Origin of the sequence: Kosakonia sp. WA-90, assembly GCF_039871955.1 — a bacterium.
Lineage (GTDB): Bacteria > Pseudomonadota > Gammaproteobacteria > Enterobacterales > Enterobacteriaceae > Kosakonia > Kosakonia oryzendophytica.
This window is the reverse complement of the sequence record NZ_JBDPLJ010000002.1, coordinates 1-230,686: the sequence shown is the minus strand read 5'-3', so window position 1 is coordinate 230,686 and position 230,686 is coordinate 1. Positions and strand designations below refer to the sequence as shown.

The following is a 230,686-nucleotide window of genomic DNA, read 5'->3' as shown; positions in this document are numbered from 1 at the left end:
TGCACTGCGCTACACGGTGCGCCAACGATATGCAGCACCGGTACATACTCAGCAAAACTGCCAGCAATGCCGTTAATGGCGCTTAATTCCCCCACGCCAAAGGTGGTAAGCAAAGCGCCAGCCCCCCGGCAACGCCCGTAGCCGTCGGCGGCATAGGCAGCGTTAAGTTCGTTGGCGCAGCCAACCCAGTGGACCGCCGGATGTTGAATGACGTGATCAAGAAATTGCAGGTTATAGTCGCCCGGCACGCCGAACAAATGGTGAATGCCACAGCCAGCGAGCCTGTCCAGCAGATAGTCGGCAACAGAGTAATCAGTTTGCATGACATTGATCCTTCCAGACTTTAGTTCTTCACTGAGTATTGAAGAACTGTGATGAGAGTCCAGGATACGCGCCATATCAGGGGTGGAAAGCAAGCTTTACGATAACGCCCGGTGTAATCTCATTGGTCCGGCGATGTAAACGCATACACTGAAGGCATGATGACTTCACAGGGGCAACGGCATGGTTTATCAGGCAGATTCCGCACGTTACGAAAAAATGGTCTACTCGCGCTGTGGTGATAGTGGGCTTAAACTCCCGGCGATTTCATTCGGGCTGTGGCATAACTTTGGCGACGCCACGCTGTTGGAAAACAGCCGGCAATTACTGCGGCACGCATTCGATCTTGGCATTACCCATTTCGATCTGGCCAACAATTACGGGCCGCCCCCCGGATCCGCAGAGAGCAATTTCGGCCGCATTTTGCGGGAAGATTTCCTCCCCTGGCGCGACGAGCTGATTATCTCCAGTAAAGCGGGATACACCATGTGGGATGGCCCCTATGGCGACTAGGGTTCGCGCAAATACCTGATCGCCAGCCTTGATCAAAGCCTGCGCCGGATGGGGCTCGAATATGTGGATATCTTCTACCACCATCGTCCGGACCCGGAAACGCCGCTGAAAGAGACCATGCGCGCACTGGATCATATTGTGCGCCAGGGTAAAGCGCTGTACGTCGGGTTGTCTAACTACCCGGCAGCATTGGCGCGTGAAGCTATCGACATTCTCAACGACCTGGGCACACCGTGTCTGATCCACCAACCTAAATACTCTATGTTTGAACGGTGGGTGGAAACCGAACTGCTGAATGCGTTGCAGCAAAAAGGCGTCGGCTGCATTGCCTTCTCTCCGCTCGCGGGTGGGCAATTAACGGACCGCTATCTCCATGGTATCCCGGCGGATTCCCGTGCTGCCAGCGGCAGTCGTTTTCTTAATCCGGATCAGCTTACTGATGAAAAGCTGGCGACAGTACACGCGCTAAATGCTGTGGCTCAACGGCGAGGACAGAAACTGTCTCAGATGGCACTGGCCTGGGTGCTACGCGGCGGCAAAGTGACCTCGGTGCTGATTGGTGCCAGCAAGATCGGGCAACTGGACGATGCCGTTGGCATGCTGACCAATCGGGATTTCAGCGCAGCAGAATGTAAGGAAATCGACGCTATTCTCAGCGGTGCAAAATAACGCTTTTTTAGCAAAAAGTGCTGCTATTCATGATTTAGGAGTTCCGCCAATAATACGGGGTTTTACCGCCCCGTAAGATTGTTGTAACAGGCCGTTTCGGCCCCGATCGTGAAGGAGAAGAGTATGTTCAGGTCACTGATTCTGGCAGCAGTGTTAATGGCTTCAGCGCCCCTGGTCGCTAATGCTGGCGAAATCACCCTGTTGCCATCTGTAAAATTACAAATTGGCGATCGCGATAATTACGGTAACTACTGGGACGGCGGCCGCTGGCGCGACCGTGACTACTGGGGTCGCAACTATGAATGGCGCGGCAACCACTGGTATAAACACGACCGCGGATGGCATCGCGGTTGGGATAAACGCGACGCCTATGAACGCGGCTACCGTGAAGGCTGGAACGATCGCGATGACCACCGTGGACCTCGAGGCGGTCGCTGGCATCATCATTAATACGAAAAAGGAGCGCATGCGCTCCTTTTTTGTGGTGATGGGTAAACAGGATGTTATAAACCTGCCGCAGTTCCCACTAACAACCAGCCATTTAAACTGACCACCAGTATCACAATCACCCAGCCGGTACGCTTAATCAGCGATGTATTCACCAGTTCCCCCATCAGCGCGCGATTGCTGGTGAATATCAGCAGCGGCACCAACGCCAGCGCAATACCGAAGCTCAGCAACACCTGGCTCATCACCAGAATTTGCGTCGGATCCAGCCCCAGCCAGATAACAATAAACGAGGGCATCATGGTGATAGTGCGGCGAACCCATAGCGGAATGTGGAAACGCACAAACCCTTGCATCACCACCTGCCCCGCCAGCGTACCAACCACCGTTGAAGAGAGGCCTGCCGCCACCAGGCTCAGACCAAAAATGGTGGCGGCTGCGTGACTCAATAATGGCTCCAGCGTGAGGTAAGCCTGATCCAAATCGGCAATCCCTGTATGCCCGTTAAAATGGAAAGCCGCGGCAGCGGTGGCCATCATGGCCAGATTCACAAAACCGGCGATGGTCATGGCAATCCCCACATCCCATTTGGTGGCTGAATAACGCTGGCGCTGGGTTCCCTGGTGCAAATGCTGCGTCAGGGAAGAGTGCAGATAAATCACATGCGGCATAATGGTTGCCCCCAACACCCCGGCAGCGAGAAAGACGGCATCTGTTCCCGGTAAGCTGGGAATCACAATCCCTTTCGTCAGCTCGGCCAGCCGCGGCTGAGAAAACACCAGTTCGACAATGTATGCCGCTGCAACAAACAGCAACAACCCGCCGATCACCTTCTCTAACGGTTTTTGCCCGCGTCGTTGCAGCATCAAAATGAGAAAGGTAGCAACCCCGGTCAGCACCGCGCCTTGCAATAACGAAACACCGAGGATCATTTTAAAACCGATAGCGGCGCCAATAAATTCCGCGAGGTCAGTGGCCATGGCGATAATTTCCGCCTGTACCCAGTAAAACCAGACCACCGGGCGTGGATAGTGATCGCGGATCTGCTCAGCCAGGTTTTTGCCAGTGGCGATACCGAGTTTGGCCGAGAGCAACTGAATCAGCATCGCCATTAAGTTGGCCCATACAACGACCCACAAGAGCTGATAGCCGAAACTTGCCCCCGCCTGAATATTGGTGGCAAAGTTGCCGGGATCGATATAGCCAATCGCCGCAATGAACGCCGGTCCCATTAACGCGAACCTCAGCTTGCGCGCTGCCCGCCCACTGCTATTCTCAACGCGACTACTGTTCATTTTATGCCCTTAAATATAGCCTTTGCTATGTTTCATGCTATCAAAATGAGAATGATTATCAAGTTCATTTAGATGGATTTACCTGATTTCTCTGATAGCCAGAAACGATAGAAGGGCTGGATGTCCAGTATGGTGACGGCGGCAACGGGATCTGCCGCAGCGTTATGTTAAGAGTTTAGCATCAAGGCGCAACTTTTCACCCACTTACTTAACATAGCAGAAATGTATGATGGATCACTAATTTTGAGTCTGGTCACAGGTCATTAATATAGTGTGTGTTTGATCTCGTTTTCTTTTAGCTTGTTACATAGAATGTGCAAGAAATTTCTACCCGTCTCATATTTGGAGCAAATATGTCCCGCGTTCTGCACTTTGTCCTGGCGCTTGCTGTTGTGGCGCTGCTTGCCTTGCTCGTAAGCAGCGATCGCAAGAAAATCCGCATCCGCTTTGTTATTCAATTGCTGGTTATTGAAGTTTTACTGGCCTGGTTCTTCCTGAACTCAGATATCGGCCTGGGCTTCGTGAAAGGCTTCTCCGAAATGTTTGAAAAACTGCTCGGTTTCGCCAACGAAGGTACCAACTTCGTATTCGGTAAAATGAATGACGAAGGCTTGGCGTTCTTCTTCCTGAAAGTGCTGTGCCCGATTGTCTTTATTTCCGCGCTTATCGGTATTCTGCAACACATTCGCGTGCTGCCGATTATTATCCGCGCCATCGGTACGGTGCTGTCGAAAGTGAACGGCATGGGCAAACTGGAGTCATTTAACGCCGTCAGCTCCCTGATTCTGGGTCAGTCCGAGAACTTTATTGCCTATAAAGATATCCTCGGCAAAATGTCTCGTAACCGTATGTACACCATGGCGGCAACGGCCATGTCGACAGTGTCAATGTCCATCGTTGGCGCTTACATGACCATGTTGCAGCCGAAATATGTTGTTGCGGCGCTGGTACTGAACATGTTCAGTACCTTTATCGTGCTGTCGCTGATCAACCCCTACCGTGTGGAAGAGAGCGAAGAAAATCTGCAGATGGCGAGACTGCATGAAGGTCAGAGCTTCTTTGAAATGCTGGGCGAATACATTCTGGCGGGCTTCAAAGTGGCGATTATCGTTGCGGCGATGCTGATTGGCTTTATCGCGCTGATTTCCGGTCTGAACGCGCTGTTCGCTGCGATTTTTGGTATCTCTTTCCAGGGCATTCTGGGCTATATCTTCTACCCCATCGCCTGGGTGCTGGGTGTACCGGCCCATGAAGCGTTGCAAGTGGCGAGCATCATGGCAACCAAACTGGTGTCCAATGAATTCGTGGCGATGATGGATCTGCAGAAAATCGCGGCCAACCTCTCTCCGCGTGCGGAAGGTATCCTCTCTGTGTTCCTGGTCTCCTTCGCTAACTTCTCTTCTATCGGTATTATCGCCGGTGCGATTAAGGGCCTTAACGAAGAGCAAGGCAACGTGGTTTCCCGCTTTGGCCTGAAACTGGTTTACGGCTCTACGCTGGTGAGTGTGCTGTCTGCTGCGATTGCGGCACTGGTGATCTGATTGCCGGATGGCCTTGAATATTGAAAACCGGGGATAGCCCCGGTTTTTTTATCTCTCCGCCAGCGGTTGCGGTTTCCCTAATAAATAACCTTGCAAATAATCGACCCCGGCTTGCAACAGCAGTGCGCGCTGGGCTTCGTTTTCCACATACTCCGCCACCACTGTCAGCGACTTCCCTTTCGCCACCTCGCAGATGGCTTTCACGATCATCACATCCTGAGGATCGTTCAGAATATCCCGCACGAAACAACCGTCTATCTTGATGATATCCGCCTGCAAGCGCTTCAGACGTTCAAAGTTCGCATAGCCGGTACCAAAATCGTCGATAGCAATTTTGAAACCGGCTTCGCGCAATCGTTGAATGTTGTGAATACTCACTTCAGAGTGCGAAAGCGCCTGCTCTTCGGTGATCTCAATGATCACCGCCTGCGGCGACACGGCATAGCGGTCAAAGAGAGAAAGAAGCTGCGCAACAAAATCGTTCTGCATTAGCGTTAACGGCATCAGATTAACCGAAAAGCGCGCGCAACCGTGTGGGCCAGGATGCTGCTGCATCCATTGTAGTAAGCGATCCACCACTTGCATATCAAAACGGGTGCTCAAATTGAACTGCGCAATCACCGGGATAAACTGGTCCGGCGTGAGCAGCTCGCCATCACAGACCAGCCGGCTGAGGATCTCCTGATATCCGATACCTTGCGCATTAACGATAGGCTGACCATAAAGCACAGTGCCGTTGTTATCCAGCGCCCGCTTCACTTTGTTGAGCAGCAGGACCCGATCGGTGGTCTGGTCGGTCACCTCTTGCAGACTATTGGTGAGCGCCAGTACCTGCTGCCCCAGGGAGGCCTGTTCCGAAAGCCAGCTTAACTGCCCCAGCGTGTGATGCAGCTCTTTCCCTGAAGCCTGTAATTCTCCCCACGAGATACCAAACTCAATATCCAGCGCAGTGGCGTTCCAGTAGATACGACGGCTATTAAGATAACGCACCATATGTTGCAAACGCCCGGCGATGTCTGGCCCGTTCAGTTTTAACAGCAGTTCATTTCCGGGAAGCTGAAAGAGGGTTTCTCCCTCCTGCAGTAAGGGTTGCAGCTCACGCGTTACGCTGCGTTTTACATGCACGCGCATCATCATGCCAAAATGGCGACTCAGGAATTCCACATTCTGCATATGCAAGCAGCAGACAATGCAGGAGGACTGAGCGTCGAGCATTTTTTCCAGTGCGCGCAGGTTGGGCAAGCCGGTTAAAGGATCGGTCATTGCCTGGGCCTGCCAGCGCCCTTTCAGCCATTCGCTATGGGTATAAATGCGCATCATATACAGCATAGAAATGGTGAAACAAATCAATACCGACATCACAAACGCCAGCGAATAGTCGGAATGCACGCCGTGCAGAAAGCTGTCGTTATATACCATCAGCGCGAATGCAGCGCATCCCCAACACAACATCAAAAGTGGATGGCTTAACCTGCTGATGCCAAAAGTAAAGAGAATAAACAGAACCGGCACCAGGTAGCCCGCAATATACTCGGACTGATAAGGGAGACAGAGGGTAATAACCATGGCGATCAGCGCTGCGATCCAGAAAAGGGTAAACAGACGCTTCTCTGCTGAAAGCCAGGGTTTAATACTCTGTCGCCAGAATGTGCGGAAAAAATGAGGATTAATCATCATCCTTAGCGGAAAATATATAATCATCGTGAATATTAGTGATGCAACAATCAGGCTCTGAATATCAATAATGGAATAAATAACGGAACTGGAATTAAAAAATCCCGACAAATGAATTGGATAGTTAAACCAGATACCCGCAATATACATTGAACATTTTATGCCGAGCGGAGCAATAAACCCCAACCATAAAATACGGATCCCCATATCTTTATTCGGGATGCCATGACGCCAACGCGAACCGAGCCGCCAGCGGACGACCGCGCAGGCCAATAGAACAGGGAATATCTGGCAAAATAGTAGCACCGCCGCCTCTATTCCCGGTAAATGCAGAACGCTCTCGTTTATCAATGCGAAACCGAGAATAACAGGCACAACACCATGCCGCCCAAAAAGTAAAATAATGGCCAGCATAACGCTTAACGGCAACCAGGCCAGATAAATATCGCTGGCATTGACCACCGTTTTCGGCGAAATAATACGGGAAACAGGGACGGCGATCAGACAAAGAATTAATGCCAAAAGGAATTTTCGCACATAACTGTCATTTCGGTTCTTCATTAAAATAATGCGCAAACTCCTGACCGGGAAAAGGGTAAGTAGCCGGATAATAGATTTATTCGTTTTATGGATCAAGTTACCAGGCCAATAAACACTCTTAGTCTTTTCTGAGGTTAACCACCTAAGATTTGTTAAAACAGCCTGAGTGCAATTGACAGAAGCTCAGAAACGAAAAACCCCCGCGTAAACGCGAGGGTTTGAGATTTTGGTGGAGCTAAGCGGGATCGAACCGCTGACCTCTTGCATGCCATGCAAGCGCTCTCCCAGCTGAGCTATAGCCCCACAATGTTTCTTTACGCGCCAAATCCGTTGGGTGCGGAATTTGGTGGAGCTAAGCGGGATCGAACCGCTGACCTCTTGCATGCCATGCAAGCGCTCTCCCAGCTGAGCTATAGCCCCATTGCGTAAAGCGTGTCGTGTTGACGGGCGGCATAATATGAATTCCCTTGCCAGGTGTCAACGGCAAAATCTCTCCGCCTTATTCAATCGCTGAAAAAGCATGCAAATGAAAGACATTGCGCGCCTGGTCGCAACCAGTAGTTAAACCTGTCACATTTTCCTGTTAAATGGTGCTATAACATAAGTCATTAATTACCCTTACAACCACTCGGGAATTACATGCTCAAGGAACGAATGACCCCAGACGAGTTGGCAAGCCTCACCGGTTACAGCCGCCAGACAATCAATAAATGGGTGCGCAAAGAGGGATGGGTAACGTCCCCCAAACCTGGCGTACAAGGCGGAAAAGCCCGCCTGGTCCATGTGAACGAACAGGTTCGCGCTTTTATTCTCAGTGCCCAACGACCGGAAGAACACACCGTTTCCGGCGCTATGTCGCACGACACATCCCTCGAAATGTTGCTTATCACGCTGGTGAAAGAGATGACCGACACCGAGCAAAAGCAATTCTCCTCTCTGTTAATACGTGACGGTATTACCGGGTTATTACAACGCCTGGGTATCCGCGAACAGAAATAAGATGATGAAACTAGCCAGCAAAATGACCACCGAAGAGTTAGCGGATTTTATCGGCGTCGCAAAGCAGACCGTGAATCGCTGGATCCGTGAACAAGGTTGGCAAACCGAAAATTTACCCGGTGTAAAAGGTGGGCGCGCCAGACTTATCCATATCAATAAAGATGTACGCAACTTTATTATGAAAACGCCCACCATGCGCCAGCGAACCACCTCCTATTCCATCGCCGAACCTTCCGTACCGTATGGCGCAGCAGAAAGCACCCCACTGCGGGAAATCATGAAGGTTCTGAATAATATGACCCCCGACGAGCAGCACCAGCTTGCGCTATTACTGGCGCGTGAAGGCATTTGCGGTTTCTTAAACCGGCTGGGTATTGCGCAAACCGTGGAGGAGTAAAAAAAACCGGCTCAAAGTAGCCGGTTTTTTTATCACTGACCATCAGTGCGTGTGCTGATGATTCTCACGCCGGTAAGCTCCCGGTGGCAGATTGAACGTGCGGGTAAAAATACGCGTGAAGGTTTGCTGCGAATCAAAGCCATATTTCAGACAAATGTCGTAAACCCTCTGATCGGTATCGCGTAAATCCCGGGCTGCAAGCGAGAGTTTACGCTCGCGAATATAACGCCCTAAACTCTCTCCTTTGTACTGCAAGAAAAGCCGCTGCAAATGCCATTTGGAATAGCCCGCATGCGCTGCAATATCATCAATACGTAATGGTTGATGGAGATTGTCGTCGATCCACTCGACGATGGTGTCGATAACCTGAGCGGAAATAGTCATACTGCGCTCCCCCTCTGCTCTTCGATTAGTAAACGGGTTTATTCCCACCAGGCGCGAAAGCGTTGCGCGCTGTCAGCTGCAAACACAGGCTCGCCCAGTCTCGGTGTCAGTAAGCGATAACTTTTGCCAAGGCTCGCTGCCGCCAGCCGTTTGTAGGGATCATCCCAGGTATGTTTTGCCAACACAAAACGCCCCGCGTGGCCCGGCAGAACCGCACGTGCATTAAGCTCCTGCGCCGCTTGTGCGGCCTCTTCCGGCATCATATGTATGTACTTCCAATCCTCGTCATACTGGCCGTTTTCCATAATGGCGACGTCCACTGCGCCAAAGTGTTCGCCTATGGCTTTAAAATGCGGGCCATAGCCGGTATCCCCGCTGTAGTAGACCTTGCGTTCCGGTGTCACGAACATAAAGCTTGCCCACAGCGTCTGGTTACGCTTCAGACCACGTCCGGAGAAGTGTCGCGCAGGCAGCACATGCACGGTGAGATCATCACTGATGGCCACTTTCTGCTGCCAGTCCGCTTCCTCAATAATTGCCGGATCCATCCCCCAGTAACGCAGGTGAGACCCCACGCCAAGCGGCGTCACCACGCGTTTAATTTTGGGCATCAGCGCTTTGATGGTGGCGTAATCCAGATGGTCGTAATGGTCATGAGAAATAATCAGCAGATCGATTTCCGGCATGCTTTGTGCCGTCCACGCCTCATTGCCTGCAAACGCTTTATTGAGGAACGAAAACGGTGCTGCATAGTCGCTCAGAACCGGATCGATAAGAATGCGTTTACCCGCCAGTTGCAGATACCAGGAGGAGTGTCCCATCCACACCAGGGTATCCTCTGCCAAGGGCAGACTGGCAAGATCGGTGTGCACTATCGGTAAGGGTTGTTGCGGGCGCGCGTTTTCGCGTTTAGTCACTAAAAAGTCCCACCACGCGGCCAGCATATTTTTCTTTCCGGTAAAGCCCGGCGTAGGCAACGTGTTCTGGAATTTGCCATCGTGATAATTCGGCGATTTTTCGACTGCCGTCAGTTGCTCACCCTGCGGCAACTGACCAAAACCGGCACTCAGAACAAACGGTAAACTTGCGGCGGACGCAACGAGCATAACAAGAACCACGCTGAGAATGAGACGCTTCATATCCTTACCCGACAAAATCGATCCTTTCCCTGGATACGACGCTGGTTAAACTTGATTATGAGTGAGTAAGCACTCATTATAGAGGGGAGCAATAAACCGTCAAGATGATTTTTTTATTTGACATCCGACGTTGCAGCGTTACAGAGGGCGTGTTTCAATCGTGGTTTTTATAGCGTGAGAGGAAAAGTGGAGTGGCTCGTCCAAAGAGTGAAGACAAAAAAATGGCGTTACTGGAAGCGGCAACCAAAGCGATTGCAGAGTCAGGGATCGCGGCCTCAACCGCGTTAATAGCCCGTAATGCGGGCGTCGCTGAAGGCACGCTGTTTCGCTACTTCGCCACCAAGGACGATTTGCTGAATGCGCTTTACCTGCACCTGAAAACCGATCTCTGCGGTACCATGCTCGACAACCTCGATCGCACCATCAGCGATCCGAAAGAGCATACGCACTCTATCTGGAACAGTTATATCGACTGGGGCATTCGCCACCCTTGCGGGCACCAGGCTGTACGCCAGATCGCGGTGAGCGAAAAACTCACCCCGGAAACCAAACAACAGGTGACAGACATCTTCCCGGAACTCCATGAACTTTGTCATCGTTCGGTGCTGCCCATCTTTTTAGACGGCGAGTTTGCCCCCTTCGGCGATGCCATCTTCCTGTCGATGGCGGATACCACCATTACCTTTGCCGGCCGCGACCCTTCCCGCATGAAAGAGATCAAACGCCTCGGTTTTGAAGCGATGTGGCGTGCACTGGCGTCAGAGGAAAAAGATGGACAGTAAAACCCTGCAGGCCACTGCCCATCGCCTTGCACTGGCGTTGCCCTTTACCGAGCACTGCTGGCCTTTCGGCCCGGAGCATGATGTGTTCAAAGTGTGCGGTAAGATTTTTATGATGACCACCACCGCCCACGGCAGGCCGATGGTGACGATGAAGGCGGAGCCGCAAATGTCGCTGCTCAACCAGCAAATTTACCCCAGCATTGAGCCGGGATACCACATGAACAAGAAACACTGGATTTCGGTGTTTGCCGGTGAGGAGATCGACGAGTCGCTGCTCGCCTCGCTGATTCAGGCCTCATGGGATCGAGTAGTGGACGGCTTACCGCGTAAAGATCAAAAACGTCTGCGCCCTTAAGCGTTTGCCGCCAGCCATTTCAGCGCGTGTTCGCCCTGTTCATCCACCGGCAGGTAGACCAGCAGGCGCGAACCATTACGCGGCGCAGAAAACCAGTACATCTGCTGAAGCGTAAACTCACCCAGTTGCGGATGAACAAACTGCTTCAGTTTATTTTCCACTCCGCGCACATCCAGATATTTGTGCCACAAGGCTTCAAACTCAGCGGAGGCCGCACAAAAGCGCGCCAGTTTGGTTTCCCACAATGGGTCGCCACGGTGTTCCGCCATTGCCGCGCGAAAATAGGCGACAAAGGTTTGCAACACGCTTTCATGCTGACCCAGACGGCTACGCCACTGCGGATGGGTCAGATAGAGGTAAATACAGTTGCGGTCTTCTTCTGCCATTTCGCCGAAATTCACGCCCATCAGGCGCTCAAAAGCGACGTTCCACGCGACAATATCAAAGTTGGTTTTCTGAATACTGGCAGGCTGTGGCAACAGGCTATCCAGCAAACGACGCGTCCCTTCGCTGATCCCTTCGCACTGCGGCGCATTGAGCGCCTCTGCTGGCGTCAGTCCTGCCAGTAAAAACAGATGTCGCGTTTCCGTCGGCGAGCACTGCAATGCGCTGGCGACCGCCTGCAAGACACTGGCGGAAGGGTTCATCTCTCTGCCCTGCTCCAGCCAGGTGTACCAGGTGACACCCACATCGGCCAGTAACGCAACCTCTTCCCGGCGCAGGCCCGGCGTACGACGACGTCCGCTGCGCGGCAATCCAAGCCGCTGCGGATCCAGACTTTCCCGGCGCGCACGCAAAAATGCGCCCAGTTGTTTACGGTTCTCTTCCTGAACCGTCAGTTCGGGTTGCCGTTCCGCCATTAACGTCATAAACACCTCCAGCATGGTAGTGCCAGTACCAGTATGGGCAAGAACTGGTACCCGTTTATTCAATCAGCGATGCTACGTCTATCTGATGAATGACGCAATGGAGTTACCATGAATACGTCTGCTGTTTCACCTAGCCGGGCCGGTCTGATCCTGCTGTTAACAGGGCAGATGCTGCCACTTATCGACACCTCCATTACCAACGTGGCGCTCGACTCCATTACGCTGTCGCTGCATACCTCCGCCACCCAGTTAGCGTTGATTGTGGCGCTATATGGCGTCGCCTTTGCGGTTTGTCTGGCCATGGGGAGCAAACTGGGCGACAACCTTGGGCGCAGGCGCGTGTTCTTATGGGGCGTGACGCTGTTCGGTATTGCGTCTCTCTTGTGCGGGCTGGCGGATTCCATCTCTGCGCTCCTGGCGGCCCGCACGCTGCAAGGCATGGGCGCGGCGCTGATCGTGCCACAGATCCTCGCCACGTTGCATGTCACGTTAAAAGGCACCGCGCATGCCCGCGCCATCAGCCTGTACGGTGGCATTGGCGGCGTCGCCTTTATTATCGGTCAGATGGGCGGGGGCTGGCTGGTTTCGGCGGATATCGCCGGACTGGGCTGGCGCAACGCCTTTTTTATCAATGTGCCGATTTGCCTGTTGGTGCTGGCGCTCAGCCACCGCTATATCCCGGAAACCCGCAATGAAACACGCTCGCGTATCGACTGGCATGGCACGATCGCACTGGCGCTGATCCTCTGCTGCCTGCTGTTCCCGCTGGCGCTCGGTCCGGAGTTACACTGGCCATGGCCCACGCAGGTCGCATTGCTGGCACTTTTCCCACTGGTTTTGTGGATGCGCGCCAGTGCGCTGCAACAACAGCGTGCTGGCCTGACGCCCCTGCTGCCGCCGCGACTGCTTAAACTGCACAGCATCCGTTTTGGTTTATTGATCGCCCTTCTCTTCTTTAGCGCCTGGTCCGGGTTTATGTTTTGCATGGCGCTCACTTTGCAGGCTGGCATGGGGATGACGCCATCGCACTCCGGCAACAGTTTTGTTGCCCTTGGTATCGCCTATTTTGTCTCAGCCTGGTATGCCCCCAAACTGATTGCGCGTTACAGCATGCGAACGATTCTGCTCACCGGGTTAGCGGTTCAGGTCGCCGGGTTACTGGCTCTGATAGCAACCTTGCAGCTTTCCGGCCAATGGGTGGGCGCACTGGCACTGGCCCCCTCTACGGTGTTGATTGGTTACGGTCAGGCGTTGATTGTGAACAGTTTCTATCGCATTGGTATGCGCGATCTCACCGCCAGTGACGCTGGCGCAGGCAGCGCGCTGCTCAGCACATTGCAGCAGGCGACGTTAGGGCTTGGGCCTGCACTGCTCGGTGGATTGTTTTTGCATCTCGTCGGGCAGTCGCACGGCAATTACAGCACTGCGATGAGCGGTTTTCTGGCAACGGAAGTGTTGATGATGCTCATGCTGGCAGTGGCGGCTATTGGTGCGCGCCGCCAGTTAGCGCCGCACTGCCCAGCGAACTCATAACTACCCGCTCCGTTGAAAACAGGATAATGTTATATCTTTGTTATTAAAGGGAGCACACGGTGAAACTCGATATCTACCAGGTGGATGCGTTCAGCGCGCGTCCTTTTTCCGGCAACCCGGCAGCGGTTTGTATTACGCCGCATGGACTGGATGCTGCGTTAATGCAGCAAATTGCCGACGAAATGGCGGTGTCAGAGACAGCATTCTTCAACCTTGCAGATAACAACCTGCGCTGGTTTACACCGCTGGCGGAAGTGGAACTCTGTGGGCATGCCACACTTGCGACAGCACATGTGCTGCATCAGACCGGGCGACTTGCGGCAGGGGCAACGGTCACCTTTCAAACCCTTTCCGGCCCGCTGTCAGCAAGCGTGGTTCGCCGCGGTATTCAGCTTGATTTCCCACTGCTAACCCCGCAAATGGATAGTGCTCCGCCGCAGGCTTTACTGAATGCGCTTGGGCTTTCATCCGCCCAGGTCTGCGATTACGGTACTTTTGGCGCAAAACAACTGGTCGTGGTGAGCGACGCGCAAAGTGTGCGCACGCTGAGCGTCGATTTTCAGGCGCTCCGCGCCCTGTCTGGTCGTGGCGTGGTGGTCACTGCTCCCGGCGAGGGTGAGTACGATCTGCTGTCGCGCTATTTTGCTCCATGGGTGGGGGTCGATGAAGATCCGGTCACCGGCTCCGCGCACTGTGCCCTGGCGGCATACTGGTCGGCCCGGTTGGGTAAGCGCTCGCTTACCGCTTACCAGGCCTCGCGTCGCGGCGGTGTACTGACTCTGGAGCAAACAGCGAATGACCGCGTGTTGATGACCGGCGCGGCGCATACCGTCCTGGCTGGCACACTACAACTTTGACGGCAGCCGCGCGACCATACGCCAGCGGAACCAAATCTGTGCCAGCAGGATCAACACCCCGCCGATAATTTTTTGCAGCGGCAAACGCTCACCGTACCACAAGGACGCGGCAATGACCGTCAGCAGCGGCTCCAGCACCATAATGATGGCAGCACTGGCGACGGCAGCGTATTTCTGACCTTGCAACTGCAGCGCAAAACGCAGACTGGTGGCAATAAAAATACTCGCCACCAGCCACATCCCGGTGGCGGCGGTCAGAGGTTGTGTCCACGCCTCAAACAACGCGGAAATCGCTAACCCGGCAATGCCGGTTACCGCCAGTTGTACGGCGGTCAGCGGCAACAGCGGCACTTCTCTGGCGCAGCGGCTGGTGTAACAGAAGTTAATTGACTGCACGAACGCAGTGAGCAGAAACCAGCCCTGGCTGGGGTGAAACGTAATCGGCGTATGCAGGCTAAGTAGTGCAAGGCCGATAATCGCCACCGGCAAACACTCCCAGTACGCTCGCGCGGGACGGGTATTCATCATCGCCCACGCCACCAGCGGCACAAACAGCATCGACAGGCTCATAATAAATGCCCCTTCGCCCAACGATGGCGTGGTCGACACTGACCAAATCCACAAGCAGAGGTTAAGCGCCATCCAGAAACCGCTGATCAATACCTGGCGAAGTTTCGCCAGCGGAATGCGTTGTTTAAGGCAGAAAGGCAGCAGCACCAGCGCCGCGCCAAAAAAACGCAGGCCGAGAAAAGCAAAAACCGGCATGCCGGAAATCGCCTCACGCGAAAAAATCCAGCCACAGGCGGCGATAAGGGTGGTGAGAACCAGTAACAGGTCGGCTTGTCGTTGCCGGGTCATGCCATAACTCCTGAAGCCATAAAAACGCCAGCGCGAACGGCTGGCGACATCATTGTATGCATCATGCCTGAAAAATCAGGCACTGGCCTGGAAAATTCCCGCCAGGTGAGGCGGGAACAGAGAGGATTAGGCGCGGGTACCTGAACGACGCAGCAGTTTAAAAGCCGCGAAAAGAAACAGGATCCACAGCGGCAACAGCACCGCCGACAAGCGCATATCCTCAATGGTGTACATCAGCACCAGGATCAGCAACATGAAACCGATACACAGATAGTTTCCCGCTGGAAAGAGCAGTGCTTTGAACTGCGGATCGCGCCCTTTGCGCCGCATGGCGGCACGAAACTTCAGGTGCGCCAGCGAGATCATGATCCAGTTCAGCAGCAGCGTCGCCACCACCAGCGCCATCAGCATACCAAACGCTTTCTGCGGCAGCAGGTAGTTCACCAGCACCACGAATGAGGTGATAGCGCCGGAGAGAAACAGGGAATTCACCGGCACACCGCGACGGCTCACGCGCGTCAGAAAGGCGGGAGCATTCCCCTGCACCGAGAGGCCAAACAGCATGCGGCTGTTGGAGTAAACACCGCTGTTATAAACCGACAGCGACGCCACAAGAATGACGAAATTAAGCGCAGATGCTACCAGGTTACTGTCCAAATCATGAAAAATCATCACAAAAGGACTGCTATTCGCTTTGACATCAATCCAAGGATAGAGCGCCAGCAACACCACCAGCGACCCGATATAAAACAGCAGAATACGGTACACCACCTGGTTGACTGCTTTGGGAATGGTGGTATGCGGCTCGCTGGCTTCCGCCGCAGTAATACCGATCAGCTCAAGCCCACCGAAGGAGAACATAATCACCGCCAGCGACAGGATCAAACCGTGCCAACCGGTGGCGAAGAAGCCGTTATAGCGCCAGAGGTTATCAATGCTGGCGCGCTCACCGCCGTGGCCGGAGAACAGCATCCACAGGCCAAAACCAATCATACCGATGATCGCCAGCACTTTGATCAGGGCAAACCAGAACTCTGTTTCGCCATACAGACGCACGTTAACCAGGTTAACCGCATTGATGATGACAAAGAAAGCAGCAGCCCAGACCCAGGTCGGCACCTCCGGGAACCAGTACTGCATATAGATCCCGGCGGCGGTCAGTTCCGCCATGCCCACCAGCACAAACATCGCCCAGTAGTTCCAGCCGGAAAGGAAACCGGCGAACGGCCCCCAATATTTGAATGCAAAATGGGAAAACGAGCCGGATACTGGCTCTTCCACCACCATTTCGCCAAGCTGGCGCATAATCAGAAAGGCGATAATCCCGGCAATGCCATAGCCCAACAATACTGCCGGTCCGGCCATCTGAATAGCCGGGCCAATGCCAAGAAATAATCCGGTGCCAATCGCGCCGCCCAGCGCAATTAACTGAATATGACGATTCTTCAAACCCCGTTGTAATGTCGGCGCTGTTTCCGACGCGGCATCGGTGATATTACCCGCTGCCTGAGACGCGTTTTTCACGTCCTTCCCCTTTGTGTTTTATTGAAGGGGCACCTTTTAACATCTCAGGTCAGGCCTGGCAAGAAATGGCGCTGCCGCCCCGTCATGCAAGAACGAAAATTCCGCTGAGGTTGAGTTGTTGGCGAACCACTGCAGGTGTCAGTCGAGAAAACTTGCACAACCGAGCAAATAAAAACTACTATTAATAGCCACAATTGAACACAATCAAGCAAAATCGAGCAATCAATGCTGTTCGGCCAGCCGCAACGTTTGTCACCGCGGTTATCACGTTTTGGGAGGGAGATCTTGAACATTGCACACGTGGCGCTTTGGACGCGCCATATCGAAGCGCAGCGTACATTCTGGCGCGACTTTTTTTCCGCCACCAGCAACGAGAAATATGTCAGTAAAAATCGTGCCGGTTTCGAATCTTACTTTATCTCGCTGGCGCACGGTCCCACCATCGAACTGATGGCGCTGCCTGAACTGGCGAACGCACCGGCAAATCCGGAATTCGTCGGCTGGGCGCATATTGCTATCGCCGTGGGTAATGTCGAACAGGTGGATAAGATGGCGCAAAAAGCCCACCAGCAAGGGCGGCTGGCAAGCCCGGCCCGTTGGACTGGCGATGGGTTCTATGAAGCGGTGATCACCGACCCGGATGGCAACAGGATCGAACTGGTCGCCGAATAATGAGCAACAGGGAGCCCGGCAATCCGGATTCCCTGCACTGCCTTACACGTGCAAGCGGAACTGCTGCACGCTCTGCGCCAGCTGTTCGGCCTGTTCTTCCAGCGACGTCGCCGCGGCGGTCATCTGCTGAACCAGGGAGGCGTTCTGTTGCGTTACGCCATCCATCTCGTTCACCGCGATAGTGACCTGACCAATGCCTTTGGCCTGCTCATCCGAGGCACTCACGATCTCACTGATGATCGACTGCACGGAGTTCACCGCCTGCGTCATCTCCTGCATGGTTTTACCGGCATCGTTCACCAGTTGTACCCCGGCTTCTACCCGCTTACTGGACTCCTCAATCAGCGCGCCGATATCTTTGACCGCATCGGCGCTGCGCTGCGCCAGGTTACGTACTTCAGACGCCACCACCGCAAATCCACGGCCCTGTTCACCCGCGCGCGCCGCTTCAACGGCAGCGTTAAGCGCCAGGATGTTGGTCTGGAAAGCAATGCTGTTAATGATCGCCGTGATGTCGCCGATTTTCTTCGCACTGTCGTCGATTTGCGCCATGGTATCCACCACCTGACCGACCAGCGCTTCACCGCGGCTGGCGATTTTGGTGGCGTTAGCGGTGAGCGCCGTCGCATTGTGCGCGTTGTCGGCGTTATGTTTCACCGTGGCGCTGAACTGCTCCATGCTGGCTGCCGTCTGCTCCAGCGCCGCGGCTTGCTGCTCGGTGCGTGAAGAGAGGTTAATATTACCGCTGACAATCTCGCCCGCCCCCTGACGTACTGAATCGCTGGCGTCTTTAATTTTCCCGACAATACTTCGCAGTTGATCCTGCATGGTGTGCAGTGCATAAAACAGGCTGCTGCGGTCACCTGGTTTAACCTCGATGAGGTTATCAAGCTTGCCGTCAGCGACCGCCAGCGCAATGTTGGCACCTTCCGTCGGCTCACCGCCAATGGGTTTGAGCACTTTGCGGCTAAAGACCAGCCCCAGCAACACACTGACCAGCAGGATGCTGATCACGCCGAGAATAACGGCATTCATCAGTTGACGGTTCGCTGCCGCCATGACCTGACTGACCGGCGCGACCACACCCAGATACCAGCTATCCGTCCCCTCGCCCAGCGAAACAGGCTGCCAGGTGATTAACGTTTTTTCACCGAGGATAGGATCGTCCTGTTCCACCACCTCACTGCTGTAGTTATCGGTCTTACCGGGGTAAGGCTTACTGGTCAGTTTCTTATCCGGGTAGGAAATGACTTTACCCGCTGTCGAGAGCAGCACCGCATAGCCGCCCCCTTCCCAGGGTTTAATCTCGTTCACTTTCTGCTGCAAAGAGGCCAGCGAAATATCGGACGTCACCACTGCATGCAGCTTGCCATCTCTGATGATCGGCGCGGCAACAGAGGTTAACAAGGTTGGCACGCCGTTATAGGCATAGCTATAGGGTTCAATCAATGTATCTTTTTGGCTCTTCTGCGGCAGCAGGTAGTAATCTCCCTGGCCTGGCGTAAAGATCGATGTCAGCGGATGCAAGTTGTACTCGCCGGACTGACCATGATCGACAAAGAAGGCATAGCGCCCTTTTGGCGCCTGACCCGGTTTATCCGCGAATTCCGCATCCCGTCCGTCGTAGGCGTTTTCTTCGAAAATGACCGAAATAGAAAGATAGTCAGGATTGTCATGCAGTGCCGATTCCAGCAGTTTGTCTGCCACTTTACGATCGGTAATGCCGGCTTCCGGAAGGGCAATCATGCTGTGGCCCAGGTTATGCGCCACGTCGCGCGCATAGCTCAGTTGCTGCTGGATTTTCAACGCTTCGCTTTGCGCGATTTTTTGCAGATATTTTTCTGCGAGACTTTTTTGTTCACTGCTGGACTGCCAGCTCAGAACGCCGATGGTCACAACGAAACCAAGGGTGATGGTGATGGCGCCCGTCAGCAGCATTTGCGCGCGGGTGCTCATTTTTTTGGACGCTAATTGTTTGGCCATTACCGCTCTCCTGGAGTCAGCCTGCTACATCATCATGGTCCTTTCAACATGGGCTCCCTTGTAAAAGGGCTATCGGCGTCAGTTTTTTGATCTTTAATTGTTAACAAGACCATTTTACTGGCGTAAAAACGCGCACCATTTCCCAAAATCAGCAGGCTGACAGCGGAGAAAGGTGTAGTGAGAGTTAACAAATCGGCAACTAAAAATTAAATCAGTGTTTTATGCTGCAAGAGAAGTGAGGAACTATTTTTAAAGGCTGTGAGCATGCAAACAGCCCTGACTTATCGCCAGGGCGAGACAATTTAACCGCGATCGTCTTTTGGGCCGAGGAAGTAAAAACCAAACGGCAGCGAACCGATAATGGTGAACATCAGACTGTAAATGGCAACCCAGGCGCCCTGCATAATGAACATTGAGGTCGTCCACTGCGCCATCGGCAGATTGTACTGATCTTCCACCCCCTGGAAGGTCACTTTCGAAATGACGCTCACCGCAATCAGAAAGACGATAACGACCGCAACGATGAACTTTTTCCCCTCGCGGGTACGCAGTTTTTCCAGCATATACCCCTCCTGTTATGTGGCATTTCCGTGCCGCGAGTGTAACCGATCTGCTGTTTAATTGTTGTGAATTATTCAAATAACTCGTGTAAATTCCGGGAAACGATAACCGGTTAACAACCGCATATACTGCGGCTTTACAGCATCAATAAGGAGAAAACAACGCGTAAGGACATCCCGATACGCTGTTTTTCCGTTTCACTTTTTGTGTTGTGCAAATCCGCTAATGACTGGCGCGTCCTGCTGCTAAAGCGCTTAACTGGGTAGGCGAACATTTTGCTGAGCGCATCCCCTCAGCGTTACTGAAAATGCCCGTTTCGCCTTAGATCGTCTGTGGCAACGTATTATCGCCCTCCCCCAACGGGCGCTGCATCAACACCGTATCCAGCCAGCGCCCGTGTTTCATGCCCACACTTTTCAGCGTGCCGATGACGGTAAACCCGGCGCGCGCATGCAGCCGCAATGATCCTTCATTTTCGCTATTACCAATGTTGGCGATCAGTTGTCGGTAACCGTGCTGTTCCGCCCAGGCCACCGCCTGCGACAGTAAGGCTATCCCGGCCCCCTGCTGGCGAAACGTGTCATCCACATAGACCGAATCTTCCAGCGTGTACTGGTAGGCATGCCGTTCGCGGTAACGCGAAAGATAGCAGTAGCCCCGTACGCGCCCTTCATGCACGGCGACATACCACGGCAGCCCGGCATGACGCGTTTTCTCGAGCCTCTGGCGCATCTCTGCTCTGGCCGGCGGCTCGGTTTCAAACGAGGCGACCCCGCAGGCCACATGATGCGCGTAAATTTGTGTGATCGCGCTTAGGTGTTGTTCTTGTGCTTCAATAATGTCCATAATCCAGCTCCCGTCAGGCGTGTTCACCACGCTACCTGTAATGCGGCAAAACAGGCACCGGGTTGTACTTATCACCCCTATAAGGAAAAGTTTGCGATGTCCCATTTCAGCCTCGACCAACTCGCTACTTACAAGCTGGTGATCGCCCGGGGCAGTTTTACCGGAGCGGCGGAAGTGCTGGGGATTTCGCAACCGGCTGTCAGCCTGCAAATACGCCAACTGGAGCAGGCGCTGCAAACCCGCCTGATTGAGCGCTCCGGACGCGGTATCCGCCCAACGGCGGCGGGCGAAACCTTTCTTGCACACTGCGCGCACATTGAGAATGCCGTCACCACGGCGATCCAGTCCGTTGCCATCTACCAGCAGGCCATTAGCGGTCACGTCACGATTGGCACAGGCGCAACGACCTGTATTCACTTGTTGCCTCCGGTACTGCAACAACTGCGCGAGGACTTTCCGTTGCTGACCGTGGGCGTTCGTACCGGCAACACCAGCGATATTCTCCGCGCCGTCGAGGAGAACCGGGTGGATATCGGGCTGGTGACCATGCCAGCCAGCGGTCGCAACCTTGCCATCTCGCCGCTGTTTAACGAATCCTTTGTCGCCATCACCGCAGAAGGACAGCCCCGGCAGGCATTACCGCTGATTGTGTTTGAGTCCGGTAGCAGTACCCGCCAACTGATTGATGAATGGCTGCTGGACAAGGGTGAGCATGCCGCGCCGGTCATGGAGCTCGGCAGTATTGAGGCCATTAAACGCATGGTGCGCGCCGGGCTGGGTTACAGCATCGTGCCGGACGTCGCGGTACAAACTGAGGAAGACCGTCTGGGTTTACGTGTCACACCATTACAGCCGCCTTTACAACGCACACTGGCGCTGGTGATGCGCCAGGACAAAGTGGTAACGCGCGGAATGACGGAAGTGCTCAACGGTTTAAAAAGGCGGGTATAACACCCGCCCCTGATTCAGCAATCGTCGAGGCCGGATACGCGCAGCGCCATGCGGCGCAATACCCCGCAGGCTTAGAAGTCGTAGCTCATCGACACTTTCAGCGCCCGCGCCTCACCTTGATAAATATAGGTGCCGTTGTCTTCGACGCTGGCCCAGTATTTCTCGTTGGTGACGTTATCCACGCCGACGCGCCAGACCATTTCGTTCTTCTCTGCATTCAGGTGCATGCGATAACGCATGCCCAGATCGAGCGTGGTATAGCTGTCAAGTTTCTTGGTGTTGGCATTGTTGGCATACTGCGAACCGGTGTAGTTCACTCTCGCGGTCGCTGTCAGGCCATCAATCGGTTTGATGTCATACTCCGCACCGAGCACGCCATAGAATTTCGCCACACCGATGGGCCGGTTGCCCTGGTTGATGCCATCTTTGGTTTTGGTCAGCTCGGCATCCAGCCAGGTGGCACTGCCGTTCAGACGCAACCCGAGCACCGGCTCGCCGAACACATTCAGCTCAACGCCACGGTTACGCTGCTCGCCATCCAGCGCGTAAATATTGGTGGTGCTGTCCTGAATCCCCACCGGCTTTTTGATGTCAAACAGCGCCAGCGTGCCGCCGATGCGGCCAAAGTCCGTTTTTACCCCCACTTCGTTCTGTTTCGAGTGCGCAATGCCAACACTTTCATACTTGTTGGCAGCGGTTTTCGGTGCCACGCCGCCCGGTTGTAGTGCTTCGGTATGGTTGGCGTAGAACGACACCGTTTCCCAGGGTTTATAGACAATCCCGTAAGTTGGCATCCAGCGTTGCTGGGTGTAACGCGCGGTGGTGGTCTCCGCCCCGGTGGCATTGCTGTAGTTACGCACCCACAATTTCTGGTAACGCGTACCCGCCGTAAATAACAGAGTGTCGTTCAGCACGCCCAGCGTATCGCTCAGGGTATAGCCCTGCGAACGGTAGCGTGCGGTGGTGAGTGGATCAAAATAGTTACCGCCAAACGAGGCATTATCCGGCTTTGTCACCGCCGCGCTGTTGTAAAGGTTGACCGTCGGGTTGGTCGCCGAATCAGACATCCGCCAGGCGATGTTTTCGCGTTTAATATTGGCAGAGTAGGCCAGGTTCACTTTATGGGAGATAAAACCGGTGTCAAAGTTACCCCGTACACCGCCCATGCCACTCCAGGAGTCACTGATACGGTTAGTATCGAGACGGCTAAAGGTTGCATCGCCTTGATCGTTATATAACTTTGGTGCGCCATAGGTGCCCATTTCATGGGCATGTTGACCACCGAACGCCGCATACGCGGTCCAGTCATCGGTCAGATCGTATTCCGCGCGAGCCAGGCCATATTCGTTTTCGATATCGCTATAGGCCCACTGCTGACTGTAATTTTTACGCGTGTCAGGAACAGAGGGAATAAAGTCCACCGCGCTGATGTTGACGCCCATTTCGCCACCGTGGAAGGTCTTCTTCTGGTAACCGAGATCCAGCGAACTGCGAAAACGATCGCCACGGTAATCAAGACCGAGCGAGGCGGCGGTGGTACGACGGTGATCATCTTTTACCGTTGCATCGCCTTCGCGGTGCAACAGATTCATGCGCACGCCAAACTGGTTGTTATCACCATAGCGACGACCGAGATCCAGCGATCCCCCCAACTGTGAACGTGTGGAATAATCCACACCAACACGGGTGATCGGTGCGTCTTCCGCATGCTTCGGTTCAAGGTTAATCATCCCGCCCACACCAGATGACGCCGAGCCGTTCATCAGCGCATTCGAGCCTTTAAAGATTTCGACACGTTCCAGCATCTGGGTATCAACCACCTGGCGTGGCACAATCCCTGCCAGACCGCCCATCATCATGTCGTCGCCATCCAGCTCGAACCCACGAATGCGGTAGGTTTCGGCAAAGTTGCCGTATCCCTGTCCGACCTGAACGCCCGCATCGTTGCTCACCACATCGGCAACGGTTTTCGCTTGCTGATCCTGAACCAGCTTCGAGGTATAGCCGATCACGTTAAACGGCACATCCATCGCCTTTTGTTCACCCAGCACGCCAAGACGCCCGCCGTGTGCAACCTGGCCGTCCAGATAGGCCGGAACCAGTTCGCTGCCGCCAGGTTTAAAATCGCTGTTTGCCGACTGAACAACGATGGTCTCTTCCTTCGTTTGGGTGGTGTTGGCCTCGGTGGTTGCGGCCTGCACGGTGTGCGCGGCAGCACCGATGGCCAGCGCAAGCAATGTCTTGCGCAAAGGGGTGTATGTCTTGTTGCTGTTATTCATCATCGACTCATCGTGAAACGTGTGAAAAACGGCCCGTTGCCGGGCCGGGTTAATTACGGATTCAGGGAAATACGGGCAACGCTGTCCGGCCCGTTAGTAGAGTGATCTTTATTGAATGCCTGTTTGACGGTGACATACAGCGACTGTCCGTCGGCAGAGAGCAGCAGGCTGTTCGGGTGCGGCGGCAAATCCCAGCTCTGTTTTACCGCGTAGCTGGTCGCGTCAAGGCTCAGCACTTTGCCGGATTCACGCTGGCTGATGTAAATCTCATGGCGTTTCGGGTTGAACTTCACCGCCAGCGCATCACCATCAATCTGTTTCAACACCTTGCCACTGTGGATATCCAGTACCAGCGTGATTTTCGCTTTGGCATTGTCGGTCACAAACAGGCGCCCCGTTTCGCTATCTTCGGCAATATTCAGCAGCAGAGCCGGTTTCTCACCGAGCGGTTTCCAGCGCTGCTCGATACGGTTATTGCGCAGGTTCACCACGAGGATTTCGCCGCCGCCATTTGCTACATACAGACGCTGGGTTTGATCAGAGAAATGCAGCCCGGTCACCCATTTACCCGCGTTTTTGATGCGCGCCTTGAGCTTCAGGGTTTTCGCGTCAACGACCCACACCAGCGCCGGATCGGCAACAGCGCCAATATACAAGCTGCCGTTATGCAGCAAAATTTCGCGCGCGCCGTACGGCAAACCTTTTTCGTTGCGTTCCGGGAACAGCGTACGAGACAGCACCTTGCCATTGCGGGTATCAATAGCGCTCACACCGCCGTCCAGTGAGTTGGTGACATAGACAGTGTTGCCGTCCGCAGAGATAGCCATACCAAAGTTTTTCAGATCGGTATGGGTCGCGCCGAGGGTTTTCAACGTGGTCGGATCCAGTTTGTAGACCACTCCGCCCTGCACATCTTTAAATCCTTCCGCGCTGGATACATACAGCGCATCACCTTGCGGGCTGAGCGCCATTTCGTACAGACCACTCGCCAGGTCGCGTTGTTGCATGTTGACCGCTGACGCAGCAACAGGGGGTTTTGGCGCATCTACCGCTGGTTGTGCAGACGTGGTGCTATGGGCGCTGCAACCGGCAAGTGCCAGCGCCGCCAGCAGTGGCAGCGCAGAAGTTTTTATTTTCATCGGGTGGATCCTTTACCGTTAATGTCATTAAGGCAGGCAAGTCGCAGCGTCGCGCCTGAACAGCGCGATCGTTATCAATAAAGGCAGGTTTTAGCCCGGCGCAGCTCGCCACTGCTTTTCAGTGTCCCTGTAAGCGCTAACGCCTACTGTTATTGCGGAAAACGTCCTTGCTGCGCCAACAAACACTAAAGAGAATGAGAACTATACGCATTCTTTTATATCAGGCAAGCACTATTGTCTTCTTCGGATGTTGCGGCGGAGTGGGCACGATGTGAAAGCGCCGGGCAAGATTATTCCCGGCGCGGAATAACGGGGAATTACAGACCCAGCGCTTTTTCAACAGCAGCTTGCCCCGGCTGACCGTCGCGGGTGGTCACGCCATTAAGCCAGCTTTTTAACAGCTCAGGACGCTTAGTCAGCTCCGCTTTCGCTGCCGCCTGCGCCGTTTCCTGCTTGTCCAGCACGCGGCCAATCACCGCATTCTCTATAGCCACATCAAATTTCAGCTGACTGAAGAAGCGGCCGGCATTCGGGCAATCACGGGCAAAATCGTTGCGTGTGACAGTATTGACTGTCGCACTGCCGTAGTTCGCGCCAAAGTACGCATCACCGCCGCTAAGATAGGCCAGTTTGAAGTGTGTATTCATGGCATGCGGCTCCCAGCCCAAAAAGACGATCCACGCTTTACGCTCGACCGCGCGCGTTACCTGCGCCAGCATGCCGCTCTCGCTGGACTCCACCAGTTGCCAGTTTTGCAGGCCAAAATCCTGTTTCTCGATCATCTTCTTCAGGTTCTGGTTGGCGGGTGCACCAGGGGCGATGCCGTAGATCGTGTGGTTAAATTTCGCCGCGTACTTTTGCAGGTCGGCGAAATCCTTCACCCCCGCAGCAGCAACATAATCCGGTACCGCCAGCGTAAAACGCGCAGCAGGCAGGTTCGCCCCCACCACCTTAATCGCGCCGTCGGCCGTAAATTTGCTGATAACCGGCTCCTGCGCCGGCATCCAGTTGCCGAGGAACACATCCACCTGGCCGGTTTTCAGCCCCTGAAAGGCCAGCGCCACAGAGAGGTTCTGGACTTTTTGCTGGTAACCCAGCGCGTTCAGCACCACGCCGGAAAGCGCGTTGGTGGCGGCGATATCGGTCCAGCCGGGATCGGCCTGGGTAATGGTCGCACAGCGGGCGTCATCTGCGGCGATACTGCTCAGTGAAAATCCGCCAGCCAAAGCCAGCAGTACGAGTTTGCTCACGGTGTTGTTCATTGTTATTTTCCTGCCGGTTGTTTTAAAGGATGCGGATAACGGGCAAAAGCTTCCTGTTCATCCAGCGTTTGATGATTGCGAATGTAGCGTTGCGATGCGGCCTGATGCGGTTGAAAGTCCCATTCCGGAATCGCATGCTGCCCGGCTATACGCGTTAAAAAGAGCCGCCGCTGCTGGCTCGCCAGCACTTGTTCACGCAACCCGGAGACGTCCCAATGAGCATCGGCTTCGGCGGCAAACGCCGCGGCAACCTGCTGGTAAGCCTTCTCCGCCACCAGATTGACGCGTTCATGGGGATCGTTATGCAGATGAAAAAGTTGCGGCGCGTCGCTAAAGGAATAGACATATTTCCACGGCCCACGACGGATCATCAGCATCGGCCCCAGCGCACCTTCAGCCAGGTACTCGCTGTAAACGACATCCGGCCCCGGTTCACCACGCAAATGCGGCATCAGGCTGTGGCCATCCAGCGGGGCAATCGCCCGCACATTACCCTCTTCGCCACTCGCCAGTTCGATAAGCGTCGGCAGTAAGTCCACCAGAGAAACGCTCTGCGCAATACGCCGGGGGGCAAAGCGTGCCGGGTTATGCACAATAAAAGGGATATGTACGGCGTTTTCAAAAAAGGTCATCTTGTACCAGAGATCGCGCTCGCCCAGCATTTCGCCATGATCGGCCACCACCAGCACCACGGTGTTTTCCGCCAGGCCGGTCTCCTGCAACGTCGATATGATCTCGCCAAAGCAATCATCCACATAGGCCAGTGCCCCATAGTAAGCGTGCCGCGCACGGCGAATATGTTCATCGCTGAGCAACCCCTCTTCCAGTTGATACATGGCCCGCAAGCGCGCGGAATGCGCATCGTCTTCGACATCTTCCCGGCGCGTTTGCGGCAGATCGACATCGGCATCGTTAAAGCGCTCAAGGTAGCGACGAGGAATGGCAAACGGATCGTGCGGATGGGTCAGCGACAGCAGCAACATAAAAGGCTGCTCCTCCGGGCGACGGGCTGCGTCATACAGCCGCTGGCGCGCCAGAAACAGCGCTTCATCATCAAAATCGAGCTGATTGGTGCGCACACACTCCCCGGCGTCCAGCACCGAACTCATGTTGTGATACCAGTCAAGGCGGCGCTCCGGACGCTGCCAGTCCGGCGTCCAGCCAAAATCCGCCGGGTAGATATCGGTGGTCAGGCGCTCGTCAAAACCATGCAGTTGATCCGGGCCGCAGAAGTGCATCTTGCCGGAGAGCCAGGTGCGATAGCCCTGCTCACGCAGGTAGTGACACAGTGTGGGCGAATCGGCATGAAATTCGGCGGCATTATCATAGACGGCGTTGCGGGAAATAAATTGACCGGTCATCAGCGACGCACGCGACGGTGCGCAAAGCGGGCTATTGCAATACGCAGATTCAAATACCACGCCTTCATCCGCCAATTTATCTATATTCGGTGTCAGACTGACCTTATTACCATACGTTTTTAAGGCGCTGGCGGTTAACTGATCGGCCATCAGAATAACGATATTCGGTTTATTTATAAGCATGCGACGTCCAAAAATAAGATATTCACAAAAAACGTGTTACGTTTATCTCACGCATATTTAGCCCTGTGAAGGGGTTATTTATTTATCATGAAATAAGGTGGATTTATGGCAGACAAATTACAACTTCCGCCTTTACAGGCATTAGTGGTATTTGAAGCGGCGGCGCGCTTAGGCAATTTTACCGCTGCCGGAAATGAGCTTGGACTTTCCCAACCTGCAGTCAGTCAGCGTATTCAGGCGCTGGAAAGCCGGCTCAATGCGCCATTATTTGAGAGGCGGCACCGCGGCGTACAGTTAACCGAAGCAGGCCACAGTCTGTACCTGATTGTCCGCAGCAGTTTGAACGATATCAGCGAGCAACTGGAGCGTACCCGCCGCAAGCGCAATGTGCTGCGTATCGACACCGATATGGGTTTTGCCAGTTACTGGTTGCTGCCACGGATGGAGCGTCTGCAGGCACTGATCCCCGGCGTGGAGGTACAGGTCACCACCTCGCCGAATGACTACAACTTTCGCGACAGCAATGCGGATCTGGCCATCTATTTTGGTCAGGGAAACTGGCCAGCAACCCAGACACAGCGCCTGTTCCCGGAGGTGGTTTTTCCGGTGTGCAATCAGGAGATTAAACAGGCGCTGGGTCAGCACAACCGGGCGGAAGCCTTGCTGTCGCACCCGTTATTAAAACTGCCGGAGACCCATCCACAACGCTGGATAACCTGGGAGGACTGGTTTCACCAGCAGCAGATTTATGGCCAGAGCCACAGCGCATCGCGCACCTTTAATGCCTATTCGCTGGTGATCCAGGCGGCACTCGAAGGCCAGGGCATCGCGCTGGGCTGGCAACCGCTGATTACGCCATTTATCCAGAACCAGCAACTGGTCCAGTGTGGCCCGCAGGTGCGTACTGAGCGCGGTTATTATCTTATTTCCGCCAGCAATAAACCGGCATCGGTTCAGCAGGAAAAAATAAAAGCGTGGTTATTAGATGAGGCCTGGGGTTTTCATGAGCAGGCAACGCCCATTAGCGTAATATAAATAAGCTAATGCGTAAAAAGCATATCGGGAAAGTGAAAATTAATTCTCCCCCAGATTCTTTTACGCTAGTGTGTATTAGCACTCCTGAAATAAAGTAAACATTATGCCACAGCCGCTATTTGAATTACGCTCAATTACCAAGCAGTATTATTCCTCAGGCGGAAAGAGCTTTTTCCCCCGCCGGGAAAAAAGCGCCACCGTAACCGCATTGCAAGATATTAATCTGCACATATTTGCCGGTGAAATCTTTGTCATTGTGGGATTATCCGGTTCGGGAAAATCCACGCTGCTGCGCACGTTAAACCACCTAATTCCGGCCAGTTCCGGCGACGTGATCTTTCAAGGTCGCACACTCGCCAGTTTGTCAGATAAGGCGTTAATTGCTCTGCGTCGCGAGCACATGGGGATGGTGTTCCAGTCTTTCGCCTTGTTCGACGAACGCACGGTGCTGGATAACGTTGCCTTCGGTCTGGAAGTGGCCGGTGTGCCCCGCGAAGCACGGGAAAGCCGGGCGCAGGCGATGCTGGAAAAAGTCGGGCTCGGCAACGTGGCAGACCACTACCCACACCAGCTTTCCGGCGGTATGCAACAACGCGTGGGACTGGCGCGTGCGCTGGTGGTGAACCCTTCGGTCTTGCTGATGGATGAGGCTTTTTCCGCGCTGGATCCCATTATCCGCCGTGAGATGCAGTCGCTGCTGCTGATGTTGCAGGCCGAATCGCAGCGCACCATCGTGTTTGTGACCCATGACATGGAAGAGGCACTGCGTCTGGGTTCGCGCATCGCGATAATGGAAAAAGGCAAGCTGGTGCAGGTGGGTAAACCGGAAATGTTGATCAATGCCCCTGCCACACCGTATGTGCGCCGTTTCTTCTCCGGTGTGGATGTCTCCCGCTGGCAAATGGCGGAAAACTACGCCGATATCTGGACGACGCGTTAAGGAATATCATGGCTTACCCACTCGATTTCAGTCGGCAGATCGACAGTGCTATTCACGCCTTGCTGGCAAATGCTGGGGGGTTGTTTGACGGCATTGCCGCCGGTATCGATCTGTTTGCCAGCAGCCTTGAGCTACTGATTAACAGCCTCTCCCCTTGGGGATTGGTGATACTTGCGGTGGTGATTGGCGGCTGGCGCATCGGTAAGGGGTTCGCGCTGTTTGCCCTGCTTGCCACGCTGTACATCATTTACAGCGGTTACAGCGAACATGCTGCCATCACGCTGGCGCTCACTCTCTCTTCAACCTTCTTCAGCCTGTTGTTGGGTATTCCGCTGGGGATCTGGAGCGCGCGTCGCGCCGCCGTGGGTAGCGTGGTGCGAACACTACTCGATTTTATGCAAACCATGCCCGCATTTGTCTATCTGATCCCGGCGACGATCCTGTTTGGCCTCGGGCGGCCACCGGGGATCTTCGCCACCATTCTGTTCTCTATGCCGCCGGTAGTGCGCTTGACGGATTTGGGGATCCGTCAGGTGAATCCGGCGCGTATGGAAGCCGGTATCGCGTTTGGTTGCACACCGTGGCAATTGCTGTGGAAGGTACAACTTCCTGCGGCGCAGCCCGCCATTATGGCAGGGGTGAACCAGACCATTATGATGGCCATGTCGATGGTGATTATTGCCTCCATGGTCGGTGCAGGAGGACTGGGTAACGACATTCTCAGCAGTATTCAACAACTGGAGATGGGGCTGGGGCTGCAGAGTGGTTTGGTGGTGGTGCTGATGGCGATTCTGTTAGATCGTTTATCTGCCAGTTTCGCCCGGCGACCTGCCGGTCAATAACCCCGTGATTGTGAACGTTGCCAGGCGCCGTCGACCAGCTCGGCGGCAGCCTGTATTTGATCGCGAAACGGCGCGCCAAAGCTCTCCATCAGCGCAGCATGGCGGGTAAGAAAGTGCATCCCCTCTTCATTACCGGCAATGCTTTCCAGAAACCAGTCCGGTACCCCTTTTTTAAGACTGAGTTCGCACAGCCCGGCGGTGAATTCGGCACGTCGGGAAACGTCCGTGATCCAGGAGGGTTGCTGCTCATCCATTTCCCTGGCAACAGTGGCCTGCAACGCCCGTTGGGAACGGCTGTAATATTCGCGGATCTTCGATGAGCTCCACGCCTTCCCAAAAAACAGCAGTAATATCGGAACCACACACCAGATAATCGTCATTATGCGCTCATTGTCTGTTTTCACCGCACTCCGGATAGTACTGGCTAAAGCGGGCAAAAGCATCATCGCAAAAGTCTGTTTTTTGCCAAATGGCGGCTAAGACGTTACGCATAGCTGGCCCGGTAAGCATAGCGCCACCGGGCAATCAGCAATAGATGTGAGTATAAGGCGGGTACTAGCGATGCATTCCCCAGCGTTTGATGGTCACTTTTTCCAGGCTGGCAAACACCACGCCTTCCACCAGTAAACCGATGGCAATTACCGTGACCAGTCCGGCGAACACGCGATCGGTAAACAGCTCATTGCGATTCTGGAAAATATACCAGCCCAGACCACCTTCCCCACCGGATGCGCCGAACACCAGTTCTGCTGCAATCAGCGTACGCCAGGCAAATGCCCAGCCAATTTTCAGCCCGGCGAGAATGGCGGGCAACGACGCCGGGATAAGAATAGTGACCACATAACGCGGCCCGCTCAGTCCATAATTGCGCCCGGCCATGCGCAGTGTTTCCGGCACGCCGCTAAAACCGGACCAGGTATTCAGCGCAATCGGCCACATCACCGAATGCACCAGCACAAAAATCAGGCTCACATTGCCTAACCCGAACCACAACAGCGCCAGCGGCAGCAGAGCAATGGCTGGCAGCGGGTTAAGCATCGCAGTGAGTGTACTGAGCAGGTCACGACCAAATTGCGTGGTGACCGCCAGCGCACTGGCAAGCAGCGCCAGCAGGCTACCAATCAGATAACCTTTCAATAAGGTACTCAACGAATTGATGATTTTGGCGGGCAATTCACCATTGCGCATATCGTCACTGAACGCATGCCAGGTTTGCAGCACGCCGGGCAGCATCAGGTCATTTTGCTGCACCCGCGCCGCCACCTCCCACAACGCCAGCACCAGCAACACGATCAGTGATTTACGTAACCACGCCTGATTCCACACGCGCTGACTCAGCGGTAACGGCGTCTCGACCGGCACATTACGCAGTGGCGGTAATTCGCGTTCGAATTCAGGACGGATGTACGGTGGCTGCGACATACGCGGTTTCCTCACCAGATGAAGGGGATGGGCTGGCCCCGTTTGCCGGGAACAACAGATCGTGGATATGACGCGCGGCGTGCTGGAACACCTCGCTGCCGAAATCATTCAGGCCAAACTGATGGCAATTGATCTCCGCTCTGACCCTGCCTGGGTGCGGGGAAAGCACCAGGATGCGGCTTCCGACCACCAGCGCCTCTTCAATTGAGTGGGTGACAAACAGCAGCGTAAAACGCTCCTCTTCCCACAGCGCCAGCAGCTCTTCCTGCATGGTGCGTCGGGTGAGCGCATCCAGCGCCGCGAAAGGCTCATCCATTAACAGCATGCGCGGTTTCATCGCCAGCGCGCGGGCAATGGCGACACGCTGTTTCATACCGCCGGAAAGCATGTGCGGCATCACATCAGCAAACTCCGCCAGCCCCACTTTATGCAGAAAATGCAACGCGGTCTCTTTGGCTTCCGCCCGGCTGGCCTTGCGACTTGCCAGCAGCGGAAACATCACATTTTCCAGTACCGTCTTCCACGGCGGCAGCTGATCGAACTCCTGAAACACCATCATCCGTTCCGGGCCAGGGGACGTGATGACCGAACCGGCCAGCGAAAGTTGCCCACTGCGTGGCGTGAGGAAACCGCCAGCGGCCTTCAGCAGGCTCGACTTCCCGCAACCTGACGGCCCAAGCAAGATAAAGCGATCGCCCGGCCAGACATCAAAACTGACATCGTGGGTGGCGCGCACCTGGCGCTCGCGCGTGCGGTATTCAATGTTCACGTTGCTGACCTGCAACAAGGGGCCGTCACTCGGATGCATTGTCATCGGTGTCTCCTGGGTTGCCGCTTAACTGCCTGGGTTTTCCCACGCCTCGTTAAAGAAATAGTCTTTCCATGAACTGGCTCTGTTTTTCAGTACGCCCAATTCATGGAGTTTTTCGGCATACACGCCGGTACGTTCCGGGGAGACGGTGAAGCTTATCTCGGGATCGTTAACAATTTTCTGCACCAGCGGTAACGGCAGACGGGATTTTTCGACGCGAATATAGGTTTCCGCTGCTGCGTTTTTGTCGGCATTAATGATTTTCGCCGCCTCACTCAGTGCGCGATAAAATGCCTGATAGGTTTTTGGATTCTCGTCGTGGAATTTCTCGGTGGTATAAAGCACATTAAATGTCGCTTGCCCGCCTAAGACATCATAGGAGCTGAGAATTTTATGCACATTATCATGTTCCAGTGCCTGATACTGAAACGGCGGGCTGGAGAAATGGGTGGTAATTTCCGACCCGCCGGCAATTAATGCCGCACTGGCATCCGGATGCGGAAGGCTAACGCTAATGTTATCAAAACGCTTAAAATCATCGTTGCCATATAATTTAGCGGTTTCAATCTGTAAGGTTCGCGACTGAAAACCGACGCCAGCAGCCGGTACCGCAATTCGGTCCTTATCGGTCAAGTCTTTAATGCTTTTTACCGCCGGATTATTACTCAATAAATAGTTGGGCATTGAGCCCAACGAGGCGATGGCTTTGACATTTTGCTTCCCTTTCGTGCGGTCCCAGAGCGTAAGCAGCGGCGGCACGCCAGCTGACGCAACATCTAACGCACCAGAGAGCAAGGCTTCATTCATGCCGGTGGCACCGGATATTGTGCGCCAGTCGACGGTGATATCCAGCCCTGCTTTTTTCCCCTCTTTTTCGATCAGGTGCTGGTCGCGCACTACATCAAGAATTAAATAGCCAATACCAAACTGCTGCGCAATGCTGATTTTCCCTTCGGCAAATACCGAATGGTTCACGCCGCTTAATGTAAAAAGTGCCAGCGCCCCGGCAAGCGTCCTGTTTAATGTGTTCATGCCTGTCCCCAGAATATCGTTGTTATCAGCAGAAAATGATTGGCTGGTGGGAAAGCAAAAGGAAATGATTTAATCAGCAATGCTTAGTTGAAAATTAAAAATAGCTTTTCCCTCGCGGCATTATTCAATAAATGGCAAAGGATAGTTATTTTTCATGGTTATGTAACAAATATATCGTCGTTATAGTCGAAAACACCTCTTTATTATCCTCTATGAGTACAGGGATTATGCCTCTATTTTCACATCAACATTTACGCGTATTGTTGAAACAGCATCTGGTGCGGGTGAATACCGCACCCGAGATTGCGCAAAAAGTTGCGGATAACCTGGTGGAAGCCTCGTTAAAAGGCCACGATTCCCATGGTGTGACGTTGCTGCCCCGCTATATCCGCGCGATTCTGGCAGGCGATCTTAACGCCAATGCTGAACTGAAAACCGTGCGTGACACCGGACCAATCCTCTCCTTTGAAGGCGGGCACGGGTTTGGTCAGTTGCTGGGTGAACAGGCGATGACCGCCGGCATCGAGCGCGTCCGGCAATTTGGCGTGGCGATTGTCGGTCTGGCGAACTCACACCATCTTGGGCGAATTGGCGCATGGGCGGAGCAGGTCGCCGACGCCGGGCTGGTATCGATCCACTTTGCCAACGTCGCCGCCCCTGCGGCGGTATTGCCGTTCGAGGGGCTGCGCCCCCGGCTTGGCACCAATCCCTTCTGCGTCGGCATACCGTTACACAACCGCCCGCCGGTGGTGTTGGATTTCGCCACCAGCGCCATCGCCGGGAATAAAGCCCGTGTGGCCTGGAATGAAGGTCGGCAAATTCCTGAAGGCTGCGCGGTAGACGCTAACGGACAGCCCACCACCGATCCCGGTGTATTAATGACCGAACCCCGTGGCGCACTGTTGCCCTTTGGCGGTCATAAAGGTGCAGGACTGTCGCTGGTTTGCAGCCTGCTCGGCGCCGCGTTGACCGGCGGTGAAACCGAAAGCCATCACATTCCGCCCCGCGAGGGCATTATCAACAACATGTTGTCGATTCTGTTTGACCCACAACGTTTGGGCGCAGGCGAGCACTATCAACAGGAACTTCTGGCGCAGGTGGACTGGGTGCGTAACGACCAGCAAGGCCGCGATGTGCAGATTCCGGGAGAGCCGGAACGGCGCGCTTATGCCCGTCGTCAGCAAGAAGGCATTCACATTGACGAGGTGAGCTGGCGTGAGTTTATGGCGCTGGAGACATTACGTGCGTGATCCCGTACTTAATGCGGGGTTGATTGTTAAGATGATAAAGATTATCTTTCTCATTACCGAATAGTTGAGTCAAACGCTCAGGTATTCGGTACGACATTGCTCACATTGCTTCCAGTATTTTTGCCCGCCTGACAAGTGCGGGCTTTTTTTTGCCTTTCCCGCTCTGTTACCGCGCATCCGACTGAGATTTGGCTTAAGGAGCCATAATCTCCCGTTATTCATCGGCTTACTTACCTGAAATCAAACCGTCACAAAACCGACTTAACCTAAGAATATTCTCATTACAGGTTCTGTCAGAACATGGATATTCCGCTTTCATCCCGACAGCTTAACGCCGGTATTTTGCGCCTCACCGTACCGCACGTAACACCAGACAACAACAATACGCAGGTGATGTCGCTGTTTAACGAACATACTGCGTTGATTGGCCTGCCGGTGCTGGAGAACAATCGCCCTATTGGCATGATTAACCGCCATATTTTTTTGTCACAGATGAGCCGCCCCTTTTTCCATGAACTTTACGATCAGAAAAGCTGCATCGCCTTTATGGATAAAAGCCCGCTGATCGTTGATGCCGATGCGGGTCTGGAATACCTGTCGGAACGGGTCATCGAAACCGGTGATAAAGCGGTGACGGAGGGCTTTATTCTCACCCAGCAGGGGCAGTACATCGGTATTGGTCTGGGTATCGACCTGATTCGCACCGTATCGGATTTGCAAGCCAAACAGCATTTGCAAATTATGCAAAGCCTTGATTACGCGCGCATTATTCAGGAATCGATGCTGAGCCGTTCACGCAATACCATTGAACAAACACTGGAAGAGTGGTGTTTATACTGGCACCCGCGCGACTGTGTTGGCGGGGACATTTACGCGTTTCAGCGCAGTGAAAATGGCTGGCTAATGGTGCTGGCGGACTGTACCGGCCACGGTGTTCCCGGTGCCTTTATGACGTTCATTTTCTCTTCGGCGCTGGAAAAAGCGCTGACCATCGCCCGGCCCGATGCGCCAGAACACCTGCTCAGCCTGATCAATCAGCACATTAAACAGACGCTAAGCCAGGTACACCCTTCGTCCGATCGCAGCCAGTCCAATGACGGTTGCGACGCTATTGCTCTGTATGTCGATACCCATCACGCCCAGGTAAGCTGGGCCAGCGCCCGTATGCACGCCTTTATGCTCGGCGCACATGCCGACAATGCCATTGTGCTGGACAGCTGTCGCAAAGGCATCGGTTATACCGATACGCCAGTGGACTACCAGTGGCAGCGTTATCAGGCGCCGTTGCAACGGGGCGATACTTTTTTGATTGTTTCTGATGGCGCGACGGACCAGCCCGGCGGCCCGCGCGACATTATGTTTGGTAAGAAACGTATTCAGTCACTGTTAGTACAGAACCGCTCACTGCCCATGTCTGCCCTTTCCGATGCCCTGCTTCAGGCGTTGAAAAGCTGGCAAGGGCAACAGGCATCCCGTGACGACATGACATGGTTTGGTTTTCGCTGGTAGACAAAAAGTATGCAAATAAATGACCTGCAGGGCAAAGAAGCCGTCCTGTTACCCCTTTTTACTCTGCAACGGCAAAATGCCGTTGAGCTGTTTTATACGGGTTATTTTTCTCAGCAGCATATCGTTTCGCTGGGCAACGTCATTCGCACATGGCTGGATAAGCACGAATCTTCCGCCGTTACGCGCCGTAAACTGTTCTCGGTGTTTATCGAAATGGGGCAAAACATTGTGCGTTACTCCTCAGATGAGCGGTTTTTGTGCACCGGTCAGGATGAGCTGCGTTTTGGTTCTGTCTGTTTCCATATGGACACCTCCCATTATTACCTCGAAACCGCAAACCTCGTGGGGCCAGAAGCCTCTTCCCTGTTGCAAACCAACCTTGAAGTCCTGCGTACGATGACGCAGGCGGAAATTCGCGATGCCTGGAAGCAAGGGCTGCGTGCAGAAGCGCCGACGACCAGCAAAGGCGCGAACATCGGTTTGCTGACCATGGCGCGGGATACCAGCGCACCGCTGGAATATCGCATTCATCCACTGGCGGCAGGCAACCTCTCCGCCTTTCACTTAAAGGCAACCTTTTGCCATGACTGATACGACACTGACGCCCCCGATTGAACTGACCGCCACCGCTGCCACGCCAGAGGTGAAGTTCGATTTTGCCGCGCAGCGACTGCTGCTTAAAGGTGAAGCCTACCCGGAAAACGCGGCTGCGTTCTTCCGCCCGCTACTGGACGCAACGGAAAGCTGGCTGCAAACCCGGCCGCAAACATCAACGCCGGTGCAGTTGCACGTCGCATTGCGCTATTTCAACAGTTCCAGTACCAAGCTGCTGTTCACCCTGTTTGAAAGCCTGAACGATCACGCAAAACAGGACGTCCCCTGCGAACTGCACTGGTACTACGACGCCGAAGACGATATCTCCGAAGAGTTTGGTCAGGAGTTGCGTGTCGACTTCCCTTCGCTGGCGGTGTTTCTTATTCCGGACATCAACGCATGCTAGATATCAATGAGCTGTTCCGGGAGGAGTATTCCGTTCTCGAAGATGCCAGGCTGGCCGCCGCCGATCGTCAGCTCTCTGCCGATGCCTGCCGTGAGAAGCTGTGGGGCGTCGCGAAACACTATCAGCGTCTGATCCGCGAATCGTATCGTCTGATTTCCCGCAGCGACCGCGCGGAGCGTGAGCTAAACCGCATGAACGAGCAACTTCAGCAACTGGCGGCGCGTCTGGAGTATGAAGCGACGCACGATCCGCTGACGGCGGTGTTCAACCGTAGCGCGATCATCAACCAGATCAATCAGGGGCTGACTACCGGCAGCGTTGCGCTGATCCTGCTGGATATTGACCATTTCAAACGCATTAACGACGAGTATGGTCACCCGATGGGCGACCGGGTGATCTGCTCACTGGTGTCGCGCGTGCGCCGCGCCGTGCCGCAAAGCGCAGCGATTGGTCGCGTGGGCGGCGAAGAGTTCACCATTGTGCTGCCTGAAGCGCGCATTGAAGAGGCGATGATTATCGCCAGCTATATTCATGCCTCGCTCAATGCCTCACCGCTGGAGGTGCTGCCCCAGCAGTGGGTGACGGCCAGTTTTGGCGTCAGTCTCGGCGCGAAAGAGAGCGACTTCGAAACTCTCTACAGCGCAGCAGACACAGCGCTGTACACGGCTAAAAAACGCGGGCGCAATCAGGTAGCGCTGCATGAGGATTTTTTCCGCCAGCCGGCGAAAGCCTGCTAACCGCCGCGCGGCGGTTAGCAGTGATGCAATACTGAAATATCAATCGTGTCAGGATGATAAAGCGCCTGAGCAATGCGGCAGATATCACACACCCTCACCTCTCCAGAATGAATACTGCTGTACGCGCCACGGACGGCCGTTACGAGGTTGCTATAGCGTCACAGGGATAGACGACAGGGAACGTAAGGCGTGTAAATAGTCGTGAGAATTCTGATTTTTTACCCCAGCCTCTGGCACAGATTAAGGGAGAAACCATGCTGCTTATATAGCCAATAAAAGGGGCAGAATCATGTTCAATATCGAAAGCATTCTGGCGAAAATTAACCGTGCACTTACGCCTCATGGCGATATCACGCTGACATCTTCATTACTGACGGAATCCCTTCCCGAGCTGCACAAACGTTTTAAAAATATCCTTTCACGCGGTGAAATTCTCTATCTGTACCTGGAGTCTTTACGGGCGCAGGAAGATGCAACAACACGGGAAAAAATAAAGAAAACACCTTCAGCCTCAAAAATTGAACCTTCCGATCTGGCCCTCGCCATTCGACAAGCGGTAGGGCCTTTGACATTGCAGCGTTATGTGAATGCCACTGATGTCGGCGCGAAAAAATTGCTCCGCTATATCAAGGAGCATCCGGATGCCTTCGTCGATGATGTTGGTATTGAGCCATGGCCGATATCGTCGATGTTGAGGTCACAAATTGAAAAGAATCGCCTCCATCAACACAATCTCCGCTCTGGCAGCGATCCGGTGTATAACAAGGCTTTTAAAAAACGGCAATTCTGGAGTAACGATCAAAAAAGCGAAGGCAATAAAATCTTAAGCGATCAACGTGTTAATCCGTTCGCAAACTCCGTTAGCGAGTTAGCCCGGAAATACCATGAAAGATTGCATTCCTCCTCCGTTGCCAGCGGTGCAGTCAGAAAATTGACCCAGGCTGAGCGCGATATCATCAACCTTTACAGTAAAGAGTCACTCCCTTTCCATACGATAACGTTAGGGTTCAGGGATCTGAATGCACAAGAGAAAGCACAGGGTTATCACATGGGCCAGGGGGTTGAACTGATTAACGCCTTATCCCGACTGCCCTCTCACAAAGGGAAAACCTACCGCGGTGCGTTTATCGAAAAGGGATTTACCTATGAAACGTCCGGCGTTCCGGTCACCCGAAGTATGACCGTGACAACCGGGAAAGATGGCAAACGCAGAGCATGGAAGCCAGGCGATTACGTCACAACAAGAACCTTTTTTTCCACCAGCGCAGCCAAAGGCGTTGCTGCCGAATTCATTATGCGTCAGCGTTTTGGATCAGGTTTTCACTCCGACACGGCGATTTTAAATGTGGTGGGAACCAGCGGTCGAAATATCACCCAACTGACCCACATAAAACAGGCAGAAGTCCTTTACCCTGCCTATACCGTTTTTCAGGTTAAACACGTGCAAAAAGGTGAATTTGGTCTTGAGATTGACCTGGAAGAAGTGGATGAAGAGATCTGGAACGATCCTGACGCGGTCATCAGGGATTATCGTTTTGGTAACGTTGTATTAGAAAGGCCAAAACATATGATCCCGCAACGGACCAAATAATACAGAACCGATAAAACGGCCACCGCAACTTCCGGTGGCCGTTGGCTTTATTCCGTTATGCGTCAGGACTTATAACGGGTATTTCCTTGCGATATAAGATTTCAGCACTTCGGCATCAATGCATCCCGTATTAACGTAACCGCTGTGTTGATTGAGTTCCGGGTAGCCATCCCCTCCTGTGGCATTATAACTGGGAAGGCTCATACGGTAAGTTTTATCCATTTCCAGTGGCTTACCGCTTATCGTGACGTGAGCCACTTTGCCATTATCCCGGTCAAACGCGATGTTGTGGAATTGAGCATAAGCCCCCGAGCCCGCAGTCTTAAATGCGACAACATTGAGATAGTCGATAATTTCCTTACCGGTCAGTGCAACATAAGTTACCGAGTTGCCAAACGGCTGGACTTTCAACACATCGCGGTAAGTGACGGGCCCCGCACTGATAGAACTGCGAATACTCCCGCTGCTGATAACGCCGAAGTCCGCCTGGGTTTTATCCATCTGCGCGGCAATAATCAGTTGCCCCATATTGGTTTGCTGTGAGCGAACCACATCGCGATCGCCTTCAAATGTTTGCCTGAACATGCCAACCGGCACGCTTAACTGGGTATCGATATGTTTTTTATATCCCTGCAACAGCGTATATAGCGCTTGCACCGCTGGCGTCTCCGCTTCTGTCGAGGCGACGACAGGCAGCAACTGATAACGTTTTAACGTAAGCTGACCTTTTTGCCAGATAAAATCGGCCCGCCCAAGGTAACGTCCGCTGTCGAGCGCCTGAATTATCCAGATCCCATTCTGGCGATCGGGCTTGCAGTCAGCATGTTTACGCCAATCAGCATCCAGTGCTTTGTCGCCAACGCAGACGGCGGTATGGGTATGCCCGCCAATGATCATGTCCACGCTGCCGGGGGGCAGTTCGCGCGCCAGTTCTACATCACCCGGCGCGCTGGAGCCGTGCTTGCCATCGTAATAATACCCAAGATGTGTAAGCGCAATAACCACATCGGGTTTCTCTTTTGCCATTTCCGCTAAGACCTTACGCGCTTCACTGACATGGGGTCGGAAATCGAGATTTGCCAGAATCGCCTTACTGCCAACGATCCTGGTATCCACGCTGGTCAAACCCAGCACACCGATTTTCAGCCCTTTCTTCTCAAAAAATGCATAAGGTGTAAAAGCACGATGCGACGTCTTGTTGTTATAAATATTGGCAGAAAGAAAAGGAAACCCTGCCCAGCCTTGCTGACGCTGAAGAATATCATGTGTGTTATCAAATTCATGATTGCCCACCGTCATCGCATCGTACCCCCTCTTCGCCATGGCCTTAAAATCAGGCTCGGCAAGGAGAAGATCCGATTCCGGCGTACCGGTATTGACATCACCGGCATCCAGCAACAACACCGCACCTCCCTGCGCAGCGACTTCATTGCGAATACGCTCAATCATTGCAAACCGGTTAACCAGTCCGTTATTTCCCTCCTTGTCTTGCCAATAGGCCCCATGATGATCGTTGGTATGCAACACCGTGAGGAATACTGTCTCATCCCTGGATTGCTGGCTGGCGTACCCTGTCTGAATCAGCAAAAAAGGGAGAGCAAATAAAATGAACAGATAGCGAAAAAATAACATGTAGCCTCCTGCTGTCTGCTGCACTATTAGTTCAGCACACCTTTATCATCGACAAACATAAAAAACTTTGTGGCTTGATAAGGTTGGAAATTGTTATCCGAGACAAAAATTAAAGACTTTTTCCCGTTGATCTGCGGGCCGAACGTTACCGCCTCAATGCAGTCCGGTGCTTTGGTGTAATCGTCGAAATCAATCAACAACTTTTTACTGACGGGTTGAAGCAAATTTTTCTTCTCAACATCTGCAAGACTTTTTTTACCGATAATATTTGTAGCCTGGGAAAGATCGGAAATATAAGTTCGGATATTGAAATCAAAATCATTAAACCCTTCACTGGCATTACGCCCTGCCCGCTCTGTGATCAGTAATTTATCGTTACCAAGAGCAAGAATTTCAGACAGGCCATTATCACTGACGCCATATTTCGTTATGCGCGGGATAGGATCGACATTATAAATATATTCTCCTACCAGTTCCCCGACATTGCCATCAGGTTGCAGCGCAAATTTAAGAATACGTACCGGTGAAGAACTCACGGTGGTGCTGATGCCACCATCCTGCTTCAATGCACTTTCCGCTGCCACGAAGAGAAATTTACCATCAGGCGTGACGCTGGCCCCTTCAAAGGTCGCGCCGTTGCGTAGCCCTTCCGGTGCTTTTTTCAGATCACCACCGGCGTTATAGGAAACGGGGATTTTATCTGCGAAATCCTTCTTCAACTTGCCATCCAGGGAAGAGAGCCTGAGTGGGCTACCCAGTTCAGATGTCCAGAGCACGCTTTTTTTATCAGGTGTCAGCGCAAAACCTTCACCATCAACTTCCTGTTCCTTGAATGATTTCCCATCAGCATCGGTAAGCTGTTGCATATTCTGGATATCAACACGTTGGATGCCTTTGCTGTTGGTTTTAATGTTAAGGGTATAAAAACGCGCCATTCCTTCGGCAGGCGTATTTCGGGCATCAGTAATGGCATAATAGACGCCTTTGGCCGGATCGTAAGCCATTGCGGACAGTCCGCCAAATTTCACATTCTGAAAACTTGTTGCAGTCGGAATAGAATATTCATTTAAAAAAGTCAGTTCAGCTCCGATGGCTGAAACAGACAGCGCAGACATGCCGACGGTCAACGCGATATATTTAGTTAATAATACTTTTTTCATAATTGCCCCCAAAAGTTATTGATATTGCTCTTTGAATTTATTGACATCATCTACCGTGGACAATTTTCCACGGGCACCAACATGCGAAATATTGATTGCTGCCGCAGCGCTGGCAAAACTTAATGCGTCATTAAGTTCCCGATTGTTGAGGTAACAATAAATAAAGGCGCCATTGAAGGTATCTCCCGCACCGGTGGTATCGATAACGGATACGTTATATCCCGGATGGGTGGCGACACCTTTGCGATCGCAGGCGATAACCCCTTCTCCGCCACAGGTTACAACAAGGGCATCCAGATCGTGTTCTTCCACAAGGCTGCGCAAAACTTCGGCATCCGGTTCCTGTTGCAGGCTGGTACGAAATCCTTCTTTGTTAAAAATAGCGACATCACTTAGCGACAGCATCTCCTTAATATTCTGCTGACTGTTTTTAATATGTGATTCAACATCTATAACAACTTTTGTGTTCTTCTCCCTGGCATACCTTGCCAGCGTACGGAATTTATCGAGCTGCCCTGGCATCATATAAACCAGTCGACTACAGTCGATTGCCTGCGGAGCCTGAACCATACACGTTTCCGTTTCATCATTCGGCGCATACACCAGAGCCTTTTCACCTGAATCATCGAGAAAAATAATGGCCATATTTGCAGCCACACCAGGCTTACGTAAAATAAAGCGTGTATCCACACCATTTCTATGAAAATCATCAATAATCGCTTGTGCATAGTAATCATCACCCGCGGTAGATAATGACGTAACACGCAATCCCAGTTTTCCCATTACACATGCGGAGTTTGCGACCGTACCACCGATAAGTTCCGCAACTTTTTTTCCAATGACTTTATCGTCATTTCCGGGCAAACGAGGTACACGAAAGATAAGATCTACGGTTCCACTTCCCACCGCAACAACATCAAACGTTTTCATTTAATTTACTCCTGCGAAATCCTTTCACCTCCGCATGACAGATACTTCTCTGTTGCAGAGATAATAAAACTGAATATGGCAAGCATTGCGTAAAAATGGCAATCCTCGTGGCTGGAAAAAGCGGTGTAATGACCACTAAACATATAACTGAGTAATTGATTATCCACATGTAACACTGTGGCATTCTTTTTTATTAACTGCTGCTTTATATGCCAGGCAAGCACACCAGGGCTACCGGTACAGTTAAATATAATGACCAGATCTTGTGCCCCGGCCTGGTTCAGACGTAAAGCATGTTCATACTCTTCAAGCGCCAGTGCCTGGCTGGCCACTTGCGGGCCACACCACAACAGGTTAGACAGCATCGTTGCCAGGCCGAGGTTCCCTCCACTACCTAAGAGAGTGACCCGTTTCGTAAACAGATGCGATAACATCTGGTCACTTCCTGAAAATCGTGCAATATCAGGAAGGTATTTCGCATAAAAGCAGAACTTACGAAATTGCGGCCAGTATTGTTTATCATATTCCGGTTGTAATATGCAGATAATCGCCTCAAGAAAAATCGCCATTGCCAGCGTGCTTTGCGTGGGCATGCCTTTCTTTGTTGCCTGCGTTACCAACAATTTTTTCACCTGAGTCGCAAACAGGCTGTCACTATTATTAGTGATACCAACAACCTGTGCATTTGTATGTTGTGCTTTTATCAAGGCATCGACAACAGGCGATGCCCGACCACTGGCACTTAATACAACCACCAACCACGAATCATCAAGATATTCGGTGTGTTCGCTGACAAATTCATATGACTGAAGAGCACGAGCAGGCAGCGATGTTATTCTGTTAATAAGTGCAGCATACAGCAATGCCAGAGCATAGGAGTCACCGGAACCGATTAACAATACCTGACGGATTTTTCCCGCATTAATACACGCAACAGCACCTTCTTCAATAATCTTAATATCGCAATGTTTAATATAGCGTGCAATTGCTGATACTTCTTCTCGTGTGGCAGTCAGCGGCATAATTGCAGATGCCGCGTCATGCGTTTCGCTGGTTTTCATTCCGATGACTCCTCTTAATTAACAGAGGGTGCTTAATTCTCTGGCAATACGTTCCACATCAAAATCTTTTTTATTTACCTGATAGAAAAATTGATATTTATCGGGCGGAAGAGCAGAAAAGCCTTTATAGGCTCCGGCCATCGCGCCTGCCATTGTTGCAATACTGTCCGTATCATTTCCTGCGTTTGCTGCCGCGTGGATCGTCTGCCACGGATCCCCCTGACAGAACGCAAAGATGGCAATCGCAGAAGGAACGGACTCATGAGCATTGACCGAGTTACCGACAAAACCTTCCAGTTCGCGCAAGAAAGGTTCCAACTGACTGTTGCTTTGCGCGATGTCCAATGCAAGCTGTAGACGTTTTCCAATTTTTGGCCCGGCAACCACTCTGGCGCGTTCTGCTGCCAGCTGCTCGCCATACTCAGCACCATGGAGTGCACTGGCAAGAATGCTATCCACTGTCGCATTTGCCATCATGGCGCTGGATACACCTGACGCAATTGCGCAAGCGCTGGCAATAGCAATATTGGTATCGTGAGAAGGCAGGCAGGTAGCAAACGCCAGCTCACACGCTTTCTCTGGCTGACCCGGCCAAACCAATCCCGCCGGGGCAACGCGCATTGCTGCACCGTTCGTTGTCCCTACGTTAGGTGCCTGCCGCGATGATGTGCCAATCCTTCCGATGGTGTTAGTGGGTTTTCCTTCTTTTAACGCCTTAACAACCTGTTCAGTTGTGGGACCTTTATAGTTTGCATAGGGCTCCATAGAAGCCCAACGCAACAGACATTCGGTCCAGGCCTGAGTGTCAAAGTTTGCTTTTCCTGTTTTAATTAACCCTTCAGCAAAAACGTACATTTGGCTGGCGTCATCGGTAATCAATCCCGACACACCGCCCAGAGAACCGGCAAAAGTGTCCTCCGGCGGTGTCTGAAAATCAGAAATAAACCCCTGATAGTGTTGGATTATCTCATCGATGCTGTACAGTTCTGTCGCCGCGCCAAGCGCATCTCCCATACCCGCACAAGCCAGTGCTCCTAAGACCTTTTGCTCATAATTTTGCCCGTTCTGACGCATTAAATGCTCCTTTAATATTCAAATGTGTCCTTACTCACCTTCAACTGGTAAACGTAACGACTGGTCGGATAAATCATTTCTACATATTCAATGGGCTTTCTGTCACTGGCGTAGGTAATGCGTGAAGAGGTGAGCACCACTTCGTTGCTCCCTATCTCCAGATGCTGCCGTTCGGCTACTGACGGTAATCGGGCGCCGATCGACTCATACGCCTCTACCATTTCGATACCGTATTTCTCTTCCAGTAAATGATAGAGAGACCCCCTTTCTTCCAGCTCTTTCTGCTCAATTTCCTGACCGGGTTTGAGCTTGAGATAAGACGTCTGTATCCCCATTGGGGTGGTATCCGAAAAACGTATTCTTTTAATTTTCAACACGGTTTGTGTTGAAAGCGGCATTTGCAGGTTTGTCCTTATGACTTCGCTGACAGGAACATGGCCAAACTCAAGTACTGCCTGCCCAGGACATCCACCGTTACGCTTAATATCGTCGCTAAAGCTATAAAGCAGATGCGAATCATGACTGCGTGGAGGCAAAACATAGTTCCCTTGTTTCGCCGCGCTGTGCAAATAACCACGCTGCTTCAAATGCGCGATGGCTTTACGAACGGTAATCCTGTTTACGCCAAACACTTCTGCCAATTCGCGTTCGGAGGGGATGACATACTCAGCCGCCCACTGCCCCGAAACAATCTTTTCTATCATTATGTCTATGATTTGCTTGTATTTACTTTGTCCATCTGCGCTGAGATTTTCGGTCTGCTTTTCGTTTTTCATTTTTTTTACCTTTCTGGTCTACACCAATGAATACTACCTGAATGAAATAGTAACAATCTATGGAGTTAAAAAGTGTAATCAATATCACACTTAATTCCTTACATTCCTTTAAATTCAAACGGATATACAAATATCACTAGCATGTCAAGTTGATAACATGATCGTGTTCACAATTTCATCAATTGCCTCTTTGGTCTACACCAGATGTTTGTTAGCTTGGAATCAGAAATAAAGTCAGTCGTCACCCAGTAAGTATTTTTAGATAACCGACAATAAAATCAGTGGCCAAGGAGAAAATACAGAAAAGTATATTGAGAATGTCTATCACTCGTCTCCAAAGTAAAGACAAAAAATGATGACAACATTTTTTGAAGGATTTGTTTTGTCTGAAATAAGCACTGCATTGCGCAATATTTTTCTTTCAGACATCACAGCATAAAACAGGATATTTATTATGAACATGAAAAACATCTATTTATTATCATCTATCGTACTGATGGCTCCTCTGGTGCATGCGGAAGCTCCACATGGCTATATCAACTGGCAGAATGAATATTATGGCAAGTCCCATAACTATAATGACCGCGTGCAGATGGGGATGTTTTTCAAAAATGGCTTCGGCATGATTGGCGAGCTGCGTTATAACTCAAAAGAAGGTGCTAAAAATACCTGGGATCCATCACAATTTAATAACAACGGTCACGGTTTTTCTGTGATGTATCGATTTAACCCATTAGAAGATAAAAAATTCTGGCTCGAACCTATGTTCTGGCTGGATTCCAGCGAATACTGGAGCACCTACGAGTATGGCGTAACAGCGGGTTATAACTTTAGCAAAGTATGGCGTACATCATTCCGTTTCCGCTATGACATGGATAAAGCGACGGCTAAATCCCGCTCTTACGGTAACACCGATCGCAATAATATCCGTTATGACTGGTGGCTGGATTATCGTCCGGAAGGCACTAATTTCCAGTACCAATTGAATGTTACCTACAACGATAACGAGTATCTGACCTGGAATAACGGCAACAAAAACTACCGTGTAACCGCCCGTATTGGTTATCAGTGGGGTTCCTGGTTCCCTTACTTCAGTATTGCTGATGAAAAAGGTCCGGACAAAACCTCCAGTAACCGTCAGGCGCTCTACCGTACCGGCGTAACTTACTCATTCTGAAGCAAACCAACCTGAAACGTGGGTACTGATGTACCCACTGCATTACCACCGAGGTTTTCATGAAACTAACCATTCAAGAAAAAATTGGGTTTGGTGCCGGTGATATGGCAATTTCAATTGTCATGATGTCCATGCAATTGATTGTTGCCTATTTCTATACGGATATTTTTCAGCTAAAAGCAGCAGACGTTGGGCTGCTGTTACTGGCAGTGAGAATTCTGGACGCGATTATCGACCCGATGATTGGCATCATTACCGATAAAACGCAAAGCCGGTGGGGTCGTTACCGACCTTATCTCCTGATTTTCGCCATTCCGTTCGGCATAACGATCCTGTTAATGTTTATTACCCCGGATTTCAGCTATCTCGGAAAATTGATCTGGGCCTATGCCACCTACATTCTGCTCACGCTTGCTTATACGTTTATTGCGATTCCGTACATCTCGGTCATTGGCGTCATTACCGATGACAGTCGGGAACGTCTGAGCGCCAATACGTACCGATTTGTGATGACCAAAATCGGGATGTTCCTCGTCTCAATTATTGTGCCAGTGGCGGCGGTAAAACTGGGACAGGGGAACCTGGCAAACGGATACCAAATCGCAATGGGAGCAATGGGAGCACTTGGCGCATTGTTATGTCTTTACTGTTTCTTCACCATCAAAGAAAGAATCATTCATACGCCAAGTCGCATCCCTTTTTTCCAACAACTTCGCTCACTGCTGAAAAATGATCAGTGGATGATTCTTGGCGTTGTTATTCTGGTGATTATGCTAGGAGGCTCCGTGCGCAGTGCGGTTGCCGCCTATTACGCCAAGTATTACCTGAATGGTGGTGATGCGCTAATTCCCTGGTTCCTGACCACCGGCGTCATTGCTTCTGTGCTTTCTATGTTCGGCGCGAATTTCGCAGCAAAACGGATGAACAAGCTCACCATGTTCAGGCTTTCACAAATTGCGACGTTCGTCTTTAGCGTTATCATGTTTATGGCCGTCGGCAGAGACGCCGTTATCCTGGCGTTCATCTTCTACTTTATTATTACCTTCCTGGCCGATATGCAACTACCGGTATATTGGGCTTCGATTGCTGAAGCTGTAGATTACGGTGAGGTTAAAAATAAAGAACGTGTATCAGGGCTGGCATTTGGCGGGATCTTATTCTTCCAAAAACTGGGAATGGGTGTGGCTGGTGGTCTGGTGGGTTATATTCTGAGTTACGCAAGCTACACACCAGGTGAAACACAACCGGACTCTTCCCTGGCCGCTATTTCTTTAATGATGACAATTATCCCAGGGGTATTTCATTTAGTGGTCGCATTACTTATGCGGAAATTCATTATTGATGATGACTATTACCAAACAATTCGTGAACAGTTAGTTAAGGAGTAATCATGGATGCTTTACTGGCCACCATTGCCGGTATCATTGTGGGGGCTATTTTTACGCTGATTAAATTACCGATCCCGGCACCACCGTATTTACCCGGCGTCATGGGTGTCGTTGGTGTCTATCTTGGTGGTCATCTGGGCAATTATGTCATGACATTTTTACGTTAGTTTTCCCGGAGGTGGCAGTGTTAAATCTGCCACTTTTGTTGCATACGATAATTCTAAAAAGGCGTTCAGATGTTGCTAAAAAAATTCCCCTTAGTGGATCTGCACCGGCATCTTGATGGCAATATCGACATCAATACGATCATTATGCTGGCTCAAAAATATGGTGTGGATTTACCCACCTTCGATCCTGAAGAACTTCGCCCCTATGTACAGGTGACGGATAATCAACCCGACCTGCTCTCCTTTTTGGCGAAACTCGATATTGGCGTCAGTGTGTTAGGGTCGCTGGAAGCCTGCCATTTTATCGCCAGGCAAAATGTTTATAGCGCTTTTGCTGAAGGTCTTGACTACGCGGAACTGCGTTTTTCCCCCTACTATATGGCAAAAGCGTTTAATTTACCGCTGGAAGGCGTGGTGCAATCCGTCATTGATGGCGTACGTGAGGGCATGGCCGAATTTTCCGTGGGTATCAACCTTATCGGTATCTTAAGCCGCACCTGGGGAGTGGATAGCTGTATGGCGGAACTGAACGCCCTACTGACTTACAGAGACGACATTAGCGGTGTGGATTTGGCAGGAGATGAACGTAACTTTCCCTGTCGCTTATTCACCGAACATTTTACCAAAGCCCGGGATAAAGGCTTCCGGGTGACGGTACATGCCGGAGAAGCAGCCGGTCCCGAAAGCATACGGGATGCCATCAAACTGCTGGGAGCCGAACGGATCGGCCATGGCGTGCAGGCAGTTAACGATCCCTGGTTGCTGGAGTATATGGCGAATTGGGGCATTGCTGTTGAATGTTGCCTGACATCAAATCTGCAAACCAATGCCGTTAACGATCTCGCTAACCACCCGGTGAAAACGTTCCTTGATTACGGCATTATTGCCACACTTAATACAGATGATCCTTTTGTCGAAGGTGTCACCCTCCGTTCAGAATATGAACGCGCGGTCAACGATGTGGGTCTGACAAAAGAACATATCTCTCAATTACAGCGTAATGGGTTAAATGCCGCCTTTATAAGCGAAGGGGAGCGGATAAAATTCATTATGCGTAAATTGCAAAACGGAGAACGCTCGCTTCACTGAGCTTGCTGACGACAGCAGCCCGTTACGGCTCTCATTGGAGGTCAACGGGCTGCGCCATCCGGAACATTACCTTAGCGGCTGGACTGTAAAAACTTGCGTACCCTATCTGAGTCCGGAGCAGTGAAAAATTTTTCCGGCGGGGCTTTTTCAATCAACAGGCCTTTCTCCAGAAATACCACCTCATCAGAGACCTGGCGGGCAAAATCCATTTCATGCGTGACCACCACCATGGTGTAGCCTTCCGCGGCCAGATCCTTCATCACGCCCAGCACTTCATTAACCAGCTCCGGATCGAGCGCTGAAGTGGGTTCATCAAACAGGATCACCTCTGGCGACATGGCCAGCGAGCGGGCAATCGCCACGCGCTGCTTCTGACCGCCGGAAAGCGTTATCGGGTAGACCGCTTCTTTATGACTCATGCCAACCTTTTCCAGTTGCCGGTGCGCAATTTCGTTCGCCATCTCGCGCTTCATTCCCTTCACGTGCACCAGCGCTTCGGTGACATTTTGCAACACCGTTAAATGCGGCCACAGGTTAAAGCTCTGGAACACCATCCCCACCCGTTCACGAATGTGGGAGAGATCTTTGTGCGACATCGCTTTGCCGGTTTTTTCGTCCACCCCGATGCGCTGACCGCTGATGCGCACTTCCCCGCGATCCGGTTGTTCCAGCCAGTTCATGCAGCGCAACAGCGTCGATTTACCGGAACCGGACGACCCGAGGATGCTGACCACCGTGCCTTTTTCCACCGTCAGGTTGATATCCCGCAGCACTTCGATGTTATCAAACTGCTTGGACAGGTTTTTAATGCTAACCGCGCTTGCTTCAGGCATGGGTCATTCCTCTTTTCGCTCCGTAATGACTTAACCGCTTAATCAGCAACTCCAGCAGAATGCTGATCCCCCAGTACAGCGCAATGGCGACAATAAAGGCGTTAAACGGAATAAAGTAAGTCGACTGCACACTATTCGCGGCGGCGGTGATCTCCTGCACGGTAATAATGCACAGAAATGCTGTGTCTTTCAGGCAAATAATCAGCTGGTTTCCCATCAGCGGCAGCGCAGAGGAAAAAATATTTGGCAATACAATGCGTCGGAATATTTTATAACGCGAGAACCCCTGCGATACCGCGGCTTCAATATAGCCTGCGGAGAAGATCCGCCGCTGGCTACGCAATATTTCGAAGAAATAAGCGCCATGATAAATCACCAGTGATAAGAGTCCCGCCGTCCAGGCCTCCATACTGATCCCCAGTTGCGGCAAACCGTAATAAAGCAAATAGGCCAGAATCAAAAAAGGCACGGCGCGCATCAGGCTGACAAAGGCGATAATCAGGCGATTAATAAAGCGGTTTTGATATTCCATGACGTAACACAGTAATACGCCAATCAATAACCCCACAACGGCGGCAATAATAAACAGTTCAAGTGTTGATAGCAGGCCATTAAAAAAGCTTTCCCGCGCTGCCCAGATAATTCCCCACTGATTCATAACTCCTCCGTCTCTTATCGCGCCAGGCGCTTCGCTTTACGTTCCGCCATCCCCTGCAACTTCAGCAGCAGGCCGATAATAATGACGTACAACAGACCCGCAGCGAGGATCGGCGACAACGGTTCGTACGTCACCGATGAGATACGGTTAGTGACGCGCGTCAGATCCACCACGCCGATAACGGCAATCGCCGGGCTGCCTTTGATCAGAAACGACATCTCGTTTACCAGCGCAGGCAGACTCTCTATCCACATCTGTGGCAGCATAATTTGCCGGAAATAGGTCCAGCGGCGCATACCGACGGATTCAGCGGCTTCCCGCTGTTCGCGGGGAAAATTGCGGAAGGCGTTACGCCAGATTTCGGCGTTAAACGCAGAAGTGTTGAGTGTCAGGGCGACAATCGCCGCCAGCGTTTTATCCAGGTTAATGCCGAGCGTCGGCAGGGATAAAAACAGAAACAGTACCAGCGTAACCAGTGGCGTTGCCCGCGCCAGACTGATGTAAACCACCAGCAACTGGTCAACGAACGGGATTTTCATCATACGGATAAAGGCGATAACCAGACCGATAACCACCCCGAACGCAATCGCCACGCCAGAGATCCAGAGGGTCGTCCATGCGCCTTCAATCAACAGTTGCCATGAAATTAAGTCCATGTTCCCTCCTGTTTAAAACGAGCGGCGGTCGCCCGCCGCGTGACACTTACAGACCGGCTAACTTGTGGAACTGATCGGCGCTGGTGATCGGCTCTTTCGGCAGTTCATAAGTCTCGCCGAACCATTTTTTCTGCAACTCGGCCAGTTTGCCGGTTTCGGTCATATGGTTCATAAACCCGGTCATAAATTTCAGCAGTTCCGGGGCGTTTTTCGGGATGGGCCATGCCATATAACCGGGGCCGGATACCGCCAGACCTTTGGCAAAGACCTTCGGCTTGGCTTTCACCAGATCGTTAACCGAGATAACCACGTTGATCACATAGTCGACGCGTTTATTCGCCAGATCGGCGTAGGCTTCCGGGTAGGATTGATACTCCACCACCGGACCCAATTTACCGCCGACTTTTTCCAGCATCGCTTTCAGTTCCGGTAAACGCGCCAGCAATGCACTGCCCGCCTGCACGCCCACTTTTTTACCGCTCAAATCGGCAATGGTATTTAATGTTTTATCATCAGCGCGCTTAACAAAATAATGCTGCGCAGAGGCCCAGGGCGGCGTGAAATTAAACACATTGAGGCGTTCATCGGTAATGACCGCACCGGTTAAGGCCATATCATACTGGCCGGTTGAAACCGCGGCGAGTAAGCCGGTCCACGGTAAAATACTTTGGTTGATGTTGAATTTCGCGTATTTGCGTAATTCTTCAAGCATGTCTTTGTTAAAACCGTCCGTCTGGCCGTTATTCATAAAGTTAAACGGTGCATAATCATCTTCAGTCGCGACTTTCATGGTGCCGGACTTTTCGATTTCGGGTAAATCTGCTGCCACTGCGTGTAAAGAAAATGCCAGGGCCATCATGGCTGCAAGACAATATTTGCCGAATACTTTTTTCATCTTTCCACCCTTATTTAATGTGCCAGACCGGTATATCCCGGGTGTGCTGGAAGCGTTGCAAGATATATGCCGAAACAGTGAGTCGTCCGGTTTTTGTGACTGCGTTTTTACAATAGGGAGGCTTGCGCTTTTCTGAATAGAGCCAGTTTTTGTGAATGGTTGTGTCAGATGCACCGAAGCTGGTATGGAATTTGCTCGACCCTGTATAGCGATATATCCGGAGGAGCACAGCATGATTCGTCATCTACTGAACGTAAATTTTGACGGCCAACGTGGGTTGCAAGAGCAGGTTCGCGAATCGCTGATTAATGCGATTCTGAGCGGTATTTTCCCGGCAGATACCCCGCTGCCTTCATGCCGACAGCTCGCCAGCCAGCTCAATGTATCGCGTAATACCACTGCGCTGGTGTTCGAAAGCCTGGTGAACGAAGGCTACCTCGTCAGCCGCCCACGCAGCGGATACTACCTGCACCCGGATTACTACAGCTGTGGGCAAAATACTGCACAGCCTGCACCCGAATGCGAAAGCAGTGCACCACACTGGGGCAGCCGCCTGAAAATTACCCCCAGTCAGCAGGAATCAATCCTTAAACCCGCTGGCTGGATGCATTACCGTTACCCGTTTATTTATGGTCAGCCCTATACCCAGCAGTTTCCGCTTGCCACCTGGCGCGCAGCGGCAAACTGGCTACACGGTGGTGTGCGCGATCCGGCATGGGTGATTGATCATATTGATCAGGATGTGCCGATGTTGATTGAGCAGATCCGCACTCGCGTACTGCCCAAACGCGGCATTGTCGCTGCACCCGATGAGATCCTGATTACGCTGGGCTCGCAAAATGCGCTCTATCTGTTGACGCGCCTGTTAATGTCGCGCACCACCCGCGTTGCGGTGGAGAACCCCAGCTTCCGCGAAGCGATTAATACCTTCTTATTAAGCGATACGCAGATTGTGCCGCACCCCGTCGACAGCGAAGGACTGGTGCTCAATGAGACGCCGTGTGATTACTACTACGTCACACCTGGGCACCAGGTGCCGACCGGCGTCACCATGAGTAAAGCCCGTCGCACTGAATTGCTCGATTACGCCACCCGCCACGATGCAGTGGTAATTGAAGATGATTACGACTCAGAAAGTAACTTTATGCAAAACCCGCTGCCCGCGTTAAAAGCCAGCGATCGCAGTGGGCGAGTGATTTATGTCAGCAGCCTGTCAAAAGCACTGTCGCCGGGTTTGCGGCTGGGGTATATGGTTGCCGCCCCGGAAATCATTGATGAGGCGCGCGCCCTGCGCCGGCTGGTCTATCGCCATCCGCCAACCAATATTCAATATCAGATGGCCCATTTTCTGGCGCAAGGCCATTACGAAACCCATCTGCGACGCTACCACGAAGACTCCGCCCGTCGCTGGGATTGCCTGCATAATGCGTTACGCACTTTCCTGCCTGCCTGCGAGATGATGCCAGGCAGTGAACATGCCAACGCCTTCTGGCTACGCACACCGGAGCAGATAAGCACGCAGCAGTTAACCTGGCGCGCGGCCCATGCCGGTGTATTGATTGAGCCTGGCGCGCGCCATTTTCTGCAAGATGCACCACCGGATAACTTCTTCCGTATGGGGTTTCACGCCATCAACCCGGATGCCATCGCCCCTGGCGTGGAAGTCCTTCGCGGGCAACTGGAGCAATTTTGCTGATAAGAAAATCCGGTTACTCCAGAAAAGATGATGCGATGCACGGCTTCGCCGTTATTTCACAGTAACGCGGCATTTTTATAGTGAGTCACGAGTTGATAGCCGACGATATATTTTACCGCCGCGTTTTTATTATCGCTTTTCGTGGTGAGACAAAACGACGTCGCTATTCATCCGATCCCGAACATGTCGAAAAATCACTGACAATCGCAGGAGGAAGGAATGGACATTCACTTCCATAATAAAGAAAACACATTGCGTAAGGGAGTGTTATGCCATTACCCGATTTTCATGTTTCTGATGCATTTACGCTGGGTATTGAACTGGAATTACAGGTGGTTAACCCGCCTGGCTACGATTTAAGCCAGGACTCTTCCCAGCTTATCGCGGCGGTACAAAATCAGATCACTGCAGGCGAAGTGAAACACGATATTACCGAAAGCATGCTGGAAATCGCCACTGGCGTATGCCGGGATATCAGCCAGGCGACGCACCAGTTCTCCGCCATGCAGTCGGTGATTTTGCAGGCAGCGGCGGATCACCATCTGCAAATTTGCGGCGGCGGGACGCACCCTTTCCAGAAATGGCAGCGCCAGGAGGTATGCAACGACGAGCGTTATCACCATACGCTGGAGATGTTCGGTTATCTGGTGCAACAGGCCACGGTCTTTGGTCAACATGTGCATATTGGCTGCCAGAGTGGCGATGACGCCATCTATTTATTGCATGGCCTTTCCCGCTTCGTGCCGCACTTTATTGCGCTTGGTGCCGCCTCGCCTTATATGCAGGGCACGGATACCCGCTTTGCGTCATCACGGCTGAATATCTTTTCCGCCTTCCCGGATAATGGCCATGCGCCGTGGGTCAGCAACTGGCAGGAGTTTGAAGGATTGTTTCGCCGCTTAAGCTACACGTCAATGATTGAAAGCATTAAAGACCTGCATTGGGACATTCGCCCCAGCCCACATTTTGGTACGGTCGAAGTGCGGGTGATGGATACCCCGCTCACGCTTTCACATGCGATCAATGTCGCCGGGTTTATTCAGGCGCTGGCGCACTGGTTGCTGGCCGAGCGACCGTTTAAACATCAGGAGCGGGATTACTTATTGTATAAATTCAATCGCTTTCAGGCTTGCCGCTTTGGTCTGGACGGCATCCTGACCGATGTGCATAGCGGCGAGCAGTGCACCATTGCTGACTCACTGGCACAGTTGCTGGATAAGCTTGTACCCTGGGCCGATAAGCTCCATGCCGGTAGCGCACTGGATGAACTGGCTAATGTGATAAAGCGTGGCAAGAGCGAAGCACAGCAAATGCGCGAGTTTGTCGCTAACGGAGGATCGTTAATGGGTTTAGTGCAAAAACATACGGAAATCTGGGCAGCGGGATAATAATGCTTTAATTTCTCACTGCCAGATTATTCTCTGTGATTAATCAGAGATATAAAGAAAAGCTTATTTTTAATAAGCTTTTCTTTCGCCATAAATAATACCCACAAAGGAGTAAGAACTCATCAGCAGAATTGATAAATATCAACAAGCCTTACGTTAAAATAAAGGCGTCAGCCTCTATTCCGATAACAAATATGAGCAACAGCAAACATGAGGCATATTTATGAGTTGGATTTACCGTTTTTCCATGAAAGCAAAATTATTACTGGCGCTACTGCCGCTATTGTTTGCGTTGATCTGGCTGGCAACCAGCGGCATCCTGTCCCGTGTGGAAACGGGTCAACAAATGCGCACCATCATCTCTTTGACGGAGCTGGCGAAAAACGCCGGTAATGTGATTCAGGAATTACAAAAAGAGCGTGGCATGAGTGCCGGTTATTTAGGCAGTAAGGGCCAGCAATTTTCCACTGAATTATCAGCACAGTATCCCTTGTCAGCACAGGCGATTAGCCAGTTTGCGGACGCGCTTAAACAGTCGCAGGTACGCGATGCCAATCGCGATATCCGACACGCGCTGGACCAATTCCAGCAACACCAACAAGGGCTGGAGGCGTTCCGCCAGCAGGTCCGTAGTCAGAGTGTAAGCGGCAGCGAGTCACTGGTGTGGTACAGCACAATCATCAACGATTTACTCAATGTGGTGGGAGGCATCAGCCAGCTCACCGACAATGGCGATATCGTCAACCAGCTGGCGGCGTACTACAGCGTGCTGAACGCCAAAGAACAAACCGGCGTTGAACGTGCACTGATGTCGAACGTCTTTTCTGCCGATCGTTTTAACGATGGGCAGTTCCGCCAGCTTAATGAAGTGGTGGGTAAACAGCAGGCATGGCTGGCTGCTACGCGCGCTTTTAGCACGGCGGAAGTCAATGCTACGCTTGCGACACAACTGCAAACGCCACAGGCAACACATGCGCTGGAACTTCGCCAGCATGCGATTGATCGTGCGACAGAGGGCGGCTTTGGCATTGCGCCAGCCGACTGGTTCAAAGCGCAGACGGAGCGCATTACGGTGCTGAAATCCGTTGAAGATGCCTCTGCCAATACACTGCTGCAAACAGCACAAACGCTGGCGAATAAAGCCTGGCGCGAGGTGACAATCTTTGCCGTTATCAGCGTTGCGGCACTGGTTGTGGCGCTGTTTTTCGCCTTGCTGGTCGCCAGCAGCATTCATCGTCAATTACATACGTCGCTCTCCACCATTAAAGGGATGAATGGTGACCTGACCCAGCGGCTGGAAGTTCCCGGCACCGATGAACTCTCTCTGCTTAACCGCGCTTACAACCAGGCCATTGAGAATATTCAGCATATTGTGAGCGAAATTAAGCACGGGGCGAATGTGCTGCGCGGTGCCAGTTCTGAGATTGCCGGCGGTAATCAGGATTTAGCATCCCGCACAGATGAACAGGCTGCGTCGCTGGTGGAAACGGCAGCCAGCATGGAACAAATCGCCACCGCGGTGAACCAGACGGCGGATAACGCCAACGAAGCGAAAAAACTGACCGAAGAGATGGAGAAACAGGTGCAGGAAGCAAGCCGCGTAGCGGGTGAAGCGAACCTGAGCATGAGCGCCATCCGCGCCTCCAGCGAGCAGATCTCCAGTATTGTCAGTTCGATTGACGAAATCTCCTTCCAGACCAACCTGCTGGCGTTGAACGCCGCAGTAGAAGCCGCGCGTGCCGGAGAGATGGGCAAAGGTTTTGCAGTGGTGGCAAGCGAAGTGCGCAATCTGTCCCAACGCTGCGCCAACGACGCACACCAGATCCGCGAACTGGTCACGAAAAATATGGAGCAGATCCAGCAAGGGGTAACGCTGGTGCAGTCCTCCGATCGCGCATTGCAAGCGGCGAAGGCCAATACTGGCCAGATGCTGGCATTTATCAGCGATATTGCCCGTGCGGCCAGTGAACAATCGTTGGGCGTTTCACAAGTGCATCAGGCGCTGAACCAGTTGGAGCAGGTCACGCAGCAAAACGCCGGTCTGGTGGCAAGTGCCGCCAGCGCCAGCCAGATGCTGGATCATCAGTCCGAAACCATGGCGACACTGGTTGACCGCTTCGTGGTGGCCTGATTACCCGTCGGGGAACGTTGCGCTCAGGCCAGCTTTCCCCGACAATGCGGCTTTTCACCACCAACAGACGCTTATGAAACACCCCTTAGAATCGCTGGTCACCCTTGCCGGCATCTTGCTGATGGCTTTTATCTCTGTGTTGCTGCTTCCCGCGCCCACACCGGGGTTGCAACTGGCGCAAAGTCTGGTGCAGCGCTTCCACCTGCTGGATCTCAATCAGCTTTATACCCTGATCTACTGCCTGTGGTTTTTGCTGCTCGGTTGCGTTGAGTTCTTTGTGTTGCGTTTTATCTGGCGGCGCTGGCTCGCTGTCTGAGGACATGTCTCCCTGCCCTCTCCGGTTGGCGGCAGGGTGCTTCCCCGCTTTTTAAGTACATTCCCCTCACCACTCTTGTTCTATTTTTTTGAACTTTATCCGCAAATTGTTCCGCTTTTTATCAGCAATTTGCAGGCTTATGATTTATCACATCAGGGCAACACAGCCCTTCTCAAACAAAACTGAACAGGATTACGACCATGAAATTCATCAAAACTTTCGTTGCAGTTGCTGCACTTTCTACTCTCTCTTTTGGTTCTTTTGCACAAAGCATCAGCGCCAGCGCTTCCACCCTTAGCGCGGCTGAAGCAAAAATCGCCGCTCAGGCAGAACAGGCGAATGCCTCTTACAAAATCACCAGCGCCCGTAGCGACAACGGCGTGTATATGACCGCAGTACTGAGCAAATAAAAACATCGCCCCGTAAGGGGCGATATCACAACCAGGATCAGGCGAACATGAACCCGTTGCAGAAAATTTTTAGCGCTTTGTTTCCGCAGGCCACCCCGGCCGCGGTTGAACAGTCAACTTCAGGAGCAGTCATGTCAGATAACTTTATCGCGTTGGCGAAACAACGCAGAACCATTTACGCCCTCGGTAAAAACTTGCCAGTTGCAGAAGACGTTGTGATTGAAACCATCAAAGAAGCGATTCGCCAGGCGCCATCTGCATTTAACTCGCAAAGTTCACGCGCGCTGATCCTGCTGGGCAACGAACACGTACAGTTCTGGGAACTGACTCGCGAACAGCTGAGAAAGATCGTGCCGGCAGAGAATTTCCACGCGACCTCTGAAAAAATCGACGGCTTTGCCGCAGCGGCCGGTTCGGTGCTGTTTTTCGAAGATCAGAACGTGGTGAAAGGGTTGCAAGAGCAGTTTGCCGCCTATGCCGATAATTTCCCGGTATGGTCTGAACACAGCACCGGTATTGCCCAGTATGCGGTCTGGCTGGCGCTGACCGAAAAAGGGATTGGCGCGAACTTACAGCACTACAATCCGCTGGTGGACGCCGATGTACAGCGTACCTGGAATATCCCGGAAAACTGGAAACTGCGTGGTCATATGAACTTCGGTTCGATTGTCGCACCGGCAGGCGAAAAAGCCTTTATGGACGACGACAAACGTTTCGTGGTTGCGCGTTAAACCTTCGCAACCTGCACAAGCCCGGTAAGCATTAGCGCTGCCGGGTTTTTTGTTTGCCTGATCGGCCCGTTACTTGTCAGCTATAGCGGGTAATAAAAAAGCCGCCTTCAGGGAGGGCGGCTTTTATTCATTCACACGGCGCGATTACTGTTGATTTTCGCGCTCAGTAATAAACGCCAGCGCTTTGTTGATTCGCGCCACGCTGCGGGACTGACCAATCGCGTGAACAGTCACGTCCAGTGCAGGAGACTGGCCCGCACCGGTCACAGCAACACGCAGCGGCATACCGACTTTCCCCATGCCTACTTCCAGCTCGTCGGCTGTGCCCTGAATGGCGTGATGAACATTTTCAGCCGTCCATTCGGTAATCGCCGCGAGTTTGTCACGCACCACTTCCAGCGGCTGACGGGCTACCGGACGCAGGTGTTTTTTCGCCGCATCGGCATCAAACTCGTCAAACTCTTCATAGAAGTAGCGACAGCTTGCCGCCATCTCTTTCAGCGTTTTGCAACGTTCGCCCAGCAGTTTCACCAGTTCAAACAGCTGCGGGCCGGTGTGGGTGTCGATGTTTTCCTGCTCAATGTGCCATTGCAGGTGTGTCGCCACATATTCCGGATCGAGCGTGTTGATGTAGTGGTGGTTCAGCCACAGCAATTTGTCGGTGTTAAACGCACTCGCCGATTTACTGACCGCGCCCAGCGAGAAGAGTTTGATCATCTCTTCACGGGTGAAGATTTCCTGATCGCCGCTCGACCAGCCCAGGCGCACCAGGTAGTTCAGCAGCGCTTCCGGCAGATAGCCATCGTCACGGTACTGCATCACGCTGACCGCGCCGTGGCGTTTAGAGAGTTTTTTACCGTCGTCGCCGTTGATCATCGACACATGCGCGTACACCGGAACCGGTGCATTCAGCGCTTTCAGGATGTTGATCTGGCGCGGCGTGTTGTTGATATGGTCTTCGCCACGGATCACATGGGTGATCTCCATGTCCCAATCATCCACCACGACACAGAAGTTGTAGGTTGGGGATCCATCGGTACGACGGATAATCAGATCGTCAAGTTCCAGGTTGCTGAACTCAATCGGGCCACGGATCTGATCATCGAACACCACGGAACCGTCCTGCGGGTTGGCAAAACGCACAACGCAAGGCTCATCGTCCGCGTGATGGGAGTGATCGTGGCGGCAGCGGCCGTCGTAACGCGGTTTTTCATTGTTTGCCATCTGCGTTTCGCGCAGTTGCTCAAGACGCTCTTTGGAGCAGTAGCATTTGTATGCGGTGCCAGCTTCCAGCATCTCGTCAATCACGGCGTTATAGCGATCAAAACGTTTGGTCTGGAAGTACGGGCCTTCGTCCCACTCCAGGTTCAGCCAGTTCATACCATCCATGATGGCTTCAATTGCTTCCGGAGTGGAGCGTTCAAGATCGGTGTCTTCGATACGCAGCACAAACTCACCGCCGTGATGACGAGCAAATAGCCAGGAATAGAGAGCTGTACGCGCGCCGCCAACGTGCAGATAGCCGGTGGGGCTTGGCGCGAAGCGAGTTTTGATTTTCATGAATTGGCCTTACGTTGATAAAGATGCCGACCGTCGGCACTACCTAAAATGAAAGTGGGCAATATTCTATCACTGTGGGCTGATTCCTCAATGTTGTTGCCGCAATCGGCAGTGTATCGGACTATTTTGTTTAGAAATCATGCTCTCGCGACGGATTACGCAGCGGTTTGACTAATTTTACGACGAACGAACAATTTCTTTTGAAAATGCGTTGACTCATTTTCAACTCTCCCTATAATGCGACTCCACACAGCGGGGGTGATTAGCTCAGCTGGGAGAGCACCTCCCTTACAAGGAGGGGGTCGGCGGTTCGATCCCGTCATCACCCACCACGATTTTTGTGGTTCCCGCAGTGTAGATAAGAATGAGAAGTGGGTGATTAGCTCAGCTGGGAGAGCACCTCCCTTACAAGGAGGGGGTCGGCGGTTCGATCCCGTCATCACCCACCACTTTCTCACCAGCGAATTCTTATCAGTGAAGTACCGAAGTGGGTGATTAGCTCAGCTGGGAGAGCACCTCCCTTACAAGGAGGGGGTCGGCGGTTCGATCCCGTCATCACCCACCACTTCGGGTCGTTAGCTCAGTTGGTAGAGCAGTTGACTTTTAATCAATTGGTCGCAGGTTCGAATCCTGCACGACCCACCAATGTAAAAAAGCGCCCTAAAGGCGCTTTTTTGCTTTCCGGCATTTGCCAACGTCCCGCCGCATCGTAACGCCACCGCCAGCTTCTGCCTGCAACATCAACAGACGTCTTACGTTCCTGCAATCAACGTTTCATTTCCAAAATAGTTACCGGCATTTTTGCAAGCGTAAAACCGCCTTCCACCAGATATAAATTCACAGATTTCATTTAAAGCACTTCTTTTAAATGCCTTATCAACAACGACAACAAGAATAAAAATATATATTTTTCAAGAGGTAAGCACGGTAACATCTACCCATAATTTATCCTTAATATCCGGATAAGATGCTCACAGTTCGGCCTTTCCGTGGCCGCGACTCAAGAACTGTTTGATTACGCCGATAATGATGTTTTATGGCAAAAAAGAAGGGGAGCTCAATGACAACTATCTCAGTAACAACTCCGTCAGTACAAGGCAGTAGCAGCAACACCGGTAAGTCATCGCCTGCCAGCAGCGACACCGCTGCGCAGATCACCCGCATCACTCAACAGATCACCAAGTTGACTCAGCAGCTGAAAGATGTGGCCAACGGCAGCGGTAGCGCCAAAGAGAAAAAGAAACAACAAGAGCTGATTCAGGCTCAAATCGAGCAACTGCAGGCACAGCTGGCGCAATTGCAGCGTAAGCAGGCAGAAGAAGCCGAGCAGAAACAAGCTAAACAGCAGCCACAGGCAAAAGTGGAAGGCGTCAACGCCCCTTCCGACGATCATCAGATTGATATCTACGTCTGAGTAAATAACGGATCGTCCTCACGGGCCTGGTTTAAACACCGGGCCTGTTCTTTTACCACTTCCCACAACGCCTGCGCGGCGCCAGATAACGAACGATTTTTACGACGAACCAGCATAATTTTCCGTTGCACATCCGGCACCAGACGTTTTACCACCAGTTGGCTCCCCTGAGGCAGGGGTAGCGCTAATGCAGGCAGCACACTGATGCCAATACCCGCCTCCACCATCGGAAAAAGCGTCGCCGGATGACCAATCTCCTGCACAATCATTGCCTTTACCCCAAAATGCAGCAGTGCGGAATCAATCAGCGGACGGCTTCCCGACGCATAATCCTGTACCACCAGCCGCGCCCCCTCTAACGCTGACCACGGCACAGCAGCACGTTGCGCCCATGGATGATCGTGACGGCACAGCAGAAAAAATGGCTCCTCAAGGATCTCCTCACATTGCAGATCGCTGACCGGCCCCGGATCGATAACAATGCCAAAATCCACCTCGCCCTGGCGAATACTCTCCAGTACCCACTGTTGTGGTCGATCGTGCAACACAAAATCGATTTCCGGATAACGATGATTGCTGCTGGCAATACATTGCGGGATCAGATGTGCAGAAATGGTCTGGCTGGCGGCAACACGCACCGTACCGGTTAATTGCTGCCCTACTCGCCCGGCTTCGCGTAGCGTACTGCTAAGCTCATCTAACAACCGTTCAAGACGTATCGCCAGTTGCTGGCCGGCTTCTGTTAACACCACTTCACGGGTAGTGCGATCCAGCAAGCGAACACCGGTCTGACGCTCCAGCTCTTTAACACTGTGACTGACGGCGGACTGACTGAGCCCAATGATGTCACCTGCCCGGCTAAAACTTCTGGCCTGGGCAACGGTCACGAAGACACGCAACTGACGGAGTGAATAATTCATCTGTTAAATTCATGAATGGATGCAATAAATCAATTTTATTTCTCAAAGCAGAAAAAGCACAATAGCAACACCGTTTTTCAGGAGTGCCTATGAAACTGTTTCGTGTTCTTGATCCTTTCACCCTCACGCTGGTCTGTACGGTTCTGCTGGCCTCGTTTTTCCCCGCACGCGGTAGCTTTGTGCCCTTTTTTGAATGGCTGACGACCGCCGCCATTGCGCTGCTGTTTTTTATGCATGGCGCCAAACTCTCCCGCGAGGCGATTATCGCAGGCGGCAGCCACTGGCGCTTGCACCTGTGGGTCATGTGCAGCACCTTTGTCCTCTTCCCGGCGCTCGGCGTACTGTTTGTCTGGTGGTCACCGGTGAATGTCAGCCAGGAGCTATATACCGGGTTCCTCTATCTGTGCATTCTGCCCGCCACCGTACAGTCGGCGATCGCGTTTACGTCACTGGCGGGCGGCAACGTTGCCGCTGCGGTCTGTTCTGCATCGGCATCCAGCCTGCTTGGCATTTTCCTCTCACCGTTGCTGGTCGGCCTGCTAATGAACCTGCACGGCGCGGAAGGCAGTCTCGAACAGGTTGGCAAAATCATGCTGCAACTGTTGCTGCCTTTTGTGTTGGGGCACCTCTCTCGCCCGTGGACTGGTGCATGGGTGGCGAAACATAAAAAGTGGATTTCCAAAACTGACCAGACGTCGATTCTGTTAGTGGTTTATTCAGCATTCAGTGAAGCGGTGGTAAACGGCATCTGGCATAAAGTCGGCGTCGGTTCACTGCTGTTTATCGTCGTGGCGAGTCTGCTATTGCTGGCTATCGTGATCGTGGTGAATATAGTGGTCGCGCGCAAAGGCGGCTTTAACAAAGCGGATGAGATTACCATTGTCTTCTGCGGCTCGAAGAAGAGCCTTGCCAATGGTATTCCGATGGCCAACATCCTGTTCCCGACATCGGCGATCGGTATGATGGTACTGCCGTTGATGATTTTCCATCAGATCCAGTTGATGGTCTGCGCCGTGCTGGCGCGCCGCTACAAACGCCAGGCAGAAAAAAGCCAGGCGCAGGAAGCGGCAAAAGCCTAGCGGCGTTTCAGGGGCTGAACCAGATGGCTCAGCCCTTCCGTTTTGATCAGCAACGTAATTTGCAGCAATTCTCCCAAACGCCCGGCGGGAAACGCCTCTTTGCGGGCGAACCACAACAGGTACTCTTCCGGCAGATCAATTAACCGTCGCCCCTGATATTTCCCGAAAGGCATCACGGTATTGGCGATCTCAACGAGCTGCTCTTTTTCCATTTACTCTCCCAGTAAGCGGATCATCTCCGCCTCGTCAATCACCGGGATACCCAGCTCTTGCGCCTTCGCCAATTTTGAACCCGCCGCTTCGCCCGCAATCACCAGATCGGTTTTCTTCGACACGCTCCCCGCCACTTTCGCGCCCAGCGCCGTTAATCGTGCTTTGGCCTCATCACGGGAGAGCTGACTCAAACTACCGGTCAGCACCACCGTTTTCCCGGCGAACGGGCTGTCGATCTCTTCGGCATTGACCACCACGGGTGCAGGCCAGTGGATCCCCACCTCGCCGACAAGCTGGCGGATAACCTCACGGTTACTCTCTTCGTTGAAGAAGTTATCAACGTGCTTCGCCACGACCACACCCACATCCGGGACTTTTTGCAGTTCGTCGACGGAGGCGGCCATCAGCGCCTCCAGTGTGCCGAAATAGGCCGCCAGACCGGCCGCCGTGGCTTCACCGACTTCACGAATCCCCAGCGCATAGAGGAAACGGGCAAACGTCGTCTCTTTGGCTTTTTCCAGCGCGTTGACCACATTTTGTGCCGATTTTGGCCCCATGCGATCCAGACCGGTCAGTTTCCCGGCTGTCAGCCGGAATAAGTCAGCGGGCGTGTGTACATACTCTTTTTCCACCAACTGGTCGATAATCTTATCGCCCATGCCGTCTACATCCATCGCACGGCGGGAGACAAAATGCTTCAGGGCTTCTTTACGCTGTGCGCCGCAAATCAGCCCGCCCGTACACCGGGCAACCGCCTCGCCTTCCACACGCTCGACATCAGAGCCACACACCGGGCAGTGCGCCGGGAATACCACTTCACGCGTCTCTGCCGGTCGTTCGGAGAGCACCACATTCACCACCTGCGGGATAACATCCCCGGCGCGGCGGATCACCACTTTATCGCCAATGCGTAACCCCAGACGATCAATCTCATCGGCATTGTGCAGTGTGGCGTTACTCACCAGCACGCCGGCAACATGCACTGGCTCAAGGCGCGCGACCGGCGTGATCGCCCCAGTACGCCCAACCTGAAACTCCACGTCGCGCACAAAGGTCATTTGCTCCTGCGCCGGGAATTTGAATGCCACCGCCCAGCGCGGTGCACGGGCAACAAAGCCAAGTTGCTCCTGCAAATCGAGGGAATCAACCTTGATCACTACGCCATCAATATCAAAACCCAGCGTCGGGCGATCCTCTTCAACCTGATGGTAGAAAGCCAGCACCGCTTCCGGGCTGTCGCACAGACGTATGCGCTCACTCACCGGCAGCCCCCAGGCTTTAAACTGTTGCAAACGCGCCAGATGACTGCGCGGCAGTTCTCCACCTTCAAGAATGCCGACGCCATAACAGAAGAAGGTGAGCGGACGTTTTGCGGTGATACGCGGATCGAGCTGGCGTAAGGACCCCGCCGCTGCGTTACGCGGGTTAGCAAATACTTTTGCCCCGGTGCGACGCGCATCGTCATTGATTTTTTCAAAGCCGGTCTGCGACAGGAACACCTCACCGCGCACTTCAAGGCGCGCAGGAATATTGTCGCCATGCAGCTTTAATGGGATCGCGCGAATGGTGCGGACGTTCGTTGTGATATCTTCCCCGGTCGTGCCATCGCCACGCGTTGCAGCACGTACCAGTACACCATTTTCGTATAAAATGCTGACCGCCAGGCCATCGAGTTTCAGTTCGCAGCAGTAAATCAGCGCATCAGTGCTTTTCAACCGGTCCTGCACGCGCTTGTTAAACGCCAGAAAGCTCTCTTCATCAAAAACGTTGTCGAGCGACAACATCGGGACTTCGTGACGTACCTGGCTGAACGCTGTCAACGGCGCGGCACCAACCCGCTGTGTGGGCGAGTCCGGTGTAATCAGATCAGGATGTTGCGCTTCCAGCTCACGCAGCTCACGCATCAGGCGATCGTATTCCGCATCCGGGATCTCCGGTGCATCCATAACATGGTACAGATATTCATGATGGCGAAGGGAGGTTCGCAGTTCAGTCAGTTGTTGTTCAATTGATTCCATATCGCACCATCAATGATAAAAAACCCCCGACTGGCGGGGGTTCTGGAAGGAAAGTATCTGAGTGGACCCGTTACGCGTTGGCGTCTTTAACCTCGCGAATACGGTCCTGATATTCACGCAGTTTTTGCGGCGTCATCATCCGGCGCTGATCGTCCAGTACCACACCGCCGACTTCATCGGCGATATGCTGTGCAGATTGCAGCATCAGTTTAAAGTTTTGCAGTTCGTCGCCGTAAGAAGGCACCTGCATAAAGATAGTGACACCCGGCGTGGTCATTTCACCCATCATTTCGACGTCAAACGTCCCCGGATTGACCATGTTCGCCAGGCTGAAAAGCGCCGGGCCGCTGCCGTCCGGGCTAAGATGACGATGGAAAATGCTCATATCGCCAAATTTAAAGCCTGCCTGCAGGATGCTGTTTAACAGCACATCACCGTTCAGAGTGCTGCCGTGATGTGCGGCAACGTTCATAATGATGACCGTTTCTTTACGCTGCGGTTTTTCCACCGGCGCTTCCACAACCGGCTCGGGCTCAGGCTGCGGCGCAGGGGTATGAACCTGCTGCTGCGGCTGATGTTGAGGCTGATGTTGAGGCTGATGTTGAGGCTGATGTTGCGGTGCAGCAGGTTGTTGATATTGCGCAGCGGCAGGCTGCGGAGCGTGCTGATGCTGAACCGGTTGGGGTTCAAACACAGGAGCCTGAACAGGACGGCGTTCCGGTTGCGGCGGCTGAACAGAGGGCTGCGGTGCGTGATGTGCGGGTTCTTCCGGCGGTTGCTGCACAGGCGCAGACGGGCGCGGTTGGGCCGACGCGTAAGGCGGCTGATATTGATGCTGCGGATGCTGACGCGGTGCATCCTGCTCGCTTGCAGCTTTTGGCGCTGTGTTCACTTTATGAACCCGAACTTCACCCACGCCTTCGTCGTCGTCTTCGACATCCTCGTCATACAACTCGTCGTCGTCACGTCGCGACTTCATGCGTTTTATTGGGCGATCGCGGAACATTGAAGAACGTTCTTTGCGGCTGGTCCAGAACCCGTGAACCAGTAAAGCAATTATGGCGATCGCGCCAACAATGATTAATATCAGACGCAAATCCTGCATCATTATATTCTCTGTTGTTCTAACACCTTGCCACCACGGCAAACCTTTACTCACTAAGAGTATTTGCCCCGTAACTCAAGTGCAAGTGTGTGGGGAGCTTTCGCCGCAGAAAGATACGCTAAATTGTGCTTTTTGCTGTTTTTTCGAACATTTCTGAACGGGTTTCCCCCGTCAGGTGAATATTATAAGCTTCAATTTTTCCTGCTGTCATAAAAGGAGTACAGACAGATTATGATTTCCTCGTCCCCAGGTGCGGTACGCAGTGGTGTCTTTTACTTTTCCCAGGGCTGGAAACTGGTCACGCTGCCGGGCATTCGTCGTTTCGTGATTTTGCCTTTGCTGGTGAACATTATCTTGCTGGGTGGCGCATTCTGGTGGCTGTTTACCCGCCTTGATAGCTGGATCCCGTCGTTGATGAGCCATGTGCCGGACTGGTTACAGTGGCTGAGCTATCTGTTATGGCCAATTGTGGTGATCTCGGTTCTGCTGGTGTTTGGGTATTTCTTTTCGACTATCGCCAACTGGATTGCGGCGCCATTTAATGGCCTGCTGGCTGAGCAACTGGAAGCGCGACTGACCGGCGCCACACCACCCGATGCCGGTATCATGGGCGTGATGAAAGATATCCCGCGTATTATGAAACGTGAATGGCAGAAACTGGCCTGGTATCTCCCTCGCGCCGCGCTTTTGCTGATCCTCTATTTTATTCCTGGAATTGGGCAAACCGTCGCACCCGTACTGTGGTTTCTGTTCAGCGCGTGGATGCTGGCGATTCAGTATTGTGATTACCCCTTCGACAACCATAAAGTCCCGTTCAAAGAGATGCGTCTCGCGCTGCGTTCGCGTAAGTCCATGAATATGCAGTTCGGCGCGCTGACGAGCTTGTTTACGCTGATTCCGGTGCTGAATCTGGTGGTAATGCCGGTGGCAGTGTGCGGCGCTACGGCGATGTGGGTCGATTGTTACCGCGACAAACATGCAGCCTGGCGTTAAGGAAGGAATTATTCCGTTTCTTATTCCATACTGCTTAGCATTATTTCGGTGCAGCATATAGATATGCGAATTCCTTACTTCCGCATCAACAGTAAGTGCGTATGCTGATGTGGTTCCCAAATTTCATACAGTTAAGGACGGGCTATGAGTAAGATTTTTGAAGACAACTCGTTGACTATTGGTCATACGCCGCTGGTTCGACTGAACCGCATCGGTAACGGACGTATCCTGGCGAAGGTCGAGTCCCGCAACCCAAGCTTCAGCGTGAAATGCCGTATCGGTGCCAATATGATTTGGGATGCCGAAAAACGCGGTGTACTGAAGCCGGGTGTTGAGTTGGTCGAACCAACCAGCGGTAACACCGGTATTGCTCTGGCTTATGTGGCGGCAGCGCGTGGTTACAAACTGACGCTGACAATGCCGGAAACCATGAGCATTGAACGCCGTAAGTTACTGAAAGCCCTGGGTGCCAACCTGGTGTTGACCGAAGGTGCGAAAGGCATGAAAGGCGCGATTCAGAAAGCAGAAGAGATTGTCGCCAGCGATCCGGCTAAATATCTGCTGCTACAGCAATTCAGCAACCCGGCGAACCCGGAAATCCACGAAAAAACCACCGGCCCGGAGATCTGGGAAGATACCGATGGCCAGGTGGATGTGTTTATCTCAGGCGTGGGTACCGGCGGTACGCTGACCGGCGTGACGCGCTATATCAAAAACACCAAAGGCAAAACCGATCTGATCACTGTGGCAGTAGAGCCGACCGATTCGCCGGTCATTTCCCAGGCGCTGGCGGGCGAAGAACTGAAACCCGGTCCGCATAAAATACAGGGCATTGGCGCAGGGTTTATTCCGGGTAACCTGGATTTGAAACTGATCGACAAAGTTGTCAAAATCACGAATGAAGAAGCCATCAGTACCGCACGCCGCCTGATGGAAGAAGAAGGTATCCTGGCGGGTATTTCTTCCGGTGCGGCAGTGGCTGCCGCACTGAAGTTGCAGGAAGATGAAACCTTTACCAACAAGAATATTGTGGTTATCCTTCCCTCTTCCGGCGAGCGTTATTTGAGCACCGCTTTGTTTGCGGATCTGTTCACTGAGAAAGAGCTGCAACAGTGATGCCAGATTGTTAAATTAGCGCAAAAAAGCACCCATCGAGGTGCTTTTTTGTGGCGTACGTCAAATTTTTACCCCTCCTGGCATTGCCTGGATCCTCCGGGTCTGGTATTTAACCATCACATTTATTTTGAAGCGCGAAATTAATCGAAGTCAGATTTCATCTTGCTGAATCGATTTTATGATTTGGTTCAATTCTGGCTTTCGCGGCATAATGTTTAATGACGGACGAAACGTCAGCGATCGGATGCGTCTGTAGCGGATTTTCTCGGCACGACCTCTGTCTCTTGTTCCGTTACGCCGGCGCTAACTATACAGGCTAAAGTCAAACCGCCAGGCTAGACTTTAGTTCCACAACACTAAACCTATAAGTTGGGGAAATACAATGTTCCAGCAAGAAGTTACCATTACCGCTCCGAACGGTCTGCACACCCGCCCTGCTGCTCAGTTTGTTAAAGAAGCGAAAGGCTTCTCTTCTGAGATCACTGTGACTTCCAACGGCAAAAGCGCCAGCGCGAAAAGCCTGTTCAAACTGCAAACTCTGGGCCTGACTCAGGGTACTGTTGTGACTCTGACCGCGGAAGGCGAAGACGAGCAAAAAGCAGTTGAACATCTGGTTAAACTGATGGCTGAACTCGAGTAAGTTTTTCGGGTTCTTTTCAAGATCAGTCACAAGTAAAGGTAGGGTTATGATTTCAGGCATTTTAGCATCCCCGGGTATCGCTTTCGGCAAAGCACTGCTGCTGAAAGAAGACGAGATCGTCATCGACCGGAAGAAAATTTCTGCCGACAAGGTTGACCAGGAAGTTGAGCGTTTCCTGAGCGGTCGTGCCAAAGCATCGGCACAGCTGGAAGCGATCAAAACGAAAGCGGGTGAAACTTTCGGTGAAGAAAAAGAAGCCATCTTCGAAGGGCACATTATGCTGCTGGAAGATGAGGAGCTGGAGCAGGAAATCATAGCCCTGATTAAAGATAAGAGCATGACTGCCGATGCTGCGGCACATGAAGTTATCGAAGGCCAGGCTACGGCCCTGGAAGAGCTGGACGACGAATACCTGAAAGAGCGTGCGGCTGACGTGCGTGACATCGGTAAACGCCTGCTGCGCAACATTCTGGGTATGCCGATTATCGACCTGAGCGCAATCCAGGAAGAAGTTATCCTGGTTGCGGCAGATCTGACCCCGTCAGAAACCGCACAGTTGAACCTGAAAAAAGTGCTCGGTTTTATCACTGATATCGGTGGCCGCACATCTCACACGTCCATCATGGCCCGTTCTCTGGAACTGCCAGCGATTGTGGGTACCGGCAGCGTCACGACGCAAGTGAAAAACGGCGACTACCTGATCCTCGACGCGGTGAACAACAAAGTTTACGTTAACCCAAGCGACGACGAGATCGAAACCCTGCGTGCTGCGCAGGCTCAGGTTGCGGAAGAGAAAGCAGAACTGGCGAAACTGAAAGACCTGCCGGCGATCACCCTTGATGGTCACCAGGTAGAAGTCTGCGCTAACATCGGCACCGTTCGCGACATCGCAGGTGCAGAGCGCAATGGCGCTGAAGGTGTGGGCCTGTACCGTACCGAATTCCTGTTTATGGATCGCGACGCGCTGCCGACCGAAGAAGAGCAGTTCGAGGCGTACAAAGCGGTTGCTGAAGCCTGTGGCTCTCAGGCTGTTATCGTTCGCACCATGGACATTGGCGGTGACAAAGAACTGCCGTACATGAATTTCCCGAAAGAAGAGAACCCGTTCCTTGGCTGGCGCGCTGTGCGTATTGCTATGGATCGCAAAGAGATCCTTCGCGATCAGGTTCGCGCTATCCTGCGCGCCTCTGCTTTCGGCAAACTGCGCATTATGTTCCCGATGATCATCTCTGTTGAAGAAGTGCGTGCGCTGAAAAAAGAGATTGAAATCTACAAACAGGAACTGCGTAGTGAAGGTAAAGCCTTCGACGAGAGCATTGAAATCGGCGTTATGGTGGAAACCCCTGCCGCAGCGACTATCGCTCGTCACTTGGCCAAAGAAGTTGATTTCTTTAGTATCGGTACCAATGATTTAACGCAGTACACCCTGGCAGTTGACCGTGGTAATGATATGATTTCACATCTTTACCAGCCGATGTCACCGTCCGTACTCACTTTGATCAAGCAAGTTATTGATGCTTCTCATGCTGAAGGCAAATGGACTGGCATGTGTGGTGAGCTTGCTGGCGACGAACGTGCTACACTTCTGTTGCTGGGGATGGGTCTGGATGAATTCAGTATGAGTGCCATTTCTATCCCGCGCATTAAGAAGATTATTCGTAACACGAACTTCGAAGATGCGAAGGTGTTAGCAGAGCAGGCTCTTGCTCAACCGACAACGGACGAGTTAATGACGCTGGTTAACAAGTTCATTGAAGAAAAAACAATCTGCTAATCCACGAGATGCGGCCCAAATTACTGCTTAGGAGAAGATCATGGGTTTGTTCGATAAACTGAAATCTCTGGTTTCTGATGATAAAAAAGACACCGGAACCATTGAGATTGTTGCCCCGCTTTCTGGCGAAATCGTCAACATTGAAGATGTACCTGATGTCGTTTTCGCTGAGAAAATCGTTGGTGATGGCATTGCTATTAAACCGACCGGCAACAAAATGGTAGCTCCGGTTGACGGTACTATCGGCAAAATCTTTGAAACCAACCATGCCTTCTCTATCGAATCCGATAGCGGCATTGAGCTGTTCGTTCACTTCGGTATCGACACCGTTGAACTGAAAGGCGAAGGTTTCAAACGCATCGCGGAAGAAGGCCAGCGCGTGAAAGTTGGCGACCCGGTAATCGAATTTGATCTGCCGCTGCTGGAAGAGAAAGCCAAGTCAACCCTGACGCCGGTGGTTATTTCCAACATGGACGAAATCAAAGAGCTGATCAAACTGTCTGGTAGCGTGACCGTGGGTGAAACCCCGGTTATCCGTATCAAAAAGTAAGCTCATCGCATGTAAAAATGGCGCCGTAAGGCGCCATTTTTGTTTTAACACGGCGGTAAAATCAGCTCGTCATACCCTTTGTCCAGCGTATACCCCATTACGTCCACCACCCTGTCACCCGCGGCGCGTACCGCCATATCCAGTGTTTTCCCCTGAATAATGCCGCTCACCAGTTCTGAACAGAACAGATCGCCGGTCCCTTTCAAATCCGTTGCTACACGTGGATAGCCACTCACTGTAACCCCATCGGGCGTGACCAGCACCACGTGGATTTGCCCGTCATCCACCTCCACAGGTGCACTGGTGATGGCAACCCAGTGTAACGAATCAGAGAGCAGCCCCTGCGCCGCGCCAATGGCGCTTTGTAGATCCCGGCACGGTTTACCACTTAATACTTCCAGCTCAAATACATTCGGCGTGATCCCCTGCGCCAGCGGTAACAGATGCTCACAATACGCCTGGGGTATTTCTGGTTTTACATAGATACCGCTGTCTGTATCACCAATCACCGGATCAACGAGAATCAGCAGTTGCGGATGTTTTTTCCGTAGCGCCTTCAGCCACTGTGCCAGCAGCGTTATCTGGCTGGCACTGCCCATATACCCGGTGGTCACCGCTTTCACTTCACGCAGGACATCACGCTCTTCCAGCGCCTGCAAGTAGCCGTTAAACCACTCATCAGGGATTACTCCACCGTAAAAAGTGTCATAGTGCGGCGTATTACTGAACAGCACCGTAGGCACCGCCAGCACATTCAACTGGTGCTGGCGAATATTGGGTACGGCAATACTGTTGCCCACGCTGCCATACACCACCTGTGACTGAACTGCGACAATATCAGCCTGCTGCGCCCGGGTTTTATCCCTGAACAGGATCATCTCCATTCTGTCTCCTTAAGGGGTTAAATCCCCGCACCCTGCGAATAACTCTCTTCACCAAACACCCCGGTGGACAGGTAGCGATCGCCGCGATCGCAAATAATGGCCACCACGATCGCGCCAGGGTTTGCTTTTGCTACGCGTAATGCCCCGGCTACCGCGCCGCCGGAACTGACACCGCAGAAGATCCCCTCCTGCACGGCCAGCGCCCGCATGGTATTTTCCGCCTCACGCTGGTGGATATCCAGCACCTCATCAACCAGATCGGCGTTAAAAATGCCCGGCATATACTCAGCAGGCCAGCGGCGGATACCGGGAATACTGCTGCCCTCTTCCGGTTGCAGACCAACAATGGTGACTTTTTTCGGTTGTTCACGTAAAAAGCGCGAGACACCGGTGATGGTGCCAGTAGTGCCCATACTGGAGACAAAATGGGTAAGATGCCCGGCCGTTTGCTGCCAGATTTCCGGGCCTGTAGTGGTGTAATGCGCGTACGGATTATCAGGATTATTGAACTGATCGAGCAACGTGCCCTCACCGCGTGCCGCCATTTCAAGGGCCAGATCGCGTGCACCTTCCATCCCCTGTTCTTTACTGACCAGAATAAGTTCAGCACCGTAAGCGCGCATCGCGGCGCGGCGTTCCTGGCTCATGTTGTCCGGCATCAGCAATTTCATGCGGTACCCCTTTAACGCCGCAATCATCGCCAACGCAATTCCGGTATTTCCGCTGGTCGCTTCAATCAGCACATCACCGGGTTGGATTTCACCGCGTTTTTCCGCCTGCACAATCATTGACAGCGCCGCGCGATCTTTGACTGAGCCTGCCGGGTTGTTACCTTCAAGTTTGACCCAGATTTCACTGCCGTTGTCCGGCGTCAGACGTTGCAATTTGACCAGCGGCGTATTGCCGATGGTGTGTTCTAATGTGTTCACGATTTTCGCTCAATAAAAAAGCCGGGTGGCGCTACGCTGACCCGGCCTACAAAGCTGTGCAGAGATTGTAGGCCCGGTAAGCAAAGCGCCACCGGGCGATAGACATGCTCACTAACCTATCAGGCGGACTCCGCCAGAGCAAGCGCCTGCGGGGCTTCAATCCGTTCATTACCGTTATACAGGCGGGCGTTTTGTAACCCCACGAACAGGCGTTCACCGCGGTGCGGCGCTGGCTCATCACGCATCACAACCGTTAGCGGTTCCGGGCTCCAGCCTAATGGCTGCACAACCAATTGCGTATAGTGCCCTTTCGGGCTGGCTTCCAGCACCTGTACCGGCAACGGAGAATCAAGGCTGGTGCGACGGCTGACGTCCACTTCCCACGGGCGCAGGAACAGATCGACCTCCCCCTGATACGCAGGCGTATAACCCAACGGCCAGCGATGCGCACCCACATGGAACTGCCCACCGCGGACCATTCCTCGCAGGCGGTTCACTTCCCCCATAAACTCCAGCACAAAGCGGGTCGCCGGTTCGCGCCACACCTGATCCGGTGCATCCGCCTGCTCAATATTTCCCTGGCTCATCACCACCACACGATCGGCCACTTCCGTTGCCTCTTCCTGATCATGGGTAACAAACACGCTGGTGAATTTCAGCTCTTCATGTAACTGACGCAGCCAGCGGCGCAACTCTTTACGCACCTGGGCGTCGAGCGCGCCGAAAGGTTCATCCAGCAGCAGGATTTGCGGCTCTACCGCCAGTGCGCGGGCCAGCGCGACGCGCTGTTTCTGACCGCCGGAGAGTTGCGCCGGGTAACGATCCGCCAGATGTGCCAGTTGCACCATTTCCAGCAATTGCGTCACTTTGACTTTGATCGCCGCTGCATTTGGACGCTCGCGCTTAGGCAACACCGTCAGGCCAAACGCAATATTGTCGAAGACCGTCATATGGCGGAACAGCGCATAGTGTTGAAACACAAACCCCACGCGACGCTCGCGGGCGTGCAGACGGCTGACGTCTGTCCCGTGGAAGCGAATGCGGCCGCTGGTCTGGTGCTCCAGCCCGGCGATAATGCGCAGCAAGGTGGTTTTACCGGAACCGGATGGCCCCAACAGTGCAACCATTTGCCCGGAAGGGATATCCAGAGAGATATCATTCAGCACCTGGGTGCGACCAAAAGATTTCTTAATATTGGCAATCTCAATGCTCATGATTTCCCTCCTGTTGCTGGCGTTTTTCCTGGTTGTTCAAACGCCACTGCAACGCACTCTTCAAAAACAACGTCAAAATAGCCATCAGTGTCAGCAGGGCAGCAGCGGTAAAAGACCCCACTGTGTTGTAATCCTGCTCCAGTAATTCAATTTGCAGCGGCAGTGACAGCGTTTCCCCACGAATGGAGCCGGACACCACCGACACCGCGCCAAACTCGCCAATCGCACGAGCATTGGTCAGCACGACACCGTACAGCAGCGCCCAGCGAATATTCGGCAACGTCACGCGCTTAAACATCTGCCAGCCGGAGGCGCCAAGCAGAATGGCCGCCTCATCTTCCTGGCTGCCCTGACTGAGCATCACCGGCACCAGTTCACGCACCACAAACGGACAGGTGACAAACACGCTGACCAGCACCATGCCCGGCCAGGCAAACATAATTTGCAGATTATGCGCATCCAGCCAGCCACCAAGCGGGCCGTTGGAGCCATAAAACAGCAGATACATCAGCCCCGCTACCACCGGCGAAACCGCAAAGGGAATATCCAGCAACGTCAGTAACAACTGACGGCCAGGGAAGTTAAAACGGGTGACCAGCCAGGCCAGCAGTGTACCGAACACCAGATTCACCGGCACGGTGATTAAGGCAATCAGCACTGTCAGCCAGATCGCGTGCAGCATGTCAGCATTTGCCAGGTTTTCGAGCACCGGAACCAGACCCTGGCTGAACGCCTTCACAAAGATGTAGAGCATCGGCACGACGAGAATGAACGCCGAGAGCAGGACGCCCGCGCCAATCAACAACCATTTCCCCCAGTTCACCTGAGGTTTGTCATAGCGTTTCAATTCGGTTATTTCCGCCATTAGTGACCTACCACACGCTGGCCAAAGCGACTTTGCAGGGTATTGATGGAAAACAGCAACAGCAGTGAAGCCGCGAGGATCACGGAAGCAATCGCGCTGGCAGCGGGGTAATCAAACTCCTGCAAACGGACAAAAATCATCAGCGAGGTCACTTCCGTCTTCCAGGCGATATTCCCGGCGATAAAAATCACCGCACCGAACTCGCCCAGACTGCGGGTAAAAGAGAGTGCCACACCCGCCATCAGCGCCGGAGACAGCTCCGGCAGCACCACTTTGCGGAAGCTCTGCCAGGGCGTTGCGCCGAGGGTTTCCGCCGCTTCTTCATACTCCGGACCAAGCTCTTCCAGTACCGGCTGGATGGTACGCACCACAAACGGAATGCTGGTAAACGCCATTGCCACCGCGATACCCAGCCAGGTATAGGTCACTTTGATATCGAACGTCGCCAGCCATTCACCGTAAAAACCGTTTACCGAAAACAGCGACGCCAGCGTCAGGCCGGCGACCGCCGTCGGCAATGCAAATGGCAGGTCGATGAGCGCATCCAGCAGCGTGCGCCCAGGGAAACGGTAACGGGTAAGGATCCATGCCATCAGCAGCCCAAACACGCCGTTAAACGCCGAGGCGACAAACGCTGCCAGCAACGTCACTTTGTACGCGGCTACGACTTGCGGGTTGGTGACCACTTCCCAATATTGTGACCAGCTCATTTGCGCCAGTTGCATAACCAGTGCGCTCAACGGCAGCAGTAATACCAGACAAACAAAAAACAGGCTGCTGCCAAGGCTCAAACCAAAGCCCGGCAACACGCGCTTAGCCGATCCTGCAAACATCACTTACGCCCCGCCGCCAATAACGTATCCAGCTCGCCACCGCTGGCAAAATGGGTTTTCATGACTTCCGGCCAGCTACCGAACTTGTCTTCGACGCGGAACAACGTAGTCTGCGGGAATTTGTCACTCAGTTTTGCCATCACTTCCGGGTTGTTCACGCGGTAGTAGTAATCGGTGATGATAGTTTGTGCCTGCGGGCTATAGAGCCAGTTCAGATAGGCTTTCGCCGCTTTTTCAGTGCCATTGGCTTGTACGTTTTTATCTACCCAGGCCACCGGAAATTCGGCGAGGATATTCACTTTCGGCACCACCACTTCAAAACCTTGCGCCGCGTACTGCTTGCTGATGTTATTGACTTCCGACTCAAACGAGATCAGTACATCGCCAAGACCGCGTTCAACAAAAGTGGTTGTCGCGCCGCGACCGCCCGTATCAAACACTTCGACGTTTTTCAAAAAACGGGTCATAAACTGCTGCGTTTTGGCTTTATCGCCGCCGTCAGCCTGATCCGCTGCACCCCAGGCCGCCAGATAGGTATAACGCGCATTACCGGAAGTTTTCGGATTCGGGAAAATCAGTTTCACATCATCACGCACCAGATCGTTCCAGTCGTGAATATTCTTCGGGTTGCCTTTACGCACCAGGAAGGCCATGGTGGAGTAGAACGGTGAGCTATTATTCGGCAAACGGCTCTGCCAGTTCGCCGGGATCAGATTGCCTTTGTCATGGAGGATTTGCACATCGGTGACCTGGTTGTAGGTCACAACATCGGCTTTCAGGCCTTGCAGAATAGCCAGCGCCTGCTTGGACGACCCCGCATGCGACTGCTTGATCGTCAGCTTGTCGCCGGCATTATCTTTCGCCCACTGTTGTTCAAATGGCGTATTAAGGGCCGCAAAAAGCTCACGCGATACGTCGTATGAGCTGTTAAGCAATTCCGTCGCCTGCGCCTGCGCAGCAAACAGCGTCAACGCTGTCAGCGTCAGATATCCTTTTTTGAGTAAGTTAACGACCATTGCGCACCCTTATAAGCTGATGACTCTCTGACCTTCAGTTTATTTATAACGAGTGTGAAAACAGTAACGGTTTTATATACCAATTGGTGATTTGGAATCAGAAAAGAATATAAGCAGAAGGGAGTACGCCGGGCGAAATGTCCCCGCCCGGCCTTGCGCTTACAGCGCCAGTAATCTATCGAGAGACGGCGCGAAGTAATACCCCCCGGTTACCGGGCGGGTAAAGCGCAGCATCGCGTCGCGCTTGCCATCAGCATCGCCGAACATGCTCAGCAGTTGCTGTTCGATGTTATAAAGACGGGCGCAGTAGCTGCAGAAATAAAGACCGTGCGTGCCGCTGGCCGTACCGTACGGCAGGCTCTGGCGAACAATTTTCAACCCCTTGCCATTTTCTTTCAGATCGACACGGGTCAAATGAGACGTCACCGGACGCGCATCGCCGTCGATCTCCTCATTGGCCTCTTTGGTACGGCCGATCATCATTTCCTGATCGCCCACGCTCATGCGGTTGAGCTGCTTGAGGTTATGCTCCCAGCGCTGCACCATCACATAGCTGCCACCAGCGTCTACGCCATCCTGAATAATCGCCACTTCACGGCGTTTCTCAACCCCTGACGGGTTTTCCGTACCGTCGACAAAACCGCTCAAGTCGCGATCTTCCACCCAGCGGAAACCGTGCGTCTCTTCTTTCACTTCCAGCGCATCGCCAAACGCGTCCAGCGCAGCCTGTGCCACCGAGAAGTTCACGTCATGACGCAGGGAAAGAATATGAATCAGCACATCGTGCTGCGTTGCTGGCGCCAGACCTTTACCATATGAGGGGTAGTCTTTCAGCTCTGCCGCTCCTTCCCCACCACTCAGTGCACGCCACACCGTGTTGCCGAAGGCAACTACCGCACCAAGGTTAGCGTCCGGGAATGTCATCTGAAATGTCGCCAGCTTATCGGCGAACGCTTTACTGCCCGCGCGCAGGGCATCTGTGTCCCCTTTCACGCTGGCTTCAATCCATATTGCCGCACGGCAATGCTCTGGCAAAATGCCACTCTGAACCTGAGACATCACTCCTCCTGAAAAAATAATGCCACGCATCCGTGGCATTGATAGCGGCATTGTACCTGTTTTTTAGCGCTGACCGACGCGATTCGATCAAATTAACGACGCCAGATAAGCTTGCTGACTTTCCAGTTTTTCAGGACATCATCCGCGGGCATCAACCCTTCCGGGCCGCTCCACTCACCGGTGAACACATAGCTAATATGCTGGCTACCCGGCGCCTTGCACTCCACACCATCACTGTCGTCGCCTGTTGCTTTCACGCAGTTGCCGAAAGCTTTGTCATAGAGATCAGTGAAAGGCGTACCGACTTTCACGCCTTTGTCGCTGGCAATATCGTGGTCCAGCACGTCAATGCGGCTGACTGCGCCATTTTCACCGTTGACCACTAGCGCCAGTTGGTTATCTCTCAGCGCTTCGAAATAACGCACGACCACCCCTTTCTCCGTTTTCATGCCGCTGCGCAGACGGTAATCACCCTTTAATGCGTCGCTGATAGCCTGTTCAGTCAGCGGTGTAGCCGCCGTGATGTTACCCACGCCGTTATCGCTCACCTCAACGGAAGAACCAAACCAGTTCCACGGATACGCTGCTGACCAGTTTACGGAGGAGAGGGTCGAACAGCCCGCCAACGCCAGCGGCAGGACGCAAACAACCATACGCAGGGATTTCATACACATTCCTTTCTTGTTCATTTAACGCCTGTTGGAGTCCGGGAACGGCAAAAAGTGCCATTCAATGTGGATCGGCATAAAAACAGGCACGCAGGCGACGGTTTGTCACCAACCATAACAGGGAGACAGCGTCGGCAATCATCAGCGCTATTGCCGGGCCGGATAATGCCTCGCCGGTTAACCAACGCCAGGGTTGCCATAACAACAACGCCAGTTGCGCCAGCAATAATAAGGGATAGATTGTGCGCCAGAGACGGGGAACCTGTTCGCGGCGACCGCTCAGTACAAACGCCAACGCCGCAGGCACGCCGGGGATCAATCCCAGCCAGAAATCATCGTGATCGGGGTAGAAGAGTGTTAGCAGCGCATCTCCCTGACCGCGTGACGCGCCAGCCATGACAAACAGCACCCAGGTGCGGGCCTGTAAAAACAGCACGCACCAGAACAGGAAAGGCAGCTTAAGACGACCATGACTGTCGTAATCGGCGGGATGGATTTCAGTACTCTTCATCTTCAATCAAACGCTTACCCAGGCTCACAGAGTCCATGTGTTCATAGCCCAACCGCTCATACATGCCGATCACCATCTCGTTCTCTTCACGCACCATCAGGTTAATTTTCGGGCAACCACGGGCAATCAATTTTTTCTCCAGCCGGTTGAGCAACGCGTTCGCAATCCCACGCCCGCGAAACTCAGGATGCACGCCCAGGTAATACGCAGAACCGCGATGACCGTCATAGCCGCCCATTACCGTCCCGACGACTTCGCCGCCCACTTCTGCTACCAGAAACAGGCTGACGTCGTGATTCACTTTGCGCTCAATATCCATTTCCGGATCGTTCCAGGGCCGCAGCAGACCACAGCGCTCCCACAAGGTGATCACTTCTTCGAAATCTTCCTGGCGAAAAACGCGTATCTCCATGGTATGCCCCATCTTTTCAACTGTGAAAATAGCGATTATGGCCCTAAGCGCCGCCGTAGCCAATATCCAGCGAGATCGCTATTGAAAAATGGCATAATGTCACTCTGTCACGTATTGAAATGAAAAGTAAAACAATAGTTCTTACGGACTGTCGTAACGGCAAACACGATACGATATAACACCAGGGACCACGGATAATACAACTCAGGCTGTATGAGCACTTTTAAACCTTTAAAAACACTCACCTCGCGCCGCCAGCTGCTGAAAGCAGGTCTGGCAGCTCTGACATTGTCGGGTATGTCCCGCGCCATCGCAAAGGATGAGACGCCGCTAAAAACCACCACCGGCCACAGCAAGCCAAAAGCAAAGAAAGCGGGAGCCAGGCGCATCGTTATGCTCGACCCGGGTCACGGTGGGATTGATACCGGTGCCATTGGTCATAATGGCTCCAAAGAGAAACATGTCGTGCTGGCGATCGCCAAAAATGTCCGTGCCCAGCTTCGCGCCCAGGGCATTGACGCAAGGCTGACGCGCACCGGCGATACGTTTATCCCGTTATACGACCGCGTTGAGATCGCCCATCAGCATGGCGCAGACCTGTTTATGTCAATCCACGCCGACGGCTTTACCAACCCCAGCGCGGCGGGCGCATCCGTTTTTGCCCTCTCTAATCGCGGTGCCAGTAGCGCGATGGCGAAATACCTGTCGGACAAAGAGAACGCCGCCGATGAAGTCGCCGGGAAAAAAGCGACGGATAAAGATCATCTGCTGCAACAGGTGCTGTTCGATTTGGTGCAGACCGACACCATTAAAAACAGCCTGACGCTGGGTTCGCATATCCTTAAACAGATTAAACCCGTGCACCGCTTGCACAGCCGCAATACAGAGCAGGCGGCATTTGTGGTGCTAAAATCACCGTCGATCCCTTCCGTACTGGTGGAAACGTCGTTTATCACCAACCCGGCGGAAGAGAAACTGCTGGGTACTGCCGCGTTTCGTCAGAAGATCGCCAACGCGATTGCCGACGGCGTACTCAGTTACTTTAACTGGTTTGATAATCATAAAACTCATACGAAGAAACGCTGATGACCACACCCGACGTACATCCGGTAAAAACCGCCCTGCTGAACTTGCAGGATGAGATCTGCCGCCAGCTCTCGGCGATTGATGGCGCAGCGTTTGTCGAAGACGTCTGGCAGCGCGCGGAAGGCGGCGGTGGGCGCAGCCGCGTATTGCGCGACGGCGGCGTATTTGAACAAGCCGGGGTTAACTTCTCTCATGTGCACGGCGATGCCATGCCCGCTTCTGCCACCGCACACCGCCCTGAACTGGCCGGGCGCAGTTTTGAAGCGATGGGCGTCTCACTGGTGGTGCACCCGCGTAACCCGTACGTTCCCACCAGCCATGCCAATGTGCGCTTTTTTATTGCCGAGAAACCCGGCGCGGATCCAGTATGGTGGTTTGGCGGCGGTTTCGATCTCACCCCTTATTACGGTTTTGAGGAAGATGCGCAGCACTGGCATCGCACCGCGCGCGACCTCTGCCTGCCGTTTGGTGAAGAAGTCTACCCGCGTTACAAAAAATGGTGTGATGACTATTTCCACCTCAAACATCGCAATGAGCAGCGCGGTATTGGCGGGCTGTTTTTTGACGATCTGAACACGCCGGATTTTGATCGCTGCTTCGCCTTTATGCAGGCCGTGGGCAAAGGCTACACCGACGCCTATTTGCCGATTGTTGAACGCCGCCAGGCCATCCCTTATGGCGAGCGCGAGCGGGATTTCCAGCTCTACCGACGCGGGCGGTATGTGGAGTTTAATCTGGTGTGGGATCGCGGAACGTTGTTCGGTTTGCAAACCGGCGGGCGTACCGAGTCGATCCTGATGTCAATGCCGCCGCTGGTGCGCTGGGAATACAACTATCACCCCGCAGAAGGCAGCCCGGAGGCCGCCCTCAGTGAGTTTATTAAAGTCAGAGAGTGGGTTTAATTTTACCGCCCGGATAAGACGGAATCGCCATCAGGCACGGATTACCTGATGGCGTAACGCATCACAGCGGCTGCGTTTGTGCTTCAACGACCGCCAGCGCGACCATATTGACGATACGGCGAACGGAAGCAATGGGCGTCAGCACATGCACCGGTTTCGCCACCCCCATCAGCACCGGCCCGACGGTGACCCCTTCCGAACTGGAGACGCGCAACAGGTTATAGCTGATACGCGCCGCCTCAACGTTCGGCATAATCAGGATATTCGCCGCCCCTTTCAGCGGGCTATCCGGCATACGTTCATGGCGGATAGCCTCATCCAGCGCGGCATCACCGTGCATTTCTCCGTCAATCATCAGCTCCGGCGCACGTTCACGCACCAGCGCAAGCGTATCGCGCATTTTCACCGCCGCCGGGGCATTGGAGGAACCAAACTGTGAGTGAGAGAGCAGCGCCACACGCGGTTCAATCCCGAATCGACGTACCGTTTCCGCCGCCAACAAAGTGATCTCTGCCAGCTGTTCCGCGCTCGGATCTTCGTTGACGTAGGTATCCGTAATAAAGGTGTTGCCGCTCGGCAGCAGCAACGCATTCATCGCACCGGCGGTGTGCACGTTATCGCGATAACCGAAGATCTCCTGCACCACGCTAAAGTGCTCGTGGTAATCACCAATGGTGCCGCAAATCAGCGCATCCGCCTCTCCGCGATGAACCATGATGGCGCCAATCACAGTGGTATTGCTGATCACCGCACGTTGCGCCTGCTCCTGGGTGATCCCCCGTCGTTTCATGATCGTGAAGTACTCCATCCAGTACTCTTTAAAACGCGGGTCGGATTCGTTGTTCACAATTTCAAAATCAACACCCGGGCGGATTTGCAAACCCAGCTTCTGGATACGCATCTCGATCACGCCCGGTCGCCCGACAAGGATCGGTTTTGCCAGCCCCAGCGTCACCAGTTCCTGAGTGGCATGCAGTACGCGCGGCTCTTCCCCTTCCGCCAGCACCACACGTTTAGGCGCATTGCGGGCCTGGGCGAAGATCGGTTTCATAAACAGATTGGTTTTGTAGACAAACTCGGTGAGTTTATCGACATAGGCATCGAAATCAGCAATCGGTCTTGTCGCCACGCCGGACACCATCGCAGCTTTCGCCACTGCCGGTGCGATTTTCACAATCAGGCGCGGATCGAACGGTTTCGGGATCAGGTAATCCGGGCCAAAGCTCAGATCCTGATCGCCATAGGCAGACGCCACCACTTCGCTTTGCTCGGCATGGGCCAGCTCCGCAATCGCGTTGACTGCCGCCAGTTTCATCTCCTCGTTAATCGCCGTAGCGCCCACATCCAGCGCGCCGCGGAAAATAAACGGGAAGCACAGCACGTTGTTCACCTGGTTGGGATAGTCAGAACGCCCGGTACAGATAATGGCGTCCGGGCGTACCGCTTTCGCCAGGTCCGGCAAAATTTCCGGTTCCGGATTAGCCAGCGCGAGGATCAACGGCTGGCGCGCCATCTCTTTCACCATTTCCGGTGTCAGCACTTTCGGCCCGGAACAGCCAAGGAAGATGTCCGCACCGGCCACCACATCCGCCAGCGTGCGTTTGCCGTCATCCTCCACCGCGTAGGCGGCTTTGGTTTCCGCCATATTCGGCTCACGCCCTTTGTAAATCACCCCTTTCGAGTCGCAGACCACAATGTTGTGTTTCTGCATGCCAAGCGCCACCAGCAGGTTCATGCAAGCAATAGCGGCTGCGCCTGCGCCGGAAACGACCATGCGGACATCAGAGAGGTTTTTCTCTACCACGCGCAGGCCATTCAGAATGGCGGCGGTGCTGATAATCGCCGTGCCGTGCTGATCGTCATGAAACACGGGGATATTCATGCGTTCGCGTAATTTGGCTTCAATATAGAAGCACTCCGGCGCTTTAATGTCTTCCAGGTTGATGCCGCCGAACGTCGGTTCCAGCGCGGCAACCACATCGATAAGTTTGTCCGGATCCTGCTCGTCGACTTCGATATCAAACACGTCGATACCGGCGAATTTCTTGAACAGCACCCCTTTTCCTTCCATTACCGGTTTACCGGCCAGCGCGCCAATGTTGCCAAGCCCCAGCACGGCGGTACCGTTGGACACGACCGCCACCAGATTACCGCGCGCGGTGTATTTGTAGGCTGCCAGCGGATCTTTTTCGATCTCAAGGCACGGCGCCGCAACACCCGGCGAATACGCCAGCGCCAGGTCGCGCTGGGTGGCCAGAGGCTTGGTCGGGGACACCTGAATTTTCCCCGGACGAGGAAATTCGTGGAAATCGAGGGCACTTTGTTTTAACTGGTCATCCATTTGAGGTTCCTTTCACGTTGCTTTCAGTGTGATAAAGCGTGATTACGATCCCGATGCGCCGCCTAGTATGGCCCCTGAAGCAGCGGCAAACTTTGAACATAGCCAAAATCTCGTCATTCCATAAACAAAGTTGCTATCAATTCATCACATTTTTGTTACCGGTCACTAACGGCAGGTCAGGTGCCCGTCTGCTATGCTTTTTTGTTATGCACCTCTCATCCTCACAAAAGTGCGAACGAAAGCACTCCAGTAACACTTTGCTTTTAAAGGAGTTATTTTCATGAATCATTTAGACGGCCTGAAACAATTCACCACCGTGGTGGCAGACAGTGGCGACATCGAATCTATTCGCCACTATCAGCCGGAAGACGCCACCACCAATCCCTCCCTGCTTTTGAAAGCAGCCGGGCTGGCACACTTCTCCCACCTGATTGACGACGCCATTGCCTACGGTAAAGCGCGCGGTAAAACCCAGGAGCAGCAAGTGGCAGAAGCCAGCGACAAACTGGCGGTTAACTTCGGTGCGGAAATTCTGAAAAGCATACCGGGACGCGTATCGACTGAAGTCGATGCCCGTCTCTCCTACGATAAAGAAAAAAGCATCGCCAAAGCGCGCCGCCTGGTGGAGCTCTATCACGATCAGGGGATCGATAAGTCACGCATCCTGATCAAACTGGCATCCACATGGGAAGGGATCCGCGCAGCAGAAGCGCTGGAAAAAGAGGGTATCAACTGCAACCTGACGCTGCTGTTTTCGTTTGCGCAGGCGCGCGCCTGCGCCGAGGCGGGCGTGTTTCTTATCTCGCCTTTCGTGGGGCGTATTTATGACTGGTATAACGACCGCAAACCGCTTGACCCGTATGTGGTGGACGAAGACCCCGGCGTGAAGTCGGTGCGCAACATCTACGACTACTTCAAACAACATCGCTATACCACCATCGTGATGGGTGCCAGTTTCCGCCGCACCGAGCAGATCCTTGCGCTGGCAGGCTGCGACCGTCTGACCATCTCCCCGGCGCTGCTGAAAGAGTTGCAGGCGCAGGAAGGCACGGTTGAACGCAAGCTGGTGCCGTCGCGGCAAACCTTCCATCGCCCGGAACCGCTTACGGAAGCGGAGTTCCGCTGGGAGCACAACCAGGATCCGATGGCGGTGGAAAAACTGGCGGATGGCATCCGCCAGTTCGCCGTAGACCAACGCAAACTGGAAGATCTGATCGCCGCAAAACTTTAACCCTTTGCCACGGAGTGAACTATGTCCCGTAGAGAGCTAGCTAACGCCATTCGCGCCCTGAGTATGGACGCAGTGCAAAAAGCCAATTCCGGCCACCCTGGTGCGCCAATGGGGATGGCGGATATCGCTGAAGTGCTGTGGAACGACTTTCTGCACCATAACCCGGCGGACCCGACCTGGTACGATCGCGACCGTTTTATTCTCTCCAACGGCCACGCCTCGATGCTGTTGTATAGCCTGCTGCATCTGAGTGGTTACGATTTATCGCTTGATGAGCTGAAAAACTTCCGCCAGTTGCACTCTAAGACGCCGGGACACCCGGAAATTGGTTATACACCGGGCGTAGAAACCACCACCGGCCCACTGGGTCAGGGGCTGGCAAATGCGGTCGGGCTGGCGATTGCCGAACGTACGCTGGCGGCGCAGTTTAACCGTCCCGGCTACGACATTGTCGACCACTACACCTATGTGTTTATGGGGGATGGTTGCCTGATGGAAGGGATCTCTCATGAAGTCAGCTCGCTGGCGGGCACCCTGGGCCTCGGAAAACTGATTGGTTTTTACGATCACAATGGCATCTCTATTGATGGCGAAACCGAAGGCTGGTTTACCGATGACACCGCCAAACGCTTTGAAGCCTATAACTGGCATGTGATTGGCGATATCGACGGCCATTCGCCGGAAGCAGTGAAAAAAGCCATTCTGGAAGCGCAAAGCGTGAAAGATAAACCGTCGCTGATTATCTGCCGTACGGTTATCGGCTTTGGTTCGCCGAATAAAGCAGGGAAAGAGGAGTCGCACGGTGCGGCGCTTGGAGAAGAAGAAGTCGCGTTGACCCGGCAGAAACTGGGCTGGCACTACCCGCCGTTTGAGATCCCGAAAGAGATTTATCAGGCATGGGATGCCCGTGAGCGTGGTGCAAAAACCCAGCAGGTCTGGAATGAAAAACGCGAGGCCTGGGCGAAAGCATACCCGGAGCTGGCCGCTGAGTTTACGCGTCGGATGCGCGGCGAATTGCCGGAAGCCTGGGAAAAAACCACCCAGCAGTGGATTCACGAATTGCAGGCCAATCCGGCAAAAATCGCCACCCGTAAAGCCTCGCAAAATGCCCTCAACACGTATGGCCCATTGTTGCCGGAGCTGCTCGGCGGTTCGGCGGATCTCGCGCCCAGTAACCTTACCATCTGGTCGGGTTCCACCTCCTTGAAAGAGGATCCCGCCGGTAACTATATCCATTACGGCGTACGTGAGTTTGGTATGACGGCGATTGCTAACGGCATTGCCCATCACGGTGGTTTTGTGCCTTACACCGCCACATTCCTGATGTTTGTGGAATATGCCCGTAACGCAGCGCGTATGGCAGCACTGATGAAAGCGCGGCAAATCATGGTCTATACCCATGACTCCATTGGGCTCGGGGAAGATGGTCCGACTCACCAGGCGGTGGAGCAACTGGCCAGCCTGCGCTTGACGCCAAACTTCAGCACCTGGCGTCCCTGCGACCAGGTCGAAGCCGCCGTTGGCTGGAAACTGGCGATCGAGCGGCATACCGGCCCGACTGCGTTGATCCTGTCTCGCCAGAACCTGGCGCAAATGGAGAGAACGCCGGAGCAAGTGGAGGCAATCAGCCGTGGCGGTTATATCCTGAAAGCGTGCCAGGGCACACCGGATCTTATCCTGATCGCCACCGGGTCCGAGGTGGCGATCACCATGAAAGCGGCCGAACAGCTCAGTGCGGAAGGCCACCAGGTGCAGGTGGTGTCCCTGCCTTCAACCGATATTTTCGATGCGCAGGATGACGACTGGCGCGAATCGGTATTGCCATCAAACGTCAGTGCACGTGTGGCAGTGGAAGCGGGGATAGCCGATTACTGGTACAAATATGTCGGTCTGAAAGGCGCCATCGTCGGCATGACCGGTTACGGTGAATCCGCCCCGGCGGATAAGCTGTTCCCGTACTTCGGCTTTACCGTGGAAAACGTGGTGGCGAAAGCCAAATCGGTTCTGAAAAAATAAGCACAAAGGCGCGCCAGCGTTTACTGTTCGCTGGCGCGTGATCTTATTTCAGCACCTGCAATGCCTCGCTGTTTTGCGGGGTGATGATATCTTCCTGCTTCTCATCCCAGAGCGCTTTTTTCACCAGCACATTGCCGCTGTGCTGCGGGTCGCGCTTCACCAGCGTGGCGGCATCATCCTCTTCCTGCATATTGGTGTTCATCGGAAACGACGGAATGGCTTTAATCCACTGCCCTTGCTGAATGTCGTAGACATACACCACCCGCCAGGCGCTGGTCCACCACTCCGGGAAGATGACCACCCTGTCGCGCCCGCTGTCATCCAGTTGCGAAAGCACCTGCACCCCGCCGCCAATACACTGCGGCAGAATCGCCGGTTGAATGGCGGGGTTGCTACTCCAGACAGAACACTGGCAGTCGCCATCCATATCGCAACTGCCGCCGTTTTGCGGATCGCGGGCGCTAAGCCAGACGATATCTTTATTGACGCCGTCAAACTTGCCCTTGGCAACACGGCCTTCCACGGCTGTGTCTTTTTGATTCAGCCGGGTGAGTAAATCCGTTTCCCCGCTGATGCGCCAGCCACCGGCCTCTTTTTTGAACATTAACTGCGCGGGATAGTTTTTGACCTGTTTGCCATCAACGCCTGCCTGTTTGACAAACTCCACCAGCACCTGTCCTGCCTCATCGTCGACGATATCGAGGGTGCTGATAATGCGCTGGGAAAATTGCGGCGTACGGGTTTGAAAATCGTGCTGTTTGTTCAGTACCGCGTCACTGGCAAGCGGCTGACCAAACCACTGCACCTGCGCGGCGTAGAGATCGCTACCGGTGGCATTCTGTTCGCCATTAAGATAGTGATTCCACCGTTCAACCTGCCGGGTGATCTCCTGCCGGTCGGCAGCACTGAGCTCCGCCTGCGCAGGCAGGGCGGCGATGAACAGCAGACAGGCGGCAATCCAATGGGCGTATACGTGCTTCATTCTCTCTTTCCCGGATAAACGATTCGGGAAGATTATAAATAACTTACGCTTATCGCGTCACCCACAGCGTCGGCCAGGCATCGGGGCCGTGCCAGTTATCACAGGTGGGCTCCTGGGCGTAACGTACCAGGCGAAAACGCTGCCCATCAAAACGCCAGCGGCTCGCTACGCCGCAGTCCGCCAGACCACGCCCTTTTGACAAGGTGGTCAGTTCCCGGGTTTTCTCATCAAACGTGGCGTTCATCAGCTCCATTTCGTCATTACCGTTATCCGGTGTGAATGGCAGATGCAAACGTATAGGGCGTGAGGCGAAGGGTTTTTCCCGCGAAACCAGCCATGCCAGCTCGACGGTGTTATACGCACCCGCTTCGCAATCAATCATCAGCAAAGCTTTATCGTCCGTCAGCGCGGTGACACGCACCTCGCGGCGCATAGGATCCAGCGAACACTGGGTGTTATTCATACGCCAGTTGGCATAATCCAGCAGATCATTCAGCTCCTGGTGGGTGAGCGGTACGGGCATCGTCGTCACCAGCGCTACCTCTTTTAGCGCAGGCGCGGGCGGTACACTTAACGGTGGCTCATCGCCTTTCTTGATCCATGCGGTTTCGCTCCCCACACGCTTTTGTTGTGTGTCGATAAACAGCAGTGCGGCTTTAAGACCCAACAACGAAATCTTGCCTTTACTGCCCGCAAGCGTGATGGTCTGCCCTTCCTGAATCGTTTTCAGGAAGTCAGTAATGCCAATGGCGTTATCGGTCATCAAATGCCAGGGGGAGATTTGCCAGTGTGTCGCCGTCAGTTTCAGGGGCTGCTCATCCAGCAATAAGCGATCGGCAATCGGCGGCTCTTTTACCGGCGGCGCTTCTTTACCGCCAAGATCGATACGCAGTGCGGCATCGGTGCGCGCCCCGGCACTGCGGTCAAGCGTCATCACCAGACCGCCATGCATTCCGGTGTTACGGGCAACGCAAAAGTTTTGGTTATTGCAGGTGACCTGCCAGTCGGAGAATGTCTGCTGTGCGGGCGCAGCCTGGAGTAAAGGCGCGGTAAACAGACCGCAGAGCAAGGTGAATAAGCTGCGATAACGCATGAATGGTACAACCCCGGAAGAAGAGAAGCGCGACGTGCGTATCTTCGGTTTCCGGGGGCGCTGGCTCAATCGGATTTGTCGGATAGCTTCATCCGAAAGATGGAACAAAAAACCTTAAAATTCAGTCCATTATTCCTGATGATTGTAAGTATTGCAGTAAAATCACCGCCTTGCCGTCGCGTATCTCACCGTTTGCCATCATGGATAACGCCTGATGGAACGGCAACTCCAGCACTTCAATGTCTTCATCTTCTACGCCACCGCCGTAATTAGCGCGTTGTGCATCGCTGTATTCCGCAATAAAAAAGTGCACAATTTCCGTTACGCCGCCCGGCGACATATAGAGTTCGAAGACTTTACGCACCTCACCAACCTGGTAACCGGTCTCTTCAATGGCCTCTTTACGAATACAAACTTCCGGCTCATCGTCATCCAGTAAACCAGCGCAAGACTCAATTAAGCGCCCATCTTCATTGCCGTTCACCCATGTGGCAATACGGAACTGACGAATCAGCACCACGCTCTGTTTTTCGCGGCTATACAACAGGATCGTGGCGCCATTACCCCGATCGTAGACTTCGCGCTTATGACGCACGACTTCGCCGTTCTGACGGGTCAGATCGTAGGTAATATTGCGCAGGATAAAGTAATTTTCAGAGAGGAGTTTATCTTTGATAACTTCAATTTTCAGCGACATACAGGCTCCAAAGCGCTAACAATCTGGCGTCATACTACGCCGTGGAGCCTGTTTTGTCGCGAAGAGCGTTAATGTTTACCCGGTGCTTTTACACCCAGCCAGTCCATCATGCCCTGCGCTGCATGGCGACCTTCTGCCATCGCAGTTACCACCAGATCGGCACCGCGTACCGCATCGCCACCGGCGAAAATTTTCGGGTTGCTGGTCTGATAACGGTAGGTGCTGTCGACACTGGCGGAAATCCGCCCCCAGTCGTCCACGCGAACCCCATGGCGTTCCAGCCACGGCATGGCATGCGGGTTAAAGCCAAACGCCATGATCACCGCATCGGCAGGCATCACAAATTCACTGTCAGCAATGGGCACCGGACGGCGACGGCCTTTGGCGTCCGGTTCACCGAGTTGCGTACGCAGTAAACGGATGCCACACACCTTACCTTCGCTATCCAGTTCCAGGTTCACTGGCTGCACATTGAATTCAAACTCTGCCCCTTCCTCGCGGGCGTTTTTCACCTCTTTCTTCGAACCCGGCATGTTGGCTTCGTCGCGGCGATAGGCGCAAGTGACTTTGCTGGCACCATGACGTAGCGAGGTACGCACACAATCCATCGCTGTATCGCCGCCGCCCAGCACCACGACATTCAGCCCTTCAGTGTTGATAAAGGGCTCTTCAACGCTATCCGGCAACCCCATTAAGTGTCTGGTGTTGGCAACCAGGAAGGGCAGCGCATCGTAAACTCCTGGCGCATCTTCATTCGGCAAACCGGCCTTCATTGAACGGTAGGTTCCTACCCCCACAAACACGGCGTCATACTCATCCAGCAGCGTATCGAGGGAGATGTCTTTGCCAATTTCACAGTTCAGTTCAAAACGGATGCCCATTGCGCTGAAGATTTCCCGGCGACGCGCCAGCAGCGATTTATCCAGCTTAAAGGCGGGAATACCGAAGGTCAGCAACCCACCGATTTCCGGGTGGCGATCGAAAACCGTTGCGCTCACGCCATGACGCGCCAGCACATCGGCGCAGGCCAGTCCCGCCGGTCCGGCCCCGATGATCGCCACACGTTTGTTCACCGCCTGCACCTGTTGTAAATCCGGCCGCCAGCCCTGTGCCAATGCCTGATCGGAAATATAGCGTTCGATATTGCCAATGGTGACCGCGCCGTATTCGTCGCGCACTGTGCAAGCCCCTTCGCACAGACGATCCTGCGGGCAGACGCGGCCGGTGATTTCCGGCAGACAGTTGGTCTGATGGGAAAGCTCGACCGCTGCGGCGATATCGCCCGCTTTTACCCGTTCAATCCACTGCGGAATATGGTTGTGCAGTGGGCAGGTCCATTCGCATACGCTGTGTTCACCGCACGTCAGGCACCGTTCCGCTTCGCGGTGCGCCTGATCTGCATGAAACGGCAGATAAATTTCGTCGAAACCGGTTTTACGCGCCGCCACTGGCAGTTTGTCCGGCTCACCGCGCGGCGGTGTTTTACGCATTTGCCGCACCTTGCGATCGTCGAATGCTGGCACCAGCGCTGCAACGCTGTGCCACGGCTGCGCTTCATGGCTGGCCGCACGCAAACGACGCGCTTTTGATATCTCCGACAATGCATCGCCGTTTACGAGCTGCAATGCATTGGCCGGGCAGTTTTGCGCACAGGCCGGCCCCTCTGCCCGATCGCGGCACAGATCGCATTTATGGGCGGTGGCTTTCACCCTCCCCTCGCCAATGGGCGTTACCAGGACCTGCAGGGTGCCGAACGGGCATGCGACAACGCAGGACTTACAGCCGATGCACTTCTGCTGGTCGATCTGCACGGCATCATCGACACGACCGATCGCACCGTTCGGGCAACTGCGGGCACAGGGTGCAGCTTCACAGTGGCGGCAGGTCACCGCGCTGCGCTGCTGCTGATGTTTAATTACCGTAATGCGCGGATGAAAATGCGCCGGACTGACGACATGCTGCTCTTCATTGTGAGCCATTACGCACGCCACTTCGCAGGCACGACATCCTATACATTGCTGGCTATTCGCCATAATAAAGCGATTCATGGCACCCTTCTTTTCTGGTTTAATAAACCCTGTTTTTTATATGAGCATTGTATTTACCGGGGCAGTTTCACGCTGGCAATGTACAATTGCCCAGATAGGTTATCTATTTGTCACGAACTTGTAGCAGATCAATTTATTTCAGGATTTCTGAACACTAATTTCATTCGATGGGCGTTCGCGCTGCCGTTTGCCGCACGTAACATCAGGAATCGGGAACAGCGACTGTGTCAGTGAAAAGACCTGTGTCATCCAGTCTCGCCAAAGCCTTTTTCTATATTGTCCTGTTGTCGTTACTCTCAACAGGTATCGCATTGATTACCCTTGCCAGCAGTCTGCGCGATGCGGAAGCCATTAACATTGCCGGATCATTGCGTATGCAAAGCTATCGTCTCGGCTACGATCTGCACGCCGATCCCGACAAGCTGGTCGGGCACCGACAGCGCTATCAACAGACGCTGAATTCGCCGGTGCTGCAACATCTTCATCACTGGTATATCCCGCAGGATGTTCAACAGCGTTATGGGCAATTGCACGATAGCTGGCAACAGATGGATGCGCGGCTGGCGCAGCATGATACGCAGTGGTATCAGCAGAATATTCAGGGTTACGTCGGCAACATCGATCTGTTTGTGCTGGCGCTTCAGCACTATGCCGAACGCAAAATGATACTGGTGGTGATCATTTCACTGCTGGGCGCAACGGGGATTTTCCTCCTCGTATTTTTCACTCTGCACCGCATCCGCCAGCACGTGGTGAAACCGCTCCGCCAGTTGATGACCGCCAGCCAGCAAATCCAAAAGGGGCACTTTTCTTACCCGCCACTCAATATTCACCTTGATAACGAACTGGGCCTGCTGGCCTCGACATTCGACCGGATGTCCGGCGAGCTGTTAAAGCTGTATTGCTCGCTGGAAGCCTCCGTCGAGGAAAAAACCCGCGACCTGCATGACGCGCATCGTCGTCTGGAAGTGATGTACCAATGCTCGCAGGCGCTCAACACCAGCCAGCTTGATGTGCACTCACTGCGCCATGTCCTGCGTATTGTCTATGAACATGAGGTGGCCAGTTATCTGGAGCTGGTGACGGATGATAACTGGTGTCTGCAACAGGGAAAACAGGATCCGCAGCGTCCGCTGGGCAGTTTGCCAGTGAATATGCAGGATAACGTTCTGGGTGAGTTGCGCTGGCAGAGTGCACAGCAGCATGCCTCTATACCGTTAATGCGCAGTATCGCCACCATTCTCGGGCGCGGGCTGTATATCAATCAGGCGCAAAAACAGTATCAGCAATTGATACTGATGGAGGAACGCGCCACGATTGCTCGTGAGCTACACGATTCGCTGGCACAGATGCTCTCGTATTTACGCATCCAGTTAACGTTACTGAAACGCGCCGTGCCGGACGAAAACGCACCGGCACATGTCATCATTGATGATTTTTCTCGCGGGCTGAATAACGCATACCGTCAGTTGCGCGAGCTGTTGACCACCTTCCGTCTGTCACTACAACAGAGTGATTTGACCGCAGCGTTGCGCGAAGCACTGGATCTGCTGCAAAGCCAGACTCAGGCGAAGCTAAGCCTGGATTGCCGCCTGCCAACCCAGGCGCTGGACGCTCAACAGCAGATCAATGTGCTGCAGATTATCCGCGAAGCAGTTATCAACGCCATCAAGCATTCCGGTGCCAGCGACATTAACGTCACTTGCGTCACCGATCCCGATGGGGCGCACTCCATCTATATTCGCGATAATGGCATAGGTATGAGCACCACAGCGGAGCCAGACGGACATTATGGGTTGAGCATCATGCACGAGCGGGCAGAAAGACTGAATGGCACGCTGGATATTGTTTCACCGTCGGGCGGCGGAACGGAAGTGCAGCTTCGCTTTCCGCATGCCGGCCAACCAAAACGTCAACCAATGTAAAGAAAAGCATAGAATTACATGATCTGGCGGAAGGAGTTTTGCTTAAATCGCGTTTTGCATAGTTATGCCTTAACCCGGCATGATAATTTACATTTTATCCTTATTTTCTCCACGATTGATTTCTGCATTGCCGCTACATTGATGCAAGCAATGTCACTATAACGATACGCAGCAATAGAGGTCTGGCTTCTGATGGCGAATTTTTTTATTGATCGCCCCATTTTTGCGTGGGTGCTGGCGATCCTGATCTGTCTCACGGGAACACTTGCCATTATTTCTTTACCGGTCGAACAATATCCTGATTTAGCCCCACCGAACGTCCGTATCACCGCTAATTATCCCGGTGCATCTGCACAAACGCTGGAAAACACCGTGACGCAGGTTATCGAGCAAAACATGACCGGGCTCGATAACCTGATGTACATGTCATCACAAAGCAGCGCAACGGGCCAGGCGACGATCACGCTTAACTTTAAAGCCGGTACCGACCCTGACGAAGCCGTCCAGCAAGTACAGAACCAGTTACAATCGGCACTGCGTAAGTTGCCGCAAAAAGTGCAAAATCAGGGCGTCACCGTGCGTAAAACCGGTGACACCAACATCCTGACTCTCGCCTTTGTCTCAACCGACGGCTCAATGGATAAACAGGATATCGCCGATTATGTCGCCAGTAACATTCAGGATCCTATCAGCCGTGTGAATGGTGTGGGGGATATTGATGCCTACGGCACGCAATACTCGATGCGTATCTGGCTCGATCCGGCGAAGCTCAACAGCTATCAGATGACCGCGTCTGACGTGACAAGTGCTATCTCTTCGCAGAATGCGCAGATTGCCGTTGGTCAGCTTGGCGGAACGCCGTCGGTTGATCGCCAGGCGCTGAACGCCACCATTAATGCCCAATCGTTATTACAAACCCCGGAGCAGTTCCGCAATATTACGTTGCGCGTCAATCAGGACGGCTCAGAAGTCAAACTGGGCGACGTCGCAACGGTGGAACTGGGTGCGGAAAAGTACGACAACCTCAGCCGTTTTAACGGTAAAGCTGCGTCGGGTCTTGGGGTAAAACTGGCTTCCGGGGCTAACGAAATGGCGACGGCGGAACTGGTGCTAAAACGCCTCGATGAGCTGGCGCCCTATTTCCCGCATGGTCTGGAGTATAAAGTCGCTTACGAAACCACGTCGTTCGTTAAAGCCTCCATTATCGACGTGGTGAAAACCCTGCTTGAAGCTATCGCGCTGGTTTTCCTTGTGATGTATCTGTTCTTGCAAAATTTCCGCGCCACGCTTATCCCCACCATTGCCGTGCCAGTGGTGTTACTCGGGACATTTGCTGTGCTCTACGCCTTTGGCTACAGCATTAACACGCTGACCATGTTCGCGGTGGTGCTGGCGATCGGTTTACTGGTCGACGATGCCATCGTCGTTGTGGAAAACGTTGAGCGCATTATGACCGAAGAGGGGTTGTCGCCACGGGAAGCAACGCGTAAATCAATGGGGCAGATCCAGGGGGCGTTGGTGGGGATCGCCATGGTACTGTCGGCAGTCTTTGTCCCGATGGCCTTTTTCGGCGGTACCACCGGTGCCATTTACCGCCAGTTCTCCATCACCATTGTGTCAGCGATGGTGCTGTCGGTGCTGGTGGCGATGATCCTCACGCCAGCTCTGTGTGCCACGCTGCTGAAGCCGCTACACAAGGGAGAGTTGCACGGGCAAAAAGGGTTCTTCGGGGCCTTTAACCGCATCTTCAACCGTAACGCCGACCGTTATGAAACGGCGGTAGGCCGGGTTCTGCACCGCAGCCTGCGCTGGATTTTGCTCTATGTGTTGCTGATTGGTGCCATGGTGCTGCTGTTTCTGCGTCTGCCTACGTCATTTTTGCCACAGGAAGATCGCGGGATGTTCACCACTTCCGTGCAATTACCCAGTGGCGCAACGCAGCAGCAGACCCTGAAAGTGGTGCAAAAGGTAGAAGACTATTTCTTCACCCATGAAAAAGAGAATGTCTCGTCAGTGTTTGCCACCGTCGGCTCCGGCCCTGGCGGTAACGGGCAAAACGTCGCGCGTTTGTTTATTCGTCTGAAAGACTGGGACGAGCGCGATCCGAACAGCGGCAGCGCCTTCGCCATTATTGAACGCGCCACCAAAGCCTTTAACCGGATTAAAGAGGCCCGCGTTTTCGCCAGTAGCCCTCCGGCTATCAGCGGGTTGGGGAGCTCAGCCGGTTTCGACATGGAGCTACAGGATCACGCCGGAGCAGGCCACGATGCGCTGATGAATGCCCGCGATCGCTTGCTTGAGCTTGCGGCCAAAGAGCCGACATTAACCCGCGTCCGCCATAATGGCCTCGATGACAGCGCGCAGTTGCAGATCGATATCGATCAGCGCAAAGCGCAAGCGCTGGGGGTCTCCATTAATGATATTAACGACACGCTGCAAACCGCATGGGGTTCCAGCTACGTGAACGACTTTATGGATCGCGGTCGCGTGAAGAAGGTCTACGTACAGGCAGCGGCAAAATACCGCATGCTGCCGGATGATATTAATCTGTGGTATGTGCGTAACAGCAGCGGCGGCATGGTACCGTTCTCCGCTTTCGCCACGTCGCACTGGGAAACCGGATCGCCCCGTCTGGAGCGTTACAACGGCTATGCCGCGGTGGAAATTGTGGGTGAGTCTGCCCCTGGCGTCAGTACCGGTACAGCCATGGATGTGATGGAAAAACTGGTCAGCCAGTTACCGGGGGGTTTTGGTCTGGAATGGACAGCCATGTCCTATCAGGAACGCCTCTCCGGTGCACAAGCACCCACGTTGTATGCGGTATCCCTGCTGGTGGTATTTTTGTGTCTGGCCGCGCTGTATGAGAGCTGGTCAGTGCCCTTCTCGGTGATGCTGGTCGTACCGCTTGGGGTGATCGGCGCACTGTTAGCGACATGGATGCGCGGGCTGGAAAACGATGTCTATTTCCAGGTCGGCTTGTTGACGGTAATCGGGTTATCGGCGAAGAACGCCATTTTGATCGTCGAGTTCGCCAATGATATGAATGCGAAAGGTGAAGATCTGCTGGTATCGACCCTGCATGCTTGCCGCCAGCGTTTACGTCCGATCCTGATGACCTCGCTGGCATTTGTCTTCGGGGTACTGCCGATGGCCACCAGCACCGGCGCGGGCTCCGGTAGTCAGCACGCAGTAGGCACCGGCGTGATGGGCGGTATGATTTCCGCAACATTACTTGCCATCTTCTTTGTGCCTCTGTTCTTTGTGCTGGTGCGCCGCCGCTTCCCGCTCAAAGAACGTGCGCAGTAAGATACTCCCCCTCTCCCCGAAAGGGGAGAATTAAGCGATGAAAACAAAAAAGGCGACCTGCGGGTCGCCTTTTTTCATGTGGATACTTTCACACATTTAGCTATAAGCCGTCACTGCTTAATAATTCTTCTGGATGTTATTTACGAAGCATGTCTTCGATAAAATCTTTCCAGTTCCCCAGTTCATGTTCAATCATAACTACCTCTCTTATTATTGCGATCATTCTACTTAAAACAGCAGCCACTGTGAAGATACTTCAACCAATTGCTTTAATCGTTGTTTGCAGGGTATGTTTAATAACTGGTTTCACTATGCGCCGTTCACCTGTCATTTAATGTGAGTAACGGCAATATTCCGTAAAAACTTTAGGGCCAAATGAAATGACATTCACATTGTGTGATAAACATTCCATTAATGAGGTTGACTGGTTGGAATTAAGTGCCTTGCTCGCCGCAGGCGGGCTCAATCAGCGCCCGCCTGACCTCGTAGAGCAGGCGTGGTGTAACAGCACCTTTTGCTGGTTCGGTTACCATGACGGCGAACTGGTCGCTACAGCCCGCGCCATCAGCGATTTAACATGGGCAAGCTATGTGGCTGATATTGTTGTCGCTCCGCAAATGCAGGGTCGCGGTTATGGTAAACAATTAATAATGGACATCGTTAAAACATTATTACCTCACGGTAAAATCTTTATTTATTCAGTGCCGGAAAAAACGGGATTTTATCAACAATATGGTTTTCACTTTTTAACAACCGGAATGGTATGCGCAACATCTGAGAGTTTATTCAAGCTGGAGCAGAGTGGCTATATTCGCTGAATTATCATTAACAGGCGAATGATATTCTTTTTAAAATCCGTTATTCTAAATTCTTGTTCAAATAACCAAAAATGAGACAAAAGGATTCACCATGTTCACAATGTACGGTATCAAAAACTGCGACACCATCAAAAAAGCCCGTCGCTGGCTGGAAGAAAACCAGGTGGATTATCGCTTTCATGATTACCGGGCAGATGGTATTGATGCACAACTGCTGCATACTTTTATTGCAGAACTGGGCTGGGAAGCCCTGCTGAACACACGGGGCACTACCTGGCGTAAACTGGATGCCTCCCTGCGCGACACGATCACCCACGCCGATGCTGCCGTTGCACTGATGGTGGAAATGCCGGCAATTATCAAACGCCCATTGCTCTGCGCGCCCGGTAAGCCTATGCTGCTGGGTTTCAATGAATCCAGTTATGAGAAGTTTATCAACGAGGTGTAGTTTATGTCGTGCCCGGTTATTGAGCTGACACAGCAGCTTATTCGTCGCCCTTCTCTCAGTCCCGATGACGCGGGATGTCAGGCGTTAATGATTGCGCGCCTGCGTGCTATCGGTTTCACCGTTGAGCCGATGGATTTTGGCGACACGCAAAACTTCTGGGCATGGCGTGGTCAGGGGGAAACGCTGGCCTTCGCCGGTCATACCGACGTGGTTCCGGCCGGTGATGCGGATCGCTGGATCAATCCCCCGTTTGAACCCACCATCCGCGATGGCATGCTGTTTGGCCGTGGCGCGGCGGACATGAAAGGATCACTGGCGGCCATGGTCGTTGCCGCCGAGCGATTCGTCGCTCAGCACCCGCAGCATAAAGGCCGCCTCGCATTTCTGATCACCTCCGATGAAGAAGCCAGCGCCGCGAACGGCACGGTCAAAGTGGTGGAAACGCTGATGGCGCGCAACGAACGCCTGGATTACTGCCTGGTAGGTGAACCGTCGAGCACTGAAGTGGTGGGCGACGTGGTAAAAAATGGTCGCCGCGGTTCCATGACCTGTAACCTGACTATCCACGGCGTACAGGGCCACGTGGCGTATCCGCATCTCGCCGATAACCCGGTGCACCGCGCCGCCCCCATGATCAGCGAACTGGTGGGCATCGAATGGGATAAAGGCAACGACTATTTCCCACCGACCAGTATGCAAATTGCCAATATCAAAGCCGGTACGGGCAGCAACAACGTGATTCCTGGCGATCTGTTTGTGCAGTTTAACTTCCGCTTCAGTACTGAACTGACGGATGAGATGATCAAAGCAAAAGTTATTGCGCTGCTGGAAAAACATCAGCTGCGTTATACCGTGGAGTGGTGGATCTCAGGGCAACCGTTTTTGACCGGGCGCGGCAAACTGGTGGATGCGGTCGTGAACGCCATTGAGCACTATAATGAGATTAAACCGCAGTTGTTAACCACTGGTGGCACCTCAGATGGCCGTTTTATCGCGCAAATGGGTGCGCAAGTGGTAGAACTTGGGCCGGTAAACGCGACCATTCACAAGATTAACGAATGCGTGAACGCTGCGGATTTGCAGATGCTTGCCCGTATGTATCAACGCATTATGGAACAACTCATCGCCTGACGGGTCTGGAGGATTGCATGGACTGGCTTGCTAAATACTGGTGGATCCTGGTGCTGGTGTTTTTACTCGGCGTGATACTGAATGTGATTAAAGATCTGAATCGCGTCGACCATAAAAAATTCCTCGCCAACAAACCGGAGCTTCCTCCCCATCGTGATTTTAACGACAAGTGGGATGATGAAGATGACTGGCCAAAAAAAGACCAGCCGAAAAAGTAACGCACCGTACGCCACTCCCGCCGGGAGTGGCTGTTTTATATCAGTTCAATGATATCGTCGTCATCAGGTTTGCCACCGCTTAACGCCTCATCAAAATAGTGCTTCGGCACAGTATAGCGCAGATGGTTCAGCGCCAGCGCCATGCTGCGGTCATCAATGGCATGCTCCAAATCCTCCACGATATCCAGCGTCACATCGCCCCCCAGGCTCTGCAAGGCTTCCTCTGCGGCAACGGCCCAGGCCAGATCGATAACGCGGTCTTCCCCACCGTGGATCAAGTGAATGGTATGTGCAGCAGAAACCGCCTGCGGCAGCGTGGCATAGCGACCATTAAACGCGATCACCCGTGAGGCCAGATCGGGCTGGGCTTTTACCCCTTCCAACGCCATGATTGCGCCCTGGGAAAAACCGATCAGTGCCGTCGCCCGGGCATCAAGCCCGCTCTGTTTCTGCCAGTAACGCACGGTATCGATAAACACCGGCATAATGGCATCCACACGCTGTTGCCGGTTCTCTTCCGTTACGCCATCCACGGAAAACCATTGACGCCCTGGCGCAGGACCGCTGGCTTCGGCGCCGCCGATACTGACCACCAGTGCATCCGGAAATTGCGCGGCGAACCGGCTACCGATTTCGCCCATCCCGACAGGGTTATCGCCGACGCCATGAAACAGCAGCAGCAATTGTTTCGCCGGAGTTTGGGGGCTTTGCACGACAAAATGGTCATGTTTCATGGTTGTCTCCTTCATTTGATAGATGCAGTTTACGCCGGGGAGCAATAATGACCATGCCATTTAACTGAAGGAGTTAGTTAAAAAAACTGCAGTTTCTTCACCTGTTCTTTCAGCATTTCTGTGCGTTGCGTATCAAGCGCACACAAAGCCTGTGCCGCCTCCACGCGCTGCTGTGCCAGCAAGGCTTTACGGCCAGAAAGGGATAAGCACTCGCACAGCGTTTGCTCGCGCTCGCCAGCGGTAAGCTGGCCTCGCAACGCCAGCAGCGGTAACGCGCTACGGTTCAACAAACGGTGTAATGCGCCCATCGCTGCGGATAATGGGCGATGGGCAAAAGCAAACCCCGCCAGCTCACACCAGTCATCATCATTAAGGGTAGCCGTTTGTGCCGACGGAAGGGGTAACGTTTCCTGCCGCCAGTGGGAAAGCCAGGGCAGATCGCGTGCCAGCCGCACTTGCTCACGCGCCGCTAATTCGTGCCCGGCTGTGGTTAATGGCAACAGCGCCATGGCGGTGTAACAGCCGCTGCTGGCTTCCCGGTGACTGCCCAGGCGCACCAGCAAAAAACCGCAGCGCTGCCAGAAACGCCACAGCATGGGCGTGTAACCAAAACTGACAGAGAGATAATCGACACCACAACTGTTCGCCTGCGCCCGGGTGATTAACGCCGAACCGATGCCTTCACGCTGGCTGTAGGGATGAACCGCAATGCGACTAATCCGCAACCCGCGCAGGGTTGCCGCCAGCGGACTGCCACCATGCGCCGCCAGCGATTGCGCCACCAGATTGCCACGCGGGCGACGAAAACCGGCCCACACAGCCTGGCTTAACGCCTCGCTGAGTCCCCCCTCTTCCACCAGCCACAACGCTGCCACGATCGTCTGCGCTTTTTCCGCCAGCCAGAAATGCTGTCCGGGGGCATCCATCATGCGCCGCAAATCGAGTGGAGAAGTACGGTAATGCGCACTCGCCAACAGGCGATAGAGCGCAGCAGGTTGTGCGGGATTGTGCTGCCATGCACGCTGCGCCAGCGGCTGCATCACACATTCGCCTTTCGGAACATCAGCGAGGGGGGCATCGTCAAACAGCAGCAGCGTACTGATAAAACGCTCCAGCGGGCAGCCTTTCGCCCAGCGCAGTGGCGTGCTCAGTGTGGAATGACGCAAGCGTGGAAAACCCGCACAGAACTTGAGCAGAAATCCCTGACCGGTACCTTCATATCCCTGAACCGTGGTGGTCAGTAACACATGGCTGAATGCGGCCGTCAGGGCATGCAGCAACGGGCCTGGGATCGCCGCGGCTTCATCCACCACCAGCCAGCCAGGCTGCGCACCGGTGCGCTCAATCTGCTGCAATAATGCATCCGGCGCGATAAAGGTAAAGCGTTCTCCGGCGTAATGCGCCAGCACATCGGTTGCGGCACGCGCCGGAGCCGTGATCACTACTGGATCGGATAACTGCGCGATATGCATACCCGCCAGCGCCGATTTGCCACGACCGCGCGGGGCCGTCACCACCATCACGCCAGGCGGCATGGTACGTAGTGCGGTAAGGATCTGCGCTTGCTCATGTTCAGGCTCCCCCGTTGCCGGATGCCAGGCCGGGCGGGCAGCAAAGCGGGGAAGCATGAGAGGCTGATTTTCATGCCACTGTACCGTCTCGCCGTCTGCTGCGGCGGTCTGGCAGAAATGTCGAACAAATGTGGGGACGGGGATGGGATCGACAGTGTCGCTCCAGCGGCAACTGTCGGCGTCTGGCAAGTGCGGCCACTGCGCCTGCGGCGGCGTTAACAACACCAGCCAACTTCCGGCCTTTAACGTTCCGCCCAGTGCAGCAAAAGCCGCAACATCAAAGCTCTGGCGTGCATCAAAAATCGCATGGCGGAATTCTCGCCCGAGCAGGGTTGCGAGCGCGCGCGGCGAACAGTGCGGCGACCAGCCTGCTGGCTCACCGACCCACAGCCAGTCTCCCGGCACGGTTGCACGTAACGTCTCAGCGTGCTGTTCGCACCACGCTGCCTGACCGCTTACTACCAGTAACCGACGGATGCCTTCCTGCGCCATCCGCGCGGTCTCTTCAATAAATGCCTGCATCACAAAGAATTACAACTGCCCGCTAAACGTGTCGCATTGCGCCGGATCGCCGCTGTCCATACCGCGCTTGAACCAGCTATAGCGCTGTTCCGACGTACCGTGGGTGAAGCTGTCCGGGAAGACCTGCCCCTGGCTGCGCTGTTGCAAACGGTCGTCACCAATGGCCCGCGCGGCATTCAACGCCTCTTCCAGATCGCCCGGCTCCAGCACCCCCTGCTGCTGCATGCTGTGCCCCCAGACGCCCGCATAGCAATCCGCCTGTAGCTCCAGCCGTACGGAAAGCGCATTAACCTGCGTCGGCGAGGCATTCTGCTGCAGGCGGCGAACTTTCTCTTCAGTACCCAGCAATTTCTGTACGTGATGCCCGACTTCATGGGCAATGACATAACCCTGCGCAAAATCGCCATCCGCGCCCAGTTTGGTTTTCATTTCGTCGTAAAAAGAGAGGTCGATATAGATCTTGCTGTCCGCCGGACAGTAGAACGGCCCCATAATGGCTTGCCCGATACCGCACCCCGTATTGAAACGATTACGGTACAGCACCAATTTAGGCTGCTGGTAGTGACGCCCCATTTTTTCAAACAGTTGTCCCCAGGTCTCTTCGGTGGTGGCGAATATCACGCTGGTAAAACGCGCGGATTCATCCTCCTGCGGGTTAATGTGTTGTTGCTGTGAGGGGGGATTGACAGGTTGGCCGGTTAACAGGCCGGTTAAGTCGACACCGTAATAACTGGCTACTATCACCAGAAACAGCAGAATGATCCCGCCTTTACCGCCAGGCAGACGAAAACCCGGCCCCCGGATGAACGGACCGCCCGACTCATCGCGTCGGTCTTCTACATTGTTGCTTTCTCGACGCCCTTGCCAGCGCATAACAACCTCACTATTCCAATAATGGACTCAGTGTATATATGATCGTAGGCGCTTAGGGAAGGATTACCACAGGAAAAACGGTGCAGAAAACCAGAGGATACCATGACCCTCTGGTTATGACGCAGACAGGCAATCAGTCGAGTTTCACACCCAGGCGGTGCGCAACGGCTTCATATGCTTCGATCAGGCCACCGAGGCTCTGGCGGAAGCGATCTTTGTCCATTTTATCCAGCGTCTCTTTGTCCCACAGGCGGCTACCGTCCGGAGAGAACTCGTCACCCAGCACCACTTCGCCTTTAAACAGACCGAATTCCAGTTTGAAGTCGACAAGGATCAGACCCGCGTCATCAAACAGTTTTTTCAGTACGTCGTTGGCTTTGTAAGTCAGCTCTTTCATGCGCGCCAGGTTTTCTTTATTCACCCAACCGAAAGTTTCGCAGTATGACTCGTTAATCATGGGATCATGCATGGCGTCATTTTTCAGGAACATATCGAACAATGGCGGATTCAGCTCGATGCCTTCCTCAATACCCAGACGTTTCACCAGCGAACCGGCGGCACGGTTACGGACAACACACTCAACCGGCACCATCTCCAGTTTTTTCACCAGGCATTCGGTATCGGAGAGCAGCGCTTCCATCTGGGTCGGGATACCCGCTTCTTGCAGTTTGCTCATAATGAAATGGTTGAACTTGTTGTTCACCATGCCCTTACGATCGAACTGTTCGATGCGCGCGCCATCCCCTGCTGACGTATCATTGCGGAATTCGAGCACCAACAGATCCGGGTTTTCCGTACTGTAAACGGTCTTCGCTTTGCCACGATACAACTCAGCTTGCTTTTGCATCTTTGTTACTCCAGGTGTGATGATATAAATCGAATTTGGCTATTTTACGCCGACGCACACGTTTGCGTCACCATAATAAAAAAGGCCGGATACGATCCGGCCTTCGGGATTAGTGGTTAAAGGCAGACTGGAATGCGGCTACCAGCGCATCATTCTGCGATTGCGTCAGGGTATGACCTTTCGGATCAATAAACTGGAGGCTGCTGCGGTTGTCTAAATCACCGACCTGCAGTTTATAATCACCGGAAACGAGGCCCGGATCGCGCGCACCAAGATCGCGCCAGCCGCTGTCAGACAGTGGCTTGTAGGTCACCGCCATGCTACCGGTAGAGCGCGTGCTGTCGGTCACTTTCATGCCCACTTTTTCCAGTACGCCAGGCAGACGCTGCCACACGACGTTAAACGGACCACGCACCACCAGCATTGGCAGACCGGTGTCGTCCGCCGCGCTCTGAACATCCAGCGAGGTTACGCTGCGTTTTTCTGCGGCATTTTGCGCATCGGTCGCGGTTTGATCCAGCCCGGCGGAGATCACGTTCAGCATTTCAGCGCTGTAGCGCTGCAGCGATGCGGCATCCGCTACCGGTTTGCCTGCTTGTTCCAGGTTCACCAGTTTCACCACCACCGCTTGCTGATACCCCTGCGGTTTTACCGAGATTTGATAACGACCACGGTACTGCTGATCTTCATCCAGACGGTTCCAGTCAACCCAGTCGGTTGTCAGGGTCTGCGACGCATCGTCACGTTTGGCAATGGCGTAGTTTTTCGCCTGAAGCACGCTTACCACCTGCGGCCACAGCGTGCTGTTACGGCCCTTTTCAACCATCAGCGTTGCAGTGTCGCCAGTAAACTGGGTGCGCGCACCGCTTACCAGCGCCAGCGGCTGAGCCGGCGGGCGAATATCTAACTGTTTGCCAACAGCGCCGCTGCCATTGGTTACAGGGACGTTGTAATCCCCGTTCTGCACCGGAAGGATCATCCCGGCCGGCGCATGAAGTTCAGCGAGCGGAGCAGCATCCAGATAGGACTCGTCACCGCTAACCTGACGCTTGTAACGTGAATCGGAACTACAGGCGGCGAGCAACATCACAAGTGAAACACCCGCTACCTTCGCCAGGCGCGACTTCTGTACTGAGTAAGCCATCAAATCTCCCTAAACTTTACAGCAAACCGGCATGCTTAAGCGCTGCGCGGACAACCTCACGACCGTGGTCGGTGATAGGCGTCATCGGCAGACGCAGCGTATCGGTTGCTACAAGTCCCAACTCCTTACATGCCCATTTGACCGGGATCGGATTGGGTTCGACAAATAGTTTGTTGTGTAACGGCATCAGACGCTGGTTGATCACGCGCGCTTCGGCATAATGCCCTTGAGCCGCCAGTTTGCACATATCGGCCATATCGCGCGCCGCTACGTTGCTGGTAACGGAAATCACACCGTGACCGCCAAGCTGCATAAAGTCCATCGCAGTGGCATCGTCGCCGCTCAGCAGGATAAAGTCATCTGAAACCAGCTCTTTGATCTGGTGAACGCGACTTAAGTTCCCTGTTGCTTCTTTAATACCGATAATATTTTTAATTTTCGCCAGACGACCCACGGTTTCCGGCAGCATATCGCAGCCGGTGCGCGACGGCACATTATACAGAATTTGCGGCAGGTCAGTATGTTCAGCGATGGCTTTAAAATGCTGGAACAGGCCTTCCTGAGTCGGGCGATTGTAATAAGGGGTAACGGTCAGGCAGCCCACTACGCCGCTGTCGTTAAAACGTTGCGTCAGGCTGATGGCCTCTGCGGTTGCATTTGCACCTGTTCCGGCAATAATCGGGATGCGCCCGTCAGCCAGCTCCAGGGTCAGCATAACCACATCGCCGTGTTCATCGTGGCTCAGCGTGGCGGATTCACCGGTAGTCCCTACCGAAACAATCGCCGAGGTTCCATTGGCGACATGATAATCAATCAGTTTTTTCAGGCTTGACCGGCAGACTTTACCTTGCGAATCCATCGGCGTGACAAGCGCGACAATACTTCCCGTGAACATGGGCCATCCTCTGTGCAAACAAGATTCTCAATGGTACGTGCGGTGCTGTAAGAAAAGCAAGAGACCTGAGGCTCTGTGGCGGTTGTATGCCGGTTTTTTTTATGCTTTCCTTATGATTACCTCATGTTTGACAGGAAGCACAGGTTTGACAGCCTCATCACAACATTTTTTGGTTATCACTGCGCTGGGGGCCGACAGGCCTGGCATTGTGAACACAATCACACGCCACGTCAGTAGCTGCGGCTGTAATATTGAAGACAGCCGTCTGGCCATGCTGGGGGAAGAGTTCACGTTCATTATGCTGCTTTCCGGGTCATGGAACGCCATTACGCTCATTGAATCGACGTTGCCGCTGAAAGGTGCTGAACTGGATTTGCTGATCGTTATGAAACGCACCGAAGCCCGCCCGCGCCCTGAAATGCCAGCCACCGTTTGGGTGCAGGTTGAAGTCCCTGATTCGCCGCATCTGATTGAGCGTTTTACCGCGCTTTTTGATGCACACGCGATGAATATCGCGGAGCTGGTTTCCCGCACACAGCCTGGCAATGACGCGGGCGCACCACAGCTGTTTATTCAGATAACAGCGCATAGTCCGGCGTCGCAAGACGCATCAAATATTGACCAGGCGTTCAAAGCCCTATGTACAGAACTGAACGCACAAGGCAGTATAAACATCGTCAACTATTCACAGCATGATGAACAGGATGGAGTTAAGTAATGAATCCACTGAAAGCCGGTGATATTGCACCGAAATTTAGCTTGCCGGATCAAGACGGAGAACAAGTAAATTTGGCCGACTTCCAGGGACAGCGTGTTCTGGTCTATTTCTACCCGAAAGCCATGACACCAGGCTGTACTGTCCAGGCTTGCGGCCTGCGCGATAACATGGATGAGTTAAAGAAAGCGGGTGTGGAAGTGCTGGGTATCAGCACCGACAAGCCAGAAAAACTCTCCCGTTTCGCCGAAAAAGAGCTGCTCAACTTTACGCTGCTTTCTGATGAAGACCATCAGGTCTGCGAAGCATTTGGCGTCTGGGGTGAAAAGTCGTTTATGGGCAAAACCTATGACGGCATCCACCGTATCAGCTTCCTTATTGATGCTGACGGTAAAGTCGAGCATGTGTTTGATGATTTCAAAACCAGCAATCACCACGATATTGTGCTCGCCTGGCTGAAAGAAAACGCCTGATCGCCACACCTTCCTCTTAGGGCTGCCCGACCGGGTCGCCCTCCACCTTCACTGCAATATTTGAACTCCATCACATTTTGTTTTCCCCGCTCGTCACTCGTGTCGACAGGTTATTTTTCGTTCTGACCTGACCATCACTTTTGTTCGCCCTCACGCCGCAATTAAATACAACCAATTGAAATTTAATCAATTTTAATCCTGGCACATCTTATGCTTAAGCAGGCTCAACGTTTTAGCTTTTCTTTCAAGGAGCCGACATGAACCGCTTTGTGATTGCCAATCCCGAGTGGTGTATAGGATGCAATACCTGCCTTGCTGCGTGTTCGGATGTGCATAAAATTCAGGGGTTGCAGCAGCATCCCCGGTTGACGCTGGTGCGAACGGAAACCCAAACCGCACCGGTTCTCTGCCGCCACTGCGACGATGCCCCCTGCAAACAGGTGTGCCCGGTCAACGCCATTTCGTTTCAGGATGACGCTGTGTATCTCAATGAAACGCTGTGTATTGGCTGCAAATTGTGTGGGTTGGTGTGCCCCTTCGGCGCCATCACTCCGTCCGGCAGTCGTCCACTGAATATTCCCGCCCGCTACGAGCACCACATTCCTGAGGAGCAATTACGGGATGTCCCCGGCAGTGCGCAAACGGATCACCCCTTTTTACGCTGGAACGCAGGTGTGCAAACCATCGCTGTGAAATGCGATCTGTGCCACTTCCTGCCTGAGGGACCTTCCTGCGTGCGCGCCTGCCCAACAAACGCGCTGCATCTGGTGACCGACGTCTCCCTGCATAAACAGCTCAAAACACGCAGAGAGCTGGCCGCCCTCAGTTCGACAGATCTGACTTTTGCTTCCCTTCCCTCATCGTCGGAGCAACGCTAATGGATGCCCTGCAATTACTGATGTGGTCAATTGTGCTATACGTTGCCGGCGGGGTCGCCTCACTGTTGCTTGCCCGCCAACAAGCGCTGGCGATCAAGGTCGCGGGGATTTCCGCGATGATCGGCGGCGCGCTTGGCGTACTCAGCGCGCTGGCAGCGCTCAGCGTTGGAGAACCCTTAAGCTGGCAGGCCGCAGGTCCGTTCAGCTTTGCGCATTTCGTTGTCCGCATGGACAGCCTCAGCGCCTTTATGGTGCTGGTGATCTCCCTGCTGGTCACGTTCTGCGGACTCTACTCCCTCTCTTATGTGCGTGAGTATCTCGGCAAAGGACCTGGGGCGATGGGATTCTTTATGAACCTGTTTATCGCCTCAATGGTCGGGCTGGTGGTGATGGATAACGCCTTCTGGTTCATCGTGCTGTTTGAAATGATGTCCCTCGCGTCGTGGTTCCTGGTGATCACCGACCAGGATGAAGAGTCGATTCACGCCGGGCTGCTTTACTTCTTTATTGCCCATGCCGGTTCCGTGCTGATCATGATCGCCTTCTTCCTGATGTGGCGGCAGAGCGCCAGCCTGGATTTTGCCAGCTTCCGCACCTTATCGCTGACGCCCGGCACGGCATCGGCGGTCTTCCTGCTGGCCTTCTTTGGCTTCGGCGCAAAAGCGGGGATGTTGCCGTTACACAGTTGGTTACCGCGTGCACACCCGGCAGCGCCTTCGCATGCCTCGGCACTGATGTCCGGTGTGATGGTTAAAATCGGTATTTTCGGCATCATCAAAGTCGGCATCGATCTGCTTGGTCATAGCGGCATTCCGTTGTGGTGGGGCGTACTGGTGCTGGCGTTTGGCGCGGTCTCTTCGGTGCTGGGCGTGCTGTACGCCCTGGCGGAACACGATATCAAACGCCTGCTGGCGTGGCACACCGTTGAGAACATCGGCATTATCCTGATGGGCGTGGGTGTCGGTATGGCGGGCATTGCGCTGCACCAGCCGGTGATCGCCGCCGTCGGCTTATTGGGCGCTCTGTTTCACCTGCTTAACCACGCGCTGTTCAAAGGACTGCTGTTTCTCGGTTCCGGGGCCATTATCTATCGTCTGCATACACGCGATATGGAGAAAATGGGCGCGCTGGCCAAACGCATGCCGTGGACAGCAGGCGCATTTCTGGTGGGGTGTCTCGCCATTTCCGCCATGCCGCCGCTCAACGGGTTTATCAGCGAGTGGTACACCTATCAGTCTCTGTTTTCACTGACCCGCATTGACGCCATCATTCCACGCCTTGCCGGCCCGATTGCCATCGTGATGCTGGCGATCACCGGGGCGCTGGCAGCAATGTGCTTTGTCAAAGTGTACGGTGTCAGTTTTTGCGGCAATCCCCGCAGCGAAAAAGCCGATCAGGCGCGGGAAGTGCCCTGGCCGATGGTCGTCGCCATGTGTGCGCTGGCGCTACTGTGCGTATTGACCGGCGTCGGCGCGAGCGTTGTTGCGCCGCATCTGATGCAGATTGTCCTTACGTTAACCCCTCCCGCCACGCTGGCGGTGGCCCAGGGCGCAACGCTGATTCCCGGCGATGTGCAGCAAGCCATGCTCACACCATCGACGGTGTTCCTGTTGTTGTTAGTGCTGCCACTGCTGCCCGCCGTATTGTGGTATGTCAATCGCCAGACGCGCGGGGCATATCGCCGCAGTGGTGATGCCTGGGCTTGCGGTTACGCGTGGGAAAAAGGCATGGCCCCGTCGGCAGGCAGTTTCACCCAACCATTACGGGTGATGTTCGGCCCGCTCTATCGCCTGCGCCAACAGCTCGATCCGGCGCAACCGCTCCAGCGAAGCCTTGGCGGCATTACCCAGGCGGCAACCCGCACGGAACCGTTCTGGGACGAGAAAATTATCCGCCCGTTGGTGCGTATCACCCGGCGCATTGCACAGGTTGTACAGCATCTGCAAAGCGGAGATTTCCGGCTCTACTGCCTGTATATGATCGCCGCGCTGGTGGCCCTGTTGCTGACGATTGCGCTGTAAGGAGAAAAGACAATGTTAGAACAGACGTCTGCATGGTCAATGGGGGTCTTCGCCCTTTGTCAGGCAATTCTGCTGCTGGCGCTGACCCCGCTATTTACCGGTATTTCCCGCCAGATCCGCGCACGCATGCACTCCCGCCGCGGGCCGGGCATCTTGCAGGATTACCGCGACTTACAAAAACTGCTGAAGCGCCAGGCGGTCGCACCAGCCTCATCCGGGCTGATGTTTCGCGCCATGCCGTGGGTGCTGCTCAGCAGCATGTTGCTGGTGGCGATGACCCTGCCGCTGTTTATTCGCACCTCGCCTTTCGCCGGTGCGGGCGATTTGATCACCTTAATTTACCTCTTCGCCCTGTTCCGTTTCTTCTTTGCGCTCTCCGGGCTGGATACCGGCAGCCCCTTCTCCGGGCTTGGCGCCAGCCGCGAGCTGACGTTGGGCATTCTGGTTGAACCGATGTTGATCCTCTCGTTACTGGTGCTGGCCCTGCTGGCCGGTTCCACCAACATCAGCACTATCAGCACGACGCTGGCGGCGGGCTGGATCTCCCCGGTAGCGACGTTGCTGGCATTGCTGGCTTGTGGGTTCGCCTGTTTTATCGAGATGGGCAAGATCCCCTTCGATGTGGCGGAAGCCGAACAAGAGTTGCAGGAAGGGCCGCTCACCGAATACTCCGGTGCGGGCCTGGCGCTGGTGAAATGGGGCGTGGGCCTGAAACAAGTGGTGATGGCCTCCCTGTTCCTCGCGCTGTTTTTCCCTTTTGGTAATGCCGTCACCCTGAGCATCGGCGCAATGGTGTTGTCGCTGGTCATCACGCTGCTCAAACTGCTGGTGGTGTTCACGCTGGCGTCGCTGGTGGAAAACGCGCTGGCGCGCGGTCGCTTTTTGCTGACGCATCACCTGACCTGGCTCGGCTTCAGTCTGGCTGCGCTGTCATACGTTCTCTGGCTAACCGGTTTGTAAGGAGCACTGGAACATTATGGAAACTCTCGCTCTGACGACGCTGCTGTTGCCCTTTGTTGGCGCGCTGGTCGTCTCTCTGGCGCCCCGGCAAACCGCTCCGCGACTGGCGACCCTGTTTGCGCTGCTGGCGACCGTTGCAACGCTTTCGCTGGCGCTGAATTTCTACACTGCGGGCAGCGAAACCGTCGACATCCCGCTATTGGCGGCAGGACGGGTGGCGCTGTTCGGTTTGCAGGTTGACCGCATCAGCACGTTGATTCTGTTTGTAGTGGTATTTCTCGGCCTGCTGGTAGCGCTCTACTCCACCGGTTACCTGACCCGCGGCAACCGCGAGCATCCGCATGACGGCAGCAACCGTTACTACGCGTTTTTACTGATTTTTATCGGTGCGATGTCCGGTCTGGTGCTCTCCTCCACGCTGCTGGGGCAATTGCTGTTTTTCGAAATCACCGGCGGATGTTCCTGGGCGCTGATCAGCTACTACCAGAGTGAAAAAGCCCAGCGCTCAGCGATGAAAGCGCTGCTTATCACCCACGTCGGGTCACTGGGTTTGTATCTGGCGGCCGCCACGCTGTTTCTCAATACCGGCACCTTTGCACTGAGCGCCATCAGCCAGTTACAGGGCCCAGCTGCGTATCTGGTGTATGGCGGCATCCTCTTTGCCGCATGGGGTAAATCAGCCCAGTTGCCGTTGCAGGCCTGGCTGCCGGACGCCATGGAAGCGCCAACCCCGGTCAGTGCGTACTTACATGCCGCGTCAATGGTGAAGGTCGGCGTCTATATTTTTGCCCGCGCCATCGCTGAGGGCGGTGAAATTCCTCATGTTATAAGTTGGGTTGGCGTGGGAATGGCGACCCTGACGCTGGTGTACGGCTTTTTAATGTACCTGCCGCAAAAAGACATGAAGCGCTTACTGGCATGGTCGACCATCTCGCAGCTGGCGTGGATGTTCCTTGCCTTGTCGCTTTCTACCTTCGGTTCGAAGATGGCGTTCAACGCGGGGATTGTTTACATCTTCAACCATGCGTTCGCTAAAAGCCTGTTCTTCCTCGTTGCCGGCGCGCTCAGCTACAGCTGTGGCACCCGTCTGCTGCCACGTTTGCGCGGCGTGATGCACACACTGCCGCTGGCAGGCATCGGCTTTTGCGTGGCCGCCCTGGCGATCACCGGCGTTCCACCTTTCAACGGTTTCTTCAGTAAGTTTCCGCTCTTTGCCGCCGGGTTCTCCCTTTCCAGCCAGTACCCGATTCTGCTGCCGGTGATGATACTGGCGCTGGTGGAATCGGTCGCCAGCTTCGGCTGGTTTATTTACTGGTTCGGGCGTGTGGTACCGGGTGAACCCAGCGAAGAGGTGGCGCAGGCCGCGCCACTGCCCTACGCCATGCAGCTGGTGCTGGTGGTTCTGATTGTGATGTCGCTGTGCTCAAGCGTGATTGCTTCGGCGTGGCTTGGATAAGGGAGTCGATGATGACCGGAACATTGATAGTCAACAATCTGGCGGGGTTGATGATGTTTACCTCGCTGCTGGTCACCTGCGCCAGACGCTATTCCGTCTCCTGCTGGTTGTATGCCCTGCAATCGCTGGTGCTGGTGTCCCTCTTTTTTACCCTCTCGCAGTTACTCCATGCAGAGCAGTTGCTGATGTGGTCGTTTAGCGCCTTTTTCACCAAGGTGCTGCTGGTGCCGCTGATCATGGGTTATGCGTTTCGCAAAATGGCGCCTGATGGCGAAGGCGGCAGACTGTTCGGCCCGGCCGCGTTGGTGCTGATGGCCGCTGCCATCGTACTGCTGTGCTGGTTTGTGGTGCGCCCGGTGCAGTTGCCGATAGTCGCGCAACTGAAACCGGCGCTGGCGGTTGCCCTTGGTCATTTTCTACTGGGGTTACTGTGCATCATTAGCCAGCGCAACATCCTGCGTCAGGTGTTTGGCTACTGCCTGATGGAAAACGGCTCGCATCTGGTGCTGGCACTGCTGGCCTGGCGTGCACCGGAGCTGGTAGAGATTGGCATCGCCACAGATGCCATTTTTGCCGTGATCGTGATGGCGTTGCTGGCGCGCAAAATCTGGCGTACCCACGGCACGCTGGATGTTAACAATCTCACCGCGCTGAAGGGGTAACGCCATGAGTCATGCCTTGATGTTCACGCTGTTGCTGCTGACGCCGCTGGTGGTCTCCGTGCTCTGTTTCACCTGTCGCCTGAGCGGCGCAGCAGCCCGTAATCTGGTGACCACTGTCCACACGTTTGGGATCACTATCCTATTGTTTATTGCCCTGTGGACGGTAGCGGAGGCGGTAGGCGAAGGTGAAATTTTCGCGGCACATCGCTGGCTGCACATTGACAGCCTCAGCGGGTTATTCCTGTCATTGCTGGGCATTATCGGTTTTCTTACCGGTCTCTACTCCATAGGTTATATGCGCCATGAGGTGGATCACGGCGAAATCACCGTTCCCACGCTGTGCAACTATTATGGCTTCTTTCACCTGTTTTTGTTCACCATGTTGCTGGTGGTCACCAGCAATAACCTGATTGTGATGTGGGCGGCCATTGAAGCCACTACCCTCAGTTCGGCGTTTCTGGTGGGAATTTACGGTCAGCGTTCGTCGCTGGAAGCCGCATGGAAATACATCATTATCTGTACCGTTGGCGTTGCGTTTGGCCTGTTCGGCACGGTGCTGGTTTATGCCAACGCTGCCAGTTTTATGGCACAGCCGGATCATGCGATTTTCTGGACCGAAGTGCTGAAAGAGAGCAGCAAACTGGATCCGACGTTAATGGTGCTGGCTTTCGTCTTTGTGCTGATAGGCTTCGGCACCAAAACCGGCCTGTTCCCGATGCATGCCTGGCTGCCGGATGCGCACAGTGAAGCCCCCAGTCCGGTCAGCGCCCTGCTATCGGCGGTGTTGCTGAACTGCGCGCTGCTGGTATTGATCCGTTATTACATCATCATCTGCCATGCGATTGGCGATACCTTCCCGAACAGGCTGCTGCTGATATTTGGCATGCTGTCGGTGGCGGTGGCGGCGTTCTTTATCCTCGTGCAACAGGATATGAAACGCCTGCTGGCCTACTCCAGCGTCGAGAACATGGGGCTGGTGGCGGTGGCGCTGGGTATTGGCGGACCGCTCGGTATTCTGGCGGCGTTGCTGCATACGCTGAACCACAGTCTGGCCAAAACATTGCTGTTCTGCGGTTCAGGTAATGTGCTGTTGAAATACGGCACCCGCAACCTGGATGTGGTGTGCGGCATGCTAAAAGTGATGCCGTTTACGGCGGTACTGCTTGGCGGCGGCGCACTGGCGCTGGGCGGCATGCCCCCCTTTAACATCTTTCTTAGCGAGTTTATGACCGTCACCGCAGGCCTGGCGGCGGAGCACCTGGTCGTCACTATCGTGCTGTTGCTGTTGCTTACGCTGGTGCTCGGTGGGCTGGTGCGCATGGTCGCCAAAGCGCTGTTCGCGACGCCGCCGCAGCAAGTCGCCACCGGTGAACTCGGCTGGCTGACTACCCTGCCAATGGTGATTTTACTGGTGATGATGCTGGTGATGGGAACGCATATTCCGCAGCCAGTCAGCCGCTTACTGGCCAACGCGTCCAGCCTTGTTCTGTCCGGCAACGATCAACCATCCACCCCATTTAGCTGGCTGTGGGCCTCGTTTGAGACCACCGCCGCGCCCGTAACGTCACCGCGTGTTCAGGGAGAGTGAAAGTGAGTTATTTAGCCAGTGTGAATCTGCAACAACCCCGCGGCACAGCCTGTCTTGCTGCATTAAAACAACAGTTCCCCGGCGCGGTGCTGGATGAAGAGCGTCAGACCTTTGAACAGGTCACCATTACGGTGAAACTCAATCTGTTGCCGGATATTGTGCACTATCTTTACTACCAGCATGACGGCTGGCTTCCGGTGCTGTTTGGTAATGATGAACGGACCCTGAACGGCCACTACGCGGTCTATTACGCCCTGTCGATGGAAGGGGCGGAAAAGTGCTGGATCGTCGTCAAAGCGCTGGTGGACGCGCAAACCCGTGAGTTCCCGTCGGTGACGCCACGCGTACCGGCGGTGGTATGGGGCGAGCGCGAAATCCGCGATATGTATGGTCTGATCCCGGTGGGTCTGCCGGATCAACGCAGGCTGGTGCTGCCAGATGACTGGCCGGATGATTTGCATCCGCTGCGCAAAGACACCATGGATTACCGCCTGCGTCCGGAACCCACCAGCGAGACGGAAAACTACTCGTTTGTTAACGATGGCGGCAGCTCGGCGCGCATTGTCCCCATTGGGCCGCTGCACATTACCTCTGATGAACCCGGTCACTTTCGTCTGTTCGTTGACGGGGAACGGATTGTCGATGCCGACTACCGTCTGTTCTATGTGCACCGCGGTATGGAAAAACTGGCGGAAACCCGGATGGGCTATAACGAGGTCACGTTCCTCTCGGACAGGGTGTGCGGGATTTGCGGGTTTGCCCACAGCGTGGCCTATACCACTTCGGTGGAAAATGCCCTCGGCATCGTTGTGCCACAACGTGCGCACACCATCCGCTCAGTGCTACTGGAAGTGGAGCGCCTGCACAGCCATCTGCTGAATATCGGCCTTTCCAGCCACTTTGTCGGCTTCGATACCGGGTTTATGCAGTTTTTCCGCATCCGTGAAAAATCAATGACCATGGCGGAGTTGCTGACCGGCTCGCGTAAAACCTACGGTCTTAACCTGATTGGCGGCATCCGTCGTGACATCCTGAAAGAGCAGCGCGTGAAGACCATTCAATTGGTGAAAGAGATGCGCGCGGAAGTCTCACAACTGGTGGATATGCTGCTCTCCACGCCCAACATGGCGCAGCGCACCCAGGGCGTTGGTGTGCTTGATCGTCAGGTCGCGCGGGATTACAGCCCGGTCGGCCCGCTGATCCGCGGCAGCGGTTTCGCCCGCGATTTACGCTTCGATCATCCCTATGCCGATTACGGTAGCCTGCCCAAAACCCTGTTCACCTGGCCGGATGGCGACGTGTTCTCCCGCGTGATGGTGCGGGTAAAAGAGGTGTTCGACTCGCTTTCGATGATCGAGTTTGCCCTCGATAACCTGCCTGATACCCCGTTGCTCACAGAAGGCTTCAGCTATCAGCCGCATAAGTTCGCCCTCGGCTATGTTGAAGCGCCGCGTGGCGAAGATGTGCACTGGAGCATGCTGGGTGATAACCAGAAGCTGTATCGCTGGCGTTGCCGTGCGGCGACCTACGCTAACTGGCCGGTGCTGCGCTATATGCTGCGCGGCAATACCGTTTCCGATGCGCCATTGATTATCGGCAGTCTCGATCCCTGTTACTCCTGTACCGACCGGGTCACGCTGGTCGACGTGCGCAAACGTAAATCGACCACGGTGCCCTATAAAGAGATCGAACGTTACGGCATTGAACGTCGCCATTCGCCGCTGAAGTAAGGAAAGAAACGATGCTGAAATTGTTGAAAACCATCCTCAGGGCGGGCGAAGTCACGGTGAAATACCCGTTCGCGCCGCTGGAGGTTTGCCCGGGATTTCGCGGTAAACCGGAGCTGGATCCCCAGCAGTGCATCGCCTGTGGGGCCTGCACGACCGCCTGCCCGGCGAATGCGCTAACCATGGAAACCCTCGCCGACGAGAACAGCCGCACCTGGCAACTGTTTATTGGCCGCTGTATTTATTGCGGACGCTGCGAAGAGGTGTGCCCGACACGCGCTATCCACCTCTCTGAAGAGTTTGAACTGGCAGTGACCAACAAAGCGGATTTGTACGTGCGGGCCACTTTTCGCTTGCAGCACTGTAGCAGGTGCGGTGTGCCTTTCGCACCGGAGAAATCCGTTGCGCTGGCGGTGGAGTTGCTGACCCTCAATCAGAATGCCCCTGAACTTGCCGACACACTCCGCGCTCAGGCCTCTATTTGCCCGGCGTGCCGACGTCGCGACGCACTGGAGCACCGCGGCAGTGTCAATGTTCATTACTATCTTGAGGAGCAAGCATGAGTTCCGATCTCAAGGTGCTGACCCAGCATGTCAGCCAGCCGGTTCAGCTTGATGAATCGGCACAGAAAATCAAACAATTGCTACTGCGCGACATCCAGCGCTCCGCCTATGTTTACCGCGTTGACTGCGGTGGCTGTAACGGCTGTGAAATCGAAATCTTCGCCGCTATCACCCCGCTGTTTGATGCGGAGCGTTTTGGTATCAAGGTGGTAGCGTCACCGCGCCATGCCGACATTTTGCTGTTTACCGGCGCAGTCACGCGCGCCATGCGTATGCCAGCCCTGCGCGCCTGGGAGGCGGCTCCGGATCATAAAATCGCCATCTCTTATGGCGCATGCGGCGTGGGCGGCGGGATTTTTCACGATCTTTACTGCGTGTGGGGCGGCAGCGACACCATCGTGCCCATTGACGTGTGGATCCCTGGCTGTCCACCCACCCCGGCGGCGACCATTCATGGTTTTGCGGTTGCATTGGGTTTACTGGAGCAAAAACTGCACGCGGTTGACCACCAGCAAGCAGTCAACGAAGTCGCCAGCGTACGCTGGCCCTCCCTGCCACTGGCACTGCGCGTGACTATGGAGAGAGAAGCGCGGCAACTGGCGGGATACCGTCAGGGGCGTGAAATCGCCGATCGCCTGTTTACACTGTTGAGCAATGGCGATCCGAACCAGAGCACGGCACGCGTTAACGCCTGGCTTCAGCAGGCTGACGATCCGCGACTGACGGCGATTGTGCAGCAACTGATGCAGGTCCTGGAGCGCAGCCATGTCTGACAATCCGGCAAAAGTCATGTTCTGGGCACTGCGGCAAAAGTTTGTCGATGACAGCGTGGAGCTGGAAGAGAAGAGTCGCCAGGTCATGTATTACTCGCTGGCGATTGGCCATCACGTCGGGGTGATTGATTGCCTGAACGTTGTGCTGGAGTGTTCGCTCACCGACTACCAGCAATGGCTGACGCTGCTGGAAGAAGGAACCGAGCGGCGCAAAATGCAGGGGCTGCTGACCTTTGGCGAAATCATCATAGATGCCAGCCACATTGACACACTGGCGCCCGCGTTTGCTGCACTGTCGAAAACCGCCCCCGAGCCGTGGCGGGGATGGAGCCTGCAAATAGTGCAACATTTGCAGGATATGGCCCATGAACCGGCACTCTATCTGATGGTGCGGGTGCTCAATTAGGGGTATTCAGGCAATTAATGCCAGGACGATGACTTATACGTGAAGCTTGTAACACTACGAAAATAGGGGATATTGTACTATCCATACTCACTTTGAGGGATAGCGGGTAAATCTGGAAGGGCGACGTATCCATGATCTTACAAGATAATTTGCAGGCTTCACTACTTCGGGCATTTATCCCGCTGCCGCCCCCCTTCAGCCCCATCCAGTACATCGAATTATGTCTCAATAACACGCACTTCTGGCGCTGCTTCGATGATGGCAGCGTCGAGTGCAGCGATCATGCCTACAACGGAAAAATCAGCGACAGTTCAGTGCATATCGCCCTGCTTAATGAGGGCGAGGTTGTGGAGCTGCGTTTTGTGCGCACCGACAATGGCGTATTTAATGACGCCGACAACGCCATGTTCGCATGGCTGGCGCGGCTGGCGACTCAGGCGCTGGAAGAGCAGTGCTCGCGAGCGCAACTGAGCCAGTCGGTGGCACAGCTCCAGGAAGAGCGCGATCACGACCGGGTGTTGGTGGATATCACCAACTCGGTGTTGTCGCACCTTGATCTTGATGAACTGGTTGCTGATGTTTCCCGGGAGATCCATCGTTTTTTCGGTATTGATAATGTCCGTATCGTCCTGCGCGACACCCTGCACGCACGCCAGTTGATTTGCCATGCCACCCACTTTCCCACCTGCCCGCCGGGTACCGAACAGTACCCGCTGCGTAATGAAAGCCCGTTGCTACTGGCGGCGCTGAACGACCATCGCAGCGCTTTACTGCGCCGGGAGCAGGATGAAGCGCTCTGGCAAAACGATCCGGTATTACAGCAACTGGCGGTTCAGGAACTGGACGCTGCGCTGATTTTACCGCTGGCGTTCAGCCATAAATCCACTGGCGTCCTGCTGCTGTCGCATCGGGATAACAGCGTTTTTAATGAGCAAAACTGTCGATTGCTGCAACAGATCGCCGACAGAATTGGCATCGCCGTCGATAATGCCGACGCGTATCGCCAGGTCACGCATCTGAAAGAGAACCTGAACAGTGAAAACCGTAAGCTGAACGAGCAAATCTTCTCCAGCCAGAGCTTCGGCGACATCATTTACCAGAGCGATGCAATGCGCGACGTGCTCCAGCAGGTCAACATTGTGGCGCTGAGCGACAGCACCGTATTGATCCTCGGCGAGACAGGAACAGGCAAAGAGATCATCGCCCGCGCCCTGCATCAGATGAGTCCACGTAAAGACAAACCGCTGGTGAAAATAAACTGCGCCGCCATTCCCGCCAGCCTGCTGGAAAGCGAGCTGTTTGGTCACGACAAAGGGGCGTTTACCGGCGCGATAAATGCCCACCGCGGGCGTTTTGAAATGGCCGATGAAGGGACGCTGTTTCTGGATGAAATTGGCGATATGCCCCTCGAACTGCAACCGAAGCTGCTGCGTGTATTACAGGAGCGGGAGATCGAACGCATTGGCGGCACCCGCACCATCCCGGTCAACGTACGGGTGATAGCCGCCACCAACCGCGACCTGCGCCAGATGGTAATTGACCGGGAATTTCGCAACGATCTCTTCTACCGCCTGAACGTGTTCCCGCTGGTGCTGCCCCCCTTGCGTGAGCGACCGGACGACATCCCTCTACTGGCACGCTACTTCACACAAAAACTGGCGCGCCGCTTAAACCGCACTATCGACACCATTCCTCCGGACACGATGCGCCAGTTGATGCGCTATGAGTGGCCCGGCAACGTGCGCGAACTGGAAAATGTGATTGAACGCGCTGTACTGCTGGCGCGCGACAATACCCTGAGTCTGCATTTGCATGCTCAACCGGTAAGCATGGTACAGCCCGTGGCACACGATCCCTTCCCGTTTACCCTGCCAAAAGTGGCGGAGATGATGCATCCGGAGCCGCCGGAAAATGACGAAGAAGAACGCCAGCGGATCATCCAGGTGCTGCGAGAAACCAACGGTATTGTCGCCGGGCCGCGCGGTGCCGCCTCGAAACTCGGAATGAAACGCACTACCCTGTTATCCCGCATGCAGCGCCTCGGTATTGCCGTGCGCGAAGTGCTGTAACCCTTCCTCCGTTATGTGAAGTCGTTAACGATCTCCCGATTACCGCTGGTATGCGCTATGCATATGACCGCGGGTATCTCACTTATGTGCATTGAATCAGGAGAATCAAATGGATACCGGCAACGCGTTTGACCTGCGACTTCCTGCGGAAATGGCAAAAGTCGCCGAACAATCTGGTCTGTATAAAGTCACTAAAAAGAAAGAGCTGTCGTTTTTTCTCGCGGTCACGGCAGGGGTATTTATCTCGATTGCGTTTGTGTTCTATATCACCGTCACCAGCGGGCCGGCCCCCGCCAGCGCGCTGGCAAAACTGGCGGGCGGACTCTGTTTTTCCCTTGGGTTAATACTGGTGGTGGTCTGTGGCGCCGACCTGTTTACTTCCACTGTGCTGACGGTAATGGCAAAAGCCAGTGGGCTGGTGAGCTGGCGGCAACTGATCGTCAACTGGATCATCGTCTATTTTGGCAACCTGACAGGCGCGCTGTTTTTTGTTGCGCTGATTTGGTTTGCCGGTCAGACCATGAACGGCAACGGGCTATGGGGATTGAATGTGCTGCAAACTGCCGATCATAAAATGCACCACACGTTTATTGAGGCGGTCTGTCTGGGGACACTGTGCAATTTGATGGTCTGCCTGGCAGTATGGATGAGTTACTCCGGCCATACGCTCACGGATAAAGTGATGGCGATGCTGTTGCCGATCGGCATGTTTGTCGCCAGCGGCTTTGAACACAGTATCGCCAATATGTTTCTGATCCCACTGGCGATCATCATTCGCGATTTTGCGCCAGAGGGCTTCTGGAGCGCCGTACATACCTCGCCGGATAATTTCCCGGCGCTGACCGTCGGCAACTTTATTACCGCCAATCTGATCCCGGTGACGATTGGGAATATTATCGGTGGCGGGCTGTTGGTGGGCATCACCTACTGGATTATCTATCTGCGCAACCAGAACGCTGCACATTAATTCGACTTCCGGGCGGCGCTGCGTGCACCGCCCGGCATCTTTACTCTTCGATAGCCGGTGAGTCCGGCCAGGCGTGGATCACCGCTTTGATCAGCGTGGCGAGAGGAATGGCGAAGAAAACGCCCCAGAATCCCCACAGCCCGCCGAAAATGATCACCGACAGGATGATCACCAACGGGTGCAGGTTGACCGCTTCAGAAAACAGCACCGGCACCAGCAGGTTGCCATCCAGTGCCTGGATAATTAAATAGACCGCGAAACAGCTCCAGAACTCGGTACCCAGGCCAAACTGGAACAGCGCCACGCCAATGACCGGAATGGTCACCACAAACGCACCGATGTAAGGGATCAGTACCGAGAAGCCCACCAGCACCGCCAGCAACAAGGAGTAGTTGAGACCAAACAGAATAAAGCCAATCCACGTGGCGACACCGACCACCACCATCTCCAGCGCTTTACCGCGGATATAGTTGGTGATCTGCTGGTTCATCTCCTTCCATACCTGCCCCGCCAACCCGCGATTGCGCGGCAGTATACGGCGCACAGCATTAAGAAGCTGCTCTTTATCCTTAACAAGGAAGAAGACCATCAACGGCACCAGTACCAGGTAAACCGCCAGCGTTAACAGTCCGACCAGCGAGGCAAGGGAGTATTTGACCACGGAGTCGCCCATCGTCAACATACGTGAACGCATATTCTCCGCCATCGCATCGATAATGCCGGCATCCATCAACGCCGGGTAACGACGCGGCAGAGTCGCGGCAAAATCAGAGAGTTTGTTCAACATGCCGGGCATATCACGGATCAGATTGATGCCCTGCTGCCAGGCTACGGGCATGACCACAAACGCCATCACCAGCAGAATGCCGACAAACATCATCAATACCAGCGTGGCAGCAAAGCTGCGCGAACAGCCGATGCGTTGCAGACGCGCGGTGGGCCACTCCAGCAGATAGGCGATGACCAGCGCCACCAACAGGGGCGCAAGCAGGCCGCTAAAAAAGAAGAGGATACAGAAACCCGCAAGGAGAATGACCAGCAGTGCAATTGCCTCCGGATCGCTAAAACGGCGGCGATACCACTGCATCAACATTTCGAGCATAACGTTTTTTCTTGAGCCTCGTTGGCGGGAGTTAAGGAGTGGAATTGTATCGAAATGTCACAAAAAAGACTTCGCTTTTCGTATCCTTTCGGGGAAACATAACATTCTGCTGAATGGGATTTTCTTCACCTGCCAACGCGGCTACACTCGCAAAGCGGGAAAACCGGAACGAAGACCCCGAACACCGGTCATAATACTACCCCCCAAACACAGGAAGAGGTTATGTTCAGGCAGTTGAAACGCACGCTGGTCGCCACCCTTATTGCTGCACTTGCCACAGGCCCGATAACCATGGCGTTTGCAGATTCGGCAGACAGCCTGCCGGATATGGGAACATCCGCCGGAAGCACGCTCTCCATCGGACAGGAGATGCAAATGGGCGACTACTATGTTCGCCAGTTGCGAGGCAGCGCGCCGCTGATTAACGACCCGCTACTGGTTCAGTACATCAACGGGCTGGGGATGCGTCTGGTAGCCCATGCGGACTCAGTAAAAACGCCCTTCCATTTTTATCTCGTCAATAACGACGAAATTAACGCCTTCGCCTTTTTTGGCGGCAATGTCGTGCTGCACTCCGCCCTGTTCCGCTACGCGGACAACGAGAGCCAGCTCGCATCGGTTATGGCACATGAAATTTCTCACGTTACGCAACGCCACCTGGCGCGCGCGATGGAAGATCAAAAACGCAGCGCACCGTTGACCTGGGCCGGAGCGCTCGGCTCAATTCTGCTGGCAATGGCCAGCCCGCAAGCCGGGATGGCGGCGTTAACCGGTACGCTGGCGGGTACGCAGCAAGGGATGATCAGCTTTACTCAGCAGAACGAACAGGAAGCAGACCGTATTGGGATTCAGGTACTGCAACGCGCCGGTTTCGATCCACAGGCGATGCCTACCTTTCTGGAAAAACTCCTCGACCAGTCGCGTTACTCCACCCGTCCGCCGGAAATTCTGCTGACGCACCCCTTACCGGAAAGCCGTCTCTCGGATGCCCGCAACCGCGCCAACCAGATGCGTCCGGTGGTGGTGCAATCCTCCGAGGCGTTTTATATGGCGAAAGCCAGGGCGTTAGGAATGTACAATTCCGGGCGCAATCAGTTGACCAGCGACCAGCTTGACGCCTGGGCGAAAGGCAATGTGCGTGAGCAGCGCGCCGCACAATATGGCCGGGCGTTGCAGGCGATGGATGCGAAAAACTACGCTGATGCCGCCAAAAACCTGCAACCGCTGCTCAGCGCCGATCCTGACAATGCCTGGTTCCTCGACCTGGCAACCGACATCGATTTAGGCCAGCACAAAAGCGCCGATGCCATTAAGCGTCTGAATGCCGCCCGTGAGGTAAAAACCAACCCGGTATTGCAGCTCAACCTGGCGAATGCCTTGCTCGAAGGCGGTCAGCCCGCAGAAGCAGAGCGCATCCTGAACCGTTATACCTTCAGTAATAAAGAGGATGTGAACGGCTGGGATTTGCTGGCGCAGACCGAAGCCGCGCTGAATCACCGCGATCAGGAACTTGCTGCGCGGGCGGAAGGTCTGGCACTGGTGGGTAAACTGGATCAGGCGATAAGCTTACTGAGTAACGCCAGCGCGCAGGTGAAACTCGGCAGCCTGCAACAGGCGCGTTACGATGCGCGAATTGATCAGCTACGGCAGATGCAGCAGCGTTTCAAACCGTATCAGAAGATGTAATAAGGAGAAAAGATGTCAGACGGCGTACAAATTTACCATAACCCGCGTTGCTCAAAGAGCCGTGAGACGCTGAACCTGCTGAAAGAAAACGGCGTAGAGCCGGATGTGGTGCTCTATCTGGAAACGCCGCCGGATGCGGCAACCGTGCGTAGGTTATTGCAGATGCTGGGGATGTCCAGCGCACGGGAACTGATGCGAACAAAAGAAGATCTTTATAAAGAATTGAAACTTGGCGACAGTACGCTGTCAGAGGAAGCACTGGTTCAGGCACTGGTGGAGAATCCGAAGCTGATTGAACGCCCGATTGTGATTGCCAACGGTAAAGCGCGGATTGGTCGCCCGCCGGAGCAGGTACTGGCAATTTTATAACGCGCCCAGGCCGGAGGAAGTGGCACGAGTCCGGCCGGGTATTACAGCTTGAGGATCTCTTTCACGAACGGAATGGTCAGCTTGCGCTGCGCGGTAATGGACGCGCGATCCAGCTCGTTCAGCGTATCAAACAGGGTACGCATCTCCCTATCCAGCCGCTTGAGCAGAAAACGGCCCACGTCTTCCGGCAGTTCAAAACCCCGTAAGCGAGCACGCAACTGCAATGCCTGCAATTTATCTTCATCAGAGAGCGGTTGCAGCTTGTAGATTTGCCCCCAATCCAGCCGCGAAGCCAGATCCGGCAACCCAAGGTTAAGCTGGCGCGGAGGACGATCGCCGGTGATCAGCAACCGGGTTTTTCCCGACTCCAGAATGCGGTTATAGAGGTTGAAGATCGCCATCTCCCACAGCTCATCGCCAGCGACGCATTCGATATTGTCGATGCAGACCAACGAAAGTTGCTCCATCCCTTCCAGCACATCCGGCACAAACCAGGTGCGCTTATCCAGCGGCACGTAACCCACGGCATCGCCGCGCTGGGAGAGTTCAGCACAAGCAGCATGCAGCAAATGGCTGCGCCCCGCGCCTTCACGCGACCAGATATAGATGTATCCGCTGTGTGCCTGGCGCAGAACGTTTTGCAACGCCGCCAGTAAAGAGGGGTTATCACCCGGCCAGAAACTCGCGAAGGTTTCGTCATCGGGTAAATATAATGGCAGGGAGAGCTGTGCCGGTGTGTTCAGAGGGACCTCAACAGGGCTTACAAAAAACGCAGTGAGTTTATCATAAAATCCCGTTCGGTTTGAACCGGGCGTGAAACCCGGCTCAACCCCACGTAAAAATTACTTCGTTACGTCACTGTCTGGCGCATCCAGCACCACTTCTTCCGGGCGCAGCACGCTAATCAATTTGAAGATCAGGCTCAGGCAGATCCCCACAATGGTCGCCAGCGCCATGCCTTTCAGCTCTGCCGCACCAATGTGCACTTTCGCCCCGCTCACACCGATAATCAGGATAACGGACGTCAGGATCAGGTTTTGCGCTTTGCTGTAATCCACTTTGGATTCGATCAGCACGCGGATACCGGACGCGCCGATAACCCCGTACAGCAGCAGCGAAACGCCGCCCATCACCGGTACCGGAATGATCTGGATAGCCGCCGCCAGTTTACCTACGCATGAGAGCAGAATGGCGATGATCGCCGCACCGCCAATCACCCAGGTGCTGTAGACGCGGGTGATTGCCATCACACCGATGTTCTCACCGTAGGTGGTATTTGGCGTAGAACCGAAGAAGCCGGAAATCACCGTCGACAGGCCGTTAGCAAACATCGAGCGATGCAGGCCCGGATCGCGAATCAGATCTTTTTTGATGATATTCGCTGTGACCACCAGGTGACCAACGTGCTCGGCAATCACCACCAGCGCCGCAGGCAGAATGGTAAAAATTGCAAACCACTCAAAACGCGGGGTGTAAAAGGTCGGCAAAGCGAACCAGTGCGCTTGCGCAATCGGCGTGGTGTCGACAACGCCCATCGCGAACGAGAGCGCATAGCCCGCCAGCACACCGATCAGGATCGGAATAATGGCCATAAAACCGCGGAACAGCACGGAACCAAACACCGTCACGCCCAGTGTTACCAGCGAGATGATCACAGTTTTGGAATCCGCAGACTGCCCTTCTGCAGGCAGCAGACCGGCCATGTTTGCCGCCACGCCCGCCAGCTCCAGACCGATGACCGCAACGATTGCGCCCATCGCAGCAGGCGGGAACATCACGTCCAGCCAGCCGGTACCTGCTTTTTTCACAATAAAGGAGACCAGACAGAACAGCACGCCGCACATGATAAAACCGCCCAGTGCCACTTCGTAACCCAGCGGCAACAGCAGCAACACCGGCGAGATAAAGGCGAAGCTGGAGCCTAAATATGCCGGGATTTTCCCTTTGCAAATAAAGATGTACAGCAGTGTCCCGATACCGTTAAACAGCAGCACGGTGGCCGGGTTAATGTGAAACAGGATTGGCACCAGCACGGTTGCGCCAAACATGGCGAACAAGTGCTGTAGACTAAGCGGGATGGTTTGCAAAAGCGGTGGTCTTTCACTTACCCCGATAGCACGGCGCGTCATAGTGTTTTCCTCTGAGTGTTGTTGTGTATCTCCCCGTCCTTAACGGCGGGCAGTGTTTTGAATCCCAAAAAAAAGCCGACTATCAAAGTCGGCTTTCGATTTTTAAGCAATTACTTCGTACCAAAGATTTTATCGCCGGCATCGCCGAGGCCCGGAATAATGTATCCGTGCTCGTTGAGGCCCTTATCGATCGACGCGGTGTACAGTTCCACGTCCGGGTGCGCTTTTTCCAGCGCCGCCAGACCTTCCGGTGCAGCAACCAGCACCAGCACTTTGATGCTGTGGCAGCCCGCTTTTTTCAGCAGGTCAATCGTGGCGATCATCGAACCGCCGGTTGCCAGCATCGGGTCAACCACCAGCGCCATACGCTCGTCGATATTGGACACCAGTTTCTGGAAATACGGCACCGGCTCCAGCGTCTCTTCGTTACGGTAGATGCCGACCACGCTAATGCGCGCGCTCGGTACATGCTCCAGCACACCTTCCATCATACCCAGACCTGCGCGCAGGATTGGCACAACGGTGATTTTCTTCCCTTTAATTTGCTCAACCTGGACCGGCCCGTTCCAGCCTTCGATGGTCACTTTTTCCGTTTCGAGGTCCGCAGTCGCTTCATACGTCAGCAGGCTGCCCACTTCCGAGGCGAGTTCACGAAAGCGTTTGGTGCTGATGTCGTTCTCTCGCATCAGACCCAGCTTGTGTTTGACGAGTGGGTGTTTTACTTCCACGATCTTCATACTCTTCTCCTTTCCCCAGACAGGTGGCAGCCACAAAAAAAATCGCCGGATTATACCGCTTTTTTTCCGTTGCGCTACAGGCAGGCGCTTGATCACGATCAATCAGACTGGAAAAGAGTATATCGTAAGAATCCTCAGCGCCCCGAAATAATGGACTCGCAAACGTTTGCCTTGGCTGTTAGAATTGCGCCGAATTTTATTTCTACCGCAAGTAAACGCGTGGGGACTGAAGCAGTGACCGATAAAACCTCTCTCAGCTACAAAGATGCCGGTGTTGATATCGACGCGGGCAATGCTCTGGTTGACCGAATCAAAGGCGTGGTGAAGAAAACCCGCCGTCCTGAAGTGATGGGCGGTCTGGGTGGCTTCGGCGCGCTGTGCGCTCTGCCGCAAAAATATCGTGAGCCAGTACTGGTTTCCGGCACTGACGGCGTAGGCACCAAGCTGCGTCTGGCGATGGATCTGAAACGTCACGACACCATTGGCGTCGACCTGGTGGCGATGTGCGTGAACGACCTGGTGGTACAGGGTGCAGAGCCGTTGTTCTTCCTGGATTATTACGCAACCGGCAAGCTGGATGTCGATACAGCGGCCAGCGTGATCAACGGCATCGCCGAAGGGTGTCTGCAATCCGGTTGTGCGCTGGTCGGCGGTGAAACAGCAGAAATGCCGGGCATGTATCACGGTGAAGATTACGACGTGGCCGGTTTCTGTGTCGGCGTGGTGGAAAAGTCAGAAATCATCGACGGTTCAAAAGTGATCGACGGTGATGTGCTGGTAGCGCTGGCCTCCAGCGGTCCGCACTCCAACGGTTACTCCCTGGTACGCAAAGTGATCGAAGTGAGCGGTTGCGATCCGCAAACGACACAGCTTGAAGGCAAACCGCTGGCCGATCACCTGCTGGAACCAACGCGCATTTATGTGAAATCCGTGTTGGAGCTGATTGCAAGCGTAGATGTACACGCCATTGCGCACCTGACCGGCGGCGGCTTCTGGGAAAACATCCCGCGCGTACTGCCAGACAACACCCAGGCGGTCATCGACGAGTCATCCTGGCAGTGGCCGGCTGTGTTTAACTGGTTGCAAAGCGCGGGCAACGTCAGCCGCCATGAAATGTATCGTACCTTTAACTGCGGCGTCGGGATGGTGATTGCACTGCCAGCGGCTGAAGCAGATAAAGCCATCGCACTACTGAACGCTAAAGGTGAAAACGCGTGGAAAATCGGTATCATCAAAGCATCCGATTCCAGTGAGCGCGTGGTCATTGAATGAAAAATATCGTGGTGCTGATTTCCGGTAACGGAAGCAATTTGCAGGCAATTATCGACGCCTGCGAACAGAAGAAAATCAACGGCACCCTGCGGGCGGTATTCAGTAATAAGGCCGATGCGTTCGGCCTTGAACGTGCGCGGGAAGCAACAATTCCCGCACATGCCCTCACAGCAGACCAGTTCGCCAGTCGAGATGCTTTCGATCGCGAACTGATGCTGGAAATCGACGCTTATGCGCCGGATCTGGTGGTGCTGGCGGGTTATATGCGTATCCTCAGTCCGGCATTTGTCTCCCACTACGCCGGGCGTCTGTTGAATATCCACCCTTCCCTGCTGCCGAAATATCCCGGTCTGCACACGCACCGTCAGGTACTGGAAAATGGCGATGAAGAGCATGGCACCACTGTGCACTTTGTCACCGATGAGCTGGACGGCGGCCCGGTGATTTTGCAGGCAAAAGTGCCGGTGTTCGATGGCGATACAGAAGAGGAAATCACCGCACGCGTTCAGGCGCAGGAACATGCCATTTACCCGTTGGTGGTGAGCTGGTTTGTCGAGGGTCGCCTGAAGATGGAAAACAACGCCGCCTGGCTGGATGGCGTCTGCTTACCGCCGCAGGGCTATGCGGCTGACGAATAACGTCTCTGTTACATCACTTATGCCGGATAGCGTCTCCGTCTTATCCGGCTTGTTTATCCCTTCCCCGCTGTATTTTCATCACCTTAAGTCAGAAAAAAGAATACTGTCATACTTTTTTGGCACAGTTGGACATCTGGTGGCAAAGCTCGCCATAATAAGTTGTGTCATACGAAGGAACGCCAGCAACGTTCACCTGTAAGCCGGGCGCCGCGAGAGCGAGATGGACTTGCTGTGTCCCGAGATTGAACCGGAGTGTAAACAGGAATGGGTCAGGAAAAGTTATATCTCGAAAAAGAACTAAGCTGGTTGTGCTTCAATGAACGCGTTCTTCAGGAAGCCGCCGACAAGAGTAACCCGCTGATCGAGCGCATGCGTTTTTTGGGGATCTATTCCAACAACCTCGATGAATTCTATAAGGTCCGTTTTGCGGAGTTGAAACGCCGGCTGATCATCAGTGAAGAGCAAGGCCTTCCGACCAATTCACGCCATCTGCTGGGCAAAATTCAGTCCCGCGTACTGAAAGCCGACCAGGAGTTCGACAGCCTGTACAACGATCTGCTGCTGGAAATGGCGCGTAACCAGATCTTCCTGATCAACGAACGCCAGCTTTCGCAAAACCAGCAGAGCTGGCTGCGTAACTACTTTAAACAGTACCTGCGCCAGCACATCACCCCGACGCTTATCAACCGCGAAACCAATCTGGTGCGCTTTCTGAAGGATGATTACACCTATCTGGCAGTGGAAATTATTCGTGGCGACAATATTCGCTATGCATTGCTTGAGATCCCATCGGACAAGGTTCCGCGCTTTGTTAACCTGCCGCCGGAAACCCCGCGCCGCCGTAAGCCGATGATCCTGCTTGATAACATCCTGCGCTACTGCCTGGATGATATTTTCAAAGGCTTCTTTGATTACGACACACTCAACGCCTACTCGATGAAGATGACCCGTGACGCCGAATACGATTTGGTGCACGAAATGGAATCGAGCCTGATGGAGCTGATGTCCTCCAGCCTGAAGCAGCGACTGACCGCCGAACCAGTGCGTTTCGTTTATCAGCGCGACATGCCGGATGCGATGGTGGAAATGCTGCGCGAGAAACTGACCATCTCCCGCTATGACTCAATTATTCCCGGCGGCCGTTACCACAACTTTAAAGACTTTATTGGTTTCCCGAACGTCGGCAAATCCAACCTGGTCAATAAACCGCTGCCGCGCCTGCGTCATCTCTGGTTTGACAAATTCCGCAACGGCTTTGATGCCATTCGCGAACGCGATGTGCTGCTCTATTACCCATATCATACGTTTGAGCACGTGCTGGAGCTGCTGCGTCAAGCGTCGTTCGACCCGAGCGTGCTGGCAATAAAAATCAATATTTACCGTGTGGCAAAAGACTCGCGCATTATTGACTCCATGATCCACGCGGCCCATAACGGCAAGAAAGTAACGGTAGTGGTGGAGCTGCAAGCGCGTTTTGATGAAGAGGCGAATATCCACTGGGCAAAACGCCTGACCGAAGCGGGTGTGCAGGTTATCTTCTCGGCGCCGGGATTAAAAATTCACGCCAAACTGTTCCTGATCTCCCGTATGGAAGGGGAAGAGGTGGTGCGTTATGCCCACATCGGCACCGGCAACTTTAACGAAAAAACCGCGCGACTTTATACCGACTATTCGCTGATCACCGCCGATGCACGTATTACCAATGAAGTACGCCGGGTGTTCAACTTTATTGAAAACCCTTACCGCCCGGTAAGCTTTGATTATTTGCTGGTTTCACCACAGAACTCACGTCGCCTGCTGTATGACATGATCGATACTGAAATTGCCAACGCGCAAGAAGGCAAACCGTCGGGAATCACGTTGAAACTGAATAACCTGGTGGACAAAGGTCTGGTAGACAGACTGTACGCCGCCTCCAGTTCCGGGGTGCCGGTTAACCTGCTGGTGCGCGGGATGTGTTCGCTGATCCCGGATCTCGAAGGCATCAGCGAAAATATTCGCGTAACCAGCATCGTTGACCGTTATCTTGAGCACGATCGCATCTATATTTTTGAGAACGGCGGCGATAAGCAAGTCTATCTTTCTTCCGCTGACTGGATGACGCGTAACATCGATTACCGTATTGAAGTGGCGGCACCGCTGCTCGATCCGCGCCTTAAACAGCGCGTTCTGGATATCATCGATTTGCTTTTAAGTGATACCGTGAAAGCCAGGTATATCGATAAAGAACTGAGTAATCGCTATGTGCCGCGCGGCAATCGCCGTAAAGTACGCGCACAACTGGCGATTTACGACTACATCAAATCACTCGAACAGCCCGACTAATCTATGCCGATACAAGAGAAGACACCACGACCGGAAGAGTTTGCTGCGGTCGATTTGGGTTCCAACAGTTTCCACATGGTGATAGCGCGTGTGGTGGACGGTGCCATGCAGATCATTGGCCGCCTCAAGCAACGCGTTCATCTGGCGGATGGACTGGACAGCAATAACATGCTGAGCGAAGAGGCCATAGAGCGCGGGCTGGCCTGCCTGTCGCTTTTTGCCGAGCGCTTGCAGGGTTTCGATCCCTCAAGCGTTTGCATCGTCGGCACGCATACTCTGCGCCAGGCGCTGAATGCCACGGACTTTCTCAAACGCGCCGAGAGAGTGATCCCCTACCCGATTGAGATCATTTCGGGCAATGAAGAAGCCCGTTTGATTTTTATGGGCGTAGAGCACACGCAGCCAGAAAAAGGCCGCAAGCTGGTCATCGATATCGGCGGCGGCTCGACGGAACTGGTGATCGGAGAAGATTTCGAACCGAAACTGGTTGAAAGCCGCCGGATGGGCTGTGTCAGTTTCGCACAACTCTATTTCCCCGGTGGCACCATTAACGGCGAAAACTTCCGTCGTGCGCGCATGGCTGCGACGCAAAAGCTGGAGTCGCTGGCGTGGCAGTTCCGCATTCAGGGTTGGAATGTGGCGCTTGGTGCCTCCGGCAGCATTAAAGCCGCCCATGAAGTGCTGCTGGCCTCCGGTGAGAAAGATGGCATCATCACCCCGGAACGTCTGGAAAAGCTGGTCGCTGAGGTGCTGAAGTATAAAAACTTCGCTGAACTCAGCCTGCCAGGGCTTTCCGAAGAGCGCAAAGTGGTGTTTGTGCCGGGCCTGGCAATCCTGTGCGGCGTATTCGATGCGCTGGCTATCCGCGAGCTGCGCCTGTCCGATGGTGCACTGCGTGAAGGCGTTCTGTATGAGATGGAAGGCCGTTTCCGTCACCAGGACATTCGTAGCCGCACGGCACAGAGCCTTGCCAGCCAGTACAATATTGACCGCGAACAGGCGCGTCGTGTGCTGGATACCACCACCCAGATGTACGATCAGTGGCAAGCGCAAAACCCGAAGCTCGCCAACCCGCAACTGGCGGCATTGTTGAAGTGGGCGGCGATGCTGCATGAGGTGGGGCTGAACATTAACCACAGCGGTATGCATCGTCATTCCGCGTATATTCTGCAAAACAGCGATTTGCCGGGCTTTAACCAGGAGCAACAACTGATGATGGCGACGCTGGTTCGCTGCCATCGTAAAGGGATCAAGCTCGACGATCTGCCGCGGTTTACGCTATTCAAGAAGAAGCAGTATTTGCCGCTGGTGCAAATTTTACGTCTGGGCGTGTTGCTGAATAACCAGCGCCAGGCGACCACCACGCCGCCGACGCTGCGCCTGAAAACGGATGACAATCACTGGACGCTCAGTTTCCCGTATGACTGGTTCAGCCAGAATGCACTGGTGCTGCTCGATCTGGAAAAAGAGCAGGAATACTGGGAAGCCGTAACCGGCTGGCGGTTGAAAATCGAAGAAGAGCAATCTGACGTGGCGGCCTGATCCGCCACGCAGCCTAATCAAACCTGCGCTGGCGGCGCAATAAGCTGTTCGAGCGGCGCAGGTTTACCAATCACATACCCCTGCAGATAATCGATCCCCAGCGCAACGGCCGCGCTGCGTATCTCTTCCGTTTCGACATATTCCGCCACGACATGCATTTTCTTCATCCGCGCCAGGGTACAAATGGATGACACAATCTGGTAGTCCAGGCTGTTAGAGACAATATTGCGGATAAAACTACCGTCGATTTTCAGGATATCGGCATTCACCGTTTTTAGCCGCGCATAGCTGCCATAACCGGTGCCAAAATCATCAATCGCCACCCGACAGCCCATCAACTGTAATTGCATCAGCGTCTGGTTCGCCTGCATGATGCTACTCAGCGTATTGCTTTCGGTGACTTCAAAAATCAGTTGCCAGGCTTCAATGCCGTATTTGCGCAATAAACGGCGGACTTCCTGGCTGAACTGTTTGCGACATACGGACGCCGGGGAAAGGTTGATGGAAAAACGCTGTGCAGGCAGACGCTCGCGGTTTTGCGCCATAAAGCGCAATACATGCTCAATAACCCACAGATCAATGCGCGACGATAAACCAAACTCATACGCCACCGGCAAAAACACATCCGGGCTGATGCTCTCGCCCCCCTCCTCGGCGAGCCGCAGCAGAATCTCGTAGTAATCGTCACCGCGCACGCCATGGATCCGCTGCGCCATCAGCACAAACTGATCCTGTTCCAGCGCCAGTTGCAGGCGATTCATCATGTCCACTTTCAACCGGAGGCCACGCTGCAGGTTCGTTGCACCGCGGTTTTGCAGATTTTCCGGATGGTTGGTCGCCAGCGACAAATCCGCAATGGTGCTCATCTCACCCAGCAACAGCGATAAGTGCTTCACCGGTGAACGCACATAGCAGTAGCTCAGCCCGACCTGCGGTTGCAGCGGCATATCATCCCAGACAAAGCGGAACTGTTTGATACGCGCATCCAGCTCCTCAATGCGCGTTTGATGCGACTGGGTATTCAGGCGGATCACCAGATCGTGTCCGGAGAGCTGGTACACGCACTCATCCGCCTGCAATAAAGGCTGTAGCCAGTTCGCGATTCGTTGTTTGTACTGAATGCGTAACATCACGCCATAGTTACGCCCTAATAGCTCAAGCTCCGGTATGCGTAAAAAGCAAAGTACCGACCAGGGCGTTTCCGCCAGCGCACGGTTAAGCGCCCGCAGGTTAGGCATATTCGTTACCGGATCGATAAACGCCAGGCGGCGGGCACGGCTGTTCACGGTACGTTGCCGGGTCGCCATCACAGCCATGGCGATAATGATGAACGAGAACACAAGGTAGCTTGAGGAGACGATTGCCAGTTGCACATCGTATGAGGGAAATTTGGGCAGATAGCGGTCAAGATAGTGAATTGAGACGATCAGTAATGGCGTCCAGACAAACGAGATAAAACGATAGCCGTAACGCATCGCGCCCCACAGCATGACCGGCAACAGTAACGATAATGTGTAGTTGGTGCTAAAAATTGAGCTGTGGATGTTAAGCGGCATCAGCAGTAAAAAGACGATTCCTGCAACAATAACCGACCATATCAGCACCTCCACGCGCGTGACTTTTGGGTCGAACTCATGGCGCAACTGCGAGAACCATGTGATGACATAACGCGGATGGCGAATAACGCGGATCACCAGATAACTGAAGGGAACGCCAGTGAGTAACCCAACCAGCAACCCCTGATAATTAATCAGCATGGGTACATTGAGCGCCATCGCATTCGCCTCGCTGAGCGGTACATCGTACAGGTTCAGCCAGACGCCCACTTCAAGGATGATCAGATAAAGGGTGGCCGGGCACAGCGCTTGCCAGAAGATGCGCTGGGATACCAGCAACGATGTACCGTACGACACGCGGTGTCGTCGGCTAACAAAAACGCGATAACCGCCCCAGCTCAGTATCACCGGAACCAGTAAACGCATGCTTTGCAGAAACAAAACGAGCGGTTCGAGAGTGCCGTAACGTAAAACGAGCGCCACTATAATACCAGGCAACGCCGCCCAGCCGTAAAACATCATCAGGCTTATCAGCAGCGCCATCGGCAGATAGTAAAGAATGACATGCTGCCCGGAGACTAAAACAAATGCATTAGCCAGACTAAATAATGGAAACAATATCGAGGGGACGATGAGAGGCAGTGCCCACCACTGATCTTTCAGATGATTATATTTTTTTATCAATGTCATAGATGCTCAACGCAAAAACCTGATCCTGGTGGGCATTTCAGGCAGGCATTCAACCTGGCCATGCCGGGCAAGGGGTACAAATGCCCGAAGAAACCGAAAGTTTAGTGCTGAACAATAACTTATAATTGATATATATCAAGAAAATCTCGGCAAGCTATTTTATTCCACAGCTTTTTTACGTTTGGGCAGAAATAATATTCCGCATATAAATATTTAATTTATCTTATATAATTTCTGTTTATTTTTTATCCATGGCATTTTTGCGCCAGGCTGAATTGACCTTCCCCGGAGTCTGTGCCTTAATGTCATTGTCGCCCGTTTATCGGGCTTTCCTAAAGGAACCATTGTGAGTCAGGCACCCAGTATGCGAAAACGACATCGATTTGACAGTCGCATGACCCGTATCGTACTTCTTATCAGCTTTCTCTTTTTCTTCGGCCGCTTCGTCTATTCCACTATTGGCGCCTGGTATCACCATCAGGGTAAAGTCCAGTCGCAACAAGTCAGCCAGACTATCGATTCCACTGCCCAACGTTAAAATCTAACGCCCCTTTACGACACGCTTCACCGCGTGGGTTTACGCATATCTGAACACCAGATGTTCACTTTTCTGCCACCCGCTGTAACCAGTCGCGGTAGGCGGGAGTGGTATCAGCCGGTAAATTCTGCCTGTGCGCGTTGAATTCATCGTCCATGCCGAAGATCTTCCACACCAGCGGCGCAAGCGAGGCTGCCGGGCTGTTGCTCCCCTGAGCATCGCGCAGCATTTCCAGACTGCGTTGTCGGTACTCAGCCAGGATGTCGGAGTGATAATCGAACGCTTTACCCAGCCCGGAGAGATACATTAACTTTGGCACCGCCACCTGCGGCCATTGGAGCGCCATCTGCAGCGGCCAGTCGAGCATCGCCCGTTCTCCCCACATCGCCTCGCGCGGGGTAGTGTTATTCGCCACCAGCGTCAGGGTGAATGCCTGCGCTAACTCCCCCAGGTAAATCGCCATCGCCTCAGCAGACGGGCGCAGATAAAACGCATCCAGCGGCTGCTGGCGAGGTGCGCCTATTTGCGTAAGTAGCCGTTGCTCAAGACTGAGCACCAGTGCGCCCAGATCCGCCTCCACACAACGTTCTGTGATGCTGGCTTTTTTAGCCCGAGTGGTACAGTCCCACAGGCTCAACGAGAGTTGCCACTCACGCTGTTCGCCTTCACCGGTGCAGCCCATCTCCCCGGTGACAAAGAACTTCATCGTCGGCGGGACAATATCGAACAGTACATGGCCATCGATTTCGCCCCCCATCAGCACAGGCCCTCCCCCTTCCACTACCTGCACATAGAAACGGCTGGCGAAGTCGCTCCAGTAGTGTGCGGCTTCGGCAAAATAGAGCGATATCGCCCGCGTCATGCGACCAATATCATCTTCGCGCTGCGACTCCGTGCGTTCAGGACCGCTCTGCATTTTGGACAAGGCAAAAAAGCCGACAGACGGTGCATCTTCCGTTTTGTGCGCAAACAGCCAGTCGGCTTTACACAGGCCGTATTGCCAGATCGGCTGGGTGATCGCCAGCGTGTTGACCTTCAGCTCAGCAGCATCGGCAGGGGTTGAGGTCGCATCGTGCAGGTTCATCTCCTGGAATGCGCGAGCAAACTCATCAAGGTGAGGCTTCAGAGGCGCATAACCCAGCGCATACATCCGCGCCAGCAGTTTTTCGCCCTCTTGCGCATTGCCCAGCGCCTGCCAGGCACGTAGCAAATTGAGACCCGCCATCGGATCATGACGATGCTCGTCATACACGGGGGCCACCAATTCGACAATCAGCGGGATCTGCCCGTTATTCCCCAAATCGCCGGAAATCATCATCAACGCGCCACTGTCGTACCGACCCCCGGCCAGCACCTCAGCATATAATGCGCGGGCGGCGGCAATATTCTGCTGTTGCAGATAATGGCGCGCCAGCCACAGCTGCGCACGCCAGCTCCCCGACAGCGCCGCAGCGGTTTTCAGCGCTGCGAGCCAGGCCTCATCGCCGCCACGCTCCTGCTGGATAGAGGCCCACCACATCAGGCCATTTTCCTGATTCGGATCGGCCTGCACAGCCTGCCATAGTGTTTCGTCTGCACGCGCTTCTTCACCGCGCGAAGAAAAGACTTTCGCCAGATTGGTGAGCAGCGTACCGGTCGCCCCTGCTTTCGCGATACCCGCCTGCAACGTGTTCTCTGCCGCTGTAAGCTGGCCGTTATCCATCAGTACAATGCCATGAATGGTATGGCTGCGTTCAGGAAGCGGATCGATCTCCAGCAGGCGCTCGGCTGCCTGCACCAGGTCCGCAGCAAATCCATCGTTCAACCCATCGACGATGGCCTGATAGAGTTCGTCAGCGTTATCACGCTTCTGTTCCAGCGAGGGTAAAAACACCTTCTCGCGCCATTCACTGCGCGGGATCTGCATCTCGCGTCCATAGGCGTCATACGCCACGATTGGCTGCTCGTCTTGTGAAGGTTCCGTGGTGTGCGTATTGGTGGCCGGTGTCGGCTCAGAGGCGTTTTTGCCGCTGATGGCGGAGAGCAGGCGTTTAAACATGGCGGTTGCCTTGTGGGTTGCTGACGTTTTGGACAGTATCAGCCTAGACCTTAACCGCCCACTCGTCCAAAAAAAAGCTACTAATTACGAGGGGTTAGTACCCTGCCATAAGGTGAATATGGCGTGATACATACCAGTCAGAATCACAGGCCGCTACCCCTTCGCCCCGTTACGCCGCGCCATGATCTGCTGCGCATACTGCGCAATCCCAATGTGATGATCCTGACTGACACGGGCAATGAGCGTTTGTAGGGCTTCTGGCGAGGCATGGAGTGTCTCTGCTATCAGTTTATCGAAGTCGCTCTGGGTAAAGTTGATACGTACACTCGCGCGCTGGAGCAGCGTATGGGCGACGATCTCCAGCACCGCGCGGCGGTAGTCATCGGCAAGAAGCACATCCAGATCCGGCTGCCGAATTTCAAACGTGAAGTCGAAGCTGACAAACCCGGACTCCACAGGCAGCGAGTAGGTCAGCCGCTCGCCTTCCTGCCATACCTGAGGCTCATATCCCTCACCCATCAAGCGTAATCGTTGCATTGCGCGCTCCGTTCAGCACGTTGACGTATTTTCGATTACATTAACGTTCAGGAAAACACTCAGTAAAGCCATAAGTTATGGTGGCTACCACCGCTGAACGGTTGAAGGATGGCCTCAACTGGCAGCAAAACTGACGCCGGAGTGGATAATGCGCTATGAATTCGTTGAGGTGCTCAACGATCTGATTGATTACTTTTTGCTGGGCGACATCCGCCTGTTGCAGACCTGGAAGGAAGAGCATGCACTTGATGACGATGTGGCATCCGAGTTTATCAGCAATGACAGCGGCGACCGGGCTGTGCAGCAGGGCATTGTCATCCCTCTGGCGGGCATTGAAAATTACCCCTACACCGTGATTTTCACCCTTGCGGATGAGACACCGGAACTGCTCAAGCCGGAAAGCCATTTGCAGCACCAACGTGGCGGCTATGTACTGCGCATCGAAAACCGGCAATTAATGCTGTTCACGTGGCGGATCCTGCAAAACTTCACCGATGCGCAAATCAGCGCGCTTGAGGCGCGCTATCGCCAGCCAGGGCGACCGCAAATTGACCTTGATAACGGCATGTATGAGGTTGAGATCCTCGCCGGAGAAGTACTGCGCGGCGCGTATTACGAGCCTGCAATTGAGTTCGTGCTGAAGAGAACCGAACGCGAGCACGCGACCGCCGATATGGAGATGAACTACCGCTTCACTGTCGACAGCCAGACTTATTAATCGGGACACGATAATGACTTCAGATAACCAGGCACTGCCACCACTTGCGTGGCCAGCATTTACCGACGAAGCAGAGCGGCTGGCGTGGTGGCGCGCCTGTGCGCAGGCTTACCTCGACTTGTGGAATAACCCGCCGCCCATCACGCCTGTGCCCCTCAAAGAGATCGATGCCCTGGAGCAGCGCCTGAACTGTGCCCTGCCCTCCTTGCTGCGTCGTTATCATGAACAGATTGGTGCGTTGGAACTGGCGGAAAGGCTGTGCAGCGTAACGCCCGAGAAATACGCCAGCATCGAACCGCTGCTGAATGCTTATCCCGGCATTAGCGACATCCTGGAAGATGCGCCCGACGCAGAACAACTGTTAGCGCTGGTTGATCAGTTGGTTGCTTTTGGCGACTACCTTGGCAATGGCAATTTGTGGTGCTTCCACCGGGAAACGGGCGAAGTGTGGTATTTCGATCACGACAGTTCGCCGATGCTGACGCAGATCTTCAGCGACGCGGGTCAGTACCTCGACGTGCTGATGTTTAAGTGCCTACTGGCCGCCCACGACGAGGAGGACAATGAGGATCTGCTGCGCGAACACCTCGGCGATGAGATTGTGGAGAAATGGATGTATTGAGAAGGCGGTAATGCCCCTGGCACGGGAGCATTACCGTTTTATGTTTCAGCCTTTATACGCTCTGCTTTTCATATGCACACTGATCGGATTTACACCCCGGATACCGCGACGGCCAGATTACTTCTGGTCGGGTATCTAACGCTTCGGCAATTAACCGCTCCCCTTTCGGCCAGTGCCGGGTTAAGGCATGGGCGAGCGTGGATGAAGCCAGCCCCGACTCACGAGAAAGCGCCGCCAACGATGCCCCTTTTTTCCGTAAACCCGCAATAATATCTGCCGGATGCCAGTCCTGATGTTCCATGTTGGTTCTCCTTTTTGATCAACTGTCAGGACAAGAACTAAAGCTAACACTGATTAAAAGGGGCATCCTTTAGAGGTGCTAAAGAGGAGATATATTTTCTTTAAATGCTAATTAGGAGGAAATGACCACCTTGATGTCCGCTAAGAGCGAGGAACGGACGTCTACACCTCACGAACGAACTTAAATATAAAATTTTTCCAGCTATGCAGCGGCTATAAGGTATGTATTGACATGATATCTATGCCAAAATGAATTAAATTTAATCATTTACGGAGTATTGCACATCATGGCTATTGTGTTTATTCCTGCCCTTGTTGCGCTGCTTGAAGCCAAAGAGAAGGAGTTCGGACGAGAATTGACTCGAGAGGATGTTGAGTCGATCCGAGATAATGCTACTGCTATTGAGTTACCTGTAGAGATTGCCAAGGACATGATCAAAAGCCGAGGCTATCCCGATATTGATGCGCAAAATGCTTGGGATGAGTGGTTACTATATAAAAAACCATAGCACGAAATTCCTCTACTCAAAGCGGACGAGCTAACTGAGTTGAAGGCCCGCTGTGAGCAAAGAACGGAAGTTCGCATTTGTCATAAGCGCGGGGATGCAGGACTAACATTGGCGTGTGATAATCAACCGGGAGCAGTTCACAGCCTGGTGTCAGTCAACATGGTTTATTGTTTTCCTTTCTCAAAAATAGCATGTTGTAAAAAATTCAGAAAAGTTATTTAACTATCTGTTTTTAATTGAGTTATAAAAAACAAATACCATAACTCAACCGAAATCTATCACATGGTACTTTTTCAAACCTGAATTCGAAACCAGAGAGTACCATCAAAAATTCCATTGAAAAAACCGTGCTTCACATTGCTAACAGCTGCCAGAAAGTGCCAGACACAAAAACAAAAAAGCCCACAGTTACGCGGGCTTAGAGGTACTTTACGGCTTTAACGTGCAGGCTGTTGCCAGACGCGAAATCATTCCCACTCAATGGTAGCTGGCGGTTTGCCGCTGATGTCATACACCACGCGGGAGATGCCGTTGACTTCGTTGATGATACGGTTGGACACGCGGCCGAGGAAATCGTACGGCAGATGCGCCCAGTGTGCGGTCATAAAGTCGATGGTTTCTACAGCACGCAGGGAGACAACCCAGTCATATTTACGACCGTCGCCCATCACGCCCACAGAACGTACCGGCAGGAACACGGTGAAGGCCTGGCTTACTTTGTTGTAGAGATCGGCTTTATGCAGCTCTTCAATAAAGATCGCATCGGCGCGGCGCAGCAGGTCACAGTACTCTTTCTTCACTTCGCCCAGTACGCGAACGCCGAGGCCCGGACCCGGGAACGGGTGGCGGTACAGCATGTCGTACGGCAGGCCCAGCTCCAGACCAATTTTACGCACTTCGTCTTTGAACAGCTCACGCAGCGGCTCAACCAGGCCCATCTTCATCTCTTTCGGTAGACCGCCCACGTTGTGGTGAGACTTAATAACGTGCGCCTTACCGGTAGCCGAAGCAGCAGATTCGATCACATCCGGGTAAATGGTGCCCTGCGCCAGCCATTTCACGTCTTCCAGTTTCAGGGCTTCTTCGTCGAACACTTCCACAAACACGCGGCCAATGATTTTGCGTTTCGCTTCCGGATCGTTTTCGCCAGCCAGCGCGGCCAGGAAACGGGATTCCCCTTCCACGTGAACAATGTTCAGACCGAAGTGGTCGCCGAACATGTCCATTACCTGCTGGGCTTCGTTCAGGCGCAGCAAGCCGTTGTCCACGAAGACGCAGGTCAGGTTTCTGCCGATGGCGCGGTGCAGCAGCATCGCGGTCACGGAAGAGTCCACACCGCCGGAAAGGCCGAGGATGACTTTGTCGTCGCCCACCTGCTGGCGGATGCGTTCAACAGCGTCATCAATGATTTTTGCCGGCGTCCACAGCGCTTCGCACTGGCAGATGTCGCGCACAAAGCGCTCCAGCATACGCAGGCCCTGGCGGGTGTGGGTCACTTCCGGGTGGAACTGCACCCCGTAGAAGCGTTTTTCTTCGTTCGCCATAATCGCGAACGGGCACGTCTCGGTGCTGGCAACGGTCACAAAGTCAGCCGGGATCGCCGTTACTTTGTCGCCGTGGCTCATCCACACGTCCAGCAATACTTTGCCGTCTGCGGTCAGCGAATCTTCAATACCGCTGATCAGTGCGCTGTCGGTCTGTACTTCTACCTGCGCATAACCGAATTCACGTTCATTGGAACCTTCAACGTGGCCGCCCAGTTGCATGGCCATGGTCTGCATGCCGTAGCACACGCCAAGCACCGGCACGCCTGCTTCAAACACATACTGCGGCGCACGCGGACTGTTGTCTTCGGTGGTGCTTTCCGGGCCGCCGGAAAGGATGATGCCGCTTGGATTGAAGTCGCGGATCTGCGCTTCGGTGACATCCCACGCCCACAGTTCGCAGTAAACGCCCAGTTCACGCACGCGGCGCGCAACCAGCTGGGTGTACTGGGAACCGAAGTCGAGGATCAGAATACGATGTTTATGAATGTTGTCCGTCATTGACGCTACTTCCGAGGCAAGTTACGAAAGCGCCCGGTAAAACCGGGCGCGAAAATCATTAAGAACCCATACGGTAGTTCGGGGATTCCTTGGTGATGGTCACGTCGTGAACGTGACTTTCCTGGATGCCCGCACCGCTGATGCGCACAAATTCCGCTTTGGTACGCAGGTCGTCGATAGTACCACAGCCGGTCAGACCCATACAGGAACGCAGGCCGCCCATCTGCTGGTGAATGATCTCTTTCAGGCGGCCTTTATAGGCAACGCGGCCTTCAATGCCTTCCGGCACCAGTTTGTCGGCGGCGTTATCGCTCTGGAAGTAGCGGTCAGAAGAGCCCTTGGACATTGCGCCCAGGGAGCCCATGCCACGGTAAGATTTGTAAGAACGTCCCTGGTAGAGTTCGATTTCGCCCGGGGATTCTTCGGTGCCCGCCAGCATGGAGCCAACCATCACAGCAGCTGCGCCAGCGGCGATAGCTTTAGCGATGTCGCCAGAGAAGCGGATACCACCGTCAGCGATAACCGGAATGCCGGTGCCTTCCAGCGCTTCAACCGCATCGGAAACGGCGGTGATCTGCGGAACGCCCACGCCGGTCACGATACGGGTGGTACAGATGGAGCCAGGGCCGATACCAACTTTCACCGCGCTTACGCCAGCGTCTGCCAGCGCACGTGCGCCTGCGCCAGTTGCAACGTTACCGCCGATGATTTGCAGGTCCGGGTATTTAGCACGGGTTTCGCGAATGCGTTGCAACACGCCTTCGGAATGGCCGTGAGAGGAGTCAATCAGCAGTACGTCAACGCCGGCGGCAACCAGCGCATCGACGCGCTCTTCGTTACCTGCGCCTGCACCGACTGCCGCGCCAACACGCAGGCGACCCTGCTCATCTTTACAGGCGTTCGGTTTACGTTCTGCTTTCTGGAAGTCTTTAACGGTGATCATGCCGCGCAGGTGGAAGCTGTCGTCCACAACCAGCGCTTTCTCAACGCGTTTTTCGTGCATTTTAGCGAAGACCACTTCGCGGGATTCGCCTTCGCGAACGGTCACCAGACGCTCTTTCGGCGTCATATAAACGCTGACCGGCTGAGTCAGGTCGGTCACGAAACGCACATCACGACCGGTGATGATGCCGACCAGTTCGTTATCGCCATTGACAACCGGGTAACCGGCAAAGCCGTTACGTTCGGTCAGCTCTTTGACTTCGCGCAGGGTGGTGGTTGGCAGCACGGTCTGTGGATCTTTAACCACGCCGGATTCATGTTTTTTCACGCGGCGAACTTCTTCTGCCTGGCGCTCAATCGACATGTTTTTGTGAATAAAGCCAATGCCGCCTTCCTGTGCCAGGGCAATCGCCAGGCGCGCTTCGGTCACGGTATCCATCGCCGCAGAGAGCATAGGAATGTTCAGGCGAATGGTTTTGGTGAGCTGCGTGCTCAAGTCGGCAGTATTCGGCAGAACGGTGGAGTGAGCGGGAACGAGGAGGACGTCGTCAAACGTCAGTGCTTCTTTAGCAATACGTAGCATGGGCAATATCTCTGACCTGGGGGGTTAAATATTGCCGTGGCATTATACAGAGCGTAACCGATTGCATCCACACTTTTTTAAGAAAAATACTTGCTATCCCCTCGTATCGGGTTACTATCGACTGAATAACCTGCTGATTTAGAATTTGATCTGGCTCACATGTCATCGTTCCAATCCCCTTCCATTTATACCGTCAGCCGCCTGAATCAATCGGTGCGCTTACTGCTGGAACGCGAACTTGGCCAGGTGTGGATCAGCGGCGAAATCTCCAACTTTACCCAACCTTCTTCAGGCCACTGGTACTTCACGTTAAAAGACGACACCGCCCAGGTGCGCTGCGCGATGTTCCGCAACAGCAATCGTCGTGTCACCTTCCGCCCACAGCACGGCCAGCAAGTGCTGGTGCGCGCCAATATCACGCTGTATGAACCGCGCGGTGAATATCAGGTTGTGGTTGAAAGCATGCAACCGGCGGGCGAAGGTTTACTGCAACAGAAGTACGAGCAGCTTAAAGCGAAGCTTGCTGCCGAAGGGTTGTTTGACCAGCAGTGTAAGCAATCACTTCCCTCACCTGCGCACTGCGTTGGCGTGATTACCTCGAAAACCGGCGCTGCGCTGCACGATATTCTCCATGTGCTGAAACGCCGCGATCCGTCGCTACCGGTGGTGATTTACCCGACGGCAGTTCAGGGCGAAGATGCCCCCGCACAGATTGTACGTGCCATCGAACTGGCGAATGCGCGCCAGGAGTGTGACGTGCTGATTGTCGGGCGCGGTGGCGGTTCGCTGGAAGATTTATGGAGCTTTAATGACGAGCGCGTGGCGCGGGCGATTTTTGCAAGCACCATTCCGGTGGTCAGCGCTGTCGGGCATGAAACTGATGTGACGATTGCCGATTTTGTCGCCGATCTGCGTGCGCCAACGCCGTCTGCAGCGGCGGAAATCGTCAGCCGTAATCAACTGGAACTGTTGCGCCAGGTGCAGGCGATGCAGCAGCGTCTCGAAATGGCGATGGATTATTACCTGGCAGGCCGCAACCGCCGCTTTGCGCAACTGAATCACCGTTTGCAACAACAGCACCCGCAATTAAGGTTGGCACGCCAGCAAACCGTGTTGGACCGTTTACAACAGCGCATGCACAATGCGCTGGATACCCAGTTAAAGCGTGCATCTTTACGCCAGCAACGTGTGATGCAGCGCCTGAACCAGCAAAATCCGCAGCCGCGTATTCACCGGGCGCAAACTCGCGTGCAACAACTGGAGTATCGCCTCAGCCAGACCATTCGCGACCGCTTAAGTCACACGCGTGAACGCTTTGGAACGGCTATCACTCATCTGGAAGCAGTCAGTCCGCTGGCGACACTGGCGCGTGGCTACAGCGTGACCACCGCGACGGATGGCAAAGTGTTGAAACAGACTAAACAGGTGAAAGCGGGCGACAAGCTGACCACGCGGCTAAACGATGGCTGGGTAGAGAGCGAAGTCAGCGCCGTCAAGCCCGTAAAAAAACCGCGCCAGCGTAAATCCTCCTAATTTGTCCGTCCCCCGGATCCTGCGGTCCTATACTTTTTGTTGTTCTTTGTTGTTTTATCAAGGAGATCAACATGCATTCATATCGCCCGTACAGCGTTATCCCGCCTTATATCCTTCGCCGCATTATTGATAATGGTTCCGAGCTGCAACAACGTTGCGCCCGCCAGACGTTAACGCACGTGCAAACGCTGATGGCCCACAGCCATGGCAAAGTCAATGCGCCGCTGGTGACCTCCCCCGGTGAACTGGTGCGCGATATCTATGACGCGCAGCAAAAAGAGACCCTGCCCGGTGAGCAGGTACGGTACGAAGGTCAGCCATCGAATGGCGATGTCGCCGTGGATGAAGCCTACGATTACCTTGGCGTCACGCACGATTTCTTCTGGCAGATTTATCAGCGCAACTCGCTGGATAACCAGGGATTGATCCTCAACGGCACCGTGCATTACGGCAAAGAGTATCAAAACGCCTTCTGGAACGGTCAGCAGATGGTCTTTGGCGATGGCGACGGTGAGATTTTTAACCGCTTTACGATAGCCATTGATGTCGTAGCGCACGAACTCAGCCACGGTGTCACAGAAACAGAAGCGAACTTAATCTACTTTGAACAAGCGGGCGCACTGAATGAGTCGCTATCGGATGTTTTTGGATCGCTGGTGAAGCAGTATCACAAACAACAAACCGCCGCCGAAGCAGACTGGATTATTGGCGAGGGTTTGCTGGCAAAAGGCATTCACGGCCGTGGGCTACGTTCGATGTCTGAGCCTGGCACCGCCTATGATGACCCGTTATTGGGTAAGGATCCGCAGCCCGCGCATATGAAGGACTATGTCAAAACCCGGGAAGATAATGGCGGCGTACACCTGAACTCCGGTATTCCTAACCGCGCGTTTTACCTGGCGGCGACTGCCGTTGGCGGGCATGCCTGGGAGCAAACAGGGTACGCCTGGTACGATACCGTCTGCGATAAGTCACTGGCGCAAGACGCGGATTTTGCCGCTTTTGCGAAACTCACCATCAAACACGGCGAAAAACGCTCCGGCAAAAAGGTGTCGGCAGCCATTGAGCAGGCGTGGAAAGATGTCGGAGTATTATGATGAACGAACCGGAATTAACCGACGATGCGGTGGTGGAGTTAGCCCGTGAAGGCGGGCTGGCTTTTATGCCGAAGCTGAGCGGCAAACGGCGAATTGTCATTGCCCAGCTCAGCAACGAGCAGCGCCAGCGCCTGGTTGAAATCCTGCACCAGGCTTTGCCGCTCGGGCAACCGCCCGGGCAGCCAGGTTCACCAGGACGCGGCGACCAGCGCTTTTACCGTGTACAGATAACCTGGACCACGCAGCCAACAGATGTGTTGTTGCTGATCCCGGAAAGTAAAGCCCCTCCCTCTTTTGTTGATCTGTGGCGCGAAGGTGAAGGGTGTATCTGCAAGTCTTAACGCAGGGTAAATTCAACGCGTTTTTTGGAAATCAGCCCGTGGCCGTGCTGACAGAAGAAGTCCACCGCGCCACAGGCTTTTAACACCTCCAGAGGCTGATGACACTCCGGGCAGTTGGCCTGTACTTCAATGTCTGTATCGCAGACGTTGCAGTGGGCGTGCGTTCCCACCTGTTCCAGTGGGTTGTGGCAGGTCGGGCATTTTAAATCCATAACGAGCTCCTTCATGTTTCACTGCAACTATCATACACGGCGGGTAACAAATAATCCGTCGCCTGTTTTATCTTTGGTTTGGTTGGCCAAGGTGTATCTCCGTAAGTGATGAAAAAAATCTCTGCTCGCAAATAACAGCATGTGATAAATAGGGCGTTCATAAATAGCAAGGAGCGGTTATGTCACGGGATTTTAGCGTTTATCTTCATGCTGCAAAGATGCCCGCCCCCCCGGCGTGGAGAGCAGAAATAAAGCAGCAGGGTTTTGCGTGCGATTTGGATGATGATTTCGACCCTCTCACCTTCAGCGGCTTTCTGCCCTGCCCGGTGGAAGAGAAAATATCCGGTTTCGAGTATTACGCGCGCGAACTTGATGATGACGATTTTGCAGAGCTGGATGGCGTGCAACCGTTCAACTACAGCATCACATTTTGTGCCGGAAGCAGACCCGCTGAAACCATGGCGGCATTGGCTGCGGCCAGTTGTCTGACGAAGCTTTCCGGCGGCGTGTTATACGATTTTTATTCCGGGGAGATGATCCTGGCTGAGCACGCTGTGGAGTGGGCAAAATCGCAAACGGCCTGACCATAACAGCAAACCCGCCGGATGGCGGGTTTGGCGTGACGCATTACTTGCTTTTCTTAATGTGTTTAATCAGACGCTTACGTTTACGCATCTGGTTCGGCGTCAGGGTGTTGCGCTTCTCTGCAAACGGGTTTTCCCCTTCCTTGAACTGGATACGGATCGGCGTACCCATCACGTCCAACGATTTACGGAAGTAGTTCATCAGATAGCGTTTGTAGGAATCCGGCAGGTCTTTCACCTGGTTACCGTGGATCACTACAATCGGCGGGTTATACCCCCCGGCGTGCGCGTATTTCAGCTTCACGCGGCGACCGCGCACTAGCGGCGGCTGATGATCTTCCGATGCCATCGTCATAATGCGGGTCAGCATCGCGGTGCTCACGCGACGGGTAGAGCTGTCGTAGGCTTCGCGAACCGACTCAAACAGGTTACCGACGCCACTGCCGTGCAACGCAGAGATAAAGTGCACGCGGGCAAAATCAATAAAGCCAAGGCGATAATCCAGCGTCTCTTTAACCTGTTCTTTCACTTCCTGGGTCAGGCCATCCCACTTGTTGACCACAATCACCAGCGAGCGACCACTGTTAAGGATAAAGCCCAGCAGCGACAGATCCTGATCGGAGATGCCTTCGCGGGCATCAATCACCAACAGCACCACGTTAGCGTCTTCAATCGCCTGCAGCGTTTTGATAACGGAGAACTTCTCCACCACATCAGTGATTTTGCCACGCTTACGCACGCCCGCCGTATCGATAAGTATGTACTCACGTTCATCGCGCTGCATCGGGATGTAGATACTGTCACGCGTGGTCCCCGGCATGTCATACACCACAACACGCTCTTCACCAAGAATACGGTTAGTGAGTGTGGACTTACCGACGTTCGGACGACCGACAATAGCCAGCTTGATCGGCAAATCCTGCGGGTTAAAGTCATCTTCCGGCTCTTCTACTTCGCCGTTTTCACGGGCTTCGAACTGCACCCAGTACTCAGCGTCTTCGTCCACCTCTTCCGGCGGATTCAGCTCGTCCATCCACGGCATCAGCACGTGTTCCAGCAGACTGGTCACACCGCGCCCGTGCGATGCGGCAATGGCGTAGATTTCACCGAGGCCCAGCGAGTAAAAATCCGCCGTTGCCTGATCCGGATCCAGACCATCGGTTTTGTTCGCCACCAGGAAGGTCGGTTTTTCACGCGCACGCAGGTGTTTCGCAATAGCGGAGTCAGCAGGCATCAGGCCAGCGCGCGCATCCACCATAAACAGCACCACATCGGCTTCTTCAATCGCCAGCAGCGACTGTTCCGCCATACGGGTTTCCACACCGTCTTCCGTGCCGTCGATACCGCCGGTATCGATGCAGATAAATTCACGGCCTTCCACTTCAGCACGACCGTACTTACGGTCACGAGTCAGACCCGGGAAATCCGCTACCAGCGCATCACGGGTGCGTGTTAAACGGTTAAATAGCGTGGATTTTCCAACGTTAGGGCGCCCGACAAGCGCGACCACAGGTACCATGTTTGAAGCCTCATTACAGAAAATTCATTAGCAAAACGGCGCGGTTTGCGCAGCGTTTTAAAAACAGGAAAACGGCTCCTGCAACAGGAGCCGTTTACGGGAACGACAACCTCAGCGCGATTAACGCGTGATGGCGTACAGCGTACCGTCTTTTGCCTGGATCAGCAGTTTGCCATCGGCAACGACCGGCTCGGTCAGGAAACCAGAGCTGTCGACTTTCTGCTGTGCCACAAAACGGCCGTCCTCGACATTAATCCAGTGCACATAGCCTTCGCTATCGCCTGTCACAATATAACCATTATACAACGCCGGAGCGGTAAGGTTACGGTGCAGCAGATCGCTTTGTGTCCACAGAGTTACACCACCGTCCGTGGTGAGCGCCAGAATGCGGTCGTTCTGATCGATAAGATAGATACGGTTGCCGTCAACGATGAAATCACTGACTGAACCCAGCTCACGTTTCCACATGATTTGGCCGCTGCGCAGATCCAACGCTGTCATGTTGCCATTGTAAGCCAGCGCGTACACGACACCATTCACCACAACCGGCGTGGTGTCTACATCGCTCAGACGATCGATTTCCGTCGGCCCGTTTGCCTGAGAGATACGTTGCTGCCAAATCAACTGGCCTTGCTGCATCAACACCGCACTCACGCGACCATTATCACCGCCAACAATGGCAGCACCAAAGGCAGCAGTCGGAGCAGACTCACCGCGCAGAGAGAGCGCAGGCATATCCAGGTTAACGGTCCATTTTACTGCACCATCAGTTTCATTCAGCGCTTGCAACTGACCGTTGCTGGTATGGATCAGCACCAGACCATCGCTGATGACCGGGCGAGACAGTGCCTCACCGGCCACTTTCGTTTGCCAGGCGGTAGAGCCATCACTGGTGTTCAGCGCATAAACGCGTGCTTTTTCACTACCGACATACACGTGGCCGCCGGAAACAGTCACACCGCCAGAAAGCTGTGCAGCGCGGGTTGAGAACCAGCCATCTTTTTCGGCCAGATTCACGGACCAGACTTCACGACCATCTTCTGCATGCAGAGCTTTCACCACACCATGGCGATCGGCGGCATATACCACGCCATCCGCAAAGGCCGGATGCAGGTTGGAATAGAAATTGCCGATACCGTTGCCAACGGAGGTGCTCCACGCCGTTGACGGCGTAAACTGGTTTTCAACAACCGGCAACGGGGACATTTTGACAACATCTTCTTCGCCATTGAACAGGGAACAGCCGCTCAATAACGTAACGGAAAGCAGCCCAGGCAGAAGTAATTTACGCAATTGCATCGGGTCCCTCTTAGATGGACAAATTATTAATTTTCATTTGCATCATTTCACTCAGCGCAGGGGAAGCATTGTTTTTAATGCCGTTTTCCCATGCGGTGCGCGCGCCTTGTTTGTCGCCTTTGCTCAGCAGTGCCTCGCCGCGTAAATCAGCCACGATAGCTGCCCAGCTTTCGCCTTTTACGGCATCCAGTGTTTTGAGCGCAACATCCTGCTGTTTCAGTTGCACCTGAACACGCGCCAGACGCACGTTGAAAATCGCTTTCAGATTTTCATCGCTGGTCGCCGCGAGCCCTTGTTGCAACTGGGCAGCAGCTTTGTCCAGCTCGTTTTTATCAACGTACTGCTGCGCCAGTTCCAGCGACGCTAACGCGCCGTAGGTGTTTTTGTTGTCAGCGGCAAACTTCTCCGCCGCCGCGAACGACTCGGGTTTGTCTGCCTGAAGCGCGGAAACCGCGTTTTCATAAGCTTGCGATGAGGCTTTTGCTGTATCAGCCTGATGATTGGTCCAGTAGCGCCAGCCAACCAGCGCACCAATACCTAAAACAACGCCAACAGCCAGCGCTTTGCCGTTTTCAGCAAAGAAGCGCTTAATCGCGTCTACCTGGTCGTTTTCGTTTTCGTAAATTTCCACGCAGTCCTTCTCCTTAACGATAATTCACCGGGGAGATTAGCCCAGTAGTGTGCGCAAATGCGCCGCAACGCTGTCCTGCGTTACCGTACTCTGCTCACCAGAGCGTAAATCCTTCACCACAACATTACCGTCGGCGATTTCAGATTCGCCGAGCACCAGTGCGACGCGAGCGCCCCACTTGTCTGCTCGGGCAAACTGTTTTTTGAAATTGCCGCCGCCGTGGTTCATCATCAGCCGTACGCCAGGTAACGCATCACGCACCTGCTCACCCAACTGCATCGCAGCGGATTGCGTATTGGCGCCAGACGCCACCAGGTATATATCGACAACGGATTCTGCTTTAAATTCCGGATTAACTGCCTGAACTAACAAAACAAGTCGTTCAAGACCCATCGCGAAGCCCACCGCCGGTGTGGCGCGACCACCCAATTGTTCAACCAGACCGTCGTAACGACCGCCAGCACACACGGTGCCCTGCGCGCCCAGACTGGTGGTGACCCACTCAAATACAGTGCGGTTGTAGTAGTCCAGACCGCGCACCAGGCGCTGGTTAACGGTATAGGCAATGCCTGCCGCATCCAGGAATGCACAAAGCCCGGCGAAGTGTTCGCGGGACTCGTCATCCAGGTAATCACCCAGTTTCGGCGCATCGTTCAACAGCGTCTGGATGTCCTGATTTTTGGTGTCCAGCACGCGCAGCGGGTTGGTGTACATGCGACGCAGGCAATCTTCGTCCAGCTTATCTTTATGCTGTTCGAGGAACGCCACCAGCGCATCGCGGTAGGTCGCACGCGCTTCAAGTGAACCGATGGAGTTAAGTTCAAGCGCAACATGGGAAGCAATACCCAGCTCACGCCACCAGCGGGCGGTCAGCATAATCAGCTCGGCGTCGATATCCGGCCCCTGCAGGCCAAACACTTCAACACCCAACTGATGGAACTGGCGGTAGCGTCCTTTTTGTGGCTTCTCGTAGCGGAACATGGGCCCGACATACCACAAGCGTTGTTCCTGATTGTACAGAAGACCATGCTCGATGCCGGCGCGTACACAGCCCGCCGTACCTTCTGGACGCAGCGTCAGACTTAACTCATTGCGATCGTCAAAGGTGTACATCTCTTTTTCAACCACGTCGGTCACTTCACCGATCGCGCGTTTAAATAACGAGGTCTGCTCTACAATCGGCAAACGGATTTCACTGTAACCGTAGCTGCCGAGCACGTTTTTTAAGGTGCCTTCAATGCGCTGCCAGATGGCGGTCTCGCCAGGCAGATAATCGTTCATGCCGCGAATGGCTTGAATATTCTTTGCCACGTTTCTTCTCTTTATGAATACAAAAAATGAACCCTCAGGGCCGGAGCGCCTGGCGGGTTCATCATACACGGGAAGCCAGCCGCTTCCCAGTCACGTTATTTTTCTACCTGTTGCACGTCGATGCGGCGCGCTTCATCCAGAATCGACGCTTTGGCGCGAATGCGGGCTTCAAGCTGGCTGATCATATCGCTGTTATCAAGGCGATCTTTGCGCACGCCATCTTCATACAGGCCGCTTTTCTTATTGCCACCTGTCACGCCCAGTGTAGAGACCAGCGCCTCACCCGGACCGTTCACCACGCAGCCAATAATGGAAACGTCCATGGGCGTGATGATATCTTCCAGACGTTGCTCCAGCGCATTAACCGTACCGATAACATCGAACTCCTGACGGGAACACGTCGGGCAGGCGATAAAGTTGATACCACGGGAGCGGATGCGCAGGGATTTCAGGATATCGAAACCGACTTTGATCTCTTCCACCGGGTCGGCGGCCAGCGAAATACGCAGCGTATCGCCAATCCCTTCGGAGAGCAGCAGGCCGAGGCCAATCGCCGACTTCACCGCACCCGCGCGTGCGCCGCCAGCTTCGGTGATACCCAGATGCAGCGGTTGGTCGATCTGCTTCGCCAGCAGGCGATAAGACTCAACGGCGAGGAACACATCAGAGGCTTTGACGCTGACTTTGAACTGATCAAAGTTCAGACGATCGAGATGATCCACATGGCGCATGGCAGATTCGAGCAGCGCCTGCGGCGTCGGTTCGCCGTATTTTTCCTGAAGATCTTTTTCCAGCGATCCGGCGTTCACGCCGATGCGGATAGGAATGTTTTTGTCACGCGCGCAATCAACAACGGTGCGAATACGTTCTTCGTTGCCGATGTTGCCCGGGTTGATACGCAGGCAATCCACCCCGTATTCCGCCACTTTCAGCGCAATGCGGTAGTCAAAATGAATGTCCGCCACCAGCGGAACGCTCACCTGCTGTTTGATCAGTTTAAACGCTTCCGCCGCGTCCATCGTCGGGACGGAAACGCGGACGATATCCGCGCCGACACGCTCAAGGGCTTTGATTTGGTTAACCGTGGCTTCAACATCCGTGGTGCGGGTGTTTGTCATTGACTGCACGGCGATAGGCGCGCCATCGCCGATTGGCACATTACCAACGTAAATCCGTTTCGATTTCCGACGCTGAATCGGAGCCTGGTTATGCATGAAAAATCTCCCGCGTTGCCCGTCTGTTACTGTACTGCTGATTGTTCGGCATTGAGGGTCAGACGCGCAACCTGGTTAGTTCTGATAAAACGACTCAGATCGACAGGTTTACCCTGATACTGGATCTGGACTGCTGACGGTGCGCCGATTTTCAGTTTATACGGTGCCTGGCCCGCCAGATTCAACGTTGCATCTTTACGCTGCATGCCGCTGAACAGTTTTTTGCCAGTTGCATCGCTCACTTCCAGCCAGCAGTCGGCGTTAAAGGTCATCGCCAGACCATTGCTGTTGGCTGCCGCGCCAGCAACGCCTGCCTGATCGGTCGGCAGTTGCCCGTTGTTCGCCATTGCCGCAGGCGCAGAATCAACGTTAGCCTGAGACGGCGGTACCACTGTGTTCTGGTTAGCGGTGTTTGCCGGGGCTTGCTGTGCAACCGCCGGAGCCTGAGCCGTTGTGGTCGGCGCAGGCTGCTCAACTGACGTCGAGGAGTTATCTACCGGGGCGGAAGAGGAGTCGGTATTCAGTGGAACACTCTGTTCGTTGCTGTTGTTAGCATTGAGTTCAGCAGAGGATTGATCGGCCATGGTGCTGATCTCTTCCTGTTGCGCTTTATGGTTCTGCCACCACCAGGCGCCGGTCAGGCCTACCACCACAAACAGCACCAGCCAGGTGAAACTCATCAGCCAGCCGTCGCGTTTTTTACGCGGCTTGCCTAAAGCGAACGTCTGCATCGGGGCCACTTTCGCGGCTCTGACCGGCGCTTGCTTCTCAATCATTGGCAGTAATTCTTCTTCGGGAATATGCACCAACCGGGCATAAGAGCGGATATAACCACGCACAAAGGTAGAGGCCAGGTCAGCGGGTGACCTGTCTTCTTCGATATCGCGTACCGTGGAAACCTTCAGGCACAAGCGCTCTGCAACCGCTTGCTGGCTGAGTCCAAGTTGTTCACGGGCGCTGCGCAGACGTACGCCAGTGGTTTGTGCTTCGTTTTGGTCGTGAGTGGCTTCAGTATTCATTCGCTACAACTACTGGTACGTGAAATTAAACATTCAGGCGCGCGTGACCGCAATGCCTACACGCGCCGCGAAAAAACCGGGTCAATTAAGCCTGGACCCCTAGTATAAGACTGTCAGGCTTTGCATAACAGAACAGCTTTCAGCACTTTTTGCTAAGCCGTTGTTCCATCACTACATACTGCCTCAAAGTCAGGAGAAACGCACCGTAATTATTAATGGCCTGCATACGTACAGGCCAAATATTCGTCATTTTTAGAAAATGCAGCACATTCTTCGTGCTGCGTTTTCGCATTACAGTGACTTCACCGCAATCGGTTCGCCCTGCATACGCTTACGAAGAGTGCGTTTGGTACGGTCGATCACATCGCCTGCGAGCTGACCACAGGCAGCATCGATATCATCGCCACGCGTTTTACGTACAATTGTAGTAAAACCATAGCTCATCAGCACCTTACAGAAGCGATCAATACGGCTGTTGGAGCTGCGGCCATACGGTGCGCCCGGGAACGGGTTCCAGGGGATCAGGTTGATCTTGCACGGTGTATCTTTCAGCAACTCCGCCAGTTGGTGCGCATGCTCAGTGCCGTCATTCACATGATCCAGCATAACGTATTCAATGGTCACGCGACCCTGGTTGGCGTTGGATTTTTCCAGGTAGCGACGCACCGCCGCGAGGAAGGTTTCGATATTGTACTTTTTGTTGATCGGTACAATTTCGTCACGAATTTCATCGTTCGGTGCATGCAGAGAAATCGCCAGTGCAACGTCAATCATGTCACCCAGTTTATCCAGCGCCGGAACCACACCCGAGGTGGACAGCGTTACGCGGCGTTTGGACAGACCAAAACCAAAGTCATCCAGCATGATTTCCATCGCCGGAACGACGTTGGTCAGGTTCAGCAGCGGCTCACCCATGCCCATCATCACCACGTTGGTGATAGGACGGTTGCCGGTCACCTTCGCCGCACCGATAATTTTCGCGGCGCGCCATACCTGACCGATGATTTCTGACACCCGCAGGTTGCGGTTAAAGCCCTGCTGCGCGGTTGAGCAGAATTTACACTCCAGCGCACAACCGACCTGTGAAGAGACGCATAAGGTCGCGCGATCATCTTCCGGGATATAGACGGTTTCAACGCGCTGATCGCCTACCGCGATCGCCCATTTGATGGTGCCGTCGGAAGAGCGTTGCTCTTCAACAACTTCCGGCGCGCGGATCTCAGCGACTTCTTTTAACTTGCCGCGCAGAACTTTGTTGATGTCGGTCATTTCATCAAAGTCATCGCTGCAATAGTGATACATCCACTTCATGACCTGATCGGCACGGAAGGGTTTCTCACCTAAGTTTTTGAAAAACTCGCGCATCTGCTGACGGTTTAAATCCAGCAGGTTAATTTTTGCATCTTTATTAGGGATCGTGAGAGCGTCGTTCTCAGGTATGACAATTTGTTCAGACATAATTTATTCCGGCCTCGTTATTACACGTTATGGCCCCTGGAGGGTTAAAAAGAAGCGCCCCAGGTAAGCGTCTGCTCATCCTGGGGCGCAGCATTGTACAAATTCTGACGCACAGATACCACGTTTGCACGCGGCATTTCACAAATTAAAGTGTAAAACTCGTTACACAGTTTAACGGGTGATTAGCGAGTGCGCGGGCACACTTCGCCTTCAGCGAAGAAGTAAGCAATTTCGCGAGCCGCGGATTCAAGGGAATCCGAGCCGTGGGTGCCGTTTTCAGTGAAGCTATCAGCGTAGTCAGCACGCAGCGTGCCCGCCAGCGCATTCGCCGGGTTGGTTGCGCCCAGCAGATCACGGTGACGCTGCACTGCGTTTTCGCCTTCCAGAACAGAGACCACAATCGGACCGGAAGTCATGAACTCAACCAGACCGTCAAAGAACGGGCGACCTTCGTGCTCAGCGTAAAAACCGCGAGCCTGTTCAACGGTCAGATGCAGCATTTTGGTGCCGACGATTTTAAATCCTGCCGCTTCAAAGCGAGAGAAGATGCTGCCAATAACGTTTTTTGCCACCGCGTTTGGTTTGATGATGGAAAAAGTACGTTCAATAGCCATGATTACCTCTGTAAGTTGTTCTGTTGTCGTACATACACATGAGTATGACCTGGCGCGGATTATAAAGAGCAACGTGAGCGTTGCCTATGGATTAAGGTAACATTTTTTTAAAATAAGACGAGCTTTAGCAACACCCTTCACTAAACTCACCATTTAACAGGTTATTGCACAGTAAACTGCACCGCAGCGACCTGCCCCACGTCATCCATCACCAATAACTGATACTCACCGGTTTTATCAAGTTTCAGGCTTAATAAATTCTCGTGCGGCGACAGGGGTTCACCATTCAGAAACCACCAGCGTCCCCCTTCCCCGCCGCTGCTTTGCACTGGCAACAGCACAAAAGATTGCCCCGGAATACGCTTAATCACCGCGCCCTCACGCACGCCACTGAGTAACAGGGGAGGCGGCGCGTTATCATTACGCGGCGGGCAGTGCTTATCTGCTGGGGGTAAACGCGCCGCCCGCCGTTCTCCTGGCGGTAGCCAGGGTTCAAGCGGCAGTGGCCAGACAATCCATGTTTTCTGTTGCGCATCCGGGCAGTCCGCCGCAACGCGTCGGCCTTCACGGTTTAACCACAGCGGAAAATTGATGCCGTGCATCCCTTCCTGCTCTGGCATCAGCAACGTAGGGGGCTGACTGTCCTCCAGCAACCAGGTTGCCAGACGGCGACGGCAATTACTGTCTCCCTCCGGCAAACTTTGCCCGCCAGGCCAGCAAATCATTCCCTGACTGACGGATTGCGGACGCGGATCGCGCGGTAATTTCCCCTGCTCAAGCGCCGAACGCGCCTGCAGCAGGTTGTTCACCTGGTTAAGCAGCGGTACGGCGCTGGCAAAACCGAACTGCCCGGCGACCGGCGTACCATCTGGCCTGCCGGTCCAGATCCCAATCACGTAGCGGGCATTCACACCGATAGCCCAGGCATCACGGTAGCCATAACTGGTGCCTGTCTTCCAGGCCAGCGGCGCGACCTGCGGCAATACGGCGTCCGGCATCGGTTGCGCTTCCCCGGCCAGAATACGACGAATGATCCACGCCGCTCCCGGCGACATTAACCGTCGTTCCACCAACGGTGCATCCGGCGTCAGGCGCAGTTGCCCGGCTTTACCACCGCGGGCAAAAGTACTGTAAGCGGCGGCAATATCTTCCAGCCGCGCCCCTGCGCCCCCCAGGATCAGCGACAGATTGGGCTCAGCCCCGGTCGGTAAGCTCAGCGGCAATCCGGCATTACGCAAATTACCGGCAAACTTTTTCGGCCCGTAAGCTTCCAGCACCTGTACTGCCGGTAAATTCAGCGAACGCACCAACGCCTCGCTCATGCTGACAGGGCCGTGAAAACCACTGTCAAAATTGCCGGGCCGATAATCCCCGACCCGTCGCGGTACATCCTGCAGTAACGACGCCGGGTGAATTAATCCTTCATCCAGCGCCATACCATAGATAAACGGCTTCAGCACCGATCCGGGCGAGCGCACCGCGCTGACCATATCCACATGGCTGAAGCGACTGTCATCATTGATGTCTACCGAGCCAACCCAGCCGCGCACCTTCATATCAGTATGATCAACGACGATCATCGCCAGCGAACTGCGCAGCGGCAGACGCGTTTTGACGCTCAGCGCCAGCTCTTCAAGCTGCCGTTGCAGCGTGGCGTCCAGCGTCGTGGTGATTTTCAACGCCCGGCTTTCGCCAAGCATACGTCTGGCAAACAGCGGTGCCAGTTGCGGCATTTGCCGGGGTGCCAGCCAGACCGGTTCCTGCCGCGACTCTTTCACCTGCACCTCTGGCCATACTTGTTGTGACGCCATGCGTTCAAGCACTTTGTCACGCGCCGCCTGCGCCCGTTCTGGCCAGCGGTCAGGACGCAGACGGCTTGGCGCTTGCGGCAGAACAGCCAGCAGCGCAGCTTCGGCATAACTGAGTTTTGCGGGGGGTTTGCCAAGGTAAGCCCAGCTTGCCGCGCCCACGCCTTGCAACGTACCGCCAAAGGGTGCGCGGTTCAGGTAGAGCGTGAGAATGTCGCGTTTAGAAAGGTGCCACTCCAGTTGCAGCGCGCGCCAGAGCTGGCGTACCTTGCCGCCGAAAGTCCGTGGATGAGGATCAAGCAGACGGGCAACCTGCATCGTCAATGTACTGCCGCCCGACACCACGCGCCCGGAACTGAGATCCTGCCAGGCGGCACGGAGAATGGAAAACGGGTTAACGCCGGGATGATCCCAGAACCAGCGATCTTCATACTGGATCAGCGCCTGCAAATAACGCGGCGAAACCTCTTCAATGGTCACCGGATAACGCCAGATGCCGTCAGCATCGGCAAAACGCCATAGCGGCGTGCCATCTTCTGCCACCACCACACGCGCGGGATCCACCTCGCTGAGCGGCAGCGGCCAGATTTTATCCGCAGCGATCACCGCCAGCACCAATAACAGGGGCGCCCCCACCAGCCAGCGCCAGCGGGTGCGCATCAGATGCACGATCTTCACGTTACGGCACGATAGTCAGCGAGCCGCTGGTCGCGCCTGTCGCCCGCCACTGCGGTACGTACATGGATTCCACCTGCGGCGCAGGAATCTGGTAATGGCCCGGCGTCACTGCCCGCGCCAGATAGACCAGCGTAACGGGTTGACCTTCGCTTACCGGGACTGCCGCCACAAAGCGATCGTCGCGGAACTCCATATGCTGGATATCCGCCTGCTGCATACGGTTTAGCAGTTCCTGCACTTCACTTCCGCTATCCTGCAAGCTGGCGCTGCTGCTGGCCAGATTCTGGTTTTCCAGCTCCAGACCGGCAGGCAGTAAATCCACCACCAGCGCATCCGGTACATTCTGGCTGGCGCTCACTTCCAGCCATACCAGCACCAAATCGCCGCTTTTCAGCGATGAAAGAGATTTGCTACGGCCATCAGTGCCAAGAATGTTGCGCTCAATGCGCAGCACATTGGCGGAAGGCGTCGGCGCATGATCCGGGTAACCGGCACTGTCCAGGCGTAACCACAACGGGGTTGAACCGCTGTTGGTGACCTGCAATGAAGCCAGCTGATCGGCATCCAGGTTACGGCTCTGGGCATTCTCGCCACCCAGTGCAGCGGCATCGAGCGAGGTTTGCGCCTGCCAGCTACCAGAGGCGTTTTGCAGATTACGCCCGGCTAAAAACAACGCGTTACTCTCCTGAGTCGACAACCAGCGCTGACCGTACGCTTGTTCAGACAAGGTTGTCAGCAGACGCGTTTGCACTTGCGGCAGCAGGTTGTTGTCCTGCAACAGCGCCAGCATCAGCGCGTTATCGCGCAGATCGCTGCCGTAATCCGCCAGCCAGCGGTTGTTCTGCACCCGTGACGTTTTCAGCGCCAGGTTGATGGCCTGTTCACTGCGTTGCGCATCACCCATCAGTTTTAATGCCACACCCAGTTGCATCAACGGCAGCGCTGCTTTGGCCTGCTCATGGCGCTGCCAGACTTCACGCAGCGCACCCAGCGGGGCTTTTTGCTGACGTGCCAGCACCAGCGCTGCATAGCTTTGTACGGCAAATTTGGTGGCAGGAAGATCGTCGCTGTAACGGATTGCCATCGTCGCCGGATCCTGCAGGTAGCGCAGCAAGCGGTTGTTGGCGTTATTCAGCGCATTTGTCGGTACGCTGTAGCCCTGGGCGGAGGCGCTGACCAGGAAGTCAGTAACGTAGGCGGTTAACCAGTACTCTTCTGAACCGCTTTTATCCCACAGCGAGAAACCGCCGTCGTCACGCTGCATTTGCAACAGCCGCGAGATACCCAGATCCACCGCAGCACGGCGCTGCTCGTCACTCTCGCCTTTAATGCCCAGCGCTTTAAGCTGTGCGGCGTTGGTGTAGAGCGACGGGAACAGGCCGCTGGCGGTTTGCTCCAGGCACCCGTACGGGTAGGCTTTCAGCTCCTGAATATAGCGCGCAAGGTTCAACGGTGGTTTGCCGCTAAACAGCACGCGACCTTGCAGCGTTGCCGGGGACATTCCGGCAAGGTGCTGCGCTGGGGCATGCCAGCTCTCACCGGGATTCAACATCGCGCCGCTGTTAACGGTCTGCGCAGCAAATGCCGGACGTACGCCAAGTTTCCACTGTTTCTGCTGTGGCGCAAACGTTTCGCCTGGTAGCATCAGCCCGCTAATTTGCGCGCTGATCTCACCCTCGCCAAAACCGTCCAGCGCACGCACCGGAATAAACAACGTCTTACGCTGCCCGGCAGCCAGTTTTACCGGTTCAGGCTGACCACTCTCCAGCGTCAGCAATCCACTTGCTGCCAGTGCCACATTCAGGGTTTGCGGCTGATCGGTAAGGTTAGTGACATCCAGCGTCAAGCGGGAAGTGTCGCCGCTACCGAGGAAACGCGGCATATTCATGTCGGCAATCACAGGAGCCGCAACAATCACTTTGCCTTCGCTGCTACCAAAGTCTTCCGCCGTCCAGGCTTGTGCCATCACGCGCAACTCACCGTTGAAATCACCAATTGGCAACGTCACCGTGCCTTCACCGTGCTCATCCAGTGTAACGGGCTGTGCTTGCTGGGCAATAATGGTGACATGGTTGACCGGCGGTTTACCGCCACGGTTCATTTCGTCGCCGTCGCCACCAAAACGCAGTGCAGCAAGACGCCCCTGCCCTTCAATGACCTGGCCGTAGATATCGTAAATATCCGCACCGTAGCGTTTCTGGCCGAAGAAGCCCTGCCACGGATCTGGCGTCACGTAATCCGTAATGTTAAGCACACCGCTGTCTACTGCGGAAAGCAACACATTGATCTGTTTAGGTGTGTCGCCATTTTTCACTGCCGCCTTCACTTTCACCGTTAACGGCTGGTTCGGGCGCATTTTTTGCGGGGTATTCAGCGTGACATCAAGACGGCGGTTTTCATCTCCCATCGGCAGATGCAGCAGACCGACCGCGCGTTTCGGCGTCGCGGACTTCGACTTGTCACCGGGGCGAACCACCAGTGTGCTGATATAAAGATCGTGGCGCTGCCATTTCTGATCGATAGGAATAGAGAGATCGAGGCCGTCTGCCGGCACATCAATTTCCTGCCACCACAGCGGGCCTTCAGCCGACTCGATCATTGCATAGCCTTTGCCCGCAGCAGGCGCAGTAACGTGCAACTTGACGGTATCGCCCGGTTTGTAGGCCGGTTTATCCAGTTTCAGGGTGACGCGATCCGGACGAATGGCACCCGCACCGTCGCTGTTATCCTGCCAGCTGTAACCGGCCCAGAAACGCACGCTGCTGATGGTATCGTCCGGCCCTTTCACCTCCAGACGATAAGCGCCCCACTCCACCGGGAAGGTCACTTTACCGGTTTCATTCGCCGCCAGGTTGAGGCTCTGCTCACCTTCAACCAAATCTTTTTGATTGAACTGCGACTGCCAACCCTCACTTTCTGACCAGTTCCAGAAATAATCGCGGCGTTCGCGGATCAACCGTACCTGCAAATCACTGACTGCTTTTTTGTTACCTTTGGCATCCGCATAGACGATGTCGAACGCGGCGTTACTGTCTTCGTCAACGATGGGCTGGTTGACGGTGGTATCGGTGCGATAGTCATAGACCGCTTTTGACGCAAACTGCGGGCGGATACCCGGCAGCGCCTGTGCAGGCCAAATGGCTTGCTGTGCGCGGCGTGTAACCGGGCGACCGCCCGACTCCAGCAGACTGGCCTGTAAAATAACGTCTAACGGCGAATGACTCTCCTGCCACTGGCTTGCGGTGGTGACTTCGCCCTGCCCGTTGTCATCCAGCGTCAGGTGGACTTCATCCAGACTACGACTGAGGTTTTCTTCTGCGATGTCGCCAAACTGGAACCCCGGCAACGCCTGGACAGCTTCGCGCAACGGGCGTAAATAGAGTTGCCCTTGCAACGTGTTGCCGCTCGCTGGCGCACCATAGAGGTAGTGGCCGTTCACGTTAAACACCACGTCATCCGCTGGTGCAATCGGTGATGTCTGCGGGGTGATATTCAGCGCCATGCGCTCCGGCATAAAGTCTTCAACATGGAAGCCCCACTCGCGCGGCTGGTTATCGCCAGTATTGGCGCGGATATGCCACATCCCGGTTTGCGCGCTGGCTTCCAACGGGTAGGTAAAATGATACAGCCCGTTCTGCGGCTGGCTGACCACCGTACGGATCACCTGCCCGTCCGGTTTCACGACTTCCAGTTTCACCGGTTGCGCAGTCAACGGCTTGCCGTCGCTGTCGCGCAGCAGTCCGTTGAGGATCACCGTTTCACCCGGACGATAGAGATCGCGTGGGCCAAACATAAAGAACTGTTTGCTGTAGCCCGGTTCGCCGGTAATGGCGAATTCCGCCAGATCCAGTGCCGGTAATTTCAGGTCCAGCAGCGTGGTTTCACCGTCTTTACGCGCCAGGATCAGCGCCGCTTCTTTGTCGGTGGTTAACGTTGCATGACCTTCTTTGTCACTGGTGGCCTGCGCCAGCGTTTGCCCGTTCTCATTGAGCAGCATCACCTCGATACCGGAGAGCGCTGCGCCGTTTTCCAGCCCCTGGGTGAAGATATCCAGACGATTATGGTAACGGTGAGCAGACAGGCCAATATTGCTGAGCGTGAACAGCGTGGCGGCATTGCTGTAGTTGTAATGACCGGCCTGATTCATTACGGCGACATAGACCCCGGTTTGTTGCAACGGCTGAATACTGCTGAGCGGCAACAGTAACTTCTCACGGGTGTTGCGCGCCGGGTTGAGGTCAAAACGGCCGGTATACACCAGGTCGGCCATTTTCAGTAACGTGTCCGACTCCCAGTTTGACAGGGCGTTACGGTATTCCCACTGGCTGATAAACGCCGCCAGCGACTCCGGTTTCACGCGGTAGAAATTCACGTCGACGTTATCGACGTTTAGCGCCATCACCGGCAGCCCTTCCACCACTTTTCCCGGCAGCAACGAACCACGGCTGGCGAAGCCGACACTGGGCTGCACATCGCGGGTGGTAATGGCTTTTTCGTAATCAATGCCGAACGTGGCTTTGTTCAGCGCCGTTAGCCCGCGATCCACCGACACCAGCAATTCGCGGTTTGGCTCCAGATGGCGCAGGCGCAGCTCTTTCAGATTCGGCGCCAGTTCCCAGGCACCATCGACTTTGCCGCTCTTTTTGTCTACCAGGTGGACGGTCGAGGCAAAATCCTGATCGGGATTAAGTGGAACGGAGAAGGTCAGCACCAGCGTGGCGGCGCCATCCAGTTGTACTTCAGAGGCATCCAGCAGCGTGAGCGGCTTACCTTCGCTACGCGCGGCAAGCTGTGCCAGTTTCTCTTTACTTTGCGTGGGGGCTGCCTGGCTTTGCTGCGGCGCGGATGCCGCAGCAGGCGAGCTGCTTGCCTGCGGTTTATCGTTGTTATCACAGCCGGCTAACGTAAACGTAGTGAACAGCGCGACGGTCAGCGCCGCAATGCGTAGCGGTTTCATTCTTTATCCCTGGCCTATAAAGCCTGTTGAACATTGCCACACATTATTATTCGCAACGATAAGAATTACAAAATGTGTCTTTGGTTCTGGAAAGCGCTTCGCAAAGTCCCGTCACGCTTTTCCGATCACCCTGTTACGCGGATCACAGTGCGAAACGTAACATGTTACGTTTCATGTCATTTGTTTTTAAAACAATAAGATAGATGGAAAAACAACGCGACCTGCTGCTACCGTTAAGCTGTCTGTGCACCTTTGTGCGCGGTTCTAATAAGAGAGAACATTATGTCCAGAGCCGTGAATGCCCTACAAAATTTTGGTAAGTCCCTCTTTGGTCCGGTGCTCATTTTGCCGATTGTCGGCTTATTTATTGCCTGTGGAAATATCTTCGGCAACGGCAACCTGGCCGACTATCTGCCTTTTCTTGGTCACCCCCTTATTCAACAAATCGGTCAGTTAATTGCCAAATCCGCTGTATCGGTGTTGGCGAACCTTGCCCTTGTCTTCGCGGTCGGCATTCCGGTGGGCCTGGCCTCACGGGATAAAGGCTATGCGGCGCTGATTGGTCTGGTGACCTTTATCGTCTTTATTAACGCCATGAATGTCATGCTGCAATTTCAGGGAGTACTGGCACCTGCTGCGCAGATGAAAGCCGCAGGCCAGGGTATGGTGTTAGGCGTACAGGTGCTGGAGATGGGCGTTTTCGCCGGGATCCTCACCGGCGCGCTATCAGGTTATCTGTACGATAAATATTCCGGGGTACAGTTTTCCGGGGCGATGGCAATCTACTCGGGTCACTGCTTCGTCGCCATTATCATGCTGCCGGTTGCGATGATATTAGGTGTGATCATGAGCGAACTGTGGCCTTTCGCCCAGCAGGGTATCAGCGCCCTGGCGATGGCTATCAAAGGTGCGGGGCCATTCGGCGTTGCGGTCTACGGTTTCCTTGAGCGCATCCTGGTGCCGACCGGGCTGCACCATCTGGTGTATACGCCGTTTTTGTACACCGAACTCGGCGGTACGGCGGATATTTGCGGTACAACTTATCAGGGTGCACGTAACATCTACTTTGCCGAAATAGCCTGCCCGAGCGTGACGCAACTCAGCAACACCGTCGTCTGGGATGCGCGCGGTATCAGCAAAATGTTCGGTTTGCCCGCTGCTGCGCTGGCGATGTATGTGACAGCGAAACCTGAGCGCAAAGCCGCAGCCAAAGCGATCCTGATCCCTGCTGCGCTCACCTCATTTTTAGTCGGTGTCACCGAGCCTATCGAGTTTGCTTTCCTGTTTGTCGCACCGCTGCTGTTTGTGGTGCATGCCGTGCTCACAGGTATCGGCATGATGCTGTTCTCACTGCTTGGCGTTCATGCTATTGGCGCGAACGGCATTATCGATTTTGTGCTCTACAACCTGCCCCTCGGCACCGAAAAGTCCAACTGGCCGATGTACATCCTCGTTGGGCTCATTATGTTCGCCCTCTACTTTTTTATCTTCCGCTTCCTGATAGTGCACTTCGGCATGAAAACGCCAGGCCGTGAAGATGATGAGCAGGAGACTCGTCTCTACAGCAAACAGGAGTATCAGGCAAAAGGCAGCAATGCTGGCGTCGGCGCAGCGATCATCGAAGGTCTGGGCGGGCGCGCCAATATTGACGTGGTGGACAACTGCTACACCCGCCTGCGCGTGACGGTGATCGATGTGGCGGCGATTGATGAACCGCAACTGAAAGCAACCGGCGCAAAAGGTGTTATCAAACAAGGCAATAACGTTCAGGTGGTCTACGGGCTGCATGTCAAAAAAATGCGAGAAGCTGTTGAGATGTTTCTCTGAAGGAGTCCAGAAATGGTTAAACCCCCGTTTATTTTATCCATCGCCGGTGGCGGCAGCACCTATACCCCCGGCATCGTGAAAAGCCTGATGGTCCGACTGGAGGCGTTCCCGCTGGCGGAAATTCGCCTGTATGACATTGATGAAGCCCGGCAGAGCACCATTGCGCCGGTGGTAGAGAAAGTGATCCGCGACCACAGTCAGAGCATTAAATTTACCGTGACCAGCAATGCCGAAACGGCGCTCAGCGGCGCACATTTTGTTTTTGCTCAGATGCGCGTCGGTCAGTACAAAATGCGCGAACAGGATGAGAAAATCCCCTTGCGCCATGGTGTGGTGGGTCAGGAGACCTGCGGCCCGGGTGGGCTAGCCTACGGGCTACGCACGATTCTGCCGATGGTGGAGCTGATCGATCTGGTGGAGCGTTACGCCGATAAAAAAGCCTGGATCGTCAATTATTCCAACCCGGCAGCCATCGTGGCCGAAGGTGTGCGCCGTCTGCGTCCGAAAGCACGGGTACTGAATATCTGCGATATGCCCGTGGCGGCGATGCGCAATATGGGCGCTATCCTCGGCGTGGATCGCCATAAACTGGAGGTCGATTACTTTGGCCTGAACCACTTTGGCTGGTTTACCCAGGTACGTGTAGATGGTGAGGATCGTCTACCTGCGTTGCGCGAGCATATTGCCCGTTTTGGTCTGCTGACGGAAGATGCCTCCCAAACGGACCCGCAACATGCCGATCCGTCATGGGTGAAAACCTGGCGCAATATCAAGCCGATCATGGATCACTTTCCGGAATATCTGCCAAACCCCTATTTGCAGTACTACCTGATGCCAAACGAGATCGTTGCCCATCAGGATCCCGACTACACCCGCGCCAATGAAGTGATGGACGGGCGCGAGAAAAAATTGTTTGCCGCCGCCCAGGAGTATAAGCGCAGTGGGATCCTGCCGGATGCTTTTCACGTGGGCGTGCACGGCGCGTTTATTGTTGACGTCGCCTGTTCACTGGCGTTTGACCTGCGCCAGCGCCATCTGGTGATTGTGGAAAACAAAGGCGCGATTGCCAATTTACCCTACGATGCGATGGTCGAAGTGCCAGCCTATATTACCAGCGAAGGCCCGGAGCCAGTGCGTATGGGGGCGGTACCTCTTTTTCACCAGACCCTACTGATGCAGCAACTGGCCTCGGAACAACTGCTGGTCGAAGCCACCATTGAGGGCAGCTACGAAAAAGCGTTGCAGGCCTTTACACTGAACAAAACCGTGCCCACCATGCAGCATGCTAAAGCGATCCTTGATGAGATGATCGAAGCCAACCGGGATTACTGGCCTGCACTGCAAAAAGCCTGGGAAAACGGCAAAGCCGTGCAAAAATAACGAGGTTGCTCGCGACATGAGCGAAGGTAACTTGTCGGGTCAGGAAAAAACGTGAACAATTCAGGTTACTGTTGATGACACGGAGGCAACCATGTCTACCTCGTTTTTTGTCGCGGCCGACTGGCTGATAGAACACAGCGATGATCCTGAAATCCAGCTGATTGACGCCCGTATGGCGCCTCCTGGACAGGAGCATCGAGACCTTAAAGCGGAATACCGCGCCGGGCACCTTCCCGGTGCGGTATTTTTTGATATTGAAGCTCTCTCCGATCACACTTCGTCATTACCACATATGCTCATGCGCCCGGAAGCGTTTGCTGTCGCCATGCGCGAACTGGGCATTAGTCAGGATAAGCACCTTGTGGTCTACGACGAAGGCAACCTCTTCTCCGCCCCGCGCGCCTGGTGGATGCTGCGCAATTACGGCGTAGAAAAGGTGTCAATTCTTGCCGGTGGCCTCGCGGGTTGGCAGCGGGATGCCCTGCCGCTGCAAAAAGGCGATGTGGCGTTGCCGGAGTCTGATTTTAATGCCAACTTTGACCCCTCCGTGGTGAAAAAGCTGACAGATGTCCTGTTAGTCAGTCACGAAGGGACAGCGCAGATTGTCGATGCGCGCCCGGCACCGCGTTTTAATGGCGAAATGGACGAGCCCCGTCCAGGGCTGAAGCGCGGGCATATTCCCGGTGCGAAGAATGTGCCGTGGGGGGATCTGGTGGCGGAAGGTGAGCTGAAAACCACCGATGAACTCGCCGCCATTTTCCGCCGCCAGGGCGTGGATTTGCATAAACCAATTATTGCCAGCTGTGGTTCGGGCGTCACTGCATCGGTGGTTATTCTCGCGCTGACAACCCTGGGTGCGGAAAACGTCACGCTGTATGACGGCTCCTGGAGTGAATGGGGCGCACGCGACGATTTACCCGTAGAACCGGCGTAAATGGATAACCGACTTGCGCCATTACTGACGCGCGGGGAGTCACTGACCCGCGCCGAGTACCGCGTCCTGGCGCACCTGACGGAGCATCCGCTGCTGGTGGGCCACATCACCGTGCGACAACTGGCGCAGGCCACGTATGTCTCCACCGCCACCATTATCCGTCTGTGCCAGAAACTGGGCTTCAGCGGCTTTAGCGAGTTTATCTGGCACTGCAAACAGCTTTTATCCGATACACCGCATATTGCGGAGCAACGCAGTGAAGGTGCCGTTGAACTCCCGGCGCTGTTTCAACAGTTCATGGCCAATTATCAGCAGACCTTTCAATGGGTGACAGCAGAAAAGCGCAGCCAGTTCGCCGCGCTGCTGCGCGACAAAGAGAGTTTCTTTCTCTACGGCGCAGGTTTCTCATATTTGTTCGCGGAGTATTTAACCAAGAAGCTGCAGGTCTTGGGCAAGACGGCATTTATCTCCGGCCCGGGCGACAGCCGCAATATCTTTCTCAGCAATGCGTCGCGCTATCAGGTGTTTATCGCCGTATCGCGCAGTGGTGAAACCGAGCAGGTGCTGGATAAAGTGCGGATCGCACACACCGTCGGCATGACGGTCGTCGCGTTTACCCGCGCCTCCGCAAACTCACTCGCTGCACTGGCAGATATCCACTTCGCACTCTACGACGAAGCGGTACATTTCGCGGCGGAAGCGGCGGGGATCACCTCGTTTGAATCCAACCTGGTATTGTTGATGGATTTGCTGTTGCTGGAGGCAACATAGGGTGCAAAACACCGGGTCTGCCAGTCCGGTTAGAGATCGTTGAGTGTCTGCCGCGCCCAGGTTGCGCCAATGTATTCGCGGATACGCGTATGTAACTCGCCGAGGGTGATGTTTTCTCGCGCCTCGCCCTGTGTCATCCCGCCAGGGATCGTGATGATGACTTTGCGCTTTTGCGTATCAAAAATGAAATTATGCACAAACCGCCCGACAATACATTCCGGCGGCTGATATCCCTCAGTCCAGTACAGCTCGATGCAGTTCTGCCCACGAAACTTGCTGACATGGGTCGCTTCAATCTTCGACAGCGCCAACGGCGCACTGAGCTGATAACTCTCAATCGCTTGCGGGCGCAGAGTCAACAAGGGTTGCTGTACGCGTTGATACATCGCCCAGGCGCCCAGCGCCAAAATTATCGACATCGCTGCCAGGCCGCCCACCACAATATCAAACTGCAGAAAAGTCAAACCCCACAGCCTGTTCAGGATAAACAGTACGCATGCCGGGAAACCCGCTATCATCGCCAGCGCAATGTAGCCCCACACATTGCCTTTTTTCAGTGACACCACGACGGCATCCCGGGCCTGTGCAACCATCTCTTGCAACTGCTCCAGGTAAGCATGATGGTTGGCATTCAGTTCATCGTTGACTTGTGCGGTGAGCGCCCGGCAAAGTGCCGGGAAGTCAGGCAACAGGTGATGCAGCCAGAGATAGTCGGCTTCATTGACCTGACGTGAAGCCCGCGTCAGTAACACATTATCTGGCGGCACATTCAACTGCTTAAGGCGCTCGCGCACCGTCGGATGATGATCGGTTGGGTGCGATAACTTCCGTCCCAACGCCACCTCGGCGTTCAACGCCCCAAGTTTATAAAGCCCTGAGTAAAGCGTGTTAACCAGATTGGTGGTGCTCAGTTTGCGATCTAAAAAACGCTGCATGGGCGCCGCCAACTCAATATCCAGCGTGGTGCAGCGTAGCAGCGATGAGGCCAGTGCCTGAGGCGTGCTGGTGCGTGCGCCAGCAGCATCCGCCGCCAGCTCTCGCATCCGACTCCAGCCACTGACCGTTACATCAAACCGACGATAAAACCAGACGCCAATATGCACCGGGGGAGACAGCGCGATCCGCTCGAACCAGCCACAGAATTTCAGGTTTTGATAAAAATGGTCGAGGCTACTTTTCATGCCGGAATAAAGCCCGGCAAAATGCAGTGTGTATGCGGTGTCCTGGCCGGAAAAATGCCCCAACTCGTGACCAATAACAGCCGCAATTTCGTCTTTATCCAGAAAGGCAGCAAGCGTCACGGGAAAATAGAGTGTGTTACCTGTCAGGCGTTCGCCTTTTTCCAGTTGTACTGGCAACGTCGTAACGTAAAATCCCTGAAACAATCCCACGACAATATTATCCGGCATTATTGCCTGACCACGCTGCGCCAGCTCTCTGACCCACCGCCAGAGTGCGGGTGCATCCTGCTCCGTCATGGCAATGCCAAAAACGTTCCGGTCTTGCGGTTGAATTTTCGCATAGCATCTTTTCAGCAGAAACAGACTACTGAGCACCATAAAAATCAACCAGCCGGTAACCAGTAACAGCACGCCGAACAGCTTAATATTCAGCGGGGTGGTTTGTTTAATCGTTAACAACCACAATAATTCATACAGCAAAACAGACACCAGCGCGAAACCCATTGCCGTCATCAGCGCAGCCATAATCAGCGGCAGCATTTTCCGGCAGAGAGTAAAGGCGTGAATTAACTGCCCGGTCGATATTCGGGCTTTGCGTACGCTATAAAGGCTTAATATCACAGCGCAGGTGCTTGCAAACAGTGCGATGACGGAGAGAGTGACGGATACGCCTGCAACATAGCGGCGGGAAAGTGGCATCAGAATGTTGTGCGAAGCGGTGCCCCACTCAATAACAACCCAGGCATCGCTGTCGCTGATTCTGGAATATTGCCAACAGGACCAGATGAATAACAGCAGCGGAATGCCGAAACAATACAGCAGGCTTTTTTTATCCATAAAAATGAACCACAAATCAACGTAGCGTAAACGATAGCACCCGCTTTCCGGCCAGGAATGTGTTTATCAGTAAAAAGAAGTCAGGGTGCATAATGAAGAGTAACAATAACCCTTAGCCAGCAAAGAGAATAAGCGGCGCACGCGGCGCCACCTGATCATTAAATAATGCGGTTATTTTTAAAATCGCGCAGGAAGCTGCCCCAGCGGCGCTCATAGAAAGGCGTAATGTGCGCCAGCATAAAATGGCTAATACCTTTCTCGCCTTCAACCACCTGACAGATATCAATAGGTTCATCGCCCGGTAAGGTATCCGTCGCTACGCTGCCCGCCGCGTGAATAATCTCTTCGATATCCCCTTCCGCTTCAATACCGATCAACAGGTTCGCCTGCTCCTCTGCGTTCTCTTTGATGGTGCAGATAAACGCACGTTTAACGGTTTTGATGCTTTTAAACAGTGTGGTCAGGGAGTCCACCATCTGCGCTGGCGGTTCCGCCACTTCAGACAGCAACAACGCGCTACCGCCCTCCAGCACTTCCTGCTGGCTTAACGGACTGCCCTCTTTTCCCACTAAGTGGCTGATTTCACGCGGAGTAAACTCTTTACCGGTAGACAGTTTGGCGTTGAGGAACAAGGTTTCCCCCAGCGTCATCTCAAAGAGAGTGCGGGCGGGCATCACCACAAACGCTTGTTCATCGTCAACGGCCTGTTGCAAGGCGTCCAGTGAGGTAAAGAACGGGATCACCGAGGTTCCGTCATCTTTTTCCCAGTGCTGTAGATCCAGCGCGCTATCATCTGCAATCGCGTCACCTTCCGCAGCGCTTCCCGGTACCCACACGGTGGAGTCCAGCAGTGTGCGGAAAAACGCCGGACGATAAGCCGGTTCGGTCGCCGCCTGCGCCAGCAGGGTTTCTAATTCGTTTTTGGTTTCCGACATACAAATTCCGAAAAATTAACCCTCACCCGGCCCCTCTCCCTGGAAGGGAGAGGACGCGCGTTTCCCCTTACCGGGAGAGCATCAGGGTGAGGGTAAAGATGAAATATTACTCAGCCGTTAACAGATTCGCGAGCGTGCGCACACCCAGACCGGTGGCCCCTGCCGCCCACTGCTCCACCGCCGCTTTACGGTAGGTTGCGGAACAGTCGATATGCAACCAACCCTGCTGATAGTTTTCCACAAAGTGCGACAGAAAACCGGCCGCGGTGCTCGCGCCAGCCGGGAAAGCTGCACTGGCAGTATTGTTCAGCTCGGCAAAGTTCGACGGCAGCTGATTACGGTGAAACTCCGCCAGCGGCAAACGCCAGAACGGCTCATTCTCAGCGGCAGCGCTGCTCAACAAGCGGCCAGCCAGCGCGTCATCGAAGCTAAACAGCGCATGGTAGTCATTGCCCAGCGCCGTTTTCGCCGCACCCGTTAGCGTGGCGGCGTCGATGATCAGTTCCGGTTTCTGCGCGGAAGCGTCGATCAGACCATCGGCCAGCACCAGACGCCCTTCAGCATCGGTATTCATGATCTCAACGCTTTTACCGTTGCGGTAGTGGATAATATCGCCCAATTTAAAGGCGTTACCGCTAATCAGGTTGTCGGCGCAGCAGAGCCACAGTTTGACGCGTTTGTTCAGGCCGCGATTAATAGCGAAAGCCAGTGCACCGGTTACCAGTGCCGCGCCCCCCATATCGGATTTCATTGAATCCATAAACGCGCTCTGTTTAATGCTGTAACCGCCGGAATCGAAGGTAATACCTTTCCCCACCAGCGCGGCATACACCGGCGCATCCGGATTACCGGTTGGGTTATAGTCCAGTGCCAGCAGCACGGGCGGGCGTTCGGAACCCCGTCCGACAGTATGCAGACCGAGGTAGTTCTGCTCGCGCAGATCCTCACCTTTGGTGATGCGGTAAGCGATTTTATCGCCTCCAACACTGTGCAGCAGATCCACCGCACGCTGCGCCAGTTGTTCCGGGCCCAGTTCTTCCGCCGGGGCGTTGATGGTGTCGCGTACCCAGTCAATGACTTTCAGGCGGCTATCCAGCTCTTTCTGCTCAGCCTCATCAAGCGCCGCCCACTCCACTTTGCGCGTGCCTTTCGGCCCTTTATAACCCGCCCAAAATGCCCAGCTACGATCGGCATTCCAGCCTTCACCGCTCAGTGCAATGTGCTTGATGCCCAGGCCGTCGATTTTACGCGCTGCGCGCTGAATAAGCCCCAAATCATCTTTACCGGTTAGGTGCAGAGCGATGCCGTCATTATTGATGCTGTATGCGGCTTTTTCACCCCAGCGGGCATCGGCAGGTTGCGTGGTTAACGTAATTTTCATGGCTTCTGTCATTTTATTTATCCTTATTAGCGCATTCGTGAAAACGGGCCGCCCGAAGGCAGCCCGTTAGATGATTACGATGCTTCGTCTAACCAGACTAGCAGAATCGCTTCGAGAATTTTTTCATTCGATGCATTCGGATCATCATCAAACTCTTCCAGTTCGCAGATCCACTGATGCATATCGGTGAAACGAACGGTCTTCGGATCGAGATCCGGGCGGCTGTCATACAGCGCCTCGCCGATTTCACGGCTGTCGGTCCACTTCAACCCCATATCAGTGCTCCCGTGCGTGGTTGATGGTGTAACGCGGGATCTCAACCACCAGATCTTCATCGGTGACGCGCGCCTGGCAGCCTAAACGGCTTTCCGGCTCCAGCCCCCAGGCTTTATCCAGCATATCATCTTCGTCTTCACTGCTTTCCGGCAGAGAGTCGAAGCCCTCGCGCACGACACAGTGACAGGTGGTGCAGGCGCAGGATTTTTCGCAGGCGTGCTCAATCTCGATGCCGCCGCGCAAGGCAACATCAAGAATGGTTTCACCGCTCTTCGCTTCCAGAACTGCGCCATCCGGACAGAGATCCTGATGAGGCAGAAAAACAATTTTAGGCATATTAAACCTCGTCGACGGAATGGCCTTTCAGCGCGGTACGCACGGATTGGTCCATGCGGCGAGCGGCAAATTCCTGGGTTTGTTTATCTACATTTTTAATGGCTTGTTCTATCGCGGCGGTATCATCGCCCTCGGCAACGGAGCGCAGTTGCGCCACCGCCTCGTCGATGACCGCACGCTCTGCGGCGCTTAACAGCGCGGCGTCAGCGGCGAGCGCACCGGACAGACTTTCCAGTACGCGCGCGGCTTCCACTTTCTGTTCCGCCAGCATACGTGCTTTCACGTCCTGCCCGGCAAAACTCATGGAGTCTTTGATCATGTCGGCGATTTCGCCATCGGTGAGACCGTATGACGGTTTCACCTGAATTGAGGCTTCCACCCCGGTGGATTTCTCCATGGCGGTCACACTCAGCAAACCATCGGCATCGACCTGGAAGGTGACGCGAATATGCGCGCCGCCAGCGGGAAGCGCAGGAATGCCCCGCAGCGAGAAACGCGCCAGAGAGCGGCAATCCTGCACCAGTTCACGCTCGCCCTGCATCACATGGATGGACATCGCAGTTTGACCATCTTTAAAAGTGGTGAACTCCTGTGCGCGCGCGACCGGAATAGTGGTATTACGCGGGATCACTTTCTCCACCAGGCCGCCCATGGTTTCAAGCCCAAGCGATAGCGGGATCACATCCAGCAACAGCATTTCGCTGTCCGGCTTGTTGCCGACCAGAATGTCCGCCTGGATTGCCGCGCCAATGGCGACAACCTTATCCGGATCGATCGATGTCAACGGCGTGCGGCCAAAAAATTCGCCCACACGCTCGCGTACCAGCGGCACGCGGGTTGAGCCGCCGACCATTACCACTTCCAGCACCTCATGCGCTTCCACGCCCGCATCTTTCAGCGCGCGACGGCAAGAGAGCAGCGTACGTTTCACCAGGGTTGCGATCAGATCGTCGAACTGTGCTCGCGTGATCACACCCTGCCAGCCTGCCACATCGACAGCTGCGCTATTGGCATCGCTCAGCGTAATTTTCGCGGCAATGGCCGCATCCAGCAGTTCTCGCTGCAGGCGTGCATCGCTGCGATCGTCAAGCCCCGCCTGCTCGCGAATAAAGTCTGCCAACAGGTGGTCAAAATCATCCCCACCCAGAGCGGAATCACCGCCGGTGGCCAGTACTTCAAACACCCCGCGGCTAAGACGCAGGATGGAGATATCAAAGGTACCGCCGCCAAGATCGTACACGGCGATCACGCCCTCTTTGCCCGAGTCCAGACCGTAAGCAATGGCTGCCGCGGTCGGTTCGTTCAGCAGGCGCAGCACGTGCAGCCCCGCCAGCCGCGCGGCATCTTTCGTGCCCTGACGTTGTGCGTCATCAAAATAGGCGGGCACCGTGATCACCACACCGTCGAGATCGCCAGACAGCGTCTGTTGCGCGCGTTCAGCAAGGGCTTTGAGAATATCGGCAGAGACACGAATCGGGTTAACCAGACCGGCCTCGGTGACAATCATCGGCAGACCGTTTTCGCTGGACTGGAACTGCCATGGCAGATGTGGATAGCGCGCCTGGATGTCCGCAAGACTACGGCCCATCAGGCGTTTTACCGAGCTAATAGTGTTGACCGGATCCAGCGCGGCGTTGCGGCGGGCGTCATAACCCACACTGTGGCTGTCCGCCTGGTAATTCACCACGGAAGGGAGTAAATGGCGACCTTCGCTGTCGGCCAGCGTTTCCGCCTGACCGCTGCGCACGGTGGCAACCAGCGAATTGGTGGTGCCAAGGTCGATGCCCGCCCCCAGGCGACGCTGATGCGGTGCGGCGCTCAGGCCGGGCTCACTGATTTGTAATAAGGCCATTGTTTGCTTCCAAAAAATTAAAAACCGAGCAGTTTTTCTTCGAGTTGTTCTGTTGCGCTGCGCAGTTTATCGAGAAAACGCAGTTTACGCACGGTATCCGCCGCTGCGTCCCACGTTTGAGTATCTAACTGTTCTACCATTAACTGATGGCGCGCGTCGTACATCCCTTTCACGCGCGTCTGGAAAGACTCCAGTCGCGTTGCATCTTTCGCACGCTCAATCTCGTCCAGCTCTTCACGTAGCTCCAGCTGTTCCATCAAAAAAGCGGTATCCCGCACCGTGTGCTGCTCAGAGGCTAAATCAAACCCGTGTAATGACAACAGGTATTCGGCGCGCGTTAGTGGGTTGCGTAAGGTTTGCCAGGCCTGATTAATGGTGGCAGATTGCTGCACGGCGGCAAGTTGCTCAGCCTGCGGCTGACTGGCAAAGCGGTCAGGATGGAACTGACGCTGTAAATCCTGGAAACGTGTCGCCAGCGCCTGCGTGTCGAGTTGGTAATGGGCTGGTAACCCAAAGAGGGTGAAGTAATCCATAACAGTTCCGGGTGTGCAATCGAAACAAACCCCACGCACAGAGGCCTGCGGTGGGGTCATCAATGATGGCGATTAAACGTTGAAGCTTTCGCCGCAACCGCACTCATCTTTCACGTTCGGGTTGGTGAATTTGAACCCTTCGTTCAGGCCTTCTTTGACAAAGTCCAGTTGAGTACCGTCGAGGAATTGCAGGCTTTTGCCGTCGACCACGACCTTCACGCCTTTGTCTTCAAACACCGTATCTTCTTCGTTCGGCGCATCGACAAATTCCAGTACATAGGCCATACCAGAACAACCGGAGGTTCGGACCCCCAGACGCAGACCAAACCCTTTACCTCGGTTGGCCAGGAAGGTATTGACTCGCGCAGCGGCACTGTCGCTCAGGCTAATGGACATGACAACAACCTCCTGCCTTATTTCGCTTCTTGTTTGCTTTTGTAATCCGCGATGGCGGCTTTAATCGCATCTTCCGCCAGGATGGAGCAGTGAATTTTCACTGGCGGCAGTTCCAGCTCTTCGGCGATATCGGTGTTTTTGATCGCCTGAGCTTCGTCCAGAGACTTGCCCTTCACCCACTCTGTCACCAGGGAACTGGAGGCGATGGCGGAACCGCAACCGTAAGTTTTGAAACGTGCGTCTTCGATAATGCCTTTATCGTTCACTTTGATCTGCAGCTTCATCACGTCGCCGCACGCCGGTGCGCCAACCATACCGCTGCCAACGCTATCGTCGCCGTTGTCAAAAGAGCCCACGTTGCGCGGATTTTCGTAGTGATCGATTACTTTTTCGCTATAAGCCATTCTAAATTCTCCTGTTTGCGCAACCGTTATTAATGATGAGCCCATTCGATCGTGGTTAAATCCACGCCCTGTTTGAACATTTCCCACAGCGGGGAGAGTTCGCGCAGACGACCAATGGATTTACGCACCAGTGCGATGGTGTAGTCGATCTCTTCTTCGGTGGTAAAACGACCTAAAGAGAAACGGATGGAGCTGTGTGCCAGCTCATCATTCATGCCCAGCGCGCGCAGCACGTAGGACGGTTCCAGGCTTGCAGACGTACAGGCAGAACCAGACGAAACAGCCAGGTCTTTCAGCGCCATGATCAGCGATTCGCCTTCAACGTAGTTAAAGCTGACGTTGAGAATGTTCGGCGCGCCGTGCTCCAGGTCACCGTTCAGGTAAACTTCTTCGATATCGTTGATGCCATTCCACAGACGGCTACGCAGGCCGCGCAGACGCTCCATTTCGGTCGCCATCTCTTCTTTGGCGATGCGGTAGGCTTCACCCATGCCGACGATCTGGTGAACAGGCAGCGTACCGGAACGCATACCGCGCTCATGACCGCCGCCGTGCATTTGCGCTTCAATGCGTACACGTGGTTTACGTTGCACATACAGCGCGCCAATGCCTTTCGGACCGTAGATTTTATGGCCGGAGAAGGACATTAAATCCACTTTCAACTGGCTCAGATCGATAGGCAGTTTACCGACGCTCTGCGTTGCATCAACGTGGTAGATAATACCGCGCGCACGGCACATTTCGCCGATGGTCGCGATATCCTGCACTACGCCGATTTCGTTATTCACATGCATGATGGACACGAGGATGGTGTCTTCACGCATCGCCGCTTCCAGCTCTTTCAGGTCGATAATGCCGTTGCTTTGTGGAGCCAGGTAAGTCACTTCGAAACCTTCGCGCTCTAACTGGCGACAGGTATCCAGCACGGCTTTATGTTCGGTTTTGCTGGTGATGATGTGCTTGCCTTTTTTCTGATAAAAGTTGGCTGCACCTTTAATCGCCAGGTTATCGGATTCGGTTGCACCGGAAGTGAAGACGATCTCACGCGGATCGGCACCAACCAGCTCAGCAATCTGGTTACGGGCGATATCTACCGCCTCTTCAGCTTGCCAGCCAAAACGGTGTGAACGGGAAGCAGGGTTACCAAAGGTCCCGTCCAGGGTCAGAAACTGCATCATTTTCTCGGCAACACGCGGGTCCACCGGCGTGGTTGCGGAGTAGTCGAGATAAATCGGTAATTTCATTGCTCTTTAAACTCCGTACATCGCTCTAATGCAAGGAATCAGGCAACCGGCTGGATGTACGACCGTGTTAACAGGGCACATAACTGTGCCCTGGCCCGATTCTGAATTCTGTTTTTTTATTATGCGCGCAGTTTAACGTCGATAGCGTCTTGTGCGCGGGTCGTGCGATGAGATTCGTGGGAGTGCTGTCTGCCGGAGACGTCGAGGATTTCCTGGTTATTCACCAGTTCGCCCAGCGTAATGTTATTTAAAAAGTCGGTCAGACGATCACTCAGATCGCGCCACAGCGCGTGGGTCAGGCACTTATCGCCGCCCTGGCAGCCACTTTTCCCCTGGCAACGGGTCGCATCCACGGATTCGTCAACGGCGCTAATCACTTCGCCGACGGCAATGCTGCCCGCTTCTTTACCCAGCAGGTAACCGCCGCCCGGACCACGTACGCTGGCCACCAGGCCATTTTTACGCAGGCGGGAGAACAACTGCTCCAGATAGGAGAGTGAAATTCCCTGACGCTCAGAAATATCGGCCAACGGAACCGGGCCTGATTCGGAGTTGAGTGCAACGTCCAGCATTGCGGTCACGGCATAACGCCCTTTAGATGTCAGTCTCATGTCTTACTAGCCTCAGACTCGCCCCTGCCCGGGGATTATTATTAAAATGTTAATGTTGCATAGCAGTCGCAAGTCTGACATTCCTGACTAAATTGGTCAACTATTTAGTTGACTGTTTTAGTCAGGTATTTATCCTTTCGTGCTGTGGTGTTTATGACCCGATGGCGCGCCTGCTTTTCTGGGCTACGCGTCAGATAAAGCAAAGCAGCCATCCAGCGCTATTGCTTTTGGTTCTGCTCAATAGACGCCAGAATGCCGCGCAGGATATTCAGTTCCTGGCTTTCCGGACGTGCGCGAGTGAACAGACGGCGCAGTTTATTCATCACCTGACCGGGATGGTTTTCACGGATAAACCCGGTTGCCAGCAGCGTTTGTTCCAGATGCCCATAAAAGCGCTCAAGATCGTCTACCAGCGGGTACGGCGTCTCTTCATGATGAGCGGCCGGGGCATCGCTTGCCTGCGTCGCCAGCCAGGCCATGCGCACTTCATAAGCTATCACCTGCACCGCCATAGCGAGGTTCAGCGAACTGTATTCCGGGTTAGCGGCGATGGCGACGTGGTAGTGGCATTTTTGCAGTTCATCGTTGGTCAGACCTACGCGTTCACGGCCAAAGACCAGCGCAACCGGCGCATGTTCCGCCTCGGCAACGCTTTTCAGACCACATTCGCGTGGATCCAGCATTGGCCATGGCAACGTACGCGAGCGTGCGCTGGTGCCCACCACCAGACTGCAACCGGTCAGTGCTTCGTCCAGCGTATCGACAATGTTTGCATTGCCAATCACATCGCTGGCACCTGCGGCGAGCGCAATAGCCTGAGAGTCCGGTTTAACCAGCGGATTAACCAGCCACAGATTGGTTAACCCCATTGTTTTCATCGCGCGGGCAACGGAGCCCATATTGCCAGTGTGAGAGGTCTCCACCAGCACAATTCGAATATTTTGCAGCATAGATTTTCAACGGCTAAAGAATATTTGCGCATATTACCATAAAGCGAAGACATAATCCGAATTCGCTGCTATCATACGCGCCGTTTTCCGTTCTTTAACATCCAGTGAGAGAGACCGATGCATCCGATGCTGAACATCGCCGTGCGTGCTGCGCGCAAGGCGGGTAATTTAATTGCCAAAAACTACGAAACCCCTGACACCGTAGAAACCAGCCAGAAAGGCAGCAATGATTTCGTGACTAACGTTGATAAAGCCGCCGAAGCGGTAATTATTGACACCATCCGCAAATCTTACCCGCAACACACCATCATCACCGAAGAGAGTGGTGAGCACGAAGGCGCTGACCAGGATGTACAATGGGTTATCGATCCACTGGATGGCACCACCAACTTTATCAAACGCCTGCCGCACTTCGCGGTATCTATCGCCGTTCGTATTAAAGGCCGCACTGAAGTCGCGGTGGTTTACGATCCGATGCGTAACGAACTGTTCACCGCCACGCGCGGCCAGGGCGCGCAGCTTAACGGTTACCGTCTGCGTGGCAGCACTGCCCGCGATCTGGATGGCACCATCCTGGCGACCGGTTTCCCGTTCAAAGCCAAACAGCACGCCACTACCTATGTAAATATCGTCGGTAAACTGTTTACCGAATGCGCGGACTTCCGTCGTACCGGTTCCGCTGCGCTGGATCTGGCCTACGTTGCAGCAGGCCGCGTTGATGGTTTCTTTGAGATCGCACTGAAGCCGTGGGATTTTGCTGCCGGCGAACTGCTGGTGCGTGAAGCGGGCGGTCTGGTGTGTGATTTCACGGGCGGTCATAACTATATGATGACCGGCAACATCGTCGCAGGTAACCCGCGTGTCGTGAAAGCGATGCTGGCGAACATGCGCGAAGAACTGAGCGACGCGCTGAAACGCTAAGTTATTAGTGGATAGCCCGGTGGCACCATGCCTATCGGGCTATCACGCTTAAAACGGCCTTAAGCCGCCGCCCGGCGGTAATGCACTGACCCACATCACTCCTGCCGCACAAACCAACAGTACGCCCCCGGCCAGCGCCAGCGTCGTCCAGCCCACCTGCCGCCACAGCGATGGCGCCTGATTGCCACTGAGTTTTATCGCCAGTTGGCGAAAGCCGTGCACCAGCAATGCCAGCGAACTGATGGTCAGCGACGTACCCGCCGCCATTGCCAGCGCCGATGCGATCCCCCAGGCAAAGACACCGATCACTTTACTGAACAGTAGCACCATAATGGCCCCGGAACAGGGTCGCATACCCATCGACAAGATAATTGCCAGCCGTGCCCGCCAGTCCTCACCACTTTGCAGTTGCGACGGCGACGGGAGATGGTGATGCCCACAGCCACAGCCTTCATGATGCACATGATGCGGAGTAAAAGATCGAAATACCGGCTTTTTCAGCAGCGCGCGCAGTTGCCTGACAGCACGCCAGCACAGCAGCACACCCAGTGCGCCAACCAGCAGATAGCTACCCTTTTCCAGCCAGTAGCCACTCATATGCAACTGACGAGCAGGCAACGCCAGTATGCTTAACACGACGACCACCAGCACAATCGCCACCAGCCCCTGCAACAGCGACGAGGCCAGCGTCAGCCCAATACCGGAACGCAGTTTCGACGGATGGGTCGCCAGCCAGGTGGTGATCACCACTTTGCCATGCCCTGGCCCTAATGCATGCAGCACACCATAGACAAAACTGAACAGCAGCAACGAACCTCCCGTTTTGCCGGGGTTTTCTGCCACGCTTTTTAGCAGGTTGCTCATCTGCATATTCACATCGCGCTGCCAGACCACGCTTTTTACCATCACCTGCGGCCAGGCTTGCCATAGCCAGAACGCACCAGCAACGGCGAACAATACAAAGAGCGCCAGCGGCCACCAGTGCAGCAAACGCCGCTTACGCAGTGTGCTCGCCGGGATTACTGACATGCCAGCGTTACCGTCTGCGCGAATTGTTTACCCAGTTGCATGTCTTCCTCCGGGGCATCTTCTTTATCCAGCGACTGGGCATAATTCAGCACCTCTTCGCCAGGCTTTGGGGTATGAACCGCCACCTTACACGACGTTTGCAGCGCGCCGGACAGCGAGGCATCGCTATCATGTTCGTAACTCATGTCCACATAATACGTAGGATCGAAGGTAGCAAAGGTGTATGTCTGGCCGTGAAGAGGTTGCGGTTGCGCGAGAGGCAGAATAAATGTCAACACCGCCTGGTGTCCCTCCCGCGCCATACCATATTCCGTGGGCTGGTTGAGAAACTTCACCTTCTGCCCGTCGTGCCACACTTCGGTAAAATAGTGCTGGCCTAACACGTTAGCCATCACTTCCGCCGCCAGCTTTTTCCAGATTTCCTCACCGGGTTTCGCATTGCCCGCGTCGTACAGCAAATCCGCGGAGGTGATCTCATCCATCGTCCAGCGCATTTTCAAGCCGGTAAACTGCCCGTTCTCTGCTAATACTTGTGTTTTCAGGCGGATAAAACTATGGGGGTGCGCCGCCACTGAGAATGATAAAAGCGCGAGAAAAACGCCCCAGGCGCACTGTTTAACTGCTTGCATGTATTCCTCACGTGAAAAATTCTGTGATGCTCTCCGGCAATCCTGAAGGAAAGAGCAGCGGCTGCGCTATCGCACAGCATAGCTTTAACTACGCTTATCAAACACCCCTAACTGGAATCTGACAGATGACAATTGTAATGACGCCCCCATCTGCGCTCTCCAGTCCGCAGCGACGCTGCCAGGTACTGCTGATGCTCGCGCTGCCAGGGCAATATGTCACTATGGAACATATCAGCGCCATGAATGGTGTGGACGATCATGTGGCACGCCAGGATCTTGCCGAGACCGAAAGCGAGATCCGCCGTTACCATCGTCTTTCCATCGTGCCACAGCATAACGGCGGTTACCGGATTGAAGGCGCAACGCTGGATCAGCGTTTATGCCTGCTGCACTGGCTGCGGCGCTCACTCCGGCTATGTCCGCAATTTATCACGCAGCATTTTACCCCGACATTAAAAACCGCGCTCAGGCAGCAAGGGATCGCCAGGACCCTGTATGACGATACCAATTTGCGTGCGTTAATTAATCTGTGTGCCCGCCGCCTGCAACGCTCTTTTGAGTGCCGGGATATACAATTTTTGCGCCTCTACCTGCAATATTGCTTACTGCAAAATCATCATGGACACACGCCGGAGTTCAACCCGGTGCAGCAGAGCTGGGCGCAGATGCGCGAAGAGTATCAGGTCGCGCAAGATATTGTGCGCCACTGGCGGCGGCGTGTGATCGCGCATCCACAAGAGAATGAGCATCTGTTCCTGTCACTGTTATTTATGATGGTGCGGATCCCCGACCCTCTGCGCGACAGCCACCACCAGGATCGGCGGTTACAGCAGGCCATCAACCGGATGATTGTCCGTTTTCGCGATCTGGCAGGCCTGCGTTTTAGCGATGAGCAAGGACTCAGCGCACAGCTCTATATCCATCTGGCACAGGCGCTGGATCGCAGCTTGTTTGGCATCGGCATCGATAACAGTCTGCCGGAGGAGATCCATCAACTCTATCCGCGTTTGATGCGCACCACCCGCAGCGCATTGCAAGCGTTGGAAGAGGAATACAGCCTGCGTTTCAGCGATGAAGAAGCCGGCCTGGTGGCGGTGATTTTCGGTGCCTGGCTGATGCAGGAGAACGATTTACATGAAAAGCAGGTGGTGTTAATTACCGGCGAAGACAGCGCGCGGGAACAGGAAATAGAGCAACAGCTGCGTGAATTAACGCTGCTGCCGCTCACGATTAACTACCTACCACTGGCTGAGTTTCGCCAGCAAGGCGCGCCGCGCGATGCCACACTGATCGTCACGCCGTACACCACGCCGCTGCCGCTCTTTTCGCCACCGCTGATCCACACCGATGGCCCATTAAGCACACAGCAACAGCAGCATATTCGCGCCATGCTGGAGTGCTAACTGGCGACGGACTGCTGTGCGGAAACTCGCGGCCGCAGGAAGATGGCCGGGATCGCCAGCAGCGCCATCACCCAAAACAGCCCCTGGTGCAGATGCTCGAACAAGAACCCGGCAATCATGGTCATCAACGCAATGCTTCCCCCCATCGCAACGGCGGAGTAGACCGCCTGCAAACGGATCACTTCGCTGCCCTTGCGCGCCGAGATATAACGCATGCCGGCCAGGTGGCAAACGGTGAATGTTCCGCAGTGCAGGATTTGCGCGACAATAAGCCAGGGCAAGTCGGTGGTCCAGCCCATCAGACTCCAACGCACCAGCCCGGAAAACGCGGAAAGCAGCAACAAGTCGCGCGCACTGAAGCGACGGAAGAGACGGTTGCTGAGCGTGAAGATGATGACTTCCGCGACCACCCCCAATGACCAAAGGTAACCCACCGTCGAAGCGGAATACCCGGCAGATTGCCAGTAGATTGCGCTGAAGCCGTAATAGGCGGCATGCGCGCCCTGCAGCAGGGAGACACAGGCGAGAAAACGCCAGTTCTGGACAATCAATTGACGCCATGCCTGCCAGCCAGCACCTTCCTGATGGCGCTGTTCACCCTGCGGTAAGACGGAAGGCCGTAACAGCATACCCAGCAGCATGGATGCGACGCCAAGCGTCAGCATCGCCAGAATCGCCCGATAATCATACAGGCTCACCAGCTTACCGGTCAGTGCAGAACCAATCACAAAAGCAATGGATCCCCAGACCCTGACGCGGCCATAGTCCATGGTGAATTGTTTTTGCCAGGTACCGGCCAGTGCGTCGGTCAGCGGCACCAGCGGCGAGAAGAAGAGGTTAAAGCCCACAATCACCACCGTCAGCCAGGCCACGTGGTTGCCTGCATAAAAGGCAAGCGCAAACAGGCATGTCACCAGCGCCAGCACACGCAATGCAGTGATCAGACGGGACGGATCGCTAACGCGTGGCGCAATAAGCAAACTGCCCAGAAAACGTGCCACCAGGCCTGCGCCCAGCAACATGCCGATAATTTCCGGGGTTAATCCCACGCCTTTGAGCCAGACGCTCCAGAAAGGTAAGAAAATGCCGTAGCTGAAAAAGTAGGTGAAATAAGCGAGCGCCAGCCAGCGCGTGGACTGCAGAACCATGATTTCCTCCTGAATGGAGGCGATAGTCTGGCGGCAAATAGCCGGGCTGGCAAGTAACAATCAGATAACAAGGTGTGGCGGCCTAACGGATGTATGAATCCAGCACGCTTAATACGACATCCAGGTCTGCTTCGCGCTTAATTTCATCGCTTTCATGGACGATATGATCGGTCAGATGCCCTTTAATCACTTCGCGCATTAAGCCATTCACCGCACCACGGATGGCCGCGATTTGCTGCAAAACCTGTGCGCATTCATGCGGTTCGTCGAGCATTTTTTTCAGCGCAACCACCTGCCCTTCTATTTTGCTTGCCCGCGCTTTTAGCTTTCGTTTATCCCGAATGGTGTGCGACATACAGACCTCAGTTTCATCGTGCTTCACAGACGATAGCATACCATGCAACAACTGGGGGGGAGTTTCTTTCTACTGGGGGGTAGTATTTTTTACTGGGGGGGAGTAGATTTAAGCGCACAAAATGTTACCGAGAATTATTCTCATGAATGACTTCACCACCCTTTTTCAGCAAGGGAACGCCTGGTTTTTTATTCCCAGCGCAATTCTGCTCGGTGCCCTGCATGGCCTGGAGCCAGGACACTCAAAGACCATGATGGCGGCGTTTATTATCGCGATCAAAGGTACGGTTAAACAGGCCATCATGTTAGGGCTGGCAGCCACGGTCTCTCATACCGCGGTAGTCTGGCTGATCGCATTGGGCGGGATGTTTATCAGCCAGAAATTTACCGCCCAATCGGTGGAACCCTGGCTGCAAATGATCTCCGCCGTGGTGATCCTCGGTACAGCAACGTGGATGTTCTGGCGGACATGGCAAGGGGAAAGCGCCCGACGTGCAGGCCATCATCACCACGATCATCATGACGATCATCACCATCATCATCACGGCCACGCTCCGCAGCCACGCGGGTTAATCTTCCAGCCACAACTCTCTGCGGTGCGTGCACAGCCGAATATCCTCGCCATGCGGAGCGTAGCAAAAGAAGAAGAGGAGTATCAGGATGCGCATGAACGGGCACACGCCCGGGATATTGAGCGGCGTTTTAACGGTGGTGACGTCACGAATGGACAAATTCTGCTGTTCGGCCTGACCGGTGGCTTGATCCCATGCCCGGCGGCCATCACCATTCTGCTTATCTGTCTTCAGCTTAAGGCGCTGACATTAGGTGCAACGATGGTGGTCTGTTTCAGTATTGGCCTGGCGCTCACGCTGGTCGCCGTTGGCGTAGGTGCGGCAATCAGTGTACAACAGGCGGCAAAACGCTGGTCTGGCTTTAATACACTCGCCCGTAAAGCCCCCTACTTTTCCAGCGTGTTGATCGCTCTGGTCGGTATTTACATGGGCATTCACGGCTACGCCGGTTTGCAATAAGGCATAAAAAAAGCCCCGTACGGGGCTTTTTTTATTTGCCTGAAACTTAAGCGTAAACCGGGAAACGAGCGCAGATATCCAGTACTTTCTGTTTCGTGCGCTCAATCACCGCTTCGTCATTGATGCTATCCAGCACGTCGCACATCCAGCCAGCCAGCTCTTTCACTTCCGCTTCTTTAAAGCCGCGACGGGTTACCGCCGGGCTACCGATGCGGATACCGGAGGTGACAAACGGGCTTTTCGGATCGTTCGGTACGCTGTTTTTGTTAACGGTGATGTTAGCGCGACCCAGTGCAGCATCGGCTTCTTTACCGGTCAGGTTTTTATCCACCAGATCCAGCAGGAACAGGTGGTTATCTGTACCGCCGGATACCACTTTGTAACCACGGTTCAGGAACACTTCCACCATCGCTTTGGCGTTTTTCGCAACCTGCTGCTGATAGGTTTTGAATTCCGGCTCCATCGCTTCTTTCAGCGCCACCGCTTTACCGGCGATCACGTGCATCAGCGGGCCGCCCTGGCCGCCAGGGAACACAGCTGAGTTCAGTTTTTTATACAGCTCTTCGCTGCCGCCTTTCGCCAGGATCAGACCACCGCGCGGGCCAGCCAGCGTTTTGTGGGTTGTGGTGGTCACCACGTGTGCATGCGGAACCGGGTTCGGGTAAACGCCTGCGGCGACCAGACCTGCAACGTGCGCCATATCCACAAACAGGTATGCACCGATGCTGTCAGCGATTTCACGCATTTTTGCCCAGTCAACCACGCCGGAATAAGCCGAGAAACCACCGATGATCATTTTCGGCTTGTGTTTCTGCGCCTGCGCGTTCAGGTCGTTGTAATCAATATGGCCGGTTTCATCGATGCCGTAAGGCACGATGTTATACAGTTTACCGGAGAAGTTAACCGGAGAACCGTGCGTCAGGTGACCCCCGTGCGCCAGGTTCATACCCAGTACGGTATCGCCCGGCTCCAGCAGAGAGGTGTACACAGCGAAGTTCGCCTGTGAACCTGAATGCGGCTGGACGTTGGCATAATCAGCGCCGAACAGCTCTTTTGCACGGTCGATCGCCAGTTGCTCAACAATGTCGACATATTCGCAACCGCCGTAGTAGCGTTTGCCCGGGTAACCTTCGGCGTATTTGTTCGTCAGCTGAGAACCCTGAGCCTGCATTACACGCGGGCTGGTGTAGTTTTCGGAGGCGATCAGTTCAATGTGTTCTTCCTGACGTACTTTTTCCTGCTCCATAGCCTGCCACAGTTCGGCATCATAATCGGCAATGTTCATTTCACGCTTTAACATCCGCATCTCCTGACTCAGCTAACAAAAACAACTCTAAACGAGGGCCCAATTTGGGGAACGGCTCACAGTATAACTGATTAATATCCTGATAACAGGTCTTGACAAAGGTTTTTACGCAAACGATTGGCTCCGCGCCAGTCAAGGGTTTGAGCGATAACGGGCTTCGCCATATAAGCGGATTTCTTTTCAGGTTTGTGATGCAACTTATTCACGATGCAAATCCTTTAGATGGCCCGCTCTTTACAAGGCCGTGCGCTGCGCTATAAGATGCATTTAAAATACAATTTTAAATAATCATCGCTAAAGGAAGCCATAATGCTCGACGCTCAAACCATCGCTACGGTCAAAGCCACCCTTCCCCTGCTGGCCGCCACCGGACCTAAACTCACCGCACATTTTTACGACCGGATGTTCAGCCACAACCCGGAACTAAAAGAGATCTTTAATATGAGCAATCAGCGCAATGGCGACCAGCGTGAAGCGCTGTTCAACGCGATTGCCGCTTATGCCAGTAATATCGATAACCTCGCGGCATTGCTGCCCGCCGTTGAAAAGATCGCACAGAAACACACCAGTTTTCAGATCCAGCCGGAGCAGTACAACATTGTCGGCGCGCACCTTCTGGCAACGCTGGATGAAATGTTCAGCCCCGGACAAGAGGTACTGGATGCCTGGGGTAAAGCCTATGGCGTGCTGGCTGGGGTGTTTATCAATCGTGAAGCGCAGATTTACCGTGAGCACGCGGAAAAACAGGGCGGCTGGCAAGGAACACGCGCGTTCCGCTTGCTGGAGAAAACCCCGCAGAGTGCACTGATCACCAGCTTTGAATTCGCACCGGTAGATGATCAGCCGGTGGCGTCTTACCAGCCGGGACAATATCTTGGCATCTGGCTGAAGCCGGAAGGTTTCGCGAATCAGGAGATCCGTCAGTACTCGCTGACCCGCCAGCCGAACGGGAAAAGCTACCGTATTGCCGTAAAACGCGAAAGCGGTGGCCAGGTTTCAGAGTGGCTGCACGATAAAGCCCAACCCGGTGATGTGGTGCACCTGGCCGCGCCAGCAGGGGATTTCTTTATGGATGTGCCTGCTGCTACTCCGGTTACGTTAATCTCCGCAGGCGTAGGGCAAACCCCGATGCTGGCGATGCTGGACAGCCTTGCCGCCTCTCAGCACAGCGCACAGGTGAACTGGTTTCATGCCGCCGACAATGGCCAGGTTCACGCTTTCGCCGATGAAGTCAGCAAGCTGGGAGCATCACTGGATCGCTTCTATCAACATGTCTGGTATCGCCAACCGGAAGCAGCAGATCGAAGTGCAGGTCGTTTTAACAGCGAAGGGTTAATGGATTTAACGCAACTGGAAGGAAAATTCAGCGACCCGATGATGCAGTTTTACCTCTGCGGGCCGGTTGGATTTATGCAGTTTGCCGCTCAGCAACTGGTGACGCTCGGCGTAGACAAAGCCAATATCCACTACGAATGCTTTGGGCCGCATAAGGTCCTGTAAGCAGACATTCCCTCACCCGGCTGGGTGAGGGAATCACATCAGATTGCCGCGTCGTCTTCTTCGCCGGTACGGATACGCACCACGCGCGCAACGTCAAAGACGAAGATTTTGCCGTCGCCGATCTTACCGGTCTGCGCCGTGCGGATAATGGTATCCACGCAGGTATCAACGATATCGTCGGTGACCACAATTTCAATTTTCACCTTGGGTAGAAAGTCCACCATGTATTCCGCGCCGCGGTAGAGTTCTGTGTGGCCTTTCTGGCGACCAAACCCTTTCACTTCGGTCACCGTCATCCCGGTGATACCGACTTCCGCCAGTGCTTCACGCACATCATCCAGTTTGAAAGGTTTAATAATCGCATCAATCTTTTTCATGGTGGGTCCTTAAACGCTCTTGCCAGTCTGCTGCATCGTAATCGGTTGCTCACAGTATCATACTCACCGCGCCATTACTCCTTAAAGTCGTTGGCGTCCAGCTCATGTCGCGAGAGTAATTTGTAAAATTCAGTCCGGTTGCGGCCCGCCATCCGCGCGGCATGGGTCACATTACCTTTGGTGATTTGCAACAGTTTGCGCAGGTAGTTAAGTTCAAATTGATTACGCGCTTCAACAAAGGTAGGCAACGCCGTGTTTTCCCCTTCCAGCGCCTGTTCAACCAGCGCATCGCTGATCACTGGAGAGGATGTCAGCGCCACGCACTGCTCAATCACGTTCACCAGTTGACGCACGTTACCCGGCCAGCTCGCGGTCATCAGCCGTTTCATGGCATCGGTGGAGAAAGCACGCACAAACGGTTTGTGGCGATCCGCTGCCTGACGCAGCAGATGGTTCGCCAGCAGCGGAATATCTTCCGCGCGCTCCGCCAGTGCCGGGATTTTGAGGTTCACAACATTCAGGCGGTAGAACAAATCCTCACGAAACTCACCGCGCTCCATCGCTTTCGGCAGGTCGCGGTGGGTGGCGGAAATAATACGCACATTAATATCAATATCGCGGTTGCTGCCCAGCGGGCGGACTTTACGCTCCTGCAGCACACGCAGCAATTTCACCTGCAACGGAATTGGCATATCGCCAATTTCATCAAGAAACAGCGTACCGCCTTCCGCCGCCTGAAACAGCCCTTCGCGGCTACTGACCGCGCCGGTAAACGCCCCGCGCGCATGACCAAACAGTTCCGACTCCAGCAATTGCTCGGGTAATGCACCGCAGTTGATGGCGATAAACGCGCTTTTACTGCGAGGGCTGGCGTTGTGGATCGCCTGCGCGAGGATCTCCTTGCCGGTACCACTTTGCCCGTTGATCAGCACGCTGACATCGGACTGCGCCACCATTCGCGCCTGCTCCAGCAAGCGCAGCATGACCGGGCTACGGGTAACAATGCTTTCGCGCCACTGATCGTCGGCCGCCGGGCCGCTGTGTTCCAGCGCCTCATCAATGGCTTTGTATAACGCGTCTTTATCCACCGGTTTGGTAAGAAAGCTAAAGACGCCCTGCTGCGTGGCGGCTACCGCATCCGGTATTGAGCCATGCGCCGTCAGGATAATCACCGGCATACCCGGCTGAACGCGCTGAATCTCAGCAAACAGCTGCATGCCATCCATTTCATCCATGCGCAGGTCGCTTATCACCAGATCGACCTTTTCCCGCGCCAGAATGCGCAATCCTTCCTGCCCGCTCTCGGCGGTGACAATGCTGTACCCCTCGCTGGTAAGACGCAACCCCAGCAGCTTCAGCAGGCCAGGGTCGTCATCCACCAGCAGTAAATGGGCAGGTTTGCGGCTTGTCATGGTTTTACATCCTCCTGATTCCCGTCATTTTTCGACGGGCGCGTGCTATCCGGCATATCGGCTGGCGCGGGCTTACGCGTGGAAAGACGCCGTTCAATATCGGTCAGCGTCTCCAGCTTGCGCGTGGTGGTTTCCAGTTGCTCACGTAAAAATTGCTGCTGCTGGCGCAACGTATCCAGCTCGCTATCGGTGGATTGTTGCAGTTTGCTGTAGCGACTGCGCTCTTCTGACAGTTGTAACTGCAACATTTCACTATCGCGCCAGAGCTGGAACAACGGGCGAACCTGCGCCGGGATAGTCGGGCTTACAGCGTCCAGCCGGGTAGTGTAATCACGCCGTTCAAGCGGTGTGATTTTAGCGCTGGAGAGCAAAATGCCACGGCGGAACGTGGCAGCCCAGTTATCATCCGTCCAGGAGCGCGCTTCAGCACGGGCCACTGCCGGGGCCAGACGCTGTGCGCAATCCATCGCTCGCAGCCAGTAAAGCGGGTTGGTGTCGACATGCGGGCCCGACAACAGCCAGATGTCATCACAGTCTGTTGAGAGAAAATCCGCCAGTTGGTGCTCAGGGAGTCGTTCTTCCTGGCCATTATGGATAGCGCTTTGCGGCTTTTGCGCCACGCATCCGGCCAGCAACAGGCAAGGAAACGCACGAAGCCATTTATTGCGCGGTGACACCGCGTTAATTACGCGGGAAAAAACATGCGACATACTTACCAGGTCCAGGTTCATTTAATCTCTTTTACCGGCACATTGAGCGGTAACTCAATACGGAAACAGACATCGGCTTCGCTATCGGTTGCCAGATAGAGTTCGCCCTGCATACGACGAATACAATCTCTGGCAATACTCAGCCCTAACCCACTGCCTTTTACCGCCCCTTTTCGTTGATGGCTGCCCTGAAAAAAGGGCTCGAAGATCATGCTGCGTTCTGCTTCAGGGATAGGCGTACCGGTATTTGTCACGTCTATAAAGAGCCGCGCGCCGGCAATATAGCTGTGCAGATAAATGTTACCGGATTCAGCACCATAGTGCACAGCGTTAGAGTAGAGATTATCCAGCACGCTCATCAGTAACATCGGTTCAGCCTGACAGGTGGCCGCATCGAGCGTGACCCCGGTATGCATCATTTTAGCTCGCGCCGGCAAACTGTGAGCAGAGATAACCATGTCCACCAGCGGTGCGATCTCAACCTCTTCCAGCTCAACCGCGCCGTCGGCAAGCTTGCGGTTATAGTCGAGGAGTTGCTCAATAAGTTTTTGCAGGTTGCGACTGCTGGCATCGAGGATCTCAACCACCTCTTTCTGTTCCGCGGTCAGCGGCCCCACCACTTCATCGGCAAGCAACTCCGTTCCTTCGCGCATACTGGCGAGGGGGGTTTTAAGCTCATGTGACAAATGACGTAAAAACTGATGGCGCTGCGACTCCAGCCACGCCAGCCTTTCACTGAGCCAGATAATGCGTTCGCCCACATAGCGCAGCTCGCGCGGGCCTTTAAACACCACAGTATGGCCAAGCGATCGCCCTTCCCCCAGCCGGTTGATCATCCGTTCAATCCCCTTCACCGGACCGATGATCATACGGGTAAACAGCAGCACCAGCCCGAGACTGACCATAAACAACACCAGCGCCTGCCAGCCAAAAAACTGGCCGCGTTCGGCGATTTCCAGTTGTAATTGCTGACCACGGGAGAACACGACCGCACGGGTAGATTGCACCATTTCGGTGTTTGCGGCGGCAAAGGCTTCCAGCCGCTCGGAGGCTGAAGCGGAAGGACCGCTGTTTTTACACTGCAATTGGGCAAGGTCGTTCAGATCCTGGCGTAGCGCCTGGTAGAGCTTATCATCCGGCAGCACGCCCGCATGGGCATCCAGCATTTCACTGTAGCGTTTACGCTGATTCTGATACACCCGCGCCAGCGTGGCATCGTCGAGCACGCAATACTGGCGGTAACTGCGCTCCATTTCCAACGCTGCGTTGGTCATGGCTTCGCTGCGACGCGCGTCAATGAGCGTTGTGCGGTTGGTTTGTAGTGCCTGGGCGCTGAGGGCATTCAGGCTTTGCCACGCCTGCCAGGCCAGTACCAGCAGCGGTAATAAAATCAACAGAAACGCCATCATCACCAACTGGCGTAGCGAGCGGGGGAAAACAAGCCAACGTTTCAACGCAATGCTCTCGCAAGAATAGATACAGGGATGCTAACTGAGTAACGCGCCGGGGGAAAGCCAGAAACAACAAAGCCGGGCATAAGCCCGGCTCTGTTATGAAATTAGGCGGTGCCTAACTCGACGTTTCGCCCGAAGCCTGATAAAGCAAAGCAATTATCAGCAGGTGGACGGCAGGCACCTTTAAGTGCGTCATTCGAAGTTTATGTAGCACGTCCCGAAGGGGCTGACATAAGAAAGATGAATGAGCCACTGCTTAGTATTATGCACATATTATGCCAATGCACAAAATAATAATTTAACTCATTGATTATAATTGATTTTATATTTATCACACGCAACGGCAAGATGTTTGTTTTTTCATCTCACTGTCGCTGTTTAACAACACCCTAATAACGTTTAAAATAATTACTTATAATTCATATAATTAAATGTCGCCATTTGGAGACACAAAAGAAAAGCCATTGTCGGGAAATGCCGACACTTTTCAACAGGTAATAAAAAAGCCTCCGCCAGAAAGGCCGGAGGCTTTATACGCTTCTCGCGAATTTAACCCAACTGTTTACGGGCGTTACGGAAAATACGCATCCACGGGCTATCTTCACCCCAGTTCTCCGGATGCCAGGAGTTGGACACCGTACGGAATACACGCTCCGGATGCGGCATCATGATCGTCACGCGGCCGCTTTCATTCGTGACCGCCGTAATGCCGTTCGGCGAGCCGTTCGGGTTCGCCGGGTAAGTCTGCGTCACCTTGCCGAAGTTATCGACATAACGCAGCGCCACCAGTCCTTTGCTTTCAAGCGCAGCCAGGTGCGCATCATCGCGCACTTCCACACGACCTTCACCGTGAGATACGGCGATGGGCATTTGCGATCCCACCATGCCGCCGAGCAACAATGACGGGCTCTGCGTCACTTCCACCAGGCTGAAACGCGCTTCGAAACGATCGGAGTGGTTACGCACAAAGCGTGGCCACAGTTCGCTACCCGGGATCAGTTCGCGCAGGTTGGACATCATCTGGCAGCCATTGCATACGCCCAGCGCCAGCGTCTGCGGACGGTGGAAGAAGGTTTCGAACTCGTCGCGTACACGGTCGTTAAACAGGATCGATTTCGCCCAGCCTTCGCCCGCGCCCAGCACATCACCGTAAGAGAAGCCGCCACAAGCGACCAGCGCATGGACGTTTTCCAGCCCGGAGCGCCCGGCCAGGAGGTCGCTCATATGCACATCGATTGCATCAAAACCTGCGCGGTGGAACGCGGCCGCCATCTCAACATGTGAGTTGACGCCCTGCTCGCGCAGTACCGCCACTTTCGGGCGCGCGCCAGTGGCAATAAACGGCGCAGCGATATCTTCGTTAATATCGAACGACAGTTTTACATTCAGCCCTGGATCGTTGTCATTGGCTTTCGCGTCATGCTCCTGATCCGCACACTCCGGGTTATCACGCAGGCGCTGCATCTGCCAGGTGGTTTCCGCCCACCACATACGAAGCGTGGTGCGGCTTTCACTGAACACTGCCTGACCATCAGCTTCAATGACAAAGCGATCGCCGGAGACAGCATTTCCCAGATAATGAACACAATCGCCCAGACCGTATGTCGCCAGCACGCTTTCCACCGCTTCGCGGTCGCCCGCACGTACCTGGATAACCGCGCCCAGCTCTTCATTAAACAACGCCGCCAGACGATCGCCTCCCAGGGAAGCGATATTCACATTTACACCGCAGTGCCCCGTAAAGGCCATTTCCGCCAGCGTCACCAGCAGACCGCCGTCGGAACGATCGTGGTAAGCCAGCAATTTGCCCGCCGCAACCAGCGCCTGGATGGCATCATAGAAGCCTTTCAGTTGCTCAACGTTACGTACATCGGCAGGCTTGTCGCCCAGTTGACGATATACCTGCGCCAGCGCCGTTGCGCCCAACGCATTGTTGCCGTTACCCAGATCGATAAGCAACAGGGCGTTATCTTCGGTGGAGAGTTGCGGCGTTACTGTATGACGTACATCTTCAACGCGCGCAAAGGCCGTGATCACCAGCGACAGCGGCGAAGTCATCTCACGCTGTTCATTTCCTTCCTGCCAGCGGGTTTTCATCGACATGGAATCTTTGCCCACCGGAATGGTCAGTCCCAATGCAGGGCAAAGCTCTTCACCCACCGCTTTCACTGCCGCGTACAGGCCTGCGTCTTCGCCAGGATGCCCTGCCGCCGCCATCCAGTTTGCGGACAGCTTAATGCGTTTGATGTCGCCAATCTGCGTTGCCGCGATATTGGTCAATGCTTCCCCCACGGCCAGACGCGCGGAAGCCGCAAAGTCCAGCAGCGCAACCGGCGCACGTTCACCCAGCGCCATCGCTTCACCATAGTAGCTATCGAGGCTGGCAGTGGTCACCGCACAGTTCGCTACCGGGATCTGCCACGGCCCGACCATCTGATCGCGGGCGACCATACCGGTCACCGTGCGGTCGCCAATGGTCACGAGGAAGGTTTTTTCCGCCACGGTCGGCAAATGCAGCACGCGATTCACTGCGTCTGCAACCGAAATGCCCTGTGTCGTAAATGCATCGCCGGTCGCCTGACGTGTCTCAACGTTGCGGGTCATCTTCGGCGTTTTGCCTAACAGCACATCCAGCGGCATGTCGATCGGTTGATCGTTAAAATGGTTGTCGTTCAGCGTCAGGTGCTGCGCTTCGGTCGCTTCGCCAATCACCGCATAAGGCGCGCGTTCGCGGCGACACAGCTCATCAAACAGCGCCAGTTGATCGGCGGCAACCGCCAACACATAGCGTTCCTGCGATTCGTTACACCAGATCTCCAGCGGGCTCATACCCGGCTCATCGCTGAGAATGTCACGCAGTTCAAAACGACCGCCGCGACCACCATCGCTGACCAGCTCAGGCATGGCATTGGACAGACCGCCCGCGCCCACGTCATGAATAAAGAGGATGGGGTTGGCATCGCCCAGTTGCCAGCAACGGTCAATCACCTCCTGGCAACGACGCTCCATTTCCGGGTTGTCGCGCTGAACTGAGGCAAAATCCAGATCCGCATCAGACTGACCAGACGCCATAGAGGACGCTGCGCCGCCCCCCAGGCCGATATTCATCGCCGGGCCACCGAGGACGATCAGTTTCGCACCTACGGTGATCTCGCCTTTTTGTACGTGATCGGCACGAATGTTACCGATCCCGCCCGCCAGCATGATCGGTTTGTGGTAGCCGCGAAGCTCTTCGCCGTTATGGCTATTCACTTTCTCTTCATAGGTACGGAAATAGCCGTTCAGCGCCGGGCGACCAAATTCGTTGTTAAACGCCGCGCCGCCCAGTGGGCCATCGGTCATAATATCCAGCGCGGTAACGATACGCTCAGGCTTACCAAAATCTTCTTCCCACGGTTGTTCAAAGCCCGGAATACGCAGGTTGGAAACGGAGAAACCCACCAGGCCCGCTTTCGGCTTCGCGCCACGACCGGTTGCCCCTTCGTCACGGATCTCACCGCCGGATCCGGTCGCAGCCCCCGGCCACGGAGAGATCGCCGTCGGGTGGTTATGTGTTTCCACCTTCATCAGAATATGCGCCGGTTCTTGATGGTAATCGTAACGGCCTTCACCGCGATCGGCGAAGAAGCGGCCAACAGCTGAACCTTCCATCACGGCGGCGTTGTCTTTATACGCAGACAGGACGAAATCCGGCGTTTTCTCGAAGGTGTTTTTGATCATTTTAAACAATGACTTCGGCTGCGGCTTGCCATCAATCACCCAGTCGGCGTTGAAGATTTTGTGGCGGCAGTGCTCGGAGTTCGCCTGGGCGAACATATAGAGTTCGATATCGTTCGGGTTGCGCCCCAGACGGGTAAAGGCGTCTTGCAGATAGTCGATTTCATCGTCTGCTAATGCCAGGCCAAGACGCAGGTTGGCGTCGATCAGCGCCTGGCGGCCTTCACCCAGTAAGTCGACGCTTTGTACCGGTGCCGGCTGATGGTGTTCAAACAGGCGCTCAGCATCCGCCTGTGAGGTGAATACGCTCTCCATCATGCGATCATGCAGTTCTGCTGCGATCTGAGCCCACTGGGCGTCCGTCAGACCATCGGCGTCTACATAGTACGCAACGCCGCGTTCAAGGCGGTTGATCTTATTAAGGCCGCAGTTGTGCGCAATATCGGTAGCTTTGGAAGACCAGGGAGAGATGGTGCCAGGACGAGGAGTGACGAGCAGTAAGGTTCCGGTTGGGGTATGGCTGCTCAGGCTCGGGCCATATTTCAACAGGCGCTGGAGCCGGGCGTACTCTTCTTCGGTCAGGGTGTCGTTCAGATCAGCGAAGTGAGCGTACTCGGCGTAAATATTACTGACCGGGAGGTTGGCCGCCTGAAAACGCGCCAGCAGTTTGTTGATACGAAAAGCGGACAATGCAGGCGAACCACGCAGAATTTCCATCATAAGTCTCTCGTCTTCGATTACGAAGCGTCGGGGACGCTTTAAGTGTGCACCAGGGGAAAACGGGCGTCATTATAGAGAATCCTGAGCGCCTACGAAACCGTTTGCGTCGAAATAAAATCAGCCCGGATTTTTGACAATAGCTGCCGCCGACCACTCTAATTAGTTGCCAACTGGCGTTTTGTTGCGCAAAATGCCGCTCAATCACAGACAAACCTTGTTGTTATCATGACGGCCATCTGCTGAGGCAAAGTACGGCGCAGAGAATTAACTGATTGAAAAAATTTAAGATTAATTATCTGCTCATCGGCATTGTCACCCTGCTGCTGGCAGCGGCCCTGTGGCCATCCATTCCCTGGTTCGGCAAAGCCGATAACCGCATCGCGGCAATCAAAGCCCGCGGGGAATTGCGCGTCAGCACCATTGCCACACCGCTCACCTATACCCGTATTGAGGGAAAATCCTACGGCCTCGATTACGATCTGGCGCAGCATTTCGCCGACTATCTGGGTGTGAAGCTCAAAGTCACCGTCCGCCAGAATATCAGCCAGCTCTTTGACGATCTCGATCATGATGATGCGGATATGCTCGCTGCAGGACTGGTGTACAACAGCGAACGCATCAAAAACTACCAGACCGGCCCGGTTTACTACTCCGTTTCTCAGCAACTGGTTTACCGGGTTGGCAGCCCTCGCCCGCGCACGCTGCAATCTGTTAACGCCAGCCAATTGACCGTTGCACCGGGGCAGGTGGTGATCGACGATCTTCGCGCCTTAAAAGAGAAAAAATACCCGGATTTAAGCTGGACGGTGGATGAGAAGCTCGGCACCAATGCGTTGATGGAACAGGTGCTGGAAGGCAAATTGAGTTACACCATTGCCGACTCGGTGGCGATAAGCCTGTTCCAGCGGGTGCACCCAGAGCTGGCTGTCGCACTGGATGTAACCGATGAACAGCCGGTCACCTGGTTCAGCAAGCGCGATGACGACAATACCCTTTCAGCCGCCATGCTGGATTTCTTCAATAATATGAATGAAGACGGTACCCTCGCACGGCTGGAGGAGAAGTATCTCGGGCATGGTGAAGACTTTGACTATGTGGATACGCGCACTTTCCTGCGCGCTGTCGATAGCGTACTGCCCGAGCTGCAACCGATGTTTGAGAAATATGCCCAGCAGATCGACTGGCGTCTGCTGGCAGCCATCTCCTATCAGGAGTCACACTGGGACGCCCAGGCCACCTCACCAACCGGGGTGCGCGGCCTGATGATGCTGACAAAAAATACGGCGCAAAGTTTAGGCCTAAGCGATCGTACCGATGCGGAACAGAGCATTAGCGGCGGCGCGCGCTACTTGCAGGATATGATGAGCAAAGTGCCGGACAGCGTACCGCAGGATGAGAAAATCTGGTTTGCGCTGGCGGCCTACAATATGGGCTATGCGCATATGCTGGATGCACGCGCGCTGACGGCAAAAACCAAAGGCAACCCCGATAGCTGGGCCGATGTAAAACAGCGTCTGCCGCTACTGAGCCAGAAACCCTGGTACAGCAAACTGACCTACGGCTACGCACGCGGGCATGAAGCATACGCTTATGTGGAGAACATCCGTAAGTATGAAATCAGCCTGGTCGGTTACCTGCTTGAGAAAGAGAAAGAAGCGGCCAAAGCGCTAAAGCTGGCAAAGAGTTACCCGGCGGTTTCTACGGATGAACTGAACCGCCCCGCCTACGGCATACTGCCTTTTAGCGCCTTTACCACCAGCGATCCTTTTCCGCGCAACCCGCTGCTGACGCCGGATACGTTGGTAAAAAACCCACTGAAAGTGAACCGATAAAGTGCTTTAACCGCCCGACTGCTCTTGTGAATCAGAGAGCGTTTTTTTCAGCGCTTTTTTCTCCTGCCGACGCTGGCGGAAAAAGTCGCTCAGCATTGCCGCACACTCATCGCGCAGCACCCCTTCGGTGATCGCCACCCGGTGGTTCATTCCCGGGTGATGCAGCACATCCATCAGCGAACCCGCCGCACCGGTTTTCGCATCCCGCGCGCCAAACACCAGATGACCAATGCGGCTATGCACCATTGCCCCGGCGCACATCACGCAGGGCTCCAGCGTGACATAGAGCGTGGTGTCGATCAGGCGGTAGTTTTGCAGCACCATCCCCCCCTGACGCAGTGCCATGATCTCCGCATGCGCCGTGGGATCGTGACGGCCAATCGGCCGGTTCCAGCCTTCGCCAATCACCCGTTCGTTATGCACCAGTACCGCGCCAACGGGCACTTCGCCTTCTTCCCATGCACGTTTCGCCAGCGTCAGCGCATAACGCATCCAGTATTCATGGTTCAGTTCAGGATTGGACAAAGGGAAAAACTCCAGTGATTCAGGCGGGCGCATTATACAGCCCTTCGCTGTTTATTCCAGTTGCTGTAACTCACCGCGCGGCGTCACACGCCAGCGGTGCTGGCAAAAATAGAGCAACGGGTTGTCTTGCTTGCTGTCGCTATAACCACTGTACAGACGCAGCGGCGTACCGATTTTCCGCTCCAGTTGCGCCACTTTCTCGTGCCCGAGACAGCGCATCGTTAGCACCCAGCCGCCATAACGACGGTTGATCTGACTGGCAATCACATTCACCTTCGGCAACCAGGGCGTATCAAAATAGACTTGCTCCACCAGCGGTTGCGGCGAGCCCGTGATCAACCAGATATCCGCATCAGAAGCGGTAAGGTACTGGGTCAGCCGCGACTGCACCACCGGAAACGCCGTCACGTGTTCGCGAAACCAGCGGACAAACTGCTGCTCACGCTTTTTCAGTTGATGTTCACTGTGGCCAAACGTGCAGCCCCAGAGCAGCAGGCTCATTGGCCAGCGGGCTGCACGCCCTTTAATCAATAACGCGCCAGCAATCACCGGCAATAGCGGCAGCACCAACAAGGCATTCAACGGCTGGTGCCGCAACAGATAACGTAAAAACGTACCGAACATATCCTGCTGGTGCAGTGTTCCGTCAAGATCAAAAAATACGACGCGGCGCTCGCTGGTAGCCAAATGTTGTCCCTCTGCCTGGTTAAACGCCGATCGCCATTTATCCTCTTCTGGCGATCGCTATTAGAAATAGCCTAACAGATAGAACCTGACTTTTCCGGTAACAAGACACCTGCAATATAAAGCAGCTATTTCGTTACGCCACAGATGCACTACACTGCCTTATCTTTCCAGGAACCGTAGTGACCATGACTTCGCATACCAAAACGATGCGCGCCTTTAGCTCTGCCTCTTTCCGACATCTGTTCTTTGCCCGTCTGTTCACCGTACTGGGTAACGGCATCGCTCCGATTGCACTGGCCTTTGCGGTACTGGACATCGGCGGTTCCGCCGCCGATTTGGGCCTCGTCGTGGCGGCTCGATCTGTTTTTAATGTCGCCTTCTTGTTGGTCGGCGGTGTATTGGCAGATCGCTATTCACGTAGCCTGGTGCTGGTTTCGTCCTCTGTTGTGGCGGCGATATCGCAAGCGGTCGTCGCATGGTCCGTGCTAAACGGCAGCGCAACGGTCATGGGCCTTGCCCTGTTAGGTACCCTGAATGGTGCCGCCGCAGGCGTTGCGTTACCGGCCTCCTCCGCGCTGGTGCCCCAGACGGTGCCAGCCCATAACCTGCGCGAAGCCAATGCGTTGATCCAGTTAGGTATTTACAGTGGAACCGTGGTTGGTGCTTCGCTGGGCGGGGTCCTGACCAGCGCCGTCGGGCCTGGCTGGGGACTGGCGATTGATGCGCTCGGCTTTGCTGCCTCGGCGCCGCTCTATTACTGGATCCGTACAGGCGTCGCGCCAGTCGCCGCCGCGCAAACCAACATTCTGCAGGATCTGCGCGACGGCTGGAAAGAGTTCACCAGCCGGACATGGGTCTGGTCCATTGTCGTTCAGTTCACCATTATCAATGCCGCATTCAGTGGCGTAGTGATGGTTCTCGGCCCGATCATTGCCGATGCCTCATTTGGCCGCACCCAGTGGGGAATCATGGTTGCGGCGCAAAGCGTTGGGTTGATTGTCGGCTCATTCCTGGCATTGCGCTGGCGCCCGCGTCGCGACCTGTTTATTGGCGTGATGCTGGTGTCGTTGTGTGCGTTGCCTATTTTCCTGCTGGGGCAGATTGCGCCGCCACCGTGGCTTATCGCGGCATTTTTTATCGCGGGCGTCACTTTCGGTCTGTTTGGCGTGGCCTGGGCACAGTCGCTGCAAACCCATATACCGCCAGAAAAACTGGCGCGTGTATATGCATACGACGCGCTGGGATCCTTTATTGCGATCCCGGTTGGCGAACTGGCCGCCGGACCGCTGGCCATACATTACGGTAACAGCAATGTATTAATGGCTTCAGCGGGGGCCGTGGTCATCGCAACGTTTGTTGCCAGCCTGATCCCGGCCATTCGTCAGCTCGATAACTCACCGAAGGTGAAAAGACACAGCGCCGAAGGATCCACTTGATCGCTGTCAAATGCCGGGTTGTGATACTTTGTCGTGATAGAATTTTTAATTCATAATAATAATCAATTGCTGGAATATTAAATTCTCTCATTTGTATGCGTTGTTATTGCCTCCGGAGATCCTATGAACTGTTTAATTCGCATCCGTCAGCGCTATTCCGGCCTGGCGCAGAGCGATAAAAAGCTGGCGGAATTTCTGCTGGAAAATCCCGATCGCGCGCGCCATTTAAGTTCGCAACAGTTGGCCGCCGAAGCGGGTGTTAGCCAGTCGAGCGTCGTGAAGTTTGCCCAGAAAATGGATTTCAAAGGATTTCCGGCAATGAAACTGGCCATCAGCGAAGCGCTGGCCAGCAACACCAATCCCTGGTCCGTGCCCGTGCATAACCAGATCCGCGGCGACGATCCGCTACGTGTGGTGGGTGAAAAGCTGATCAAAGAGTACCAGAGCGCCATGCACGCCTCACTGGATGTCAACAGTGAAGAGAAGCTACTGGAAAGCGTACGACTGCTGCGCGAGGCACGGCGTATTATCCTGACCGGTATTGGCGCTTCCGGGTTGGTTGCCCGTAACTTCGGCTGGAAGTTGATGAAAATTGGTATTAACGCCGCGGTGGAGCAGGATATGCACGCCCTGCTGGCAACCGTGCAGGCAATGGAGCCTGGCGATCTGTTGTTGCCGGTTTCTTATTCCGGCGAACGGCGTGAAATCAATATAGCAGCCGATGAAACCCTGCGCGTGGGCGGCAAGATCCTCGCCATCACCGGCTTTACCCCCAACGCCCTGCAACAACGGGCGACACATTGCCTTTACACTATCGCCGAAGAGCAGGCGACGCGCAGTGCGGCCATCTCCTCCACCAGCGCGCAAATGATGCTGACGGACTTACTGTTTATGGCGCTGGTACAGCAGGATCTGGAGCATGCGCCGGAACGCATTCGTCATAGCGAGGAGCTGGTAAAAAAACTGGTTTGAGCAGGGAATCATCGTATAATGCCCGCCCTGTTAGTGATGTTTCTGAGATTTTCCTGATGGCGCTGTTAATCACCAAAAAATGCATCAATTGCGATATGTGCGAGCCGGAATGCCCGAACGAGGCGATTTCGATGGGTGACAGCATCTATGAGATTAACAGCGATCGGTGCACCGAGTGCATTGGGCACTATGAAACGCCGACCTGCCAGAAAGTGTGCCCGATCCCCAATACCATCCTGAAAGATCCGGCACATATAGAAACAGAAGAACAGCTCTGGGATAAATTCGTCCAGATGCACCACGCCGATAAGATTTAACTTTCAATTATCACCGTTGCGCAGGCGTAATGCCGCTCATCCGCCAGCGTCACGTGAGTGGACTTCACGCCCATCTGCTCCGCCAGCCGCAGCGCCTCATCCCACAAACGCAAGCCTGGCTTACCCAGTTCGTCGTTGAACACTTCGAATTGATTAAATGCCAGACCGTTACGAATACCGGTGCCAAACGCCTTCGCCGCCGCTTCTTTTACCGCAAAACGTTTTGCCAGGAAGCGCACCGGTTGCTGATGCGCCTGGTAGAGCTCCCATTCGTTAGCGCTCAACACCCGCTTCGCCAGGCGATCGCCGCTGCGGGCGATCACCGCTGCGATGCGGTCTATCTCAACGATATCCGTACCCAGTCCGAGGATTGCCATTACGCGCGCGCTTCCTGCATCAGGCGTTTCATCTCGGCGACGGCCTCTTTCAGACCACTCATCACCGCGCGACCAATAATGGCGTGGCCGATGTTCAGCTCGTGCATTTCTGGCAGTGCGGCAATGGCCTTCACGTTGTGATAAGTCAACCCGTGGCCCGCATTCACTTTCAGGCCGAGGCTGGCGGCGTAGGTCGCAGCTTTGGCAATGCGCTCCAGCTCTTTCGCCTGCGCGGCATCGTTTTCTGCATCAGCGTAGCAACCGGTGTGGATTTCGATGTACGGCGCGCCAACGTCCGCAGCGGCTTTGATTTGCTCCGCATCGGCGTCGATAAACAGCGATACCTGAATACCGGCAGCGGCCAGGCGCTGGCAGGCGTCACGCATTTTCTCGCGCTGACCAGCCACATCGAGGCCGCCTTCCGTGGTAACTTCCTGGCGTTTTTCCGGCACCAGGCAGCAGAAATGCGGTTTGGTTTCACAGGCAATTGCCAGCATCTCTTCGGTGACCGCCATTTCCAGGTTCATTCGCGTATCCAGCGTCTGGCGCAAAATACGCACGTCTCTGTCGGTGATGTGGCGACGATCTTCGCGCAGATGCACGGTAATGCCGTCGGCTCCCGCCTGTTCAGCAATAAATGCTGCCTGCACCGGATCCGGGTAAGCCGTGCCACGTGCGTTACGCAATGTTGCGATATGATCGATATTGACGCCCAACAGTAATTCAGCCATGACAATCCTCAGTGTTTTCATTGGTTCCGGCGCGGTCTTCGCCTCGCCTGGCCTGATTTTTTCCGTTATCGCTTCGGCATAAACTGCCGGAACAGTTCCCGGCTTTTTAACGGCTTGCCTCCAAGATACGGCTTTAACGCAATACGGGTAAAGCGCTTTGCAGCGCGCAACGTGTCGGCATCCGGGAATTCACGCTCAGCCAGCGCACGCAGATGCCGGCCAGTAAAGGTGCTGTTATCCATTACTACGCTGGCAATAAACCCTTTCTCTTCCCGGTAGCGATAGGTCATCAGGTCATCCACCGGCTCACCGCTGCCCGCACAGTGCAGGAAATCAACGCCATAACCCAGATGCCCGAGCAGTGCCAGTTCAAAGCGACGCAGCACAGGTTCCGGCGTGCCGGTTACGCCCGCTAACGCCTGGATGCAGTGTAAATAGTCGAAGAAGAGTTCGGAGAAGCGGGTCTCATGCTCCAGCACGCGGGCAATAAGCTCATTAACATAAAGGCCGCTGTAGAGCGTGATACCACTGAGCGGCAGCGCCAGTGAAACCGCTTCTGCGCTGCGCAGCGTTTTGACTTCGCCACGCCCGCCAAAACGTACAAGCAGAGGGGTAAAAGGCTGTAATGCGCCTTTAAGATTAGAGCGTTTGGAACGTGCGCCTTTTGCAACAAGGCGCACGCGGCCCGACTCTTCCGTGAAGACGTCCAGCATCAGGCTGGTTTCGCTCCACGGACGGGAATGGAGGACGAATGCGCGCTGCCATCCTTCCATCGTGTTCTCGCCGTCTGTCAGGCCATTAACGCTTAAAGATCGTCGACATAACCGAGACTGCGCAGCGCGCGTTCGTCATCGGCCCAGCCGGACTTCACTTTCACCCACAGTTCAAGGTGAACTTTGGCTTCAAACATCTCTTCCATATCTTTACGGGCTTCAATGCCGATGGTTTTGATTTTGGCCCCTTTGTTGCCAATCACCATCTTCTTCTGCCCTTCGCGCTCAACAAGGATCAGCCCGTTGATGTCGTAGCCGCCGCGCTCGTTCGTAATGAAACGTTCGATTTCTACTGTCACCGAATACGGCAGCTCCGCGCCGAGGAAACGCATCAGCTTCTCACGAATGATCTCAGAAGCCATAAAACGCTGAGAACGGTCGGTCACATAATCTTCCGGGAAGTGATGAATGGCTTCCGGCAGGTGTTTGCGCACGATGCTGGCGATGGTATCAACATTGGTGCCGGTTTCCGCAGAGAGCGGTACGATGTCGAGGAAATTCATCTGGCTGGCGAGGAACTGCAAGTGCGGCAGCAGATCGGCTTTTTCCTGCACGTTGTCCACTTTATTGACTGCGAGGATCACCGGCGTTTTGCCGTCGCGCAGTTTGTTCAGCACCATTTCGTCATCCGGCGTCCAGCGCGTGCCTTCCACTACGAAGATCACCAGCTCAACATCGCCGATTGAACTGCTTGCTGCTTTGTTCATCAGACGGTTGATGGCGCGCTTCTCTTCCATATGCAGGCCCGGGGTGTCGACGTAAATCGCCTGATACTCCCCTTCGGTATGGATACCGACAATACGGTGGCGCGTGGTCTGTGCTTTACGGGAAGTAATGGAAATCTTCTGCCCGAGCAGTTTGTTCAGTAGCGTGGATTTGCCGACGTTGGGACGTCCAACGATGGCGATAAACCCGCAATAGCTTTTTTCAGTTTCAGTGCTCATTCCAGCTCCAGTTTTTTCAGCGCCTGTTCGGCGGCAGCCTGCTCCGCCTTACGGCGGCTGGAACCTGTGCCGACCACCGGTTCGCTCAGGCCGCTGACCTGGCAGTGGATAGTAAATTCCTGATCATGTGCTTCACCGCGCACCTGCACCACCAGATAGGACGGCAGCGGCAAATGGCGACCCTGCAAAAACTCCTGCAGGCGCGTTTTCGGATCTTTTTGCTTATCGCCCGGACTGATTTCATCCAGGCGCGTTTGATACCAGCTCAGGATTAATTGTTCGACGGTCTGGATATCGCTATCGAGAAATACCCCGCCAATTAATGCTTCAACGGTGTCCGCGAGAATGGATTCACGGCGAAAACCGCCGCTCTTCAATTCACCCGGCCCTAAGCGCAGACATTCGCCTAATTCGAATTCGCGGGCGATTTCCGCCAACGTATTACCGCGAACCAGCGTGGCGCGCATGCGGCTCATATCACCTTCATCCACGCGAGGAAAACGGTGATAGAGCGCATTAGCAATCACAAAACTTAAAATCGAGTCGCCAAGAAACTCCAGACGCTCATTGTGTTTGCTACTGGCACTGCGGTGGGTTAATGCCTGCTGCAACAGATCCTGATGATGAAAAGTGTAGCCCAGCTTCCGTTGAAGCCGATTAATTACGATGGGGTTCATGCGATACCAATAAATAAATGCGTCAACAATGCAGCACACGAAACCGACCTGAGAAAAACCAACGCGGTTTCGTGTGCTGTGGCGCCCGGAGGAGCCAGCCTCAAACTTCGGGGGAATATTCTATACGCAACGAGGGGGGTTGTCGTTAGTCTGAGGGGAATAATCGCGGAAATAATTCAGGGCGCAACGGGAATAATTGCGCCCTGGTTAATTAATGAATTCCGCCGATACGATTCAGTCGTACACCTGTCGGCCATTCACCTTCTTGTTTTTCGAAACTCATCCAGATTGCCGTCGCACGACCAACGAGATTCGCTTCCGGCACGAAACCCCAATAACGGCTGTCAGCACTGTTATCGCGGTTATCGCCCATCATGAAATAGTGACCTGGCGGCACAATCCACGTTGCCAGTTGCTGCCCTGGCTGACGGTAATAAATGCCAAGCTGATCCTGGGCGATCGGTACAGTCAGAATACGGTGCGTCACCTCACCCAGAGTCTCTTTGCGCTCCGTCAGACGAATGCCATCTGCCATGGTTTCGCTTTTAGGCAACTGGAAGAAGCCACTGCTTGCTTCACCGCCGGAGCGGCGACCAAAGGTCTGCACAAAGTCACTGGCTTCAACATTGCTGTAGGTGATCGGCAGCGCGTTGTCGCACGCCTGACCGGAGCTGCAGTTTGGCTGCACGGTAACCTGCTTGCTGACCGGGTCGTAACTGACTTTGTCACCCGGTACGCCAACCACACGTTTGATGTAATCCAGGCGCGGATCGTCCGGGTATTTAAACACCGCAATATCACCGCGTTTCGGATGACCGGTTGCGATCAGCGTCTTCTGGTAGATCGGATCTTTAATACCGTAAGCGAATTTTTCCACAAGGATAAAATCGCCGATCAGCAGCGTCGGCATCATTGAACCGGAGGGGATCTGGAACGGCTCAAAAATAAACGAACGCACGATCAGTACAATCGCCAGTACCGGGAAAACAGAAGCACCGGTTTCCAGCCAGCCTGGCTTCGGACCGATTTTCTTCAGCGTTTTTTTATCAAGGGCATCACCTGTCGCAATTTGCGCGGCGGCCTGACGTTCCCGGCGTTTTGGTGCAAAAATAAACTTATCCAGGCACCATAAAAGTCCCGTCACCAGCGTCGCGATCACCAGGATCAGGGCAAACATGTTCGCCATGCCAACTCCTTAAGGTTATTTGCTCTCTTTGCCTACGTGCAGAATGGCAAGGAACGCTTCCTGAGGCAGTTCGACGTTACCGACCTGCTTCATACGTTTCTTACCTTCTTTCTGTTTCTGCAGCAGCTTTTTCTTACGGCTGACGTCACCGCCATAGCATTTCGCCAGTACGTTTTTACGCAGCTGTTTTACCGTCGAGCGGGCAATAATGTGGTTGCCGATAGCCGCCTGAATCGCGATATCAAACTGCTGGCGAGGGATCAGATCTTTCATCTTCTCCACCAGCTCACGGCCACGGTACGGTGCATTTTCATTGTGGGTGATCAACGCCAGCGCATCGACACGCTCGCCGTTGATTAACACATCCACGCGTACCATGTTAGACGCCTGGAAACGTTTGAAGTTGTAATCCAACGATGCATAACCACGCGAGGTGGATTTCAGACGGTCGAAGAAGTCCAGCACCACTTCCGCCATCGGAATTTCATAGGTCAGCGCTACCTGGTTGCCGTGGTAAACCATGTTGGTTTGCACCCCACGTTTTTCCACACACAGCGTAATAACGTTACCCAGATACTCCTGCGGCAGCAGCATGTGGCATTCGGCAATCGGCTCGCGCAGCTCTTCAATATTGTTCAACGGTGGCAGTTTGGACGGACTGTCGACATACACCACTTCTTTGTTCGTGGTTTGCACTTCATACACAACAGTCGGCGCAGTGGTGATCAGATCCAGATCGTATTCACGCTCCAGACGTTCCTGAATGATCTCCATATGCAACAGACCGAGGAAGCCACAGCGGAAGCCGAAGCCCAGCGCAGTAGAGCTTTCCGGTTCGTAGAACAGGGATGCATCGTTCAGGCTCAGTTTGCCGAGCGCATCACGGAAGTTTTCGTAGTCGTCAGAGCTAACCGGGAACAGACCCGCATAGACCTGCGGTTTTACCTTTTTGAACCCTGGCAGAGCTTTGTCCGCCGGGTTGCGTGCAGAGGTCAGCGTATCCCCGACCGGTGCGCCGAGAATGTCTTTAATTGCACAGACCAGCCAGCCCACTTCGCCGCACTTAAGCTCGGTACGATCAACCTGTTTCGGCGTAAAGATGCCGAGACGGTCAGCGTTATACACCTGACCGGTACTCATAACTTTAATTTTGTCGCCTTTGCGCATGGTGCCGTTTTTGATACGCACCAGCGATACCACGCCCAGGTAGTTATCAAACCAGGAGTCGATGATCAGCGCCTGTAGCGGCGCGTCCGGATCGCCTTCCGGCGGCGGAATGTCCCGCACCAGACGTTCCAGCACATCCGGCACGCCAACACCGGTCTTCGCCGAACAGCGCACCGCGTCTGTCGCGTCGATGCCGACGATATCTTCAATCTCTTCGGCAACGCGCTCAGGATCGGCGGCTGGCAGGTCGATTTTGTTCAGTACCGGCACCACTTCCAGATCCATTTCGATGGCGGTATAGCAGTTCGCCAGCGTCTGCGCTTCCACGCCCTGACCCGCATCCACCACCAGCAGTGCACCTTCACAGGCAGCCAAGGAGCGGGAAACCTCATAGGAGAAGTCAACGTGCCCGGGAGTATCGATAAAGTTCAGTTGGTAGGTTTCGCCGTTAAGGGCTTTGTAGTCCAGCGTTACGCTCTGGGCTTTGATGGTAATACCGCGTTCGCGCTCAAGATCCATGGAGTCCAGCACCTGGGCTTCCATTTCGCGATCGGAAAGACCACCGCAAATCTGGATGATACGGTCAGACAGCGTCGACTTACCGTGGTCAATGTGAGCGATGATCGAAAAGTTACGAATATTCTTCATATAGTGAGATTTTATGCCTTACGAGTAACTAAGAGGCCTGTTCGCGCCTGACGTCAAATGTACTTAAACGCCGCATTCTACACTACAACCGCAATGCGGGGAAATGCTCATACCAGCAAGAAAAATGCCGCTTTTTTCACCGTTACAAGGGTGAAATTACGGGCGGCTTTCAGTGGAAGCATCGTCGACGCGAACAAGGTTCGGAGGTAAACCTACGCTAATGATGATGGGTTGCCATTCGCTGCGGGAAGCCAGTTTGGGCGAGAGTCCTCGTGCCAGTAAAAAACCGCCAACACCGCCGAGCACCGCACCGCACAGCGCCGCAAGATCGTGACCAAACAGCGCCTGGAAAAGGGCGCCCAGGACAAACAACCCAACCAGCGGCGACATATACACCAATAGTGCCGATCCCAGCAAACTGGCTTCGGCAATACCGAGTTCAACTTTTTGCCCGGCCACCAGCGGCTCTGCGCTGGGTACGGCAATGGTATGGCTGGTTTGCGGACCTAACTTATTTAACACGCGGCTACCGCAGCCCGCGCGGGAGGCGCAACTGCTGCAGGAGGCTTTGACGTCACATTCGACTAATGCTTCACCGTTACGCCATGAAACGACGGTAGCCCACTCTTTAATCATTGTGTGGCCTTGAATTTGAGGCTATCCGCAATGCGTTTTGCGGTTTGTGGAGGGAGTTCGCCTACGATGGTAATTTCGGCATTGTCACGAACCGTGGTGCTAACCGTGCGACGGCCGGTACGCAGGACCTGATCGCTACTGTTCTGGTTTGCGCGGTTCACGTTAATCGAGAAGCTAAATAAGCCGTCTGAATAAAGGCGCGACTCAACGGGAACATCCACCGTTGGCAACTGGCGACGACTGCTGGCCACCTCGCTAAATCCTTCTGGTAACCAGGACGGCCCCCAATTGAAGTCAACTTTATCCCCCGCAGGGACCGAAAGCAGAGGCGGTAAACTGGCTTTTGCCAGCGTTTGCATGCTGTTCGCAACCTGCGTGTTCACGGAAAACGCGATCACGCGGAACTGTTCGAGGGTTTCGCCATCGCGATCGAGTAAGTCGACGCGCATTGGCAGGCGTGTTTCCGAATCCATCCAGACGATGTAACTGTAACGGGTGCCGTCACGGGCAACAACGCGGATAACCTCACACAGTCTGTCGGCAATACGTGTACGTCCTACAGAAATGAAATCATAGTAGGAAGAGAGACGCTTAAAATCGGTATAAACCAGCGTAGGCAGCGAATCGACGATGTAGTTGCCGTTCAGCGTAAACGGCTCAAGACCCGGCTCAAAGTAGCTGATCTCATTACCACGCTGCACCACTTCGCGGCGAGGACCGTCCATTTGCAGCATTTGGGCCAGAGGCTGGTCGTTCAGGCGCGCATGGCGGTAGCGTAACGACTCCACTCCCTGCTTATTGATGCTGATAAAAGACAGTTCGTAGTTGAGCGACTGACTCGCCACGTTCATTTGCTGCAACAACGCCCCGGACGAAACATCAGCCGAGGCGTTAGCAGAGAAGAACAGACCAGCAGCCACAAAAGACATGGCACACCAAAGTTGCTTCATTACTGCGATTGCGTTCCTAAAGTTTGATTTCCTGGCACCTGCACAGCAGCCTGCTGCGTTTGCGCCTGCTCAAACTGAAGCTGTTCTGCATGCAGGCGTCGTTGCAGTTCGTAGTCCTGCAGCATTGCATTGATACGACGGCGCTGCTCCTGCGCTTGCTGTTGCTGACCGGCGGTTGCGGTAGCATCAGACGGAACACCCAGACTTACCGGACTGGCTTTACCCATCATCGGCAGCGTGTTAAACACCGGGCCTTCGGGCTGCTGGGTTGATTCAGCTGAGCCATTATAGTGCTGAACGCCAACAATTACAGCTAACGATACGCATGCAGCCACGCCCATTTGGGTAAGCTGGCTTGCCCACGGGCGAACCTTATGCCAGAACGGCATTTTCTGCCACTGATGCGGGGCGGGTTGCACTTCGGGAATCAATGGCGCGGTCGGTTGAACGGCGTCATTCTCAATCGCGGCCATGACTCGGGCTGAGATATCGAAATGGATGACATCGGCGGTATCACCGCGCATTGCATCGCGGATGAGGTGATAGCTTTCCCATGTTTGCTGCAATTGCGGATCCTGAGACAGCTCCGCGAGCAGCTCGTTATCCAGCGTTTCACCATCCATTAAAGCGGAAAGTTTTTCTTTCTGCATGCCTAATACCTTTTTCAGTATCCCGCTATCGTCAACGCCTGATAAGCGGTTGAACTTTATTATCAATAGCTTCCCGCGCTCGGAAGATACGTGAACGTACCGTACCTACCGGGCAATCCATGATGGCCGCAATTTCTTCATAGCTCATGCCATCCAACTCCCGCAACGTAATTGCCATGCGTAAATCTTCCGGGAGCGACTCAATAGTACGGAAAACTATTTGTCTCAGTTCTTCTGACAACATTAAGTTCTCAGGGTTCGAAATTTCTTTCAGTGCACCGCCACTTTCGAAGTTTTCTGCATCAATGGCATCCACATCACTGGATGGCGGCCTGCGCCCTTGGGCAACCAGGTAGTTTTTGGCCGTGTTAACGGCAATACGGTACAGCCAGGTATAAAAAGCACTATCTCCCCTGAACGAATCAAGCGCGCGATAGGCCTTTATAAATGACTCTTGTACGACATCAGGCACATCTCCGGAAGGAACATAACGGGAAACCAGACTCGCCACTTTGTGCTGGTAGCGCACCACCAGTAAGTTGAACGCTTTCTGATCTCCTTTCTGTACCCTTTCGACAAGGACCTGATCCGTTAACTGCTCGCTCATCCGAGGTAAAATCTCCCCAAAACCAATTTCCACGCGTATCCAGAAACGCCACTCCAATACTGCAATCTATGAGCAAGCAGCCAATTAGAGAGCAGGTTCGTGATAAAGTTCCGTTACGCCTTTGTTTTTGTGCATCGTTCTACAGACTTTTCATTATCACTCATTATAAGTCTACAAACCCTGCACACTGTGTTTTCTCAAAGAAAAGACCTTAAGATCGCCAGAGAGTATCGCAATATCGCTTTTTTTTCATCACTAATAAGCGCTTACTAACAATCAGATCCCTGTTTCCCCTTCCCTGACTCTCATCCCGCCTTTTTATACAATGTTTAGTGCTTAATACAAAAATCAAAAAAAACAGTGCCTGGTCACCTTTCATAGTGCTATGCTGGCCGGACCTTGTTTAGTAAATTAAACACGAATTATGAAAACGACGCCTGAATTCTCTTGTGATGTCCTGGTCATTGGCAGCGGTGCCGCAGGGCTCTCCGTGGCATTGCGTCTTGCGGCGCAGCATCGTGTGATCGTCCTCAGCAAAGGGCCAATCAGCGAAGGCTCCACCTTCTATGCGCAAGGGGGCATTGCGGCGGTATTTGATGAAACGGACAGCATTGAATCCCATGTCGAAGATACATTGATTGCCGGTGCCGGTATTGTCGATCGCCAGGCGGCAGAGTTTGTCGCCGGGAATGCGCGCCAGTGTGTACAGTGGCTTATCGATCAGGGTGTGTTATTTGATACCGAGGTAACGGCGAACGGCGAGCCGGGTTACCACCTCACCCGCGAAGGCGGGCATAGTCACCGCAGGATCCTCCACGCGGCCGATGCCACCGGCAAAGAAGTCGAAAATACGCTGGTTAGCCAAGCCCTCAATCACCCCAATATTCGCGTATTGGAACGCTGTAATGCGGTAGATCTGATTATTTCGGACAAAATCGGTCTGCCTGGTGCCCGACGCGTCGTCGGAGCATGGGTATGGAACCGGAATAAAGAACAAGTCGAAACCTGTCAGGCTAAAGCGGTTGTACTGGCGACCGGCGGCGCATCCAAGGTGTATCAGTACACCACGAACCCAGATATTGCCTCCGGCGATGGCATCGCCATGGCCTGGCGCGCCGGTTGCCGGGTCGCAAACCTGGAGTTTAATCAGTTTCATCCCACTGCCCTCTTCCATCCACAAGCGCGCAATTTCCTGCTAACGGAAGCGTTGCGCGGCGAAGGTGCGTATCTGAAACGCCCGGATGGCTCCCGCTTTATGCCGGATTTTGATGCGCGAGGCGAGTTGGCCCCGCGTGATATTGTGGCGCGCGCTATCGATCATGAAATGAAACGCCTCGGCGTGGACTGCATGTATCTCGATATCAGTCATAAGCCGGAAGCATTTGTCCGTCAGCATTTCCCGATGATTTATGAAAAGCTGCTCGGTCTGGGCCTTGACCTGACGAAAGAACCAATACCGATCGTCCCTGCCGCGCACTATACCTGTGGCGGGGTGATGATAGACGATCGCGGGCGTACCGATGTGGACGGATTATATGCCGTAGGGGAAGTGAGTTATTCCGGGCTGCACGGTGCAAACCGCATGGCATCAAACTCACTGCTTGAATGTCTGGTCTATGGCTGGTCAGCGGCGGAAGATATTTCCCACAGAATGCCGGATATTGATGCTGTGACGGAATTACCGGCATGGGATGAGAGCCGCGTCGACGACGCTGACGAGCGCGTGATCCTGCAACATAACTGGCACGAGCTGCGCCTGTTTATGTGGGATTATGTCGGCATCGTCCGTACCACCAAGCGCCTGGAACGCGCACTGCGCCGCATTACATTACTGCAACAGGAAATTGACGAGTACTACGCTCACTTCCGCGTTTCCAATAATCTGCTGGAACTGCGCAATCTGGTGCAGGTAGCGGAGTTGATTGTACGTTGCGCTATGGCGCGTAAAGAGAGCCGTGGACTGCATTACACGCTGGACTATCCGGATTTACTGCCCAACTCCGGCCCAACGGTGCTCTCGCCACGCGGTTACATAAATATGTAGAAAGCCTGCGTCAGCGCGGTATAGCTCTCGGAGTAGCGCTGATCCGGCCCGCGGATCACCAAACGGTCGGCAAAAAACTCCCCCGGACGCGGAGAGTATGCCAGTAACACGCGGTGCGGCAGACGCCCTTCCGTCTCGGCAACATCCGTACGCAAACGCAGATGCCAGCCAATGCTCTGCGCTTTGCGGGTGAACGCATCGCCTGCATCCACCGGCAACACGACGCAGAAAAAGCCCTCTTCGGTAATCAGTGTCGCGGCAATCTCTAGCAGAGCCTGGTGATCCAGTGAGGTGGTGTAGCGTGCACGGTCGCGCTCAGGCGTTGCGCATTTTACGCCTTCCTCAAAATAGGGGGGATTGCTGACGATCAGATCGTAGCGAACCGTATTCTTATTGCTCCACTGACGGATATCGGCGGTATGCACAATAACACGCCCGGACCACGGCGAGGCCTGCACGTTTTCCTGCGCCTGCGCAGCCGCCTGATCGTCCAGCTCGACCGCATCGATCATCACAGTCTGTGGCGTACGCTGAGCGAGCATCAGTGCCAATAAGCCGCTACCCGTGCCGATATCCAGTATATGTCGGGCATTCGATACCGGCGACCATGCGCCTAACATCACGCCATCGGTGCCAACTTTCATGGCGCAACGGTCATGCGCAACAAAGAATTCTTTGAACGTGAAGCCATCACGGCGAAACTGAGCCTTTGGCTGGGACATCTCTACAACCTCAATACGGAAAACAGGTGTAGCATAGGTGAAAGCGAAGCCCCGGAAAAGCGATAAGCAGACAACAGATGAAGATTGCAGCCGTAACGTCTATAATCAGCGCCCCACACAGAGGTAGATCATGACTGTAACGACTTTTTCCGAACTCGAACTTGACGACAGCCTGCTGGACGCGCTCCAGAGTAAAGGTTTTACACGCCCGACCGCCATCCAGGCTGCCGCTATTCCGCCTGCGCTTGAAGGGCGTGATGTCCTCGGTTCCGCGCCTACCGGCACCGGTAAAACGGCGGCATATCTGCTGCCTGCGTTGCAGCACCTTCTGGACTTTCCGCGTAAGAAATCTGGCCCGCCGCGTATTCTGATCCTCACGCCAACCCGTGAACTGGCGATGCAGGTTGCCGATCACGCCCGCGAGCTGGCAGCTAATACGCACCTGGATATCGCGACCATCACCGGTGGCGTGGCGTATATGAACCACGCGGAAGTCTTCAGCGAAAACCAGGATATCGTGGTCGCAACCACTGGCCGCCTGTTGCAGTATATTAAAGAAGAGAACTTTGACTGCCGGGCAGTTGAAACGCTGATCCTTGATGAAGCAGACCGCATGCTGGACATGGGCTTCGCGCAGGATATCGAACATATCGCGGGCGAAACGCGGTGGCGTAAGCAAACCATGCTGTTTTCCGCCACACTGGAAGGCGATGCGATCAAAGATTTCGCTGAACGCTTGCTGGAAGACCCGGTGGAAGTTTCCGCTACGCCGTCCACCCGCGAGCGTAAGAAAATTCACCAGTGGTACTACCGTGCCGACGATGTGGCGCATAAAACCGCGCTGCTGGTACACCTGCTGAAACAGCCTGAAGTAAGCCGCTCTATTGTGTTTGTTCGCAAACGCGAGCGTGTGCATGAGTTGGCAAACTGGCTGCGTGAAGCCGGTATCAATAACTGCTATCTCGAAGGCGAAATGGTGCAAATTAAGCGTAACGAAGCCATCAAACGCCTGACCGATGGTCGCGTCAATGTGCTGGTTGCGACCGATGTTGCAGCTCGCGGGATTGATATTCCGGATGTCAGCCACGTTTTTAACTTCGATATGCCACGCAGCGGCGACATTTATCTGCACCGCATTGGGCGTACTGCCCGCGCCGGACGTAAAGGCACCGCGATTTCGCTGGTCGAAGCGCACGATCACCTGTTACTGGGTAAAATTGGTCGCTACATTGAAGAGCCGTTGAAAGCCCGTGTGATTGATGAGCTGAGGGCAAAAACCCGCACGCCGAGCGAGAAACTGAAAGGCAAACCGTCGAAAAAAGCGCTGGCGAAGCGTGAAGAGAAGAAAAAAGAGAAAGAAAAAGAGAAGCCGCGCGTGAAGCAACGCCATCGCGATACCAAAAACATTGGTAAGCGCCGTAAGCCAAGCGCCACAGCTGCTGAACAGCAGAATACAGAAGAATAAAAAAACGCCGGGGTTTCCCGGCATTTTTATTACTACCTGAAATTACAGGCTTTCAGTAAAAGTACGAGCAATAACGTCGCGCTGCTGTTCTGGAGTCAAAGAGTTAAAACGCACAGCATAACCTGATACACGGATGGTGAGCTGCGGGTATTTATCCGGGTTTTCAACGGCGTCGAGCAGAGTTTCACGACGCAATACGTTCACATTCAGGTGCTGACCACCTTCCACGCGAACTTCTGGTTTCACTTCCATCGGAATTTCACGGTATTCGATATTGCCGAGCTTGCTAACAGCAACCACTTCATCTTCAGCATAGCCTGCTTTCGCGCATACGCAGCGTGCTTCACCTTTTTCGTTATCGAGCAGCCAGAACGAGTTCAGCAGGTTGTCATTTGCAGCTTTAGTAATCTGGATACCAGTAATCATGAATAGCCTCCCATGGGCACAATATTTGATTTCACCGGAATCTTTCCGGCCAATTGGTAAAACCATTGTTGTCTGATTGTTTATATACCAGTCCAGAAATCCGCATTCTTTGATTAAAATCAATAAAAACCACACTGTGAAAATGGTGATACCAGGAATTTCTTGTTTTATATCAAGTTACGCCACTCACTCCCTCTTAAAATTTTTGTAAATTTTAAAAAAAATTTACAGGCAGGGCACCGGAAGCAGCGGGGAATTTTGTTCCGGGGAAAGAAGCAGTTAAGCTAAAGGGAACGAACTTCGCAGGAGAGCGGGATGACCACTTCTTTAACATGGCATGACGTGCTGGCCGATGAAAAACAGCAACCCTACTTTATCAATACCCTGAGCACCGTCGCGGCTGAGCGCCAGGCCGGGATCACCATCTACCCCCCACAAAAAGACGTGTTTAACGCTTTTCGCTTCACCGAGCTTGGCGATGTCAAAGTGGTGATCCTTGGCCAGGACCCATACCATGGCCCCGGACAAGCTCACGGACTCGCCTTCTCGGTACGGCCTGGCATCGCGATCCCGCCCTCTCTGCTGAATATGTATAAAGAGTTGGAAAAAACGCTTCCGGGTTTTGTCCGCCCGGAACACGGTTATCTGGAAAGCTGGGCGCGCCAGGGCGTGTTGCTGCTCAACACGGTGCTGACCGTACGCGCGGGCCAGGCGCACTCCCACGCCAGCCTGGGCTGGGAAACCTTCACCGATAAAGTGATCAGTTTGATTAACGAGCATCGTGAAGGCGTTGTCTTTTTACTTTGGGGTTCGCACGCGCAGAAAAAGGGGGCAATTATCGACAGAACACGCCACCATGTATTGAAAGCGCCGCACCCGTCACCGCTCTCCGCGCATCGCGGTTTTTTCGGCTGTAATCATTTTGTGCTGGCGAATCAGTGGCTGGAACAGCGTGGTGAGAAACCGATTGACTGGACGCCGACATTACCGGCGGAAAGTGAGTAAACCAGAATGTAGAAGGCCCGGTAAGCGCAAACGCCACCGGGCCTTTTGCCGGGTGGCGGCGACGCCTTACCCGGCCAATAGCACAACGGGTTACGCTTTGTTCTGACGCCACCATTCGGCCAGCAACACTCCGGTCGCCACAGAAACGTTGAGGCTTTCAACGTTGCCAGTACCGTCAATGGACACGCTAAGATCGGCACGGGACAACGTCGCATCAGACAACCCGTCGCGCTCCTGCCCTAACACCAGCACCATTTTCTTCGGCAATTCAGCCTTAAACAGGGGTGTACCGTTATGGCTGGAGGTCGTCACCAGCGCATAACCGGCCTGGCGGAACGCTTCAAGCGCATCAACAAAACTCTCTCCGGTGATCGCCTGAACGTGCTCCGCACCGCCTTCTGCCGTACGCACAGCCGCGCCGGACTCGATCACTGCCGCATCCTGCAGCACCACACCTTTCACACCAAAGTGCGCGCAACTACGCATAATAGCGCCGAGGTTGTGCGGGTTACCTACTTCTTCCAGTGCCAGGACACAATCCTCAGCCCCCGCGGTGGCGACCCATTTCTCTACGCTCAAACCATTGCGTTTTTTGATCAGGAAGCACACGCCACCATGATGTTCAGTGCCGGAGGCTTTCGCCAGCTCTGCATCATCAACCACGTGATAAGCTTTGCGGTTTGCAGCCATCCAGCGCAGTGCTTCTTTAAAGCGCGGCGTGACACTCTGCACAAACCAGGCGCGGACGATGGAATCCGGACGGCTGCTGAACAGCGCCTGACAGGCATTTTCACCATATACACGCGTCTCTTCCGCACGCTGGCGACGCAGCACTTCCGGATCGATAAAACTTTTACCGCTGATCCCGCCATGATCCGGTTTCTCCGGCGTTTCGTCACCCGGTGCGCGGGAAACGGTGCGCCACGGAGAATCACTCTGACGGCTAAAATCTTCGCGCGATGGACGGCTTCTATCGTCACGCTGTGGTCGACCACCACGGTCATCACGTTGAGAACGGCTTCTGTCATCACGGGCTGGGCGACGGCCTGCATCTGCACGAGACGATCCCGAACGCGCTGGCCCTTTCCCGGTGCGCGGGTTATAGCCACGTTTATCGGAATCATCATCACTGCGGACATACATCACTTTGACCTTGCCGCTTTTGTTGTTACTTTCGTCGTTCATGCTTTTCTCCACCAGCGCTGCGCGAAGCGCGCAGATTACCTGATGTCCTTGCGCTTAGCCATTACTTCGTACAAAAGCTATCGACTATTGTACTCATTGAATAAATCGCATTGTCGTGTGAAACCTTCTTATTAATAATATGTAACATTGAAGAAACATACCGGTGAAAAGCCGCGTTGTACCACCGCTTCCCTGAGGTTAGTTATGAATACCGTATGTGCAAGCTGCCAGGCATTGAACCGCATTCCTGAAGACAGAATGAACGACGGCGCGAAATGCGGGCGCTGTGGACATGAGCTGTTCGACGGCGATGTCATTAATGCCACTGGCGAAACCCTGGATAAATTGCTGAAAGACGATCTGCCCGTCGTGGTGGATTTCTGGGCGCCATGGTGCGGCCCGTGCCGTAACTTTGCGCCAATCTTTGAAGACGTTGCGGAAGAGCGCAGCGGTAAAGTGCGTTTTGTCAAAGTGAATACCGAAGCCGAACGAGAGCTGAGCGCCCGTTTCCGCATTCGTAGTATCCCCACCATCATGTTGTTCAAAAAAGGTGAAGTGGTCGACATGCTGAGCGGCGCAATGCCAAAAGCACCGTTTGATAACTGGCTCAACGAATCACTCTGATCCTGTCGGGGCGCATCTTGTGCCCCGTTTTGACCTCTGCGACAATGGCATTTTTCCTGTGCATTCCTGATGACTGATAACGCCGTTCTTCAACTTCGCGCTGAGCGCCTTGCCCGCGCCACGCGCCCATTTCTGGCGCGAGGTAACCGCATCCGTCGCTGTCAACGCTGCCTGTTGCCACAGCGGCAATGCCTGTGCGATACCCTCAAACCTGCTGCTGCCAGTAGCCGTTTTTGCCTGGTAATGTTTGATACCGAACCCATGAAACCCAGCAATACCGGGCGTCTGATCGCCGATGTTTTACCCGATACTCTGGCGTTTCAGTGGTCGCGTACCGAGCCGCCGCAAGCGCTAATCGATCTCTGCGCCAGTGACGAATATCAGCCCATGGTGGTCTTTCCGTCCTCTTATGCTGGCAGTGAGCGCCAGGTGCTGAGCGCACCGCCACCAGGTAAACCGCCGCTGTTTATTATGCTGGACGGCACCTGGACGGAGGCGCGTAAAATGTTCCGCAAAAGCCCTTATCTGGATGCACTGCCGGTCATTTCTGTGGATTTGTCGCGGGTTTCGGCCTATCGCTTGCGTGAAGCACATGCTGACGATCAATATTGCACCGCAGAAGTGGCGATCGCTTTACTGGATCTGGCGAATGATAATGTCGCCGCGCAAGCACTGGGGGACCATTTCACCCTGTTTCGCGAACGTTACCTCGCGGGTAAACCGCATCATCCATCCGCCATCACAGCAAACGAAGCAGAAAGCGTTTAATATCATCAGGTCACTCTTTTCAGGAGGCCGGTATGAGCCAACGAGGGCTGGAAGCGTTATTGCGTCCCAAATCGATCGCCGTGGTGGGCGCATCGATGAAACCGGATCGCGCCGGTTTTCTGATGATGCGCAATCTGTTGGCCGGCGGTTTTGCCGGGCCGGTGCTGCCGGTTACCCCTGCATATAAAGCGGTACTCGGTGTTCTGGCCTGGCCGGATGTCGCCAGCCTGCCTTTTACCCCTGACCTGGCAGTACTTTGTACCCATGCCCGGCGCAACCTCGATCTGCTCGATGCGCTCGGGCAAAAAGGGTGTAAAACCTGCATTATTCTTTCTGCGCCTCCTGAGCAGCATGCCGACTTACTCGCCTGCGCCAGCCGCTACCAGATGCGGCTACTTGGTCCAAATAGCCTGGGTCTGCTGGCGCCATGGCAAGGGTTGAACGCCAGTTTTTCTCCGGTGCCGATTACGCGCGGCAAACTGGCATTTATTTCTCAGTCTGCTGCGGTTTCGAATACCATTCTGGACTGGGCGCAGCAGCGGGAAATGGGGTTCTCCTACTTTATAGCTCTCGGCGACAGTCTGGATATCGATGTCGATGAGCTGCTGGATTTCCTCGCTCGGGACAGTAAAACCAGTGCGATCCTGCTTTATCTGGAGCATCTTAGCGATGCCCGGCGTTTTGTCTCCGCTGCACGTAGCGCATCACGTAATAAGCCTATCCTGGTGATTAAAAGCGGACGCAGTCCGGCTGCGCAACGTTTACTGAACGTGCACGCCGGGCTTGATCCGGCCTGGGATGCCGCTATCCAGCGTGCTGGGTTATTGCGCGTACAGGATACGCATGAGTTGTTTTCCGCCGTCGAGACGCTTAGTCATATGCGTCCGCTGCGGGGTGAGCGTTTGATGATTATCAGTAATGGCGCAGCGCCGGCTGCGCTGGCGCTCGATGAGCTATGGTCACGTAACGGCAAGCTGGCAACGCTGAGTGAAGAAACGCTGGCGCAGCTTCGCGCGGTATTGCCGGAATATGTCAATGTGAGCAACCCGCTGGATTTGCGTGACGACGCCAGTAATGAACGCTATGTCTCTGCGTTGACGGTTTTGCTGGAAAGCCAGGATTACGATGCGCTGATGGTGATCCACTCACCGAGTGCGACAGCGCCGGGTAGCGAAAGCGCGCAGGCGCTGATCGACGCCCTGAAAAAGCACCCGCGCGGAAAGTATGTCACCGTCCTGACCAACTGGTGCGGGGAGTTCTCCTCGCAGGATGCGCGACGTCTGTTCAGCGAAGCCGGGCTGCCGACCTACCGGACGCCGGAGGGGGCTATCACGGCGTTTATGCATATGGTGGAGTACCGCCGGAACCAGAAGCAATTGCGCGAAACGCCCGCTCTCCCACTCAGCCAGACAGCCGATACCGCCGAGGCATATAAGCTGCTGCGTCAGGCTATTGCCGATGGCGCCACAACGCTCGACACCCATGAAGTACAGCCTATTTTACGCGCCTGGGGTTTACAGACCTTACCGACCTGGATTGCGGGTGACAGCGCGGAGGCAGTGCATATAGCCGAAAAAATCGGTTATCCGGTGGCCTTAAAACTCCGCTCCCCTGATATTCCGCATAAATCGGAAGTTCAGGGGGTGATGCTCTATTTGCGTACCGCCAAAGAGGTGCAACAGGCTGCCGATGCCATTATCGATCGTGTGAAGATGAGCTGGCCACAGGCTCGCATTCACGGTTTGCAGGTGCAGAGCATGGCAAACCGTGCGGGAGCGCAGGAGCTCCGCGTGGTGGTTGAGCAAGATCCGGTGTTTGGTCCGTTAATTATGTTGGGTGAAGGTGGCGTGGAGTGGCGGGCAGAAGATCAGGCGGCTGTTGCATTACCCCCTCTGAATATGAACCTGGCGCGTTATCTGGTGATTCAGGCAATCAAAAATAAGAAGATCCACGGGCGAAGTGCATTACGCGCACTGGACATCGCGGGTCTGAGCCAGTTTTTAGTACAGGTTTCGAACCTGATTGTTGATTGCCCGGAGATTGAACGCCTTGATATTCACCCGTTGCTGGCGTCCGGCAGCGAGTTTATCGCGCTGGATGTCACCATGACTGTCGCCCCCTTTGAGGGGAATGGCGAAACGCGTCTTGCCATTCGCCCTTATCCACAGCATCTGGAAGAGCAGGTGGAAATGAAAAACGGCGAAAAGTGCCTGTTCCGCCCGATTCTTCCTGAAGATGAGCCGCACTTACAGCAATTTATCGCGCAGGTGACTAAAGAGGATCTCTATTACCGCTATTTCAGCGAGATCAATGAATTTACCCATGATGATTTAGCGAATATGACGCAAATCGACTACGATCGGGAAATGGCATTTGTTGCAGTGCGTCGTACGAATGAAGGTGAAGAGATCCTTGGCGTTACGCGTGCAATCTCCGATCCGGATAACATCGATGCGGAATTCGCCGTGCTGGTACGCTCTGATTTGAAAGGGCTGGGTCTTGGGCGGCGTCTGCTGGAAAAGCTGATCAGTTATACGCGAGATCACGGACTTAAGCGCTTGAATGGTATTACTATGCCGAATAATCGCGGCATGGTAACGCTGGCGCGAAAACTGGGATTTGATGTCGATGTTCAGCTGGAAGATGGGATTGTGGGCTTGTCGCTCCCTCTGACGCAGACGGAAGAATCCTGAGTAAGGTACTGGAAATGTTGACCACTTTAGCGGGCTCGGTGTTATTATTGTCCGCTTATGTCGTCTGCATGGTACAGAAGACCCTTCAATAAACAGAGAAGAAACGCACTGTGATGTTGTCAAAATTTAAGCGTAATAAACATCAACAACACCTTGCCCAACTACCCAAGATTTCTCAGTCAGCGGATGATGTAGCCTTTTTCTACTCGCCTGCGGATTTCAGAGAAACGCTGCTTGCCAGGATAGCCAGCGCAACGCACCGAATCTATATCATTGCCCTGTATCTTGAACAGGATGATGGTGGGAAAGGAATTCTGAACGCACTGTATGAAGCAAAACGCCAACGTCCGGAACTGGATGTGTGTGTGCTCGTTGACTGGCATCGCGCCCAGCGTGGTCGCATCGGTGCCGCAGCGTCAAACACGAATGCCGACTGGTATTGTCGCATGGCGCAAGAAAACGCCGGCGTTTCGGTTCCCGTTTACGGCGTACCGGTAAATACCCGTGAAGCACTTGGCGTTCTCCACTTTAAAGGGTTTATTATTGATGACTGCGTGCTCTACAGTGGCGCCAGCCTCAATGATGTTTACCTGCATCAGCACGATAAATACCGTTACGATCGCTATCAGCTGATCCGCAATCCACAGATGGCCGATGTCATGCAAAACTGGGTCGTTCAGAACCTGGTGCAGGGGCGCGGCGTGAATCGGCTGGACAATCCTCAACGCCCGAAAAGTCCGGAAATCAAAAACGATATTCGCCAGTTTCGCCAGGAGCTGCGCGATGCCTCGTTTCATTTTCAGGGCGATGCCGATAACGAACAGCTCGCGGTAACACCGTTGGTCGGCCTGGGAAAATCCAGCCTGCTGAATAAAACGATCTTTCACCTGATGCCGTGTGCGGAACACAAACTGACTATTTGTACGCCGTACTTCAATCTGCCGGCGGTACTGGTGCGTAATATCATTCAGCTCCTGCGCGAAGGCAAAAAAGTCGAAATTATTGTCGGCGACAAAACTGCCAACGACTTTTTTATTCCAGAAGATCAGCCGTTTAAAATCATCGGTGCACTGCCTTATCTTTATGAGATTAACCTGCGCCGTTTCCTGAGCCGACTGCAGTATTACGTGAATACCGAACAGTTGGTGGTGCGTCTGTGGAAAGATGACGATAACAGTTACCATCTGAAAGGCATGTGGGTTGATGATGAGTGGATCCTGCTGACAGGTAATAACCTGAACCCGCGCGCATGGCGACTCGATCTCGAAAACGCGGTGCTTATCCACGATCCAAAGCACGAGCTGGCAGCGCAACGCGATAAAGAGCTGGAGCTTATTCGCAGGCATACGACGGTCGTTAACCACTATCGCGATCTGCAAAGCATTGCCGACTACCCGGTAAAAGTGCGTAAGCTGATTCGCCGGTTACGCCGTATCCGTATCGACAAGTTAATCAGTCGTATTCTTTAAACCGAGGCCCCGTTATCGCACGGGGCTTTTTTTCAGGCTTTGCTAATGAAATATATTGTGCTGTTCGGTTCACTGCTGCTAACGGGATGCAGTCATATGGCGAATGACAACTGGAGCGGGCAGGATAAAGCACAGCATTTCCTCGGCTCCGCTATGCTCTCTGCTGCAGGTAATGAAGTCGCACAGCATCAGGGGATCAGCCGCGATCGAAGTGCAATCTTTGGACTGATGTTTTCTGTTAGCCTGGGAGCATCAAAAGAGTTGTGGGACAGCCGCCCGGCGGGAAGCGGCTGGAGCTGGAAAGATTTTGCCTGGGATGTTGCTGGCGCCACAACGGGTTATACCGTGTGGCAACTGGCCAGACATTAAAGGCGAATGCCTTTTCCTTTACGGTGTAGCATCAAAGAGACCAGAAATGCCAACGCGCCCATCAGAGTAACGTACCAGAAGAAAGCCGTTTCAAACCCAATCGATTTCAGTGACAGCGCGACATATTCCGCCGAACCGCCAAAGAGAGCGTTTGCCACTGCATAGGATAGACCGACGCCAAGTGCACGAACCTGAGCAGGGAACATCTCGGCTTTCAGGATCCCGCTGATTGAGGTATAGAAACTGGCGATCACTAAAGCCAGCATAACCAGTACGAATGCAGCATAGGGGGACGTTACACTGTGCAGTGCACTGAGGATGGGTACCGTGCACACTGTGGCAAGACCACCAAAGATCAGCATCGAGGTACGGCGACCAATCCGATCAGACAGAGCGCCGATAAGCGGTTGGATCAGCATAAAGACAAACAGCGCGACCGTCATAATCACGCTGGCGACATTGGCATGCATCCCGGCAGTGTTCACCAGGTACTTCTGCATATAGGTCGTGAAGGTATAGAACGTGAGCGAGCCCCCAGCCGTAAAACCCAGCACCATAATGAAGGCTTTGCGATTGCGCCATAACCCTTTTAGCGAACCAGCTTCTTTTAGCGCACGCACTTCCTGCTGCGAAGTTTCATCCAACTGACGACGCAACCATAGAGCGACGATAGCCAGAGCAGCTCCGAGAGCAAAGGGAATACGCCAACCCCAGGCGCGAAGCGCTTCTTCCTCCAGAACCTGCTGCAATATCACAACAACCAGCAATGCCAGTAACTGCCCGCCAATCAGAGTGACGTACTGAAACGAGGCGTAAAAGCCTTTCCGCCCTTCAACTGCCACTTCGCTCATGTAAGTTGCACTGGTTCCATATTCTCCCCCCACTGACAATCCCTGAAACAAACGAGCCAGCAACAATAATGCAGGTGCCCAGGTTCCAATGGTCTCATAGCCCGGCAGGCAGGCGATCACCAGCGATCCCAGACACATCATGCACACTGAAATCAGCATGGATGTTTTACGACCGTGCCGGTCAGCGATGCGACCAAACAACCAGCCGCCAATGGGCCTCATCAGAAAGCCAGCGGCAAATACTCCGGCTGTTTGCAGTAACTGAGTGGTAGTGTTTCCGGCAGGGAAAAAAATATGTGCGAAGTAGAGAGAGCAAAAGGAATAAACATAGAAGTCAAACCATTCCACCAGGTTACCTGATGAGGCACCAATGATCGCCCATACCCGACGCCGGGTATCGCTGCTGGTGAGCGATTCACGTGTTGTCATACTGCTGTCAGCCATTGTAATGATACTCCTGCCTGAGCTATTGATGAGATGTGCACGTGGTGAGGTGTACACAGTAAGCATCCTTAACTCACTGATATGCAAAAAATGAAATGTTGCATATTTGTTATAAATAAATAGTGAGTTAAATCACATTTTCGCTTAGCTGGGTAAGGAATTCAGAATATAGCCCGGGTGGGGTGAATAGCAAAAAGGCCCAGTCTTCCGACTGGGCCTTCTGCTTTATTTGATGCCTGGCAGTTCCCTACTCTCGCATGGGGAGACCCCACACTACCATCGGCGCTACGGCGTTTCACTTCTGAGTTCGGCATGGGGTCAGGTGGGACCACCGCGCTAGTGCCGCCAGGCAAATTCTGTCATCAACACACCTTCCGGTCTGTCAATCTAATCTGTATCAGGCTGATTATTGTCTCTCTTCCGCCAAAACATCTTCGGCGTTGTAAGGTTAAGCCTCACGGTTCATTAGTACCGGTTAGCTCAACGCATCGCTGCGCTTACACACCCGGCCTATCAACGTCGTCGTCTTCAACGTTCCTTCAGGAGACTTAAAGTCTCAGGGAGAACTCATCTCGGGGCAAGTTTCGTGCTTAGATGCTTTCAGCACTTATCTCTTCCGCATTTAGCTACCGGGCAGTGCCATTGGCATGACAACCCGAACACC

At 54.2% G+C, this 230,686-nt stretch carries 210 protein-coding genes, 6 tRNA genes, 2 rRNA genes and 1 pseudogene (1 of these 219 cut by a window edge); 99 read left to right on the top strand and 120 right to left on the bottom strand.

The features are described 5' to 3' along the window. Positions 1-323 carry the 5' end (the start) of a thiamine pyrophosphate-binding protein gene (locus ABGA49_RS04375; protein ID WP_347665188.1) on the bottom strand. 1,336 nt of this gene lie to the left of the window's left edge, so only the first 323 of its 1,659 coding nucleotides appear in the window; the start codon lies at positions 321-323; its stop codon lies beyond the left edge, outside the window. Positions 324-504: 181 nt separating this feature from the next. Here ABGA49_RS04375 and mgrA point away from each other — a divergent pair. Both mgrA and ABGA49_RS04365 read left to right on the top strand, forming a co-directional pair. Beyond that, positions 505-1,503 (top strand): annotated as a pseudogene (gene mgrA, locus ABGA49_RS04370) (L-glyceraldehyde 3-phosphate reductase). A gap of 123 nt (positions 1,504-1,626) precedes the next feature. Next, positions 1,627-1,953 (top strand): DUF2502 domain-containing protein, encoded by a 327-nt coding sequence (locus ABGA49_RS04365; protein ID WP_061493853.1) that lies wholly within the window; start codon positions 1,627-1,629, stop codon positions 1,951-1,953. A 53-nt stretch (positions 1,954-2,006) separates the two neighbouring features. On the opposite strand, the gene ABGA49_RS04360 is transcribed toward ABGA49_RS04365, so the two are convergent. After that, positions 2,007-3,245 carry an Nramp family divalent metal transporter gene (locus ABGA49_RS04360; RefSeq protein WP_071889914.1) on the bottom strand — a complete coding sequence of 413 codons (1,239 nt, stop codon included), beginning with the start codon at positions 3,243-3,245 and terminating at the stop codon, positions 2,007-2,009. A gap of 353 nt (positions 3,246-3,598) precedes the next feature. Here ABGA49_RS04360 and ABGA49_RS04355 point away from each other — a divergent pair, with 353 nt between their 5' ends. Next, positions 3,599-4,786 (top strand): NupC/NupG family nucleoside CNT transporter, encoded by a 1,188-nt coding sequence (locus tag ABGA49_RS04355; protein ID WP_061493851.1) that lies wholly within the window; start codon positions 3,599-3,601, stop codon positions 4,784-4,786. A gap of 48 nt (positions 4,787-4,834) precedes the next feature. Here ABGA49_RS04355 and ABGA49_RS04350 read toward each other — a convergent pair whose 3' ends face one another. The 3 genes from ABGA49_RS04350 to ABGA49_RS04340 form a co-directional block, all read right to left on the bottom strand. Next, a complete protein-coding gene (locus ABGA49_RS04350) occupies positions 4,835-7,021 on the bottom strand; it encodes an EAL domain-containing protein (RefSeq protein WP_347665187.1) in 2,187 nt (728 codons plus the stop codon). Between the two features lie 206 nt (positions 7,022-7,227). Further along, a tRNA-Ala gene (locus ABGA49_RS04345) sits at positions 7,228-7,303 on the bottom strand. A 41-nt stretch (positions 7,304-7,344) separates the two neighbouring features. Beyond that, a tRNA-Ala gene (locus ABGA49_RS04340) sits at positions 7,345-7,420 on the bottom strand. Between the two features lie 219 nt (positions 7,421-7,639). Between ABGA49_RS04340 and ABGA49_RS04335 the strand changes: the two genes are divergently transcribed. Together ABGA49_RS04335 and ABGA49_RS04330 are read left to right on the top strand one after the other, a co-directional pair. Further along, positions 7,640-7,999 (top strand): YfeC-like transcriptional regulator, encoded by a 360-nt coding sequence (locus tag ABGA49_RS04335; RefSeq protein WP_061493849.1) that lies wholly within the window; start codon positions 7,640-7,642, stop codon positions 7,997-7,999. 1 nt (position 8,000) lies between these two features. Next, a complete protein-coding gene (locus tag ABGA49_RS04330) occupies positions 8,001-8,396 on the top strand; it encodes a YfeC-like transcriptional regulator (protein WP_347665186.1) in 396 nt (131 codons plus the stop codon). 42 nt (positions 8,397-8,438) lie between these two features. Here ABGA49_RS04330 and ABGA49_RS04325 read toward each other — a convergent pair whose 3' ends face one another. Continuing rightward, positions 8,439-8,780: a RamA family antibiotic efflux transcriptional regulator gene (locus ABGA49_RS04325; RefSeq protein WP_061493847.1), complete on the bottom strand. Its 342-nt coding sequence runs from the start codon at positions 8,778-8,780 to the stop codon at positions 8,439-8,441. 38 nt (positions 8,781-8,818) lie between these two features. Beyond that, positions 8,819-9,934 carry an MBL fold metallo-hydrolase gene (locus tag ABGA49_RS04320; protein ID WP_271044649.1) on the bottom strand — a complete coding sequence of 372 codons (1,116 nt, stop codon included), beginning with the start codon at positions 9,932-9,934 and terminating at the stop codon, positions 8,819-8,821. 176 nt (positions 9,935-10,110) lie between these two features. Between ABGA49_RS04320 and ABGA49_RS04315 the strand changes: the two genes are divergently transcribed. Together ABGA49_RS04315 and ABGA49_RS04310 are read left to right on the top strand one after the other, a co-directional pair. Beyond that, a complete protein-coding gene (locus ABGA49_RS04315) occupies positions 10,111-10,701 on the top strand; it encodes a TetR/AcrR family transcriptional regulator (RefSeq protein WP_061493845.1) in 591 nt (196 codons plus the stop codon). Continuing rightward, on the top strand, positions 10,691-11,056 hold the full coding sequence (locus ABGA49_RS04310; protein WP_061493844.1) for an MmcQ/YjbR family DNA-binding protein: 366 nt from the start codon (positions 10,691-10,693) through the stop codon (positions 11,054-11,056). The genes ABGA49_RS04315 and ABGA49_RS04310 overlap by 11 nt, the downstream gene beginning before the upstream one ends. Here ABGA49_RS04310 and ABGA49_RS04305 read toward each other — a convergent pair. After that, on the bottom strand, positions 11,053-11,925 hold the full coding sequence (locus tag ABGA49_RS04305) for a helix-turn-helix transcriptional regulator (RefSeq protein ID WP_347665185.1): 873 nt from the start codon (positions 11,923-11,925) through the stop codon (positions 11,053-11,055). The two genes, ABGA49_RS04310 and ABGA49_RS04305, sit on opposite strands and share 4 nt — an antisense overlap. Positions 11,926-12,033: 108 nt before the next feature. On the opposite strand from ABGA49_RS04305, the gene ABGA49_RS04300 reads away from it, so the two are divergent. After that, positions 12,034-13,458, top strand: a complete 1,425-nt coding sequence (locus ABGA49_RS04300; RefSeq protein WP_347665184.1) for an MFS transporter — start codon at positions 12,034-12,036, stop codon at positions 13,456-13,458. A gap of 59 nt (positions 13,459-13,517) precedes the next feature. Then, on the top strand, positions 13,518-14,315 hold the full coding sequence (locus ABGA49_RS04295; protein ID WP_061493842.1) for a PhzF family phenazine biosynthesis protein: 798 nt from the start codon (positions 13,518-13,520) through the stop codon (positions 14,313-14,315). Here the strand turns inward: ABGA49_RS04295 and ABGA49_RS04290 are convergent. Further along, on the bottom strand, positions 14,304-15,173 hold the full coding sequence (locus tag ABGA49_RS04290) for a DMT family transporter (protein ID WP_061493841.1): 870 nt from the start codon (positions 15,171-15,173) through the stop codon (positions 14,304-14,306). The two genes, ABGA49_RS04295 and ABGA49_RS04290, sit on opposite strands and share 12 nt — an antisense overlap. Before the next feature lie 126 nt (positions 15,174-15,299). Beyond that, positions 15,300-16,697, bottom strand: a complete 1,398-nt coding sequence (pheP, locus tag ABGA49_RS04285) for a phenylalanine transporter (RefSeq protein ID WP_061493840.1) — start codon at positions 16,695-16,697, stop codon at positions 15,300-15,302. A gap of 285 nt (positions 16,698-16,982) precedes the next feature. Between pheP and ABGA49_RS04280 the strand changes: the two genes are divergently transcribed. Next, positions 16,983-17,369, top strand: coding sequence for a VOC family protein (locus ABGA49_RS04280; RefSeq protein WP_061499834.1), 387 nt, complete (start codon positions 16,983-16,985; stop codon positions 17,367-17,369). A 42-nt stretch (positions 17,370-17,411) separates the two neighbouring features. Here ABGA49_RS04280 and ABGA49_RS04275 read toward each other — a convergent pair whose 3' ends face one another. The 3 genes from ABGA49_RS04275 to ABGA49_RS04265 form a co-directional block, all read right to left on the bottom strand. Continuing rightward, positions 17,412-19,352 (bottom strand): methyl-accepting chemotaxis protein, encoded by a 1,941-nt coding sequence (locus tag ABGA49_RS04275; RefSeq protein WP_134317846.1) that lies wholly within the window; start codon positions 19,350-19,352, stop codon positions 17,412-17,414. Between the two features lie 302 nt (positions 19,353-19,654). Beyond that, positions 19,655-19,915 carry a DUF2534 family protein gene (locus tag ABGA49_RS04270; protein WP_061493838.1) on the bottom strand — a complete coding sequence of 87 codons (261 nt, stop codon included), beginning with the start codon at positions 19,913-19,915 and terminating at the stop codon, positions 19,655-19,657. A gap of 319 nt (positions 19,916-20,234) precedes the next feature. Then, positions 20,235-20,759: an N-acetyltransferase family protein gene (locus tag ABGA49_RS04265; RefSeq protein WP_347665183.1), complete on the bottom strand. Its 525-nt coding sequence runs from the start codon at positions 20,757-20,759 to the stop codon at positions 20,235-20,237. A gap of 96 nt (positions 20,760-20,855) precedes the next feature. Between ABGA49_RS04265 and ABGA49_RS04260 the strand changes: the two genes are divergently transcribed. Beyond that, positions 20,856-21,710 carry a LysR family transcriptional regulator gene (locus ABGA49_RS04260; RefSeq protein WP_061493836.1) on the top strand — a complete coding sequence of 285 codons (855 nt, stop codon included), beginning with the start codon at positions 20,856-20,858 and terminating at the stop codon, positions 21,708-21,710. Between the two features lie 71 nt (positions 21,711-21,781). Here ABGA49_RS04260 and ABGA49_RS04255 read toward each other — a convergent pair whose 3' ends face one another. The 4 genes from ABGA49_RS04255 to betC all read right to left on the bottom strand — a co-directional run bounded on the left by ABGA49_RS04255 (position 21,782) and on the right by betC (position 27,934). Further along, complete coding sequence (locus tag ABGA49_RS04255) at positions 21,782-23,989, bottom strand: TonB-dependent siderophore receptor (RefSeq protein ID WP_347665182.1); 2,208 nt, start codon at positions 23,987-23,989, stop codon at positions 21,782-21,784. A 53-nt stretch (positions 23,990-24,042) separates the two neighbouring features. Continuing rightward, positions 24,043-25,128 (bottom strand): YncE family protein, encoded by a 1,086-nt coding sequence (locus ABGA49_RS04250; RefSeq protein WP_347665181.1) that lies wholly within the window; start codon positions 25,126-25,128, stop codon positions 24,043-24,045. 317 nt (positions 25,129-25,445) lie between these two features. Continuing rightward, positions 25,446-26,390 carry a choline ABC transporter substrate-binding protein gene (choX, locus tag ABGA49_RS04245; protein ID WP_347665180.1) on the bottom strand — a complete coding sequence of 315 codons (945 nt, stop codon included), beginning with the start codon at positions 26,388-26,390 and terminating at the stop codon, positions 25,446-25,448. Between the two features lie 2 nt (positions 26,391-26,392). After that, a complete protein-coding gene (gene betC / locus ABGA49_RS04240; protein ID WP_347665179.1) occupies positions 26,393-27,934 on the bottom strand; it encodes a choline-sulfatase in 1,542 nt (513 codons plus the stop codon). A 105-nt stretch (positions 27,935-28,039) separates the two neighbouring features. Here betC and ABGA49_RS04235 point away from each other — a divergent pair, with 105 nt between their 5' ends. The 3 genes from ABGA49_RS04235 to ABGA49_RS04225 all read left to right on the top strand — a co-directional run bounded on the left by ABGA49_RS04235 (position 28,040) and on the right by ABGA49_RS04225 (position 30,751). After that, positions 28,040-28,969, top strand: a complete 930-nt coding sequence (locus ABGA49_RS04235; protein WP_347665178.1) for a LysR substrate-binding domain-containing protein — start codon at positions 28,040-28,042, stop codon at positions 28,967-28,969. 103 nt (positions 28,970-29,072) lie between these two features. Then, positions 29,073-29,909: an ATP-binding cassette domain-containing protein gene (locus ABGA49_RS04230; protein ID WP_061493830.1), complete on the top strand. Its 837-nt coding sequence runs from the start codon at positions 29,073-29,075 to the stop codon at positions 29,907-29,909. Between the two features lie 8 nt (positions 29,910-29,917). After that, positions 29,918-30,751 (top strand): ABC transporter permease subunit, encoded by an 834-nt coding sequence (locus ABGA49_RS04225; RefSeq protein ID WP_061493829.1) that lies wholly within the window; start codon positions 29,918-29,920, stop codon positions 30,749-30,751. Here ABGA49_RS04225 and ABGA49_RS04220 read toward each other — a convergent pair. The 4 genes from ABGA49_RS04220 to ABGA49_RS04205 all read right to left on the bottom strand — a co-directional run bounded on the left by ABGA49_RS04220 (position 30,745) and on the right by ABGA49_RS04205 (position 34,016). After that, positions 30,745-31,131 carry a hypothetical protein gene (locus tag ABGA49_RS04220; protein WP_088238160.1) on the bottom strand — a complete coding sequence of 129 codons (387 nt, stop codon included), beginning with the start codon at positions 31,129-31,131 and terminating at the stop codon, positions 30,745-30,747. The genes ABGA49_RS04225 and ABGA49_RS04220 overlap by 7 nt on opposite strands. 175 nt (positions 31,132-31,306) lie before the next feature. Continuing rightward, positions 31,307-32,173, bottom strand: coding sequence for an ABC transporter permease subunit (locus ABGA49_RS04215; protein WP_347665177.1), 867 nt, complete (start codon positions 32,171-32,173; stop codon positions 31,307-31,309). Continuing rightward, a complete protein-coding gene (locus ABGA49_RS04210; RefSeq protein ID WP_347665176.1) occupies positions 32,145-32,987 on the bottom strand; it encodes an ABC transporter ATP-binding protein in 843 nt (280 codons plus the stop codon). The genes ABGA49_RS04215 and ABGA49_RS04210 overlap by 29 nt, the downstream gene beginning before the upstream one ends. A 21-nt stretch (positions 32,988-33,008) precedes the next feature. Next, positions 33,009-34,016 carry an ABC transporter substrate-binding protein gene (locus ABGA49_RS04205; RefSeq protein ID WP_134317840.1) on the bottom strand — a complete coding sequence of 336 codons (1,008 nt, stop codon included), beginning with the start codon at positions 34,014-34,016 and terminating at the stop codon, positions 33,009-33,011. A 227-nt stretch (positions 34,017-34,243) separates the two neighbouring features. Here ABGA49_RS04205 and ABGA49_RS04200 point away from each other — a divergent pair, with 227 nt between their 5' ends. From ABGA49_RS04200 to ABGA49_RS04175, 6 genes are all read left to right on the top strand, one after another. Continuing rightward, the gene (locus ABGA49_RS04200; RefSeq protein WP_347665175.1) at positions 34,244-35,266 is read left to right on the top strand and encodes a malate/lactate/ureidoglycolate dehydrogenase; all 1,023 of its coding nucleotides are present in this window, start codon (positions 34,244-34,246) and stop codon (positions 35,264-35,266) included. 300 nt (positions 35,267-35,566) lie between these two features. Then, positions 35,567-36,775, top strand: a complete 1,209-nt coding sequence (locus ABGA49_RS04195) for a SpoIIE family protein phosphatase (protein ID WP_134317838.1) — start codon at positions 35,567-35,569, stop codon at positions 36,773-36,775. 9 nt (positions 36,776-36,784) lie between these two features. Then, complete coding sequence (locus ABGA49_RS04190; protein ID WP_061493823.1) at positions 36,785-37,366, top strand: SiaB family protein kinase; 582 nt, start codon at positions 36,785-36,787, stop codon at positions 37,364-37,366. Next, positions 37,359-37,775, top strand: coding sequence for a DUF1987 domain-containing protein (locus ABGA49_RS04185; protein WP_061493822.1), 417 nt, complete (start codon positions 37,359-37,361; stop codon positions 37,773-37,775). The genes ABGA49_RS04190 and ABGA49_RS04185 overlap by 8 nt, the downstream gene beginning before the upstream one ends. Further along, entirely contained in the window at positions 37,769-38,512 is a 744-nt protein-coding gene (locus tag ABGA49_RS04180) for a GGDEF domain-containing protein (protein ID WP_061493821.1), read from the top strand. The genes ABGA49_RS04185 and ABGA49_RS04180 overlap by 7 nt, the downstream gene beginning before the upstream one ends. 289 nt (positions 38,513-38,801) lie before the next feature. Beyond that, entirely contained in the window at positions 38,802-40,103 is a 1,302-nt protein-coding gene (locus ABGA49_RS04175) for an ADP-ribosyltransferase domain-containing protein (protein WP_088238164.1), read from the top strand. A gap of 69 nt (positions 40,104-40,172) precedes the next feature. On the opposite strand, the gene ushA is transcribed toward ABGA49_RS04175, so the two are convergent. Genes ushA through ABGA49_RS04145 form a run of 6 tightly spaced genes read right to left on the bottom strand, consistent with a single transcriptional unit; the run spans position 40,173 to position 46,736 of the window. Further along, positions 40,173-41,735 carry a bifunctional UDP-sugar hydrolase/5'-nucleotidase UshA gene (ushA, locus tag ABGA49_RS04170; RefSeq protein ID WP_347665174.1) on the bottom strand — a complete coding sequence of 521 codons (1,563 nt, stop codon included), beginning with the start codon at positions 41,733-41,735 and terminating at the stop codon, positions 40,173-40,175. 26 nt (positions 41,736-41,761) lie between these two features. Beyond that, a complete protein-coding gene (locus ABGA49_RS04165) occupies positions 41,762-42,895 on the bottom strand; it encodes an esterase-like activity of phytase family protein (protein WP_347665173.1) in 1,134 nt (377 codons plus the stop codon). Between the two features lie 15 nt (positions 42,896-42,910). Further along, the gene (locus tag ABGA49_RS04160; RefSeq protein WP_088238166.1) at positions 42,911-43,825 is read right to left on the bottom strand and encodes a carbohydrate kinase family protein; all 915 of its coding nucleotides are present in this window, start codon (positions 43,823-43,825) and stop codon (positions 42,911-42,913) included. Positions 43,826-43,830: 5 nt separating this feature from the next. After that, a complete protein-coding gene (locus ABGA49_RS04155) occupies positions 43,831-44,886 on the bottom strand; it encodes an SIS domain-containing protein (protein ID WP_347665172.1) in 1,056 nt (351 codons plus the stop codon). Between the two features lie 18 nt (positions 44,887-44,904). After that, a complete protein-coding gene (locus ABGA49_RS04150) occupies positions 44,905-45,960 on the bottom strand; it encodes an ADP-ribosylglycohydrolase family protein (RefSeq protein ID WP_061493817.1) in 1,056 nt (351 codons plus the stop codon). An 11-nt stretch (positions 45,961-45,971) separates the two neighbouring features. Further along, on the bottom strand, positions 45,972-46,736 hold the full coding sequence (locus ABGA49_RS04145) for a GntR family transcriptional regulator (RefSeq protein ID WP_347665171.1): 765 nt from the start codon (positions 46,734-46,736) through the stop codon (positions 45,972-45,974). Positions 46,737-47,190: 454 nt separating this feature from the next. Between ABGA49_RS04145 and ABGA49_RS04140 the strand changes: the two genes are divergently transcribed. The 4 genes from ABGA49_RS04140 to add all read left to right on the top strand — a co-directional run bounded on the left by ABGA49_RS04140 (position 47,191) and on the right by add (position 50,557). Then, positions 47,191-47,913 (top strand): oligogalacturonate-specific porin KdgM family protein, encoded by a 723-nt coding sequence (locus ABGA49_RS04140; RefSeq protein ID WP_061493815.1) that lies wholly within the window; start codon positions 47,191-47,193, stop codon positions 47,911-47,913. A 59-nt stretch (positions 47,914-47,972) separates the two neighbouring features. Further along, positions 47,973-49,301, top strand: coding sequence for an MFS transporter (locus ABGA49_RS04135; protein ID WP_061493814.1), 1,329 nt, complete (start codon positions 47,973-47,975; stop codon positions 49,299-49,301). A gap of 2 nt (positions 49,302-49,303) precedes the next feature. Beyond that, positions 49,304-49,468: a DUF1427 family protein gene (locus ABGA49_RS04130; RefSeq protein WP_209446700.1), complete on the top strand. Its 165-nt coding sequence runs from the start codon at positions 49,304-49,306 to the stop codon at positions 49,466-49,468. A gap of 69 nt (positions 49,469-49,537) precedes the next feature. Then, positions 49,538-50,557, top strand: a complete 1,020-nt coding sequence (add, locus tag ABGA49_RS04125) for an adenosine deaminase (RefSeq protein WP_061493812.1) — start codon at positions 49,538-49,540, stop codon at positions 50,555-50,557. 71 nt (positions 50,558-50,628) lie between these two features. Here add and ABGA49_RS04120 read toward each other — a convergent pair whose 3' ends face one another. The 4 genes from ABGA49_RS04120 to ABGA49_RS04105 are packed head-to-tail and all read right to left on the bottom strand — an operon-like array spanning position 50,629 to position 53,599. Then, positions 50,629-51,390, bottom strand: coding sequence for an amino acid ABC transporter ATP-binding protein (locus ABGA49_RS04120; protein ID WP_088238169.1), 762 nt, complete (start codon positions 51,388-51,390; stop codon positions 50,629-50,631). Beyond that, positions 51,383-52,048 (bottom strand): amino acid ABC transporter permease, encoded by a 666-nt coding sequence (locus ABGA49_RS04115; RefSeq protein WP_061493810.1) that lies wholly within the window; start codon positions 52,046-52,048, stop codon positions 51,383-51,385. Before ABGA49_RS04115 ends, ABGA49_RS04120 begins: the two co-directional genes overlap by 8 nt. Before the next feature lie 14 nt (positions 52,049-52,062). Next, on the bottom strand, positions 52,063-52,704 hold the full coding sequence (locus tag ABGA49_RS04110; RefSeq protein WP_061493809.1) for an amino acid ABC transporter permease: 642 nt from the start codon (positions 52,702-52,704) through the stop codon (positions 52,063-52,065). A gap of 46 nt (positions 52,705-52,750) precedes the next feature. Next, positions 52,751-53,599 carry a transporter substrate-binding domain-containing protein gene (locus tag ABGA49_RS04105; protein ID WP_061493808.1) on the bottom strand — a complete coding sequence of 283 codons (849 nt, stop codon included), beginning with the start codon at positions 53,597-53,599 and terminating at the stop codon, positions 52,751-52,753. Between the two features lie 232 nt (positions 53,600-53,831). Between ABGA49_RS04105 and ABGA49_RS04100 the strand changes: the two genes are divergently transcribed. From ABGA49_RS04100 to ABGA49_RS04075, 6 genes are all read left to right on the top strand, one after another. Continuing rightward, on the top strand, positions 53,832-55,295 hold the full coding sequence (locus tag ABGA49_RS04100; RefSeq protein ID WP_061493807.1) for a PLP-dependent aminotransferase family protein: 1,464 nt from the start codon (positions 53,832-53,834) through the stop codon (positions 55,293-55,295). 269 nt (positions 55,296-55,564) lie between these two features. Then, positions 55,565-56,683, top strand: coding sequence for a YbdK family carboxylate-amine ligase (locus ABGA49_RS04095; protein ID WP_347665170.1), 1,119 nt, complete (start codon positions 55,565-55,567; stop codon positions 56,681-56,683). A gap of 223 nt (positions 56,684-56,906) precedes the next feature. Continuing rightward, entirely contained in the window at positions 56,907-58,814 is a 1,908-nt protein-coding gene (locus ABGA49_RS04090) for a nitrate- and nitrite sensing domain-containing protein (protein ID WP_347665169.1), read from the top strand. 73 nt (positions 58,815-58,887) lie between these two features. Further along, the gene (locus ABGA49_RS04085; protein WP_088238170.1) at positions 58,888-59,130 is read left to right on the top strand and encodes a DUF1158 domain-containing protein; all 243 of its coding nucleotides are present in this window, start codon (positions 58,888-58,890) and stop codon (positions 59,128-59,130) included. Between the two features lie 200 nt (positions 59,131-59,330). Then, a complete protein-coding gene (locus ABGA49_RS04080) occupies positions 59,331-59,540 on the top strand; it encodes a DUF1471 domain-containing protein (protein WP_088238171.1) in 210 nt (69 codons plus the stop codon). Between the two features lie 131 nt (positions 59,541-59,671). After that, a complete protein-coding gene (locus ABGA49_RS04075; protein ID WP_061499831.1) occupies positions 59,672-60,271 on the top strand; it encodes a nitroreductase family protein in 600 nt (199 codons plus the stop codon). Positions 60,272-60,415: 144 nt separating this feature from the next. Here ABGA49_RS04075 and gltX read toward each other — a convergent pair whose 3' ends face one another. Further along, positions 60,416-61,831, bottom strand: a complete 1,416-nt coding sequence (gltX, locus tag ABGA49_RS04070; RefSeq protein ID WP_134317834.1) for a glutamate--tRNA ligase — start codon at positions 61,829-61,831, stop codon at positions 60,416-60,418. Between the two features lie 256 nt (positions 61,832-62,087). On the opposite strand from gltX, the gene ABGA49_RS04065 reads away from it, so the two are divergent. The 5 genes from ABGA49_RS04065 (at position 62,088) to ABGA49_RS04045 (ending at position 63,245) form a co-directional block, all read left to right on the top strand. Continuing rightward, positions 62,088-62,163 (top strand) — tRNA-Val (locus tag ABGA49_RS04065). Between the two features lie 41 nt (positions 62,164-62,204). Beyond that, positions 62,205-62,280, top strand: a tRNA-Val gene (locus ABGA49_RS04060). 40 nt (positions 62,281-62,320) lie between these two features. Further along, a tRNA-Val gene (locus ABGA49_RS04055) sits at positions 62,321-62,396 on the top strand. A gap of 4 nt (positions 62,397-62,400) precedes the next feature. Then, positions 62,401-62,476 (top strand) — tRNA-Lys (locus ABGA49_RS04050). Between the two features lie 415 nt (positions 62,477-62,891). Further along, complete coding sequence (locus ABGA49_RS04045; protein ID WP_061493801.1) at positions 62,892-63,245, top strand: FlxA-like family protein; 354 nt, start codon at positions 62,892-62,894, stop codon at positions 63,243-63,245. On the opposite strand, the gene ABGA49_RS04040 is transcribed toward ABGA49_RS04045, so the two are convergent. Continuing rightward, complete coding sequence (locus ABGA49_RS04040; protein ID WP_061493800.1) at positions 63,236-64,165, bottom strand: LysR family transcriptional regulator; 930 nt, start codon at positions 64,163-64,165, stop codon at positions 63,236-63,238. The genes ABGA49_RS04045 and ABGA49_RS04040 overlap by 10 nt on opposite strands. Before the next feature lie 89 nt (positions 64,166-64,254). Here ABGA49_RS04040 and ABGA49_RS04035 point away from each other — a divergent pair, with 89 nt between their 5' ends. Then, entirely contained in the window at positions 64,255-65,244 is a 990-nt protein-coding gene (locus tag ABGA49_RS04035) for a bile acid:sodium symporter family protein (RefSeq protein WP_134317833.1), read from the top strand. On the opposite strand, the gene ABGA49_RS04030 is transcribed toward ABGA49_RS04035, so the two are convergent. The 3 genes from ABGA49_RS04030 to zipA form a co-directional block, all read right to left on the bottom strand. Then, the gene (locus tag ABGA49_RS04030; protein ID WP_061493798.1) at positions 65,241-65,456 is read right to left on the bottom strand and encodes a DUF3820 family protein; all 216 of its coding nucleotides are present in this window, start codon (positions 65,454-65,456) and stop codon (positions 65,241-65,243) included. The two genes, ABGA49_RS04035 and ABGA49_RS04030, sit on opposite strands and share 4 nt — an antisense overlap. Next, positions 65,457-67,475, bottom strand: coding sequence for an NAD-dependent DNA ligase LigA (ligA, locus tag ABGA49_RS04025; protein ID WP_347665168.1), 2,019 nt, complete (start codon positions 67,473-67,475; stop codon positions 65,457-65,459). 70 nt (positions 67,476-67,545) lie between these two features. Further along, on the bottom strand, positions 67,546-68,583 hold the full coding sequence (gene zipA / locus ABGA49_RS04020) for a cell division protein ZipA (RefSeq protein ID WP_347665167.1): 1,038 nt from the start codon (positions 68,581-68,583) through the stop codon (positions 67,546-67,548). Positions 68,584-68,811: 228 nt separating this feature from the next. Here zipA and cysZ point away from each other — a divergent pair, with 228 nt between their 5' ends. The 5 genes from cysZ to crr all read left to right on the top strand — a co-directional run bounded on the left by cysZ (position 68,812) and on the right by crr (position 73,653). Beyond that, positions 68,812-69,573, top strand: a complete 762-nt coding sequence (gene cysZ, locus ABGA49_RS04015) for a sulfate transporter CysZ (RefSeq protein WP_061493795.1) — start codon at positions 68,812-68,814, stop codon at positions 69,571-69,573. Positions 69,574-69,717: 144 nt separating this feature from the next. Next, entirely contained in the window at positions 69,718-70,689 is a 972-nt protein-coding gene (gene cysK / locus ABGA49_RS04010; protein ID WP_061493794.1) for a cysteine synthase A, read from the top strand. A gap of 382 nt (positions 70,690-71,071) precedes the next feature. Continuing rightward, on the top strand, positions 71,072-71,329 hold the full coding sequence (gene ptsH, locus ABGA49_RS04005; RefSeq protein ID WP_007370907.1) for a phosphocarrier protein Hpr: 258 nt from the start codon (positions 71,072-71,074) through the stop codon (positions 71,327-71,329). A gap of 46 nt (positions 71,330-71,375) precedes the next feature. After that, positions 71,376-73,103 carry a phosphoenolpyruvate-protein phosphotransferase PtsI gene (gene ptsI / locus ABGA49_RS04000; RefSeq protein WP_061493793.1) on the top strand — a complete coding sequence of 576 codons (1,728 nt, stop codon included), beginning with the start codon at positions 71,376-71,378 and terminating at the stop codon, positions 73,101-73,103. A gap of 40 nt (positions 73,104-73,143) precedes the next feature. Then, a complete protein-coding gene (crr, locus tag ABGA49_RS03995; protein WP_000522253.1) occupies positions 73,144-73,653 on the top strand; it encodes a PTS glucose transporter subunit IIA in 510 nt (169 codons plus the stop codon). 44 nt (positions 73,654-73,697) lie between these two features. On the opposite strand, the gene pdxK is transcribed toward crr, so the two are convergent. The 10 genes from pdxK to ABGA49_RS03945 form a co-directional block, all read right to left on the bottom strand. Beyond that, a complete protein-coding gene (gene pdxK / locus ABGA49_RS03990; RefSeq protein ID WP_134317831.1) occupies positions 73,698-74,537 on the bottom strand; it encodes a pyridoxine/pyridoxal/pyridoxamine kinase in 840 nt (279 codons plus the stop codon). 17 nt (positions 74,538-74,554) lie between these two features. After that, a complete protein-coding gene (gene cysM, locus ABGA49_RS03985; RefSeq protein WP_061493791.1) occupies positions 74,555-75,466 on the bottom strand; it encodes a cysteine synthase CysM in 912 nt (303 codons plus the stop codon). Between the two features lie 119 nt (positions 75,467-75,585). Beyond that, positions 75,586-76,680 (bottom strand): sulfate/thiosulfate ABC transporter ATP-binding protein CysA, encoded by a 1,095-nt coding sequence (gene cysA, locus ABGA49_RS03980; RefSeq protein WP_061493790.1) that lies wholly within the window; start codon positions 76,678-76,680, stop codon positions 75,586-75,588. Next, positions 76,670-77,545 carry a sulfate/thiosulfate ABC transporter permease CysW gene (cysW, locus tag ABGA49_RS03975; RefSeq protein WP_061493789.1) on the bottom strand — a complete coding sequence of 292 codons (876 nt, stop codon included), beginning with the start codon at positions 77,543-77,545 and terminating at the stop codon, positions 76,670-76,672. Before cysW ends, cysA begins: the two co-directional genes overlap by 11 nt. After that, positions 77,545-78,378 carry a sulfate/thiosulfate ABC transporter permease CysT gene (gene cysT / locus ABGA49_RS03970; RefSeq protein ID WP_061493788.1) on the bottom strand — a complete coding sequence of 278 codons (834 nt, stop codon included), beginning with the start codon at positions 78,376-78,378 and terminating at the stop codon, positions 77,545-77,547. Before cysT ends, cysW begins: the two co-directional genes overlap by 1 nt. After that, the gene (locus tag ABGA49_RS03965; RefSeq protein WP_061493787.1) at positions 78,378-79,394 is read right to left on the bottom strand and encodes a sulfate ABC transporter substrate-binding protein; all 1,017 of its coding nucleotides are present in this window, start codon (positions 79,392-79,394) and stop codon (positions 78,378-78,380) included. The genes cysT and ABGA49_RS03965 overlap by 1 nt, the downstream gene beginning before the upstream one ends. Positions 79,395-79,553: 159 nt before the next feature. Continuing rightward, entirely contained in the window at positions 79,554-80,453 is a 900-nt protein-coding gene (locus ABGA49_RS03960; RefSeq protein ID WP_061493786.1) for a Dyp-type peroxidase, read from the bottom strand. Positions 80,454-80,545: 92 nt separating this feature from the next. Further along, complete coding sequence (locus ABGA49_RS03955; RefSeq protein WP_347665166.1) at positions 80,546-81,121, bottom strand: RpoE-regulated lipoprotein; 576 nt, start codon at positions 81,119-81,121, stop codon at positions 80,546-80,548. A gap of 61 nt (positions 81,122-81,182) precedes the next feature. After that, complete coding sequence (locus ABGA49_RS03950) at positions 81,183-81,632, bottom strand: DUF2919 domain-containing protein (protein ID WP_134317828.1); 450 nt, start codon at positions 81,630-81,632, stop codon at positions 81,183-81,185. After that, on the bottom strand, positions 81,619-82,044 hold the full coding sequence (locus ABGA49_RS03945) for a GNAT family acetyltransferase (protein WP_061493783.1): 426 nt from the start codon (positions 82,042-82,044) through the stop codon (positions 81,619-81,621). Before ABGA49_RS03945 ends, ABGA49_RS03950 begins: the two co-directional genes overlap by 14 nt. A 213-nt stretch (positions 82,045-82,257) precedes the next feature. Between ABGA49_RS03945 and amiA the strand changes: the two genes are divergently transcribed. Both amiA and hemF read left to right on the top strand, forming a co-directional pair. Next, positions 82,258-83,130 (top strand): N-acetylmuramoyl-L-alanine amidase AmiA, encoded by an 873-nt coding sequence (gene amiA / locus ABGA49_RS03940; protein ID WP_061493782.1) that lies wholly within the window; start codon positions 82,258-82,260, stop codon positions 83,128-83,130. Continuing rightward, positions 83,130-84,032 carry an oxygen-dependent coproporphyrinogen oxidase gene (gene hemF / locus ABGA49_RS03935; protein WP_088238180.1) on the top strand — a complete coding sequence of 301 codons (903 nt, stop codon included), beginning with the start codon at positions 83,130-83,132 and terminating at the stop codon, positions 84,030-84,032. The genes amiA and hemF overlap by 1 nt, the downstream gene beginning before the upstream one ends. A 61-nt stretch (positions 84,033-84,093) precedes the next feature. Here the strand turns inward: hemF and maeB are convergent, their stop codons facing one another. Then, on the bottom strand, positions 84,094-86,373 hold the full coding sequence (gene maeB, locus ABGA49_RS03930; protein WP_134317827.1) for an NADP-dependent oxaloacetate-decarboxylating malate dehydrogenase: 2,280 nt from the start codon (positions 86,371-86,373) through the stop codon (positions 84,094-84,096). A 280-nt stretch (positions 86,374-86,653) separates the two neighbouring features. On the opposite strand from maeB, the gene tal reads away from it, so the two are divergent. After that, positions 86,654-87,604, top strand: coding sequence for a transaldolase (gene tal / locus ABGA49_RS03925; RefSeq protein ID WP_061493779.1), 951 nt, complete (start codon positions 86,654-86,656; stop codon positions 87,602-87,604). Positions 87,605-87,625: 21 nt separating this feature from the next. Further along, entirely contained in the window at positions 87,626-89,620 is a 1,995-nt protein-coding gene (gene tkt / locus ABGA49_RS03920; protein WP_347665165.1) for a transketolase, read from the top strand. A 43-nt stretch (positions 89,621-89,663) separates the two neighbouring features. Here the strand turns inward: tkt and ABGA49_RS03915 are convergent, their stop codons facing one another. The 4 genes from ABGA49_RS03915 to aegA form a co-directional block, all read right to left on the bottom strand. After that, on the bottom strand, positions 89,664-90,602 hold the full coding sequence (locus ABGA49_RS03915) for a hypothetical protein (protein ID WP_347665164.1): 939 nt from the start codon (positions 90,600-90,602) through the stop codon (positions 89,664-89,666). Between the two features lie 49 nt (positions 90,603-90,651). Continuing rightward, positions 90,652-91,695, bottom strand: a complete 1,044-nt coding sequence (locus ABGA49_RS03910) for a DUF1176 domain-containing protein (protein WP_347665163.1) — start codon at positions 91,693-91,695, stop codon at positions 90,652-90,654. A gap of 121 nt (positions 91,696-91,816) precedes the next feature. Continuing rightward, positions 91,817-92,392: a GDP-mannose pyrophosphatase NudK gene (nudK, locus tag ABGA49_RS03905; protein WP_347665162.1), complete on the bottom strand. Its 576-nt coding sequence runs from the start codon at positions 92,390-92,392 to the stop codon at positions 91,817-91,819. Between the two features lie 68 nt (positions 92,393-92,460). Then, on the bottom strand, positions 92,461-94,440 hold the full coding sequence (gene aegA, locus ABGA49_RS03900) for a formate-dependent uric acid utilization protein AegA (protein ID WP_347665161.1): 1,980 nt from the start codon (positions 94,438-94,440) through the stop codon (positions 92,461-92,463). Between the two features lie 224 nt (positions 94,441-94,664). Here aegA and narQ point away from each other — a divergent pair, with 224 nt between their 5' ends. Both narQ and acrD read left to right on the top strand, forming a co-directional pair. Continuing rightward, positions 94,665-96,365 (top strand): nitrate/nitrite two-component system sensor histidine kinase NarQ, encoded by a 1,701-nt coding sequence (gene narQ / locus ABGA49_RS03895; RefSeq protein ID WP_347665160.1) that lies wholly within the window; start codon positions 94,665-94,667, stop codon positions 96,363-96,365. Between the two features lie 192 nt (positions 96,366-96,557). Beyond that, positions 96,558-99,671: a multidrug efflux RND transporter permease AcrD gene (acrD, locus tag ABGA49_RS03890; protein WP_347665159.1), complete on the top strand. Its 3,114-nt coding sequence runs from the start codon at positions 96,558-96,560 to the stop codon at positions 99,669-99,671. A 136-nt stretch (positions 99,672-99,807) separates the two neighbouring features. Here acrD and ypfM read toward each other — a convergent pair whose 3' ends face one another. Further along, positions 99,808-99,867 carry a protein YpfM gene (ypfM, locus tag ABGA49_RS03885; protein ID WP_087867655.1) on the bottom strand — a complete coding sequence of 20 codons (60 nt, stop codon included), beginning with the start codon at positions 99,865-99,867 and terminating at the stop codon, positions 99,808-99,810. A gap of 184 nt (positions 99,868-100,051) precedes the next feature. Between ypfM and ABGA49_RS03880 the strand changes: the two genes are divergently transcribed. The 4 genes from ABGA49_RS03880 (at position 100,052) to ABGA49_RS03865 (ending at position 102,286) form a co-directional block, all read left to right on the top strand. Continuing rightward, positions 100,052-100,489 carry a GNAT family N-acetyltransferase gene (locus tag ABGA49_RS03880; protein ID WP_347665158.1) on the top strand — a complete coding sequence of 146 codons (438 nt, stop codon included), beginning with the start codon at positions 100,052-100,054 and terminating at the stop codon, positions 100,487-100,489. Between the two features lie 91 nt (positions 100,490-100,580). Then, positions 100,581-100,937 (top strand): ArsC family reductase, encoded by a 357-nt coding sequence (locus tag ABGA49_RS03875; protein ID WP_061493770.1) that lies wholly within the window; start codon positions 100,581-100,583, stop codon positions 100,935-100,937. Between the two features lie 3 nt (positions 100,938-100,940). Next, positions 100,941-102,068, top strand: coding sequence for a succinyl-diaminopimelate desuccinylase (gene dapE, locus ABGA49_RS03870; RefSeq protein WP_061493769.1), 1,128 nt, complete (start codon positions 100,941-100,943; stop codon positions 102,066-102,068). Between the two features lie 17 nt (positions 102,069-102,085). Further along, positions 102,086-102,286, top strand: coding sequence for a YpfN family protein (locus ABGA49_RS03865; protein WP_061493768.1), 201 nt, complete (start codon positions 102,086-102,088; stop codon positions 102,284-102,286). A gap of 35 nt (positions 102,287-102,321) precedes the next feature. Here ABGA49_RS03865 and ypfH read toward each other — a convergent pair whose 3' ends face one another. The 6 genes from ypfH to dapA form a co-directional block, all read right to left on the bottom strand. Continuing rightward, positions 102,322-103,020 carry an esterase gene (gene ypfH, locus ABGA49_RS03860; RefSeq protein WP_088238189.1) on the bottom strand — a complete coding sequence of 233 codons (699 nt, stop codon included), beginning with the start codon at positions 103,018-103,020 and terminating at the stop codon, positions 102,322-102,324. Positions 103,021-103,097: 77 nt separating this feature from the next. Beyond that, on the bottom strand, positions 103,098-105,113 hold the full coding sequence (locus ABGA49_RS03855; protein WP_347665324.1) for a GNAT family N-acetyltransferase: 2,016 nt from the start codon (positions 105,111-105,113) through the stop codon (positions 103,098-103,100). 9 nt (positions 105,114-105,122) lie between these two features. Continuing rightward, a complete protein-coding gene (locus ABGA49_RS03850; protein WP_061493765.1) occupies positions 105,123-105,986 on the bottom strand; it encodes a neutral zinc metallopeptidase in 864 nt (287 codons plus the stop codon). 133 nt (positions 105,987-106,119) lie between these two features. Continuing rightward, the gene (gene purC / locus ABGA49_RS03845) at positions 106,120-106,833 is read right to left on the bottom strand and encodes a phosphoribosylaminoimidazolesuccinocarboxamide synthase (RefSeq protein WP_088238192.1); all 714 of its coding nucleotides are present in this window, start codon (positions 106,831-106,833) and stop codon (positions 106,120-106,122) included. Positions 106,834-106,942: 109 nt separating this feature from the next. Then, complete coding sequence (bamC, locus tag ABGA49_RS03840) at positions 106,943-107,977, bottom strand: outer membrane protein assembly factor BamC (RefSeq protein WP_061493763.1); 1,035 nt, start codon at positions 107,975-107,977, stop codon at positions 106,943-106,945. A 16-nt stretch (positions 107,978-107,993) separates the two neighbouring features. Further along, positions 107,994-108,872 carry a 4-hydroxy-tetrahydrodipicolinate synthase gene (dapA, locus tag ABGA49_RS03835; RefSeq protein WP_061493762.1) on the bottom strand — a complete coding sequence of 293 codons (879 nt, stop codon included), beginning with the start codon at positions 108,870-108,872 and terminating at the stop codon, positions 107,994-107,996. Positions 108,873-109,017: 145 nt separating this feature from the next. Between dapA and ABGA49_RS03830 the strand changes: the two genes are divergently transcribed. The 14 genes from ABGA49_RS03830 (at position 109,018) to focA (ending at position 124,130) form a co-directional block, all read left to right on the top strand. Next, on the top strand, positions 109,018-109,590 hold the full coding sequence (locus ABGA49_RS03830) for a glycine cleavage system transcriptional repressor (RefSeq protein WP_061493761.1): 573 nt from the start codon (positions 109,018-109,020) through the stop codon (positions 109,588-109,590). Beyond that, positions 109,590-110,060 carry a thioredoxin-dependent thiol peroxidase gene (bcp, locus tag ABGA49_RS03825; RefSeq protein ID WP_061493760.1) on the top strand — a complete coding sequence of 157 codons (471 nt, stop codon included), beginning with the start codon at positions 109,590-109,592 and terminating at the stop codon, positions 110,058-110,060. The genes ABGA49_RS03830 and bcp overlap by 1 nt, the downstream gene beginning before the upstream one ends. Positions 110,061-110,317: 257 nt before the next feature. After that, the gene (locus ABGA49_RS03820) at positions 110,318-110,938 is read left to right on the top strand and encodes a 4Fe-4S dicluster domain-containing protein (protein ID WP_061493759.1); all 621 of its coding nucleotides are present in this window, start codon (positions 110,318-110,320) and stop codon (positions 110,936-110,938) included. Beyond that, complete coding sequence (gene hyfB, locus ABGA49_RS03815) at positions 110,938-112,959, top strand: hydrogenase 4 subunit B (protein WP_061493758.1); 2,022 nt, start codon at positions 110,938-110,940, stop codon at positions 112,957-112,959. Before ABGA49_RS03820 ends, hyfB begins: the two co-directional genes overlap by 1 nt. A 12-nt stretch (positions 112,960-112,971) precedes the next feature. After that, positions 112,972-113,919, top strand: a complete 948-nt coding sequence (locus ABGA49_RS03810) for a respiratory chain complex I subunit 1 family protein (protein WP_061493757.1) — start codon at positions 112,972-112,974, stop codon at positions 113,917-113,919. A 16-nt stretch (positions 113,920-113,935) separates the two neighbouring features. After that, the gene (locus ABGA49_RS03805; RefSeq protein WP_347665157.1) at positions 113,936-115,375 is read left to right on the top strand and encodes a hydrogenase 4 subunit D; all 1,440 of its coding nucleotides are present in this window, start codon (positions 113,936-113,938) and stop codon (positions 115,373-115,375) included. Between the two features lie 11 nt (positions 115,376-115,386). Beyond that, entirely contained in the window at positions 115,387-116,037 is a 651-nt protein-coding gene (gene hyfE, locus ABGA49_RS03800) for a hydrogenase 4 membrane subunit (RefSeq protein ID WP_088238194.1), read from the top strand. A 4-nt stretch (positions 116,038-116,041) separates the two neighbouring features. Next, a complete protein-coding gene (gene hyfF / locus ABGA49_RS03795; RefSeq protein ID WP_061493754.1) occupies positions 116,042-117,625 on the top strand; it encodes a hydrogenase 4 subunit F in 1,584 nt (527 codons plus the stop codon). 20 nt (positions 117,626-117,645) lie between these two features. Further along, positions 117,646-119,355 carry a hydrogenase large subunit gene (locus ABGA49_RS03790; RefSeq protein ID WP_347665323.1) on the top strand — a complete coding sequence of 570 codons (1,710 nt, stop codon included), beginning with the start codon at positions 117,646-117,648 and terminating at the stop codon, positions 119,353-119,355. Between the two features lie 11 nt (positions 119,356-119,366). After that, a complete protein-coding gene (hyfH, locus tag ABGA49_RS03785) occupies positions 119,367-119,915 on the top strand; it encodes a hydrogenase 4 subunit H (RefSeq protein ID WP_061493752.1) in 549 nt (182 codons plus the stop codon). After that, the gene (locus ABGA49_RS03780) at positions 119,912-120,688 is read left to right on the top strand and encodes an NADH-quinone oxidoreductase subunit B family protein (RefSeq protein ID WP_061493751.1); all 777 of its coding nucleotides are present in this window, start codon (positions 119,912-119,914) and stop codon (positions 120,686-120,688) included. The genes hyfH and ABGA49_RS03780 overlap by 4 nt, the downstream gene beginning before the upstream one ends. Then, positions 120,681-121,094, top strand: a complete 414-nt coding sequence (locus ABGA49_RS03775) for a formate hydrogenlyase maturation HycH family protein (protein WP_347665156.1) — start codon at positions 120,681-120,683, stop codon at positions 121,092-121,094. Before ABGA49_RS03780 ends, ABGA49_RS03775 begins: the two co-directional genes overlap by 8 nt. Positions 121,095-121,225: 131 nt before the next feature. Continuing rightward, the gene (locus tag ABGA49_RS03770; RefSeq protein ID WP_082794143.1) at positions 121,226-123,163 is read left to right on the top strand and encodes a sigma 54-interacting transcriptional regulator; all 1,938 of its coding nucleotides are present in this window, start codon (positions 121,226-121,228) and stop codon (positions 123,161-123,163) included. A gap of 109 nt (positions 123,164-123,272) precedes the next feature. Continuing rightward, positions 123,273-124,130 (top strand): formate transporter FocA, encoded by an 858-nt coding sequence (gene focA, locus ABGA49_RS03765; RefSeq protein WP_061493748.1) that lies wholly within the window; start codon positions 123,273-123,275, stop codon positions 124,128-124,130. Positions 124,131-124,170: 40 nt separating this feature from the next. Here the strand turns inward: focA and ABGA49_RS03760 are convergent, their stop codons facing one another. Further along, positions 124,171-125,232, bottom strand: coding sequence for an AI-2E family transporter (locus ABGA49_RS03760; protein ID WP_061493747.1), 1,062 nt, complete (start codon positions 125,230-125,232; stop codon positions 124,171-124,173). 222 nt (positions 125,233-125,454) lie between these two features. Between ABGA49_RS03760 and bepA the strand changes: the two genes are divergently transcribed. Both bepA and arsC read left to right on the top strand, forming a co-directional pair. Next, a complete protein-coding gene (bepA, locus tag ABGA49_RS03755; protein WP_061493746.1) occupies positions 125,455-126,918 on the top strand; it encodes a beta-barrel assembly-enhancing protease in 1,464 nt (487 codons plus the stop codon). A 12-nt stretch (positions 126,919-126,930) separates the two neighbouring features. Next, positions 126,931-127,287, top strand: a complete 357-nt coding sequence (gene arsC, locus ABGA49_RS03750; RefSeq protein ID WP_088238198.1) for an arsenate reductase (glutaredoxin) — start codon at positions 126,931-126,933, stop codon at positions 127,285-127,287. Positions 127,288-127,328: 41 nt separating this feature from the next. Here arsC and ABGA49_RS03745 read toward each other — a convergent pair whose 3' ends face one another. The 3 genes from ABGA49_RS03745 to upp all read right to left on the bottom strand — a co-directional run bounded on the left by ABGA49_RS03745 (position 127,329) and on the right by upp (position 130,153). Continuing rightward, the gene (locus ABGA49_RS03745; RefSeq protein WP_071889908.1) at positions 127,329-128,030 is read right to left on the bottom strand and encodes a DnaA inactivator Hda; all 702 of its coding nucleotides are present in this window, start codon (positions 128,028-128,030) and stop codon (positions 127,329-127,331) included. A gap of 99 nt (positions 128,031-128,129) precedes the next feature. Beyond that, complete coding sequence (uraA, locus tag ABGA49_RS03740; protein ID WP_061493743.1) at positions 128,130-129,416, bottom strand: uracil permease; 1,287 nt, start codon at positions 129,414-129,416, stop codon at positions 128,130-128,132. A 110-nt stretch (positions 129,417-129,526) separates the two neighbouring features. After that, positions 129,527-130,153 carry a uracil phosphoribosyltransferase gene (upp, locus tag ABGA49_RS03735; RefSeq protein WP_061493742.1) on the bottom strand — a complete coding sequence of 209 codons (627 nt, stop codon included), beginning with the start codon at positions 130,151-130,153 and terminating at the stop codon, positions 129,527-129,529. A 234-nt stretch (positions 130,154-130,387) separates the two neighbouring features. On the opposite strand from upp, the gene purM reads away from it, so the two are divergent. The 4 genes from purM to ppx all read left to right on the top strand — a co-directional run bounded on the left by purM (position 130,388) and on the right by ppx (position 135,930). Continuing rightward, positions 130,388-131,425, top strand: a complete 1,038-nt coding sequence (purM, locus tag ABGA49_RS03730; protein ID WP_061499829.1) for a phosphoribosylformylglycinamidine cyclo-ligase — start codon at positions 130,388-130,390, stop codon at positions 131,423-131,425. Next, entirely contained in the window at positions 131,422-132,063 is a 642-nt protein-coding gene (purN, locus tag ABGA49_RS03725; protein WP_061493741.1) for a phosphoribosylglycinamide formyltransferase, read from the top strand. The genes purM and purN overlap by 4 nt, the downstream gene beginning before the upstream one ends. 264 nt (positions 132,064-132,327) lie before the next feature. Further along, positions 132,328-134,388: a polyphosphate kinase 1 gene (gene ppk1, locus ABGA49_RS03720; protein WP_061493740.1), complete on the top strand. Its 2,061-nt coding sequence runs from the start codon at positions 132,328-132,330 to the stop codon at positions 134,386-134,388. 3 nt (positions 134,389-134,391) lie between these two features. After that, complete coding sequence (gene ppx, locus ABGA49_RS03715; protein WP_347665155.1) at positions 134,392-135,930, top strand: exopolyphosphatase; 1,539 nt, start codon at positions 134,392-134,394, stop codon at positions 135,928-135,930. A gap of 17 nt (positions 135,931-135,947) precedes the next feature. On the opposite strand, the gene ABGA49_RS03710 is transcribed toward ppx, so the two are convergent. After that, positions 135,948-138,176, bottom strand: coding sequence for an EAL domain-containing protein (locus ABGA49_RS03710; protein WP_134317819.1), 2,229 nt, complete (start codon positions 138,174-138,176; stop codon positions 135,948-135,950). Positions 138,177-138,522: 346 nt separating this feature from the next. On the opposite strand from ABGA49_RS03710, the gene ABGA49_RS03705 reads away from it, so the two are divergent. Then, positions 138,523-138,714: a YfgG family protein gene (locus tag ABGA49_RS03705; RefSeq protein WP_071889906.1), complete on the top strand. Its 192-nt coding sequence runs from the start codon at positions 138,523-138,525 to the stop codon at positions 138,712-138,714. 64 nt (positions 138,715-138,778) lie between these two features. Here the strand turns inward: ABGA49_RS03705 and ABGA49_RS03700 are convergent, their stop codons facing one another. Both ABGA49_RS03700 and ABGA49_RS03695 read right to left on the bottom strand, forming a co-directional pair. Next, a complete protein-coding gene (locus ABGA49_RS03700) occupies positions 138,779-140,752 on the bottom strand; it encodes a tetratricopeptide repeat protein (protein ID WP_347665154.1) in 1,974 nt (657 codons plus the stop codon). Between the two features lie 153 nt (positions 140,753-140,905). Next, on the bottom strand, positions 140,906-141,289 hold the full coding sequence (locus ABGA49_RS03695) for a hypothetical protein (RefSeq protein ID WP_088238201.1): 384 nt from the start codon (positions 141,287-141,289) through the stop codon (positions 140,906-140,908). Positions 141,290-141,437: 148 nt separating this feature from the next. Between ABGA49_RS03695 and ABGA49_RS03690 the strand changes: the two genes are divergently transcribed. Both ABGA49_RS03690 and ABGA49_RS03685 read left to right on the top strand, forming a co-directional pair. Continuing rightward, the gene (locus ABGA49_RS03690) at positions 141,438-142,007 is read left to right on the top strand and encodes a hypothetical protein (RefSeq protein ID WP_347665153.1); all 570 of its coding nucleotides are present in this window, start codon (positions 141,438-141,440) and stop codon (positions 142,005-142,007) included. A 13-nt stretch (positions 142,008-142,020) separates the two neighbouring features. Beyond that, entirely contained in the window at positions 142,021-142,629 is a 609-nt protein-coding gene (locus tag ABGA49_RS03685) for an SMI1/KNR4 family protein (RefSeq protein WP_088238203.1), read from the top strand. Between the two features lie 52 nt (positions 142,630-142,681). On the opposite strand, the gene ABGA49_RS03680 is transcribed toward ABGA49_RS03685, so the two are convergent. Next, entirely contained in the window at positions 142,682-142,930 is a 249-nt protein-coding gene (locus ABGA49_RS03680) for a helix-turn-helix transcriptional regulator (RefSeq protein ID WP_347665152.1), read from the bottom strand. Positions 142,931-143,216: 286 nt separating this feature from the next. On the opposite strand from ABGA49_RS03680, the gene ABGA49_RS03675 reads away from it, so the two are divergent. Further along, positions 143,217-143,438, top strand: a complete 222-nt coding sequence (locus ABGA49_RS03675; RefSeq protein WP_134317815.1) for a hypothetical protein — start codon at positions 143,217-143,219, stop codon at positions 143,436-143,438. Positions 143,439-143,905: 467 nt separating this feature from the next. On the opposite strand, the gene guaA is transcribed toward ABGA49_RS03675, so the two are convergent. Together guaA and guaB are read right to left on the bottom strand one after the other, a co-directional pair. Further along, positions 143,906-145,483 (bottom strand): glutamine-hydrolyzing GMP synthase, encoded by a 1,578-nt coding sequence (gene guaA, locus ABGA49_RS03670; RefSeq protein WP_088238206.1) that lies wholly within the window; start codon positions 145,481-145,483, stop codon positions 143,906-143,908. Between the two features lie 58 nt (positions 145,484-145,541). Further along, the gene (guaB, locus tag ABGA49_RS03665) at positions 145,542-147,008 is read right to left on the bottom strand and encodes an IMP dehydrogenase (RefSeq protein WP_061493728.1); all 1,467 of its coding nucleotides are present in this window, start codon (positions 147,006-147,008) and stop codon (positions 145,542-145,544) included. A 159-nt stretch (positions 147,009-147,167) separates the two neighbouring features. Here guaB and xseA point away from each other — a divergent pair, with 159 nt between their 5' ends. From xseA to ABGA49_RS03650, 3 genes are all read left to right on the top strand, one after another. Continuing rightward, positions 147,168-148,541: an exodeoxyribonuclease VII large subunit gene (xseA, locus tag ABGA49_RS03660; RefSeq protein WP_061493727.1), complete on the top strand. Its 1,374-nt coding sequence runs from the start codon at positions 147,168-147,170 to the stop codon at positions 148,539-148,541. A gap of 71 nt (positions 148,542-148,612) precedes the next feature. Next, positions 148,613-149,638 carry a M4 family metallopeptidase gene (locus ABGA49_RS03655; protein ID WP_061493726.1) on the top strand — a complete coding sequence of 342 codons (1,026 nt, stop codon included), beginning with the start codon at positions 148,613-148,615 and terminating at the stop codon, positions 149,636-149,638. Then, a complete protein-coding gene (locus ABGA49_RS03650; RefSeq protein ID WP_347665322.1) occupies positions 149,638-149,979 on the top strand; it encodes a protealysin inhibitor emfourin in 342 nt (113 codons plus the stop codon). Before ABGA49_RS03655 ends, ABGA49_RS03650 begins: the two co-directional genes overlap by 1 nt. Here ABGA49_RS03650 and ABGA49_RS03645 read toward each other — a convergent pair. Further along, positions 149,976-150,191: a zinc ribbon domain-containing protein gene (locus ABGA49_RS03645; RefSeq protein ID WP_061493725.1), complete on the bottom strand. Its 216-nt coding sequence runs from the start codon at positions 150,189-150,191 to the stop codon at positions 149,976-149,978. The genes ABGA49_RS03650 and ABGA49_RS03645 overlap by 4 nt on opposite strands. Before the next feature lie 179 nt (positions 150,192-150,370). Between ABGA49_RS03645 and ABGA49_RS03640 the strand changes: the two genes are divergently transcribed. Next, entirely contained in the window at positions 150,371-150,775 is a 405-nt protein-coding gene (locus tag ABGA49_RS03640) for a hypothetical protein (RefSeq protein ID WP_347665151.1), read from the top strand. A gap of 43 nt (positions 150,776-150,818) precedes the next feature. On the opposite strand, the gene der is transcribed toward ABGA49_RS03640, so the two are convergent. The 10 genes from der to ABGA49_RS03590 form a co-directional block, all read right to left on the bottom strand. After that, the gene (gene der / locus ABGA49_RS03635) at positions 150,819-152,294 is read right to left on the bottom strand and encodes a ribosome biogenesis GTPase Der (RefSeq protein WP_347665150.1); all 1,476 of its coding nucleotides are present in this window, start codon (positions 152,292-152,294) and stop codon (positions 150,819-150,821) included. Positions 152,295-152,414: 120 nt separating this feature from the next. After that, positions 152,415-153,593 carry an outer membrane protein assembly factor BamB gene (gene bamB / locus ABGA49_RS03630; protein WP_061493722.1) on the bottom strand — a complete coding sequence of 393 codons (1,179 nt, stop codon included), beginning with the start codon at positions 153,591-153,593 and terminating at the stop codon, positions 152,415-152,417. 10 nt (positions 153,594-153,603) lie between these two features. Continuing rightward, entirely contained in the window at positions 153,604-154,224 is a 621-nt protein-coding gene (locus tag ABGA49_RS03625; protein WP_088238209.1) for a YfgM family protein, read from the bottom strand. Positions 154,225-154,260: 36 nt separating this feature from the next. Further along, positions 154,261-155,535, bottom strand: coding sequence for a histidine--tRNA ligase (gene hisS / locus ABGA49_RS03620; RefSeq protein WP_061493720.1), 1,275 nt, complete (start codon positions 155,533-155,535; stop codon positions 154,261-154,263). A gap of 95 nt (positions 155,536-155,630) precedes the next feature. Further along, positions 155,631-156,749 carry a flavodoxin-dependent (E)-4-hydroxy-3-methylbut-2-enyl-diphosphate synthase gene (gene ispG, locus ABGA49_RS03615; RefSeq protein WP_061493719.1) on the bottom strand — a complete coding sequence of 373 codons (1,119 nt, stop codon included), beginning with the start codon at positions 156,747-156,749 and terminating at the stop codon, positions 155,631-155,633. Positions 156,750-156,775: 26 nt separating this feature from the next. Next, positions 156,776-157,768 carry a cytoskeleton protein RodZ gene (gene rodZ, locus ABGA49_RS03610; protein WP_061493718.1) on the bottom strand — a complete coding sequence of 331 codons (993 nt, stop codon included), beginning with the start codon at positions 157,766-157,768 and terminating at the stop codon, positions 156,776-156,778. Positions 157,769-158,059: 291 nt separating this feature from the next. Next, positions 158,060-159,226 carry a bifunctional tRNA (adenosine(37)-C2)-methyltransferase TrmG/ribosomal RNA large subunit methyltransferase RlmN gene (locus tag ABGA49_RS03605; protein WP_061493717.1) on the bottom strand — a complete coding sequence of 389 codons (1,167 nt, stop codon included), beginning with the start codon at positions 159,224-159,226 and terminating at the stop codon, positions 158,060-158,062. Between the two features lie 182 nt (positions 159,227-159,408). Continuing rightward, entirely contained in the window at positions 159,409-159,840 is a 432-nt protein-coding gene (gene ndk, locus ABGA49_RS03600) for a nucleoside-diphosphate kinase (protein ID WP_061493716.1), read from the bottom strand. Positions 159,841-160,001: 161 nt separating this feature from the next. Continuing rightward, positions 160,002-162,326, bottom strand: a complete 2,325-nt coding sequence (gene pbpC, locus ABGA49_RS03595; protein ID WP_347665149.1) for a peptidoglycan glycosyltransferase PbpC — start codon at positions 162,324-162,326, stop codon at positions 160,002-160,004. A gap of 1 nt (position 162,327) precedes the next feature. After that, positions 162,328-167,283: an alpha-2-macroglobulin gene (locus ABGA49_RS03590; protein ID WP_347665148.1), complete on the bottom strand. Its 4,956-nt coding sequence runs from the start codon at positions 167,281-167,283 to the stop codon at positions 162,328-162,330. 282 nt (positions 167,284-167,565) lie between these two features. On the opposite strand from ABGA49_RS03590, the gene ABGA49_RS03585 reads away from it, so the two are divergent. The 4 genes from ABGA49_RS03585 (at position 167,566) to ABGA49_RS03570 (ending at position 172,195) form a co-directional block, all read left to right on the top strand. After that, positions 167,566-169,110: a PTS transporter subunit EIIC gene (locus ABGA49_RS03585; protein ID WP_061493713.1), complete on the top strand. Its 1,545-nt coding sequence runs from the start codon at positions 167,566-167,568 to the stop codon at positions 169,108-169,110. A gap of 12 nt (positions 169,111-169,122) precedes the next feature. Then, a complete protein-coding gene (locus ABGA49_RS03580) occupies positions 169,123-170,490 on the top strand; it encodes a 6-phospho-alpha-glucosidase (protein WP_347665147.1) in 1,368 nt (455 codons plus the stop codon). Positions 170,491-170,581: 91 nt separating this feature from the next. Continuing rightward, positions 170,582-171,424, top strand: a complete 843-nt coding sequence (gene sseA / locus ABGA49_RS03575; protein WP_061493711.1) for a 3-mercaptopyruvate sulfurtransferase — start codon at positions 170,582-170,584, stop codon at positions 171,422-171,424. Beyond that, positions 171,425-172,195 (top strand): MurR/RpiR family transcriptional regulator, encoded by a 771-nt coding sequence (locus ABGA49_RS03570; protein WP_088238217.1) that lies wholly within the window; start codon positions 171,425-171,427, stop codon positions 172,193-172,195. Between the two features lie 29 nt (positions 172,196-172,224). On the opposite strand, the gene ABGA49_RS03565 is transcribed toward ABGA49_RS03570, so the two are convergent. From ABGA49_RS03565 to trmJ, 12 genes are all read right to left on the bottom strand, one after another. Then, on the bottom strand, positions 172,225-174,213 hold the full coding sequence (locus tag ABGA49_RS03565) for a M48 family metalloprotease (RefSeq protein ID WP_347665146.1): 1,989 nt from the start codon (positions 174,211-174,213) through the stop codon (positions 172,225-172,227). 158 nt (positions 174,214-174,371) lie between these two features. Then, on the bottom strand, positions 174,372-175,148 hold the full coding sequence (gene sseB / locus ABGA49_RS03560; RefSeq protein ID WP_347665145.1) for an enhanced serine sensitivity protein SseB: 777 nt from the start codon (positions 175,146-175,148) through the stop codon (positions 174,372-174,374). Positions 175,149-175,254: 106 nt separating this feature from the next. Continuing rightward, the gene (gene pepB, locus ABGA49_RS03555; protein WP_134317808.1) at positions 175,255-176,541 is read right to left on the bottom strand and encodes an aminopeptidase PepB; all 1,287 of its coding nucleotides are present in this window, start codon (positions 176,539-176,541) and stop codon (positions 175,255-175,257) included. A gap of 62 nt (positions 176,542-176,603) precedes the next feature. Beyond that, entirely contained in the window at positions 176,604-176,804 is a 201-nt protein-coding gene (iscX, locus tag ABGA49_RS03550; protein ID WP_061493707.1) for a Fe-S cluster assembly protein IscX, read from the bottom strand. Position 176,805: 1 nt separating this feature from the next. Continuing rightward, positions 176,806-177,141: an ISC system 2Fe-2S type ferredoxin gene (fdx, locus tag ABGA49_RS03545; protein WP_039079657.1), complete on the bottom strand. Its 336-nt coding sequence runs from the start codon at positions 177,139-177,141 to the stop codon at positions 176,806-176,808. 1 nt (position 177,142) lies between these two features. Further along, on the bottom strand, positions 177,143-178,993 hold the full coding sequence (hscA, locus tag ABGA49_RS03540) for a Fe-S protein assembly chaperone HscA (protein ID WP_347665144.1): 1,851 nt from the start codon (positions 178,991-178,993) through the stop codon (positions 177,143-177,145). A gap of 17 nt (positions 178,994-179,010) precedes the next feature. Continuing rightward, positions 179,011-179,526 carry a co-chaperone HscB gene (gene hscB / locus ABGA49_RS03535; RefSeq protein ID WP_088238220.1) on the bottom strand — a complete coding sequence of 172 codons (516 nt, stop codon included), beginning with the start codon at positions 179,524-179,526 and terminating at the stop codon, positions 179,011-179,013. Between the two features lie 72 nt (positions 179,527-179,598). Continuing rightward, a complete protein-coding gene (iscA, locus tag ABGA49_RS03530) occupies positions 179,599-179,922 on the bottom strand; it encodes an iron-sulfur cluster assembly protein IscA (protein WP_017459009.1) in 324 nt (107 codons plus the stop codon). Positions 179,923-179,939: 17 nt separating this feature from the next. Next, on the bottom strand, positions 179,940-180,326 hold the full coding sequence (gene iscU, locus ABGA49_RS03525; RefSeq protein WP_007370804.1) for a Fe-S cluster assembly scaffold IscU: 387 nt from the start codon (positions 180,324-180,326) through the stop codon (positions 179,940-179,942). A 29-nt stretch (positions 180,327-180,355) separates the two neighbouring features. Then, positions 180,356-181,570, bottom strand: a complete 1,215-nt coding sequence (gene iscS, locus ABGA49_RS03520; protein WP_061493704.1) for a cysteine desulfurase — start codon at positions 181,568-181,570, stop codon at positions 180,356-180,358. Between the two features lie 119 nt (positions 181,571-181,689). Next, entirely contained in the window at positions 181,690-182,181 is a 492-nt protein-coding gene (iscR, locus tag ABGA49_RS03515; RefSeq protein ID WP_061493703.1) for a Fe-S cluster assembly transcriptional regulator IscR, read from the bottom strand. A gap of 218 nt (positions 182,182-182,399) precedes the next feature. Then, the gene (gene trmJ / locus ABGA49_RS03510) at positions 182,400-183,131 is read right to left on the bottom strand and encodes a tRNA (cytosine(32)/uridine(32)-2'-O)-methyltransferase TrmJ (RefSeq protein ID WP_061493702.1); all 732 of its coding nucleotides are present in this window, start codon (positions 183,129-183,131) and stop codon (positions 182,400-182,402) included. A 117-nt stretch (positions 183,132-183,248) separates the two neighbouring features. Here trmJ and suhB point away from each other — a divergent pair, with 117 nt between their 5' ends. After that, positions 183,249-184,052: an inositol-1-monophosphatase gene (suhB, locus tag ABGA49_RS03505; RefSeq protein ID WP_061493701.1), complete on the top strand. Its 804-nt coding sequence runs from the start codon at positions 183,249-183,251 to the stop codon at positions 184,050-184,052. A 48-nt stretch (positions 184,053-184,100) separates the two neighbouring features. Here suhB and ABGA49_RS03500 read toward each other — a convergent pair whose 3' ends face one another. Both ABGA49_RS03500 and ABGA49_RS03495 read right to left on the bottom strand, forming a co-directional pair. After that, complete coding sequence (locus ABGA49_RS03500) at positions 184,101-185,081, bottom strand: nickel/cobalt transporter (RefSeq protein WP_061493699.1); 981 nt, start codon at positions 185,079-185,081, stop codon at positions 184,101-184,103. Continuing rightward, positions 185,072-185,710, bottom strand: a complete 639-nt coding sequence (locus tag ABGA49_RS03495; RefSeq protein WP_347665143.1) for a DUF1007 family protein — start codon at positions 185,708-185,710, stop codon at positions 185,072-185,074. The genes ABGA49_RS03500 and ABGA49_RS03495 overlap by 10 nt, the downstream gene beginning before the upstream one ends. 125 nt (positions 185,711-185,835) lie before the next feature. Between ABGA49_RS03495 and csiE the strand changes: the two genes are divergently transcribed. Beyond that, positions 185,836-187,113 (top strand): stationary phase inducible protein CsiE, encoded by a 1,278-nt coding sequence (csiE, locus tag ABGA49_RS03490; RefSeq protein ID WP_061493695.1) that lies wholly within the window; start codon positions 185,836-185,838, stop codon positions 187,111-187,113. Here the strand turns inward: csiE and ABGA49_RS03485 are convergent. Both ABGA49_RS03485 and rcnR read right to left on the bottom strand, forming a co-directional pair. Then, the gene (locus ABGA49_RS03485) at positions 187,110-188,261 is read right to left on the bottom strand and encodes a 3-phenylpropionate MFS transporter (protein WP_061493693.1); all 1,152 of its coding nucleotides are present in this window, start codon (positions 188,259-188,261) and stop codon (positions 187,110-187,112) included. The two genes, csiE and ABGA49_RS03485, sit on opposite strands and share 4 nt — an antisense overlap. 82 nt (positions 188,262-188,343) lie before the next feature. Continuing rightward, positions 188,344-188,616 (bottom strand): Ni(II)/Co(II)-binding transcriptional repressor RcnR, encoded by a 273-nt coding sequence (gene rcnR / locus ABGA49_RS03480; RefSeq protein ID WP_061493691.1) that lies wholly within the window; start codon positions 188,614-188,616, stop codon positions 188,344-188,346. Between the two features lie 142 nt (positions 188,617-188,758). Here rcnR and ABGA49_RS03475 point away from each other — a divergent pair, with 142 nt between their 5' ends. Beyond that, on the top strand, positions 188,759-189,646 hold the full coding sequence (locus ABGA49_RS03475; protein WP_347665142.1) for a nickel/cobalt efflux protein RcnA: 888 nt from the start codon (positions 188,759-188,761) through the stop codon (positions 189,644-189,646). A gap of 46 nt (positions 189,647-189,692) precedes the next feature. Here ABGA49_RS03475 and glyA read toward each other — a convergent pair whose 3' ends face one another. Further along, positions 189,693-190,946 (bottom strand): serine hydroxymethyltransferase, encoded by a 1,254-nt coding sequence (gene glyA, locus ABGA49_RS03470; protein WP_061493687.1) that lies wholly within the window; start codon positions 190,944-190,946, stop codon positions 189,693-189,695. A 312-nt stretch (positions 190,947-191,258) separates the two neighbouring features. On the opposite strand from glyA, the gene hmpA reads away from it, so the two are divergent. Next, positions 191,259-192,452, top strand: a complete 1,194-nt coding sequence (gene hmpA / locus ABGA49_RS03465; RefSeq protein ID WP_347665321.1) for an NO-inducible flavohemoprotein — start codon at positions 191,259-191,261, stop codon at positions 192,450-192,452. A gap of 38 nt (positions 192,453-192,490) precedes the next feature. Here the strand turns inward: hmpA and glnB are convergent, their stop codons facing one another. The 5 genes from glnB to purL all read right to left on the bottom strand — a co-directional run bounded on the left by glnB (position 192,491) and on the right by purL (position 200,842). Continuing rightward, the gene (glnB, locus tag ABGA49_RS03460; RefSeq protein ID WP_002438074.1) at positions 192,491-192,829 is read right to left on the bottom strand and encodes a nitrogen regulatory protein P-II; all 339 of its coding nucleotides are present in this window, start codon (positions 192,827-192,829) and stop codon (positions 192,491-192,493) included. A 74-nt stretch (positions 192,830-192,903) separates the two neighbouring features. Next, positions 192,904-194,241 (bottom strand): two-component system response regulator GlrR, encoded by a 1,338-nt coding sequence (gene glrR / locus ABGA49_RS03455; protein WP_061493682.1) that lies wholly within the window; start codon positions 194,239-194,241, stop codon positions 192,904-192,906. After that, positions 194,238-194,972: a two-component system QseEF-associated lipoprotein QseG gene (qseG, locus tag ABGA49_RS03450; RefSeq protein ID WP_061493677.1), complete on the bottom strand. Its 735-nt coding sequence runs from the start codon at positions 194,970-194,972 to the stop codon at positions 194,238-194,240. The genes glrR and qseG overlap by 4 nt, the downstream gene beginning before the upstream one ends. Further along, complete coding sequence (gene qseE / locus ABGA49_RS03445; RefSeq protein WP_082794141.1) at positions 194,969-196,405, bottom strand: two component system sensor histidine kinase QseE/GlrK; 1,437 nt, start codon at positions 196,403-196,405, stop codon at positions 194,969-194,971. The genes qseG and qseE overlap by 4 nt, the downstream gene beginning before the upstream one ends. A 549-nt stretch (positions 196,406-196,954) precedes the next feature. Continuing rightward, positions 196,955-200,842: a phosphoribosylformylglycinamidine synthase gene (gene purL, locus ABGA49_RS03440; protein WP_347665141.1), complete on the bottom strand. Its 3,888-nt coding sequence runs from the start codon at positions 200,840-200,842 to the stop codon at positions 196,955-196,957. A 272-nt stretch (positions 200,843-201,114) separates the two neighbouring features. On the opposite strand from purL, the gene mltF reads away from it, so the two are divergent. Continuing rightward, on the top strand, positions 201,115-202,674 hold the full coding sequence (gene mltF, locus ABGA49_RS03435) for a membrane-bound lytic murein transglycosylase MltF (RefSeq protein ID WP_347665140.1): 1,560 nt from the start codon (positions 201,115-201,117) through the stop codon (positions 202,672-202,674). Positions 202,675-202,680: 6 nt separating this feature from the next. Here mltF and tadA read toward each other — a convergent pair whose 3' ends face one another. Both tadA and yfhb read right to left on the bottom strand, forming a co-directional pair. Next, the gene (gene tadA / locus ABGA49_RS03430) at positions 202,681-203,232 is read right to left on the bottom strand and encodes a tRNA adenosine(34) deaminase TadA (RefSeq protein ID WP_148654694.1); all 552 of its coding nucleotides are present in this window, start codon (positions 203,230-203,232) and stop codon (positions 202,681-202,683) included. An 18-nt stretch (positions 203,233-203,250) separates the two neighbouring features. Further along, positions 203,251-203,886, bottom strand: coding sequence for a phosphatidylglycerophosphatase C (gene yfhb / locus ABGA49_RS03425; RefSeq protein ID WP_061493670.1), 636 nt, complete (start codon positions 203,884-203,886; stop codon positions 203,251-203,253). Between the two features lie 185 nt (positions 203,887-204,071). Between yfhb and ABGA49_RS03420 the strand changes: the two genes are divergently transcribed. The 3 genes from ABGA49_RS03420 (at position 204,072) to ABGA49_RS03410 (ending at position 206,611) form a co-directional block, all read left to right on the top strand. Continuing rightward, on the top strand, positions 204,072-205,322 hold the full coding sequence (locus tag ABGA49_RS03420; RefSeq protein WP_347665139.1) for an MFS transporter: 1,251 nt from the start codon (positions 204,072-204,074) through the stop codon (positions 205,320-205,322). Positions 205,323-205,445: 123 nt separating this feature from the next. Next, complete coding sequence (locus tag ABGA49_RS03415) at positions 205,446-206,294, top strand: MurR/RpiR family transcriptional regulator (protein WP_061493666.1); 849 nt, start codon at positions 205,446-205,448, stop codon at positions 206,292-206,294. A gap of 56 nt (positions 206,295-206,350) precedes the next feature. Then, the gene (locus ABGA49_RS03410) at positions 206,351-206,611 is read left to right on the top strand and encodes a YfhL family 4Fe-4S dicluster ferredoxin (protein WP_061493664.1); all 261 of its coding nucleotides are present in this window, start codon (positions 206,351-206,353) and stop codon (positions 206,609-206,611) included. Here the strand turns inward: ABGA49_RS03410 and acpS are convergent. The 11 genes from acpS to rpoE all read right to left on the bottom strand — a co-directional run bounded on the left by acpS (position 206,608) and on the right by rpoE (position 215,957). After that, positions 206,608-206,988, bottom strand: a complete 381-nt coding sequence (gene acpS / locus ABGA49_RS03405; RefSeq protein WP_061493663.1) for a holo-ACP synthase — start codon at positions 206,986-206,988, stop codon at positions 206,608-206,610. The two genes, ABGA49_RS03410 and acpS, sit on opposite strands and share 4 nt — an antisense overlap. Next, complete coding sequence (pdxJ, locus tag ABGA49_RS03400) at positions 206,988-207,719, bottom strand: pyridoxine 5'-phosphate synthase (RefSeq protein ID WP_061493661.1); 732 nt, start codon at positions 207,717-207,719, stop codon at positions 206,988-206,990. Before pdxJ ends, acpS begins: the two co-directional genes overlap by 1 nt. Before the next feature lie 65 nt (positions 207,720-207,784). After that, a complete protein-coding gene (gene recO, locus ABGA49_RS03395; RefSeq protein WP_061493659.1) occupies positions 207,785-208,492 on the bottom strand; it encodes a DNA repair protein RecO in 708 nt (235 codons plus the stop codon). A gap of 32 nt (positions 208,493-208,524) precedes the next feature. Beyond that, positions 208,525-209,436: a GTPase Era gene (gene era / locus ABGA49_RS03390; protein ID WP_061493657.1), complete on the bottom strand. Its 912-nt coding sequence runs from the start codon at positions 209,434-209,436 to the stop codon at positions 208,525-208,527. After that, positions 209,433-210,113 carry a ribonuclease III gene (rnc, locus tag ABGA49_RS03385; protein WP_061499814.1) on the bottom strand — a complete coding sequence of 227 codons (681 nt, stop codon included), beginning with the start codon at positions 210,111-210,113 and terminating at the stop codon, positions 209,433-209,435. Before rnc ends, era begins: the two co-directional genes overlap by 4 nt. A gap of 211 nt (positions 210,114-210,324) precedes the next feature. Then, positions 210,325-211,299, bottom strand: coding sequence for a signal peptidase I (gene lepB / locus ABGA49_RS03380; RefSeq protein WP_061493655.1), 975 nt, complete (start codon positions 211,297-211,299; stop codon positions 210,325-210,327). A gap of 15 nt (positions 211,300-211,314) precedes the next feature. Then, positions 211,315-213,114: a translation elongation factor 4 gene (lepA, locus tag ABGA49_RS03375; RefSeq protein ID WP_061493654.1), complete on the bottom strand. Its 1,800-nt coding sequence runs from the start codon at positions 213,112-213,114 to the stop codon at positions 211,315-211,317. A gap of 156 nt (positions 213,115-213,270) precedes the next feature. Next, positions 213,271-213,750: a SoxR-reducing system protein RseC gene (rseC, locus tag ABGA49_RS03370; protein ID WP_347665138.1), complete on the bottom strand. Its 480-nt coding sequence runs from the start codon at positions 213,748-213,750 to the stop codon at positions 213,271-213,273. After that, complete coding sequence (gene rseB / locus ABGA49_RS03365) at positions 213,747-214,700, bottom strand: sigma-E factor regulatory protein RseB (protein ID WP_061493651.1); 954 nt, start codon at positions 214,698-214,700, stop codon at positions 213,747-213,749. Before rseB ends, rseC begins: the two co-directional genes overlap by 4 nt. Further along, a complete protein-coding gene (rseA, locus tag ABGA49_RS03360) occupies positions 214,700-215,350 on the bottom strand; it encodes an anti-sigma-E factor RseA (RefSeq protein ID WP_347665137.1) in 651 nt (216 codons plus the stop codon). Before rseA ends, rseB begins: the two co-directional genes overlap by 1 nt. 31 nt (positions 215,351-215,381) lie before the next feature. After that, positions 215,382-215,957 (bottom strand): RNA polymerase sigma factor RpoE, encoded by a 576-nt coding sequence (gene rpoE / locus ABGA49_RS03355; RefSeq protein WP_061493647.1) that lies wholly within the window; start codon positions 215,955-215,957, stop codon positions 215,382-215,384. Positions 215,958-216,381: 424 nt separating this feature from the next. Between rpoE and nadB the strand changes: the two genes are divergently transcribed. Next, the gene (nadB, locus tag ABGA49_RS03350) at positions 216,382-218,001 is read left to right on the top strand and encodes an L-aspartate oxidase (RefSeq protein ID WP_088238227.1); all 1,620 of its coding nucleotides are present in this window, start codon (positions 216,382-216,384) and stop codon (positions 217,999-218,001) included. Here the strand turns inward: nadB and ABGA49_RS03345 are convergent. Then, complete coding sequence (locus ABGA49_RS03345; RefSeq protein WP_061493643.1) at positions 217,986-218,723, bottom strand: tRNA1(Val) (adenine(37)-N6)-methyltransferase; 738 nt, start codon at positions 218,721-218,723, stop codon at positions 217,986-217,988. The two genes, nadB and ABGA49_RS03345, sit on opposite strands and share 16 nt — an antisense overlap. A 130-nt stretch (positions 218,724-218,853) precedes the next feature. Between ABGA49_RS03345 and srmB the strand changes: the two genes are divergently transcribed. Beyond that, positions 218,854-220,188, top strand: a complete 1,335-nt coding sequence (gene srmB, locus ABGA49_RS03340; RefSeq protein ID WP_061493641.1) for an ATP-dependent RNA helicase SrmB — start codon at positions 218,854-218,856, stop codon at positions 220,186-220,188. 42 nt (positions 220,189-220,230) lie between these two features. Here srmB and grcA read toward each other — a convergent pair whose 3' ends face one another. Continuing rightward, entirely contained in the window at positions 220,231-220,614 is a 384-nt protein-coding gene (gene grcA / locus ABGA49_RS03335; RefSeq protein ID WP_061493639.1) for an autonomous glycyl radical cofactor GrcA, read from the bottom strand. Positions 220,615-220,929: 315 nt separating this feature from the next. Here grcA and ung point away from each other — a divergent pair, with 315 nt between their 5' ends. Then, positions 220,930-221,619 carry a uracil-DNA glycosylase gene (gene ung / locus ABGA49_RS03330; RefSeq protein WP_061493637.1) on the top strand — a complete coding sequence of 230 codons (690 nt, stop codon included), beginning with the start codon at positions 220,930-220,932 and terminating at the stop codon, positions 221,617-221,619. 90 nt (positions 221,620-221,709) lie between these two features. Here ung and ABGA49_RS03325 read toward each other — a convergent pair whose 3' ends face one another. Then, entirely contained in the window at positions 221,710-222,804 is a 1,095-nt protein-coding gene (locus tag ABGA49_RS03325) for a tRNA/rRNA methyltransferase (protein WP_347665136.1), read from the bottom strand. A 204-nt stretch (positions 222,805-223,008) separates the two neighbouring features. Between ABGA49_RS03325 and trxC the strand changes: the two genes are divergently transcribed. The 5 genes from trxC (at position 223,009) to ABGA49_RS03300 (ending at position 228,727) form a co-directional block, all read left to right on the top strand. Next, positions 223,009-223,428: a thioredoxin TrxC gene (gene trxC, locus ABGA49_RS03320; protein WP_061493632.1), complete on the top strand. Its 420-nt coding sequence runs from the start codon at positions 223,009-223,011 to the stop codon at positions 223,426-223,428. A gap of 69 nt (positions 223,429-223,497) precedes the next feature. Continuing rightward, entirely contained in the window at positions 223,498-224,196 is a 699-nt protein-coding gene (locus ABGA49_RS03315; protein ID WP_347665135.1) for a tRNA-uridine aminocarboxypropyltransferase, read from the top strand. A gap of 32 nt (positions 224,197-224,228) precedes the next feature. Beyond that, positions 224,229-226,889, top strand: a complete 2,661-nt coding sequence (gene pat / locus ABGA49_RS03310; RefSeq protein WP_061493630.1) for a protein lysine acetyltransferase — start codon at positions 224,229-224,231, stop codon at positions 226,887-226,889. 113 nt (positions 226,890-227,002) lie between these two features. Continuing rightward, entirely contained in the window at positions 227,003-228,358 is a 1,356-nt protein-coding gene (gene pssA, locus ABGA49_RS03305; protein ID WP_061493629.1) for a CDP-diacylglycerol--serine O-phosphatidyltransferase, read from the top strand. 45 nt (positions 228,359-228,403) lie between these two features. Then, positions 228,404-228,727, top strand: a complete 324-nt coding sequence (locus ABGA49_RS03300; protein ID WP_061493628.1) for a YfiM family lipoprotein — start codon at positions 228,404-228,406, stop codon at positions 228,725-228,727. On the opposite strand, the gene ABGA49_RS03295 is transcribed toward ABGA49_RS03300, so the two are convergent. The 3 genes from ABGA49_RS03295 to ABGA49_RS03285 all read right to left on the bottom strand — a co-directional run. Continuing rightward, positions 228,724-230,022 (bottom strand): MFS transporter, encoded by a 1,299-nt coding sequence (locus ABGA49_RS03295; protein WP_347665134.1) that lies wholly within the window; start codon positions 230,020-230,022, stop codon positions 228,724-228,726. The genes ABGA49_RS03300 and ABGA49_RS03295 overlap by 4 nt on opposite strands. A gap of 234 nt (positions 230,023-230,256) precedes the next feature. Next, a 5S ribosomal RNA gene (rrf, locus tag ABGA49_RS03290) occupies positions 230,257-230,372 on the bottom strand. Positions 230,373-230,466: 94 nt separating this feature from the next. Next, positions 230,467-230,686, bottom strand: a 23S ribosomal RNA gene (locus ABGA49_RS03285); the annotation flags it as partial.

Bases quoted from the DNA above. Each gene is read 5' to 3' on its own strand.
- rcnR (WP_061493691.1), bottom strand. From the start codon at position 188,616: ATGTCGCACACCATTCGGGATAAACGAAAGCTAAAAGCGCGGGCAAGC.
- hscA (WP_347665144.1), bottom strand. From the start codon at position 178,993: ATGGCCTTATTACAAATCAGTGAGCCCGGCCTGAGCGCCGCACCGCAT.
- ABGA49_RS04265 (WP_347665183.1), bottom strand. From the start codon at position 20,759: ATGGACATTATTGAAGCACAAGAACAACACCTAAGCGCGATCACACAA.
- ABGA49_RS03655 (WP_061493726.1), top strand. From the start codon at position 148,613: ATGCATTCATATCGCCCGTACAGCGTTATCCCGCCTTATATCCTTCGC.
- ABGA49_RS04305 (WP_347665185.1), bottom strand. From the start codon at position 11,925: ATGACGTTAATGGCGGAACGGCAACCCGAACTGACGGTTCAGGAAGAG.
- ispG (WP_061493719.1), bottom strand. From the start codon at position 156,749: ATGCATAACCAGGCTCCGATTCAGCGTCGGAAATCGAAACGGATTTAC.
- ABGA49_RS04120 (WP_088238169.1), bottom strand. From the start codon at position 51,390: ATGCCTGAAGCAAGCGCGGTTAGCATTAAAAACCTGTCCAAGCAGTTT.
- ABGA49_RS03475 (WP_347665142.1), top strand. From the start codon at position 188,759: ATGAATGACTTCACCACCCTTTTTCAGCAAGGGAACGCCTGGTTTTTT.
- ABGA49_RS03565 (WP_347665146.1), bottom strand. From the start codon at position 174,213: ATGGATAAAAAAAGCCTGCTGTATTGTTTCGGCATTCCGCTGCTGTTA.
- ABGA49_RS03855 (WP_347665324.1), bottom strand. From the start codon at position 105,113: ATGCAGGCATTTATTGAAGAGACCGCGCGGATGGCGCAGGAAGGCATC.
- bamB (WP_061493722.1), bottom strand. From the start codon at position 153,593: ATGCAATTGCGTAAATTACTTCTGCCTGGGCTGCTTTCCGTTACGTTA.
- hemF (WP_088238180.1), top strand. From the start codon at position 83,130: ATGACCACACCCGACGTACATCCGGTAAAAACCGCCCTGCTGAACTTG.
- ABGA49_RS03325 (WP_347665136.1), bottom strand. From the start codon at position 222,804: ATGAACGACGAAAGTAACAACAAAAGCGGCAAGGTCAAAGTGATGTAT.
- ABGA49_RS03955 (WP_347665166.1), bottom strand. From the start codon at position 81,121: ATGAAATCCCTGCGTATGGTTGTTTGCGTCCTGCCGCTGGCGTTGGCG.
- ushA (WP_347665174.1), bottom strand. From the start codon at position 41,735: ATGTTATTTTTTCGCTATCTGTTCATTTTATTTGCTCTCCCTTTTTTG.
- ABGA49_RS03910 (WP_347665163.1), bottom strand. From the start codon at position 91,695: ATGCGTTATCGCAGCTTATTCACCTTGCTCTGCGGTCTGTTTACCGCG.
- trmJ (WP_061493702.1), bottom strand. From the start codon at position 183,131: ATGCTGCAAAATATTCGAATTGTGCTGGTGGAGACCTCTCACACTGGC.
- ABGA49_RS03880 (WP_347665158.1), top strand. From the start codon at position 100,052: ATGACATTCACATTGTGTGATAAACATTCCATTAATGAGGTTGACTGG.
- acrD (WP_347665159.1), top strand. From the start codon at position 96,558: ATGGCGAATTTTTTTATTGATCGCCCCATTTTTGCGTGGGTGCTGGCG.
- ABGA49_RS03645 (WP_061493725.1), bottom strand. From the start codon at position 150,191: ATGGATTTAAAATGCCCGACCTGCCACAACCCACTGGAACAGGTGGGA.
- guaB (WP_061493728.1), bottom strand. From the start codon at position 147,008: ATGCTACGTATTGCTAAAGAAGCACTGACGTTTGACGACGTCCTCCTC.
- pdxK (WP_134317831.1), bottom strand. From the start codon at position 74,537: ATGGAGATGATCCTGTTCAGGGATAAAACCCGGGCGCAGCAGGCTGAT.
- betC (WP_347665179.1), bottom strand. From the start codon at position 27,934: ATGCTTATAAATAAACCGAATATCGTTATTCTGATGGCCGATCAGTTA.
- xseA (WP_061493727.1), top strand. From the start codon at position 147,168: ATGTCATCGTTCCAATCCCCTTCCATTTATACCGTCAGCCGCCTGAAT.
- ABGA49_RS03500 (WP_061493699.1), bottom strand. From the start codon at position 185,081: ATGTCAGTAATCCCGGCGAGCACACTGCGTAAGCGGCGTTTGCTGCAC.
- ABGA49_RS03690 (WP_347665153.1), top strand. From the start codon at position 141,438: ATGCGCTATGAATTCGTTGAGGTGCTCAACGATCTGATTGATTACTTT.
- ABGA49_RS03485 (WP_061493693.1), bottom strand. From the start codon at position 188,261: ATGGTTCTGCAGTCCACGCGCTGGCTGGCGCTCGCTTATTTCACCTAC.
- ABGA49_RS04360 (WP_071889914.1), bottom strand. From the start codon at position 3,245: ATGAACAGTAGTCGCGTTGAGAATAGCAGTGGGCGGGCAGCGCGCAAG.
- acpS (WP_061493663.1), bottom strand. From the start codon at position 206,988: ATGGCAATCCTCGGACTGGGTACGGATATCGTTGAGATAGACCGCATC.
- ABGA49_RS04115 (WP_061493810.1), bottom strand. From the start codon at position 52,048: ATGAATCAGTGGGGAATTATCTGGGCAGCGCGGGAAAGCTTTTTTAAT.
- ABGA49_RS04090 (WP_347665169.1), top strand. From the start codon at position 56,907: ATGAGTTGGATTTACCGTTTTTCCATGAAAGCAAAATTATTACTGGCG.
- glnB (WP_002438074.1), bottom strand. From the start codon at position 192,829: ATGAAAAAGATTGATGCGATTATTAAACCTTTCAAACTGGATGATGTG.
- suhB (WP_061493701.1), top strand. From the start codon at position 183,249: ATGCATCCGATGCTGAACATCGCCGTGCGTGCTGCGCGCAAGGCGGGT.
- add (WP_061493812.1), top strand. From the start codon at position 49,538: ATGTTGCTAAAAAAATTCCCCTTAGTGGATCTGCACCGGCATCTTGAT.
- ABGA49_RS03345 (WP_061493643.1), bottom strand. From the start codon at position 218,723: ATGTCCCAGCCAAAGGCTCAGTTTCGCCGTGATGGCTTCACGTTCAAA.
- ABGA49_RS03605 (WP_061493717.1), bottom strand. From the start codon at position 159,226: ATGTCTGAACAAATTGTCATACCTGAGAACGACGCTCTCACGATCCCT.
- choX (WP_347665180.1), bottom strand. From the start codon at position 26,390: ATGAACAACACCGTGAGCAAACTCGTACTGCTGGCTTTGGCTGGCGGA.
- ndk (WP_061493716.1), bottom strand. From the start codon at position 159,840: ATGGCTATTGAACGTACTTTTTCCATCATCAAACCAAACGCGGTGGCA.
- ABGA49_RS04175 (WP_088238164.1), top strand. From the start codon at position 38,802: ATGTTCAATATCGAAAGCATTCTGGCGAAAATTAACCGTGCACTTACG.
- ABGA49_RS04080 (WP_088238171.1), top strand. From the start codon at position 59,331: ATGAAATTCATCAAAACTTTCGTTGCAGTTGCTGCACTTTCTACTCTC.
- ABGA49_RS04215 (WP_347665177.1), bottom strand. From the start codon at position 32,173: ATGTCGCAGCCACCGTACATCCGTCCTGAATTCGAACGCGAATTACCG.
- ABGA49_RS03770 (WP_082794143.1), top strand. From the start codon at position 121,226: ATGATCTTACAAGATAATTTGCAGGCTTCACTACTTCGGGCATTTATC.
- ABGA49_RS03875 (WP_061493770.1), top strand. From the start codon at position 100,581: ATGTTCACAATGTACGGTATCAAAAACTGCGACACCATCAAAAAAGCC.
- lepA (WP_061493654.1), bottom strand. From the start codon at position 213,114: ATGAAGAATATTCGTAACTTTTCGATCATCGCTCACATTGACCACGGT.
- ABGA49_RS04270 (WP_061493838.1), bottom strand. From the start codon at position 19,915: ATGCTGGAAAAACTGCGTACCCGCGAGGGGAAAAAGTTCATCGTTGCG.
- ABGA49_RS04260 (WP_061493836.1), top strand. From the start codon at position 20,856: ATGTCCCATTTCAGCCTCGACCAACTCGCTACTTACAAGCTGGTGATC.
- tkt (WP_347665165.1), top strand. From the start codon at position 87,626: ATGTCCCGTAGAGAGCTAGCTAACGCCATTCGCGCCCTGAGTATGGAC.
- guaA (WP_088238206.1), bottom strand. From the start codon at position 145,483: ATGACGGACAACATTCATAAACATCGTATTCTGATCCTCGACTTCGGT.
- ABGA49_RS03585 (WP_061493713.1), top strand. From the start codon at position 167,566: ATGTCCAGAGCCGTGAATGCCCTACAAAATTTTGGTAAGTCCCTCTTT.
- ABGA49_RS04130 (WP_209446700.1), top strand. From the start codon at position 49,304: ATGGATGCTTTACTGGCCACCATTGCCGGTATCATTGTGGGGGCTATT.
- hscB (WP_088238220.1), bottom strand. From the start codon at position 179,526: ATGGATTACTTCACCCTCTTTGGGTTACCAGCCCATTACCAACTCGAC.
- cysZ (WP_061493795.1), top strand. From the start codon at position 68,812: ATGATTTCCTCGTCCCCAGGTGCGGTACGCAGTGGTGTCTTTTACTTT.
- ABGA49_RS03820 (WP_061493759.1), top strand. From the start codon at position 110,318: ATGAACCGCTTTGTGATTGCCAATCCCGAGTGGTGTATAGGATGCAAT.
- ABGA49_RS04085 (WP_088238170.1), top strand. From the start codon at position 58,888: ATGAAACACCCCTTAGAATCGCTGGTCACCCTTGCCGGCATCTTGCTG.
- focA (WP_061493748.1), top strand. From the start codon at position 123,273: ATGGATACCGGCAACGCGTTTGACCTGCGACTTCCTGCGGAAATGGCA.
- dapE (WP_061493769.1), top strand. From the start codon at position 100,941: ATGTCGTGCCCGGTTATTGAGCTGACACAGCAGCTTATTCGTCGCCCT.
- ABGA49_RS03780 (WP_061493751.1), top strand. From the start codon at position 119,912: ATGAGTTCCGATCTCAAGGTGCTGACCCAGCATGTCAGCCAGCCGGTT.
- ABGA49_RS03960 (WP_061493786.1), bottom strand. From the start codon at position 80,453: ATGTCTCAGGTTCAGAGTGGCATTTTGCCAGAGCATTGCCGTGCGGCA.
- ABGA49_RS03865 (WP_061493768.1), top strand. From the start codon at position 102,086: ATGGACTGGCTTGCTAAATACTGGTGGATCCTGGTGCTGGTGTTTTTA.
- rseB (WP_061493651.1), bottom strand. From the start codon at position 214,700: ATGAAGCAACTTTGGTGTGCCATGTCTTTTGTGGCTGCTGGTCTGTTC.
- ABGA49_RS04250 (WP_347665181.1), bottom strand. From the start codon at position 25,128: ATGAAAATAAAAACTTCTGCGCTGCCACTGCTGGCGGCGCTGGCACTT.
- sseA (WP_061493711.1), top strand. From the start codon at position 170,582: ATGTCTACCTCGTTTTTTGTCGCGGCCGACTGGCTGATAGAACACAGC.
- ABGA49_RS03675 (WP_134317815.1), top strand. From the start codon at position 143,217: ATGGCTATTGTGTTTATTCCTGCCCTTGTTGCGCTGCTTGAAGCCAAA.
- iscX (WP_061493707.1), bottom strand. From the start codon at position 176,804: ATGGGGTTGAAGTGGACCGACAGCCGTGAAATCGGCGAGGCGCTGTAT.
- iscA (WP_017459009.1), bottom strand. From the start codon at position 179,922: ATGTCCATTAGCCTGAGCGACAGTGCCGCTGCGCGAGTCAATACCTTC.
- ABGA49_RS03945 (WP_061493783.1), bottom strand. From the start codon at position 82,044: ATGGAGATACGCGTTTTTCGCCAGGAAGATTTCGAAGAAGTGATCACC.
- ABGA49_RS03570 (WP_088238217.1), top strand. From the start codon at position 171,425: ATGGATAACCGACTTGCGCCATTACTGACGCGCGGGGAGTCACTGACC.
- hyfH (WP_061493752.1), top strand. From the start codon at position 119,367: ATGCTGAAATTGTTGAAAACCATCCTCAGGGCGGGCGAAGTCACGGTG.
- ABGA49_RS04160 (WP_088238166.1), bottom strand. From the start codon at position 43,825: ATGAAAACGTTTGATGTTGTTGCGGTGGGAAGTGGAACCGTAGATCTT.
- sseB (WP_347665145.1), bottom strand. From the start codon at position 175,148: ATGTCGGAAACCAAAAACGAATTAGAAACCCTGCTGGCGCAGGCGGCG.
- rseA (WP_347665137.1), bottom strand. From the start codon at position 215,350: ATGCAGAAAGAAAAACTTTCCGCTTTAATGGATGGTGAAACGCTGGAT.
- ABGA49_RS04365 (WP_061493853.1), top strand. From the start codon at position 1,627: ATGTTCAGGTCACTGATTCTGGCAGCAGTGTTAATGGCTTCAGCGCCC.
- amiA (WP_061493782.1), top strand. From the start codon at position 82,258: ATGAGCACTTTTAAACCTTTAAAAACACTCACCTCGCGCCGCCAGCTG.
- ABGA49_RS03295 (WP_347665134.1), bottom strand. From the start codon at position 230,022: ATGGCTGACAGCAGTATGACAACACGTGAATCGCTCACCAGCAGCGAT.
- ABGA49_RS03760 (WP_061493747.1), bottom strand. From the start codon at position 125,232: ATGCTCGAAATGTTGATGCAGTGGTATCGCCGCCGTTTTAGCGATCCG.
- bcp (WP_061493760.1), top strand. From the start codon at position 109,590: ATGAATCCACTGAAAGCCGGTGATATTGCACCGAAATTTAGCTTGCCG.
- dapA (WP_061493762.1), bottom strand. From the start codon at position 108,872: ATGTTCACGGGAAGTATTGTCGCGCTTGTCACGCCGATGGATTCGCAA.
- ABGA49_RS03650 (WP_347665322.1), top strand. From the start codon at position 149,638: ATGAACGAACCGGAATTAACCGACGATGCGGTGGTGGAGTTAGCCCGT.
- rnc (WP_061499814.1), bottom strand. From the start codon at position 210,113: ATGAACCCCATCGTAATTAATCGGCTTCAACGGAAGCTGGGCTACACT.
- uraA (WP_061493743.1), bottom strand. From the start codon at position 129,416: ATGACGCGCCGTGCTATCGGGGTAAGTGAAAGACCACCGCTTTTGCAA.
- csiE (WP_061493695.1), top strand. From the start codon at position 185,836: ATGACAATTGTAATGACGCCCCCATCTGCGCTCTCCAGTCCGCAGCGA.
- ABGA49_RS04140 (WP_061493815.1), top strand. From the start codon at position 47,191: ATGAACATGAAAAACATCTATTTATTATCATCTATCGTACTGATGGCT.
- glyA (WP_061493687.1), bottom strand. From the start codon at position 190,946: ATGTTAAAGCGTGAAATGAACATTGCCGATTATGATGCCGAACTGTGG.
- ABGA49_RS03685 (WP_088238203.1), top strand. From the start codon at position 142,021: ATGACTTCAGATAACCAGGCACTGCCACCACTTGCGTGGCCAGCATTT.
- rseC (WP_347665138.1), bottom strand. From the start codon at position 213,750: ATGATTAAAGAGTGGGCTACCGTCGTTTCATGGCGTAACGGTGAAGCA.
- ABGA49_RS04135 (WP_061493814.1), top strand. From the start codon at position 47,973: ATGAAACTAACCATTCAAGAAAAAATTGGGTTTGGTGCCGGTGATATG.
- ABGA49_RS04325 (WP_061493847.1), bottom strand. From the start codon at position 8,780: ATGACTATTTCCGCTCAGGTTATCGACACCATCGTCGAGTGGATCGAC.
- grcA (WP_061493639.1), bottom strand. From the start codon at position 220,614: ATGATTACTGGTATCCAGATTACTAAAGCTGCAAATGACAACCTGCTG.
- ABGA49_RS03775 (WP_347665156.1), top strand. From the start codon at position 120,681: ATGTCTGACAATCCGGCAAAAGTCATGTTCTGGGCACTGCGGCAAAAG.
- fdx (WP_039079657.1), bottom strand. From the start codon at position 177,141: ATGCCTAAAATTGTTTTTCTGCCTCATCAGGATCTCTGTCCGGATGGC.
- ligA (WP_347665168.1), bottom strand. From the start codon at position 67,475: ATGGAATCAATTGAACAACAACTGACTGAACTGCGAACCTCCCTTCGC.
- srmB (WP_061493641.1), top strand. From the start codon at position 218,854: ATGACTGTAACGACTTTTTCCGAACTCGAACTTGACGACAGCCTGCTG.
- tadA (WP_148654694.1), bottom strand. From the start codon at position 203,232: ATGCGCCCGCCTGAATCACTGGAGTTTTTCCCTTTGTCCAATCCTGAA.
- ABGA49_RS03640 (WP_347665151.1), top strand. From the start codon at position 150,371: ATGTCACGGGATTTTAGCGTTTATCTTCATGCTGCAAAGATGCCCGCC.
- ABGA49_RS04355 (WP_061493851.1), top strand. From the start codon at position 3,599: ATGTCCCGCGTTCTGCACTTTGTCCTGGCGCTTGCTGTTGTGGCGCTG.
- ppx (WP_347665155.1), top strand. From the start codon at position 134,392: ATGCCGATACAAGAGAAGACACCACGACCGGAAGAGTTTGCTGCGGTC.
- cysT (WP_061493788.1), bottom strand. From the start codon at position 78,378: ATGTTTGCAGGATCGGCTAAGCGCGTGTTGCCGGGCTTTGGTTTGAGC.
- ABGA49_RS03315 (WP_347665135.1), top strand. From the start codon at position 223,498: ATGACTGATAACGCCGTTCTTCAACTTCGCGCTGAGCGCCTTGCCCGC.
- ABGA49_RS03805 (WP_347665157.1), top strand. From the start codon at position 113,936: ATGGAAACTCTCGCTCTGACGACGCTGCTGTTGCCCTTTGTTGGCGCG.
- ABGA49_RS04190 (WP_061493823.1), top strand. From the start codon at position 36,785: ATGCAAATAAATGACCTGCAGGGCAAAGAAGCCGTCCTGTTACCCCTT.
- ABGA49_RS03580 (WP_347665147.1), top strand. From the start codon at position 169,123: ATGGTTAAACCCCCGTTTATTTTATCCATCGCCGGTGGCGGCAGCACC.
- hyfB (WP_061493758.1), top strand. From the start codon at position 110,938: ATGGATGCCCTGCAATTACTGATGTGGTCAATTGTGCTATACGTTGCC.
- ABGA49_RS04030 (WP_061493798.1), bottom strand. From the start codon at position 65,456: ATGGAAAAAGAGCAGCTCGTTGAGATCGCCAATACCGTGATGCCTTTC.
- ABGA49_RS04100 (WP_061493807.1), top strand. From the start codon at position 53,832: ATGATTCGTCATCTACTGAACGTAAATTTTGACGGCCAACGTGGGTTG.
- ABGA49_RS03700 (WP_347665154.1), bottom strand. From the start codon at position 140,752: ATGTTTAAACGCCTGCTCTCCGCCATCAGCGGCAAAAACGCCTCTGAG.
- ABGA49_RS04300 (WP_347665184.1), top strand. From the start codon at position 12,034: ATGAATACGTCTGCTGTTTCACCTAGCCGGGCCGGTCTGATCCTGCTG.
- ABGA49_RS04205 (WP_134317840.1), bottom strand. From the start codon at position 34,016: ATGAACACATTAAACAGGACGCTTGCCGGGGCGCTGGCACTTTTTACA.
- era (WP_061493657.1), bottom strand. From the start codon at position 209,436: ATGAGCACTGAAACTGAAAAAAGCTATTGCGGGTTTATCGCCATCGTT.
- nudK (WP_347665162.1), bottom strand. From the start codon at position 92,392: ATGTCGCTGAAAATTGAAGTTATCAAAGATAAACTCCTCTCTGAAAAT.
- ABGA49_RS03680 (WP_347665152.1), bottom strand. From the start codon at position 142,930: ATGGAACATCAGGACTGGCATCCGGCAGATATTATTGCGGGTTTACGG.
- tal (WP_061493779.1), top strand. From the start codon at position 86,654: ATGAATCATTTAGACGGCCTGAAACAATTCACCACCGTGGTGGCAGAC.
- ABGA49_RS04275 (WP_134317846.1), bottom strand. From the start codon at position 19,352: ATGGCCAAACAATTAGCGTCCAAAAAAATGAGCACCCGCGCGCAAATG.
- ypfH (WP_088238189.1), bottom strand. From the start codon at position 103,020: ATGAAACATGACCATTTTGTCGTGCAAAGCCCCCAAACTCCGGCGAAA.
- trxC (WP_061493632.1), top strand. From the start codon at position 223,009: ATGAATACCGTATGTGCAAGCTGCCAGGCATTGAACCGCATTCCTGAA.
- ABGA49_RS04045 (WP_061493801.1), top strand. From the start codon at position 62,892: ATGACAACTATCTCAGTAACAACTCCGTCAGTACAAGGCAGTAGCAGC.
- purC (WP_088238192.1), bottom strand. From the start codon at position 106,833: ATGCAAAAGCAAGCTGAGTTGTATCGTGGCAAAGCGAAGACCGTTTAC.
- ptsH (WP_007370907.1), top strand. From the start codon at position 71,072: ATGTTCCAGCAAGAAGTTACCATTACCGCTCCGAACGGTCTGCACACC.
- lepB (WP_061493655.1), bottom strand. From the start codon at position 211,299: ATGGCGAACATGTTTGCCCTGATCCTGGTGATCGCGACGCTGGTGACG.
- ABGA49_RS04150 (WP_061493817.1), bottom strand. From the start codon at position 45,960: ATGCGTCAGAACGGGCAAAATTATGAGCAAAAGGTCTTAGGAGCACTG.
- ABGA49_RS04165 (WP_347665173.1), bottom strand. From the start codon at position 42,895: ATGAAAAAAGTATTATTAACTAAATATATCGCGTTGACCGTCGGCATG.
- ptsI (WP_061493793.1), top strand. From the start codon at position 71,376: ATGATTTCAGGCATTTTAGCATCCCCGGGTATCGCTTTCGGCAAAGCA.
- hyfF (WP_061493754.1), top strand. From the start codon at position 116,042: ATGAGTCATGCCTTGATGTTCACGCTGTTGCTGCTGACGCCGCTGGTG.
- purL (WP_347665141.1), bottom strand. From the start codon at position 200,842: ATGATGGAAATTCTGCGTGGTTCGCCTGCATTGTCCGCTTTTCGTATC.
- ABGA49_RS03965 (WP_061493787.1), bottom strand. From the start codon at position 79,394: ATGGTCGTTAACTTACTCAAAAAAGGATATCTGACGCTGACAGCGTTG.
- iscS (WP_061493704.1), bottom strand. From the start codon at position 181,570: ATGAAATTACCGATTTATCTCGACTACTCCGCAACCACGCCGGTGGAC.
- ABGA49_RS03850 (WP_061493765.1), bottom strand. From the start codon at position 105,986: ATGCGCTGGCAAGGGCGTCGAGAAAGCAACAATGTAGAAGACCGACGC.
- ABGA49_RS04225 (WP_061493829.1), top strand. From the start codon at position 29,918: ATGGCTTACCCACTCGATTTCAGTCGGCAGATCGACAGTGCTATTCAC.
- ABGA49_RS04235 (WP_347665178.1), top strand. From the start codon at position 28,040: ATGGCAGACAAATTACAACTTCCGCCTTTACAGGCATTAGTGGTATTT.
- upp (WP_061493742.1), bottom strand. From the start codon at position 130,153: ATGAAGATCGTGGAAGTAAAACACCCACTCGTCAAACACAAGCTGGGT.
- iscR (WP_061493703.1), bottom strand. From the start codon at position 182,181: ATGAGACTGACATCTAAAGGGCGTTATGCCGTGACCGCAATGCTGGAC.
- ABGA49_RS04220 (WP_088238160.1), bottom strand. From the start codon at position 31,131: ATGACGATTATCTGGTGTGTGGTTCCGATATTACTGCTGTTTTTTGGG.
- ABGA49_RS03415 (WP_061493666.1), top strand. From the start codon at position 205,446: ATGAACTGTTTAATTCGCATCCGTCAGCGCTATTCCGGCCTGGCGCAG.
- zipA (WP_347665167.1), bottom strand. From the start codon at position 68,583: ATGATGCAGGATTTGCGTCTGATATTAATCATTGTTGGCGCGATCGCC.
- bepA (WP_061493746.1), top strand. From the start codon at position 125,455: ATGTTCAGGCAGTTGAAACGCACGCTGGTCGCCACCCTTATTGCTGCA.
- ABGA49_RS03810 (WP_061493757.1), top strand. From the start codon at position 112,972: ATGTTAGAACAGACGTCTGCATGGTCAATGGGGGTCTTCGCCCTTTGT.
- ABGA49_RS03950 (WP_134317828.1), bottom strand. From the start codon at position 81,632: ATGAAGAGTACTGAAATCCATCCCGCCGATTACGACAGTCATGGTCGT.
- pepB (WP_134317808.1), bottom strand. From the start codon at position 176,541: ATGACAGAAGCCATGAAAATTACGTTAACCACGCAACCTGCCGATGCC.
- cysA (WP_061493790.1), bottom strand. From the start codon at position 76,680: ATGAGCATTGAGATTGCCAATATTAAGAAATCTTTTGGTCGCACCCAG.
- gltX (WP_134317834.1), bottom strand. From the start codon at position 61,831: ATGAAAATCAAAACTCGCTTCGCGCCAAGCCCCACCGGCTATCTGCAC.
- ABGA49_RS04180 (WP_061493821.1), top strand. From the start codon at position 37,769: ATGCTAGATATCAATGAGCTGTTCCGGGAGGAGTATTCCGTTCTCGAA.
- ABGA49_RS04040 (WP_061493800.1), bottom strand. From the start codon at position 64,165: ATGAATTATTCACTCCGTCAGTTGCGTGTCTTCGTGACCGTTGCCCAG.
- ABGA49_RS04075 (WP_061499831.1), top strand. From the start codon at position 59,672: ATGTCAGATAACTTTATCGCGTTGGCGAAACAACGCAGAACCATTTAC.
- hyfE (WP_088238194.1), top strand. From the start codon at position 115,387: ATGACCGGAACATTGATAGTCAACAATCTGGCGGGGTTGATGATGTTT.
- ABGA49_RS04200 (WP_347665175.1), top strand. From the start codon at position 34,244: ATGCCTCTATTTTCACATCAACATTTACGCGTATTGTTGAAACAGCAT.
- qseG (WP_061493677.1), bottom strand. From the start codon at position 194,972: ATGAACCTGGACCTGGTAAGTATGTCGCATGTTTTTTCCCGCGTAATT.
- ABGA49_RS03915 (WP_347665164.1), bottom strand. From the start codon at position 90,602: ATGAAGCACGTATACGCCCATTGGATTGCCGCCTGTCTGCTGTTCATC.
- ABGA49_RS03495 (WP_347665143.1), bottom strand. From the start codon at position 185,710: ATGCAAGCAGTTAAACAGTGCGCCTGGGGCGTTTTTCTCGCGCTTTTA.
- ABGA49_RS04105 (WP_061493808.1), bottom strand. From the start codon at position 53,599: ATGAAAAAAGTATTCGGCAAATATTGTCTTGCAGCCATGATGGCCCTG.
- purN (WP_061493741.1), top strand. From the start codon at position 131,422: ATGAAAAATATCGTGGTGCTGATTTCCGGTAACGGAAGCAATTTGCAG.
- pat (WP_061493630.1), top strand. From the start codon at position 224,229: ATGAGCCAACGAGGGCTGGAAGCGTTATTGCGTCCCAAATCGATCGCC.
- ABGA49_RS04335 (WP_061493849.1), top strand. From the start codon at position 7,640: ATGCTCAAGGAACGAATGACCCCAGACGAGTTGGCAAGCCTCACCGGT.
- aegA (WP_347665161.1), bottom strand. From the start codon at position 94,440: ATGAATCGCTTTATTATGGCGAATAGCCAGCAATGTATAGGATGTCGT.
- ABGA49_RS04110 (WP_061493809.1), bottom strand. From the start codon at position 52,704: ATGGACTTAATTTCATGGCAACTGTTGATTGAAGGCGCATGGACGACC.
- pdxJ (WP_061493661.1), bottom strand. From the start codon at position 207,719: ATGGCTGAATTACTGTTGGGCGTCAATATCGATCATATCGCAACATTG.
- ABGA49_RS04145 (WP_347665171.1), bottom strand. From the start codon at position 46,736: ATGAAAAACGAAAAGCAGACCGAAAATCTCAGCGCAGATGGACAAAGT.
- maeB (WP_134317827.1), bottom strand. From the start codon at position 86,373: ATGGATGACCAGTTAAAACAAAGTGCCCTCGATTTCCACGAATTTCCT.
- ABGA49_RS04210 (WP_347665176.1), bottom strand. From the start codon at position 32,987: ATGACAATGCATCCGAGTGACGGCCCCTTGTTGCAGGTCAGCAACGTG.
- ppk1 (WP_061493740.1), top strand. From the start codon at position 132,328: ATGGGTCAGGAAAAGTTATATCTCGAAAAAGAACTAAGCTGGTTGTGC.
- cysK (WP_061493794.1), top strand. From the start codon at position 69,718: ATGAGTAAGATTTTTGAAGACAACTCGTTGACTATTGGTCATACGCCG.
- crr (WP_000522253.1), top strand. From the start codon at position 73,144: ATGGGTTTGTTCGATAAACTGAAATCTCTGGTTTCTGATGATAAAAAA.
- ABGA49_RS04230 (WP_061493830.1), top strand. From the start codon at position 29,073: ATGCCACAGCCGCTATTTGAATTACGCTCAATTACCAAGCAGTATTAT.
- arsC (WP_088238198.1), top strand. From the start codon at position 126,931: ATGTCAGACGGCGTACAAATTTACCATAACCCGCGTTGCTCAAAGAGC.
- bamC (WP_061493763.1), bottom strand. From the start codon at position 107,977: ATGGCTTACTCAGTACAGAAGTCGCGCCTGGCGAAGGTAGCGGGTGTT.
- ABGA49_RS03410 (WP_061493664.1), top strand. From the start codon at position 206,351: ATGGCGCTGTTAATCACCAAAAAATGCATCAATTGCGATATGTGCGAG.
- ABGA49_RS04290 (WP_061493841.1), bottom strand. From the start codon at position 15,173: ATGACCCGGCAACGACAAGCCGACCTGTTACTGGTTCTCACCACCCTT.
- recO (WP_061493659.1), bottom strand. From the start codon at position 208,492: ATGGAAGGATGGCAGCGCGCATTCGTCCTCCATTCCCGTCCGTGGAGC.
- nadB (WP_088238227.1), top strand. From the start codon at position 216,382: ATGAAAACGACGCCTGAATTCTCTTGTGATGTCCTGGTCATTGGCAGC.
- ABGA49_RS04195 (WP_134317838.1), top strand. From the start codon at position 35,567: ATGGATATTCCGCTTTCATCCCGACAGCTTAACGCCGGTATTTTGCGC.
- ABGA49_RS03420 (WP_347665139.1), top strand. From the start codon at position 204,072: ATGACTTCGCATACCAAAACGATGCGCGCCTTTAGCTCTGCCTCTTTC.
- ABGA49_RS04155 (WP_347665172.1), bottom strand. From the start codon at position 44,886: ATGAAAACCAGCGAAACGCATGACGCGGCATCTGCAATTATGCCGCTG.
- ABGA49_RS04350 (WP_347665187.1), bottom strand. From the start codon at position 7,021: ATGAAGAACCGAAATGACAGTTATGTGCGAAAATTCCTTTTGGCATTA.
- iscU (WP_007370804.1), bottom strand. From the start codon at position 180,326: ATGGCTTATAGCGAAAAAGTAATCGATCACTACGAAAATCCGCGCAAC.
- rodZ (WP_061493718.1), bottom strand. From the start codon at position 157,768: ATGAATACTGAAGCCACTCACGACCAAAACGAAGCACAAACCACTGGC.
- ABGA49_RS04255 (WP_347665182.1), bottom strand. From the start codon at position 23,989: ATGAATAACAGCAACAAGACATACACCCCTTTGCGCAAGACATTGCTT.
- cysW (WP_061493789.1), bottom strand. From the start codon at position 77,545: ATGGCGGAAATAACCGAATTGAAACGCTATGACAAACCTCAGGTGAAC.
- glrR (WP_061493682.1), bottom strand. From the start codon at position 194,241: ATGACAAGCCGCAAACCTGCCCATTTACTGCTGGTGGATGACGACCCT.
- ABGA49_RS04185 (WP_061493822.1), top strand. From the start codon at position 37,359: ATGACTGATACGACACTGACGCCCCCGATTGAACTGACCGCCACCGCT.
- ABGA49_RS03710 (WP_134317819.1), bottom strand. From the start codon at position 138,176: ATGACATTGATAAAAAAATATAATCATCTGAAAGATCAGTGGTGGGCA.
- der (WP_347665150.1), bottom strand. From the start codon at position 152,294: ATGGTACCTGTGGTCGCGCTTGTCGGGCGCCCTAACGTTGGAAAATCC.
- rpoE (WP_061493647.1), bottom strand. From the start codon at position 215,957: ATGAGCGAGCAGTTAACGGATCAGGTCCTTGTCGAAAGGGTACAGAAA.
- ABGA49_RS04310 (WP_061493844.1), top strand. From the start codon at position 10,691: ATGGACAGTAAAACCCTGCAGGCCACTGCCCATCGCCTTGCACTGGCG.
- ABGA49_RS04330 (WP_347665186.1), top strand. From the start codon at position 8,001: ATGATGAAACTAGCCAGCAAAATGACCACCGAAGAGTTAGCGGATTTT.
- ABGA49_RS04095 (WP_347665170.1), top strand. From the start codon at position 55,565: ATGCCATTACCCGATTTTCATGTTTCTGATGCATTTACGCTGGGTATT.
- pssA (WP_061493629.1), top strand. From the start codon at position 227,003: ATGTTGTCAAAATTTAAGCGTAATAAACATCAACAACACCTTGCCCAA.
- ABGA49_RS03300 (WP_061493628.1), top strand. From the start codon at position 228,404: ATGAAATATATTGTGCTGTTCGGTTCACTGCTGCTAACGGGATGCAGT.
- ABGA49_RS03590 (WP_347665148.1), bottom strand. From the start codon at position 167,283: ATGAAACCGCTACGCATTGCGGCGCTGACCGTCGCGCTGTTCACTACG.
- ABGA49_RS03695 (WP_088238201.1), bottom strand. From the start codon at position 141,289: ATGCAACGATTACGCTTGATGGGTGAGGGATATGAGCCTCAGGTATGG.
- ABGA49_RS04035 (WP_134317833.1), top strand. From the start codon at position 64,255: ATGAAACTGTTTCGTGTTCTTGATCCTTTCACCCTCACGCTGGTCTGT.
- ung (WP_061493637.1), top strand. From the start codon at position 220,930: ATGACCACTTCTTTAACATGGCATGACGTGCTGGCCGATGAAAAACAG.